Genomic DNA, 191,304 nt, shown 5'->3' with positions numbered 1-191,304 from the left:
CCGCCTTCACCACCGACCCCTTCCGCATCCACACCCGCTGGATCGAGACCGAGTTCACCAACGACATCAAACCCTTCGCCCCCACCACCCCCGGCGGTGACGAGGGCGAGGACGAGACCGGACGCGAGACCATCGTCGTCGAGGTCGGCGGCAAACGCCTCGAAGTCTCCCTGCCCTCCTCCCTCGGCATGAGCCTGGCCCGCACCGGGCTCGCCGCCGGCGCCAAGCCCAAACGCCGCGCCGCGAAGAAGTCCGGGCCCACCGCCTCCGGCGACACCCTCGCCTCCCCCATGCAGGGCACCATCGTCAAGGTCGCCGTCGAAGACGGCCAGGAAGTCCAGGAAGGCGACCTCATCGTCGTCCTCGAAGCCATGAAGATGGAACAGCCCCTCAACGCCCACAAAACCGGCACCATCACCGGCCTCACCGCCGAAGTCGGCGCCTCCCTCACCTCCGGCGCCACCATCTGCGACATCAAGTAGCACCGGCACCACGACGCCGAGGGCCCCGGGCAGCGACACCGCCCGGGGCCCTCGGCGTGCGCGGGCGAAGCGGGCGTGCGGGCGGGGGCTCGATCAGCGGCGCGGGTTCCGGGCGGGCGGGTTCAGCGCCGTCCCGGCGGGGGCGGCGGACCCGGGCGCGCGGCCCCGGCGGGATAACGGGCCGGAGGCGTACGGCGCGGCGGCGGGGCGCGGCTGCGGGGGCACGGTCAGCGGCGGCGCATGTCGGCGACGCGGGCGGTGCGCTCCAGGGGCTCGGCACCCATGCCGGGGCCGGGGCGGAACTGTCCGGCGGGCGGTCGGCCGCCGCGCTGGACGGGCAGGGGCAGGTCGCGGCGGCCCCGGGCGCCGGGGGGGAGCTGCTCGGTGCCGTGGCCGTGGCCGTGGCCCGGACCGCTCTGGCCGGTGCCCGCCACGGCGATCTGCACGCCCTGGTCGGCGAGGGCCTGGAGCTCGGTGGCGGCCCGGTCGTCGTGGGCGGGCGGCTCGTCGGTGACCAGGCGGGTGATCACGTCCGTCGGCACCGTCTGGAACATGGTGTCGGTGCCGAGCTTGGTGTGGTCGGCGAGGACGACGACCTCGGCCGCCGCCTGCACCAGCGCCCGGTCCACGCTCGCGGAGAGCATGTTGGAGGTGGAGAGGCCGCGCTCGGCGGTCAGACCGCTCCCGGAGAGGAAGGCGCGGGAGACCCGCAGGCCCTGGAGCGACTGCTCGGCCCCGCTGCCCACCAGGGCGTAGTTGGAGCCGCGCAGGGTGCCGCCGGTCATGACGACCTCCACGCGGTTGGCGTGGGCGAGGGCCTGGGCGACGAGCAGCGAGTTGGTCACCACGGTGAGGCCGGGCACCCGGGCGAGCCTTCGGGCCAGCTCCTGGGTGGTGGTCCCGGCGCCGACGACGATGGCCTCGCCCTCTTCGACCAGGCTCGCGGCGACGTCCGCGATGGCCGTCTTCTCCGCGGTCGCGAGATGGGATTTCTGCGGGAAGCCGGATTCTCGCGTGAATCCACCCGGCAACACCGCACCGCCGTGCCGGCGGTCGAGGAGTCCTTCTGCCTCCAGTGCCCGTACGTCGCGGCGTACGGTCACTTCGGAGGTCTGGACGACACGGGCGAGCTCGCGGAGCGACACGGCCCCATTGGCTCGCACCATTTCGAGGATCAATTGGCGACGTTCAGCAGCGAACACGAAACTGACAGTAACGTGACCCGCTGCCAGTTTTCAGCGGTATGCGCCGAATTGCAGAAGATGCACACGGGCGGGGTCCCCAAGTGGTATGGAGGACCCCGTCATTGATCGTTCTATGCCCCGGCTTGCCGGGGGTTGTCCGAGTCGGCGAACCGTTTCCCCAGTTGAGAACGGCGGCGCCTGGCGTGCTTACGCCTCGTCGGCCGTCTTCCGGGTGTGCAACTGCCGTGCCACTTCCGCGATCGAACCCGAAAGGGAGGGGTACACGGTGAAAGCATTTGCGATCTGTTCGACGGTCAGATTGTTGTCGACCGCGATCGAGATGGGGTGGATCAGCTCGCTCGCCCGGGGGGCGACGACACAGCCGCCGACCACGATGCCGGTGCCCGGACGGCAGAAGATCTTCACGAAGCCGTCCCGGATGCCCTGCATCTTGGCGCGCGGGTTGCGCAGCAGCGGCAGCTTGACGACCTTGGCGTCGATCTTGCCCGCGTCCACGTCGGCCTGGGTGTAGCCGACGGTGGCGATCTCGGGGTCGGTGAAGACGTTCGAGGAGACCGTCTTCAGGTTCAGCGGGGCCACCGCGTCGCCGAGGAAGTGGTACATCGCGATCCGGCCCTGCATGGCGGCGACCGAGGCGAGCGCGAAGACGCCCGTCACGTCACCGGCCGCGTAGACGCCCGGGGCGGAGGTGCGGGAGACCCGGTCGGTCCAGATGTGGCCGGAGTCCTTCACCCGGACACCGGCCTCCTCCAGGCCCATCCCGGCGGAGTTCGGGATGGCGCCGACCGCCATCAGGCAGTGGGTGCCGGAGATGACCCGGCCGTCGGAGAGGGTCACCTCGACCCGGTCGCCGACCCGCTTGGCGGACTCGGCGCGCGAGCGGGCCATGACGTTCATGCCCCGGCGCCGGAAGACGTCCTCCAGGACGGCGGCGGCGTCCGGGTCCTCGCCGGGCAGCACCCGGTCGCGGGAGGAGACGAGGGTGACCCGGGAGCCGAGCGCCTGGTAGGCACCGGCGAACTCGGCGCCGGTGACGCCGGAGCCGACCACGATGAGCTCCTCCGGGAGCTCCTTGAGGTCGTAGACCTGGGTCCAGTTCAGGATGCGCTCGCCGTCGGGCTGCGCGTCGGGCAGCTCGCGCGGGTGGCCGCCGGTGGCGATCAGCACCGCGTCCGCCGTCAGCGTCTCCTCGGAGCCGTCGGCGGCCGTCACGATCACCTGGCGGGAGCCGTCCACGGCCTGGCGGCCGGAGAGCCGGCCCCGGCCGCGCAGCACCCGGGCGCCCGCCCGGGTGACCGAGGCGGTGATGTCGTGCGACTGGGCCAGCGCGAGGCGCTTCACCCGCCGGTTGACCTTGCCGAGGTCCACGCCGACCACGCGGGCGGCCTGCTCGATGTGCGGGGTGTCGTCCGCGACGATGATGCCCAGCTCCTCGTAGGAGGAGTCGAAGGTGGTCATCACCTCGGCGGTGGCGATCAGGGTCTTGGAGGGGACGCAGTCGGTCAGGACGGACGCGCCGCCGAGGCCGTCGCAGTCCACGACGGTCACCTCCGCGCCGAGTTGGGCGCCCACCAGGGCCGCCTCGTATCCGCCGGGTCCGCCGCCGATGATCACGATCCGGGTCACTGGGATCTACGCCTCGCGCTCTCGTTCTGCCGGGGGGTCGCCCCGCTGGGCTGCAGTGCGTACGCCATTGTCCCGCACGCTTCAAGTGCGTACCCCATTCTCCCGCACGGCGCCGGGTCCCTCTCCCCGGGGCCCCGGAAGCCGCCCGGGCGGCCGTGCGGGAGCCCCCGGACGGCCCCCACCTCGGTGTTCACCGGACACCCCGGTCACTCCCGTACCCTCGGTCCCATGTCGCTCTACGCCGCCTACGCCGGCAACCTCGACGCGCGGCTGATGAGCCGCCGCGCCCCCCACTCCCCGCTGCGCGGCACCGGCTGGCTGAACGGCTGGCGGCTCACCTTCGGCGGGGAGCAGATGGGGTGGGAGGGGGCGCTCGCCACCCTCGTGGAGGCCCCCGGCCAGCAGGTCTTCGTGGCGCTGTACGACATCGCCCCCATGGACGAGGAGTCCATGGACCGGTGGGAGGGCGTCGGGCTCGACATCTACCGCCGGACGCGGATCCGGGTGCACACCCTGGACGGCGACGAGCCCGCCTGGGCGTACGTGCTCGACGCCTACGAGGGCGGGCTGCCGTCCGCGCGCTACCTCGGCGAGGTCGCCGACGCCGCCGAGTCCGCGGGCGCCCCCCACGACTACGTGATGGAACTGCGCAAGCGCCCCTGCTGACGGGCGGCCCCGGTCCGGGGTCCGGGCGGTCCCGCCGAGCCGGGCGTGGCGGCGGTCTCGTCCGAAACGACAAGACAACGATCGCATGTCCGTCCGCACTGTCATCTACGCGCGTAGGAATTCTCCCGCTAGGCTTCTTCGCGAAGGAAATCGTCCGGGGCGCCCCTCGGACCCCCCTCCCCGAGGCGAAGAGAGCCAGTGAACGCCACCACCACCCCGTACGAGGCCGCCGAGGCCGCCGCCGCGCGCCTGCGCGAGCTGACCGGAGCCGAGAAGCACGACGTCGCCCTGGTCATGGGCTCCGGCTGGGCCCCGGCCGTCGACGCCCTCGGCACGCCCGAGGCCGAGTTCCCCGTCACCGAGCTGCCCGGCTTCCCGCCGCCGGCCGTCGAGGGCCACGGCGGCAAGATCCGCTCGTACAAGATCGGCGAGAAGCGCGTCCTGGTCTTCCTCGGCCGCACCCACTTCTACGAGGGCCGGGGCGTCGCCTCCGTCGCCCACGGCGTCCGCACCGCCGTCGCCGCCGGCGTCGGGACGGTCGTCCTGACCAACGGCTGCGGCGGTCTGCGCGAGGGCATGCGCCCCGGCCAGCCGGTCCTGATCAGCGACCACCTCAACCTGACGGCCGCCTCCCCGATCGTCGGCGCGAACTTCGTGGACCTCACCGACCTGTACGCGCCGGAGCTGCGCGCGCTGTGCCGGGAGATCGACCCGACGCTGGAGGAGGGCGTCTACGTCCAGTTCCCCGGCCCGCACTACGAGACCCCGGCCGAGATCAACATGGTCCGCGTCATGGGCGGCGACCTCGTCGGCATGTCCACCGTCCTGGAGGCCATCGCCGCCCGCGAGGCCGGTGCGAAGGTCCTCGGCATCTCCCTCGTCACCAACCTCGCGGCCGGTCTCTCCGGCGAGCCGCTGAACCACGAGGAGGTGCTCCAGGCGGGGCGCGACTCGGCGGCCCGGATGGGTGAGCTGCTCACCCGGGTGCTCGACCGGATCTGACGGACCGCCGGTGCCGGCGCGCGGAGCGGGTAGAGGCTCCGTGCGGCGGCCCGCGCCGCCTTCCTCCCCCTTCCTCCCGAAAGGCACACCGTGACGCAGGACGACCTCCTCCCCCGGGCCCTGGCGTGGCTCGCCGAGGACCCCGACGGCGAGACCCGCGACGAACTCGCCGCGCTGATCGAGAGCGGCGACCGGGAGGAGCTGGCCGCGCGCTTCGCCGGCACGCTCCAGTTCGGCACCGCCGGGCTGCGGGGCGAGCTGGGCGCCGGGCCGATGCGGATGAACCGGGCCGTCGTGATCCGGGCCGCCGCCGGGCTCGCCGCGTACCTGAAGGGGAAGGGGCAGACCGGTGGTCTGGTCGTCGTCGGGTACGACGCCCGGTACAGGTCGGCCGACTTCGCGCGGGACACCGCCGCGGTGATGACGGGGGCCGGGCTGCGCGCCGCGCTGCTGCCGCGCCCGCTGCCGACACCGGTCCTCGCGTACGCCATAAGGCACCTGGGGGCCGTCGCGGGCGTCGAGGTGACCGCGAGCCACAACCCGCCGCGCGACAACGGCTACAAGGTGTACCTGGGCGACGGGTCGCAGATCGTGCCGCCGGCCGACGCGGAGATCGCCGCCGAGATCGCCGCCGTCCGGACGCCGGCGGACGTGCCCCGGCCCGAGAGCGGCTGGGAGACGCTGGGCGAGGAGGTCCTGGAGGCGTACCTGGCCCGGACCGACGCCGTCCTCACGCCGGGCTCGCCGCGCACCGCGCGGACCGTCTACACGGCGATGCACGGGGTCGGCAAGGACGTCCTGACGGCGGCCTTCGCCCGGCACGGCTTCCCGCCGCCGGCGCTGGTCGCCGCGCAGGCCGAACCCGACCCGGCCTTCCCGACGGTCGCCTTCCCGAACCCGGAGGAGCCGGGCGCGATGGACCTGGCCTTCGAGGCCGCCCGCGCCGTCGACCCCGATCTGGTCATCGCCAACGACCCGGACGCCGACCGCTGCGCGGTGGCCGTGCCGGACGCCTCGGCGGACGGCGGCTGGCGGATGCTGCGCGGCGACGAGGTCGGTGCGCTGCTCGCCGCGCACCTGGTGCGCAAGGGCGCGCGGGGCGTCTTCGCCGAGTCGATCGTGTCGTCCTCGCTGCTGGGCCGGATCGCGGAGGCGGCCGGGGTCGGGTACGAGGAGACGCTGACCGGCTTCAAGTGGATCGCCCGGGTCGAGGGGCTGCGGTACGGCTACGAGGAGGCGCTCGGCTACTGCGTGGACCCGGAGGGCGTCCGCGACAAGGACGGCATCACGGCGGCGCTGCTCGTCACCGAGCTGGCCTCGGAGCTGAAGGAGCGGGGCCGGACGCTGACCGACCTGCTGGACGACCTGGCGGTGGAGCACGGGCTGCACGCCACGGACCAGCTGTCGGTGCGGGTGGAGGACCTGGGTGTCATCGCGGCGGCGATGGCCGCGCTGCGCGAGAAGCCCCCGGTGCGGCTCGCGGGCCTGTCCGTGGTCTCGGCGGAGGACCTGACCGAGGGTTCGGCGGCGCTGCCGCCGACGGACGGGCTGCGCTACCACCTGGACGGGGAGTACCGGGCGCGGGTGATCGTGCGGCCGTCGGGCACCGAGCCGAAGCTCAAGTGCTACCTGGAGGTCGTGGTGCCGGTGGCCGGGGCGAGCGGTCTGGCGGCGGCCCGGGAGACCGGTGCCGAGGTGCTGGGCGCGCTGAAGAAGGACCTGGCGGCGGCCGCCGGGCTCTGACCGCGCGACGCGTGGAGCGGGCGGGGCCGGTACGGGAGTTCCCGTACCGGCCCCGCTTCTGCTTCTCCACGTCCCTTATCCGAAGCGGCCGTTGACGTAGTCGGCGGTGCGGGGGTCGCTCGGGGAGCCGAACATCCGCTCCGTCGGGCCGTGTTCGACGATGACGCCGGGGGTGCCCTGCTCGGCGAGGAAGAAGGCGCAGGAGTCGGAGACCCGGGCGGCCTGCTGCATGTTGTGGGTGACGATCACGATGGTGACCTCGGAGCGGAGTTCGGCGATGGTCTCCTCGACGCGCCGGGTGGAGGTCGGGTCGAGGGCCGAGCAGGGCTCGTCCATGAGCAGGACGCGGGGGCGGACGGCGAGGGCGCGGGCGATGCACAGGCGCTGCTGCTGGCCGCCGGAGAGCGCGCCGCCGGGCTGCCGGAGCCGGTCCCTGACCTCGTTCCACAGCCCGGCGCGGGTGAGGCACTCCTCGACCAGGGCGTCCTTCTCGTCGCGTCCGGCGCGGACCCCGCCGAGCCTGAGTCCGGCGAGGACGTTCTCGTACAGGGACATCGCGGGGAACGGGTTGGGCTTCTGGAAGACCATGCCGATCTCGCGGCGGGCGTGGGTGATGCGGCGGCCCCGGTCGTAGATGTCGGCGCCGTCGAGGAGGACGCGGCCCGCGAGGGAGGCGGAGCCGACGAGTTCGTGCATCCGGTTGAGGATGCGCAGGAAGGTGGACTTGCCGCAGCCGGAGGGGCCGATGAGGGCGGTGACCTCGCGGGCGGGCATGGCGAGGGAGACCCGGTCGAGGACCTTGCGGTCGCCGAACCAGGCGGAGACGGCCTCGGCGTCGAGGGCGCCGGCGCGGGTGGCCGGCCGCTTCCCGGCGGGGACGGGCGGCAGGGTGACGGTGTCGGCGAGGTCGGTCACGGGTGCATCAGCTCCGGGTTTCTCACAGGAGGTTGGGCAGGAGACGGGTCAGTTCGCCGGAGACGAGGACGCCGAGGGCGAGGAGGACGGGGGTGGCGGCGATCCAGGTCTGGCGGGGGCCCCAGCGGCGGCGGGCGGCGACGGTGAGGAGGGCGGCGGCCAGCAGGCCCTGGGCGCCGAGGAAGACCGTCGGCCAGGCGGCCTGGTCGCCCCGGAGCGGTTTCTCGGCGTCGGCGAGCCAGCCGGGGCGCAGCGGCCGGGGCGGGCTGGGCCACACCTCGGAGACGAGTTTCGCGTCGACGAAGAGGGCGTTCTCGGGGGTGTACGCGCCGCCGCTCGCGGTCACCAGGGTGAGGCGGCCCTCGCCGGCCCGGGGCGGGGCGGGGACGGGGTCGCCGGGGCGGCGGACGCCGAGCACCTCGTAGACGGCCTCGCCCTGGCCGGTGGTCAGCTCGACGCGGGCGCCGGACGGCAGCCGGTGCACGTCGTTGAAGGGACTGCCGTATCCCCACTGGCGGCCCATCAGGACGGCCTGTCCGGCCTGGCCGGGCAGCGGGGTGTCGCGGCGGTGGCCGGGCCCGGACATGAGGATCCCGGAGGTGGTGCCCTCGGCGACGACCTCGCGCAGGCCGAGGACGGGGACGCGGAGCAGGGCGACGGGGTCGCCGGGGGTGACCGGCCTGCCGTCGTAGGTGGTCTGGCCCACCGGGGCGGTGCCGAGGGCGAGCCGCTCGCGCAGGGTGTCGTAGGCGGTGGCCTGGTCGCGGGCGTGCTGGAGGTGGCCGACGACGGTGAGGTTGGCGGCGAAGCCGAGGAGCAGCGCGGCGAGGACGCACAGCGCCGCCCCGGCCAGGGCGGCGCCGGGACGGGCGGTGGGGGGCGGTGCGGTGGTCACGGCCGGGCGCCCGCCCGGCGGCGGCGGACCTGGAGGACGGCGGCGGCGCCGGTCAGGCAGAGGGCGAGGGCGCCGAGCGCGGCGGAGGCCGCGGTGGCGGTGCCGGTGGCGGCGAGGGTGCCGCCGGAGCCGCCGGCCGTACCGCCGCCGGTGCCGTCGGAACCGCCGGAGCTTCCGGTGGCGCCGGTGGTGTCCGAGGCGGTGTCCGAAGGAGTGCCGGAGGGCGTCCCGGAGGGGGTGTCGGTCGGGGTCTCGGAGGGCGTGCCGTCGGTGGGGGTGCCGTCGGTGGGGGTGTCCGTGGGCGGCTCGGTCGGGGTGCCCGACGGGGTGCCGGAGGGCGTGCCCGAGGGAGTCCCGGAGGGGGTGGTGCCGGAGGGGCTCGGGGAGGCCGGCGGGACGGCGTAGAACATGGCGGCGACCTGGGACGGCGTGTGGGCCGCCGGGTCGGCGGGGGTGTACTGGGCGAGGACGGAGAAGGAGGAGTTGACCTCCGCGCTCATGGTGGCGGTGACCTCCGCCGCGCCGCCGGCCACGTCCTCGCTGCCGAGCTCGACCAGTTCCTCGCCGATCAGGCCGAAGAAGGCGACCGTGCCGGTGGCGGTGGCGGGCTGGACCCGGGCCCGGACGGTGAAGGGCTCGCCGGCCGGGCGGCCCGCGCCGTCGTCCTCGACGACCAGGTTGGTGGCGCGCTGGTCGACGGCGGTCCAGTTCTCTCCGGCGACCTCGATCACGCGGGAGAAGTACGTGGTGCCCTCGCCCGCGGCGGTGGCGCAGAACAGCCGCAGTTCGTAGCGGCCGTCGAGGGGGCCGGCCGGGACGAGTTCGCGCAGCCGGTCCAGGAGCGGGGCCTGGCCCGCGCCGGGGGCGGCGGGCGCGCCGGTGATCGGGGCGGTGCCGGGCGGGGCGGCGGGCACCACGTCGGCGATCGGGGCGGCGGGGACGGTCCAGTCGGCGCCGGCCAGCGCGAGGACGCCCTTGGTGAACGGCTGGGCGGGGTCGGCGGGGGCGGGGCAGGCGTCGCCCGCGGTGACGGCGGCCGGGCCCGCGGCGAGGGTGCCAGTGGCGGGGGTGAGGGTGAGGTCGCCGCGCCGGTCGGCGGCGGAGGCGGGCGTGGAGAGGGCGAGGACGGCCGCCAGGACGCCGCAGAGGAGGGCGAGGGCCGTGAGCAGGGCCACGGGTGTCCGGTGTGGTGCGAGGGACTTCATGAGGTGGTGTTCCTCCGGGGCGGGTGGTGGCGGTGGGAGGCGGGACGGGGACGCCGCGGGGCCGGGCACCGCGGGGGTGCCCGGCCGTCACGCGGTCAGGGGAGTGCCGGTCAGCGCTCGCCCTTGAGGAGGGTGGCGCCGCAGTTGGTGCCGAGGGTGCCGAAGCCGTAGGCGGTGATCGTCGTGGCGGCGGCGCAGACCTTCGAGGAGGAGCCGACGAAGGTGGAGGCGATCGTGGCGTTCGTCAGCTTCGCGGTCGGGACCACGTTGTAGACGTCGCGGGTGAAGGGGAAGGACAGGTTGAGCGTCTTGTCGGCGTTGCGCGGGGCGACGGTGCCGACGGAGCCGAGGACGGCCGCGCCGCGGCGGTCGGTGACGACGGCCTTCTCCTGCGCCGTGTACTGGGCGACGGAGTAGGGGGCGATGTCGCCGGCGGTGTCGAGGGCGGTGCCGTCGTTCTCCTGGACGCCCTGCTGGACGCAGGCGCCGGGGGTGGCGACGTTGATGGCGGAGAGGAAGAACTGGCGGGTGCCGGAGTTGGCCTGCGGCAGGATCGGGGTGAGCGCCACGCCGTTGAGCGTGGTCAGGTTGCACTCGTAGATGTCCTTCAGCTGCGCGGCCGTCAGGTCGGCCGGCAGGGCGCTGTCGGAGCGCTTGACCCAGCTCACGGCGTCCTTGGCGAAGGGGATCCAGGTGAGGTCCGTGGTGCTGGTGTCGGCCGGGCCGCGCGAGGAGCGGGCGAAGTCGAGGCAGCCGGAGTTGGTGTCCACGGCGTTGCGGAGCGCGTCGATGCCGGCCGAGGAGCCGTTGGGGCGGTTGATGACGCAGCCGGTCGCCTTGGTCTTGACGGTGGCGGTGCCGGTGGCGTCCCAGGAGGCGATGACCTTCTGGTTCAGGGCGTTGACGACGACGTTGCCGAGGCCGTTGAGGACGTCCTGGGTCGTGTCGGAGCCGGCACCCGCGAGGGTGCGGTACTGGGTGACGGGGTTCGGGTCGGCCTGGGCCGCCGGGGCGAGGGCGGCGCCGAGGGCGAGGACGGCCACACCGAGGGCGGCACCGGCACGAGCGCGGGACTTGACGTTCACTTCTGATCTCCTCCGCGAAAACGGATTTCATGGAATGGAAGTGCGGGAATGTCCGGGCGGATCCGTATTCTTTTTCCACCGACCCGTCGGCCGGCCGGGACCAAGAATTCCGCAGGGACGGGCCGAGAAACCACCACGTTCAGCCGCTTTTCAGGTTACGAATTCCTGTCCTAGGTGAATCCGAGGGGGTCGGGCGGCGGCCCGCCCTTCCCAGGACGGCCGGTCCGGCGAGTCCGGCGGCGCCGCCTGCGACGAGGACCCCGAGGAGGACCCAGCGGATCGTGCCGAGGGCCTGGGAGGGGGTGCTGCCGGTGCCGGCGGCGAGCTGCGGGCCGCCGGTGCCGGGCGCGCCGCCGGGGCCGGCGGCGCCCGTGGTCCCGGCGGCGGCGCCCGTGCCGCCGCCCGGGGAGCCGCCGCCGGCCGCTCCGGCGGTGCCTCCCGTGGTGCCGGTGGCGGTGGTGCCCGGGTCCCCACCGCCGGTGGTGCCGGTGGCGCCGCCGGAGTCCGTACCGCCGCTGGTGGTGCCGGTGGCGGGCGGGCGGGCGGCGGGCGGGGCTCCGCGTTCCAGCCGGTCGGCCGCGGCCAGTGCCCGCAGCCTGAGGGGGGCGGGGAGCGGGGCGTAGCCGAGGGGGAGTTCGCCGGGGGCGGTGCCCTGCTTCTGGCCGGGTCCGGCCGCGTAGCGCATGACCCGGGCGAAGTCGGCGCGGTCGGCGGCGGGCAGGGCGGTGGAGGCGGCGGCGTAGCCGACGGCGGTGAGCGGGTAGGCGCCCTTGCGGGCGCGGGCCGGGTCGGCGGCGAGGACGCCGGGGACGGCGGAGTCCCGGAACTGTCCGACCGCTTCGGTGAGGGAGGCGGTGGTGGGCAGGACGAAGGCGCCGTCGGCGTTGGCGAGGGCCGCGATCTGGAGGCTGTAGCGGACGGCGGTGGCGGCCTCGGTGAGGCCGTAGGCGCGGCGGCTGCCGGAGAGGACGGGGCCGGAGACGAGCTTGGGGGCGCCGTCGACGACCTCGGCCCGGTCCTTGGCGCCGTTGCTGCCGCGCCGGACCAGGCGGGCCGCGTCGTGCAGGTCGTTGGCGTACGGGGAGCGGTCGAGCTGGGTGTAGTCGACGCCCTTCTCGCCCCGGACGATGACGGCCTCGGTGAGGGTGGGGTCCGCCTTGGGGAATTCGTCGGAGCCGTTCTCCAGAATTCCCAGACCGCGGTAGTTCGGATTGACCTTCATGCCCCAGGGGTCCGGTTTTCCTTCGAGGAAGGAGCGGGCGTCCCGGTCGGCCCGCAGATAGTTCCAGACGATCCGGGTGGTGTCCGACCGGTCGGCGGAGAGGAGGATTCCGCCGGGATAGCTGGAGACGGTCTGGCGGTACTCCTCGAATTGCGGGTTGAGGGCGAGGAAATCCGGGTCGCGGAGGATGGACTCGGGGTTTCCGGCGAGGTGGGCGGGGACCGGGGCGGTGTCGCTGAGGAGCCGGACGTCGTACGGGTAGGAGGCGGTGAGGACCTTGGCGAGCAGCCGGGGCGTGAGCCGGAGCCGCTGGACCAGGCCGATGCGGTCGGCCTCCCAGAAGAAGCCGACGACGAGGCCGCTGACGGCGACGGGGGCGTGGACGAAGCCGGCCGCCTCGCCGCCGGGGACCGGTTCGACGGTGAAGGCGAGGCCGGGGGACGAGGCGGTGGGGTGGAGGAGGCTCTGGCGGGCGAGTTCCTCGCCGCGCTGGGAGAAGGTGAAGCGGGTGGCGCCGCCGGCGCACAGGGCGGCCTGCCAGGAGGTGACGGCCTCGGTGACCAGTTCGGAGCCGGTCATGCGGCGCTCGGTCTTGTCGGGGCAGGCGTCGCCGACGGGCAGGAAGTCGAGCGGGAAGACCAGGCGCCGGTTCCAGTTGGTGGCGGAGAACGGCGAGGAGTGCAGCTGGCCGTTGGCGAGGCTGCCGTCGGGGTCGTGGGAGCCCCGGGGCACCACGACGAGCCAGCAGTTCCGGCCGCGCGCGCCGGGGCCGGTGCCGACCGGGTCGCCGCAGCCGAGGTGCGGGGCCTCGCGGACGGACTGGAGGTTGAAGCCGACCTCGCCGGTGCCGTCGGGCTGGGTGACGGCGAGGTACTCCTCGTTGCTGTCGGCGGCGCTGTAGTAGGTCCAGTCGGTGGGCTTGGTGGTGGGCGGGCCGCTGACGGGGGTGAAGGGGACGAAGGGGTCGGTCATCTGCCCGGGGTACTCCGGGCTGGGGATCATCTCGGTGTACCGGGTCTCCTCCGGGTCCTGTCCGGCGGCGATGATCCGCCGCAGGAGGTTGGTCCCGGTGCCGAGGACGGAGCCGGTGCCGAACTGGCACTGGTCGCGCCGGGGTCCGGCCGGGTCGTCGCCCCAGCACTGCATGATCTGGAGGAAGTCGGTCTTGACGCCCTGGGTGGGCTTCGCGCCCTTCCAGCTGACCCGGACGCCCTGGCCGCGGAGGTTCTTCGTCTGGTGGACGGTCACCTCCAGGCCGGAGAAGTCGTCGTACGGTCCCTTGGCGCCGCGCCGGGTGACGGCCGAGCCCCCGGAGGCGTCGGGGGCGGCCGCGGCGGCCGGGGCCGGGGGCAGCGGCAGGAGGGCGAGGAGGAGCGCGGCGAGCAGCGCGCCGAGCCCGGCGGCACGACGGCGGAAAGAGCGGAAAGAGCGGAAGGAACGGAGGGAACGGAAAGAGCGGCGGGAGCGGTCGGCGGATGTCATCGGTCGTCCCCCCGGCGTGCGGCGCGGGCGGTCAGCGCGCGGCCGACGAGCGGCGGGGCGATGACGGTGGCGAGCAGGAGGACGGCGGAGAGGACCATGAGGAGGCCGCGCAGTCCGGCGCCGGTGTCGGCGGCGAGGGTGACGGGGGTGCCGGTGACGGTGTCCGCCCCGTAGCCCCCGGCGTCGCCGCCCGCCGCTCCCCCGGCGCCGCCGGCCGCGATGACGTCGCCGGTGTCGGGGTCGACGGCCCCGGCGGGCGCGCCGGTGGTGTCGGCGCCTCCGGTGGTGCCGGGGGCGCCGCCGGTGCCGCCGGACGCGGCCGGGCCCGTACCGCCGCCGGTGCCGCCGGTGGCCGTGCCCCGGCTCCCGCCGCCGGTCGTGCCGCCGGTGCCGGTGCCCCCGGTGGTGCCGGTCGTGCCGCCGGAGGCCGTACCGCCGCCGGAGGAGACCGGGGTGGCGGTGCCCCGGGCGCCGCCGGTGCCGTCGGCGCACTGCGTCGGGCCGCGCTTGTCGCAGGGCTTGGGCCGGGGGGCGTTCCTGGCGAGGGTGTTGGTGCCGTCGGCGGAGAAGGTGGGGTTGCGGCAGGAGGCGAGGTCGACGGCGCCCGCGGGCGCGCCGGGGATGCGGCGGACCTGCTCGAAGCCTGCCTGGACGAGGTTCTTCGGCAGCGGCGAGTAGCCGAGTTCCTCGGCCTGCTGCTGGCCCTCGCAGAGGAAGTAGCGGGCGAAGGTGCCGAGCGAGCGGCCCTTGTCGGCGGTGTGCGGGGCGGTCTCCGAGGTGGGGACGACCATGTAGCTGTAGCTGGAGAGCGGGTAGGCGCGGGAGTCGCGGGAGCGGTAGACGCCGTCGAGGATCTGGGTGAGGTAGTCGGGCGAGGACCGGTCCTGGTCGATCCGGGCCTCCAGGAGGGCGACGGCGACGGCCTGGGCGGTGGGTTCGACGTAGTGGCCGGAGGCGTTGAGGACCTTGACGACCGGGAAGTGGGCGTTGACCGCGTACGAGTACTCGACGTAGGTGATGGCGCCCTCGCCCTGCGGCTGGCGGACGTGCGCGGAGACGCCGAGGGAGCCGGACTTGGCGACGGTGGTGGCGCCGGGGACGACGGGGAAGTACGAGGTCATCCCGCAGGGGGTGGAGCGGCCGGCCCGGCGGCAGTAGTCGTCCCAGGCTCCGCCGTGCTCCTTGGCGAGCCAGGTGGTGAACTGGGCGGTGGTGCCCGAGCCGTCGGAGCGGACGACGGGCACGATCCGGCGGGCGGGCAGCACGAGGCCGGGGTTGTCGGCCTTGATCTCGGGGGCGTTCCACATGGTCAGCCGGCCGGTGAAGATCCCGGCGAGGACGGGTCCGGAGAGGCGCAGGTTGGTGACCTGGCGGCCGCCGATGCGGAGGTTGTACATGAAGGCGGTGCCGCCGGCGACGATCGGCATGTAGGCGTAGCCGCGGCGCGGGGGCACGTCGGTGGCGCCGCCGTCGGTGAGCCCGTAGGGGATCTCGGAGACGGCGAAGTCGACGGTGCCGTTCTTGAACTGCTCGCGGCCCTGGGAGGAGCCGTTGGCGTTGAAGTTGACGGTGAGGCCGGTGTTGGCGCCGATGTTGCGGCGCCACTGCTCGACGGCGTTGGAGCTCCAGGTGGAGCCCGAGCCGGTGATCTTGGTGTAGCCGGCCGCCTGGGCGGCGGGCGGGCCCGCGAGGAGGGCGAGCAGCGCGGCGAGCACTGCGGCCGTCCCCAGCAGGGTCCGGGCGAGCGGGACGGGCGGCGTTCTCACGGCGTGCTCCTCGGAGGTGCGGGCTGGGCGTGCGGGGCGGGGCGGCGGGCGGCGGGCGCGAAGCGGGCGGCATCCTCGCGGGAGGCGGCCGCCCGGCGGCGCTCCTGTCGCCGGGTGAGCTGTCCGGGGCCGCGTCCGCCGGCGATCCGGGCGAGCACGAACAGCAGGAGGACGAGCAGCATCAGCACGGCGGCGGTGCCGAAGCCGCGGGCGATCATGTTCGGTTCGGGCGACTTGACCAGCTCGAAGGTGGCGAGCGGCAGGGAGACCTGGGCGCCGGAGGTGGGCAGCGCGTTCAGTTCGGCGGTGAAGCCCGCGGTGAGCAGCACGGGCGAGGTCTCGCCGACGCCGCGCGCGGTGCCGAGGATGACGGCGGTGGTGAGGCCGGAGCGGGCGGTGGGCAGGACGACGTGCCAGACGGTCCGCCAGCGGGAGGCGCCCATGGCGTACGAGGCTTCGCGCAGGGTGCCGGGGACCAGCCGGATGACGACGTCGGAGGCCCGGATGATGATCGGCAGCATCATCACGGAGAGGGCGAGGGCGGCGGCGAGGCCGGAGCGCTCCGTGCCGAGGGCCAGGATGACGGTGGCGTAGACGAAGAGGCCCGCGACGATCGACGGCAGCGCGGTCATGGCCTCGACGACGGTGCGAACCAGGCGGGCGAAGGGGCCGGGGACCTCGTTGAGGAAGACGGCGCAGACGATGCCGGCGGGGACGGTGAGGAGGAGCGCGATGCCGACCTGTTCGAGGGTGCCGACGACGGCGTGCAGGACGCCGCCGACGTCGAGCGGTTCGAGCGGTCCGGCGAGGCTCATGTCCTGGGTGAAGAAGTTGAGGTGGACGAGGGCCCGGCGGCCCTCCCAGAGGGTGAAGGCGACGACGAAGACGAGGACGGCGAGGAGGACGAGGCCGAGGCTGCGGACGACGACCCCGGCGACCCGGTCGCGGACGGCCGGCGCGTCCTCGTCGAAGGAGACGAGGAGCGCGTAGAGGCCGAGGAAGAGCAGGTACGCGACGAGGACGAAGCCGACCGTGCCGCTGAACGGCAGCAGCCGGGCGAAGAGGAGCCAGGTCAGGGCGAGGGCGGCCGCGGCGGCGCCGAGGAGGGCGTAGACGTCGGTGGCGCGGGTGCCGCCGGTGGTGCGGCGCCGTTCGGGTCCGGCGGGTCCGGGGCCCGCGGCGGGCGGGCGGAGCCGGGGCCGCTCCGGGGCGGTGGTCATCGGTACGGGTCCCCCTCGGGAGTACGGGAGTGCGGGAAGCTCGGGAGGCGCGGCGCCCGGGGCGCGGGCGGCCGGGTCACGCGTCGCTGGTGGCGCCGGAGCGGCTGCGGGCGACGATGGACGAGGCGGCGAAGTTGACGATCAGGGTCATGACGAAGAGGGCGAAGCCGGCCGCCATCAGGGCGGACATGCCGAACTCGGTGGCCTCTCCGTAGCGCAGGGCGATGAGCGAGGAGACCGAGCTGGTGCCGGTCTGGAGCACGTGCCACTGGATCGTGAAGACCTGCGAGATGACCATGTAGACGGCGATGGTCTCGCCGAGGGCGCGGCCGAGGCCGAGCATGGTGCCGCCGATCATGCCGCCCTTGCCGAAGGGCAGGACGACGGAGCGGATCATGCCCCAGCGGGTGGCGCCGAGGGCGTAGGCGCCCTCGCGTTCGCCGGCCGGGGCCTGGGAGAAGACCTCGCGCATGATCGAGCAGATGATCGGGGCGACCATCATGGCGACAACGAGGCCGGCGACGAAGGTGGAGGAGGTGTAGACGGTGGGCGGGGCGAGCGGGTCGTCCGGGTCGGCGCCGTCGACGCGGAGGAAGGGGATCCAGCCGAAGTACGCGGAGATCCAGCGGGCGATCGGCAGAATCGATTCCTCCAGCCAGAACACCCCCCACAGCCCGTAGACGACGGAGGGCACGGCGGCCATCAGGTCGACGGTGGAGACCAGGGTGCGGCGCAGCCGGGGCGGGGCGTACTCGGAGATGTAGAGCGCGGCCCCGGTGGCGAGCGGCACGGCGACGACGATCGCGACGAGGGCGATGAGGACGGTCCCGAGGAGGACCGCGGCGATGCCGAACCGCCCGGCGTCGGGCTCCCAGCCCTCGGTGGTGAGGAAGGAGCCGCCGGCCCGGTCGAGCGCCTGCCAGGCGCGACGCAGGAGGAAGCCGCCGACCAGGAGCATCACGGCGAGGACCAGGCCGCCGCCGGTGCGGGCGACGCCCCGGAAGACCCGGTCGGCGGGGCCGGGGTCGGCGCGCAGCCGGCGCGGCACGTCGGTCGGGCGGTCGGGCCGCGGGTCGGCGGCCTCGTGCGGCGCGGTCGCGTCGGTCGTGTCGGTCGTCACGGTAAGGACGTAAGCCCGGCCCGGTTGACATGTGCGCCACGAGACGTGAACGAGGGGCGCCCGCGGGGCAACGTCCGTTCACCATAAGGCGGTCGAGAGCCACCCCGGGGCTTCCGCGACCAGCAGGGCGCGGAAGCGGTCGTAGGCGGAGCGGCAGGTGGAGTGGCGCTCGTACGCCCTCCCGGAGAGCGCGACGGTACGGCCCTGGGCGTCGCGCAGCAGCCAGATCCAGCCGGTGCCGGCGGGGGTGTGCTGCACCCCGCCGCCCAGTTCCGCGTGGCCGGCGCAGAGCGCGGCGAAGGCGGCCCGGCAGGCGGCGTGGTCGGCGGACCACTGCCCCGACCGCGCCACCACCCGCCCGTTCTGGGCGACGATCCGCCACCCGTACCGTCCGTCGGATCCGATGTCGACCAGACAACGCGTCCCGGACACACCGGTGCCCTTGGTCATCGCCCCCACCCCCACAGTCTCGGCACGGGCAATCTATTGACGCCGCCGGGATCGTTGGGCGCTAAACCATCTGCGGGAGGCATGCTTCACCCCGCCGTTGCCCCTAGGACACCGGCGGGGCGGGCGGGCGGCGTACCGGCTCAGCCGGTGGCGAGCAGGATCACCAGGAGGAGCAGTCCGGCGGCGGCCGGGGCGAGGAGCTCGTACGCCCAGCGGACCTGCGGCTCGCCCTGGGCGCCGGGCCGGCCGGCGTACCGCTCGGCCATCTCCCGCAGGTCGGCCACGACCTGGTCGCTGGGCGCGGTGCGGGAGGCGCTGTCCCGCACGTCGGCGGTGACCGAGGTGCGGCCGTGCGGGTCGTCCTGGGCGGCGCGCATCGCCTTGCGGGCGGCCTTCTTCCGCTGCCGCAGCGAGACCGGCACGGACCACAGCTGGTAGGTGGCGCCGGCGTGCGTGAAGACCTCGCTGGAGTAGCCGGCCCGGAGGTCGGCGACCGAGGACCAGGGCAGCTCGATCGTGCGGAAGGGGTTGCGGATGCGGAGCCGGTCCTCGTTGGCGCGGACGACGGGCCGCAGGGTGAGCGCGATGACCATCGGCACCGCGATGATCAGCCCGGCCAGCGCCAGCCAGGGCGTCCGGCCCTCGCCGCGCAGCACCGCGTCGCCCGTGAAGACGCCCGCCAGGAGCAGCAGGAAGACGCCTCCCGCGATCCCGAAGGAGGAGCGGAAGACGCGGTCGGCGGAGGCCGGCTCGGGGGTCGGCCCGGAGGTCGGCCCGGAATCCGTCTCGGGGCGCGGCTCGGGGGTCGGCTCGGGGGTCGTCATGCCGCCGATTGTGCCTCAGGAGCCCGGACCGGGGTCGAGCGGCCCGCTCAGGCGGGCCGGGTGGCGACCAGGTCCGCGTACAGGATGACGTTGTCCGGCCGGTGCCCGTCGACGAGCGCACCCCCACAGGTGATCACCCGCAGCTCGGGGCGGCGGGTGTCGCCGTAGACCTTCTCCGTCGGGAAGGCGTCCTTGTCGACCTGCTCCAGCTCGCGGACGCGGAAGACGGCGGCGGAGCCGTCGGCGCGGGTCACGGTGATCCGGTCGCCGGTCCGGACCCGGGCGACGTCCTTGAGGACGGCCGGTCCGCGCGCGGTGTCGAAGTGGCCGATGAGGACGGCGGGGCCGGTCTCGCCGGGGGTGACGCCGTTCTCGTACCAGCCGATCCGGTCGGCCTGCTCGACGGACGGCACCTCGACGGTCCCGTCCGCGTTCAGCCCCAGCTCCAGGATTCCCCGGGCGTCCACCCCGGCGGAGGGCAGGCCCACCCGCACGGGCAGCGACCGGGCGAGCGGCTCCACCCGCGGGGCCCCGGACGGCGCCGGGGCGGCCGTCGGGGTGATCCGGGCGGGCGGCCCGGCGGCGGGCCCGGCGGCGGCGGAACAGCCGGTGAGGACGGCCAGCGCGGCGAGGACGACGAGGGGGGCGGCGGCCCGGCGCCGGGCCGGGGCGGCGCTCGTGCGGGAGGGGTCCGGGGCGGGGACGCGGGGACGGGACACAGGACGGCTCCGGGTACGGGTGCGGCCGGCCGTCGCACGGGGTGCGGCGGCCGGCCCGGGGCGGGTCGGTGCTCCTGGCTCGGGTCGTGGGCGCGGAGCGGAGGCCGGTCCGGCCCGGCGGGACGTCAGGGTTTCCCGCCGGGCGCGGACCGGGGCGTCAGCCGCGCGCGGCGGCGGTGCGGCGGCGCAGGGAGACCAGGCCGAGCCCCGCGGCGGCCAGCACGGCGGCGCCCGCCCCGGTGGCGACCAGGGTGGTGGAGCCGCCCTCGGGAGCGAACTCGGCACCGGCGGCGACGCCGCCCCGGGGAACGACGGAGGTCTGGCCGCCCTGGGTTCCGGTGCCCGTGCCGGTGGTGGCGGAGGGCGCCGGGGCGGGCGCGGCGGAGTCCTTGGCACAGCCCTTGGGGAGCTTCGGGAAGTCGGTCCAGGAGAACGGCATGTCGCCGCCCTGGGTGCGCTGGCCGAACCGCGGGGCGGCGGTGTCCGCGCCCTTGATCGTGAGGCCGCCCTGGCCGCCGGTGGGGTGCGCGCGGTCCACGCTGCCCCGGACCTCGCCCTTGTCGTCCGTGAGGACGGCCTTCGGCCCCTTGGCGAGATCGTTGGTGAGCGTGACCTTCCAGCCAGGGAAGCCGGAGGGGACGACCTGCCGGACGGTGCACGCGCCGACGGTGACGACGGGGCCCGGAGTGCGCTCCGGGGCCGGGGCGGGGGCCGGCTTCTCGACGGGCCGCGGGGCGGCCTGCTTCGCCGAGCCCTCGATGTAGGCGGCGAAACCGCCGTCGTGCTCCAGGACGACGACCGCCTTGCCGTACTGCCAGACCTGGCGGAGCCCGTTGAGGTAGGTGAAGCCGCGGCCCTTGCCGTCCTCGATCTTCTGGAGGCCGTAGCGGCCGTCCTTGCGGGCGAGCTCCAGGAGGGTGCCGTCGGCGAGCCGGTAGGTGCCGGGCCGGGCGCCGGGGAGGTAGTTGCGGTCCCAGTTGAAGGTGCGGCCGTCCTCGAAGAGGACGAAGAACGTGCCGTTGTCGTTGCCGGCGACCGGGCGGGTGACCGCGTCGAGGACACCGGCCGGGGCGCCCTGCGAGAAGAGCTCGGCGCGGTGGTGCGCCGGACCGACCTTGTAGATCTTGGCGATGGTGCCGTCGAGGAGGGTCTCGGTGCGGACGAGGGTGCCCTTCGCCGCGTCGCCGGCGGTGCCCGGGGCGGCCTCACCGGCGGTCCCCGCGCCCGGGGCGGCCTCGGCGGTCGGCCTCACCTCGGCGGAGCCGGCGGCGGCCGGGCCGTCGGCGGCGAAGGCGGCGCCTGCGGTGAGGACCGGGGTGGTGAGCACGACGCCCGCGACGAAGGCGGTGGCGAGGGCGGTGCGAAGGGCGGTGCGCATGACGACTCCTGTGGCTTCAGACAGGTGGACGGGAAGAGCCGCATACCGCTGACATCTCGTTCGGGTGGGGCCGGTGAGTTCTGGCTGGCTGCAGAAGAAACGTTACGGATCTTGCATCGCGGAGTGTTCCCCTTCACGTCACAGGCGTGTGACAGGACTCACTTCCGCCTGCTCCCCCAGCCCTCCCAAGCCCTCCCCCGTCCCCGCCCGGGCAGCCCCCTGTACAGGACGCTACGCGCGTAGATATGCTCGACTGGTGACCATGCCCACCACTGCCACCGCAGCAGCGGCTTTCGCCGACGTGACCGCGTCCGAGAGCACGTTGCGCCGCTTCCTCCACGGGCTGCCCGGCGTCGACGCCGTCGGCCTGGAGGCGCGCGCCGCGTCCCTCGGCACCCGCTCGATCAAGACCACGGCCAAGGCGTACGCCATCGACCTGGCCATCTCCATGATCGACCTGACGACGCTCGAAGGCGCGGACACCCCGGGCAAGGTCCGGGCCCTCGCCGCCAAGGCCGTCCACCCCGACCCGACCGACCGCACGACCCCGACGACCGCCGCCGTCTGCGTCTACCCCGACATGGTGGCCACCGCCAAGGCCGCCCTCGCGGGCTCGGACGTCAAGGTCGCCTCGGTCGCCACCGCCTTCCCGGCGGGCCGCGCCGCCCTCCCGGTGAAGCTGGCCGACACCGCCGACGCGATCGCCGCCGGCGCCGACGAGATCGACATGGTCATCGACCGTGGCGCCTTCCTCGCCGGCCGCTACCTGGAGGTGCACGACCAGATCGCCGCCATCAGGGCCGAGTGCGGCGACCGCGCCCGGCTCAAGGTGATCTTCGAGACCGGCGAGCTGTCCACGTACGACAACATCCGCCGCGCCTCCTGGCTCGGCATGATGGCCGGCGCCGACTTCATCAAGACCTCGACCGGCAAGGTCGCGGTCAACGCCACCCCGGCCAACACCCTGCTCATGCTGGAGGCGGTGCGCGACTTCCGCGCGCAGACCGGCGTCCAGATCGGCGTCAAGCCGGCCGGCGGCATCCGCAACACCAAGGAAGCGATCAAGTTCCTGGTGCTGGTCAACGAGACGGCGGGCGCCGACTGGCTGGACAACCACTGGTTCCGCTTCGGCGCCTCCAGCCTGCTCAACGACCTGCTGATGCAGCGCCAGAAGATGGCCACCGGCCACTACTCCGGCCCCGATTACGTGACGGTGGACTGATCGACATGACCTCCCCCTTCGAGTACGCCCCCGCGCCCGAGTCGCGCGCGGTCGTCGACATCGCGCCGAACTACGGCCTGTTCATCGACGGCGAGTTCACCGACGCGGCCGACGGCAAGGTCTTCAAGACCGTCTCCCCCTCCACCGAGGAGGTCCTCTCCGAGATCGCCCGGGCGGGCGAGGCGGACGTGGACCGCGCGGTGGCGGCCGCCCGCCGGGCCTTCGGGAAGTGGTCCGCGCTGCCCGGCTCCGAGCGCGCCAAGTACCTCTTCCGGATCGCCCGCATCGTCCAGGAGCGCAGCCGCGAACTGGCCGTCCTGGAGACCCTCGACAACGGCAAGCCGATCAAGGAGACCCGCGACGCGGACCTCCCCCTGGTCGCCGCCCACTTCTTCTACTACGCGGGCTGGGCCGACAAGCTCGACCACGCCGGCTTCGGCGCGGACCCGCGCCCGCTGGGCGTGGCCGGCCAGGTCATCCCGTGGAACTTCCCGCTGCTCATGCTCGCGTGGAAGATCGCCCCGGCGCTCGCGGCGGGCAACACGGTCGTCCTCAAGCCCGCCGAGACCACCCCCCTCTCCGCCCTGTTCTTCGCGGACGTCTGCCGCCAGGCCGGGCTGCCGAAGGGCGTCGTCAACATCCTCCCCGGATACGGGGACGCGGGCGCCGCCCTGGTCGCGCACCCGGACGTGGACAAGGTCGCCTTCACCGGCTCGACCGCCGTCGGCAAGCAGATCGCCCGGACCGTCGCGGGCACCGGCAAGAAGCTCACGCTGGAACTGGGCGGCAAGGGCGCCAACATCGTCTTCGACGACGCCCCGATCGACCAGGCCGTCGAGGGCATCGTCACCGGCATCTTCTTCAACCAGGGCCAGGTCTGCTGCGCCGGCTCGCGCCTCCTCGTCCAGGAGTCGATCCAGGACGAGCTGCTCGACGCGCTCAAGCGCCGCCTGTCCACGCTCCGCCTCGGCGACCCGCTGGACAAGAACACCGACATCGGCGCCATCAACTCCGCCGAACAGCTGGCCCGCATCACCGCGCTGGCCGACCAGGGCGAGGCCGAGGGCGCCGAGCGCTGGACCGCCGCCTGCGAACTCCCCGGGGCGGGCTACTGGTTCGCGCCGACGCTGTTCACGAACGTCACCCAGGCGCACACCATCGCCCGGGACGAGGTCTTCGGCCCGGTCCTGTCGGTGCTGACCTTCCGCACCCCGGACGAGGCCGTCGCCAAGGCCAACAACAGCCAGTACGGGCTCTCCGCCGGCATCTGGACGGAGAAGGGCTCCCGCATCCTCGCGGTCGCGAACAAGCTCCGGGCCGGCGTCGTCTGGGCCAACACGTTCAACAAGTTCGACCCGACCTCGCCCTTCGGCGGCTACAAGGAGTCGGGCTTCGGCCGCGAAGGCGGCCGCCACGGCCTGGAGGCGTACCTCGATGTCCGATAAGACCGAGCAGCACCGTCTGAGCGTCTTCAAGACCTACAAGCTGTACGTCGGGGGCAAGTTCCCCCGTTCCGAGAGCGGCCGGGTGTACGAGGTGACCGACTCCAAGGGCAACTGGCTGGCGAACGCCCCGCTCTCCTCCCGCAAGGACGCCCGGGACGCGGTCGTCGCCGCCCGCAAGGCCCAGGGCGCCTGGGCGGGCGCCACCGCCTACCTGCGCGGCCAGATCCTCTACCGCGTCGCCGAGATGCTGGAGGGCCGCCGGGACCAGTTCGTCCGCGAGGTCGCCGAGGCCGAGGGCCTGTCGAAGCCGAAGGCGGCCGCCCAGGTGGACGCCGCGATCGACCGCTGGGTCTGGTACGCGGGCTGGACCGACAAGATCGCCCAGGTGGTCGGCGGCGCCAACCCGGTCGCGGGCCCCTTCTTCAACCTCTCCACCCCGGAGCCGACCGGCGTCGTCACCGTCCTCGCCCCCCAGGACTCGTCCTTCCTGGGCCTGGTCTCGGTGATCGCCCCGGTGATCGCGACGGGCAACACGGCCGTCGTCGTCGCCTCGGAGAGGTCCCCGCTCCCCGCCCTCTCCCTGGGCGAGGTGCTGGCCACCTCCGACCTCCCCGGCGGCGTGGTCAACATCCTCTCCGGCAAGGCGTCCGAGATGGGCCCGCACCTCGCGGCCCACCTCGACGTCAACGCGATCGACCTGACCGGCGCGGACGACGAGCTCGCCCGCGACCTGGAGATCGCGGCGGCGGAGAACCTCAAGCGGGTCCTGCGCCCCCGCGCCGAGGACTTCACCGCCTCCCCCGGCACCGACCGCATGACCGCCTTCCTGGAGACCAAGACCGTCTGGCACCCCACGGGTTCGCTGGGCGCGAGCGGCTCCTCGTACTGACGGAAGAAACGCGCCGGGGACCCGGTCCGCACCCCGGACCGGGCCCCCGGCGCGCCCCGGCTACGGCAGCAGGCTCTGCGTCAGCGGGCCCGCCACCGGCAGGTCGGCGACGGCGCCGCCCTTCGTGACGTGGTCGGTGACCAGATTCGTGCCGACCGGCTTGAAGTCGGAGACCTGGGTGCCCAGTCCGTTGGCGAGCGGGTCGACGCCCGTGTTGGCCAGCGGGTCGAGCTGGAGCCGGGTCAGCGGGCCGACCCCGTGGGCGACGCCGGTCAGCGCGCCCTCGCCGGCCGCGGCCGCGTCGGTACGGGTCAGGGAGTCCACCGGCAGCGGCACCGCCGGGGCGGCCTGGGCGGCGGCCCCGGCACCGAGCACGGCGGCCCCGGCGGCGGTGACACCGAGACCGGCCTTCCACAGGACGGCGAGACGGGGGGCCTTCGGCTGGGCGTGACGCGCCATGGAGATCCTTCCCAGGGGTGATCGGGCGGCCACCGACAGTAGTGGAGGTGTGATGCTCGATACCAACGCCCTCCCTCGGTGGTCCCCTGGAAGGGGTAATGCCTCACACTGGTGTTCCGTGAGTCCCCAACCGATCCCGACCCGGGTCGTCCTGCTCGCGGGCCCCTCCGGCTCCGGCAAGTCGTACCTCGCCGCCGCCGCCGGCCTGCCGGTCCTGCGCCTCGACGACTTCTACAAGGAGGCGGGCGACCCCTCCCTGCCCCTCGTCGAGGGCTCCTCCGACGTCGACTGGGACTCTCCGCGTTCCTGGGACGCGGACACGGCCGTCGCCGCCATCGTCGAACTGTGCCGTACGGGCCGGACCGACGTCCCGGTCTACTCGATCGCCAGCAGCTCCCGCACCGGCGCCGACCGCCTCGACATCGGCCGGACCCCGCTCTTCGTCGCGGAGGGCATCTTCGCGGCCGAGCTGGTGGCCCGCTGCCGCGAACTGGGCGTGCTGGCCGACGCGCTCTGCCTGCGCGGCCGGCCGTCCACCACCTTCCGCCGCCGGCTGCTGCGCGACCTCAAGGAGGGCCGCAAGTCGGTGCCGTTCCTGCTCCGCAGGGGCTGGCGCCTGATGCGCGCCGAGCGGGCGATCGTCGCCCGGCAGACCTCCCTGGGCGCCCACCCGTGCGCCAAGCCGGAGGCCCTGGGCCGGCTGGCCGCCGCCGCGGCGGGCCGCCACCGCACCCCGGCCGCCCGCTGAGGCGTCCGGGGACGCCCCGGGCGCACGCCCCCGGACAGCACGAAGCGGGCCCTACGAGACCCCCCGGACTCGTACGACCCGCTTCGCTTCTTTCCCCCGTTGTTCCCCCGTCAGGCCCCGTACTTCCCCCGTGGGGCCTTCCCCCGTGCTTCCCCCGATCCTCAGGCGACCAACTCGCCGAAGGACTCCTCCTCGTCACGGCCGAAGCTCAGCACCTCGTCCTCGCGCAGTCGCCGCAGCGAGCGCCAGATGCTCGACTTCACCGTGCCGACACTGATGTCCAGGATCTCCGCGATCTCCGGATCGGTCCGGCCCTCGTAGTAGCGCAGCACCAGCATGGTCCGCTGGAGCTCGGGCAGCCGGGCCAGGGCCTGCCACAGCACCGCGCGCAGCTCGGTCCCGCGCATCGCGTCCGTCTCGCCGACCGTCTCCGGCAGCTCCTCGGTCGGGTACTCGTTGACCTTGCGGCGGCGCCAGGCGCTGATGTGCAGGTTGGTCATGGTGCGACGCAGGTACCCGCCGACGGCGGCCTTGTCGCTGATCCGCTCCCAGGCGCGGTACGTGGAGAACAGCGCGCTCTGGAGCAGGTCCTCGGCCTCGAACCGGTCACCGGTCAGGTGGTAGGCGGTGGCGTACAGGGAGGCCCGGCGCTCTCGCACGTAGGCCGTGAACTCGGCCTCCGAGCAGGAACGCTCCCCCGTGGCCTCCCCGTACACCGCTCCCCCGTCAGCGACGGCGACCATGTAAGGCGCCTTGCGCTGACGTCCGACGGTCCGAACGCACCCCCGTCCTCCCCCAAGCTCTCGGCTTCGCTCGAGCAGGGAGGTTCCCCCAGCACCGCCGGACTTCTCGGTGCTCCGCACGACGTCGTGGAGACGTGTGACGACTGCGCTGGAGGTGGTGCTGTGCAGTGCGTTCATCTCGCGCCTCCTGTCGGTCGGAGTTGTTGATCGGTCCGTGTGCCAAGAAGCTTGCCCGGCGGACATCATGGCGGTGTCCGCCGACTGTCACAGGCGTGTCACAGGGCCCGTCACGGAAGCGCGCCTCCGGGCGGTCGAACTCGGACGGCGTATGAGCCAGAATGGCGGGCGTGCCTTTTCTGCTGCTGATCGAGGACGACGACGCCATCCGCACGGCCCTCGAACTCTCCCTGTCCCGGCAGGGTCACCGGGTGGCGACCGCCGCGTCGGGCGAGGACGGCCTGCTGCTGCTCAAGGAGCAGCGGCCGGACCTGATCGTGCTCGACGTGATGCTGCCCGGCATCGACGGGTTCGAGGTGTGCCGGCGGATCCGCCGCACCGACCAGCTCCCGATCATCCTGCTCACGGCGCGCAGCGACGACATCGACGTGGTCGTGGGCCTGGAGTCGGGCGCGGACGACTACGTGGTGAAGCCGGTGCAGGGCCGGGTGCTCGACGCCCGCATCCGGGCCGTGCTGCGGCGCGGCGAGCGGGAGTCGACGGACTCGGCGACCTTCGGCTCGCTGGTGATCGACCGGGCCGCGATGACCGTGACGAAGAACGGCTCCGACCTCCAGCTGACCCCGACCGAGCTGCGGCTGCTGCTCGAACTGAGCCGGCGGCCCGGACAGGCGCTGTCCCGGCAGCAGTTGCTGCGGCTGGTGTGGGAGCACGACTACCTGGGCGACTCGCGCCTGGTGGACGCCTGCGTGCAGCGGCTGCGGGCGAAGGTGGAGGACGTGCCGTCCTCGCCGACCCTGATCCGCACGGTGCGCGGCGTCGGCTACCGGCTGGACGTCCCTGCGTGACGAAGGAGAACAGGGGGGTGCTCGCCCGGCTGCGGCTGTCCAGCCTGCGCCTGCGGCTGGTCGTGGTGTTCGCGCTGGTGGCGCTGACGGCGGCGGTGTCGGCGTCGGGGATCGCGTACTGGCTGAACCGCGAGGCGGTGCTCAAGCGGACCCAGGACAGCGCGCTGAACGACTTCCGGCAGGAGATGCAGAACCGGGCGGCGGCGCTGCCGCAGCGGCCGACCCAGGACGACCTGCGGCGGACCGCCGAGCAGATGGCGGCGGGCAGCGCGAACTACCAGGTGCTGCTGCTGGGCGAGCGGGCGGCGGGCAAGCCGATCGTGGGCGCCTCGGACCCGGACGCGTTCACGCTGGCGGACGTGCCGGCGGCGCTGCGGAAGGCGGTGGACACGCGGCGCCCGGTGACGGAGACCAACCCGTACCCGTACCACCTGTTCTGGCAGCGGACCGAGCGGGGCGGGACGCCGTACCTGGTGGGCGGGACGCGGATCGACGGCGGCGGGCCGGCCGGTTACATGTTCAAGTCGCTGGCGGCGGAGAAGGCCGACCTGAACTCGCTGAGCTGGTCGCTGGGGATCGCGACCGGGCTCGCGGTGATCGGCTCGGTGCTGATGGCGCAGGTCGCGGCGACGACCGTGCTGCGCCCGGTGCGGCGGCTCGGCGAGGCGGCCCGGCAGCTCGGCGAGGGGAAGCTGGACACCCGGCTGCGGGTGACCGGCGCCGACGAGCTGTCCGACCTGTCGCGGACCTTCAACAGCGCGGCGGAGAACCTCCAGAAGAAGGTGGCGGACATGAGCGCCCGGGAGGAGTCCTCCCGGCGGTTCGTGGCCGACATGTCGCACGAGCTGCGGACCCCGCTGACCGCGCTGACGGCGGTCACCGAGGTCCTGGAGGACGAGCAGGACACGCTGGACCCGATGATCGCGCCGGCGGTGGCGCTGGTGGTGAGCGAGACCCGGCGGCTGAACGACCTGGTGGAGAACCTGATGGAGGTGACCCGCTTCGACGCGGGCACCGCCCGGCTGGTCCTGGACGACGTCGACATCGCCGACCAGATCACCGCGTGCGTCGACGCGCGGGCGTGGCTGGACGCGGTGGACCTGGACGCGGAGCGCGGCCTGATGTGCCGGCTCGACCCGCGCCGGCTGGACGTGATCCTGGCGAACCTGATCGGGAACGCGCTGAAGCACGGCGGTTCGCCGGTGCGGGTCGCGGTCCGCACCGAGCCGGGGCCGGACGGGGAGGACCTGGTCATCGCGGTCCGCGACCACGGGCCGGGCATTCCGGAGGAGGTGCTGCCGCACGTCTTCGACCGGTTCTACAAGGCGAGCGCGCAGCGGCCCCGCTCGGAGGGGTCGGGGCTGGGCCTGTCGATCGCCATGGAGAACGCGCTGATCCACGGCGGGACGATCACCGCCGCGAACTCGGCGGACGAGGACGGGGCGGTGGACGGCGCGGTGTTCGTGCTGCGGCTGCCCCGGGACGCGTCGGCGGTCGCCGGCGAGCCGGACGCCCGCTCCGGGCGGGACGGAGGGGTGGACCAGTGAGGCTGCGTACGGTGGCGGTGGCGGCGCTCGCCCTGCTGGCGGCGGGCTGCGGCATCAGGACGACGTCGGTGCCGGTGGACGCGGGCCCGGCCCCGTCGCGGGTGCCGTGCGGGGTGGCCGAGGACTCGGGTCCGGCGGCGGGGGTGCCGGTGCGGGTGTTCCTGGTGTGCGGCTCGCAGCTGGAGCCGGTGGACCGGCGCTCGCCGCAGCCGGAGGACAAGGCGAGCGGCGATCCGGTGCGGACGGCGACGGCGCTGCTCGCGCAGTTGCTGTCGGACCCGTCGGAGGCGGAGCGGCAGGCCGGTTTCACCACGTCGGTACGGGCTCCGCTGGCGGTGGCGGGCGGCCGGAAGGGCGATCCGGAGGGGACGCTGCGGCTGAGCCGGCAGCCGGAGGACCTGGTGCCGGAGGCGCTGTCGCAGTTGGTGTGCACCTTCGCGGAGAGCTCGGCGGGGGCCGGCGGGCACACGGTGCTGCTGGCGGGACCGGGGGCGTATCCGCCGAAGCGGTACCGGTGCACGGCGGAGCTGCGGGAGCGGCCGGGGACGGCGGTGCCGACGGTCGCGGCGCCGGCTCCGGAGGGGAGCCCGGCGGGCTGACGGTCCGGGAGCGGGGGTTCCGTTTCCGGTCCGGCCGGAACCGTTCCGCCCGGTCGGCACGTCTTGGGGGGCGTGCAGCGTCAAGGTTCGGGCGGGAACACCGCCGTGGTCGTCCGGGTGACGGGGTTCGCGCTCCTGGTCACGCATCTGCTGTGCGTCGCCTGGATCGGTCTGCGACCACGCGACGTGGCCTGGGTGACCGCGCCGAACACGGTGCCGCTGGCGGGGCTGCGGGCCGATCTGGCGCTGGGGACCGCCGAGGCGGCCCGGCTGATCGGCGAGGGACTGCTGCTGCTCGCCCCGCTCGGGGTGCTGCTGCCGATGTGCGAGGGGCGGCTGAGGGTCTCGGGATGGGCCTCGCTGATCCGGACGACGGCGGCGGGGGCGCTGGTGTCGCTGGCGCTCGAACTGTTGCAGACGGCGGTGCCGGGGCAGGTCGTGGACGTGGACTCGGTGCTCCTGAACACCCTGGGGGTGGCGCTGGCGCACCTCCTGGTGGTGCCGGCCGCGCGGACGCGGCTGCGGCGGCGGGACGCCGCCCGGCGGGACCCGGGGCGGAGCCGGGTCGTCATCGGGAACGACACGGCTCAGGGTCGTACCCCGAGGATTCCCAGGGTCCCGATCGCCCGGTAGTCCGATGTCGAAGGGGTGGGGCGGGACGCACCATGGAGTCATCGGGAGCCCGACGGGGTGGCTTCCGGAATCGACGAAGGAGCCCACCATGGCCGCACTTGTCCGCCCCAGCGAAGGCAGGATGCTCGGCGGGGTGTGCGCGGCGCTCGCCCGGCGCTTCGGCACCTCCGCGCTGACGATGCGCGTGATCTTCCTGGTCTCGTGCCTGCTGCCCGGCCCGCAGTTCCTGCTCTACCTGGCGCTGTGGGTGCTGCTGCCGGGCGAGTCGCGGACGGCGAAGACCGCCTGGTAGCGGCCGGCCGCCGGGGGAGACGACAGGGGCGCGCCCCCGGGAGGACCGGGTGCGCGCCCCTGGGGCGTGTGCGGCGGGTCAGCCGAGCGGCAGGCCGTTGAGCGGGAGGCCGCCGAGGAGGCCGCCGAGGGGGGTGGCGCCGAGGGCGCCGGTGGCGGCGCCGAGCGGCGCGTTCTGGGTGACCTGGCCGGCGGTGGCGGGGAGGGTCTTCACACCCTGGTCGACGCCCTGGCCGAGGGCGCCCTGCCCGGCGGCGAGGGACTCGCCGGCCCCGTCGGGGAGCTGGGTGAGGCCGTCGCCGAGGGGGGCGACCTGACCCACGGTGGACAGCGCGTCGGCGCCGGCGAGCGGTGCCGGGAGCGGGGCCGCGGAGGCCGTGCCGGCGGCGGCAGCGGCGAATGCGGCGCCGAGGACGGCGACACCGAGCTTCTTGGCGGCGGACTGCTTCATCTGAGGATCTTCCTTGGCTTGGGGGCTAGCTTCGGGACATCAGGAAAGAAATCCGGAACGGCGGAATGCATGGCTCCGGATGTGCCGAGCAGCTTCGCAAGTTAACCGCCCCGACCCCGCTCCGCAATCACCCGAACACCGCCCGGTGTCGCGCGCGCCGGGCGCCCACCGCCCCCTTTCCTCACTCCCCCGGAGTGGAAGACCCGCTGGTCGCGACGGTCTGCCGGAAGAGCCACTCGGACTTCAGTTCGGCATATCCGGGCTTGATCACGTCATTGATCATGGCCAGCCGTTCATCGAAAGGAATGAACGCTGATTTCATCGCATTGACCGTGAACCACTGGAGATCGTCGAGCGTGTAATCGAAGGCGTCGACCAGCAGCTCGAATTCCCGGCTCATGCTGGTGCCACTCATCAGACGGTTGTCCGTGTTCACGGTCGCCCGGAAGTGCAGCTTGCGCAGCAGCCCGATGGGGTGCTCGGCGTACGAGGCGGCGGCGCCGGTCTGGAGGTTGGAGGTGGGGCACATCTCCAGCGGGATCCGCTTGTCCCGGACGTACGCGGCCAGCCGGCCGAGGGTCACCGCGCCGTCCTCGGCGACCTCGATGTCGTCGATGATCCGCACGCCGTGGCCGAGCCGGTCGGCGCCGCACCACTGGAGCGCCTGCCAGATCGACGGCAGGCCGAACGCCTCGCCCGCGTGGATGGTGAAGTGGTTGTTCTCCCGCTTCAGGTACTCGAAGGCGTCGAGGTGGCGGGTGGGCGGGTAGCCGGCCTCGGCGCCCGCGATGTCGAAGCCGACGACGCCGTCGTCCCGGTAGCGGTTGGCCAGCTCCGCGATCTCCAGGGCGCGGGCCGCGTGCCGCATGGCGGTCAGCAGGGCGCCGACGCGGATCCGGTGCCCGGCCTCGCGGGCGAGCCGCTCGCCCTCCCGGAAGCCCTCGTTGACCGCCTCGACGACCTCTTCGAGGGTGAGTCCGGCCTCCAGGTGCTGTTCGGGGGCGTAGCGCACCTCGGCGTAGACCACGCCGTCCTCGGCCAGGTCCACGGCGCACTCGGCGGCGACCCGGACCAGCGCCTCGCGGGTCTGCATGACGGCGCAGGTGTGGGCGAAGGTCTCCAGGTAGCGCTCCAGGGAGCCGGAGTCGGCGGCGTCCCGGAACCAGGCGCCCAGCTTGTCGGGTTCGGTCTCGGGGAGCTTCGAGTAGCCCTGCGCGCGGGCGAGTTCGATGATCGTGCCGGGGCGCAGTCCGCCGTCGAGGTGGTCGTGGAGCAGCACCTTCGGGGCACGGCGGATCTGGTCCGCGGTGGGGACGTGGGTTGTCTGGCTCGTCATTGCCGCACTCTAGCCCCTACGCGCGTAGAACGCGCCTCGTCGGGACCGGCGCCGCCCCCAGGTTTTTCCGGTGCGGGTCCCGGAACCGCCGCCTAGGCTGCCGGGATGAGCACCGCCCCCGGCACCACCGGCCCCGACCCCGGCACCACCTCCCCGACCGGCACCCGCGACGGCGACGCCGCTGAACTCCGGCGCATCCACGGCTTCCTGTCCGCCTTCACCCGCCGACAGGCCGCCCGGACCGTCGACTTCCCCGGCGGCTTCGCCGCGCTGAACGACGCCTACGCGCTCTCGCACGGCGACAACCACGTCCTCGTGGACGGCCCGACCGACCCGGACGCCCTGCCCGGACGGGTCGACGAACTCCTCGCCCACCTCCCCCACCGGACCGTCTACGTCCTCGACACGGCCGTCGCGGCGGCCTGCGCGGGGCCGCTGGAGCGGGCCGGGTACACCCGCGCGACCGTGCTCCTCATGCGGCACACCGGCCCGGTGCCCGAACTCGGCGGGGCCCGCGAGGTGGACCTCCCGGCCCTGAGCGGCCCCGTCGCGGAGAGCTGGCGCCGCTTCCTGCCCGACGTCGGGGAGGAGGTGATCCGGGACCTGGTCGGGCGGCGCGAGGCCCGCCGGCGCGGCACCTCCGACGTCCGCTTCCTCGCCTCCCACGACGAGTGGGGCGAGGTCGCCTCCTGGGCCGACCTCTATCTGGACCCGGTCGCCGGGGTGGCACAGGTCGAGGACCTGGTGACGGCCGCCTCCCACCTGCGGCAGGGTCACGCCGGGGTGGTCCTGGACACGGCGCTGCGGCTCGCCGCCGGGGCCGGCTGCGCGACCGTCTTCCTCTCCGCGCTCGCCGACGACTGGCCGCGCCGCTGGTACGAGCGGCGCGGCTTCGTCCCGGTCGGCGCGGTGGAGTGCTTCGAACGCGCGTAGGGGCCCCGGGAGTTCGCCTGAAGGACGATACGTAACAGAGACCGCGCGTACGACTGCCGTACACCTCCGATTCTGAGACTGTTCTGTCATGGCGCAGTACGCACTCGTGGGGACCGCCGACGGCCGGAGACCCCGGCTCGGTCGGCCTGTCGGGGTTTCACGGTCCGCGACGGCGGTGGGCGGCGTGGTGCTGCTCCTGCCGGACGGGGAACCGGTGTCGGGCCGCCGGGCGTCGGCCCGCGCGCACGCCGCCGCGCTGCCGATGGCGCGCGCACTGGCCCGCGCCGGACGGGCGGACGGGCTGCTCGCCCAGGTGGTCCGCTACCGGGGACGGGGCTGGAACGGCGCCGACGCGGAACTCGCGGCGGACGCCTCCTGGGCGATCGCCGAGGCGGTGCGGCGCCACGGCGACGTACCGGTCTGCCTCGTCGGCCACGGCATGGGCGCGCGGGCCGCGCTGCGCGCCGCCGGGCATCCGGCGGTCGGCGCGGTGATGGCGCTCGCGCCCTGGCTGCCGGAGGACGACGTCGCCGCCGAGCCGGAGCCGGTGCGGCAGCTCACCGGCCGCCGGGTGCTGATCGTGCACGGCACCGACGACGCCGCGACCGACCCCGAGCTCTCCTTCCGCTACGCGGTGCGCGCCAAGAAGGCGAACCGGGAGACGTGCCGCTTCGAGGTGCACACCGACGGGCACGCGCTGCGCCAGTACGCCTCCGAGGTGCGGGCGCTCGCCGCCGACTTCGCGCTCGGCGCGCTGTTCGGCCGGCCGGTGGCCCGGCCGCTGACGGACGCGATGGCCGCGCCGCCGCCGATCGGGCTGCGGATGCCGCTGGCGGCGGGCTTCGGCGGCTCACGCCGGCGCTGAGGACTCCCCCGCCGCCCCCTTGGGCAGCAGATGGCCCCGGCGGCCCAGCAGGAACTTCTTGAAGGCGGCCACCGGGGCGGTGTCCGGGTGGCCGTCGAGCCAGGCCACCCCGATCTCGCGGACCGCGCGCGGCGCCGTCACGGTCAGCTCCACGACGCCGGGGCGCGGCACGGCGGGCGGCGGCAGCAGGGCCACCCCGAGGCCGGCCGCGACCAGGCCGCGCAGCGTCTCGGCCTCCTCGCCCTCGAAGGCGACCCGGGGCGTGAAGCCGGCCTCGGCGCACAGGTCGTCGGTGATGCGGCGGAGCCCGTAGCCCGGTTCCAGGGTCACGAAGGTCTCGTCGGCGGCCTCGGCGAGCCGGACCCGCTTGCGGCCGGCGAGGCGGTGGTCGTCGGGGACGACGAGCCGCAGCCGCTGCTCGTCGAGGCGGCGGCCGACCAGGTCGGGGGCGTCGGGGACCGGGGAGGTGAGGCAGAGGTCGAGCTCGCCGGCCCGGAGCCGTTCGATCATCGCCTCGCCGTAGTTCTGCACCAGGGTGAAGCGGACCCGGGGGTGGTCGACGCGGAAGGCCCGGATCAGGGCCGGGACGGTCTCCGAGCCCATGGTGTGCAGGAAGCCGAAGGCGACCCGGCCGGCGGCGGGGTCGGCGTCGGCCCGTACGGTGTCGGCGGCCCGCTCGACCTCGGCGAGGGCCCGCTCGGCGGCGGTGAGGAAGCGGCGGCCGGCCGGGGTGAGGGAGACGGTGCGGCCCCGGCGGGCGAAGAGGGCCACCCCGAGGTCGTCCTCCAGCCGGACCATGGCGCGCGAGAGCGTCGACTGGGGGACGCCCAGTTCGGCGGCGGCCCGGGTGACGTGCTCGTGGCGGGCGACCGCGGCGAAGTAGGCGAGCCGGGGCGCCAGCAGCGATCCCATGTCTTCTTCGTTACTGTTCGGTGACAGGCGAGGCTGTGACCTGTACTCATGCACCATGGGAACGATTACAGCAGTTCCATGCATTGGACGCATGAAACGGGTCGTCCTACGTTCGTGGCATGCCTTCCGCCAGTACCAAGGCGGACGCCACCCTCGCGTCCGCCGACACCCGCCTCGCCCCGGGCGCCCCCGGCCACCGCCGGATGAGCCTCGCCCTCTTCGCCGCCGGCCTCGCCGCCTTCGCGCTCCTCTACTCCACCCAGGCCCTCCTCCCGGCGATCTCCGCCGAGTTCGGCGCCACCGCCTCGGCCGCCTCCTGGACCGTCTCCGCCGCGACCGGCGCGCTCGCCCTGTGCGTGCTGCCGCTCAGCGCGCTGTCGGAGCGCTTCGGGCGGCGCGCGATGATGACCGGCTCCCTCGCGGTCGCGGTCGGCGTGGCGCTGCTCGTGCCGTTCGCGCCGAACCTGGAGGTCCTGATCGCGCTGCGGGCGGTGCAGGGCGCGGCGCTGGCCGGACTGCCGGCCTCGGCGATGGCGTACCTGGCCGAGGAGGTGCGGCCCCGGGCGCTGATCGGCGCCATCGGCCTCTTCGTCGCGGGCAATTCGATCGGCGGCATGAGCGGCCGGATCGTCACCGGCTGGGTGGCGCAGCTGTGGGGCTGGCGGGCCGGTCTGGCCGCCGTCGGCGTGACGTCGCTGCTGTGCGCGCTGGCCTTCCGGGCACTGCTGCCGAAGGCCCGGCACTTCACCCCCGGCACCCTCGACCCGAGGGCGCTGGCCGGGACGGTGCGGGCGCACCTGGCGGACCCGCTGCTGCTGCGGCTGTACGGGATCGGCGCGCTGTTCATGACGGTCTTCGGCGCGGTGTACACGGTGATCGGCTACCGGCTGGCCGAGGCGCCGTTCTCGCTGCCGCCCGGTGTGGTCGGCTCGGTCTTCCTCGTCTACCTGGTCGGTACGGCCTCCTCGGCGGCGGCCGGCCGGCTGGTCGGCCGGATGGGCCGGCGCGGGGCGCTCTACCTGGCGGTCTCCACCACCGCCGCCGGTCTGCTGCTCTCGCTCGGCGAGTCGCTGGCCGCGGTCCTGGCGGGCCTGGTCCTCATCACGGCCGGCTTCTTCGCGGGCCACGCGGTGGCGTCGTCGTCGGTGAGCCGGACCGCGAAGACGGGCCGGGCGCAGGCGTCGGCGCTCTACCAGTCGGCGTACTACCTGGGCTCCAGCGCGGGCGGCACGCTGGGCGCGGTCGCCTTCCACGCGGGCGGCTGGGGCGGGACGGTCGGAATCGGCCTGGTCGCGGTCGCGGGCGTCGTCTCGATCACCCTGTACGGGACGCACAGCGCGCGCGTGGCGGCGCGGCGGCCGCTCCCGGTGACGGCCTGAGAACGGGCATATGACCGTACGGTCACATCCTCGGTCCGGGCGCAACTGACATACTTCCGCGGACGTCCCAGGAGACAGGACTCTAGGGGGAGTTGAAGATCATGAACGGATTCACGCGCCGTGCGGGGAAGCGGGCGGGCATAGCCGCCGGCCTCACCTCGCTCCTGGTGCCGGTGACGGTCGTGCTCGGCGCCGCGCCGGCCCAGGCCGCCTCGTGCAACGTGACGACGGGGCCGTACCAGAAGCAGGTCGAGAAGTTCCTCGGCCGCCCGGTCGACGGGCGCCAGTCGGCCGCCGACTGCACCGCGATCCAGAAGTTCCAGCGCACCCACGGCATCACCCCGACCATGGGGTACGCGGGCCCGCTGACCTGGCAGACGATGAACACGATGCTCCAGCAGAAGGCCGCCGGGACCACCCCGAACAAGGCCGGCACGTGCCCGACCAACAAGGGCCGGATCGCCTGCGTGGACCTCACCCGCCAGCTGTCCTGGATCCAGGACGGCGCCAAGCTGAAGTACGGCCCGGTGCCGGTGCGCACCGGCAAGGACGGCACCGAGACCCGTACCGGCCTCAAGAAGGTCTACTGGCGGAACATCAACCACTGGTCGACGCTCTACAACGTGTCGATGCCGTACGCCCAGTTCTTCGACGGCGGCCAGGCCTTCCACTCGGTCACCAAGTCCATGTGGAACCCGCCCGGCTCGGCCGGCTGCGTCAACATGCGCCCCGCCGACGCCAAGGCGTACTGGAACCTCCTGCGCAACGGCGACGAGGTCTACGTGTACGGGCGCAAGCCGGGAACCTGACCCCGGCTGTCAGTGCGCTGCGGTAGCTTCGCTCTCACCGGCACCGACCGGTGCCGGTGAGGGGTGAGTGGGGTGTGACCCGATGAGCGAAGCCGCGACGGCGACGACCGAGGAACTCGACAAGTACCGCAGGGAGCTGACCGGTTACTGCTACCGGATGCTCGGTTCCTCCTTCGAGGCGGAGGACGCGGTACAGGACACGATGGTGCGGGCCTGGAAGGCGATCGACTCCTTCGAGGGACGCTCGTCGCTGCGGTCCTGGCTCTACCGGATCGCCACCAACGTCTGCCTCGACGCGCTCAACGCGGGCAACAAGCGGGCCCGGCCGATGGACCTGTCCGGCCCGACGCCCGTCGCGCAGGCGCAGCTCGTCAAGCAGCCGGAGATCACCTGGCTGGAGCCGATCCCGGACGGGCGCGTGATGCCGACCGCCGGCGACCCGGCCGAGGCCGCGCTGCACCGGGAGACCGTGCGGCTCGCCTTCGTGGCCGCGCTCCAGCACCTGGCGCCGAAGCAGCGCGCGGTGCTCATCCTGCGCGAGGTCCTCGCGTGGAAGGCCGCCGAGGTCGCCGAACTCCTCGACACCACCGTCGCGTCGGTGAACAGCGCGCTCCAGCGGGCCCGCGCGACCATCGCCGAGCAGGCCCCCGCCGAGTCCGACGCGGCGAACCCGCTGGACGAGGAGCAGCAGGCGCTCCTGGAGCGGTACGTGGCGGCCTTCGAGGGCTACGACATGCAGGCGCTGACCGCGCTCCTCCACGAGGACGCGACCATGACCATGCCGCCGTTCGACCTGTGGCTCCAGGGCCACGAGAACATCGTCGGCTGGATGCTCGGCGTCGGCGACGTGTGCCGCGGCTCGAAGCTGGTCCCGACCGTCGCCAACGGCGCGCCGGCCTTCGCCCACTACCACCCGGACCCGGAGGGCGGCTACAGCCCCTGGGCGCTCATCGTGCTGGAGCTGCGGGACGGGAAGGTGGCCGGGATGGACTTCTTCCTGGACACCCCGCGCTGGTTCCCCCTCTTCGACCTGCCGGAGCGGCTGGACGGCTAGAGCACCTGATCGAGGCCGGTGAGGCGGAGCAGGGCCGTGAGGCCGGGTCCCGCTCCGTGGAAGGTCAGCCGGTGGCCCGCCCGGCGGGCGGCGAGCGCCAGCCGGGCCAGGGCGTCGACGGCGGCGAGCCCGTCCGCCGCCGCGTCGACCCGGCAGCGCACGTCCCCCGGCGGGGCGGCGGCCAGCTCGGCACAGAGCCGGGCGACCTCCTCACGGGTGGGCGCGGCAGGCAGGGCCATGACGAGGGGTCGGCTGGTGTCCACGAGGGGGTGACCGGCCCGAGGGCCGGAACTCATCGCGGCGGGCTCAGGCGGAGGGGAACTCGGCGGTGTCGAGGGTCAGGTCGAACGGGGCGGGGAGGTGGATCTTCTCGCCGAACGGGACGGCGCGCAGGACCCGGTAGACGTCGGAGGCGGGCTGTCCGTAGAGCGTGACCGTCGGCCCGCCCGGCGCCCAGCGGTCGACCAGGAGGTAGAGCGGCACACCGGCCGTGGCGTAGCCGGCGGCCTTCGCGATCCGGTCGTGGTTCGCGTTCGACCGCGAGGTGATCTCCACGACCAGCTCCGCCTCCGCCGCCGGGATGAAGTGGCCGCTGGACTCCCGCAGCGCCGCCTTGGGCGCGACCAGTAGATCGGGGACGTACATGCCCGCCCTCGCGGGGATGGCGACGGCCTGGGTCTGGTAGATGCCCCAGTCCTCCGGGATCACCCGGTACAGCCTGCGCTGGATCTCCTCCGCGATGCCGTTGTGCTGGTTGGCGGGTGACGGTGCCACGGTGATGATCCCCTCGATGATCTCCACCTTGCAGCCCTCGGGCCAGTCCATCGACTCCCAGCGACGGACCAGGTCCTCCCAGCCGTTGCCCGCGTCGGGGTGGGGCTCGGCAGCGAGTGCGCTCATGGTGTGCTCCTCATTCGGTCGTCACCGATCCCAGCATGCCGAACGGGACCGGCGGGGGTCCACCGGTCCCGTTCACCCGAAGGTGTCAGCGGCACATGCCAGAGGTGCTGTTACGCGATGCGGTCCAGGACGATCGGGGTCGCCTTGAAGTCCGTGCCCTCGGGGGCGATGTCCCAGGCGGACGTCAGGGAGCCGAGGGCGTAGTCGAACTTCTCCGGGGTGTCCGTGTGCAGGGTGAGCAGCGGCTGCCCGGCGGTGACCGTGTCGCCGGGGCGGGCGTGCAGTTCGACGCCCGCGCCGGCCTGCACCGGGTCCTCCTTGCGGGCGCGGCCCGCGCCGAGGCGCCAGGCGGCGATGCCGATGTCGTAGGCGTCGAGGCGGGTGAGGACGCCGGAGGACGGGGCCGTCACCACGTGCCGCTCGCGGGCGACCGGGAGGGCCGCGTCCGGGTCGCCGCCCTGGGCGGAGATCATGCGGCGCCAGACGTCCATCGCGGAGCCGTCCTTGAGCGCCTTCGCCGGGTCGGCGTCCTTGAGCCCGGCCGCGTCGAGCATCTCGCGGGCGAGGGCCAGGGTGAGATCCACGACGTCCTGCGGGCCGCCGCCGGCGAGGACCTCGACGGACTCGCGGACCTCCAGGGCGTTGCCCGCGGTGAGGCCGAGCGGAGTGGACATGTCGGTGAGCAGCGCGACGGTCTTCACACCGCTGTCGGTGCCGAGCGCGACCATGGTGGAGGCCAGCTCGCGGGCGTCCTCGATGGTCTTCATGAAGGCGCCGGTGCCGACCTTGACGTCGAGGACGAGGGAGCCGGTGCCCTCGGCGATCTTCTTCGACATGATCGAGGAGGCGATCAGCGGGATGGCCTCGACGGTGCCGGTGACGTCGCGGAGCGCGTACAGCTTCTTGTCGGCGGGGGCCAGGCCGTCGCCCGCCGCGCAGATGACGGCGCCGGTGGTGTCGAGGACGTGCAGCATCTCCTCGTTGGAGAGCAGGGCGCGCCAGCCGGGGATGGACTCCAGCTTGTCGAGGGTGCCGCCGGTGTGGCCGAGGCCCCGGCCGGAGAGCTGCGGGACGGCCGCGCCGCAGGCGGCGACGAGCGGGGCGAGCGGGAGGGTGATCTTGTCGCCGACGCCGCCGGTGGAGTGCTTGTCGGCGGTGGGGCGGGAGAGCGCGTCGAAGTTCATCCGCTCGCCGGAGGCGATCATGGCCGCCGTCCAGCGGGCGATCTCGTCGCGGTTCATGCCGTTGAGCAGGATCGCCATGGCCAGGGCCGACATCTGCTCGTCCGCGACCGCGCCGCGGGTGTAGGCGTCGATGACCCAGTCGATCTGCTCGGGGCTCAGCTCGCCCTTGTCCCGCTTGGTCCGGATGACAGAGATGACGTCCATGTCGTGGTGCCTCTTTCTACGCGCATAGAGGGGGGAACGGGAGGAGCGGCCCTTCCCATGGTGCCGGAAGGGCCGCTCCGAGGTGTTACGGGGCGAGGTGCTCCGGGCCGAAGGCCTGCGGGAGCATCTCCGCCAGGGTGAGGAACCCGGCGGGCGTCTCCAGGACGAGGTCGGGGCCGCCGAACTCGTACAGCAGCTGCCGGCACCGGCCGCAGGGGACGAGGGACTCGCCCCGGCCGTCCACGCACACGAAGTGGGTGAGCCGGCCGCCGCCGGTGGCCTGGAGCTGGGAGACCAGCCCGCACTCGGCGCACAGGCCGAGGCCGAACGAGGCGTTCTCCACGTTGCACCCGGAGACCGTCCGCCCGTCGTCGACGCGCGCGGCGGCGCCGACGGGGAAGCCGGAGTACGGGGCGTACGCGTGGGACATCGCCTCGCGGGCGGCCTTCCGCAGGAGGTCCCAGTCGGGCTCCGCCGTCACTTGCCCTGGCCCTTCCGGTAGGGCAGGCCGTCCGCCTTCGGCATCCGCAGCCGCTGTGCCGACAGGGCCAGCACGAGCAGGGTGGTGATGTACGGGGCGGCGTCGACGAACTGGCTCGGGACCTGGTCGGTGAGGGCGTACCAGAGGAAGAAGCCGGCCGAGAAGACGGCGGCGATCACGGCGGGCACGTACTTCTTCCTGTACAGCTGCCAGACGGTGGCGATCACGAGGAGGACCGCGACGAGCAGCAGCAGCGCGTGGACGTTCTCGGCGCCGCCGCGCAGCTTGAGGCTGTCGGTGAAGCCGAAGAGGCCGGCGCCGAGGGCCATGCCGCCCGGCATCCAGTTGCCGAAGATCATCGCGGCGAGACCGATGTAGCCGCGGCCGCCGGTCTGGCCCTCCTGGTAGATGCCGGTGGCGACGATCGCGAGGAAGGCGCCGCCGAGGCCGGCGAGGGCGCCGGAGGCGGTGACGGCGATGTACTTGTACTTGTACACGTTGACGCCGAGGGACTCGGCCGCGACCGGGTTCTCGCCGCAGGAGCGCAGCCGCAGGCCGAAGGCCGTGCGCCACAGGATCCACCAGGTGGCCGGGATCAGCAGGATCGCGACGACGGTGAGCAGCGACAGGTTGGTGACCAGGCCGCCGAGGATGCCGGCGAGGTCCGAGATCAGGAACCAGTGCTTGCCCTGGAGGGTGGCCAGCCAGTCCGAGAGCCCCGGAACGGTGATGTCGGTGATCTCGTCGATGCGCGGGGACTGCTTGGAGGAGCCGCCCTCGGCCTCGGCGAAGGTGAAGTTCGACAGGTACTGGGTGAAGCCGACCGCCAGGATGTTGATCGCCACACCGGAGACGATGTGGTTCACGTTGAACGTGACGGTGATGACCGCGTGCAGCAGGCCGCCGAGCGCGCCGCCGACGAGGCCGAAGAGGACGCCCACCCAGGGGCCCCACTGGTAGCCGGCCCAGGCGCCGAACCAGGTGCCGAGGACCATCATGCCTTCGAGGCCGATGTTGACGACGCCCGCGCGCTCGGACCACAGGCCGCCGAGACCGGCGAGGCCGATCGGGACGGCGAGCTGGAGCGCGCCGGAGACCTGGCCGACGGAGGTGAGGTCGTCGGCGCCGGAGACGACGCGGACGAGGGAGAAGAGGACGAGGCCGGCCGCGACGATCAGCAGGATCCAGGGCCAGGTGAGCTTGCGGCGCCCGGCCTTCCGGGGTGCGGCGCTCGGCTTGGCGACGGTACCGGTGCTCATGCCGAGACCTCCTTGTCGGTCTTGAGGGCGCCGCCGGCGGCCAGCTCCTCGCCGACCTTCTGCTGCTGGCGCCGGGTGCCGTAGCGGCGGACGAGTTCGTAGGAGACCACCACGGCGATCACGATGATGCCCTGCATGATCTGCGTGATCTCCTTCGGGTAGCCCTCGACGTCCAGCGACGAGGACGCCTTGTCGAGGAACGCGAAGAGGAGGGCCGCGAAGAGGACGCCGACCGGGTTGTTCCGGCCGAGGAGCGCGATCGTGATGGCGGTGAAGCCGACGCCGACCGGGAACGAGAGGCTGTACGTGTGGGTGTCGCCGAGCAGCGTCGGCATGCCGGAGAGGCCGGCCAGCGCGCCCGAGAGCAGCATCGAGGTGAGGATCATCTTCTTGGCGTCCACGCCGCTGGCCTGGGCCGCCGACTCGCTCTCGCCGGTGGCGCGCAGGTCGAAGCCGAAGCGGGTGCGGTTGAGGGCGAACCAGTAGACGACGCCGAGGGCGAGGGCGACGAAGGTGAAGCCGTAGATCTCGCCGTTGCCCTGGCCCATGTCGATGCCGGGGAACCAGCCGGACTCGGCGATCTTGCCGGTGGTCAGGTCGTTGGAGCCCGCGGGCTGGACGCCGAGGTTCTTCGGCAGGATCAGCCAGGCGATCAGGGAGGTCGCGATGGCGTTCAGCATGATCGTCGAGACGACCTCGGAGACGCCCCGGCTGGTCTTCAGGATGCCCGCGATGCCGGCCCAGAAGGCGCCGGTGAGCATCGCGACGAGCACGATCAGCAGGATGTGCAGCGGGCCGGGCAGCTCCACCGAGGCGCCGACCACGGCCGAGACCATCGCCGCGAGGCGGTACTGGCCGTCGACGCCGATGTTGAAGAGGTTCATCCGGAAGCCGAGGGCGACGCCCAGGGCGGCCAGGTAGTAGATCCCGGTCTGGTTGACGATCAGGACCTGGATGTCCGAGTACCCGGCGTTCTCGATCATCAGCCGGATCGGCTCGATCGGGTCGAGGCCCGTGGCGAGCAGCACCAGCATGGTGAGCACGAACGAGGAGACCAGCGCGAGCACCGGGCCCGCGGCCCCGATGATCAGCTTGTCCTTGTCGAATTTCTTCATCGGGCGTCACCGTCTTCGGACTGCTCGGGCTGCGCGGACTGCTCGGCCTGCTCGCCGCCTTCGAGGTGGCCGGAGGCCGCACCGGTCATGGCGGAGCCGAGCTGCTCGGGCGTGATGGTGGCGGGGTCCGCGTCCGCGACGAGCTTGCCGCGGTACATGACCCGGAGGGTGTCGGAGAGGCCGATCAGCTCGTCGAGGTCGGCCGAGATCAGCAGGACGGCCAGGCCCTCGCGGCGGGCGTCGCGGATCGCGTCCCAGATCTGCGCCTGCGCGCCGACGTCCACGCCGCGGGTGGGGTGGGCGGCGATCAGGAACTTGGGGTTGTGGCTCATCTCGCGGCCGACGATCAGCTTCTGCTGGTTGCCGCCGGAGAGGGAGGCCGCGGTCACGTCGATGCCCGGGGTGCGGACGTCGTACTCGCGCACGATCCGCTCGGTGTCCTGGCGGGCGGCCTTCAGGTCGAGGATGCCGCGCTTGGAGTTGGGGGCCTCGGTGACGTGGCCGAGGATGCGGTTCTCCCAGAGGGGGGCCTCCAGGAGCAGGCCGTGCCGGTGGCGGTCCTCGGGGATGTAGCCGATGCCGCCCTCGCGGCGCTTGCGCACCGGGACGGCGGAGAGGTCCGCGCCGTCGAGGCGGATGACGCCCGCGTCGGGCGAGACCATGCCCATGAGGGCTTCGATCAGCTCGGTCTGGCCGTTGCCCTCGACGCCCGCGATGCCGAGGATCTCGCCCTTGTGGATGGTGAGCGAGACGTCGTCGAGGAGCTTGCGGCCGACCTCGGCGCTTTCGTGCACGTACGTGTCGCTGGGCGAGACGACCCGGGCGGCGGACACCTGGGGGACGGCGGTGATGCCGGTCTCCAGCAGGGTCAGCCCCTCGACCTGGAGCATCGGCACGTCGGTGACGGTCGACTCGCGGGTCTCCGGGGAGGGCAGCTCGCTGCCGACCATCAGCTCGGCGAGCTGCTTGGTGGTGGCGGTCCTCGGGTCGGCGGTGCCGACGGTGGTGCCGCGCCGGATGACGGTGATGTCGTCGGCGACCTTCAGGACCTCGCCCAGCTTGTGCGAGATGAAGATGACGGTGAGGCCCTCGGCCTTGAGCTCGCGGAGGTTGTCGAAGAGCGCGTCGACCTCCTGCGGGACGAGGACGGCGGTGGGCTCGTCGAGGATGAGGATCCGGGCGCCGCGGTAGAGGACCTTGAGGATCTCGACGCGCTGGCGGTCGGCGACGCCGAGGTCCTCGACGAGGGCGTCGGGGCGGACCCCGAGGCCGTACGCGTCGGAGATCTCCAGGATCTTCTTGCGGGCCTTGGCGCCGATGCCGTGGAGCTTCTCGCCGCCGAGGACGACGTTCTCCAGGACGGTGAGGTTGTCGGCGAGCATGAAGTGCTGGTGCACCATGCCGATGCCGCGCGCGATGGCGTCGCCGGGCGTGGAGAAGGCGACCTGCTCCCCGTCGATGGCGATGGTGCCCTCGTCCGGCTTCTGCATGCCGTAGAGGATCTTCATGAGGGTCGACTTGCCGGCACCGTTCTCACCGATGAGGGCGTGAACCGTGCCCTTGCGGACGGTGATCGCGATGTCCCGGTTGGCGACGACGCCGGGGAAGCGCTTGGTGATGCCGTGGAGTTCCACGGCCGGGGGGCTGGACGCGTTGATGACGCACTCTCCTTGGCCGGAAGGAGTGGGAGCGGAGGGCAGGGCGGGGCGAAGTTATCGTGCCGGTGCGACATCTACACGCGTAGCGCTGCCGAAAAAGTGAAAACCCGTACGGGAATGGGGCCGGGGCCCGGTCCGGTGGGTGTCCCACCGGGGCCGGGCCCGCGGCGACAGGTCGTGACCTGCGCTTCCTTACGGAGCGGTCTTGACCGTGATCTTGCCGTCGACGATGTCCTTCTTCGCCTTGTCGACCGCGGCGATCAGGTCGGTCATCGCCTTGTACTTCGGGTTGGAGTCGGCCAGGCCGACACCGTCCGTGGCGAGGCCGTAGCGGATCTCACCGGTCTGCGGCTTGCCGTCCTGGACCGACTTGATCAGGTTGAAGACGGAGTCCGAGACGTCCTTGGTGACCGAGGTCAGGATGGAGTCCTTGTACGCCTTCAGACCGGCCTGGTTGTACTGGTCGGAGTCGACGCCGATGGACCACTTGCCGGCCTTGGAGGCGGCCTCGATGGCACCGGAACCGGCCAGACCGGCGGCGGCGTAGACCACGTCGGCGCCCTTGTCGAGCTGGCCCTGGGCGGCGGCCTTGCCGAGGTCGGGCTTGGCGAAACCGTCGAAGTTCGGCGGCTGGGTCAGGTACTGGGTGAGCACCTTCGCCTTGGGGTTGGTGTCCTTGACGCCCTGGACGTAGCCCGCCTCGAACTTCTTGATCAGCGGGACCTCGACGCCGCCGATGAAGCCGACGGTGCCGGTCTTGGACGCCTTGGCGGCGGCGACGCCGGCCAGGTAGGAGCCCTGCTCCTCGTTGAAGACGAGGTTGGCGATGTTCTCGCCGGTGACCGAGGTGTCGTCGATGATGCCGAAGGTGGTCTTCGGGAACTGCTTGGCGACCTTCTCGATGGCCGGGGCGTAGGCGAAGCCGACGCCGATGACCGGGTTGTTGCCGGCGCGGGCCAGCGAGGTGAGGCGCTGGACCTTGTCGGCGTCGCCCTCGCCGGCCGACGGCTCGGCCTCGGCGCCCTTGACCTTGAGCTCGTCCTCGGCCTTCTTCAGACCCGCGTAGGCGGCGTCGTTGAAGGACTGGTCGCCGCGGCCGCCGATGTCGTACGCGATGGCGGCCTTGGTCGCCTTCGAGTCCGAGGAGCCGGAGCCGCTGTCCGAGGAGTTCTTGCCACAGGCGGTGGCGGAGAGCGCGAGCGCCGCGGAGGCGATGCCCACGGTGGTGATCCTGGTGATCCGGCGCAAGAGGAGGGTCCCTTCGAGACTGACCGAAAGCGCCTCTTCCGGCGCTGGTTTCGCCGCGATCGTAACGCGCGTAGATGTCAGTTAAAGACCCGTTCATGAGTCGTTATCGGATCGTCGCGAACCGGCCCGGGGGGAGGCGACCGGGGGCGTTCGGCCCGGTACTGCCGGTTATACCGTCTGGGACAAGGGCCCGGAAGGGTTTTCCCGGCGCCGCGCCGGACGACTGGGCCGGACGGCTGATCACACCGTCCGGCCATAAGGTCGTACTTTATTTGAGAGAGTTCGCCCCGATTTCAAGCCAATCCGGTGCGGGCTCAGCCCTTCGGCGTGGCGTCGATCACCGCGGCGGCCGTGAAGAGCTCCACGGCGGTCTCGATGGCGTCCTCGTCCACGTCGAAATCGCCCGCGTGCAGGTCGCGGACCCGGGGGTCGCCGGGGGTGCGGACGCCGAGCCGGGCCATCGCGCCGGGCACGTGCTCCAGGTACCAGGAGAAGTCCTCGCCGCCGAGGCTCTGCTCGGTGTCCTCGACCGCGTCGAACCCGCGCCGGGCGATCATCGCGTCCCGCAGCAGCTCCGCGATCACCGCGTCGTTCACGACCGGCGGGACGCCGCGCACGTAGTTCACCGTCGACTTCGCCCGGTGCAGGGCGGCGACCTCGTCCACCGCCGCGTGCACCAGGTCCGGGGCGTCGCGCCAGGCCGGCAGGTCCAGGCAGCGGACCGTGCCGGAGAGCTCGGCGTGCTGCGGGATCACGTTGGGCGCGTGCCCGGCCTCGATCCGGCCCCAGGTGAGCGAGAGGCCCGAGCGGGCGTCCACCCGGCGGGCGAGCACCGCGGGCACGTCGGTCGCGACCCGGGCGGCGGCGGTCACCAGGTCGGTGGTGAGGTGCGGGCGGGCGGTGTGGCCGCCGGGGCCGTCGAGGGTGACCTCCAGGCGGTCGCAGGCCGAGGTGATCGGGCCGACCCGCAGGCCGATCTTCCCGGCGTCCACCTTCGGGTCGCAGTGCACGGCGATGATCCGGCCGACGCCGTCGAGGACGCCCGCCGCGACCGCGTCGGCGGCGCCGCCGGGCAGCACCTCCTCGGCGGGCTGGAAGAGCAGCCGGACCGGGCGCGGCAGCAGCCCCTCGCGCTCCATCCCGGCCAGCACCAGGCCGGCGCCGAGGACGGTGGTGGTGTGCACGTCGTGGCCGCAGGCGTGGGCGCGGTTGGGCACGGTGGAGCGGTACGCGACGGTCTTCACGTCCGGGATGGGCAGGGCGTCCAGGTCGGCGCGGATGGCGAGCATGGGGCGCCCGCCGTCCCAGGTGCCGATGTCACAGATGAGTCCGGTGCCGCCCGGGAGGACCCGTGGCGCGAGGCCGGCCGCCTCCAGGCGGGCCTTGAGCGCCGCGGTGGTGCGGAACTCCTGGTTCCCCAACTCGGGGTGCATGTGCAAGTCCCTGCGGAACGCGATCAGTTCGGCGCGCAGGGCGGAGGACAGTGTTCCGGGCAGGTCGACGGATCCGGGCTCACGGGACTTCAACTGGTTCACCCTTTGAAGCGTAGGCCCATCTGGTGATCAACTGCCCGTTGATCAGAAAAAGTTCAGCCCGTTAGGGGAAAGATTCTCGGTCGGACGCGCATGAGTGGCTCTCCGTATGGGTACGCTCACCCGAATTCGAGCCGGTCGACCCCCGAACCGCTCCGCGGCGTCAGCCGGTCCGCCCCGGACGCCGTGCCGACCACCCCGGCCAGGAAGCCCTGGGCCCTCGGCGAGGCCGTGGCCCGCAGCCACTCGGGGGCGATCTCGCAGACCGCGACCTTCACGCCGGTGCCCTCCAGGGCCAGCGGCAGGGTGTGCACGACCGTCGACGGGAAGCTGACCACCGTGGTGCCGATGGGGCCGCGCCGGGCGATCAGCTCCAGCGGCAGGTCCGGGCGGACCACCTGGAGGCCGGTCTCGACCGCGACCCGGTGCAGCTTCTCCGGGGTCTCGCGGCGGTGCGCGAAGTAGCGGGTGGCGCCGTGGGCGCGGGCCAGCTGCCCGACGACCCGCAGGTAGTGGTCGGCGTCCACCACCCCGGTCTCCACCAGCGAGGTGCCCACCAGATCCGCGCCGCCGGTGAGCAGCGGCGGGCCGAAGCGGGACCGGGTCCACGCGTAGCGGTTCTCGGTGACCTCGGCGCCGGGCGGCGCCTGCACGGGCAGCGAGGTGAAGATCTCGACGGAGCGGCGGGCGCCCGGGGCGAGCCGGCGGCGGGCCAGCGAGGTCACCGGGGCGAGGACCAGCTCGCGCGGCCCGTGGTCGCCCTTGCGGTGCCAGCGGACCAGCCGCTCCCCGCCCGCCAGCTGGGCGGCGAACTCCATGGTGGCGGTGCCGTCGTCCACGACCGTCACGTGCCGGGGCCCGAAGAGGGACAGCAGCAGCTGGACGTAGCGCGAGAAGGGGTCGCCCACCACCACCCGCTCCGCCGAGCGCAGCGGCCCGGCCAGCTCCCGCAGGGTCCGCACCAGCGCCCCGCGCCCGGCCCGCGCCTCCTGCCAGTGCACGTCGAAGCCCTCGTCCCGGGCCAGCTGCGCCATCCGGCGGAGCTGGCCGCGCGACATCGGGTCGTTCGGCGAGAGCACCACGATCCGCAGGTCGGGCAGGGGGTTCGGGGGCGGGTCGCAGCGGGGGGAGGGCGCGGGGGGCTCCCCCGGCCCGGGGCCCGCGGCCGGGGCAGTGGCCCGGCCGCGGGTGTGGGCCCATTCCAGGACGTTCAGGAGCTGGACCGGGCTCTCGACGAACGCCAGCCGGCCGGTCATGCGGAGACGAGCCCCTGGACCCGGCGGAGCTTCTTCATCGGGCCGAGCTCCGACTCGTAGACCTTCTTCACGCCGTCGCCGAGCGCCGCCTCGATGGTGCGGATGTCGCGGACGAGGCGCTCCAGGCCCTGCGGCTCGACCGAGGCGGCCTGGTCCGAGCCCCACATGGCGCGGTCGAGGGTGATGTGGCGCTCGACGAAGGCGGCGCCGAGGGCGACGGCGGCCAGCGTGGTCTGGAGGCCGGTCTCGTGGCCGGAGTAGCCGATCGGGACGTTCGGGTACTCCTCCTGGAGCGTCTGGATGACGCGCAGGTTCAGCTCCTCGGCCTTGGCCGGGTAGGTGGAGGTGGCGTGGCAGAGCAGGATGTTCGCGCTGCCGAGGACCTCGACGGCGTGCCGGATCTGCGCCGGGGTGGACATGCCGGTGGAGAGGATGACGGTGCGGCCTGTGGCGCGCAGCTCGCGCAGCAGCTCGTCGTCGGTGAGGGAGGCGGAGGCCACCTTGTGGGCGGGGACGTCGAACTTCTCCAGGAAGGCGACGGCCTCGGTGTCCCACGGGGAGGCGAACCAGTCGATGCCGCGCTCGGCGCAGTGCTCGGAGATGGCGCGGTACTCGTCCTCGCCGAACTCCACTCGGTGGCGGTAGTCGATGTACGTCATCCGGCCCCAGGGGGTGTCGCGCTCGATGTCCCACTGGTCGCGCGGGGTGCAGATCTCCGGGGTGCGCTTCTGGAACTTGACGGCGTCGCAGCCGGCCTCGGCGGCCACGTCGATCAGCTTGAGGGCGTTGTCGAGGTCGCCGTTGTGGTTGATGCCGATCTCACCCGTGATGTAGACGGGCCGGCCGGGGCCGGCGGTCTTGGAACCGAGGGTGCGCAGACGGGAGTTCATGGTCTTTCCTTACGGGTTGGGCGGGGCGGGGGTGTTCAGCTCGGGTCCGAGGAGCCAGGCGGCGATCTCGCGGATCGCTCCGAAGCCGCCCGGGGTGACGGTGACCGCGCGGGCCGCGGCCCGGACGGAGTCGTGGGCGCTGCTCACCGCGACGGGCCAGCCGACGAGGTGGAAGCAGGGCAGGTCGTTGACGTCGTTGCCGGCGTAGAGGACGCGCGCCGGGTCGATCCCCTCGGCCTCGCACCACTCCTTGAGGGCGAGGTCCTTGCGGTCGATGCCGTGCAGGACGGGGATGCGCAGCTTGCGGGCGCGGGCGGCGACGACCGCGTTCTGCTCGGTGGAGAGGATGAGGACGGGCAGTCCGGCGCGGCGCAGGGCCGCGATGCCGAGGCCGTCGCCGCGGTGCGCGGAGACGAACTCGCGGCCCTCCGCGTCGAGATGGACCCGGTCGTCGGTCTGGGTGCCGTCGAAGTCGAGGACGACCGCGTCGACGTCCGCGAGGGACGGGGTGAGCGGCGTGTCGAGGAGCGGGGCGAGGACCTGGGCGCGGGCCAGGTCGTGCGGGTCGTCGATCTCCAAGGCGCGCGCCGGGTCGGTGACGACGAGCGCGGTACGGCCGAAGAAGCGGTGCCCGTGGCGGCGGAAGCCGGCCGCGTCCATCGCGTAGACGGCGCCGGTCTCCAGGTATTCGGCCGCGCGGTCCTGGCGGCGCGGCCGGTGCGCCTTGTCGTGGTTGACGCCGGTGGCGCCGTCGGCCGCCTCCTTCCACAGGAAGCCGTGCGAGGGGGCGGCGGTGAAGGCGGTGTCGGCGGCACCGGAGGCGACCCGGGCGGCGGTCTCGGCGACCTCGGCCGCCGTGAGGAAGGGGCTGGTGCACTGGACGAGGAGGACCACGTCGACGGTGCGGCCGTGCTCGGCCTCGAAGGTCTCCAGGGCGTGCCGGACGGCGGACTCGCTGGTGGCGGTGTCGCCCGCGATCTCGGCGGGCCGCCGGACGGCACCGGCGCCGAAGGAGCGGGCGGCGGCGGCGATCGCCCCGTCGTCGGTGGAGACGACGACGTCGGTGACGCCCGGCGCGCCGAGGCAGGCGCGGACGGCCCGGCCGACCAGCGGGATCCCGGCGACGGGGGCGAGGTTCTTGGCGGGGACGCCCTTGGAGCCGCCCCGGGCGGGGATGACGGCGAGCACGGTGGGGGTGATCGGCTGCTTCTCGGGCATCACAGTTCTCCCAGGCGTCGGACGACGGGGGCCACGCGCTGGACGCCGTGGCGGTAGGCGCCGCGCGCCGCCTCGCGGACGATCCGGCGCAGTCCGCTGTCGCGGGCCGGCGGCGCGGTGACGTCCAGGCGGTGGCGGGCGAGGATGCCGGGCAGGTAGCCGCCGGCCGTCTCCGCCGTGTAGTAGGGGGCGATCGGGGGCAGTCCGGGCCGGGCGAGGAGGTCGGCGACCCGGGCGCGGGCGGCGTCGAAGGCGGCGTCGTACGAGCCCTCCCCCGCGCCGGCGGCGACGCCCTGCCGGGCCAGCCACGCCTCGTCGGGGACCGGGACCTCGCCCCGGTCGAGCCGGTCGAAGGAGGTGAGCAGGCCGGAGCCGAGGAAGTGGTGGTTGCCGTGGGCCTCGCGGACGCCGCAGTCGGTGAGGACCGCGGTCGGGATCCGGCGGTGCAGGGACTCCAGGGCGGCCGTGGAGGAGACGGTGACCAGCAGGTCGGTGCGGTCCAGGACCTCGCCCATGTGCCCGTAGACCAGGCGGAGGTTGGCGGGCGGCTCCAGACCGCGCACCAGCTTCTGGTACGGGTGCTCCTCCAGGTGCGTGGTGTGCTCGCCGGGCTTGGAGCGGAGCTTGAGGAGGACCTCGCGGCCGGGGTGCAGCCGGGCGTGCCGGACCAGCCGCTCCAGGACGTAGGCGCGCTCGGCGCGGGTGGTGGGCACCGACGGCTGGGCGGCGAACACCAGGGTGTCGCGGCCGGGTTCGGGCCGGTACGGGGCTCCGCCGAGGAAGGGCAGCGCGGCCTCGACGACCGACTCGGCGCCGGCGCCCACCCCTTCGTACACGGCGCGGAAACGGTCCGCGTCGTGGCGGGAGTTGGCGAGCACCACGTCGGCGCCGTGGCGCAGCAGCAGTCCGTCGGCCAGCTTCTCGTAGACGACGCCGACATAGCCGGTGACGATCACCGGGCGGCGGTCGAGGCCGAGGTCGGCGAGGCCCTGGAGGACGGCCCGGACGGTGCCGCCGACCAGCGCGAGGACGATCACGTCGTACCGTTCGCCGCGCACCTCCGCGTCCCGCACCGCGCGCAGGAACTCCGCGCCGGTCACCTCGCGCGGGGCGGCGGCCGCCGCCCCGGTCTCGGCGAGCTGGCGGGCGGTGGGAGTGGCCCGGCCGCGCAGGACGAAGCCGGTGGGCTCGACGTCCCCGGCGGTGATGCGGCGCGCGGTGAGCGCACCCCATTTCCACCGGGTGTCGGAATCGGCGAGTACGGCGATCCGTACCGTTTCACGGGAACTTGCTGGCACGTCGAGGACGCTAGAAGGGCATTCGGGTCTTCGGCCCAACGCGATCGCAACAAACGGTGAACAGCACCTCTCGGAGCGTTGAAGCGGCCCGGGATTCAGCCGGTGGACGGCCCGGGAACCCCTCGGGTAAAGGCGGTTAAGGAGTCCGCCGCTTCGTGTTCACCGGAAATCCCCCGGCCGGTCGGCGAGGTGGCCGGGGCGGCGCCTAGCGTCGGCCGCGTGGTCAAGCTCTCCGTCGTCGTGCCGTTCTTCAACGTGCAGACATACGCCCCCGACACCCTCGCCAGTCTGCGCGCCAACGCCCGCGACGACGTCGAGTTCCTCCTCGTCGACGACTGCTCCTCCGACGCCACCCCCGAGATCCTGGAGCGCGCCGCGCGGGACCTGCCCGGCGCCGTCCTGATCCGGCGCGAGCGCAACGGGGGCCTGGCGACCGCCCGCAACACCGGTCTGGACGCGGCCCGCGGCACGTACCTCGCCTTCCTCGACGGGGACGACTGGCTGGCCCCCGGCCACTGCGGGCGGCTGCTCGCCGCCGCCGAGGAGCTCGGCTGCGACTTCCTGCGCACCGACCACACCACCGTCACCGGGCGCGCCCGCGCGGTCCGCCGGGCGCCCGTGCCGCGCCGCGCCGAGGTCCTCGACCCGCGCGGGGCGATCCTGCCCGCGCACCGCACCACCTCCGTCGACTACCCGTACGCCTGGGCCGGGATCTACCACCGGCGGCTCCTCGACCGGGGTCTGCTGCGTTTCCCCGACGGGCTGCGGACCGCCGAGGACCGGCCGTGGATCTGGCGGCTGCACCGCGAGGCGGAATCCTTCGCGGCGATCAGCGAATTCGGTGTCTTCTACCGGCGCGGGGTGCCGAACTCGCTCACACAGATCGGTGACGTACGACAATTGGATTTCATTCGCGCATTCGATCTGGTGATCGAGGAGACGGCGCGGGACAAGGACGCCGAGCATTTCCTCCCGAAAGCCGTCCGCACCTATTGCGCGGTCATCGCGCACCACGTCGGAACCCTCCAGAAGTTCGAACCCGCGGTGGCCCGGCGGCTCAAGGCGATGAGCGCGGGGGCGCTGCGCCGGATGCCGCAGCCGGTCCTCGACGAGGCGCTGGCCTCGATGGGCGGCGACCGGGCCGCGCTGCTGCGCCGGCTGCGCAGGCGGCGGCCCGCCCCGCCACCGGCCGGCCCCGGCGGCACGGGCACCCCGGAGGTGGCCGCGTGAGCGCCCGCCGCACCACCCAGATCTTCGCCGCCTCCACCCTGTTCGGCGCCGTCACCCTGGCCGCCGCCCTGGACAGCGGCCGCTTCGCCGCCGCCGACCGGCGGCTGCTGCTCGTCACCCACAACGCGCCGGTCCCCGAGACCACCCCGGCCTTCGACCGGGCGGAGGGCTTCGACCGGATCCGCGGCCGCTTCGACGAGGTGCTGTCGTGGAACGAGACGATCTCCCCGCTGCACCCCGGCGGCTGGACCCCGCGCGGCCAGGACCTGCCGATGCTCCAGCGGTACCTGAACACGCTGTGGCGGCTCGGCGACGACCGGGTCGAACTGGTCGTGGAGTCCATCCAGGTCACCCCGGCCCTCGCCCTCGCCGAGCTGCTGCCCGAGGCGGAGATCACCGTCTACGCGGACGGGCTGATGAGCTACGGGCCGACCCGCAACAAGATCGACCCGATGATCGGCGGCCGGGCCGGCCGGCTCCTCCACCTCGACCTGGTGCCGGGGCTCCGGCCGCTGCTGCTCGGCGAGTTCGGGACGGTGGCGCAGACCGTCCCGGCGGAGGCGTTCACCGCGGCCGTCGCGGAACTCACCGGCCCGCCTGCGCCCGCCACGGAACCCGGCGACGGGCCCGCGCTGCTCCTCGGCCAGTACCTGGCCGCGCTGCACCTGATGACCGCCGCCGAGGAGGAGGAGCTGCACCTGCGGATGGTGCGCGGCGCGGTCGCCCGCGGCCACCGCGCCCTCGTCTTCAAGCCGCACCCGAACGCCCCCGACTCCTGGACCCGCTCGCTCGCCGAGGAGGCGGAGCGGCTCGGCGCCGCCCTGACCGTGGAGGACCGGCCGGTGCTCGCCGAGGTCCTCTACCGCGAACTGCGGCCCGCACTGGTGGTGGGCTGCTTCTCGACGGCCCTGATGACCGCCCTCACCTTCTACGGCCTGCCGGTCGCCCGGGTCGGCACCCGGGAGCTGCTCCAGCGGCTCGCGCCCTTCCAGAACAGCAACCGGATCCCGCTCACGGTCGTCGACGCGGTCGTCCCGCCCCTCGAACCGGGCGGCGAGGAGCCGGTGACCGACCCGGAGCGGCTGGACGACCTGGTGGCCGCGGTCGGCTTCGCGATGCAGCCGAAGATCCGGCCGGACCTGCGGGAGGCGGCGGTACGGCACCTGTCGGGGCCGTACGCGGAACGCACCCGGCACCACTTCACCCGCCGCCGCCTCACCGTCCTCGGCCTCCCCGGCGGCCTCCCGGTCCCCCGCCACCCGGGCGTCCGCAGGCTCGCCCGCAGGGCCCTGCGGCTGCGCAGGGCCCTGCGGCGGTAGCGCCTCAGGCCCGGACGACCGGCTCCTGGATCTCCGCGACCCAGCCGGCCGGGTCCTCCGGGCACTCCAGGTACAGCTCGCGGGCGTACCCGGCGGAGGCGTAGCCGTTGGTCTCGATCCAGGAGGCGAGGGCCTGCGCGGTCGGCAGGACGTCGTCCATCGAACCCCGGTGGACGACGGTCGCCGCCTCCTCGATCCCGGGGAGCACGTGCACCCGCACGCCCTCCGCCTCGGTGCCCTCCGGCACCGTCATCGCGGCGTGCACGACGACGGACCCGTCACCGCGCCCCGCGTCCTCGTAGTACGCGATCCCCGGCCCGAAGCCGGTGACCCCGGCGGCCTCCAGACGGCCGCACAGCTCCCCGTACAGCGGCCCGATGACCGGCCCGATGTCCTCCGGTCCGAAGGAGGAGGCGGTGCCGCTCAGCTCCGCGATCCGGACGGCGGGGATCTTCTTGACGACGACGTCCTGCGTGGACATGCGTCCCTCGCTCTCGATGGCACGGAGCCTCGCACCGACCTGCGCGAGCCGCGCCCGCGCCTCGCGCAGCGCGGTCTCCAGCTCGGCCTGCCGCAGCCGCAGCATCCCCCGCAGCTCCTCCGCGCCGAGCTCGTCGCCGAGGATGGCCCCCACCTGTTCCAGGGTGAAGCCGAGCTCCTTGAGCGCGATGACGCGATTGAGCCGCGCGAGCTGGCCCGCCGTGTAGAAGCGGTACCCGCTGTGCGGATCGACCCGGGCCGGGCGCAGCAGTCCGATGGCGTCGTAGTGACGCAGCATCCGGACCGACACCCGCCCGTGCCGGGCGAAGTCTCCGATGGCGAACATGACGCCCCTTACTCAAGACCCTGACACGGAGAGAGGGTCAAGCGGCGCTGCTGAGGGAGAGCTTCACGGCGAAGCCGAGGAAGAGGGCGCCGGCGGCGGAGGTGGCGCCGGCGGAGAGGCGCTTGCGGCGGCGGAAGGCGGTGGCGAGGCGGGTGCCGCCGAAGATGAGGGTGGTGAGGTAGAGGAAGCTGCCGAGCTGGAGCAGGGTGCCGAGGACCAGGAAGGAGAGCGCCGGGTAGGCGTAGGAGGGGTCGACGAACTGCACGAAGAAGGAGATCAGGAAGAGGATCGCCTTCGGGTTGAAGAGGCTGATGACGAGGGCGCGGCGGTACGGGTGCTCGGCGGGGCCCTCGGCGGCCTCGGCGGCGGCCTCGGCGGGCTCGCGGCGGGTGCGCCACAGGGCGAGGGCGGAGCGGAGCATGCCGTACGCCATCCAGGCCAGGTAGCCGGCGCCCGCGTACTTGACCACCGTGAAGAGGAGCGGGGTGGTCTGGAGGAGGGAGGCGGCTCCGAGGGCGGCCAGGGTCATCAGGACCGTGTCGCCGGTGAAGACTCCGGCGGCGGCCTTGTAGCCGGTCCGGGTGCCCTTGCGGGCGGCCACGGAGAGCACGTAGAGGGAGTTCGGCCCCGGCAGGAGGATGATGAGGACGAGCCCGGCGAGATAGGTCGGCAGATCGGTGACACCCAGCATGGGCGGAGTGTCGCACATGGCCGGAACTCCGCGCTGTGACCTCCGTCGCCGGACGCGGTCCCCGGGATCAGGGGGCCTCGCCGGGGGTGTGGGTGCCCCAGACCGCGCGCAGGGCGTCGCAGACCTCGCCGACGGTGGCGCGGGCTTCGAGGGCGGTCTTCATCGGGGGGAGGACGTTGTCGGTGCCGGCGGCGGCCCGCCGGAGGGCGGCGAGGGCGGTGGTGACGGCGGCCCCGTCGCGGGAGGCGCGGAGCCGGGCGAGGCGCTCGGCCTGCCGGGCCTCGACGGCCGGGTCGACGCGCAGCGGCTCGTAGGGCTCCTCGACGTCGATCGCGTACCGGTTGACGCCGACGACGACCCGCTCGCCGGAGTCGGTCTCCCGCGCGATCCGGTAGGCGGAGTGCTCGATCTCGCTCTTCTGGAAGCCGCGTTCGATGGCGCGGACCGCGCCGCCCATCTCCTCCACCCGGTCCATCAGGGCGACGGCGGCCGCCTCGACGTCGTCGGTCATCCGCTCCACCGCGTAGGAGCCGGCGAAGGGGTCGACGGTGGCGGTCACGTCGGTCTCGTGGGCGAGGACCTGCTGGGTGCGCAGGGCGAGCCGGGCGGACTTCTCGGTGGGCAGGGCGAGGGCCTCGTCGAAGCTGTTGGTGTGCAGGGACTGGGTGCCGCCGAGGACGGCGGCGAGGCCCTGCACGGCGACCCGGACCAGGTTGACCTCGGGCTGCTGGGCGGTGAGCTGGACGCCCGCGGTCTGGGTGTGGAAGCGGAGCATGAGCGACTTCGGGTCCTTCGCGCCGAACTCCTCGCGCATCACCCGGGCCCAGATCCGGCGGGCGGCGCGGAACTTGGCGACCTCCTCCAGGAGCGTGGTGCGGGCGACGAAGAAGAAGGAGAGGCGGGGCGCGAAGTCGTCGACGTCCATGCCGGCGGCGACGGCGGTGCGGACGTAGGCGATGCCGTCGGCGAGGGTGAAGGCGACCTCCTGCACGGGCGTGGCCCCGGCCTCGGCCATGTGGTAGCCGGAGATGGAGATGGTGTTCCACTTCGGCATCTCGGCGCGGCAGTAGCGGAAGATGTCGGCGGTCAGCCGGAGCGAGGGCCGCGGCGGGAAGATGTACGTGCCGCGGGCGATGTACTCCTTGAGCACGTCGTTCTGGACGGTGCCGGTGAGCTTCTCCGCCGGGACGCCCTGTTCCTCGGCGACGATCCGGTACATGAGCAGGAGCAGCGCGGCGGGGGCGTTGATGGTCATCGAGGTGGAGACCCGGTCGAGCGGGATGCCGTCGAAGAGGACCCGCATGTCCTCGACGGAGTCGATCGCGACGCCGACCTTGCCGACCTCGCCGTGCGCGAGCGGCGCGTCGGAGTCGTATCCCATCTGGGTGGGGAGGTCGAAGGCGACGGAGAGGCCGGTGGTGCCGTTCTCGATGAGCCGCTGGTAGCGGGCGTTCGACTCGGCGGCGGTGCCGAAGCCGGCGTACTGGCGCACGGTCCAGGGGCGGCCGGTGTACATGGTGGGGTAGACGCCCCGGGTGAAGGGGTACGCGCCGGGCTCGCCCAGTCTCTCGGCGGGGTCCCAGTCCGTCAGGGCGTCCGGTCCGTAGACCGGTTCGACGGGCAGTCCCGACTCCGACTCGCGCGCCATTGCTCGTGCCTCCCGCTCGACGGCCGCCGTCCGGGCGGGTCCGGCCCCCGCGAGGGACTGTAACCGCAGCCGCGCGGCCCGGCGGGGCGCGGCGCGGGGCCCCTCCGTACGGGCCGGTCCGTCTCACCCGCGCGGGTGCGCAACCGCACGGGCGTGGGAAGCATCCCTATGGACACAGTTCTTTCCACGGGGGTCATGGTGAAGCGTTCTCGCGTCATACACAGAGTGGTGCTCGGCGTCGCGGCGGTCGCGCTCGTCACGACGGGGTGCGAGGGGCCGGGGGGCGTTCCGGCCGGTCCTGGCGGCGGTACGACTCCGCCGGCGGCGCCCTCGCAGTCGTCGTCCGCCGCGCCGTCGGAGCAGCCGTCGGCGTCCGCCTCCCCGTCCGGGAGGCCCTCGGAGTCGGCGTCTGCGTCGAAGCGGCCGTCCGCCTCCCCGTCCGACGACGGCAAGCCCGCCGCGTCCCCGTCCGCCACCCCGTCGGCGCGGGCCCTGATGGACGACGGCGACGAGAACGAGCAGGTCCGCGAGCTCCAGGCGCGGCTGCGGCAGCTGGACTTCTTCGACCGGGCGCCGACCGGTTTCTACGGTTCGATCACGGCGAAGGCCGTCAAGCGGTTCCAGAACCGGCGGGGGCTGCCGCAGACGGGCGTGGTGGACGAGGCGACCTGGCGGCAGCTGCTGGCGGTGACGAAGAAGCCGACCGCCGCCGAGCTGAAGCCGGCCACGACCAACAAGCTGGACGAGCCGGACCCGCGCTGCAAGCAGGGCCGGGTGCTGTGCATCAGCAAGGAGAGCCGGACCCTGGCGTGGATGATCGACGGCCGGGTGGTGTCGTCGATGGACGTGCGCTTCGGTTCGGAGAACACCCCGACCCGTGAGGGCGTCTTCGCCGTGGGCTGGAAGGCGAAGGACTGGACGTCGACGATCTACCACACGCCGATGCCGTACGCGATGTTCTTCAGCGGCGGCCAGGCGGTGCACTACTCGGCGGACTTCGCGGCGCGCGGGTACGCCGGTGCCTCGCACGGCTGCGTCAACGTCCGGGACAAGGCGAAGCTCTCGGCCCTCTTCGACCAGGTGAAGGTCGGGGACAAGGTGGTCGTCCACTGGTGAGCCGCGGCGGGCGCGGGGCGGAGAAGGGGCGCGGGTGGGACCGGGGGAACGTGTCCCACCCGCGCCGGGTGCGCGGAGCCGCAGGTACGGGGGGAACCCCGGCTCTCTCGCGCGGCCGATGACCAGTCGGCATTCCGTACTGCGCCATCGGCTCCGAAAGTGTCACACCTCGTGTCACGCGGACGCGTCGGGGGTCCCCGAAAGAGCGGCGGCGAGGGTGCCGGGAAAGGTGTCGGGGAACGGCGCGAAGGGGGTTCCGGCCGGGTCCTCCGCCGGACAGGGGGGCGTGGTGGCGGCGGTGGCGGTACGGGCTCCCCGGCCGGTCCCGCCGGGGGTGCCGGGCGGGTCGTCCCGCCGGTGTCCGGCGCTGTCGCCGCGCTGCTGAGGGGTGGTCCGGCGGCCCGCGGAGCCTTGGTCCCGGCCGCCCTTCCGGGCACCCGGCCGAGCGTCCTCGCCGCCCGCTCCCCCGCCGCCGCCCTTGTCCTTGCCCGGGGAGCGGCCCTGCTTGCGGTCGGGGGCGCCGGTCGCGGGGGCGGTGCCGTGGTCGGTGCCCTTCCCGCCGTTGCCGTTGCCGTTCCCGTTGTTGCCGCTGTTGCCCTTGCCGTTGTTTCCCTTGCCGGTGTTGCCGCTGTTCCCGTTGTCGCCGTTGTCGCCGTTCTGGTCGCCGTTCTCGTCGCCGTCCGTGTCGCCGGTGAGGAGGCGGTCGCAGTAGGAGCGGAGGGACTCGTCGGCGCGCAGGGCGCGGGAGAGCCGCGTGCGCCCAGCGGCGTCGAGGTGCCCGGCGCGGTACTCGCGGCAGGCCCTGACCCGGCCCTCGGCCTCGGCCGTCGCGGAGGCACCGGTCGCGGGGCGGTCCGGGTCCGGGTCGGCGGGGGTGGTGGCGGTGCCGTCCTGGCGGGCGGGCGGGGTGACGCCGGGGGCGGGGGCGTCGGACGGGCCCCGGCGGCGGGGCTCCCCGGAGGGGCCGGCGCCGTCGGGCGAGGGCGGTTCGACGGCGGTGACCGTGCGGGAGGGCTCGTCGCGGATGAGCGGGATCACCCCGGTGCCGGCGGCGACGGCGACTCCGCCGACGGTGACGGCGGCGACGGCCGCGGCGAGCCCGTAGCGCAGCGAGCGGCCCCAGCGGCGGCGGGTGCCGGGGACGGGGGCGAGCCGGACCCGGCCGAGGTCGGCGGCGGGCGCGGCGGCGGCCGGGGCGGTGACGGGCGGGGCGGTGACGGACGCGCGGGCGGCGGTCGCGGCGCGGAAGGCGGCGACGGCGGCGTCCTCCCCGGCGAGCGGGGCGGCGGGCGCGGCGGCGGGGACGCGGGCCGCGTCGAGGGCTTCGGCGAGGGCGGCGGCGCCGGGGGCGGCGGGGTCGATGGGGTCGCCTCGGAGCAGCCGCTCCGCGGCCTCCGGGTCGAGCCACTGGTACCGCTCGTCGGCCATCACATGTCCTTCTGCGTCCGGGGACGCCAATGCGTCACACCGCCGGGGGCCGTGAACCCGGGGTTCCGGCCGCGCTGCGGGGGCACGCCGTCCAGGGCCGGGGTGCCGTCGGCGGCCGGTCCGTCCGGTTCCGTGCCGGTGGCGCCCTCGGTGCCGAGGAGTTCGGCGAGCTTCTTGAGGCCGCGGTGGGCGGCGGTGCGGACGGCTCCGGGGCGTTTGCCGAGGGTGTCGGCGGCGGTCTTGGCGTCGAGTCCGACGACGACGCGCAGGACGACGGCCTCGGCCTGGTCCTGCGGAAGGCGGGCGATGAGGCGGAGGGTGCGGCCGGTGGCCAGGGCCTCCAGGGCCTCGCCGGCGGTGTCGGAGTCGGCGGGCCGGTCGGTCAGTTCGGTCTCGTCGCCGCCGGAGGCGGGGCGGCGGCCGCGCATCCGGATGTGGTCGAGGGCGCGGTTGCGGGCGATGCGGGCGGCCCAGCCCCGGAAGCGGTCGGCGTCGCCGTCGAAGCGGTCGAGGTCGCGGGCTATCTGGAGCCAGGACTCCGAGGCGACGTCCTCGGCGTCGGCGTCGCCGACCAGTGTGCGGATGTAGCCCAGCAGCCTCGGGTGCACGGCGCGGTACACAGTCCGGAAGGCGTCCTCGTCCCCGTCCTGAGCAGCGAGCAGCGCGGCCGTCAGCTCCGCGTCGTCCCCCAGCACTCCCCACACCCTGTCCGTCGTTCGCGTCCTCGCGGCCGGTCACAGCCGGCGATTCCGCCTCGCGCTCCAGAACGCTACGTGGAGTGCGGGCGCCGCGTCCACGCGGTACCGGCTCCTTGTGCAACTTGCAACCTTCGTTCCGGGTGCGCGGTGTGACACAAAACGAGGGGGCGGCGCTGTATGGAGTACGGAGCCGTGCTGCGGCTCCGTGGAGGACGACCGGGGCCTCTCCTGTGGGGGGTGGCGGCCCCGGTCGTCTGCCTTTTCCGGGGGTTTCCCCGTCCCCCGTAAGCCCTTTTTGCACATGTTCGTACGGAATGAACAGCGCGCCCGTGTCACCCGAAAGGAGTCATCGCCCCCAGGTGTCAACTCGACGTTGACAGTCCGCGACTGTCAACCTAGGGTTGCCTCATGACGCAGCCCGTGGTTCCGAACGTCAGCATCCGCCTCGACGAACTCATCGAAGCGATCAAGAAGGTCCACCCCGACACCCTCGACCAACTCTCCGGAGCGGTCATCGCGGCGGACTACCTCGGCGAGGTCGCCGACCACCTCATCGGCCACTTCGTCGACCAGGCCCGCCGCTCCGGCGCCTCCTGGACCGACATCGGCCGCAGCATGGGCGTGACCCGCCAGGCCGCCCAGAAGCGCTTCGTCCCCAAGGACCCCGACGCCGAGAAGATGGACCCGAACGCCGGGTTCAGCCGCTTCACCCCGCGCGCCCGCAACGTCGTGGTGGCCTCCCAGAACGAGGCCGTCGCCGCCCGCAACGGCGAGATCGTCCCCGCCCACCTCGTCCTCGGCCTGCTGGCCGAACCCGAGGGGATCGCCGCCCACTGGATCACCACCCGGGGCGTCACCGCCGAGCAGGTCCGGGAGGCCGCCGAGGCGGTGCTCCCGGCGGCCGTCGAGGAGCCGCCCTCGCTCGTCCCGTACGACGCGGCGGCGAAGAAGGTCCTGGAGCTGACCTTCCGCGAGGCCCTGCGCCTCGGGCACAACTACGTCGGCACCGAGCACGTCCTGCTCGCCCTCCTGGAGCACGAGGACGGCACCGGGGTGCTCAGCGGCCTCGGCCTGGAGAAGGCGGCGGCGGAGCGGGACATCACCGAGATGATCGACTCGATCGCGCTCCAGGCGCCCGCCGCCGAATGACGGCTCAGGCGGTGCGGGCCCGGCGGGAGACCACCGCGCGCAGCACCCGGCCGCCCTCGACGGACAGCTCGCGGGCCCGGCGCAGTCCGGTCGGGCCCAGCGCGACCGCGTCGAGGACGGCCTGCTGACGGCGGAGTTCGCCCGCGAGCAGCGGGCCCGCGCCGTCCGGCACCCCGGCCCGGCACCGCTCGACCAGTCCGTCGGGCAGCCCGGCGGGGTCGTAGCGGCCGTGCGCGCCGAGGGCGGCGGCGGAGCAGTCGGCGGCCCAGGCGCGCAGCGCCGGGGCCGTCCAGGCGCGCGGGGCGGCGGCGAGCAGGTCGCGGACGGCCGCGCCCGCCGGTTCGGCGGCGGGGCCGGAGAGTTCGGCGAGGGCCTTGTCGAGGGCCTCGGCCCAGGCGGCGGAGTCCGCGCGGGCGACCGCCGCCCACACCGGGCGCAGCGCGTCGGCGCCGTCGGCGGCGAGCAGCGGCAGACAGCGGTCCAGGCAGGCGAGTCCGGCGGCGGCGAGGCCCCGCTCGTCCGCGCCCTCGGTCTGCTCGCGCAGGTTCCGGCCCGTCTCCGAGGTCATGACCGCCTCCGCCCACCCTCGTGCCGAACGGCACGTTTCCGTCACATGGTGGCCGGAATCATGCCAGTGGCCTTGGCGTGCTGCATAGAGGTCGACCGGTGGGTGGACAGGACGGCGAGGGCGCAGGCGGTCCCGGGCACGACGAGGCCGTCGGCGCGGAGCCCGGTGGCTCCGGCGAAACGGCGGGAGCCGGGCGTCCGTCCAGGGAGAAAGTGCCGCTCAGTCCCGTACCTTCGCCGCCAGGGCGCGGAAGTCGGACCAGCTCGCGGACGGCGTGCGGGCGTCCCAGACCTTCTGGGAGAGGGCCGCGAGGGGCATCCGCAGGGCGGTGGCGATCTGGTCCTGGGTCTGCGCGTTCGAGAAGTCGCACCAGACGGCCAGCCGGGCGCCGAGGATCTGGGCGTCGTAGCGGGCGGGGACCGGGGTGGTGCCGCGCACGACGCGGGGGGTCCACCGCTCGTAGATGCGGCGGCCGGTGGGGTAGGTGAAGCCGTTGGGCTCGCCGAGCACGTAGTAGAGGTACTCGTCGTTGAGGTTGACGAGGTCGCGGCCCGCCTGGAGGTACGCGAGCGGGGGCCGGGCCCCGTACTCCTTCCCCGTCCAGTACTCGACCTGGAGGTCCTTCGCGGCGGTCGTCTCGCCGCCCGCGAAGAAGCCGTCGTTCCACGCCTTGAGGGTCTTGCCGGTGGGGCGGACGACGGCGGCGCGGTCGTTGAGCCAGTCGGTGGCCAGGTCCTGGATCCGGCCGGCCGGCCCGTACTTCTCCTTCGCGGCGCGGGCCAGCCGCGGGTAGGTGGCCTCCGGGTTCTTCGCCATCAGGGCCACGTACTCGTCGGCGCCGAGGTGCCAGTAGGCGCCGGGGAAGAGGGCGGCGTACTCGCGCAGCAGGTCGTCGACGATCCGGGCCGCCTCGGGGTCGGAGACGTCCACGGTGCCGCGCGGCCGGCGGCCGCTGACGCTGACGAGCTGGAGGCCGGGGTGGGCGTCGATGACCGCGCCGAGGTGGCCGGGCGAGTCGATCTCGGGGACGACCGTGACGTGCCGGCTCGCGGCGAGGGCGAGGATCCGGCGCACCTCGGCCTTGGTGAGGTGCTGCTTCGAGACGATCTCGGGGTGCGACTCGGACTCGATGCGGAAGCCCTGGTCGTCGGAGAAGTGCAGGCCGAGCTGGTTGAGCTTGAGGTCGCCCATCTCCCGGATGCGGTCCTCCAGCCAGGCGGCGGTGAAGTGCTTGCGGGCGATGTCCACGTTCAGGCCGCGCTGCGGCTTGGCCGGGGCGTCGGTGACGGTGCCCTCGGGCATGGTCCCGGCGGAGCCGACGGACTGCTTGAGGGTGCGGGTGCCGTAGAAGACTCCGGCCTCGTCGGGGCCGGTGATCCGGACCCGGCCGCCGGTGACGGCGAGGGTGTACGACTCCGGGGCGCCCTTCCCGCCGAGCGCCAGCTCCACGTCGCCGGGGCCCGCGGCGGCCTCGCCCCGGTAGGCCAGGCCCAGCTCTCCGGCGATCAGGCGGCCCTCGTCGGCGAGGCCCCCGGCGCCCGCCGCGAGGACGACGCCGGCGCCGGGCGCGGGCTTCCAGCCGGGTCCCCGGGCGGGCTCGTGGGAGCGGACGGCGGGGACGGTGCGGGGCGCGGTGGAGAGGGGGTACGTCCGGGTGGGGGTGGGGGACGGCGTCGGCGTGGCGGGGGCGGCGGACGGGGAGCGGTCCGCGGCGGTGCCGGTGGCGGGGGCGGACGGGGAGCCGTTCGAGCAGGCCGCGACGGTGGTCAGGGCCACCGCGGCCGCCAGGAGCGCCGGGACGCGCGAGGGGGGAGGGGAGTACCGCATCACCGGCATCCTTCCGCACGCCCGCCGGGGCGGCCAGCCGGGGAACGGAATCTTCACGTCCATCACACGTTCCTAAACTCTCCCTTCCGGGTGAAATTCGCGCAGGCGTCGGACACTTCCCCCGTACCGTCGATAACGTTGCGTCACGTCCACCCCCTTCGTCCCATCCCCTCCGCCCCACCCCCTTCGCCCCGTCTCCACCGCCCCGCCCCTCCCGCATCACCGCCCCCGCCCCGTTCGCCCCGGCGCCCCGCCCGCCCCGTCGTCCCGGAGCCCACGCTGACCAGCGACACCCGCGCCCACGCCCGCCCGACGGGCCCCGCGGCCGCGCCCGCCCTCCCCGCCCAGAAGCCGCCCGGCGTCCCGCCCGGCCTGCTCCGCTTCAACGCCGCCTCCCCCGCCGAGGCCGAGGAGCTGCTGCTCGCCTGCTGCCGCAGCCGCCGCTGGGCCGCCCGGGTGGCCTCCCACCGGCCCTACCCCACGACCGACGCCCTGCTGGCCGCCGCCGAGGAGGCCGGATACGACCTGACCGGCGCCGATCTCGACGAGGCGCTGGCCGGGGAGTCCGCCGCCCCGCCGCACCCGGACGCCCCGCCGGCCGCCCGCACCGCGCTGAGCGCCGCCCACGCCGCGTACGAGAGCGGCTTCGGCCACGCCTTCGTCATCAGCCTCGACGGGGTCCGCCCCGGCGAGCGCCTGAACACCGTCCTGGCCGGGATCCGGTCACGTCTCGGCAACGAACCGGACGAGGAGCGGGCCGTCGCCGCCGACGAGCTGCGCCGGCTCGCCCGCTCCCGGCTCGCCCTCACGCTCGCCCGCGGACCCGCCGTACCCCGCCCGGAGCGGTGATATCACCCGAAAAGTCCCGATCGGGCCTCGGATGATAGGCCGTCCGTGCCTGTTTGATCACACCTATGGACCCCGCGCGAGCGAACCCGCGAGTCGTCGCTACGATGACCGGGGCCGGTGGACCGTACCCGGCCGGGCCAGACCGACAGAGAAGCCGGCCGGCCCCGATCCCCGCTCCCGGAGGGTTTTTCCGTGCCGGCTGGAACGCTGTACCGCGGCCGGGAAGGAATGTGGTCCTGGGTGGCTCACCGAGTCACCGGCGTCCTCATCTTCTTCTTCCTGTTCGTACACGTGCTGGACACCGCTCTCGTCCGCGTCTCCCCCGAGGCGTACGACGAGGTCGTCGCGACCTACAAGACGCCGATCGTCGCTCTTCTGGAGTACGGCCTGGTCGCCGCCATCCTCTTCCACGCGCTGAACGGCCTGCGGGTCATCGCCGTGGACTTCTGGTCCAAGGGCCCGCGCTACCAGAAGCAGATGCTCTGGACCGTCGTGGGCATCTGGGTCGTGCTGATGGCGGGCTCGCTGTACCCCGTCCTCGGCCACGCCGCACGTGAACTGTTCGGGAGCTGACGCCAGACATGTCCTCTGACACCACCTCCGCGATCGGGCCCGTCGAAGGCGCCGCCTACGACGTGGACAACCCCGCCCCCTACATCGAGCCCCCGCGCAAGCGCACGGGCCGGACGCCGAAGTCGACGCGCGGCAACTTCGAGATGGCCGCGTGGCTCTTCATGCGCCTCTCCGGCGTCGTCCTCGTCGTCCTGGTCCTCGGCCACCTGCTGATCCAGCTCTTCCTGGACGGCGGCGTCTCCAAGATCGGCTTCGCCTTCGTGGCCGGCCGCTGGGCGTCCCCGTTCTGGCAGGTCTGGGACCTGCTGATGCTGTGGCTGGCCATGCTGCACGGCGCCAACGGCCTCCGTACCGTCATCAACGACTACGCGGAGCGGGCCAACACGCGCCTGTGGCTCAAGGGCCTGCTGTACACCGCCACGGTGTTCACCATCCTTCTGGGCACGCTGGTGATCTTCACCTTCGACCCGAACATCCGCTAGGCACGGGGCTGAGGTAACCACGTCATGAAGTTCCACAAGTACGACACCGTCATCGTCGGCGCCGGTGGCGCCGGCATGCGCGCGGCCATCGAGTCGACCAAGCGCAGCCGCACCGCCGTGCTGACCAAGCTCTACCCCACCCGCTCCCACACGGGCGCCGCGCAGGGCGGCATGGCCGCCGCGCTGGCCAACGTGGAGGAGGACAACTGGGAGTGGCACACCTTCGACACGATCAAGGGCGGTGACTACCTGGTCGACCAGGACGCCGCCGAGATCCTGGCGAAGGAGGCCATCGACGCCGTCCTCGACCTGGAGAAGATGGGCCTGCCCTTCGGCCGCACGCCCAACGGCGACATCGACCAGCGCCGGTTCGGCGGGCACTCCCGCAACCACGGCGAGGCCCCGGTCCGCCGCGCCTGCTACTCGGGCGACCGCACCGGCCACATGATCCTCCAGACGCTCTACCAGAACTGCATCAAGGAGGGCGTGGAGTTCTTCAACGAGTTCTACGTCCTGGACCAGCTCATCGTCGAGGTCGACGGCGTCAAGAAGTCCGCCGGCGTCGTCGCGTACGAGCTGGCCACCGGCGAGATCCACGTCTTCCAGGCGAAGGCCGTCGTCTACGCCTCCGGCGGCACCGGCAAGTTCTTCAAGGTGACCTCCAACGCCCACACCCTGACCGGTGACGGCCAGGCCGCCTGCTACCGCCGCGGCCTGCCCCTGGAGGACATGGAGTTCTTCCAGTTCCACCCGACGGGCATCTGGCGCATGGGCATCCTGCTGACGGAGGGCGCCCGCGGTGAGGGCGGCATCCTCCGCAACAAGGACGGCGAGCGCTTCATGGAGAAGTACGCGCCCGTCATGAAGGACCTCGCCTCCCGCGACGTCGTCTCCCGCTCCATCTACACGGAGATCCGCGAGGGCCGCGGCTGCGGTCCCGAGGGCGACCACGTCTACCTGGACCTGACGCACCTCCCGCCGGAGCAGCTCGACGCCAAGCTCCCGGACATCACCGAGTTCGCCCGTACGTACCTCGGCATCGAGCCGTACACGGACCCGATCCCGATCCAGCCCACCGCGCACTACGCCATGGGCGGCATCCCGACCAACGTCGAGGGTGAGGTCCTCTCGGACAACACCACCGTCGTCCCGGGCCTGTACGCGGCCGGCGAGGTCGCCTGCGTGTCGGTGCACGGCGCCAACCGCCTCGGCACCAACTCGCTCCTCGACATCAACGTCTTCGGGCGCCGCGCCGGCATCGCCGCCGCCGAGTACTCCCACGCGCACGACTACGTCGAGCTGCCGGAGGACCCCGAGGCGTTCGTCGTCGCGCAGATCGAGAACCTGCGCAACTCCACGGGCACCGAGCGGGTCGCCGACCTGCGCCGCGAGCTCCAGGAGACGATGGACGCCAACGTGATGGTGTTCCGCACGGAGCAGACCATCAAGACGGCCGTCGACAAGGTCGCCGAGCTGCGCGAGCGCTACAAGAACGTGTCCATCCAGGACAAGGGCAAGCGCTTCAACACCGACCTCCTGGAGGCCATCGAGCTGGGCAACCTGCTCGAACTGGCCGAGGTCATGGCCGTGTCGGCCCTGGCGCGCAAGGAGTCCCGCGGCGGTCACTACCGCGAGGACTACCCCACCCGCGACGACGTCAACTTCATGCGCCACACGATGGCGTACCGCGAGGTCGGCGAGGACGGCTCCGAGACCGTGCGTCTCGACTACAAGCCGGTCGTGACGACCCGCTACCAGCCGATGGAGCGTAAGTACTGATGGCTACCCCCGTTCTGGACAAGGTGGAGAAGGAATCCGCCGCCTCGCCGTACATCACGGTCACCTTCCGGATCCGCCGCTTCAACCCCGAGATCTCGGACGCGGTGGTCTGGGAGGACTTCGCGGTCGAGATCGACCCGAAGGAGCGCGTGCTCGACGGTCTCCACAAGATCAAGTGGGACATGGACGGCACGCTCACCTTCCGCCGCTCCTGCGCGCACGGCATCTGCGGCTCGGACGCCATGCGCATCAACGGCAAGAACCGGCTCGCCTGCAAGACCCTGATCAAGGACCTGAACCCCGAGAAGCCGATCACCATCGAGCCCATCAAGGGCCTGACGGTGCTGAAGGACCTCGTGGTCGACATGGAGCCCTTCTTCCAGGCGTACCGCGACGTCATGCCCTTCCTCATCACCAAGGGGAACGAGCCGACCCGCGAGCGCAAGCAGTCCCCCGAGGACCGCGAGCGCTACGACGACACCACCAAGTGCATCCTGTGCGCCGCGTGCACGTCGTCCTGCCCGGTCTTCTGGAACGACGGCCAGTACTTCGGTCCGGCCGCGATCGTCAACGCGCACCGCTTCATCTTCGACTCGCGCGACGAGGGCGGCGAGCAGCGCCTGGAGATCCTGAACGACAAGGACGGCGTGTGGCGCTGCCGCACCACGTTCAACTGCACGGACGCCTGCCCCCGTGGCATCGAGATCACCAAGGCGATCCAGGAGGTCAAGCGCGCGCTGATCACGCGTCGCTACTGATCCCCCGCGGTACCCCGGAAGTGCCCCGGAAGGCCCCGTCTCCCCCTCGGAAGGCGGGGCCTTCCGCCGTCACCGCCCACGCCCATGCCAGTGCCGGGCGGGTCAGTGGAGCTGGCTGGTGATGGTGGGGTCGGTGATGGCGGCGTCCCCGGCGAGCAGCGCCGCCTTGCTGAGGACGACGGCGAGCATGCCGTCGCCCTCGTAGGGCAGTCCGGCCGGGTGGACCGCCGCCGACCGCCGCGGGACGACGCACAGGTAGCGGTCGTACGGCTCGATCAGCACGTTCCCCGAGCCCAGGTGGATGCGGTACGTGTGGAGGTCGCCGCGCACCCGCAGGAAGCGGCCGTCGATCGCGCAGCGGTCGCCGATCGCCAGCCGGGGGACGAGCCGGGCGAGCAGGTCGCGGCGGGTCTCGGCGGTGCGCGACAGCTCGCCGAAGCCGTACGCCCGCCAGTAGTCGCGGTGCCGGCCGCCGGGGCCGCCGTCCTGCCAGGTCGGGTCGTTGCCGACGCTGGTGACGCCGACGAAGAGGTCCACGTCCCGCAGCACCTCGGAGAGCACCCGCTCGGGGACCTCCTCCAGCGGGACCGGCGCGGAGCGGGTGGTGTAGGCGCCGCCGCAGGCGTGGTTCCAGTTGTGCGGGTCGCCGATCCGGTGGAAGCGGACCTGGTCGGTGGTGACGTGGGTGTAGCCGCCCGAGCCGGTGAGGTCGCCGTCCTGGTCGCCGCCGGAGCTCTCCACCCAGAACTCGGCGCGCAGCCCCCACGGGGCCAGCTCGCGGTGGAGCGGCGGGCAGGAGTCGTCGACGCCGAGCCGCAGCTTCGCCGTCCAGCCGCGCTGCGCGGCCAGCGCGTTGAGCTGGTACTGCCGCAGGATGTGGCCGGCGAAGCGGTTCGAGTAGACGCGGGTGGTGCGCTCGGCGTCGGTGAGCGGGTACGTCTCGCGGTGGGCCTGCTTGAACGGCTGGGTGACGCCGCGCCGTTCAAGCAGCGCGCGGCAGGCGGCGACCTCCTCGGCGGGGCGGCCGAGCGGATGCCACAGGGTGACGGCCGCGTCCGGCCGGGCGCACACCGGGTCGCCGTCGAGGGTGGTCCCGCCGAGCATCGGGGTCTCCCCCTCCAGCAGCCAGAACAGGCGCCCGGCGAGGGTACCGAGCAGCGGGTGGTCGAGCAGCCGGGCGCGCCAGTCGGCGTGGGTCCAGGTGCGGTCGGCGAGGAACTGCCGGTCCAGGCGGTCGCCGTGGGCGCTGAGCGCCTTCTCCACGTCCCTGGCGGACGCCTTGATCTCCTTGAGGGCGTCGGCGTGGTCGCGGCGGACCTCGGCGGGGACGGTGGCGACCTGCCGGCCCTTGGCGTTGGTCCAGACGAGCCGGGTGCGGGTGCCGTGGACCTCCAGGAGGCCCCGGGCGCCGCCGAGGCTGATCTCGCGGCGGCCGGTCCCGGTCAGCCCGTGGGCGGGGACGGCCATCTCCTCGATCTCCGCGCGGCCGACGCCCCGCTCGGCGGCCTGCGCGTCGAGGGCGGCGGTGATCTGCTTGAGGGTGCCCTTGTAGGTCACCCTGGCGGCGAGCCGGGCGAGTTCGCCGAGGGCGGCCCCGTGGTCGGTGCGGGCGAGGGCGAGGACGGCCGCGTTGGCCACCTTGGGGCTGTGCGGTCCGAGGCCGGGGACCCGGCGCAGGGACGTCTCCACGAGGGCACCGAGGGCCCGTACGGAGGCGGGGTCGGGCGGCAGGACGGAGAGCAGCCAGGCGAGTCCCTTGAGCGCGTCGGCGTTGTGCACGTCGTAGCCGCGGTCGCCGGCGGACTCGCCCGGACGGGCGCGCAGCGGGAGGGTGCGGGGCCGGCCGGCGAGGGCGAGCCAGCGGACCGCCGCGTCCCGTACCGCCGCCGGCTCCGGCCCGCACAGGGCGAGCGCCGCCCTGCTCCAGGCGGCGGTGGGGCGGCTGCCGGTGGCGGTGAGCAGGTGGGCCAGGAGGCCGGGCGGGGCGTCGGCCATGGCCGCGTCGGCCATGGCCGCGTCGGCCCAGGGCTCGCCCGGGTTGAGGACGGGTTCGGTGACCTCGCGCAGGAGCTTGGCGAGGGCCTGGTCGGTGAAGTAGCCGAGGCGGACGGTGCGGCGCATGGTGGCGAGGAAGGGGCCGGGGACGGTGCCGCCGGCGGCGCGCTCGTCACGGGCCAGGCGGACCATCTCGTAGGTGTTGAAATGGGTGGCCTCGCCGCCCAGTTCCGCCATGCGGGCGCGGCGCTTCTCGTCCGCCCGCCGCCCCATCAGCCACCCACCAGGGGAACGAGCTTGAGGAAGACGACCTCGGTGGCCGGGCCGACCGTCACCGTCTCGTCCGGGTCCTCTATCTGGCGGTCGCCGACGAGGACCAGGAAGCCGTTTCGCGCGAAGGCGGCGAGGGCCTGGGCGAGGGCGTCCTCGTAGCCCTCGGGGCCGGTCTCCAGGGCGACCCGGCGGGCGATCAGCTCGCGCAGCGGCAGGCGCTCCTCGGGGACGGTGAGGGGCACGGAGGCGGTCCGGGCGCCCATGGTCGTCTCGTCGACGAAGGTGACTGTTCCCATGGGCCCGAGGTTAGGACCCGCCTCCGACAGTGGGGGGCGGGGTCTCGGCGGCGAGCAGGACGCGGCGCAGGAGGCCGTCGAGGACGGCGCGTTCGGCGGGGGTGAGGACGCCGAGGAGGCGCTCCTCCTCGCGGGTGAGGACCTCCATGGTGCCGCGCCAGGTGGCGCGGCCGGTGTCGGTGAGGACGGCGTCGAGGCGGCGGGGCTCGGCGGCGGCGGGGAGGCGGGCGAGGAGGCCGCGCTCCTCCAGGGCGTCGAGGCGGGCCGTGACGGAGACCGGGGGCAGGCCGAGTTCGGCGGCGAGGACGGAGGGGGCGGCGGCGCCGCCGTGTCCGGCGAGCCGGTGCAGGGTGTCGAACTCGTGGCGTTCCAGGCCGAAGTCGGCGAGGGCGCGCTCGCGGACGTGGCGCAGGTGCACGGAGAGGCGCTTCATGCGGGTGACGGCGCCCTCGACGACGGGGTCGAGGCCGGGGAGCGCGGGGAGCAGCCGGGCCACGTGGTCGTCGGTCCAGTCGCGCGGTCCGGTCGGCGGGAGGGCTCCGGTCGGTTCCTGGGCGTCCATGGGGGGATGGTACGTGCGGGACGCGGGGTTTCCGGGGGTGGTGGGCGGGCGTGGCGGGGCGCGTAGGGCGGGGTGGCCGGGACGCGTACGGCCGGGCGGGCGGCGGGCCTCGCGGCGGGCGGCCGGGCGCGTACGGCGGGGCGGCCGGGGGCGTCGTCGGCGGGCGGCCGGGGGTGTTGTCGGTGGTGGGTTCTACCGTGGGCGGCATGGTGGGGATCACGGGCCCGGTGAGCGGGCTGGACGACGCGTGGGGCCGGGAGCTGGGCGGCGACGAGGGGGCCCTGGTGCGGTTCCTGGAGACGCTGGACGGGGCGGGGCTGCGGTCGGCCGCGCTGACGCTGCACCGGCGCGCGGCGGACAAGGAGCGGCGCCTCGCGGCGGCGCGGGGGCTGGCGTTCGTGGAGGCGCGGGAGCCGGACTGGACGCGGGAGGAGTCCGATCTGCTGCTGGCCCGGACGATCGGCCCGGGGGCGGAGTACGACTCGTACGGGCTGCGGGAGGGCTTCTCCCTGGTGGTGCCGGTCGTGGTCGCGGCGGCTGAACGGGTGGCGGGGTACGACCGGGCGCGGCTGCGGGCGCTGCGGAAGGTCGCGGTGGACTACCGGTGGTCCGTGGGGGGCCGGTACGAGGAGCTGCGGGACCGGATCGACGTACTGCTGCGGCGGGCGGAGCCGGTGGCGGACGGGGAGCTGCCCCGGCACGTGCTGGACGGTCTGGACGAGTACGGCCCGGCGATGCGGGCGGCGCACGGGGAGCTGCTGGCGGGGGCGGGGGTCGCCGCGTTCCTGGCGCACTGCGCGCTGATGGACCGGCCGAGGGCCACGCGCGCGTGGCGGACGCGGGCGGCACACCTGCTGGCGGCGGCGGAGCGGGGCCCCGACGTGGTGGCGGCGCTGCTCGTGGGGATCGCGGCGCAGCCCTCGCACCGGGTCTTTGAGCTGAACCTCTTCGGGACGGGGCTGCGGTCGCTGGCCGGGGAGTCCAACACGCTGCTGGTGCGGGGCCTGGTGTGGGCGGCGGTGGGGCTCCCGGAGGAGTGGGCGGTGCCGCTGGTGGGGTCGGTGGCGCTGCACGCGGGGACGGGGCTCGGCGGGTCCGGGGGGATGTGCCGGAGCCAGTCGATCGCGTCGGCGGCGGTGGCGGCGCTCGGGGAGTGCCCGGCGGAGCGGGCGGAGGCGGCCGTGGCGGAGCTGGGGAGGCTGCCGCGCAAGGTCGTCAACCGGACGGTGGTGAAGAACATCGCGAAGGCCCGGGAGGCGGTGTCGGCGCGGGCGGGGGTGACGGCGTCGATGCTGCGGGAGCGGGCGGTGCCGGTGCTCGGCCTGGACGGGCGCGGGGTGCGGGAGATCACCGTGGGGGCGTGGACGGCGGAGCTGTCGGTGCGGGAGCCGGGGGCGGCGGCGCTGTCCTTCCGGGGGCCGGAGGGCCGGGTGGTGAAGACGGCCCCGAAGGCGCTGCGGGAGGGGCGCGCGCAGGAGGTGAAGGCGGTGCGGGCGGCGCTGCGGGGGGTGTCGGCGCTGCTGTCGGAGGAGCGGTCCCGGCTGGAGGAGCACCTGGCGGCGGGGACGACGTGGCCGGCGGCGGACTGGCTGCGGTACTACGCGGACCATCCGGTGACGGGGGCGGTGGCGCGGGCCCTGGTGTGGGAGGCCGGGGACGGCGCGGGGACGTGGGCGGCGGGGCTGCCGGAGCGGGTGGCCGGGGGCTGGGCGCTGGCGGACGCGGACGGCACGGCGCGGCCGGTGGCGGCGGGCGACCGGGTGCGGCTGTGGCATCCGCTGCGGGCCGGGGACGAGGACGTGGCCCGGTGGCGGGCGGCGCTGCTGGACCGGGAGGCGCGGCAGCCGTTCCGGCAGGTGTTCCGGGAGGTGTACCCGCTGACGCCGGCGGAGCGGGAGACGGGGTCGTACTCGAACCGGTTCGCCGGGCACGTGCTGCGGTACGGGCAGGCGCGGGCGCTGATGACGGGGCGGGGCTGGGCGGGGCGGCACCTGGGGTACTTCTCCGACGGGTACGCGGCGGAGATGGTGAAGGAGCTGCCGGTGCCGGGCGAGCGGCCGGCGGCGGAGGGGTGGCGGTGGCGGGCCCGGTTCTTCGTGGAGCTGGTCGAGGAGGGTCCCGGGGAGGCGGCGGGGCCGGGGGCGGACGGGGCGGCGCGGCTGTGCGCGACGGACCAGGTGCGGTTCGAGCGGCGGGCGGGGTCGGCCGGGCCTCGGGCGTGGGAGGAGGTGCCGCTGGCGGAGGTGGAGCCGCTGGTGCTGTCGGAGGCGCTGCGGGACGTGGACCTGTTCGTGGGGGTGGCGTCGGTCGGGGCGGATCCGGAGTGGCGGGACCGGGGCGCGGACCGGGCGTTCGGCGACTACTGGCGGGAGTGGGGCTTCGGTGAGCTGTCGGAGTCGGCGCGGGTGCGGCGGGAGGCGCTGGCGCGGCTGCTGCCCCGGACCCGGATCGCGGACCGGGTGGAGCTGACGGACCGGTTCCTGCGGGTGCGGGGGGAGCTGGGCGCGTACCGGATCCATCTGGGGTCGGGGAACGTGCTGCGGGAGCCGTCGGACGCGTACCTGTGCGTGGTGGTGGACCGGTCGCGGGCGGCGGGGAAGGTGTTCCTGCCGTTCGAGGAGGACGGGGGGATGCTGTCGGTGATCCTGTCGAAGGCGTTCCTGCTGGCGGCGGACGACCGGATCACCGACGCGTCGATCACCGCCCAGCTGCGGCGGGGGCGGTGACCCCGGCGAGTGCGGCGAGGTGGTCGGTGAGGAGGCGCAGGGTCTCCTCGGGGCGCTCCAGCGCGGGCAGGTGACCGGCCCAGTCGAGGGTGAGGCGGCGGGCGGCGGGGAGGAGGGCGGCGGTCTTCTCGCCGATGGCGCGGAAGTCGGGGAGGTCGTGGGCGCCGGTGACGACGAGGGCGGGGGCGGTGATCGCCGCCAGGTCCCGCTCGGTGACGCCCGAGGGCTGGGGTTCGAACTCCTCCGGGGCGGCGAGCTGGAGTTCGAAGGCGCGGCGCTGCATGGCGTGGACGAGGGCGCGGGTGTCGTCGTCGGCGTCGGGGCCGAGCCAGAGCGCGGCGTTGAGGGCGCTGGCGGCGTCGAGGTCGCCGGCCTCGACGAGGGCGTCCTCCCGCTCGCAGAAGGCGCGGAGTTCGGGTCCGGCCTCGTGCTCGACGGGGGCGGCGGCGCAGAGCAGGACGAGGGCCTCGGTCCGGTCGGGGTGGCGGACGGCGTGCTCCAGGGCGACCTCGCCGCCGAAGGAGGAGCCGACGAGGACGGCGCGCTCGACGCCGAGGTGGTCGAGGAGGTCGCGGACGTCGTCGGCGTGGAGGTGCGGGGCGTCGACGGGGCTGTCGCCGAAGCCGCGGAGGTCGCAGCGGACGACGTGGTGGCCGGCGTCGGCGAGGGCCTGGAACTGCCCGTCCCACATCCGGCGGTCGCAGACCCCGGAGTGCAGCAGGACGACGGTGCGGGGGCCGGTGCCGGCCGTGTCGTGAGAGAGCGTCATCCGCGTGACTCTAGACGCCCCTGACCTCCTCGGCCACAGCTTTCTCCCCCCGGGTTGAACACGTTCAAGAAGGGGTCTACAGTCATGCCTGCCAGCATTTGAACGCGTTCAAGGGAGCGTGGGGCATGGACCTCACTGTCGTCGCGTACATCGTCTACCTGCTGATCGCCGTGGGCCTGACCGTCTGGGTCGCCCGCACCCTCAGCCGCAACGGCAGGATCTTCCTCGCCGACGTGCTGCACGGGAACGAGAAGCTGGCGGACGCCGTCAACCACCTGCTCGTGGTCGGCTTCTACCTCGTCAACTTCGGCTTCGTCGCGCTCTACCTGAGCCGGGACTCGGCCGTCCGCGACGCCCGGGAGCTCTTCGAGGCCCTCTCGGTCAAGCTCGGCGTGGTCCTCCTCGTCCTCGGCGTGATGCACCTCGGGAACGTCTACGTCCTCAACAAGATCCGCCGCCGGGGCGCCATGGAGCGCGAGCAGGTCCCGCCGGTCGCCCCGCAGGGCTGGACCGCGCCCCCGAAGAACGGCCCCTGGGCCCCGCCGGCCCCGGCCGGCCCCCAGGTCTGACGGGCCGTGACCGGCATGGACCCGGACCCCGCCACCGCCCCGAGCGGCACCGCCGGCCCGTACGGCACCGCCGGTCCGGAGACCGCCACCGCCCCGGAGGGCGTCACGCGCCGGGGCACCCCCGTCGGGCGGCTCACCGTCCTGTACGACGCCGACTGCCCGCTCTGCGTGCACCTGCGGCACTGGCTGCTGCGGCAGCGGCAGCTCGTCCCGCTCGACCTCGTCCCGGCCGGCTCCCAGCGGGCCCGCCGGCTCCTCCCCGCCCTCGACCACGGCGCCACCCTGCGGGAGATCACCGTGGTCGGGGACCGGGGGCAGGTCTACCGGGGCGCCGCCGCCTGGACGGTCTGCCTGTGGGCGCTGGCCGCGCACCGGCACCAGGCCCACCGGCTCGCCACCCCCGCCGGTCAGCTCGTCGCCCGCGCGGCCGTCCTCGCCGCCGCCCGGTGGCGCGAGGCCCTCAAGGCGGACGGCTGCGCGGACGGGCACTGCGAGGTGCCGGGTCCGCCCGGATAGGCTCGGTCCCGTGAAGGACGCTCAGGAAGAGAAGCAGGAAGAGAAGCGGGACGGGGAGCCGGACGGGAAGCCCGACGGCAGGAAGGCCCCCAAGAGCGCGCAGACGCGGACGCTCATCCTGGAGACCGCCCTCCGGCTCTTCCGCGAGCGGGGGTACGACAAGACCACGATGCGGGCCATCGCCCAGGAGGCCGGGGTCTCGGTCGGGAACGCGTACTACTACTTCGCGTCCAAGGAGCACCTGGTCCAGGGCTTCTACGACCGGATCGCGGAGGAGCACCAGGCCGCGGTGGAACCGGTCCTGGAGGGCGGCGAGAAGGAGCTGGTGGACCGCATCCGGGGGGTGCTGCTCGCCTGGCTGGACATCGCGGAGCCGTACCACGAGTTCGCGGCCCAGTTCTTCAAGAACGCCGCCGACCCGGACAGCCCGCTCTCGCCGTTCTCCCCGGAGTCCGAGGGGCCGCGCGAGGCGGCGATCGAGGTGCACCGGCGGGTGATCTCCGGGGCCTCGGTGAAGATCGACCCGGAGCTGTCGGAGGCGCTGCCGCGCCTGCTGTGGCTCCAGCAGATGGGCCTGGTGCTGTTCTGGGTGTACGACCGCTCCGAGGGCGCCGAGAACAGCCGGCGGCTGGTGGAGCGGCTGTCGCCGGTGACCGCGCGGGCGATCTCGCTGTCGCGGTTCCGGATCCTGCGCCCGCTGGTGAAGGAGACCCACGAGCTCCTGTCGGACTTCATGCCGACGGCGGCGGGGATGGCCGCCTCGGGCCGCCCCCGGCGGAGCGGCGCGAAGAAGGACTGACGGCGGAAGGGCCCTGCCCGGCCCCCTTCGAGAGGGGGCCGGGCAGGGCCCTTTCCGTGTCCGGACCTAGATCCAGTTCAGTTCCCACAGGCGCCAGACGCCGGTGCCGTCGGAGAGGTACTGCGAGCCGCCGACGGACTCGGTGGACAGCACGTAGTCCTTCTTCTGCCAGAGCGGGAGGAGCGGCACGTCCTTCGCGATCTCCTCCTGGATGGCCTTGAAGTCGCGGACCGCGCGGGCCCGCTCGCTGTACTGCTGGGTCTCCGTGATGAGCCGGTCGACGACCTTGCTGGAGTAGTTGTTGGCGAGGCTGTTCCCGGTGCCGACGAGCGGGCCCGTGAAGTTGTCCGAGTCCGGGAAGTCGGGGACCCAGCCGACGGTGTAGACGTCGTAGGCGCCGCTGGTGTAGCCCTTCTGGAGGCTCGGCCAGTCGGCCTCGACCAGGTTGACCTTGAAGAGGCCGGTCTTCTCCAGCTGCTTCTTGATCTCCTCGGTCTCCGCCTTGTACGTGGGGCCCTGGCGGTAGCCGAAGGTGAAGGCGACCGGCGTCTCGACGTCGGCGTCCTTCAGGATCTTCTTGGCCTTCGCGGCGTCGGGCGCCGGGTAGCGGTCGTAGAACGAGGTGCTGTGCCCGAGGAAGCCCTGCGGGATCAGGGAGTACAGCGGCTCGACGGTGCCCTTGTAGATGTTGGTGGTGATCTCGGGGCGGTCGAGGACGGCGGCGACCGCGCGCCGGACGGCGGCGTCCGACATCACCGAGCCGGAGCGGGTGTTGAAGTTGATGTTGCGGACCTCGGCGCTCTCGGCCTCGGTCAGGCGGACGCTGCCGTCGGCGGTCATGCCCTGGACGAAGGCCGGCGGGAGGTCGCGGTGGGCGACCTGGACCTGGCCGGACTTCCACGCCTCGGCCAGGTCGTCCGACTGCTTGTAGTACTTGATCAGGACCGGGCCGCCGACCTTGGTGAGGGCACCGTGGTAGTTCGGGTTCGGCTCCAGGCGGGCGGACTCGCCGGGCTTGTACTCCTTGAGGAGGTACGGCCCGGAGGCGTCGACACCGTTGTCCGTGCGCAGCTTGTCGGACGGGTAGCGCTCGCGGTCCACGATCGAACCGGCGCCGGTGGCCAGCTTGAGCGGGAAGGTCGCGTCGCGGCCGGAGAGGTTGAAGGTGACGGTGAGGCCGTCCGCCGTGACGCTCTTCAGCGTCGGGAAGAGCGGCGCGGGACCGACCTCGGCCTTGATCTTCAGGATGCGGTCGAAGGAGTACTTGACGTCCTCGGCCGTGATCTTGCGCCCGTTGGAGAAGACCAGGTCGCCGCGGAGGGTGCAGCGGTACGTCGTGAGCTGGTCGCTCACGAACTTGCACTCCTCGGCGGCGTCCGGGGTCGGCGTGGTGAAGCCCGGCTTGAAGCTCATCAGCGACTGGTAGATGTTGCTGTAGATCGCCCAGGAGCCCGCGTCGTACGCGCCGGCCGGGTCCAGCGAGCTGACCACGTCGGTCGTGCCCACCGGGATCGCGTCGGTACGGCCCTCGTCGGAGGGAAGGAGTTGCCAGCCCCCCACCCCCGCGGCCACCAGTACTCCACAAGTGATGAGGATCCGGAGTCGGACCGTCGACCGCATTGCCGTGCTTCCTTTTTTCGTGCAAGTACCCCTGACACGGCGCCCCCCGGACCGCCGCTGTGGCGTCAGCCAATCACACGGGTTTCACATGGGGAAGAGGAAATCTTCACACCGCATGTATATGTCCGTGAAATGCGAATTTAAGTCGATGAGCGGCGCGTATCGACCCCGGCGCGGTGAGTGACAATCTCCGATTTACGCCTGTTTCGAGGCGAGTTGGACGATCGTGATGTCGGAGGGCGCGCCGACCCGGACCGGGGGTCCCCAGGCGCCCGCGCCCCGGGAGACGTACAGCTGGGTGTCGCCGTACCGCTCCAGTCCCGCGACCGTCGGATTGGCGAGCTCCGCGATGAGGTTGCCCGGCCAGAGCTGGCCGCCGTGGGTGTGGCCGGAGAGCTGGAGGTCCACGCCGTGGCGGACGGCGTCGTCGATGACGACCGGCTGGTGCGCGAGGAGGACGGCGGCGCGGGACCGGTCGCGGTCGCCGAGCGCGCGGACGAAGTCGGGGCCCCTGCCCTCCCGCTCCCCCGCCACGTCGTCCACGCCGGCCAGGTCGAACCCGGCGGCGATCTCCAGGCGCTCGTTGCGCAGCGGGCGCAGGCCCAGCTCGCGGACGTGCTCGACCCACGGCTCGGCGCCGGAGATGTACTCGTGGTTGCCGGTCACGAAGAAGGAGCCGTGCCGGGCCCGGAGCCCGGCGAGCGGCTCGGCGGCCGGACCGAGGTCCTCGACGGTGCCGTCGACGAGGTCGCCGACCACCGCGATCAGGTCGGGCTGGGTGGAGTTGATCGTGTCCACGATGCGCTGCGCGTGCGCGCGGCCGAGGGTCGGCCCGAGGTGGATGTCGGAGACGACCGCGATCCGGTAGCCGTGGGCGGCCCGGGGCAGCTTGGCCAGCGGCACGGTGACCCGCTTCACCTTCGGCCCGCGCAGCACCCCGTACGCGCCGGTGGCGACGGTCCCGGCGGCGACGGCGACGGCCGCGCCGCCGACGGCCCGCGACACGAACAGCCGCCGCGAGACGGCCGCGGCGGGCGCGGGCGCGGCCTCCGGCTCCGGCGCGGGCTCCTCCGTCTTCTCCGTCTTCTCCGGTACGGGTACGGGGGCGGGGGCCGGGGCCTCCATGACGGTCACCGCCGCCGGGGCGGAGGCGGCGGCGTCCCGGCGGGCCAGCCAGGCCCGCAGCGGCGGCCGCACGGCCTCCCCCACCAACAGCGCGAGCACCAGGTACAGGAGCGTCGCCAGCCACAGGAAGCCGGGCCAGGCCACGGCCTGCTGCGCGACGAAGGGCAGCCCGGCCCGCCCGCCGACGAGGGCGAGGACGGAGAGCAGCGGCAGCGCGATCACCACGGTGGTGCCGAGGCGCCGGGCCGGGCCGCCGGACACGGTGACGTCCCGCACCAGGCGGCGCCACACGTACCAGTGGACCGCGCCGAGCAGCGCGAGGGCCACGACCAGGAAGGGCAGGAAGGCGAGCACGCCCGGTACCTCTCTTTTCATGTGCGGGGAGGCCCCCGTACGGAGCGGGGCGGAGGCGGTCCGATACTGGCAGGACCCGACCGACCGCCGTGAAGGACCTCCCCGTGAAACTCAGCCGCCCCGTCTCCTGGTTCCTGCTCGCCTTCGGCATCTGGTCGTGGGTGATCTGGATCACCTTCGCGAAGAACCTCTGGAAGGACGGCAGCGGGCTCGCCTTCGACGACGCGGGGGACCCGACCGCCTACTTCTGGGTCCACCTCGCCCTGGCCGTCACGTCCTTCCTCCTCGGAAACGCGATCGGCCTCATCGGCCTGCGGGGCGTCCGGGCGGCCCGGCGGGAGCGCTGACGCGGCGGCCGCGCCGGGAATTCAGCAGGCGGTCACCTTCGGCGGCGCCCATTCCGACTTCATCGTCTCCTTCAGGTTGTCGTCGTACGCCTTCTGCCATTCGTCCCCGCCGAGGACGGCTTTCAGCGCCTCGCACGTCTTCTCCCGGAGCACCGCGTCGTCACTGGCGACGTCGATGCCCCACCTCTCGTAGCCGTCGAGATTGTCCAGGGACAGGTACCTGTCCTTGTTCTCCTTCTTGGCGAGGAAACCCTTCAGGATCACGTCGTCGGTGGCGACGGCGTAGATCTGGTTGTCCTTCTCAAGATCCTCAAGGCATTTCTGGTAGCTCGTCCTCGTCGTCACCCGGACCTTCTTCTCGGCGAGTATGTCCACATACACCGACCCTGCGGCGGTGCACACCTGCTTGTTCTCCGCCCGGAGGCTTTCGAGGTCGGGGTAGAGCTTGATGTGCTTCTCGCGGATCACGAGGCCGCGGCCGACCTTGTGGTACGGGCCGATCATGGAGACACCGGCCGTCTTCTTCTTCGCATCCATGCTGTGCGTGGCGAGAACGAGATGCACCGCGCCGGTCACGACCTTGCCCTCACGGTTCGCCGAGGTCACGGTCTTGAAGTGAACCTGCTCCTTCTTGTATCCCATCCGCTTCGCCAGGGCTCGCGCGATGTCGGGTTCGAATCCCACGTAATCGTCGTAGCCTCCCCTCCCGTTGCCGATGTCCACGCTGAGGCCCGGCTGGTCCGCCTTCACTCCGAAGGTGATCTCCGGAGGAAGGCCCTTCCCGGGCCCCGTCGGGTTCTTGTCCGCGGGCGGGGTCGTCGGTTTCCCGTCGGCGGCGGGGGCCGTCGGGGTCTTGTCGCGGGACTGGTCCCAGAGGTACCAGCCTCCGCCGCCCAGGAGGGTCAGGCAGAGGGCCGCGGCCAGCAGGGGGCGCCAGGGGGCGGTGCGCGCGGGCGGGGCCGGCGGCGGAGGGTCCGCGGGGGCGGGGGGCGGGGTGGGGGCGGGCGGGACGGCCGGGGCGGTGTCGAGGACGGCGCGGAGCATCTCCTCCGCGCGGGCCGCGTCCGGGCGGCGGGCCGGGTCCCGCTGGAGCAGGGCCTCGATGACGGGCGCCAGGGGGCCCGCGTACCGCATGGGCTCGGGGTCGGACTCGCAGACGGCGACGGCCATCTGGATCGGGGTGGCGGCGTGGAAGGGCGGCCGGCCCTCGACCGCCTGGTAGAGGGTCACGCCGAGCGACCACAGGTCCGCGGCGGGGGCCTGCCCGCCGGGGGTGGAGCGGGCCAGTTCGGGCGCGGTGTACATGGGGGTGCCGACGACCTGGCCCGCGACGGTGAGGTGGTCGGCGCCCTCGAAGGTCGCGATGCCGAAGTCCATCAGCATCGCCTGGCCCTCGGCGTTGAAGAGGATGTTGGCGGGTTTCACGTCCCGGTGGAGGACCTGCGCGGCGTGGGCGGCGCGCAGGCCCCGCAGGACCTGGAGGCCGATGCGGGCGACCTGCGGGACGGGGAGCTGTTCCCGCTCCTGCAGCAGGCTCGCGAGGGAGCCCGCGTCGAAGAGGTCCATGACGATCCAGACCTGGCTGTCGGCCTCGATCACGTCGTGGACGGCGACGACGTTCTGGTGCCGGATCCTCGCCGTGGCCTGGGCCTCGCGGCGGGCCCGTTCGACCAGTTCGGCCTGGAGGCGGGCGTCCACGGCGTCGTCGCGGTAGAGCAGGCCCTTGACCGCGACCTTCCGGTTGAGCCGGAGGTCGAGGGCTTCCCAGACGACGCCCATGCCGCCGCTGCCGATCCGGCGGCTCAGGACGTAGCGGCCGGCGACGACGGCGCCCCGTTCCACGACCGTGTCGGGGACGCGGGCCCCCGCCCCGTCGCTCTCGTGGTGCCTGCCGGACCAGTCGTCGGCGCCGGACGCGCCGGAACCCCCGCCGCCCGTGCCCTCGTTGTCCTCGCTGCGCACGCGGACCCCCCGCCCCTCTTCCGCTCCGTCCGGATCTTTCAGACTAGGCCGTCGGCCGGGCCCCGGGAGGGCTTCTCCGGCCGATGGGAACGAACGCCTGACGGCGGTTCACGGTTCCGCCGTCCTCGCCCCGTCACGGGCGCACGGTACCCCGGGGGGTTCGGACCGTCACCGAATACATGTACGTTCACGTCCGTGTCTGCTTCGAAAAAGATCGCCGGTGCGGTCTCCGCTGCCCTGTTGCTTCCGCTCGTGTTCGCCGCCGGGCCCGCTCTGGCGGACGAGCCCGTGAGACCCGGGGCCACCGGGACGCCGCAGCCGCAGCCCCCGGCGAACATGTCGTCGGTGGGCGGGGCGGCGCTGGGGCTGCCGGGCACGCAGGTGAAGCTGGGCACCGGGGCGCCGGTGCTGCCCAAGGAGCTGTCGGCGCGGTCCTGGATCGTGGCGGACGCGGAGAGCGGCGCCGTCCTGGCCTCGCACAACGCGCACTGGCGGCTGGCGCCCGCGTCGACCCTGAAGATGCTGTTCGCGGACACCCTGATCCCGAAGTTCACCGACCCGAAGCAGACGCACCTGGTGACCGAGGCGGACCTGGCGGGGATGGGCGAGGGGTCGAGCCTGGTCGGCATCAAGGAGAAGCAGAGCTACACCGTCCGGGACCTGTGGCTGGGCGTGTTCCTGCGGTCGGGGAACGACGCCGTGCACGTGCTGACCCAGATGAACCAGGGCCTGGCGAAGACGGTCGCCGAGATGAACGCCCGCGCGGTCGAGCTCCAGGCGCTGGACACGACCGTGAAGACGCCGGACGGCTACGACGCCCCGGGCCAGGTGTCGTCCGCGTACGACCTGACGCTCATCGCCCGCAGCGGCATGCAGAAGGAGGACTTCCGGAAGTACGCGGCGACCGTGCGCACCGCCTTCCCCGGCGAGGCGAAGCCGGGGAAGAAGCGCGAGACGTTCGAGATACAGAACACCAACCGGCTGCTGACCGGCGACTTCGGCCTGGCCCCGTACCAGGGCATCGCCGGGGTGAAGAACGGCAACACGACGCACGCCGGCGCCACCTTCACCGGGGTCGCCGAGCGGAACGGCCGGGTGCTCCTGGTGACCGTGATGAACCCGTCCTCGCAGGAGCAGCACGCCGTCTACAAGGAGGCCGCCCGGCTGCTGGACTGGGGCTTCGCCGCCTCGGGGAAGGTGACGCCGGTCGGCGAACTGGTGCCGCCGACATCGGCGCGGACCGGGGCGAGCGCCCCGGCGGCCACCGGCTCGGCGCCCGCGCCCGCGCCGGGCGAGGAGCACCCGGACGCGGCGCGGCCGGTCGCGGCCGGGAAGAGCGGCGGCGGGGTCGGGATCGCGGCGGCGATCGCGGGCGGGGTCCTCGTCCTGATCGCGGCCGGCGTCTTCCTCGTCAACCGCCGGTGGCCGGCCCGCCGGACGGCGGCGGCCCCCGCTCCGGAGCCGGACACGGACACGGACGCGGCCTCCGACGCGGACGCTGCCCCCGACGCGGACGCGGCTACGGAGCCGGCTCCGGACGCGAAGCCGTAGCACCGGCCGGACCGCCGCCGGTGCCGCCGGTGTCGGCGGCGGCGTCAGCAGCGGCATCGGCGGCGGCGTCCTTCGAGTCGACGGCCGTCCAGGCCGCGCAGAAGAGCAGGAGCTTCGCGGTGAAGTTGATCCACAGCAGCAGGGCCACCGGCACGCCGAAGGCCCCGTACATGGACTTCGCCGCGACCTCCCGCATGTAGCCGCCGAGCAGCAGCTTCAGGAGCTCGAAGCCGGCCGCGCCGAGGAGCCCGGCGACGATCAGGCGGCGGCGCGGCGGATCGACGCCGGGCAGCGGCTTGAGGACGTACAGCAGGATCAGGAAGTCGGCGGCCATCGCCACGAGGACGGCGGCGGCCTGGAGGACGACGCCGCCCGCGCCGTCGCCGGAGAGGCCGATCCGGTCGGCGCTCCAGCCGACGGCCGTCGACCCGAGCCAGGAGGCGGCCAGCGAGCAGAGGGCCACCCCGCCGAGGCCGACGAGGATGACCGCGTCCTTGCCCTTGAGCAGGACCGGGTTCCCCTCGATGTCGTCCAGGCCCCACACGGCGCGCAGGCAGTCCCGCATGGAGCCGATCCAGCCGATGCCGGTGAAGAGGAGCAGCGCGCCGGCGACCAGGCCGACCGTTCCGGCGTTGTCGACGAGACCGCCGATGTTCAGCTGGTCGGAGATGCCGGGGACCTGGTCGGAGAGCTTCTGCTCGATGGTGTCGAGCTGGTCCTCGCTGAGGAGCGCGGCGCCGATCGCGGCGGCGACGGTGATCAGCGGGAAGAGGGCGAGGAAGGAGAGGAAGGTGATGGCGGCGGCCAGCCGGCTCCAGTGGACCTCGTCCAGCCGCTCGTAGGACCGCCAGGCGTGCGTTCTCATCAGCCGGGCGGCCCAGGGGCCGATGACGGGGAGCTTGGTGAGCCAGTCCATGCCGTCGAGCATCCCCCGCGCGGGCGCGGGGGACACGGACCGACACCACGGTCAGGAGGGGACGGGGGTCCCGCCCTGGGACTGCGCGGGCAGCGAGGCGATCGGCCGGCCGCCGCCGAAGGCGTAGTCGTGGAGCTTGCGCCACACCCCGTCGGCGCCCTGCTCGTAGAGCGAGAAGGCGGCGCAGGTCCAGGCCGCCTCGTAGCCGGCGAGCTCCGCGTGGGCCCGGTCCATGGCCTCCTCGGAGATGCCGTGGGCGACGGTGACGTGCGGGTGGTACGGGAACTGGAGCTCGCGCACCAGGGGTCCCGCCGCGTCCCGCAGCCGGGCCTGGAGCCGGTCGCAGCCGGCGACGCCCTCGGCGAGGGTGACGAAGACCACGGGCGAGAGGGGCCGGAAGGTGCCGGTGCCGCTGAGCCTTATCGGGAAGGGCAGCGAGTCGGCGGCGACGCCCGCGAGGTGCGCCTCGATGCCCGGCAGCAGGTCCCGCTCGACCTCGGTCGGCGGGACGAGCGTGACGTGGGTGGGGATGGCGTGAGCGGCAAAATCGCCGAAGCCCGCGCGCCGCTCCTGGAGCAGGCTGCCGTGAGGCTCCGGGACCGCGATCGAAACGCCGAGCGTTACGGTCCCCACGTCGTTCTCCTCCGTCGTCCGTCGAAACGTGTGTGGTGGTGCAGCCGCCAGTGTGCGGCCTGCACCACCCTTTCGGCCAGGGTCCTCGGTCCCGGTGTGGCTCTAGTGCTTCGCGGGGAGGAAGCCGATCTTCTCGTACGTCTGCGCCAGGGTCTCGGCGGCGACGGCCCGCGCCTTCTGGGCGCCCTTGGCCAGGATGGAGTCCAGCGTCTCCGGGTCCCCGAGGTATTCCTCGACGCGGGTCCGGAAGGGAGTGACGAAGTCCACGACGATCTCGGCGAGGTCGGTCTTCAGGGCGCCGTACATCTTGCCCTCGTAACCGGCCACCAGCTCCTCGACGCCCTTCCCGGTGAGGGTGGACATGATCGTGAGGAGGTTGGAGACGCCGGGCTTCTCCTCGGGGTCGAAGCGGATCACCGTGTCGGTGTCGGTGACGGCGCTCTTGACCTTCTTGGCGGTGGCCTTCGGGTCGTCGAGGAGGTTGATGAGGCCCTTCGGCGTGGACGCCGACTTGCTCATCTTGATCGACGGGTCCTGGAGGTCGTAGATCTTGCCCGTCTCCTTGAGGATGTACGGGGCCGGGATCGTGAACGTGTCGCCGAAGCGGCCGTTGAAGCGCTCGGCGAGGTCGCGGGTCAGCTCGATGTGCTGGCGCTGGTCCTCGCCGACCGGGACCTGGTCGGCCTGGTAGAGCAGGATGTCCGCGACCTGGAGGACCGGGTACGTGAAGAGGCCGACGGTGGCGCGGTCGGCGCCCTGCTTGGCCGACTTGTCCTTGAACTGGGTCATGCGGGACGCCTCGCCGAAGCCGGTGAGGCAGTTCATCACCCAGCCGAGCTGCGCGTGCTCGGGCACGTGGCTCTGGACGAAGAGGGTGCAGCGCTCGGGGTCGACACCGGCGGCGAGGAGCTGCGCGATGGCGAGCCGGGTGTTGGCCCGCAGCTCGGCCGGGTCCTGCGGCACGGTGATCGCGTGCAGGTCGACGACCATGTAGAACGCGTCGTGCGACTCCTGGAGGGCGACCCACTGGCGGACGGCGCCGAGGTAGTTGCCGAGGTGGAAGGAGCCCGAGGTGGGCTGGATTCCGGAGAGCACACGGGGACGAGCATCAGAGGCCATGCACATCATTCTCTCAGGTACGGCGACCGCCCCCGGACCGGCCCGGTACGGCGGGGGCGGCGGCGATCCGGCCGGGAGGGGCCCGGCGCGAGGCCGCCGCGCGTGTTCACGCGGTGGCGGGCGCGCCGTCGGCCGGGGTTTCTCCGTCCGGAGTCCGAGCGACGATAAGAAAGGGGCCACAAGACCCCCTGGTCGCACGAATCCCCCGGCCGCCGGGTTCCCCGGCCGCAGGACGAACGGAGATCCCGTGTCGAGTACTCCCGTGTCGCACACCCCCGCGTCGCCCGCTTCCGCGCCGCCCGCCCCCGCGTCGAGGACGCGGGACGAGATCGCGGCGGCGGACGCGCACAGCGCCCACAACTACCACCCCCTGCCCGTCGTGGTCGCCTCCGCCGAGGGCGCCTGGATGACCGACGTGGAGGGGCGCCGCTTCCTGGACCTGCTCGCCGGCTACTCGGCGCTCAACTTCGGCCACGGCAACGCGCGGCTGATCGCGGCGGCGAAGGCGCAGCTCGACCGGGTCACGCTCACCTCGCGGGCCTTCCACCACGACCGCTTCGCGGACTTCTGCGCGCGGCTCGCGGAGCTGTGCGGCAAGGAGATGGTGCTGCCCATGAACACCGGCGCGGAGGCCGTCGAGACGGCCGTGAAGACCGCCCGGAAGTGGGGGTACGAGGTGAAGGGCGTGCCGGACGGGCACGCCAAGATCGTGGTCGCGGCGAACAACTTCCACGGCCGGACCACGACCATCGTGTCGTTCTCCACCGACCACGAGGCCCGCGACCACTACGGGCCGTACACGCCGGGCTTCGAGATCGTGCCGTACGGCGACCTGACCGCGCTGGAGGCGGCCGTCACCGAGAACACGGTGGCGGTGCTGCTGGAGCCGATCCAGGGCGAGGCGGGCGTCCTGGTGCCGCCGGACGGCTACCTGCGCGGGGTGCGGGAGCTGACCGCCCGGCGGAACGTGCTGTTCATGGCCGACGAGATCCAGTCCGGTCTGGGGCGGACCGGGCGGACCTTCGCGTGCGAGCACGAGGACGTGGTGCCCGACGTGTACATCCTGGGGAAGGCGCTCGGCGGCGGGGTGGTGCCGGTGTCGGCGGTGGTCGCCGACGCGGACGTGCTCGGCGTCTTCCGGCCGGGCGAGCACGGCTCCACCTTCGGCGGGAACCCGCTGGCCTGCGCGGTCGCCCTGGAGGTGATCGCGATGCTGAACACCGGGGAGTACCAGAGGCGGGCCGCCGAGCTGGGCGAGCACCTGCACCGGGAGCTGGGGCTGCTGGTCGGCGGCGGGGCGGTCGAGGCGGTGCGCGGGCGGGGCCTGTGGGCGGGCGTGGACGTCGCGCCGTCGCGGGGCACCGGCCGGGAGGTCTCCGAGCGGTTGATGGAGCGGGGCGTGCTGGTGAAGGACACGCACGGGTCGACGATCCGGATCGCGCCGCCGCTGGTGATCTCGAAGGAGGACCTGGACTGGGGCCTGGAGCAGCTGCGGGAGGTGCTGGCGGACTGACGGCGTCCGTTTCGCCCCTCCGCGCCGGGGCGGCCCCGCCGGGCCGCCCCGGGTCAATTCCGGCCATTGACACCGGAGTTGGTCTAGGCCAATGTTGCCGGTATGTCGAGCCCCCGCCCGCGCCGCGCCGCCCTCGGCGCGCTCGCCGCCCTCGTCCCGCTCGCGCTCCTCGGAGCGTCCGGGCCCGCGACCGCCGCCACGCCCTCGGCCTGGCCCGAACCCGCGCCGGTGGTCTCCCGGATCGAGACCGCCGACCCGGTCGTCTTCATCACCATCGACGACGGCTGGTACCACGACCCGGCGGCCGCGCGGACGCTGCTCGACCGGCGGGTGCCCGCCTCGCTGTTCCTGCTCCCGGGGGCGTACTCGTACGACTCCGGCTACTTCCACCGGCTCGTCGACAACGGGCCCGTGCGGATCGAGAACCACACCGTCGGCCACCCCGACCTCACCGCGCTCGACGCGGCCGGGCAGAAGGCCGAGCTGTGCGGGGCGCGCGACGCCCACCTCGCCGAGTTCGGCGACGGGCCGCGCCTGGTCCGCCCGCCGTACGGCGTGTACGACGAGGCCACCCGCACCGCCGCCCGCGCCTGCGGCGCGAAGGCCGTGGTCACCTGGACGCACGACCTGACCACCTGGGGGCAGTGGAGCCCGCCCACCCCCGAGCTGAAGGCCGGCGACATCATCCTGCTGCACTTCAACGAGACGCTGGAGCAGGACCTGGAGCGGGCGCTGGAGCTCGCCGGGGAGGCCGGTCTGCGCCCGGCGCCGCTGCGGGACTACGTCCCCGAGTAGGCGCTACAGGATGACGTGCGGGAGGAAGCGGGCGTACTCGTCGGTGACGGGGCCCGCCGACTCCCGGATGCCCAGGCCCGCCGCCTCGTCCTCCACCACCCAGGCGCCCAGCAGCGTGCGGTTGCCGTCGAAGTCGGGCAGCGGGGCGAGCCCCTGGTAGCAGCACGGCTCGTCGCGGACCTCCGGGGCGCCGCCCGGCGGGTGCAGGACCACGCCCGCGCCCTCCCGGCCCAGCAGCGGCTTCGACGCCCAGCCGGTCGCGGCCAGTTCGCGCGGGCCGTCGAGGTAGGCGGGCAGCAGGTTGGGGTGGTCCGGGTAGAGCTCCCACAGGATCGCCAGCAGCGCCTTGTTGGAGAGCAGCATCTTCCAGGCCGGTTCGATCCAGCAGGTGGTGCCGGAGCCACCGCCGTTGTCCAGCGTGGACAGCACGTGCTTCCCGAAGCGGTCGGTGACCAGCCACTCCCACGGGTAGAGCTTGAAGCAGCTGCGGATGAAGCGCAGCTTCTCGTCGACGAAGCGGCGCGACAGCCGGTCCCAGCCGATCCGCTCCACCGACAGCGCCTCGGTGACCAGCCCCGCCTGCTCGGCGGTCTCCCGCAGGTACGCGACCGTCATCAGGTCCTCGCCCAGCTCGTCCGTCTCCGAGTGCGCGAAGTGCACCGGGCCGGGCGGCAGCAGCGGCGCCTGCCGCCGCCAGGCGTCCACCAGCCGCTCGTGCAGCGAGTTCCACTGGTCGGCGCCGGGGAAGCGGTCCTCCATCCAGAACCACTGCGGGCTCGCCGCCTCCACCAGGGAGGTGGGGGTGTCCGCGTTGTACTCCAGCATCTTCGCCGGGCCGGTGCCGTCGTAGACGAGGTCGAAGCGGGCGTAGAGGGAGGGCTGTTCGGCGCGGCGGCGCCACGACTCGGTGACCCGCTCCACCACCCGGGCGTCCGTGATCCCCAGATCGGGGAAACGATTCCGCTCCACGATGTGCGCCGCCGCCGCGAGGCACATCGCGTGCAGCTCCTCGACGACCTCCTCCAGCGCCTCCACCTCGGGCAGCGTGAAGGAGTAGTACGCGCTCTCGTCCCAGTACGGGCGCAGCGAACCGTCCGGGTACCGGGTCAGCGGATAGACGAGCCCCTGGTCCTCCACGGTCCGCTGCCAGTCCGGTCGGGGGGTGATGGTGTGCCGCTCCATGGCCCGCGCCGCGCCCTCAGCCGCCGCTCGACCCCGACGACGAGCAGCCGAAGCCGCCCGTCTCCACGGCCTTGCGGTCGAAACTGCCGCCCGTCACACGGGAGTTGCGGACCATGCCGCCGTAGTAGTACGCGCCGTGGCTGTACGAGCCGCTGCTGCCGCCCTCGGCGCCGTCATCGTCATCGTCGTCGTCCGTCTCGCACCGGTAGGAGGGCAGCTCCTCCAGCGTCACCGGATCCGCGCACCGGCGGTCGGGCTCGGCGCCGCAGGCGGTGATCGTCGCCGCGAGCACGCCCATCCCGCCGAGCACCACCGTGCTCGACCTGAGCCTCCGCATGTTCCTCGCCCTCCCCTTCGCCCGAGCGCGCGGCCGACGGACGCGCGTGCCGGACCCGCGCGGCCGTTCGGAAAGGCGTGAGCCCGGCGACCGCACAGTGTAGGCCGCCGGTTTCCGGCCCCGGGCCATAGAGTCGGAATGTGCTGTTCGGGATGATCTGCGCTCTCGGTGCCGCCCTCTGCTTCGGCACCGCCACCGTCCTCCAGGCCGCCGCCGCCCGCACCGCCGCCCCCGGCACCGGCGGCGGTAGCGGCGTCGATGTGAGACTGCTCTGGCGGGCCCTGCGCCAGTGGCGCTACCTCCTCGGCCTCGCCCTCGACGGCCTCGGCTTCCTCCTGGAGGTCGCCGCCCTGCGCGTCCTCCCCCTGTACGCCGTCGGCGCCGCGCTCGCCGCCAGCCTCGCCGTCACCGCCGCCCTCTCCACCCGCCTCCTCGGCACCCGCCTGCGGTCCGCCGAACGGGCCGCGGTCGCGGGCGTCTGCGGCGGCCTCGCGCTCCTCGCCCTCGCCGCGGGCCCCGAGGGCCGCTCCCCCGGCCCGGCGCCCCTCCCCTGGACCCTGCTGGCCGCCGCGGCGGCCCTGCTCCTCCTGGGCGCCGCCGCGGGCCGCCTGCCCGCCCGCCCCCGCGCCCTCCTCCTCGGCCTCGGCGCCGGACTCGGCTTCGGCGTCGTGGAGGTCGCCGTCCGCCTCCTCGACGGCGTCCGCCCCGCCGACCCCGCCCTGTGGGCGCTCCTCCTCGGCGGCGCCACCGCCTTCCTCCTCCTCACCTCCGCCTTCCAGCGCGGCGCCGTCACCACCGCCACCGCCGGCATGGTCCTCGGCGAGACCCTCGCCCCCGCCGGGATCGGCCTCGCCTGGCTGGGCGACCGCACCCGCCCCGGCCTCGGCCCCCTGGCCCTCGCCGGCTTCGCCCTCGCCGTGGCCTCCGCCCTCGCCCTGGCCCGCTTCGGCGAACCCCCCGAGGAACCGGAGGCTTCCTCCTAGGACCTGTCCTCGCGGACCGGGCCCGGTCCTCAAGGAGACGCCCTAGGCCGTGTCCGGCGGATCTTCGTGGATCAGCCCGCGGCGTCTGGTGCGTTCTCTCGGCGTGCGCCCGGGTCGCCCTCGTACTGGACGTACTCGGGCGATCCGGGCGTGCGGCGAGAGGACGTGCCAGGCGTCGCGGGCCCGCGAAGATCCACCGGACACGGCCTAGTCGACCGGAAGGGTCTCCAGGACCCGGGCGAGGGTGGCGAGGGCCGGCTGCCAGGCGCTGTCCGGCGGGGTGCCGTAGCCGACGACTAGGCCCTCCCGGGCGGCGGCCGCCTCCGGGTGGCGGAACTGCGACAGGCCCTGGAGCGCCAGGCCGTGCCAGGCGGCGGAGCGCAGCAGCGGCTGCTCGGTGCCGGGCGGCAGCGGCAGCACCGCGTGCAGGCCCGCCGCGATGCCCGACGGCCGCACCCCCGGGGCGTGCGCGGCCAGCGCGGCGACGAGCTGGTCGCGGCGGCGCCGGTAGCGCAGCCGCATCGCCCGGATGTGCCGGTCGTACGCCCCCGAGCGGACGAACTCCGCGAAGGCCAGCTGGTCCGGCGTGCCGCACATCCAGTCCACCACCGCGCCCTTCGCCGCCGTCACCTCCTCCACCAGCTCCTCCGGCAGCACCATCCAGGCCAGCCGCAGCCCCGGCGCCAGCGACTTGCTGGCGGTGCCCAGGTAGACCACCCGCTCCGGGTCCAGGCCCTGGAGGGCGCCCACCGGCTGGCGGTCGTAGCGGAACTCGCCGTCGTAGTCGTCCTCCAGGACGAGCCCGCCGGCCGCCCGCGCCCAGTCCACGACGGCGGCCCGCCGCTCCGGCGGCAGCGCCCCGCCCAGCGGGAACTGGTGGGCGGCCGTCAGCAGCACCGCGCCGGGCGCCGCCGCCCGCAGCCCGTCCACCCGCGTGCCCCGCTCGTCCAGCGGCAGCGCCGGGGTGGCGAGGCCCGCGCCGCGCAGGATGCCCGTGTAGAAGTCGAGCCCGTACGACTCGACCACGACCGCCGTCGCCCCGCGCGCCCGCAGCACCTGCGCCATCAGCATCAGGCCGTGCACGAACCCGGAGCAGATCACGATCCGTTCGGGCCGCGCCCGCACCCCGCGCGCGCGGGCGAGGTACTCGGCGAGGACGGCGCGCAGTTCGGCCCGGCCGCGCGGATCGCCGTACCCGAGGGCCTCGTTGGGCGCGGCGGTGAGCGCCCGCCGGTAGGCGGTGAGCCACTGCGCGCGCGGGAAGGAGGCGAGGTCGGGACTGCCGGTCCGCAGGTCGTACGCGGGGACGAGACCGCCCCGGCCGGGCGTGCCGCCGGGGCTGAGCCCGGCCGGGGCGGGCCGGGGCGGGCGGGCCGGCGGGAGGGGGTCGGAGCGGTCCGCGACCCGGGTGCCGGAACCCTGGCGTGCGGTGAGCCACCCTTCGGCGACCAGTTCGGCATAGGCGTCGGCGACCGTGTTCCGGGCGACCCCGAGGTCCGCCGCGAGCTGCCGCGAGGACGGCAGCCGGGTGCCGGGCGCGAGCCGCCCGCCCCGTACGGCCTCGCGCAGTGCGTCCATCAGCCCGGCCCGCAGCCGGGTCCCGCGCAGTTCCAGATGGAGGTCGGCCCCGAAAGTGGCCCAGTCGTCCCGCATGGGAATGGACCATAGCGGGGCGCCATCCGCTGTATAGGTTCGGTCCATGACCACCACCACAGAAGCACTCGCCCCCGCCCACACCCCCCGGATGGCCTTCCCGGAGCAGGCTCCCGAGTTCTACCGGGCGATGGTCCGGCTGGACCAGGAGGCGGCCAAGGGCCTGGACCCCGTCCTCTTCCACCTGGTCAAGATCCGGGCCTCGCAGGTCAACCACTGCGCCTTCTGCATCGACATGCACACCAAGGACGCCCTCGCCGACGGCGAGACCGTCGAGCGGATCGTGCAGCTCTCCGCCTGGCGCGAGTCCCGCCACTTCTACACCGAGCGGGAACTGGCCGCCCTCGCCCTCACCGAGGCGGTCACCCTGATCTCGGAGAACGCGGTCCCCGACGAGGTCTACGCGGCGGCGGCCGACCACTTCGAGCAGGCCGAACTGGCCCGGCTCCTCTCCGCGATCGTCGTGATCAACGCGTGGAACCGCATCGCCGTCACCACCCTGATGGTGCCGGGCCACTACACGCCGCGCGGCGCTCAGTAGGCTCCCGGCCGGAAGAAGTCCAGGGCCACCCGCAGGCGCTCGCGCTGGAGCGGCCAGTCGCCCTCCGGACCGGCGGCCAGGATGGCGTAGCGGTTGCCGTCCGGGGCGGTGAAGGCACGGTCCACGACCTTGCGGCGGCCCCCCTCGCGGTCGTACGCGTACACCAGCTCGGCCGCGTCGGAGGGCGCCCCCGGCTCCCCGGTGACCGGGCCGAGGCTCAGCTCCTCGTAGCCCGGCTTGTCGGCCCCGCCCTGCGCGGAGGCGCCGCGCAGGGCCTCGTACGGGGTCGTCCCGGCGCCTTCTATCACGAAGACCTGGATCAGGCTGCGCCCGTCGGGCGCGTTGAAGAAGACGCCCTGCTCGTTCTCGGTGCGGTTCCAGTCCTTCGGCACGGCGATCGTGAAGCCCTTGAGGTCCTCCCCCACCCAGTAGCCGGGCGGCGGCGCGCCGTCCGACGGGGTCGCGGACGTGGCGTCGCCGGAGGGCGTGGGGGACGCCCCGGACTCCCCGCCCGACGGCTCCGTGCCGTCCGGGCCGCCCGTCGGCGAGACGCTCGCGGCCGGGCCGCCCGCCGCCGGGGGCGGGGCGTCGCGGTCGCCGCGCCACGTCATCCAGCCGCCGACCGCCGCGCCCGCGACGAGGGCCGCGACGACACCGGCCACGACGGGCCCCGGCACGCGGGACCGCCCCGGCACCGCCCCGCCGGGGCCGGCGCCGTACACCGGGTCGTACCCGCCGGCCGGGACCTCCGGCGCGTACGCGGGCGGCGGGAGCAGCGGCGGCGTGCCGGGCACGGGCGGGGCCGTACCGCCGTCCGCCGGTGTCCGCTCCCAGCTCTGCGTCTCGTCGTTCCAGCGGGCGCCGCCTCCCGCGCGGGTGCCCACCTCAGCTGCCGAGCAGGGCGGCGAGGGCCTGGCCGACGGCGACGCCGGAGGCGAGCAGGCCCGCCACGTCGCCCGCCTCGCCCAGTGCCCGGCCGAGCCGGGCGAGCCGGCCGGGCGCCGCCGCTCCGGTCTCCTCGATCTCGGCCTCGGTCCCGGCGAGTTCGGTGTCGAGCGCCGTCGTCGCCTCCGACTCGACGACCGCCCCGAGGTCGGTGCGGAGCCGGCGGACCGCCTGGAGCAGTTCCTCCTGGCGCGGGTCCCGGGCCGGTCCCGCGCCGTGGTGGACCGTGTGGGTGACGGTGTTGCGGTCGCCGATGGTGACGTTGCCGCCGGTGTTGGTGATGTGTATGCCGCCGCGCGGCCGTTCGTCGTTCGTGTCAGCCACGGTCGCCTCCGGTCGTGTCGTTCGATGGGGTCGTGGAATGCGTGACGGTGTTGCGGCTGCCGAGCACGACGTTCCCCTTGGAGTTCTCGATGAAGGTGGCGCCCTCCGCCACGTGCACGATCTTCTGCTCGAACTCGGCCGTCTCGTAGCCGGCCTCGCGCAGGGCGAGGACGACGCCGTTCGCCACCCGGTCCTGGATGCTCTTGAGGTAGCGGCTGACGTCCATCTCCTGGAAGAGGGAGGCGGTGTCGTCCGAGCCCAGTTCCCGGACCGAGACCAGCGGCCCCTCCGGGAGCGCCCCGGCGTGCCCGCCGACGGTCACCCGCCACACGTGGCCGAGGGCGCGGCCGACGGTGCCGAACGCCCGGCCGGCCGAGCGCGGGACCCGGCCCAGCGCCCAGACGGCCCGGCCGAAGTGGTTGTTGTGCCGGTAGCGGTGGGCGATCCGGTCGGCGTGCCGGTAGAGCCGCCGGACGGGGCGCAGGACGTGCGGGGCGACCTCCAGCATCAGCATGCCGCCCTGGGTGTGGACGCGGACGAAGACGGTGGTGACGATCTCCTCGTCCCAGCCGCCGACGCGGATCCGCAGGAAGTGCCGGCGGGCCTCGCCGCCCTCCTCCACGGCCGCCGCGCGGTGCGGCTCGAAGCCCTGGGGGCCGTACGGCGCGGCGGCGCGGTCCGGCAGGCCGTCGACGGGCAGGAAGACGACCTCGTCGATCTCCAGCTCGCGCAGCCGGTCCCGGACCGACGCCCGCGCCTGCGGGGAGCCGTGCGGGGCCGGTGCGCGCAGCGCCTCCACCAGGGGGACGACGCGGCGCAGGACGGCGCCGTTGTCGAGCGGGGCGGGGGCGTCGCCGTCCAGGCTCTTGCGGGGCCGCAGTTCGACGGAGAGCGACCAGGGCTCGTAGGGCTCGCCGGCCCCGCAGAAGGGGTCGTCGGCGTCGTACATGACGACCGGGGAGTGCTGCTCGGTCCTGATCCGGTCGCGCAGCCGCCGGAAGCGGGCCCCCTCGGCGTGCTCCGCGGGGTCGGCGCGCAGGTCGGCGAAGCGCTCCCGGGACAGCTCCTGGGTGAGCGCGCGGGCGAACTGGCCGCGCTGGACCGCCACCGCCCAGGCCACCAGCAGGGGCACGGCGAGGCAGATCCACGCCGCCAGGGCGCCGCCGCTCCCGAACGATCCGCTCTGCCCCAGGAACACGCCGATCAGGTCGAACAGGCCCGGTCCCTGCCCGAAGGACCCGTCGAGCACCTCGTCGCCGGTGCTGAGGACGTTCCAGACGACGCCGCCGAAGGCCAGCGTGAGGACGAGGATCCCGGCGACGGCGCCGAGGGCGCGGGCGTACCAGCGCAGCAGGAGGGCGGGCACCACCCGGTAGGCGGGCGGGTGGTCGGCGCCGCCCCGGATCCGGCGGGCGAGGGCGAGCAGCAGGAAGGGCGCGACGAAGGAGCCGATCAGGCCGCCGGTGAGCGGGAAGGCGACGATCCAGAGGAAAAGGATCGCGCAGGCCCAGCCGAGTTCGATGCGGCGGGCGCGCAGCGCGTGCGCGAGGACGCGGGCGGCGTCGTGGCCGAGGGCGGGCGCGGCGAAGCGCTCCTCGTGGACGTACAGCTCGTCGATGACCGCGTCGCGGAAGACGTCGTCGAGGTAGGTCCCGGCGCAGAGCATCCGGGTCGCCTCGCTGGAGTGCGGCGAGGAGCGCGCGGCGGCGGTCCCGGGCTGCCGGTCCGGCGGCCCGTCGGGCTGCCGGGGCACCAAAGGCTGCGTCATGTCTTCCCCCGATGATCTGAAGCGCACCTGCTCCGCCGCACGGGCGCGAGCCGGTGGCACAGCATAGGGGAGGCGGAGCACGAGTGCCCCGGCCGGTCGGCCGGGGCACTCGGGTGCGTCAGTGCTTCAGTGCGTCAGGAGGGAGCGGCTCAGATGAGGCCGAGCTCGCGGACCGCGTCGCGCTCCTCCGACAGCTCCTTGACGGAGGCGTCGATGCGGGAGCGGGAGAAGTCGTTGATCTCCAGGCCCTGGACGATCTCGTACGCGCCGTCCTTGCAGGTGACGGGGAAGGACGAGATGAGGCCCTCGGGGACGCCGTAGGAGCCGTCGGACGGGACGCCCATGGAGGTCCAGTCGCCCTCGGCGGTGCCGTTGACCCAGGTGTACACGTGGTCGATGGCGGCGTTGGCGGCCGAGGCGGCGGAGGAGGCGCCCCGGGCGTCGATGATCGCGGCGCCGCGCTTGGCGACGGTCGGGATGAAGGTGTCGGCCAGCCACGCCTCGTCGTTGACGACGTCGGCGGCGTTCTTGCCGGCGATCTCCGCCTGGAAGATGTCCGGGTACTGGGTCGCGGAGTGGTTGCCCCAGATGGTGAGGCGCTTGATGTCCGTGACCGAGGAGCCGGTCTTCTGGGCGAGCTGCGTCAGCGCGCGGTTGTGGTCCAGGCGGGTCATCGCGGTGAAGCGCTCGGCCGGGACGCCCTTGGCGGCGGACTGGGCGATCAGGGCGTTGGTGTTGGCCGGGTTGCCGACGACGAGGACCTTGATGTCGTCCGCGGCGTGGGCGGCGATGGCCTCGCCCTGCGGCTTGAAGATGCCGCCGTTGGCGGCGAGCAGGTCGCCGCGCTCCATGCCCGGGCCGCGCGGGCGGGCGCCCACGAGCAGGCCGATGTTGGCACCCTCGAAGCCCTTGTTCGGGTCGTCGAAGATGTCGATGCCCTTGAGCAGCGGGAACGCGCAGTCGTCGAGCTCCATGGCGGTGCCCTCGGCGGCCTTCACGCCCTGCGGGATCTCAAGAAGGCGCAGCTTGACCGGCACGTCCGCGCCGAGCAGGTGGCCGGAGGCGATGCGGAAGAGCAGCGCGTAGCCGATCTGGCCGGCCGCGCCGGTCACGGTGACATTCACGGGAGTGCGGGTCATGGCGATCTCCGTAAGACAGCTGGCGGTGGGGGTCCCTGCCCCTGAGGCTGGATACCGCTCCCTGATCGATCGATGTCTCGACGTGAAGAGATATCCGGCGTCAGGCTATCGGACCCTGGGGCCCGCGCACCTCCACCCCCTTGTGGTCCGCCTCACCCCGCGCCCCCGTTTCACCCGTCCGTGCAGCCGTCGGCGCCGGAGGAGCGGTGGGCGCAGGCGCGGACGCCGTCCGGGGAACCGGCCGCGATCATCAGCGTGTACGCGTCGGTGTCGCCGCCCGCCGGGACGTCCGCCGCCTCGACGGCGGTTCCCGCCTGGACGCTCACCTCGTCCCCCGGGGCCGCCCCGGAGATCCGGGCCCAGGCGCCGCCGCAGGTCGCGCTGTAGCGGACCTCGACCAGGGCGCCGCCGATCCGGGTGCGGGCCACGGTGGTGGCGAGCGGGCCGCCGCAGCCCATCAGCTCCGGGTCCCGCCCGGCGCAGTCCTCCCCGGCGCAGCGCACCCCGTCGGGGAGCGGGGAGGCGGTCGTGGGCGCGGGGGTGGTGGCGGGCGCCGCGGGCGCGGCGGGCGTCGCCTCGGACCCTCCGAGATCGGCGAGGAGCACGGCGGCGGTCGCGACGAGCAGCGCCCCCACGACCCCGGCCGCGTAGAGCAGCGGAGAGGCCCGCCGGGCCCGCGCGGGGGCGCGCGACGCCGGGGCGGAGGACTTCGGGACGGGAGCCTCCGGGCCGGACTCCCGGGCGGTGGGCTCCCGGGCGGCGGCCGGCGCCGGGACGGACGCCGGGACGGGACGCATGCGGAGGGTGTGTTCGGCGGGTACGCCCTCCGGGGGCGGGACCGGATCGAAGCCCGGGGGCGGGACCGGGGCGGAGGCCGGGTCCGGCGCGCCCTCCAGGGCCGGGGCCGGGGCCGGCACGGCGGCGCGTTCGCGCAGGAGGTGTTTCCAGGCGCGGTCCGCGTGTTCCCACTGGGCGGTGAGGGAGCCGAGGTCGGCGCCGGTGGCGTCGGAGAGGGCGACGACGGCGGACCTCGGGACGGGGCGGCGGGCATCGAGGTAGGCGTCCCAGTCGGCGCGGTCGCGGCCGGTGCGCTCGGCGACGGCGACGACGCCGAGGCCGCTGCGCTCGACCAGCAGCCGCAGCCGCTCGGTGAACGCCCGTACGTCCGGGTCGAGTCCGTCGTCCAGTGCCGCCCAGCCCGCCATGCCCGCCCCCGCGTCCCGCGTTCCCCGCCCCGGCCCGTCCGGGTCTCACCGAAGGATGGCAGTTCCCCGGTCCGCGCGGGACCGGACCGAGGTGAACCGGGATGGACCGATGTAGCGGAATGGTCACCTCCGTGCCACAGCGGGCGGCCCGAACTTGCCCTACCGTTGGCGCGTACATGACCCTTGATCACAGACGGCGCCCGCCCTCCCACGGGGGAGAGGGCGGGCGCCGTCGCCGTGCGTCCCGCGGCGGGCGGGGGCCGCTCAGGTCACCGTCAGGTGGAGGATGTCCTCCAGGAACGGGATCCGCAGCCAGGGCTTCGGCTGCACCATGAGCGCGAGCAGCACGATCAGCGCCCCCATCACCCCGTACGTGATCATGTCGGTGAAGCGCGAGCGCACTGCCAGCATGCCCACCGAGGAGACCAGCCGGCGCATCACCGCGCCCAGCAGCAGCGCCACGCCCACCAGCATCGTCCCGACCCGGAAGGACTGCGGGAAGGGGTCGGTCCCCACCACGAGCAGGCCCAGCGCCGCCGTCCCGAGGACCAGCAGCAGCGGCCACTGGCGGGCGGGCGCCGGGGCGTCGCCGGCCGCCGCCCGGCCGCCGCCCTCGGGGCGGGCGGTGTCGGTGGTGACGGTCGGGGGACGGCGCGAGCCGCGCACCCGGCGGACCTTCGAGATCCGCCGGCCGCGCAGCTCCTTCGGGCCGCCGGGGGCGCGGGAGGCCCCCGGGGTGCCCTTGCTCACCTCAGAGGGCCGCGGCCGCGCGCTCCGCGGCCTCGACCACGTTCACGAGCAGCTGCGCGCGGGTCATCGGGCCGACGCCGCCGGGGTTGGGGGAGATCCAGCCGGCCACCTCGGCGGCGTCCGGGTGCACGTCGCCGACGATCTTGCCCTCGGCGTTGCGCGAGACGCCGACGTCGAGGATGGCCGCGCCCGGCTTCACGTCCTCCGCCTTGATCAGGTGCGGCACGCCCGCGGCGGCCACGATGATGTCGGCGTTCCGCAGGTGGGCCGAGAGGTCCTTGGTGCCGGTGTGGCACTGGGTCACGGTCGCGTTCTCGGAGCGGCGGGTCAGCAGCAGCGGCATGGTGCGGCCGATGGTGACGCCGCGGCCGACCACGACGACCTCCGCGCCGTCGATCTCCACGCCGTGCGCGCGCAGGAGGGTGATGACGCCGTTGGGCGTGCAGGGCAGCGGGGCGGGCTCGTTGAGGACCAGCCGGCCGAGGTTGGTCGGGTGCAGGCCGTCGGCGTCCTTCGCCGGGTCCATCAGCTCCAGGACGCGGTTCTCGTCGATGCCCTTGGGCAGCGGGAGCTGGACGATGTAGCCGGTGCAGGCCGGGTCCTCGTTCAGCTCGCGGACGACCGCCTCGATCTCCTCCTGGGTCGCGGTGGCCGGAAGTTCACGCTGGATGGAGGCGAGGCCGACCTGGGCGCAGTCGCGGTGCTTGCCCGCCACGTACTTGTGGCTGGCCGGGTCGTCGCCGACCAGGACGGTGCCGAGACCGGGCGTCACGCCCTTCTCCTTGAGGGCCGCCACGCGGGCGGTCAGGTCGGACTTGATCGCGGCCGCGGTGGCCTTGCCATCGAGAATCTGGGCGCTCATGGGGACATCCTCGCGGATGACCCCCGCCTTCTCCCAATTCGGAGCCGTACGGGCTCCGGAGGGGGCCTCCCCGGGCGGAACGAAGGGTTGCACTTGCACAACTCCGGGGCGTACCGACTGGACAACACGTCCGGCCTGCGACGACGATGACCAGCGCAGTGCCGCGGAAAGTGCCGGGGGGAATCCGCTCACGTGCCGTGAAAGTTCCTCCGCGCGGGCCGCGTCGTCCCCGCACGAGAACATTCACGGAGGAAGTGCACGATGAGCTTCGGCGACCCGAACAACCCCTACGGCCCGCCGCAGGGCCAGCAGCCCGGTTACGGCCAGCCGCAGGGCCAGCAGCCCGGCTACGGCTACCCGGCCGCCCCGCCGGTCTCCCCCTACGGCGCCTACCCGGGCGGCCCGGCGCCGTACGGCGCGCCGATGCCCATGCCGGGCACCGTCAAGGCGGCCCGCGTGATGCTGTGGATCATGGGCATCCTCCAGATCCTCGTCGGCATCATCGCCGCCTTCGCGGGCAGCATGCTCGTGAACGAGGCGGGGCTCGACAGCACCGCCTCCGCCACCGCGACCGGCGTGATCGTCATCATCGGCCTGATCGGCGTCGCCCTCGGTGTCTGGGGCGTCATCATCGCCGCCAAGTGCGCCAACGGCGGCAACGGCATCCGGATATCCGGCATCGTCTACGGCTCGCTCGTCACCGCGGGCGGTCTGGCGAACATGGCCCAGGGCCAGGGCGCCTCGGTCGTCGCGCTGGTGCTCGGCATCCTGATCATCGTCTTCTTCTCGAAGGCGGACGCCGCCGCCTGGTTCAAGCGCCCGCGCTTCTGATCCTCCGCACGGCACCGCGAAGGGGCCCGGTTCCGCGTCGGAACCGGGCCCCTTCGGCGTACCCGCTACTTCTTGCGCAGGACCGCGAAGCCCTCCGAGCGGTGGACGATCTCGTACGACGCCTCCGGGTGGAGCTGGGTCGCCGTCGCGACCGGGTCGGTGAGCGGCTGGCCCCAGCCGCGCAGGTCGAGGGCGAGGTAGTCCGGCGTCGCCCCCTTCGAGGTGCCCACCCAGAAGACCCGGTGGCCGGCGGTGAGGTGGGCGAGCAGCGGCACGTCCGCCTCCACGCTGGCGCCCGCCGGGACCGCCGCGACCGCCGCGCGGGCCTGGTCGGCGCGGACGTCGGCGGCGTACGTCTCCGGCTTGAGCAGGTCGCGCAGCGGCAGGTTCGCGGCGAGGGTCAGCGAGACGGCGACCGAGGCGGCCACCGCCACCTTCCCGTACGCGGCCAGCCAGGGGCGCGGCGAGGTGCGCGCCGCCCGGATCCCGTCGACCAGGGCCAGGAAGGCCACCGGCATCAGGACGGCGCTGTAGTGCCAGTGCATGCCCCAGTGGTTGGGGTCCTGGGAGACGAAGCGCCAGCCCAGGGTGGGCAGGACGAGCAGCGCGAGCGGCGAGCGCAGGGCGAGGAAGCCGGTGATCGCGAAGAGGAAGAGGACCATCTCCCAGCGCTCGCCGGAGGAGAGCGCGTCCGAGACGAGCTGCGCGAAGGAGGTCTCGGCGCCGCTGCCGGTCTTCTCGATCTTGGACCAGTAGTCGTACTGGCCGAGCTTGCTGGCGGCCGGGATGAGGACGAGGACGGTGAGCGCGAAGGCGGTGGCGCCGAAGCCGGCGAGGGCCGCGCCGAGCGCCCGCTGCCCCTTCACCACGAGGACGACGCCGACCATGGCGACCGTCAGCCCCATGTCCTCCTTGACCAGCACCAGCGGCACCGACCAGGCCACGGCGGCGGTCCAGCGGCCGAGGATCAGGGCCCGGCAGGTGAGGGCGAGCAGCGGGACGGCGAAGGCGATCTCGTGGAAGTCCGACTTCACGGCCTCCTGGAGGCCCCAGGAGAGCCCGTACGCCGCCGTGAGGGCGAGGCCCGCCGCGCGGCTGCCCAGGACCTCCTGGGCGGTGCGGCCGACGACGACGGCGGAGGCGGCGAAGAGGGCGGCCTGCGCGAACAGCAGCGAGACCGGTGAGGACCATATCCAGTAGAGCGGGGCGAGGAGCGCCGTCACCGGGCTGAAGTGGTCGCCGAGGATCGGGAAGCCGGGGCCCTTGATGTCGGAGACCGGGAGGCGGAACTCGGCGTAGGAGCGGACGGACTGCCCGAAGATGCCGAGGTCCCAGGAGGGGGTGCGGAAGTGGTCGTACTGCACCCAGGAGTAGAGGAAGTACAGGCCGGTGAGGACGGCGGCGGCCGCGAGGTACGGCAGGAGGGGGGCGGGCGCGGGGCCCGGCCGGCCCTCGGGCCGCTCCTCGGCGGAGTCCGCAGCGGGCTTCTTCAGTAGGTCCAACACCACGTCTCCACTCATGCCGGCCGCCCCGGGACCGGACCATTAGACCAGAGACGGCCCGAACGGCTGAGCGGCTCACGGGGGCGCGGGCGCGGGGCCTCCACCTGGTGGAAGGCCCGCGCCCGCGGATCCGTCAGTGGAAGAAGTGACGGGCGCCGGTGAGGTACATCGTCACGCCGGCCTTGGCCGCCGCCTCGACGACGAGCTCGTCGCGCACCGAGCCGCCGGGCTGGACGACCGCCTTCACGCCGGCCGCGGTGAGGATCTCCAGGCCGTCGGGGAAGGGGAAGAAGGCGTCGGAGGCGGCGTAGGAGCCGCGGGCGCGCTCCTCGCCGGCCCGCTCGACGGCGAGCTTGGCGGAGTCGACGCGGTTGACCTGGCCCATGCCGACGCCGACGGAGGCGCCGTCCTTGGCGAGGAGGATCGCGTTCGACTTGACCGCGCGGCACGCCTTCCAGGCGAAGGCCAGCTCGGCCAGCTCCTCGGCGGAGAGGGCCTCGCCGGTGGCGAGGGTCCAGTGGGCCGGGTCGTCGCCCTCGGCCTGGAGGCGGTCGGTGACCTGGAGGAGGGCGCCGCCGTCGATCGGCTTGACCTCGACCGGGTTGGCCGGGGCGCCGTCCGCCTTCAGGACGCGGATGTTCTTCTTCTTGGCCAGGACCTCGACGGCCCCGTCCTCGTAGCCGGGGGCGACGATGACCTCGGTGAAGATCTCGGCGACCTGCTCGGCCATGGCGACGGAGACCGGACGGTTGACGGCGATGACGCCGCCGAAGGCGGAGAGCGGGTCGCAGGCGTGGGCCTTGCGGTGGGCCTCGGCGACGTCGGCGCCGATCGCGATGCCGCACGGGTTGGCGTGCTTGATGATCGCGACGCAGGGCTCGGCGTGGTCGTAGGCGGCGCGGCGGGCGGCGTCGGTGTCCGTGTAGTTGTTGTAGGACATCTCCTTGCCGTGCAGCTGCTCGGCCTCGGCGAGGCCGCCGGTACCGGCGATGTAGAGCGCGGCGCCCTGGTGCGGGTTCTCGCCGTAGCGCAGGACGTTCTCGCGCGTGTAGGTGGCGCCCAGGAAGTCCGGGAAGCCGCTGTCGTCGGCGGCGGCGTAGTCGGCGGCGAACCAGGAGGCCACGGCCACGTCGTAGGCGGCGGTGTGCTGGAACGCCTCGGCGGCGAGCCGCTTGCGGGCGGTCAGGTCGAAGCCGCCGGCCTTGACCGCGGCGAGGACGTCGGCGTACCGGTCGGGGCTGGTGACGATGGCGACCGACGGGTGGTTCTTGGCGGCGGCGCGGACCATCGACGGGCCGCCGATGTCGATCTGCTCGACGCACTCGTCGTCCGAGGCGCCGGAGGCGACGGTCTCGCGGAACGGGTAGAGGTTCACGACGACCAGGTCGAAGGGCTCGACGCCCAGCTCGGCGAGCTGCGCGCGGTGCGACTCCAGGCGCAGGTCGGCGAGGATGCCGGCGTGCACGCGCGGGTGCAGCGTCTTGACGCGGCCGTCCAGGCACTCGGGGAAGCCGGTCAGCTCCTCGACCTTGGTGACGGGAACGCCCGCGGCGGCGATCCTCCCGGCGGTGGAACCGGTGGAGACGAGCTCGACACCGGCCTCGTGCAGGCCGCGGGCCAGCTCCTCCAGGCCGGTCTTGTCGTAGACGCTGACCAGCGCGCGGCGGATGGGCTTAGCGGTGTCCGTGTTCACCGATCTGAACCTTTCGTCCCTCAATGCGGTAGCCGTGCCGGGCGAGGCGCCCCACGACGTCGACGAGCAGCGAGCGCTCGACTTCCTTGATCCGCTCGTGCAGAGCGGCTTCATCGTCCGACTCCCGGACCTCGACCGCCCCCTGGGCGATGATCGGGCCGGTGTCGACGCCGTCGTCGACGAAGTGGACGGTGCATCCGGTGACCTTCACGCCGTGGGCGAGCGCGTCACGCACCCCGTGGGCACCGGGAAAACTGGGGAGGAGCGCCGGGTGGGTGTTGACGACCCGGCCGCCGAAGCGGGCGAGGAACTCCTTGCCGAGGATCTTCATGAACCCGGCCGAGACGACGAGGTCGGGGGCGTGCGCGGCGGTGGCCGCGGCCAGCGCGCGGTCCCACTCCTCGCGGGTCGCGTGGTCCTTCACCCGGCACACGAAGGTGGGGATCCCGGCGCGGTCGGCCCGCTCCAGACCGGCGATCCCCTCGCGGTCCGCGCCGACGGCGACGATCTCCGCGCCGTACCCGTCGGGGTCGGCGGCGATGCCGTCGAGGAGGGCCTGGAGGTTGGTACCCGACCCGGAGACCAGGACGACAAGGCGGGCGGCAGCCACAGGGGCACTCTTTCCGTGGTGTTTGTGCGGTCGTACGAACGAATCGTGCCCCTCGATACGGGGAACCCTACGAATGGCTCGACCGCGAGCAACGATACCGGCACACGGGACGGCCCCCACGGGACGGGGGCGGAGCAGGGGGGTAGCGTCAGGGTCCGACGCCGGTGACGCCTCCCGGTGCGACGACGGTCACGACGACAGAGGGAAGACGTCCAGCAGATGCCGGATCGCCAGTCCACGAACGACAACAACCCGTTCGCGCCGCCGCCCGAGGGCCAGCCCGACCAGCCGTGGCAGCCGCGCCAGCCGCAGCGGCCGGACGGTCCGCGGGGGCGGGACGACCACGCCGCCGACGGCTCCGGGGACGGCTCCGGCGATCCCTCGTCGCCCGTCACCGGCTCCGCGGACGGGCGCTGGAGCCCGCGCCAGCCGGGCCGTTCGTCGGACGGCTTCGGCGGCGGCCCCGAGCGCCGGAGCGGCGGCCAGGGCGGCGGCCCCGCCGGACCCGGGCCCGAGCGGCCGGGGCTGCGCTGGGACCCGACCGACCCGGCCCAGCGGCGGGCCCGGTACGCCGTCCTCGGCGGCATGTGGGCCTTCTTCTTCGCGATCTTCGACCTGCCGCAGCTTGCCCTGCTGCTCGGCGCGCTCTCCGTCTACTGGGCGGTCAGCGCGCTGCGGTCGAAGCCGAAGGAGACGGGGACGCCGGGGGCCCCGGAGGCGGCCGCCGGAATGTCGCGGGAATCACAGCCCCCGTCCCAGCCCTCGGGACGGCCGGCCGCCCCCAGTCCGGCCCGCTCGATGCGGACCGCGGCCATCGGCGGCCTGGTCTCCGCCACCGTCGCCCTGCTGATCGTGGGCTTCGGCTTCACCATGCAGCTCGTCTACCGGGACTTCTACGAGTGCCGGGACGACGCCCTCACGCACGCGGGCGAGCTGGCCTGCAACGACCTGCTGCCCAAGCCGCTGCGGACGGGCTTCGGGGTGCGCGAGTAGCAAAGCCTCAGCCGGTCAGCCGGGCTTCGGGGCGCCGCCGGGGGCGCCCGGGCCGCTCTCCCAGGAGGCCGGGAGGTAGTCGTACGGCTCGTAGCCCTCGTCGTCCAGGCCCAGCGCCACGTCCAGGGGGTCCGGCCCCCGGGGCGAGGCGGGGCGTACGGGGACGGGGGCCCGGACCTCCTCGGGGACGGGCCCGCCCTGCGCGGCCCTCCGCCGGAAGGGGAGCCGGAGGAAGGGCGACCGGAGGAAGGGCCTCCGGAAGAGGGCGGGGAGCCGGGCGGACCGGGCGCCGGACGGGGCCGTTTCCTCCGCGTGCCCGGCGGCCTCCGGGCCCTTCGGGTGCTCCGGCTCCTTCGGCCTCTTCGGCTCCTTCGGGCGGGGTACGCGGCGGCCCCAGGCCCGTACCGCCAGGGCCGTCGGCAGGCCGAGGAGCAGGGCCCAGACGGCCGCCGCCCCGCCCGCCTGCCACCACACCGGGCCGAAGGCGCGCAGCCGGCCCGAGCCCAGCGGGCCCGCCGCGGCGCCCGCCAGGACCGCGACCCCGACGGCGTACGCCCCCGCCGCGCCGAGTGCCGCGAGCGCCGTCCCGCGCGCCGGTCCGGTGCCGGTCTCCCGGCCCACCGCGCGCCCCAGCAGCACCGCGGCCAGCAGCGGCACCGCCAGCGCGGCCCACTGCGGCCAGCCGCCCCGCCCCTCCGGCGGCACCGCCGCGAGCAGCGGGAACGGCGGCAGGGCCGGGTCCCCGGCGAGGCCCAGCGGGGTCGCCAGGACGCCCGTGCCGAGCGCGAAACCGGGCCCGAGGCCGTACGCCGCCGCCCACACCGCCGCGTTCGGCAGCAGCGCGAGGAGCAGCAGCCCCAGCGCCACCCGACCGGACCACTCCCCCGCGATCCCGTCGAAGGCGGCCCGCGCGGCGCCCGCCCGCCACACCAGCGCCGTCCCCGCCAGCACCGCCCCACCGGCCGACAGCGCCACCAGGCCGCTCGCGGCGCCGCGCAGCGCGGCGGCGGCCTCCTCCCGGCCCGGCAGGGGCCGGCCCAGCGCCGCCCACACCCCGGCCCCGGCCGCGCCGAGCACCGCACCCGGCAGCCACAGGCCCGCCGTGACCAGGTCGGCGGGGAACGGGCCGCTCTCGCTGTAGACCACGATCACGGCCGCGACCAGCAGGTAGCCGCCGGAGACGGCGCCGAGCGCGCCCGCCGGGGAGGGCCGGGGGCGGGTCTCGTCGGCGGGCGCGAGGGTGCCGCGCACGGCCCGGAAGACCAGCCACAGCGGCGGCCAGGCCAGCAGCAGCGGGGCGAGCCCGAGCGGGGCGGGGACCCCGCCGAGGGCGTCGGTGCGGACCAGGTCCACCCCGTGGGCCAGCAGCCACAGCCCGGCGGCCAGATGGAGGGCCCCGCCCGCGTCGCCGTCGGGGAAGGGGGAGCTGATCCAGGCGACGACCACCAGGACCGCGAGCGCTCCGGCGCCGAGTCCGGCGGCGAGCCCGCCCCGGACGCAGGCGGTCACGAAGGCCGCGGAGGTGCCGCGCCGGACGAGGGAGTGCTCGGTCAGGTGGGTCACGGGGCCATGCTGCCAACGACACGCGCTTTCGCGGCGTAACAGGCAAACATCCGCTGTGTCGCTCAATATACGTTTATGTACTTTTCCGGCCAGAGTTGCTCCGCGGGAGGTCGACGCCGATGAGCCAGCCGAGCCGGGGGGGCACCGCGCCCCCCTCCACCGCGACCGCGCTGCCGACGCCCAAGGAACGGCGGCGGCTGCGCGAGGCGCTCGCCCTGAGCGAGGAGCAGGTCGCCGAGGCCGTGGGCGTCACGAAGGCCACGGTCAAGGCGTGGGAGACCGGCCGCTCGGCCCCCCGGGGCCGCAAGCGGGAGGCGTACGTCCGGCTGCTGGACGGCGCCCCGGCCGGGCCCGCCGCTCCCCAGGAGCGCAAGCCGTCCGCGCCGCCCGCCGCGAACGTGCGGCCCAAGGCGGCCGGGCGGGGCACCGCCGCCGGGGCCCCGGGCTCCCCGGCCCGCTCCGGGGAACGCCTGAAACGCGCGGAGGAGTCCTCCGGGGCCCCTCCCGGGACCACCGTGCCCGACACCGCCGCACCCGAGGCCGCCGTGTCCGAGACCGCCGGTCCCGGGCCGGCCGGGCTCACCCCCGAGGAGGCGTTCGACGCGCTCTACGGGCACGCCGCCCCCGGGCTCGTCCACCAGACCCACCTGCTCACCGGCCGCCGCGCGCTCTCCGCCGAGGCCGTCGAGCACGCCTTCCGGACCGCCTGGCAGCACTGGCCCGAGGTGGCCGTGGACGCCGACCCGGTCGGCTGGGTGCGGGCGGCGGCGTACGAGTACGCCCTCTCCCCCTGGCACCGGCTGCGCCGCGCCCACCGGCACCCCGACGCCCCGCCCTCCGAGACCGGCCCCCGGACCCTGCTCGGCACGCTCCTCGACCTGCCGGCGCCGTACCGCCGCACCGTCCTGCTCTACGACGGGCTCGGGCTCGACCTGCCCGAGACCGCCGCCGAGACCGAGGCGAGCACCCCCGCCGCCGCCAACCGGCTGATGTACGCGCACGACGAGATCGGCCGCCGGATGCCCGAGCTCGCCGACCCCGACGCGCTCCGGGAACGGCTGGGCGCGCTCGTCGCGGAGACCCCGGCGGCGGCCCTCCCGGCGGCCCGCACCGTCCGCACCGGCAGCGACCGGCGGCTCCGGCGCACCACCCGGGTGGTCGTCGGCGTCACCGCCGTCCTGGCCTGCGTCACCGCCCTGACCGCGCTGACCGCGCCGACCCGCTACATCCCGGACGTCGCCCCCGGCCAGATCGTGAACGGCGTCCCGGTGCGCGGCGGCCCGCAGAAGCTCGGCACGCAGGACACGAAGCTGCGCGACCGCCTCCGCACCGAACCGAACCCCGGCCCCGAACGGCTGCTGCCCTTCACCGGCTAGGGCCTAGGCCCTGTCCGGCACACGCGAGTGGGCCCCGCCTCCCGGTCTTCCGGGAGGGCGGGGCCCACTCGCCTACGGTCCTGCTGTGCCGTGTCAGCCCGCGAGGATCGCGCGCGCCAGCTTGGCGGTCTCGGTGGGGGTCTTGCCGACCTTCACACCGGCGGCCTCCAGGGCCTCCTTCTTCGCCTGGGCGGTGCCGGAGGAGCCGGAGACGATGGCGCCGGCGTGGCCCATGGTCTTGCCCTCGGGCGCGGTGAAGCCCGCGACGTAGCCGACGACCGGCTTGGTGACGTTGGCCTTGATGTAGTCGGCCGCGCGCTCCTCGGCGTCGCCGCCGATCTCGCCGATCATGACGATCAGGTCGGTGTCGGGGTCCGCCTCGAAGGCCGCGAGGGCGTCGATGTGCGTGGTGCCGATGACCGGGTCGCCACCGATGCCGACGGCGGAGGAGAAGCCGATGTCGCGGAGCTCGTACATCATCTGGTACGTCAGCGTGCCGGACTTCGAGACCAGGCCGATGCGGCCCGGCTTCGTGATGTCGCCCGGGATGATGCCGGCGTTGGACTGGCCCGGGGTGATGAGGCCGGGGCAGTTCGGGCCGATGAGGCGGGTCTTGTTGCCCTGCGCCACGGCGTACGCGTAGAACGCGGCCGAGTCGTGGACGGCGATGCCCTCGGTGATGACGACGGCGAGCGGGATCTCGGCGTCGATCGCCTCGACCACGGCGGCCTTCGCGAAGGCCGGCGGCACGAAGAGGACCGAGACGTTGGCGCCGGTCTCCTTCATGGCCTCGGCGACGGTGCCGAAGACGGGGACCTCGGTGCCGTCGAAGTCGACGACGGTGCCGGCCTTGCGCGGGTTCACGCCGCCGACGATGTTGGTGCCGTCACCCAGCATGAGCTTGGTGTGCTTCATGCCCGTGGCACCGGTCATGCCCTGGACGATGACCTTGCTGTCCTTGTTGAGGAAGATAGCCATGGCTGTTCTTTCCCTCTTCCCTTACTTCGCGGCCGCGAGCTCGGCGGCCTTGTCGGCCGCGCCGTCCATGGTGTCCACGCGCTGCACGAGCGGGTGGTTGGCGTCCGACAGGATCTTGCGACCCAGCTCCGCGTTGTTGCCGTCGAGGCGCACGACCAGCGGCTTGGTGACCTCTTCGCCCTTCGAGGCGAGGAGCTCCAGGGCCTGCACGATGCCGTTGGCGACCTCGTCGCAGGCGGTGATGCCGCCGAAGACGTTGACGAAGACGGACTTGACGTCCGCGTCGCCGAGGATGATCTCCAGGCCGTTCGCCATGACCTCGGCGGAGGCGCCGCCGCCGATGTCGAGGAAGTTGGCCGGCTTCACGCCGCCGTGGTTCTCACCGGCGTACGCGACGACGTCCAGGGTCGACATGACCAGGCCGGCGCCGTTGCCGATGATGCCGACCTCGCCGTCGAGCTTGACGTAGTTGAGGCCCTTGGCCTTGGCGGCGGCCTCCAGCGGGTTGGCCGCGGCCTTGTCCTCCAGGGCCTCGTGCTCCGGCTGGCGGAAGTCGGCGTTCTCGTCGAGCGAGACCTTGCCGTCGAGGGCCAGGATGCGGCCGTCCTTGGTCTTCACCAGCGGGTTGACCTCGACGAGGAGGGCGTCCTCGGCGACGAAGGTGTCCCACAGGGTGACCAGGACCTCGGCGACGCCCTCGGCGACCTCGGCCGGGAACTTCGCCTGGGCGACGATCTCGCGGGCCTTCTCGATGGTGACGCCGTCGTTGGCGTTGACCGGGACCTTCGCGAGGGCCTCGGGGGTCTTCTCCGCGACCTCCTCGATGTCCATGCCGCCCTGCACCGAGGCCATGGCCAGGAAGGTGCGGTTGGTGCGGTCGAGGAGGTACGAGACGTAGTACTCCGCCTCGATCTCCGGGGACAGCTCGGCGATCATCACCTTGTGGACCGTGTGGCCCTTGATGTCCATGCCCAGGATGTCCGTCGCGCGGGCGACGGCCTCGTCCGGGGTGGCGGCGAGCTTGACGCCGCCGGCCTTGCCGCGGCCGCCGACCTTCACCTGGGCCTTGACGACCGACTTGCCGCCAAGACGCTCGGTGGCCTCGCGCGCCGCCTCAGGCGTGTCGATGACTTCACCGGCCAGCACCGGTACACCGTGCTTGGCGAAGAGGTCCCTCGCCTGGTACTCGAACAGGTCCACGCGCGTCCCTTTTCTAGATGATCGCGGTTCGTTGTCTGCGTGGGCGTGCCGCGGAGGGCAACGTGACGGCGCTGTCACCAGGAGGGCGTACACGGTGTCCGTGGACGCGGCATGTCCGTCTCGCAGGTTATCCCCGCAGGCCGTGGGACCCTAAATCGCGGGTGACCGGAGAGCGGTGATACGGGTCACAGAACGTAGGGGACGCGGGGCTTTCCGTGGACTCCAAAGCCCCCTCCCCCGCTCCTTCCCGGGCAGGCGGGGTAAGGGGTGCGCGCTCCTCGCGCCACACCGCGACGCGGGGTGAGGGCCATGCCGCCACCCGTGTGATATGGGCCTCAGTCGGGCCGGAAGCGCCCGTCCGGGTGGCGGCCCCGCGACGGATTCCGCGGCCGCGCGCGACCGGCCGGGGACCGGGTCACGGCGTCTCGGGGACCGGCAGGGGGCGCTTCTCCAGGGCGGCGGCCATCACCTCCGGGAAGAGGTCGGGGGTGCAGGCGAAGACGGGCACGCCGAGCGCCGCCAGCTCCGCCGCCCGCTCCCGGTCGTGCGCCGGGGCGCCCTCGTCGGAGAGCGCCGACAGGACCACGCACTCCACCCCGGCCGCCCGCATCGCCGCGATCCGCCGCACCGGCTCGCTCCGGACGCCGCCGTCGTACAGGTCGCTGATCAGGACGAGGACCGTGTCGGCGGGGCGGGTGATCCGCGCCTGGCAGTGGGCGAGCGCCCGGCCGATGTCGGTGCCGCCGCCGAGCCGGGTGCCGAGGAGGACGTCCACCGGGTCGGCCAGCTCTCCGGTCAGGTCCACGACCGAGGTGTCGAAGACGACGAGCCGGGTCTCGACCGTCCGCAGCGAGGCGAGGACGGCGCCGAAGACCGCCGCGTAGACGACGGACGCGGCCATCGAGCCGGACTGGTCGACGCAGAGCACCACCTCCTTGCGGACCGCCCGCGCGGAGCGGGCACGGCCGACCAGCCGCTCGGGGACGACCGTGCGGTGCTCGGGCAGGTAGGTGCCGAGGTTGGCCCGCAGGGTGCGGTCCCAGTCGATGTCCCGGTGCCGGGGGCGGGCGGTCCTGGCCGTGCGGTCGAGGGCGCCGCCGAGGACCGTCCTGGTGCGGTCCGCGAGCTTCGCCTCCAGCTCCGCGACGACCTTGCGGACCACGGCCCGCGCGGTCCGCCGGGTGGTCTCCGGCAGCGCCTCGGCCAGCGACAGGAGGGTGCCGACGAGGTGCACGTCGGGCTCGGCGGCGGCCAGCAGCTCCGGCTCCAGGAGCAGCGGGGCGAGCCCGAGCCGGTCGACGGCGTCGCGCTGCATGACCTGCACGACGGAGGTGGGGAAGCAGGCGCGGATGTCGCCGAGCCAGCGGGCGACCGAGGGCGCGGACCCGCCGAGCCCCCCGGCCCGCGCCGTGCCCCGGCCCGTACCGCCGGTCCGGCCGCCGTCCCGCTCGCCGCCCCGGTCGTCGTAGAGCGCGGCGAGGGCGGCGTCCATGGCCGCGTCGGCGCCGGACAGCTCCGGGTCGCCGGTGCCGAGGACCAGGCGCCAGCGGCGCAGCCGCTCGTCGGTCGTGGGGCTCATGCGGGGACCTCCGGTCCGAGGACGAGGCGGAGCAGGGGCAGGACGGCGTCGGCGCGCGCCGCGTCGGGCTCGGCGGCGAAGCCGGGCGCGGCGGCGGCCGGGACGGCGGCCCCCGGCCCCCGCGCGGCGAGCTCCCCGAGGGCCCGCCGCACCCCGGGGTCGTATCCGCCGAAGGTGCGCCGCAGCAGCGGCAGCACGGCCGGGAACACCTCGTCGGGTACGGCTCCGAGCCAGGCGTCCAGCAGGGCGAACAGCCGCTCGTCGTGGACGAGCGGCAGCCCGCCGCCGGCCCCGCCCGCGAAGCCGTCGATCCAGGCGGCGGCCTCGGCGGGCGGCACGGCGGGCGAGAGCGCGAGCCCCATGGTCCGGCCCGTCTCCCGGGTCCCGGCCAGGCCCCCGTCGAAGAGCGTCCGCGCCGCCCGGCCCCGGACCACCCCGGCCACCCGCTCCCCGCCGGCGAGCCGCCGCAGCGTCCCCGCCCAGCGGTCGGAGAGGAGCCCGGGACCGGGAACGGCGTCCGCCTCCGACGGCGGGTCCGGTGCCGGGCCGGGTCCTGGGCCGGGTCCCGGGTCGGACCCTGAGCCGGGTTTCGGGTCCGGTTCCGTTCCGGGGTCCGGTTTCGGGTCCGGGAGGAGGGCGATCGCCGTGTGGACCGCGTCCAGGCGGTCGCGCATCGCCTCGGCGGCGGCCGGGGCGAGACCGGCGCAGGCGGCCGGCAGGCCGACGCAGATCCGCTCCGCGACGCCGAGGGCGACCCCGGCGAGCGCCGCCGTGTCGGTGCCGCGCACGTCCCCGTACCGCAGGGCGCGGGCCAGGGCCGGGAGCGCGTCGGCCAGGCGGGCCGCGTCGGTGTCGAGCGCGGCCCGGTCGGCGAGGGCCCCGAGGACGGCGGGGAGCGCGTCGCCGAGCCCGGCGAGCAGGCACCGCTCGGCGAGGTCCGTGACCTCCCGGAGGGTGTCGGCGGTACGGGCCAGAAAGGCGGCGCGGGCGGTGGCGGCGGACTCGACGGTGGTGCCCCAGACGCCCGCCTCCGCGACCCTGACGTGCAGTTCGGGCTGCCAGGAGAGCCGCCAGCCCTCCCGGAAGGTGCCGGTGCCGGACCGGCCGGGGGCGGGCTCGCCCCAGTCGACGCCGAGGAGCCGCAGCCGGTGCAGGAGCCGGCTGCGGGCCGCGTCGGTCCCGCCGCGCAGGTCGAGGTCGAGGTCGCGGCCGTCCGCCTCGGGCTTGAGGCGCAGGCTCTTCTGGAGGCGGGTCAGGTCGCGCTGGAGCGGGACGGCGGGCGCGCCGGCCGGCACCTCCCCGAGGTCGTCCCCGATGACGAGCCGGTCCCGGACCAGGCCGAGGGACACGTCGGAGCCCCCGCAGAGGACGGCCCGGACGGCGTCGGTGGTCTCGTCGAGGCCGGGCCGGGGGCGGCCGCGCAGGGCGGCGAGGCCCTCGGCGAGGCGGACGGCCTCGATGACGTGGGCGGTGGAGACGGGGTGGTCGGCCTCCCTGAGGAGCCCGGCGGCCCGGGTCATCCAGCGCTCGACGGGCCGGTCGGGGGCGGCGAAGAGGTGCCCGTACCAGCCGGGGGCGGTGATCCCGGCGCCGTAACCGGAGCGGCGGGCGAGCCTGCGGTGCGTCCAGGGCACCCAGGTCAGCTCGGTCCGCACCTTGGGCAGGCCCTTGAGGAGGGCCCGGTCGGCGGCGACGGTGGTGCGCAGGGCGAGCGCGGGCACGTGCCAGGCGCCGCAGACGACGACGATCCGGTCGCCGAACTCCTTGCGGGCGGCCCGCAGCCGGAGCCGCATGTGCGCCTCGCGGACGAGGTCGCGCGGCCGGACGGCGGACCCGTGCCGCTCGCGCAGGACGGTCATCGCCTCCGCCAGGGCCTCGAAGGGGGCGAGCGGGTCGGCGCCCCCGCCCTCGCGGAGTTCGACCGCGTCCTCCCACCACCGCTCGGGGTCCTCGTGCCCGGCGGCGCGGGCGAGTTCGGCGAGCGGGTCGGGGGCGGGGGCGGCGTCGTCGGCGTCCTCGTCGCCGTCGCCCCAGGTGGGGTCGGCGGCGAGGGTGTGGGCGGCGGGCAGGTCCGCGAACCGGACCGGGACGCCCACGTCGAGCGCCCAGCGCAGGGCGGTCCACTCCGGCGAGAAGGCGGCGAAGGGCCAGAACGCGGCCCGGCCGGGGTCGTCGGCGGCGTGGGCGAGGAGGGCGACCGGGGGCCGCATGTCCGGGTCGGCGGCGAGGCCGGCCAGCGCGTCGGCCTCGGCGGGGCCCTCGACGAGGACGGCGGCGGGCCGGGCCGCGGCCAGGGCGGCGCGCACGGCGCGCGCGGAGCCGGGCCCGTGGTGGCGGACCCCGAGCAGCAGGGGTGCGCGGGCGGGCGGCGCGGTCACGGGCCCACCTCGCGGCAGGCCCGGTAGAAGTCCTGCCAGCCGTCGCGCCCGCGGACCACGGTCTCCAGGTACTCCTGCCAGACGACCCGGTCGTGGGCGGGGTCGCGGACGACGGCGCCGAGGATCCCGGCGGCCGTGTCCGAGGGGCGGAGCACGCCGTCGCCGAAGTGGGCGGCGAGCGCCAGGCCGCCGGTGACGACGGAGATCGCCTCGGCGGTGGAGAGCGTCCCCGAGGGGGACTTGAGGCGGGTGCGGCCGTCGGCGGTGACGCCGTCGCGGAGTTCGCGGAAGACGGTGACGACCCGTCGGATCTCGGCCACCCCGTCGGGCACGGCGGGGAGTTCGAGGGAGCGGCCGAGCTGGTCCACCCGGCGGGCGACGATGGCGACCTCGTCCTCGGCGGTGGCCGGCAGCGGCAGCACGACGGTGTTGAAGCGGCGCCGGAGCGCGCTGGACAGCTCGTTGACGCCCCGGTCGCGGTCGTTGGCGGTGGCGATCAGGTTGAAGCCGGGGACCGCCTGGACCTCCTCGGCCAGTTCGGGGACGGGCAGGGTCTTCTCGGACAGGATCGTGATGAGCGCGTCCTGCACGTCGGCGGGCATCCGGGTCAGCTCCTCGACCCGGGCGGTCGCGCCCCGCTCCATGGCGCGCAGCACGGGGCTGGGCACGAGGGCGGCACGGCCGGGGCCCTCGGCGAGCAGCCGCGCGTAGTTCCACCCGTACCGGACGGCCTCCTCCCCGGTGCCCGCGGTGCCCTGGACGAGCAGCGTGGAGTCGCCGCTGACGGCCGCCGCCAGGTGCTCGGAGAGCCAGGTCTTGGCGGTGCCGGGGACGCCGAGCAGGAGCAGGGCCCGGTCGGTGGCGAGCGTGGTGACGGCGACCTCGACGATGCGCCGGGGACCGACGTACTTGGGCGTGATCACGGTCCCGTCGGGGAGCGTGCCGCCGAGGAGGTAGGTGGCGACGGCCCGGGGCGAGAGGCGCCAGCGGGCGGGCCGGGGGCGGTCGTCGGCGGCGGCGAGCGCCGCGAGCTCGTGGGCGAAGGCGTCCTCGGCGTGGGGCCGCAGGACTTCCGCGGCGGGGCGGAGCCCGCCCGGGCCGGTGTCCGTCACAACACCGGCGCCGGGCTCCGCGATGGTCTCGGAAACGGTCATGGATCCCCCTCCAGATCGTTCGACCTGCTGTCCGATCCACCGTGCACCACCCCACTGACAACCGGCCCTCGCCGGGGCCGGGGAACCGGCCGGGGGCCGGGGTCAGTTGAAGACCGGGGAGACGGCGACGCAGCCGCCCGCCATGGCCTGCTCGCCCTTGGCCTCCTTGATGACCTTGCCCTGGTAGACGACCTTGCAGGTGAGGTCCTCGGGCGCGAGCGAGACCGGCATGACGGCCGGCGGCATGATGCCGTGCAACTGGACGGTCTTCGTCCAGGGCGTGCCGGGCTTCTTCTCGCTCTGGACCTGCGGCTGCATCGCGGTGCCGTCACCGGCGTGGTAGTCGACCGACTCCAGGCTGCTCCCGGTGACTTCGTAGGTCACCTCGTAGCTCTTCGCAACTGCCTTGTCGACGCTGTCGGCGGCCTTGTCGGCGGCTTCGGAACAGGCGCCGAGCCCGAACGCGAGGCCGGTGACGGCGAAGGCCGAGACGGCGGTGCGGACGGTGCGGTTCATGGTGGTACTCCCCCTGCACGGTGGTGCGGACGTGGGGCCGCGCGCTGGTTCGCGCGAGCCGTGACAGCACCGTAAAGGGTGAGCAAAACCACTCTGCCGCCGGGGCCCTCCAAGGGCGTTGAAGCCGCAGGTCAGAACCATTGTCAGTGGCGGACTCTAACGTCAGGTCCATGAATGCCATGGGGGTGCGCCGGACGTCCGGCCAGGTACCGGCACCGGCTCCTGACGAGGCGTCGCGCGAAGCGGCGCGGGGGTTCGCGGCGGCCGCCGCGTGGGAGGGGACGGGGGCCGCCGAGGGGCTGCTCTGGGGGCGGTGCGAGGGCCCGGAGGAGGGCGGCGGAGGGGGCGCGTACCGGACCGTCGTGGACCCGGCGGGGCCCGCGCACGCGTGCACCTGCGGGACCGTTCCGTCACTCTGTGTGCACGCGCTGGGGCTCCTGCTGCTGCGGGCGGCCGACCCGGCGGCCGTGCCGGACGCGGCCGGGCCGCCCGCCTGGGCCGTCCGCGCGCGTGCCGCGCTCCCCGCCGCGCGACCGGCGGCGGCCCGGACCGGACCGGCCGACCCGGCGGCCGCCCGCCGCCGGGCGGAGCGCCGGGCGGCCCGGATCACGGCGGGCGCCGAGGAGTTGGAGCGGCGCCTGGCCGACCTGGTGCGCGGCGGCCTCGCGGCGGCCGGGCACCCCGGGTCCGGCCCGTGGGAGGAGACGGCGGCCCGGATGGTCGACGCGCAGGCGCCGGGCCTCGCCGCCCGGGTGCGGGAGCTGGGCGCGCTGCCGGGCTCGGGCCCGGACTGGCCGGCGCGGCTCCTGGAGGAGTGCGCGCTCACCCATCTGCTGGACCGGGCGTGGCTGGCCGTCGACCGGCTGCCCGCCCCGCTGGCGACGACGGTGCGGACCCGGGTCGGGCTGCCCTCGCCGCCGGGCGGCACGGTGCTGCGCGACCGGTGGCAGGTCCTCGCCCGGTACGACACCGGGGACGCCCGCCTGACGACCCGTCGGACCTGGCTGTTCGGCACCGGCCTGGGCCGTACGGCCCTGGTGCTCTCCTTCGGGGCGGCGGGCCGCGCGCCCGCGCTCGCGCTGCCGGTGGGCGCGGTCGTCGAGGGCGACCTGACCCCGCACGAGGGCTCCGGGCGGCTCCGGGCCGACCCCGGTGAGGAGCTGCGGCCGGCCGGGGTCCCGGCCGCGCCGCCGCCGGGCGGGACGGTCGGCGCGGCGCTCGACGCGTACGGGCGGGCGCTGCGGGACGACCCGTGGCTGGACGCCTGGCCGGTGACCCTCGCGCGCGTGGTCCCGGCGCGGGCCGCGTACGGCTGGCAGCTCGCCGACGCCGACGGCCGCGAGGCGCTGCCGCTGACCGGCGCCGACCGGTCCCGGCCCGGCCTGTGGCGGCTGCTCGCCCTGTCCGGCGGCGCCCCCGTCACGGTCTTCGGCGAACTCGGCCACCGCGGTCTCACCCCCCTCGCCGCCTGGTCCCCGGAGGAACCGGCCGAAACGGTCCCCCTCCTGTGACGGGACGCACCGCCGGGCCCGTCCCCCTCGCGCCGCCCGGCCCCGCCCGCGTCCGCACGTGCTCCGGCGGGCCCGCCGCCGGGCGGCCCGCGCACGCGCGCACCCGGAGACCACCGCCCGACCCGGTACGCGTACGCCTGTGCTCCGTCCGGCCGACCCCGTACACGTACTCCTGTGCTCCGTCCGCCCGGCCCCGCAGGCGCACGCGTACGTGTACGCCTGTGCTCCGTCCGCCCGTCCCGCACCGCTCGGCGTCCACGACGAGGACCGAGCACGCGACCGCGCCCCGGGAGGCCCGATGACGACCGCCGATCCACGTTCCACCCGCCCGTCCACCACCCCGTTCACCAGTTCGCCCGCCGCGGCCGATCCCGGCTGGGAGGAGCTGACGGCCGCCGCGCTGCTCGGCACCGACCGGCGGCCCGTGGCCGGCGGGCGCGGGGAGCGGGCGGCGGGCGCGCTCCTCGACGCCGCCGCCCGGCACGCGCTGCGGCGGCGGGCGGGGCTGCGGCCCGGCCCCGCCGCCGCGCCGCCGCCGCCCGCGCCCGCCGACCCGCGCCCCCCGCTGCCCCCGGCGGCCCGGCGGCGGCTGGACCGGCTCCTGGCCGGGCGGGCCGCCCCCGCACCGGCGGGCGGGCGCCGGGGCACCGCGCCCGACCTGGCCGAACTGCTGCCGCAGTGGCTGGCCCTCGCGGGCGAGCGCGGCTACCGGGCGCCGCCGGCCGCGCTGCCCGCGCTGCTCGACGCGGCGCGGGCCCGTACCGATCTGCGGCCGGGGGCGCTGGCGCTCGCCGGGCCGCGCGGCCGGTGGCTGGCCGGGTTCAACCCCGACTGGCGGTTCGCCCTGCGGGGCGGCGCGGCCGGGCTGCCCGACCCCGGGGACGCGGCGGCGGTGCGGGAGCTGTGGGAGGAGGGGCTGTTCGCCGAGCGGGTCGCGCTGCTCGCGGCCGTGCGGAAGCGGGACGCGGCGGCCGGGCGGGCGCTGCTGGCGGGGACCTGGGCCGGGGAGCGGGCCGAGGACCGGCTGATGTTCCTGGACTCGCTGCGGGCCGGGCTGTCCCCGGCGGACGAGGCGTTCCTGGAGGCGGCGCTCGCCGACCGCAGCCGCAACGTCCGGGCGACCGCCGCCGAGCTGCTCTCCGCGCTGCCCGGCTCCGCGCTCGCGGCCCGGATGGCGGGGCGGGCGGTGACCTGCGTGGGCCCGGACCGGACGGCGGCCGTGCCGACCGTGGTCGTGGAGGCGCCGCACGAGTGCGACGCGGCGATGGAGCGGGACGGGGTGGTCGCGGTGCCGCCGCCGGGGCGCGGCGAGCGCTCCTGGTGGCTGGGGCAGCTGGTGGAGGCGGCGCCGCTGTCCTGCTGGCCGCCCCGGTTCGGCGGGCGGACGCCGGAGGAGATCGTGGCCCTGCCGGTCGCCGACGACTGGCGGCCCGAGCTGCACGCGGCCTGGTGCCGGGCGGCGGTGCGGCAGCGGGACCCGGCCTGGTCGCGGGCGCTCCTGGGCGCCCCGGCGGTCCCTCCGGCGACCGGTCCCGGCACGTCGTCGCTGGCGGAGCGGGCACAGCTGCTGTCGACGCTGGGGCCGCTGGAGCGGGCCCACTGGGTGGCGGCGTCCGTGGCGGCGCACGGCCTGTCGGAGGCGTTCCAGCTGCTCGGGGTGTGCCCGGTGCCGTGGGCGGAGCCGCTGGGGGAGGCGGTGATCGACGCGCTGGACACCGCGCGGGACGCGGGCGGCTATCCGTGGAGCTTCAGCGGGGTGATGGGGCTCGCGGAGCGCTGCCTCTCTCCTGCGGCGGCGGACCGCCTCGCCGCGCTCGCGGCGACGGTCCCGGACGCGGAGGACGCCCCGCCGGGCGCGGGCGCCTACTGGGCGGAGGCGTTCCAGCGCCTGACGGCCACGCTGCGGCTGCGCGCGGAGATGCGGGCCGAACTGGACGGCGCCGTCCCGGCGTGACGGCCGTACGGCTCACGGCGTCCGTGCCCGTGCCCGTGCCCGTGCCCGGAAGCCTCCGCGGAGGTGGCCGGGGTCAGGCCGCCGTCGTGCGGACGTGCGTGTTCACCCAGTCGACGATCGACGCGGTCGTGGTGCCCGGGGTGAAGATCTCCGCGACGCCCTTCTCCTTGAGCGGCGGGATGTCGGCCTCCGGGATGATGCCGCCGCCGAAGACCTTGATGTCCTCCGCGTCGCGCTCCTTGAGCAGGTCGATGACCTGGGCGAAGAGCGTGTTGTGCGCGCCCGAGAGGATCGACAGGCCGATCGCGTCGGCGTCCTCCTGGATCGCGGTGGCGACGATCTGCTCGGGCGTCTGGTGGAGCCCGGTGTAGACGACCTCCATGCCGGCGTCGCGCAGGGCGCGCGCGATGACCTTGGCGCCCCGGTCGTGGCCGTCGAGCCCCGGCTTGGCGACCACGACGCGGATCGGACCGGTCACACCCATCACTGCCTCCCCATGCGCCCCCCGTGCTCCGGCGCGGGGGCGGTGGACGAACGTCGGGTCCAGCATCCCGCACGGGGCCGTTTCGCGACGGCGCGGAAGGGGGAAATCACCCGTGGGACACGTTCGCTCCGCGTTCCGCCCCGTTCGGGCCCTCCTCCTGGGCCCACCAGCCGCCCCGGGGCGGACCGCGCGAGCAGCCGCGACACCGGTCGCCGGGGTCCGTGCCGTCGTCCGTGCGGCGCGGCCCCGGCGCACCGGCGTCCGCCTGGCCCCGGGCCCCGGCCGGAAGGTCCCGCGCGGGCCGTACGGGAGGTCGGCGATGGAGTTCGCCAAGGTCACCGTCCTGATGAAGGCCACCGTCCTGGAGATCGCGATCCTCACCGGCCATCTCCTCCTCTACCCGTCGGGCATCGCCGCCGAGCGCTCCGCTCCGGCCCGCCCCGACGGCTCCGACGCGCCCTCTGGCGCCGCCGCCGGGGCCCCGCGCGCCCTGCCCCCGGAGCGGGGCCCGCGCCCGGTCGTCCTGCTGCACGGCTTCGCCGACAACCGCTCGGTCTTCGTCCTGCTGCGCCGCGCCCTGCTGCGGCACGGCCGGGCGCACGTCGTCTCGCTCAACTACTCGCCGCTCACCTGCGACCTGCGGACCGCCGCCGAGCTGCTGGGGCGGCAGGTCGAGGCGGTCCGGGCGCGCACCGGCCACCGCGAGGTGGACCTGGTGGGCCACAGCCTGGGCGGGCTGATCGCCCGCTACTACGTGCAGCGGCTGGGCGGTGACGTCCGGGTGCGGACCCTGGTCACCCTCGGCACCCCGCACGCGGGCACCTCGGTCGCGCCGCTCGCCGACGCGCATCCGCTGGTGCGGCAGATGCGGCCGGGGTCGGAGGTGCTGCGGGAGCTGGCGGGGCCCGCGCCGGGCTGCCGGACCCGGTTCGTGAGCTTCTGGAGCGACCTGGACCGGATCATGGTGCCGGTGGAGACGGCCCGGCTCGACCACCCCGACCTGCGGACATGCGATGTACGGGTGAGCGGGGTCGGCCATCTCGCGCTGCCGGTGCACCCGGCAGTGGCGGCGGAGATCCTGGCGGCGCTGGACGCGGACGGGGCGGAGGAGACCGGCGGGACGCGGGGCGGAGGGACCGCTTCCGTGGCGTGAGCGCGCCGCGCCGTCCGACACTCGCGACCTCTTCCATCGAACATTCTTCGAACACAAGGCCAAAGCTCTGTGCGCGACCTGCCGAAACGCGACCGATCGCCCCTTTCCCGCCCGGGTGAACCCCGCCGAAGATTGTCGGTCCCGCATACCGCCGGGTACAGTCGCGCCACTGCTTCCCCCCGGGACACCCCCTGTCGGGCCCACCCCGGACTGGTCCTGCTGCCGAGGCGAGAGAGACGTTGGTGAACGACCAGCACCCCCACGCCGGGTACGCCGGAGACGGCGCCCACCCCACCGGCGGCTTCGCGGCCGACCCCCTCTTCGGATCCTGGTCCGACGCCGGGCAGGCCGATCACAGCGGCCAGTGGGACCTCGGCCAGTACGCCGCCACCGGTACGTACGACACGACCGGCGCGTACGACACGGGTGCCTGGACCACCGCGACCGGCTACGACGCCGTCGCCGGCGGCTACGACGCCACCGGTCAGTGGGACACCACCGGCCAGTGGGCCGCCGCCGCGACCGCCACCGCCACCGCGTACGAGCCGGCGGCGTACGGGACGTACGACACGACCGGCCAGTGGGACGCCTCCGCCTGGACCGAGGCCCAGCACACCGGGCAGTACGAGACCCTCCACTCCGGCGGCTACGCCCCCCAGGACACCGGGGCCGGCTACGAGCCGTACGACGCCACCGGCCAGTGGGCCGCCCCCGCCTTCACCACCGAGACCGGCGTCTACGACGCCACCGCGTGGAACCAGGCCGCCGAGCAGGCCGAGCCGGTCGTCCCCCAGCAGTACGTCCCCTACGAGACGGAGCCGGCCCAGGAGCCGTACACCGCCCCCGGCACGGACGCGTACGAGGACGACACCCCCGCGTACGAGAACGCCTACGCCGACGCGGAGACGTACGAGGACACCGAGGCGTACGACGCGTCGTACGACGGCCCGGAGGCGTACGACGACGGCGCGGCGGGCCCCGACGCCGACGCCGACGGCGAGCCCGCCGAGGAGCGCCCCGCGCCCGAGGTCCGCACCGACGCCCGCGCCGCGCGCCGCGCCCCCGGCGGTGGCGGCCGCGCCCGGCGCCGCACCCCCGCCAAGCGCTCCGCCCTCCTGACCGTCGCCGTCCCGTCCGCCTGCGTCATGGGCGTCGCCGGCATCGCCGCCGCCTCCGTCGGCGGGCTCCCCGGCATCGGCGGCGACGACGCCCCGAAGCAGAAGGACACCGCGCTCACCGTCGCCGACCCCGCCAGCGTGAAGCAGGTCGCGGCCAACAACACCCTGGACACCCAGCTCACCGCCCTGGCCGGCGGCGCCCGCGACTTCGGCGACCGCGCCAGCCGCACCCAGGAGCGCATCGACCTCAAGGTCCGGCAGGCCGAGGAGAAGAAGAAGCGCGAGGCCGAGGCCGCCCGCCGCGAGGCCCTGCGCCCCAAGTACGCCCTGCCGGTGAAGCTGCACCAGCTCAGCGCCCGCTTCGGCCAGGCCGGCGTCAACTGGATGTCGGTGCACACCGGCATCGACTTCCCCGTGCAGTACGGCACCCCGGTCATGGCCGCGACGGACGGCACCGTCCGCACCCAGATCAACAGCGCCTACGGCAACATGGTCATCGTGACCGCCCCGGACGGCACCGAGACCTGGTACTGCCACCTCAGCAGCCCCAAGATCCGCATGGGCAAGGTCAAGGCCGGCGACGTCATCGCCTACTCCGGCGACTCCGGCAACTCCACCGGCCCGCACCTCCACTTCGAGGTCCGGCCCGGCGGCGGCTCCGCCATCGACCCGCTGGCCTGGCTCCGCAGCAAGGGCCTCGACCCCACCACCTGAGCCCGCGCGGCACCGGTCCCCCGCGTCCGGTCCGCCCCCGCACGGCGGTACGCCGAAGGGCCCGGTCCCCACCTGGACCGGGCCCTTCGGCGTACGTACCGCTACAGCTTCTCGACCGGCGCGTACCGCAGCAGCAGCCGCTTCGGCTTCTCGTCGCCGAAGTCGATCGTCGCCTGCGCGTCCGAACCCGAACCCGTCACCGCCACGACCGTGCCCAGGCCGAACTGGTCGTGCGTGACCCGGTCGCCGACCGTCAGCGCGACCACCGGCTTCTCCGCGCCCGCGCGGCGCGTCGCGAAGCCCGAGGGGCCCGAGCGGGCCCGCGACGAGGAGAGCGACGACGACAGCGCGGAGGCGGCGCCGGAGACCGGCCCCGCCGGACGCGCCACCGGCCCGGTCCGCTTCCACTCCAGGTACGCCGGCGGGATCTCCTCCAGGAAGCGCGAGGCCGGGTTGTACGAGGGCTGGCCCCAGGCGCTGCGCATCGACGACCGCGTCAGGTAGAGCCGCTCCCGCGCGCGCGTGATGCCCACGTACGCGAGGCGCCGCTCCTCCTCCAGCTCCTTGGTCTGGCCCAGCGCCCGCATGTGCGGGAAGACGCCGTCCTCCATGCCGGTGAGGAAGACCACCGGGAACTCCAGGCCCTTCGCGGTGTGCAGGGTCATCAGCGTGATGACGCCGGAACCCTCCTCGTCCTCGTCGGGGATCTGGTCCGAGTCCGCGACCAGCGCGACCCGCTCCAGGAACTCCGCGAGCGTGCCCGCGCCCGCCGCCGCCCCGGCCGCTTCCTCCGCGGCTCCGTCGGCCGCCTCCGCCGCCGCCCCGTCCTCGGCGGCGGCGCGGTCCTGCTCGAACTCCAGGGCCACGGCGGCCAGTTCCTGGAGGTTCTCGATCCGGGTCTCGTCCTGCGGGTCGGTGGACGCCTGGAGCTCCGCGAGGTAGCCGGTGCGCTCCAGCACCGCCTCCAGGACGACCGCCGGGCCCGCGCCGGACTCCACGATCGTGCGCAGCTCGTCCATCAGCGTGTTGAACCGCTTCACGGCGTTGGCCGAGCGGGCCGCCATGCCGTACGCCTCGTCCACCCGCTTCAGCGCCTGCGGGAAGGTGATCCGCTCGCGGAGCGCGAGCGCGTCGATCATCGCCTCGGCGCGCTCGCCGATGCCGCGCTTGGGCACGTTGAGGATGCGGCGCAGCGGCACGTTGTCCTCGGGGTTGGCGAGGACGCGCAGGTAGGCCAGGACGTCCCGGACCTCCTTGCGCTCGTAGAACCGCACCCCGCCGACGACCTTGTAGGGCAGGCCGACGCGGATGAAGATCTCCTCGAAGACGCGGGACTGGGCGTTGGTCCGGTAGAAGACGGCGACGTCCCCGGCCTTCGCGTCCCCGGCGTCCGTCAGCCGGTCGATCTCGTCGGCGACGAACTGCGCCTCGTCGTGCTCGGTGTCCGCGACGTAGCCGGTGATCTGCGCGCCCGCGCCCGCGTCGGTCCACAGGTTCTTGGGGCGGCGGGACTCGTTGCGCTCGATGACCGCGTTGGCGGCGGAGAGGATCGTCTGGGTGGAGCGGTAGTTCTGCTCCAGCAGGATCGTCGTCGCGTCCGGGTAGTCCTCCTCGAACTGGAGGATGTTGCGGATCGTCGCGCCGCGGAAGGCGTAGATCGACTGGTCGGCGTCGCCGACGACGCACAGCTCGGCCGGGCCCAGGTCCTCGTAGCCGGTGCCGACCAGCTCGCGCACCAGCGTGTACTGGGCGTGGTTGGTGTCCTGGTACTCGTCGACCAGGACGTGGCGGAAGCGGCGGCGGTAGTGCTCGGCGACGTCCGGGAACGCCTGGAGCAGGTGCACCGTCGTCATGATGATGTCGTCGAAGTCCAGGGCGTTGGCCTCGCGCAGCCGCGCCTGGTACATCCGATAAGCCTCGGCGAGCGTCTTCTCAAAACCGTCGGCGGCCTGGTCGGCGAAGGTCTCCTCGTCGATCAGCTCGTTCTTCAGGTTCGAGATCTTGGCGCTGAAGGACTTCGGCGGGAACTTCTTCGGGTCCAGGTCCAGGTCGCGGCAGACCAGCGCCATCAGGCGCTTGGAGTCGGCGGCGTCGTAGATCGAGAACGAGGAGGTGAAGCCGAGCCGCTTGGACTCGCGGCGCAGGATGCGGACGCAGGCGCTGTGGAAGGTCATCACCCACATCGCGTTCGCCCGGGGGCCGACGAGCTGCTCGACGCGCTCCTTCATCTCCCCGGCGGCCTTGTTGGTGAAGGTGATCGCCAGTATCTGGCCGGGGTGCACGTACCGCGTGCCCAGGAGGTGGGCGATGCGGTGGGTGAGGACCCGGGTCTTGCCGGAGCCCGCGCCGGCCACGATGAGCAGCGGGGAGCCGGTGTGCACGACGGCGGCACGCTGCTGCTCGTTCAGCCCGTCCAGCAGGGCGGCCGGGTCCACCACCGGGCGGGGGGCGCCGTCCCGGTAGTACGGGTCGCGGGGCGGGGGCGCGTCGAAGTGCGCCCCGAACAGGTCGTGCGGGACCTCCTCCGGGGCCGGTGCGCCGTGGGCGTCGTCCTCGGGCGGGGGCGGGTCCTCCTCCGGGGCGGAGGACTGGAGGCCGGCCAGGAAGCTGTCGTCAAAGAGGCTGCTCATCGCCTCACGAGTCTAGGACGCCCCGCCGACATCCGGCCCCGCCTTCGGCCGGTTCCGGTCCGGGCGGCCCGGGGAGGCGGCCCGCGCGGCGCCCGCCGGGGCACCGGTCAGACCGCCGGAGGGGTCACGTCCAGAGGGTCGCGATGAAGATGTTCGCCATGGTCAGGCCGCCGACGGCGCCGAAGAGGGCCTTGTCGGCGGTCTCCTCGTCGCGCTTGACGTAGACGATGCCGAGGATCACCACGAGGATCGCCAGCTTGATGCCGATCTTGATGTTGTTCACCGTGTGGCCCTCGGCCTGGTGCAGGCCGACGAGCGCGACGCCGGTGACCAGCATGGTCAGCGCGCCGTGCAGCATCGCCGGGGTGAACCGGGCCGTACCGGCCCCGATCGCCTTCATCTGGGTGAGGAAACCGCCCAGCAGCGAGGCGATGCCGATGACGTGGAGCGCGACGAAGACATTGATGAGGATGTCCATGGGGCGGAGCCTAACCGGGGCCCTAGCACCGCTCTCCGGCCGGGTCCACCCACTCCCCCGCATCGGTCGCCCGCCCTCGGAAACCTCCCTCTCCGCCCCTCCCGGACGAAAGCGAACGGTCCCGGGACGTCATCCGGCGCCAATAACGGTCAACCCGACGCCGGATCGTGACCTGCGGGGCTAGCGTCCTGCCCCGGGTGGTCGGCTCCCCACCCCGCCGGACGACCGGCGGTGCCGACCCCCCTGCCGGAAAACCCCGGCGGCGGACCGTCTCCCCTGTGCGGCCCGCCGCCGGCTCCGGCCGCACCGTCCCCCATCGGAAGAGGATGTGACCCGCCCTCGTGGCAGCTCACCGAAAACCCCGGCGGTCACCGCTCGGCCGCCCGGCGCTCCGCACCGCCGCGACCCTCGCCCTGGCCTCCGCCGCCACCGTCACCCTCTCCGAGGGCTCCGGCCACGCCGACCCGGCCCGCCCGGCCCGCACCCCCGCCCAGGTCGAGGCCGAGATCGACCGGCTCTACGAGGAGGCCGGGGCCGCCACCGAGCGGTACAACGGCGCCAAGGAGCGGGCCGACGCCGCCCGCGCCGCCTACGACCGGCTGCGCGACGAGGCCGCCCGCCGCACCGAGCGGCTCAACACCGCCCGCCAGGGCCTCGGGGCCCTCGCCGCCGCCCAGTACCGCTCCGGCGGCCTCGACCCGGCCGTGCGGCTCGTCCTCACCTCCGACCCCGACCAGTACCTGGAGCGGGCCGCGCTCGCCGAGAAGGCGGGCGACCGCCAGGCCGCCGTCCTCACCTCGGTACGCCGGGAGCTCGCCGCCCTCGCCCAGCTCCGCAGCGAGTCCGCGGGCCGGCTCACCGCCCTGCGCGGCCACGAGGCCGACCTGCGCCGCCAGAAGTCGACCGTCCTCGCCAAACTCGCCGAGGCGCGCACCCTCCTCGCCCGGCTGACCGCCGAGGAGCGGGCCCGGTACGAGGCGGCCCCGGCGGCCACCGCCACCCCCCGGCCCGGCGGGACCGGCACCCGGACCGGGGGCCCCGCCACCCGGGCCGACCGCTCCTCGGCCGCCCGGGGCCCGGTCGCCGGCCGCGCCGCCGCGGCGATCTCCTTCGCCCGCGCCCAGCTCGGCAAGCCCTACGTCTGGGGCGCCACCGGCCCCTCGGGCTACGACTGCTCGGGGCTCACCCAGGCCGCCTGGCGCGCCGCCGGGGTCTCGCTGCCCCGCACCACCTACACCCAGATCAACGCCGGCCGCCGGGTCTCCCGCTCCGAGCTCGCCCCGGGCGACCTGGTCTTCTTCTACTCCGGCATCAGCCACGTGGGCCTCTACATCGGCGGCGGCCAGATGATCCACGCCCCCCGCCCGGGAGCCCCGATCCGCGTCGCGCCCATCGACGAGATGCCCTTCGCGGGCGCCACCCGCGTCGCCTGACCCCCGGCCCCGCCCGCCGGGCTCAGACCAGGCGGCGGGCGGTGGCCCAGCGGGTCAGCTCGTGCCGGTTGGAGAGCTGGAGCTTGCGGAGCACCGCCGAGACGTGCGACTCCACCGTCTTCACCGAGATGTAGAGCTGCTTGGCGACCTCCTTGTAGGCGTAGCCCCGGGCGATCAGCCGCAGCACCTCCCGCTCCCGCTGGGTCAGCCGGTCCAGGTCCTCGTCGATCGGGGGCGCGTCGGTGGAGGCGAAGGCGTCCAGGACGAAGCCGGCCAGCCGGGGCGAGAAGACCGCGTCGCCCTCCTGGACCCGGAAGACCGAGTCCACCAGGTCGTTCCCGGTGATGGTCTTGGTGACGTAGCCCCGGGCCCCGCCCCGGATCACGCCGATCACGTCCTCCGCCGCGTCCGAGACGGAGAGCGCGAGGAAGCGGACCGGGTCCTGGGCGGCGGCCATCAGCCCGGCGCAGCGGCGCAGCACCTCGACGCCGCCGCCCCCGGGCAGGTGGACGTCGAGCAGGACGACCTCGGGCCGGGTCGCGGTGATCACGTCGACGGCCTGGTCGACGTCGGCGGCCTCGCCGACCACCTCGACCCCGGTGGCGTCGGTCCGGCCGATCTCGGCCCGCACCCCGGTGCGGAACATCCGGTGGTCGTCGACGAGGACGACCCGCACCCGGCGCCCCGCACCCGGCCCCGGGCCGTGCCCCGGCTCCGCTCCCGCCGCGTCCGGCCCCGCGCCCGCGTCGGCTCCGGTGGTCGCTCCGGTCTCGTCGCTCATCCGTCCGCCCTCTCCATCTCCAGCTCGACTTCGGTGCCCCCGCCCGGTACGGCCCGGAGGCGGGCCGTACCGCCGTTGCGCTGCATCCGGCCGATGATCGATTCTCGTACGCCCATTCTGTCCTCGGGGACCTCGTCCAGGTCGAACCCCGGACCCCGGTCGCGCACCGAGACGAAGACCGCGCGCCCCTCCACCTCGGCGTACACCTGCACCGCCCCGCCCTCGCCACCGTACTTGGCGGCGTTGACCATCGCCTCGCGCGCGGCCTGCATCTGCGCGACCAGCTTCTCGTCGAGCGGGCAGTCGCCGACGACGACCACCTCCAGCGGCACCCCGTGCTTGTCCTCGACCTCGGCGGCGGCCCGCTTCACCGCCTCGGCGAGGGTCTCCGGCTCCTCGTCCCGGCCGGTGCCCTCCGGCTTGTAGAGCCAGTTCCGCAGCTCCCGCTCCTGGGCGCGGGCGAGGCGGCGGACCTCGCCCGCGTCGTCGGCGTTGCGCTGGATCAGGGTGAGGGTGTGCAGGACGGAGTCGTGGACGTGGGCGGCGACCTCGGCCCGTTCCTGGGCCCGGATGCGCAGGGTCCGCTCGGCGGTGAGGTCCTGCGACATCCTGATCAGCCACGGGCCGGCGAGCAGGACGATGCCGGTGAGGACGGCGACGGCAGCGGTCAGCGCGGTGCCGATCTGGGCGACGGAGCCGCGCACGACGACGAAGACGGCGAGGCCGGTGCCGACGAGGGCGACGCCGACCAGGCCCCGGACGACGTGGAAGGCCCGCCGGTGCCGGACCGACCGGCCGGTCCAGGTGTCCCGGCGGGCGTTGTCCGCCTGTCGCCAGACCAGGACGACGCCGACGCCGATGAGCAGCGCCGGCCACACGTACCGGCCGGTCTCGTTGTCCACCCGGACGTTGGTGATGAAGACGGCCGCGCCGACCGCGAAGGCGGCCAGGGCCACGAGCTGGCCCCGGTCGGGCTTGCGGAGCCGGCGCCTGCCGTCCTCGGTGACCTCGAAGACGGGCCGGGGCGCGCCCCGGCCGCCGACGCCGAGCGGGACCACGATCCAGAAGACGGCGTAGAGGAGGAGCCCGAGGCCCTCGGTGAGGACGAGCACCGCGAAGACGACGCGCACCCACGCGACGGGCAGACCGAGGTGACCGGCGAGACCGCGGGCGACACCGCCGAGCCACCGCCCGTCGGCGCTCCGGTAGAGCCTGCGCACGGGCGGTTCGTCGGGCTCGGCGACCCGAGCGGTTGCGGACATGCACCGATCGTCACACGACCGGCCCCGCGCGGACATCAGGGTCCGCCCTGAGATCGGCCCCGGGTTCGCCTCGGGGTCGGCAGGCCGTCGAATATCAGGGTCCGGCCAGGGTCGTTCCCGGTGCCGTCCGGGGGTCACCGGCCGTCACCATGGACGCATGACGAGTTCGATGCCTTCGCAGCCTCCGCAGCACGGGGCCCCGCCGACCGGTGAGGGCCCCGCGGCCCCCCTGCGCCGTGCGCGCGGCGGAATGGTCGGCGGGGTGTGCGGCGGCCTCGGCCGGCACTTCGACCTGGACCCGGTGATCTTCCGGGTGGTGGTGGCGGTGCTGTCGGTGGCCGGCGGTCTCGGTCTGATCTTCTACGGCTTCGCGTCGCTGGCGATACCGCTCGCGGGCGAGGACGAGAGCGAGGGCCGGCGGCTGCTGACCGGGCGGGTCTCCGGCGGTGCGCTGGCGGCGCTGCTGATGGCGCTGGTGGGCTGCGGCATCTTCCTGTCGATGCTGCGTACGGGGACGATGCTGGGCTTCTCGGTGACGCTGGTGGTGGCGACGGCCGGTGCGGCGTTCTGGTCGCAGCGGCGCCGGGTCCCGGGCGGTGAGGCGGAGGGCGCCCCGGCGGCCGGGCCGAAGGGTCCGCACGCCGGACCCGAGGCCCCGCCGGAGGCGCAGGCGCCGCCGGTCAAGGCGGGGTCCGGTTCGTGGTGGCGCGACCCGATCGTGAAGGACGGTTCGACGGGCCGGACGGCCATCGGCTATCTGTGGGGGCCGTCCGGGATGCTGGACGGCGAGGGCCGGGTCGACGGCGAGGTGCCGAAGCCGGGCAGCCGGTGGAGCCGTCCGGCGGCCGCCGGGCGGCCGGAGCCGTCGGTGCGGCGGAGCCCGTACTCGATCTCCGGTCTGATCGATCTGCTCGCGACGGCCGCCTTCGTGGCCGGGGTGGCCCTGACCTGGGAGTCGCAGCCGCTGGGCACCAGCCTGGCGGCGGGTCTGGCCGGCTCGCTCGCGGTGCTCGGACTGGGGCTGGTGGTCGGCAGCTTCCTGGGCAGGACCGGCTTCGGGACGATCGTCCAGGTGGTGGTGACGGCCGTGCTGCTGGCGGGGGCGGTGGCGCTGCCGGACCGGATCTCCACGGACTGGACGCGGCAGACGTGGACGCCGTCCACGGCGGCGGCGGTGCAGCCGCGCTACGACCTGGGGTCGGGGGTGGGCACGCTGGACCTGTCCGGGCTGTCGGTGCCGAAGGGGACGACGGTCGCCACCTCGGTGGACGTGGGCGCGGGCAAGCTGGAGGTCGTGGTGCCGAAGGACGTGGTGGTGAAGCTGCGCGCCAAGGTGGGGCTGGGCGATCTCCAGCTGCCGGGGCAGGCGCCGGACGACATCGACATCGCCCCGGACCGCGACGAGACGACGACGCTGGACCCGCCCGCCGGGACGGTCCCGGCGGGCACCCTGGACCTCTCGCTGGAGGTCGCCCTCGGACAGGTGGAGGTCACCCGTGCTGCTTCATGAGTTCCGGCCCGGCCGGCTGATCGTGGGGGTGTCCGCCCTCGTCGTGGCCGCCGCCTACGGCGGGGAGGCCGCCGACCGGTGGTCGGTGCCGCCGCTGCTGGTCGTTCCGGTGCTGTGCGCCGGTCTGACGCTGGCGGGGATCGCGACCTGGGTGTCCTACGGGGTGCGGCGGCGGTCGGCGAGGAGGCGGTCGGCGGAGAGCACCGGGGCCCCGGCGAGCAGCAGCGGCAGCCAGGACATGAGATAGGCGAGGTCGTTGCCCAGGTAGTAGGGGGTGACCTGCCAGCTCACGGTGAGCCAGAGGCTCAGCGAGATCAGCGCGCCGCCGAGCGCGGCCACCCGGGCCCAGAGGCCCAGGAGGGTGCCCAGGCCGACGAGGACCTCGCCGATGGCGAGGGCGTAGCCGAAGCCGGTGGGGCTGTGCAGGGCGAGGTCGACGAGGCCGGGGATCGCGGCGGAGTCGCGGACGCCCCGCATGGTCTCGCCGATGGATCCGGTGCCGGTGCCGGAGAGGAAGGCCGGGTCGGTGAGCTTGTCGAGGCCGGCGTAGACGAAGGTGACGCCGAGGAAGACCCGCAGGGGCAGGAGGGCGTAACGGGAGGCGGTCGCCCGCCAGGCGTCCAGGCGGGCCCGGACGCCGGAGCCCCGGGTTCCGCCGGGACGGTCCAGGTATGCGGTCATGATCGGCCACCTCTCCCCACCCCGTACGACTGTTCGCGCAACGATTGTCTCCGCTGATCCTGTGGGGCGACACAGGAGGGGCGGGTGTCACGACAGGAGTTCGGGCTCCGCTCGGCTGATCCTGTGCCAGAGGGGCTGGTAGTTGATCCAGGCGACGAGGTCGCCGCCGAGCTGTTCGCGGGTGGCGACGGCGTCCTTGTGGTCGATGAGGACGGGTTTGCCGGCGGCGCGGGCGGTGAGCTGGACGCGGGCGCAGCGCTCCATGGAGATGAACCACCAGGCGGCGGCGTCGACGGAGGAGCCGACGGTGAGGAGGCCGTGGTTGCGGAGCACGATGCCCTTGAAGGGGCCGAGGGCGGCGGCGACCCGGCGGGCCTCCTCGGTGTCGACGGTGACGCCGGTGTAGGCGTCGTAGAGGGCGTGGTCCTGGTAGAAGGCGCACGCCTCCTGGGTGAGGGGGTCGAGGAGTTCGCCGAGGGCGGCCAGGGCGCGGCCGTGGACCGAGTGGGTGTGGACGACGGCGACGGCGTCCGGGCGGGCGCGGTGGACCTGGGCGTGGACGGTGAAGGCGGCCTGGTTGACGTGCCGGCCGCCGAGGACGACCTGCCCCTCGCCGTTGGCGAGGACGAGGTCGCCGGCGGTGAGGTCGCCGAAGGGGGCGCCGAAGGGGTTCACCCAGTAGCAGTCGTCGTACTCGGGGTCGCGGACGGTGATGTGGCCGGAGACGCCCTCCTCGTACCCGAACCGTCCGAAGAGGCGCAGGGCGGCGGCGAGCCGCTGCTTGCGGTGGGCGCGTTCCTCCCCGGCCGTCGCGTGCACGGGCGGCATGGCGAAGTGGAGCCGTTCGACGGGGACGGGCGCCGGTATCTCGGTCATGCGCCGGAAGGTAACGCCCCGCAGGTCAAGTGACCAGACTCGGGACGGGACCGGTGTGGGCGGGCGGCCCGGGAAGCGGCGAGGCCGCCGTCCCGCGGGGCGGGACGGCGGCCTCGTGCGAGGCGGGAGGGGTCACTCCCACTCGATGGTGCCCGGGGGCTTGCTGGTGACGTCGAGGACGACGCGGTTGACGTCGGCGACCTCGTTGGTGATGCGGGTGGAGATCTTCGCCAGGACCTCGTAGGGCAGGCGCGACCAGTCGGCCGTCATGGCGTCCTCGGAGGAGACCGGACGGAGCACGATCGGGTGGCCGTAGGTGCGGCCGTCGCCCTGGACGCCGACGGAGCGGACGTCGGCGAGGAGGACGACCGGGCACTGCCAGATCTCGCGGTCGAGACCGGCGGCGGTCAGCTCCTCGCGGGCGATGGCGTCGGCCTCGCGGAGCAGGTCCAGGCGCTCCTTGGTGACCTCGCCGACGATGCGGATGCCGAGGCCGGGGCCGGGGAAGGGCTGGCGCTGGACGATCTCGTCCGGCAGGCCGAGCTCCTGGCCGACCATGCGGACCTCGTCCTTGAAGAGCTGCCGCAGCGGCTCGACGAGCTGGAACTCGATGTCGTCGGGGAGCCCGCCCACGTTGTGGTGGGACTTGATGTTGGCGGTGCCGGTGCCGCCGCCGGACTCGACGATGTCCGGGTAGAGGGTGCCCTGCACGAGGAAGGCGACCTCGGGGCCGTCCTCCTGGAGGATCTCCAGCTGCGCCTGCTCGAAGACGCGGATGAACTCGCGGCCGATGATCTTGCGCTTGGTCTCCGGGTCGGAGACTCCGGCGAGCGCGGTCAGGAAGCGCTCCTGCGCGTCGACGACGACCAGGTTGGCGCCGGTGGCGGCCACGAAGTCCTTCTCGACCTGCTCGGTCTCGCCCTTGCGCATCAGGCCGTGGTCGACGTAGACGCAGGTGAGCTGCGAGCCGATGGCCTTCTGGACGAGGGCGGCGGCCACGGCGGAGTCGACGCCGCCGGAGAGGCCGCAGATGGCGCGCTTGTCGCCGACCTGGGCGCGGATCGCGGCGACCTGCTCCTCGATGACGTTGCCGGTGGTCCAGCTGGGCTCGATGCCGGCGCCGCGGTAGAGGAAGTGCTCCAGGATCTGCTGGCCGTGCGTGGAGTGCAGCACCTCGGGGTGGTACTGGACGCCGTAGAGCTTCTTCTCGTCGTTCTCGAAGGCGGCGACCGGGACCACGTCGGTGGAGGCGGTGACGGCGAAGCCCTCGGGGGCGGCGGAGCAGGCGTCGCCGTGCGACATCCACACCGACTGCTCGACCGGGGTGCCCTCGAAGAGGGTGGAGCCCGCCCTGGAGACGTGCAGCGGGGTGCGGCCGTACTCGCGGGCGCCGTTGTCGTCGACGGTGCCGCCGAGGGTCTGGGCCATCAGCTGGAAGCCGTAGCACATGCCGAAGACGGGGACGCCGGCCTCGAAGATCGCGCGGTCGAGGCGCGGGGCGCCCTCGGCGTACACGGACGACGGGCCGCCGGAGAGGATGATCGCCTTCGGGTTCCTGGCCAGCATCTCGGCCACCGGCATGGTGGACGGGACGATCTCGCTATAGACCCGCGCCTCGCGGACACGGCGGGCGATGAGCTGGGCGTACTGGGCGCCGAAGTCGACAACGAGGACTACGTCCGGGTTGGTGACGTCGGACGCGGCAGCGTGGGGCGCTGATGACACTGCGGCAGCCTTCCGGCGGTGGGAGGGTTCCCCCGAAGGGGGGCTGTTTCGTCGATTCTACCGGCGCGCGGGTGTCCCCCTTCGTCTCACCATCCGAACCGGGGTGGCCTTGGTCACCGCTCCCGTCCGCCAAGGTGGCCTTCGTCTCACGATCCGGGCCCGGCTTGCCCCGGCCCGCCGGGAGGGGGCCATACTGGCACCATGCGCACGCTCACGACCTTCGTCTTTACCTATGGCATCCGGCCCACCGGCTGCCATGGTCGTGCTGCTTGAGCAACTGACAAGCGACTTCCGAGGCGCCCCGGGCCGACAAGGCCCGGGGCGCTTCGCGTTTCCCGGGCCGCACCGCCCCGGGGCCCCGGTCCCCCGCACCGCACCGCACCCGCGGACACACGGACACCCGAGGAGCCCCCGATGACCAGCAGGACCCTGACCGAGCAGACCGGCGCCCGCACCGACGAGGCGGCTTCGCTGATCGGCGACGCCCGCGAGCGGATCGACGCGCTCGACGACCGGATCATCGGGCTGATCCAGGAACGGGTGGCGGTCTCGGCCGTCATCCAGGAGGCCCGGATCTCCTCCGGCGGCCGGCGGGTGAACCTGGCCCGCGAGATGGACGTCCTGGCCCACTACCGGGACGCGCTGGGCAAGCCGGGCACGGCCCTGGCGATGACGGTGCTGGAGCTGTGCCGGGGCCGCATCTGACCGGGAGCCGCGCCCGGGGCCGTACCCGCGACGGAACTCGGAGCCGTACCCGCACACCCGCGACCGGGCCCCGTCCCGGGCCCGTGCGGGGGACGCGTCTGAGTGGGTGCCCGTACCCGCGTTCGGGCTGGGTCTCACCCGTACGGCGCGTGACCGGGCCCCGCGGGGCTTCGTTGAGCGTGGTGTCCGTGCCAGCCAGGGGCGGGCCAGCAGAAAACCACGCGTGGCTTCGCTGGGGCGTGTGGCGTACCTCCGGGTGCGCCGTGGGACCTCGCTCCAGCTCATGTGACCGGACGGCAGGGGACAGCAGTCCGGTCGCCCAGAAAGGGCGGTCGGTCCCGGGGACGCCCGGGGCCGACCGCAACCGGCTCGCCGGCCGCGGTCTCCGCGGTCCACCACCCGCCCCCCGCACGGCCTCCGTCCCCTCGACCTCCCTCCCCAGACCCCCCTCCCCCGACGCGGCGCGACCCCCCGGCGCCGCTCCGCTCGGCACCGCCGCTGCCCTGACACCGGTGCCGACGCCAGGGCCCGTGCCGCGACCGGAATCGCGGCACGGGCCCTCCCTCTTTCTCCTACGTGACGCGCGTCACACCGCAATCTGACGCAACGCCTACAACCAAGGGCGGGGATCGCGGGTCATCTATGCGGCACCACCGAAAAGCCGGAGGGGCGCTGCACTCGGAGGGGGGTGCAGCGCCCTTTCCTTTTCCCCGAAGCCGTCCCGAAGCCGCCCCGGAACCGTCAGGGCTTCTTCGGCGGGACCACCGGAATGCCGAGGAAGGGCAGCCGCAGGGCGCCGAACGCCTCCGCGGGCACCGCCGGCGCCTTCGGCTCGACCGGCGCCAGGCGCGCGTACGCCTCGCCCTGCCGGGGCCGCGGGTCCTCCTCGCCCTTGTTCGGCCAGAAGGACATCGCCCGCTCCGCCTGCGCGGTGATCGTCAGCGACGGGTTCACCCCGAGGTTGGCGGAGACCGCCGAGCCGTCCACGACCGAGATCCCCGGGTGGCCGTAGAGCCGGTGGTACGGGTCGATGACACCGGAGTCGGCGTCGGCGCCGATCGGGCAGCCGCCCAGGAAGTGCGCGGTCAGCGGGGTGCCCATCAGCTCGCCGATGTTGGAGCCCGCGAAGCCGTTGATCTCCTCGGAGATCAGGGTGGCGGCCCGGGTCGCCGCCTCGATCTGGGTCGGGTTCGGCGCGCCGTGCCCCTGCCGGGCCGTGAGCAGGCCCTTTCCGAGGCCGCCGGGCTTGCGGTAGGTGGTGAGGGAGTTGTCCAGGGACTGCATGACGAGCCCGATGATGGTCTTCTCGGACCAGCGCCGGTTGGAGAGCGAGCGGAGCGCGAGGGTGGGGTGCCGGAGCATGTTGAGCGCCCAGTTCCGCACCCGGTGGGCCCCATAGGGGACCTGGAGGACGGTGAGCCCGCCCATCGAGTTGGAGCCCTTGCCGTAGCGGACCGGCTCGATGTGGGTGTTCTCGTCCGGGTGGACCGACGAGGTGATGGCGACGCCCCGGGTGAAGTCGGCCCGCGCCTGGCCGTGCTTGCGGCGGTAGCGGCGGTCGGTGGTCTGGGCGCCGACCAGGCCCTCCGAGTTGGTGCGGGTCAGTTCGCCGAGCCGGTCGGAGATCCGGGGCAGCAGCCCGGTGTCCTTCATGCGGTGCAGCAGGGTCTGGGTGCCGTACGTGCCCGCGGCGATCACCACCCGGCGGGCGGTGAAGGTGCGGCCCTTGCCCTTCTTCCGGTCGTCGGTGGGGAGGGTCCTGACCGCGAAGCCGCCGCGCGAGTCCTCGGTGACGGCGACCACGGACGTCATCGGGTGGACGGTGGCGCCCGCCTTCTCCGCGAGGTGGAGGTAGTTCTCGTTGAGGGTGTTCTTGGCGCCGTGGCGGCAGCCGGTCATGCACTCGCCGCACTCGGTGCACGCCTTGCGCGAGGGGCCCGCGCCGCCGAAGAACGGGTCGGCGACCTCGCCGCCCGGTGTCGCCCGCGCGGTGCCGTCGGCGTCCTTCCCGTCCCCGAAGAAGACGCCGACCGGCGCCATGTGGAAGGTGTCGCCGATGCCCATGGCCTGGGCGGCGGCCTTCAGGTGCACGTCGGAGGGGGTCATCGTCGGATTGAGCCGGACGCCCAGCATCCGCTTCGCCTGGTCGTAGTACGGGGCGAGCTCGGCGCGCCAGTCGGTGATGTCCTTCCACTGCGGGTCGTCGAAGAACGGCGCCAGCGGCTCGTACAGCGTGTTCGCGTAGTTGAGTGAACCGCCGCCGACGCCCGCGCCGGCCAGCACCATCACGTTGCCGAGCAGGTGGATGCGCTGGATGCCGTACAGGCCGAGGGCGGGGGCCCACAGGAAGTTCCTCAGGTCCCAGGAGTTCTTCGGCAGGGTCTCGCGGGTGAAGCGGCGGCCGGCCTCCAGGACGCCGACCCGGTAGCCCTTCTCGGTGAGGCGGAGCGCGGTGACCGAGCCGCCGAAGCCGGAGCCGACCACGAGGACGTCGTAGTCGTACGCGCCTTCCTCGTCCTGATTTCGGGCAGGGGGTACCGCGGTCATGGCTCTCCTCGGGAGGGAAAGGGCGGAAACGGGCAGGGGGTACGGGGGGACGGCGCGGGGCCGGCTCCCCTGGCGCGGGGGCCGGCCCGGGACCGGGCGTCAGCTCAGGCGGAACGCCTTCAGCGCCTTCAGGGACAGGCTCATCAGCGCCGCGTACTTCTCGTCGTCCATCCCGAAGGACGGCGCGAGCGGCATCAGGCGCTGCTGGGCGACGGTCTGGGCCTCGGTGTACTTGAGGATGCCCTCGGAGCCGTGGCGGCGGCCGAGTCCGGAGTCCTTCATGCCGCCCATCGGGGCGCGCACGCTGCCGTACGCGGGGGCGTACCCCTCGTTGATGTTGACGGTGCCGGTGCGCAGGCGGGCGGCGACGGCGTGGCCCCGGCGGGAGTCGGTGGTCCAGACGGAGGCGTTGAGGCCGTACGGGGTGGCGTTGGCGCGGGCGACCGCCTCGTCCTCGTCGGCGAAGCGGTAGACCGAGACGACCGGGCCGAAGGTCTCCTCGGCGCAGACGGTCATCGGGGCCTCGACGCCGTCGAGGATGGTCGGCTCGTAGAACAGCGGGCCGATGTCGGGGCGGGCGACGCCCCCGGCGACCAGCTTGGCGCCCTTGGCGACGGCCTCCTCGACGTGCCGGGTGACGGTCTCCAGCTGGCGCTCGCCGACGAGGGAGCCCATGTCGGCGCCGTACGCGAGGGAGGTGCCGAGCCGCATGGCCCGGGTGCGGGCGGCGAAGCGCTCGACGAAGGCGTCCGCGATCGACTCGTGCACGTACAGCCGCTCGATGGAGATGCAGAGCTGTCCGGCGGAGGAGAAGCAGGCGCGGACGGCTCCGGCGGCGGCCTTCTCCACGTCGGCGTCCTTCAGGACCAGCATGGCGTTCTTGCCGCCGAGTTCGAGGGAGACGCCGACCAGGCGGGCGGCGGCGCCCTGGGCGACCTCGCGGCCGGTGCGGGTGGAGCCGGTGAAGGAGACGTAGTCGGCGTGCCGGACCACCTCGGGGCCGACGACCGGGCCCTCGCCGAGGACGACCTGGAAGACCTCGGCGGGCAGCCCGGCCTCGATGAGCAGGTCGCGGGCCCACAGCGCGGTGAGCGCGGTCTCGGTGTCGGGCTTCATCACCAGCGCGTTGCCCGCGACGAAGGCGGGCAGGGCGTCGCCGACGGAGAGTTCGAGGGGGTAGTTCCAGGGGGCGATCTGGCCGACGACGCCGCGCGGCTGGCGCAGTTCGGTGACCTTGGTGAGGGTCGGGACGACGCCGGTGTGGCGCTTGGGGCGCAGGTACGAGGAGGCCCGGCGGCCGTAGTGGCGGGCGGCGACGGCGACCGCGAGGACCTCCTCGTGGGCGTGCAGCCGGGCCTTGCCGGTCTCCAGCTGGATGAGGTCGAGGACCTCGGCCTGGCGGGCGAGGACCAGGTCGTGGAAGCGGAGCAGGACGCCGGCGCGCTCGCGGACGGAGGTGGCGGCCCAGGCGGCCTGCGCGGCGCGGGCGCGGTCGAACGCCTCGGCGACCTCCTCGGGCGTGGCCTCGGGCAGGTCCGCCAGCTTCTCCCCGGTGAAGGGGGTGTGGTTGGCGGTCCGGCCGGAGCCGATGACGCCCCGGGTGAGCCGGGCGACCAGCTCGGGGGTCACGACGTCGGCGGCGGTCCGGGCGCCGGCCGGGGCGGGGGCGACCGGGTTGGTCGCGCCGGCCGGGGCGGCGGGGCGGGCCGCCGGCGCGGCGTCGGCGGGAACCGTGGGGGCGGCGGGGGCCTGCGAGTCCGTCATGGAGCCGAGGGTAGGCGTCGTTCCGGCCTTTGGGTACCCGCCGGTAACGCGTTTTCACCACCCGCGCACATCGCGCCAGTGATCGCTGGCGCATAAGTCCTGATCAGCGGCTTACGGCTGTCGGGGGCCCGCGACGGAGATTTTTCCGGCGCTTTCCCGGCGGTGCCGCCCCCGGGAACGCCGTCCCCGGGGGCGGGCGGGGCCGGTGTCACTCGCCGGGCACGCGCCAGTGCTGGAGGACCACGTCGAACTGCTCCCGGGTCGCCTCCCAGCTCTCCTCCGGCGCGGACATGTAGATCGCGTACTCGGTGCCGTCGTCGCCGTAGTAGAGCTGGTCGATCGCGTGCCGGGGCCCGGGGAAGCTCTGCTTCTCGGTCCAGGTGAACTCCCATATCGCGGACTTCACCTGGTCGCGGTAGGTGTTCTGGTTGAGCAGCACCCGCTCGTAGTCCATCCGGTTCTGAAGGGTCTTCTCCAGGTCCAGGGCGTGCACGTAGGGGTTCTCGAAGTCGGGGCTGCGGTCGATGCTGATCCGGATGCGGTGGCGGCCGTTGTCCGGGGTGTAGTCGATCTGGTCGCCGTCCTTCTGCCGCTTCCAGCCGTCCGGGACGGCGAGGCTGAAGCCCTCCGGGTCGTCCACCCGGTGCCAGCCCTCCGGCGCGTCGCCCGGCGCCACGCCCCGGTCGGGACCGGTGGTGCCGGTGGTGCCGGTGCCGGTCGGCTCGGGGGCCGGGGCGGCGGTGGTCGGGCGGGGGTCGGGGTCGGTGCCGCCCCGGCCGTTGCCGTACTCCATCACCGCGAAGACGGCCCCGCCCGCGACGACGGCGGCGAGGACGGCGGTGAGGACGGCGGTCCGCCAGCGGCCCTTCCCCTGGACCGGCGCGACGGGCCCGGCGGCGGAGGCGAGGGTGGGCGACGGTCCCGGTTCCGGGACCGGGATGGGGACGGGCGCCGGGACCGGCACAGGCGCCGGGGCCGGGGACGCGGTCGGGGCGGTGGCGGGGACGGCCGCCGGCACCGGGGCGACGGCGGTGCCCTCCTCCAGGGCCTCCCGCCGGTCGAACCGCTGCGTCGGCACGTACGCCTGCGCCGTCTGGGGGCTGCGCCCCTCCATCGCCTCCAGCAGCATCCGCTCGGCCTCGTCGGCCTGCGGCCGCCGCTCCGGCTCCTTGCTCAGCAGCGCGACGATGACCGGGGCCAGCGGACCCGCGTTCGCCGGGTACGGCGGCTCCTCGCCGACGACCGCCTGCATGGTGCTGATCGGGGAGGTGCGGCGGAACGGCGAGGTGCCCTCGACCGCCGTGTACAGGGTGGCGCCGAGGGACCACAGGTCGGAGGCGGGGCCCGGGTCGGCGCCCTTGACCCGCTCGGGCGCCAGGTAGTCGATGGAGCCGACCAGTTCGCCCGTGCGGGTGATCGTGGAGTCGCCCTCGATGGCCGCGATGCCGAAGTCGGTGATGAGGACCCGGCCGTCGCGGGCGAGCAGCACGTTGCCCGGCTTGACGTCCCGGTGCAGCACCCCGGCCGCGTGCGCGGCGCGCAGCGCGCCGACGACGTGCAGCCCGACCCGGGCCGCCTCGCGGGGCTCGACCGTCCCGGCCTCCTTGACCGCGTCGGCGAGCGAGGGCCCGTCGACGTACTGCATGACGATCCAGGGGCGGTCGTCGTGTTCGAGCACGTCGTGAACGGTGACCACGCCGGGGTGGGTGATCCTCGCGGCGGCCCGCGCCTCCTTCTGGGTGCGCGCGTGGAGCACCAGCCGGTCCGCCTCGGCGACGAACCGACCCGCCGTCAGTTCCTTCACCGCCACCACGCGGTGCAGCACCTCGTCGTGCGCGCGCCACACCTTGCCCATGCCGCCGCGCCCGATCGACTCGCCCAGCCGGTACCGCCCGGCGAGCAGCAGCCCCGGCCCTGTGCTCTGAGAGTGTTCCACTTGCCCCCGCCCGTCGCTTCCGGTGCAAGGTTACGGAGGAGGGCACGGCCCACGGAACCTCGGGGGTCGCAAAGGAACACCACTGTGACCGGAAGCGGGTTCAGCGGCCGGGGCGGAAGCCCTTCACCGCCTGGTCGTAGATCTCCGACACCTTGTCCCGCTCGTTCTCCGGGCCGATCACCTGGACGACGTAGTAGCGGCCCCCGTCGATGAGGGCGAGGTTGCGGACGAAGACCTCGCGGCCGGTGCCGTCGTACCAGACGTAGTGGCCCTCGGCGGTGGGCGTGCGGCCGATGTCCACCCGGCGGGCCTTCTCCTGACGGGCCCACGAGGACTGCCGGTAGGGCTCCAGCTCGCGCTCCCGGGAGTTCTGGTACTCCAGCGGGTCGGAGCCGTTGTCCTGGACGCGGTCCCGGCCCGGGACGACGATCATCGAGAAGTCGCCCGCGCCGTAGCGGACTTGCCCGGAGCCGTTGAGGGGGCTGCGGCGCCAGTCGGCCGGGACGCCGATCCGGAACCCCTCCGGGTCCTGGCGCAGCGCGTACCCGGCGGCGAGGGCGGGTCCCGCGGAGGGGGCCGGGGGCTTCGCCGGGGACGACGGCGGGGTGGTGCCGGGCTCGGCCGGGGGCGGCGCGTCCGTGGCCGGGCCGGCGGACGGGGTCCCGGCGGGCTTCTCCGGCGCGGTCGCGCTCGGGCGGGCGCCGGCGGGCTCCTCCCCGTCGCCGGGCAGTCCGACGACGGCGTACGCGACGCCGCCGCCGAGCAGCAGGAGGACGAGCGGCACCAGGATCCGGCCGCGGGAGCGCGGGGCCGCCGGGCGGCGCGGCGGCTCCGGCTCGCCGTCGTCCTCGGCGTAGTCGTAACGGCGGCCGGACCCGACGGGCTCCTCGTACGCCTCGCGGGCCGCGCGCCGCTCGTACGGCTCGCGCTCCTCGTGCGCCCGCTCGTACGACTCCTCGGGCGCGTACGGCTCTTGCGGCGCGTACGCCTCCGGGGACGCGTACGGCTCGCGGGGCCCCTGCGGCTCCCGGGGCCCGTACGGCTCCCCGGTCTCGTACGGTTCCCGGGTCTCGTACGACTCCCCGGCTTCGTACGGCGGGAATCGCTCGGTCGGTTCGTGGTCCTCGGGCGGGAGGGGGGAGGCGGCCGGTGCGCGGCGGTCCTCCTTGCCTCGCCGGTGGCGGTGCCGGGCGCCGCGCCGGCGGCGCACCAGCTCGCCCCGGCGGCGCAGGATCGGCAGCCGCTTCGCGTCGAACACCGACGGCGGGGCCACCACGTCCGGCTCCGGCTCCGGCGCGGAGCGGACCAGCGAGCGCAGCCAGCCGCGCAGCTCCTCGAAGTCCGGGCGCTCGGTGGGGTCCTGGCGGAGCAGCGACTCCACCACCGGGCGCAGCGGTCCGCACTCCTCGGCGAAGGCCGGGGGTTCGGCGCAGACGAGCTGGACCAGTTCGGCGGCGCTGTCCTCGGGGTAGGGGGCGTGGCCCTGGACGGCCCGGTAGAGCAGGGCGCCGAGCGCCCAGAGGTCGGTGGCGGGGCCGATGGGCGGGGCGAGCCGCCAGTTCTCGTGGACGGGACCGGCCTGTTCGGGGGCCCAGCGCTCGGTGACGGCGCCGACGACCGCGATCCGGGTCTGCCGGGCCCGCTCGGCGGCGAGCCGGGTCGTGGGCCCCCGGTACCGCTCGCCCGCCGGCCCGTACCGCTCGGGGGCGGCCGGCGCGGGGACGGGCGCCGGGGCGGCCGTGTAACCGGCGGGCAGCGCGGGCAGGGCCGGGCCGCCGCCCGCGGAGACGGGCGGCGAGCCGTCCCGGGAGGCGTGCGGGCCGTCGCTCCAGGAGCCCTTGAGCAGCACCCGGGGCGGGCGCGGGCCCTCCTCCTCGTCGTCCCCCTCGTCCTCGTCGTCGGCCGCCCGCGCCCACCACTGCGGCGCGGGTCCTGGCCGCGTGGCGGCCGGAGGCGGGGACGGAAGCGCGGGGGGCTCGGGCGCGGGCTCCGGCTGGGCCTCCTGCTCCGGCCGGGCCTCCTGCTCCGGCTGGGCCGGGGCCGGGAGTCCGGCGGGCTCGCCCCGCCGGGCCGCGGCCGCGCGGGTGGCCGCGCGGTAGGCGGCGATGGCCCCGGCCCTGGCCGCGCGCGCGTCCGCGCTGGGCGGCACGGCGGGGGCCTCCGGCGGGGCGGCGGGGCGCGGCACGGGCGCCGCCCGGCCGTAGGGATCGACCCCGTACGGGACGGGCTCCGGCCCGGTGACGGCCCCGGGCGCCGGCTCGGGCCCGGACTCCGGCTCGAACCCGGAGTCGTACGCGGGGCCGGAGTCGTACGCGGGGCCGGACCCCGGGTCGTGGGCGGGTCCGGACGCGGGGCCGGGCAGGGGGGCGGGCCCGGGGCCGGCGGGGGGCGGGACCTCGCGCGGTCCGGCCCCGTACGGCTCGGAGCCGTACTCCTCCGGGGAAACGTACGCCCCGGCCCCGTGGGCGCCGTCCTCGTACGCGCCGGGCTCGTACGCCTCCGGCTCGTACACCTCGGCGTCGTCCGGGTCCCGGGGCGGGCCGGGCTCCTCCTCGACGGCGGCGGCGTCGGCAGCGGCGGCGTCGGCGTCGGCGTCGGCGTCGTCAGGGGCGTACTCCGCCTCGTAGACCTCCTCGTAGCCGGGGTCGTACGTCCCGGCGCCGGGGGCGTAGGGGTCCTCCCCGGGGTGGAGGGCGGGGTCGTCCGGGTCGGGGACGGGGTCGTAGCCGCAGAGGGCCTCCTCGGCGGCGCCGGCGGCGAGACCGGTGAGGAGGACGCGGCCGTCGTCGCAGACGAGGACCGTGCGGGCGGTGATGTTGCGGTGGACCCAGCCGTGGGCGTGCAGCGCGCGCAGGGCGGTGAGGACGTCCGCGGCTATCTCGGCGGCGCGGAAGGGGTTGAGCGGGCCCTCGGCGAGGAGCGCGGAGAGCGGGCGGGCGGGGACGTGCTCGCTGACTATCCAGAGCGAGCCGGCCTCCGCGAAGACGTCGAAGACCTGGTCGAGTAACGGGTGGTCGGGGACCTGGGCGGCGGCCTGGGCCGCCTCGACGGCCCGGCGGACCACCGGCTCGGCCGGCCGGCGGGTGGCCCCGGAACCGCCCCCGTAGGGACCGGCGGGGGCGGGCCCGCCGTCGAGGACCTCGGCGTCGACGAACTCGGGCAGCGGGACCTGGCGGACCCTCACCTCCTGCCCGCTGTACGTGTCGAAGGCCCGGGTCTCGGCCGCCTCGGCCTCGGCGGCGGGGCCGTCGGGCGGCAGCGGCAGACGGTAGCGGTCCGCGAGCACCCTTCCCGCGTACGCGTCCACGGCGCCTCCCCCTGCGCGTCGGTCCTGCCCCGCACCTCACGATACGGGGCCTCGGTCAGTCCTTGGGGCTGAACGTGGCGAACGCCGTCTCCCGCAGCGTCCGGCACTCCGGCCCGTCCCACTCGTCGGCCTTGCAGCTGACCATGATCGAGTAGCCGTGCCCGGCGTCCACCTTGAAGCCCCGGTTGAGGACGTGGACCCGCTGGCCCTTCTGGTTCCGCTCGAACTCCCAGTCGGCGACGGTCGGGTAGCCCTTGTAGGAGACGGAGCGGATGTCGATGTGCTTGTAGCCGCTGCTGGTCAGCTTGACGCCGCCGAGGGCGGCGAGCCAGGCGGCCTTGGCGTCGTCCTTCGGGCTGCCGTTGAAGTCGACCTGGACGCGCGGGAAGCCGCCGCTCTCGCTCCATATGGCGCCGCCGCTGTACCCGTCTATGGGGCGCATGCGGAAGGAGGCCGGCAGGGCCATCGAGAAGTGGAAGCGGTCGTTGGTGACCAGGGTGTAGCCGGCCGGGAGGGCGGCCGTGCCGCCGCTCGGGCCGCCGGTCGGCGTGGCGCCGGTGGACCCGGTCGTGCCGTCGGGGCCGGTGGAGCCGGTCGCGCCGGACCCGCCGGGCGTGGGGTTCTCGCCGGGCCGGGTGCCGCCCTGCTGGCCGGGGTCGCTCGACGCGCCGCCGCTCGCCCCGGTGCCGGAGCCGCCGGTGGCGCCGGCCGAGACGCTGGTGCCGTCGCCCTTGCCCTGGTCGCCCTTGTCCTTCTCGTCGCCGCCGCCCAGGGAGACGGCGAGGATGGTGCCGAGCACGGCGAGGACCGCGACCGCCGCGATGATCACCAGGGTGCGCCGGGGCACCACGTCGGTGAGCGGGGCACGGGCGGGCGCGGGCCGGGCGCCGGCCGGCGGCGGCACCGGGCGGGCCGGCCGCTCCTTGCCGTCCCGCTCGCCGCCCCGGTCCTTCCCGTCGGCCTTCGCCGCGTTCCGTACGGAGGCGAGGGCGCCCCGCATCCGCTCGGCGGCGGCCTCGGGGGCCTTCTCCGGGGTGGCGGCCGGGGTCGCGGGGGCGCGCTCGGGCAGCGACGGCAGGGGGATGACCCTGGTCTCCTCGGGCGAGGGCTGCGGCGCGGGCGCGGGGGCGTCGAGCACCGCGCGCAGCAGCACCCGGGCGCCGGCGTCGTCGAGGCGCTGCGCCGGGTCCTTGGCGAGCAGGCCGTAGATGACCTTCTCCAGCTCGGGGCCCGCGTTCTTCGGCGGGTCGACCGGCTCGGTCATCACGGCGGTGAGGGTCGCGATGGCGGAGCCCTTGTCGTACGGCGGGCTGCCCTCGACCGCCGCGTAGAGCAGGCCGCCCAGGGACCACATGTCGGCGGCGGGGCCGGGCTTGTGGCCGCGGGCGCGCTCGGGCGAGATGTAGGAGGGGGCGCCGACGAGCATGCCGGTGGAGGTGATCGACGGGTCGCCCTCGACCTGGGCGATGCCGAAGTCGGTGAGGACGACGCGGCCGTCGTCGGAGATGAGCACGTTGGACGGCTTCACGTCGCGGTGCAGGATGCCCTCGCGGTGCGCGGAGCGCAGCACGTCGAGGATGGCGAGGCCGACCTCGGCGGCGCGGTGCGGGGTGAGGACGCCGTCCTCGCGCACGGCGTCGGCGAGGGACTTGCCCTCGATCAGCTCCATGACGATCCACGGGCGGTCGTCCTCGTCGACGACGTCGTAGACGGTCACGGCGCCGTTGTTGCGGATCTTGGCGATGGCCTTGGCCTCGCGCAGGGTCCGGGTGATGAGGCGGCGCTTCTCGTCGTCGTCGATGCTGCTGGGGAAGCGGAGTTCCTTGACGGCGACGGTGCGGCCGAGGGTCTCGTCGACGGCGCGCCAGACGGTGCCCATGCCGCCGCGGCCCAGGAGGGCGCCGAGGCGGTAGCGGCCGGCGAGGAGCCGGCCCTCGGTCTCGGCGGTGCCGCTCTTGCGGAGGCGGTCGGCGGGCGCGGCGGGCCGGGCGCTCTCGCCGTCCCCGTCGCCCGCGCCGAACCCGGCCCGGCCGGTGGACGGCTCGGTCCCGGGCACGCGCGCCCCGGACGCCTTCTCCGGCCCGGCGGACTTCCCCTGTGCGGCGGACTTCTCCGACGCGGCGGGTGACTTCTCCGGTCCGGCGGGTGACGTGGACGGCGCGGCGGGCGTCCTGGACGGCGCGGCGGCGGGCCGCGCGTCCCCGGCCGCCGCGGCGCGCGGGTCCGTGCCCGTCTCCGCACCGGCGCCCGCGCCCGTACCGGCGCCCGTGCTCTCGTCCGTACCGGCGCCCGTGCCCGCGGGCGGGGTCGCGTCCGGCTTCGCGGGGGCCGGCTCCGCCGTCCGCTCCGCGGCCTTCCCGGCCTCGCGCGCGGCCGGAACCGTCCCCCGCCCGCCGTCGGTCGCGGCCCCCGCGGCGGCGTCCCGCCGGGGGTCCTTCGCCGTGTCCCGCGACTGCTCCGACTCCGACATGCGTCCCCTCTGCGATCCCTGGTCTCCGCCGCGGCCCCGCGCCTCACGCGCTGCGGCAACCCGCCCTGGAAGAGACGCCATTGTCCCTCACCTCGCGGCGGGCGGCGCCCCCGGGTCCGCACTCCGGTATGACGACGCGCCACCACCGCCCCCGGGTTCCCTCCCGTCCCGGACGTGCCGTCAGGCGGCGGACCCGTCAGATCGGGACGATGTCGGGCGCACCGAGCCGGGCGGCGTCCGCCGTGAGGTCGTCGGGCTGCCGCTGCGACTCGCGCTCCGCCTCCACCCGCTTCTCGTAGTGCTCGACCTCCTTCTCGACCTGGCGCTCGTCCCAGCCGAGGACGGGCGCCATCAGCTCGGCGCACTCGCGGGCGCTGCGGGTGCCCCGGTCGAAGGTCTCGATGGAGATCCGGGTGCGGCGGGTGAGGACGTCGTCGAGGTGGCGGGCGCCCTCGTGGGAGGCGGCGTAGACGACCTCGGCGCGCAGGTAGTCGTCGGCGGCGGCGAGGGGTTCGCCGAGGGAGGGGTCCTCGGCGACGAGGGCGAGGACCTCCTCGACCGCCGAGCCGTACCGGTCGAGGAGGTGCTCGACGCGGGCGACGTGCAGGCCGGCGCGGGCGGCGATCCCGGCCCGCGCGTTCCACAGCGCGCGGTAGCCCTCGGCGCCGAGGAGCGGGGTGTCCTCGGTGACGCAGGGGGCGACACCTCCCCAAGCACTTCGCGCAGGGGACACCCCGGGCCCGAGGCCGTGGACGGCCTCGTCGACGGCGTCCTTCGCCATCACCCGGTACGTCGTGTACTTGCCGCCCGCGACGACGACCAGGCCGGGCACGGGGTGGGCGACGGTGTGCTCGCGGGAGAGCTTGCTGGTGGCGTCGGACTCCCCGGCGAGGAGCGGGCGCAGGCCGGCGTAGACGCCCTGGACGTCGTCCCGGGAGAGGGGGGTGGCGAGGACCGTGTTGACGTGTTCGAGGAGGTAGTCGATGTCGGCGCTGGAGGCGGCCGGATGGGCCTTGTCGAGGTCCCAGTCGGTGTCGGTGGTGCCGACGATCCAGTGCCGTCCCCAGGGGATGACGAAGAGGACGGACTTCTCGGTGCGCAGGATGAGGCCGGTGGTGGAGTGGATCCGGTCCTTGGGGACGACGAGGTGGATGCCCTTGGAGGCGCGGACGTGGAACTGGCCGCGCTCGCCGATGAGGGCCTGGGTGTCGTCGGTCCAGACGCCGGTGGCGTTGACGACCTGCTTGGCGCGGATCACGTACTCGCCGCCGGTCTCGACGTCCTGGACGCGGGCGCCGACGACCCGCTCGCCCTCGCGGAGGAAGCCGGTGACGCGGGCCCGGCTGGCGGCGCGGGCGCCGTAGGAGGCGGCGGTGCGGACGAGGGTGAGGACGAAGCGGGCGTCGTCCATCCGGGCGTCGTAGTACTGGAGGGCGCCGACCAGGGCGTCCTTGCGGAGGCAGGGGGCGACGCGGAGGGCGCCCCGGCGGCTGAGGTGGCGGTGGGCGGGCAGGCCCCGGCCGTGGCCGGAGGAGACGGACATGGCGTCGTACAGGGCGACGCCGGAGCCCGCGTAGAACCGCTCCCAGCCCTTGTGCCGGAGGGGGTAGAGGAAGGGGACCGGCTTCACCAGGTGGGGGGCGAGCCGCTCCAGGAGCAGGCCGCGCTCCTTGAGGGCCTCGCGGACCAGGGCGAAGTCGAGCATCTCCAGGTAGCGCAGGCCGCCGTGGATGAGCTTGCTGGAGCGGCTGGAGGTGCCGGAGGCCCAGTCGCGGGCCTCGACGATGCCGGTGGAGAGTCCTCGGGTGACGGCGTCGAGGGCGGTGCCGGCGCCGACCACCCCGCCGCCCACCACGAGCACGTCCAGCTCGCGCCCGGCCATGGCCGCGAGCGCCTCGGCGCGCTCGGCGGGTCCCAGTGTCGCTGTCCTCACGGCTGCCGCCTCCCGTCGTCCCGTGCGCGCGCCCGCACCTCGTGTCGCGGGTGTGCGCACGTCCTCGTGTCCGTCCAGCGGGGGACCGGACCGCGGGGCGGTCCGGCTCTCCGTCCCGATTCTGGACCGGCCCGGCGGCTTCGGCCACCGCCCCCGCCCGGACCTGTGGATAACACTCGGCGACCTTCGACCACCCAATGCCACAGAACGGTCATATTTACTCCTAGTCTGACATTGCCCCCTGTTGCGTACGCAGCGGATCACGGCTACCGGGAAGGACGGCCCACCCCCCCATGCCCGCAGACCTCGCCGTCATCGGCCTCGGCCACCACGGCCTCCCCCTCGCCCAGGCCGCCACCGCCGCGGGCATCGCCACCGTCGGCTTCGACACCGATCCGCGCCCGGTCGCCGAACTCGCCGCCGGCCGCTCCCCGGTCGACGGCTCCCTCAGCGCCCCCGAGGTCCGCCGGATGCTCGCCGGCGGCTTCCGGGCCACCACCAGCCCGGTCGAGCTGGGCCGGGTCCGCACCGCCGTCCTCTGCTCCCCCACCCCCCTCGGCCCCGACGGCGCCCTCGACCTCACCGCCGTCACCGGCGCCGCCCGCGCGCTGGCCGCCCGGCTGCGCCCGCACACCACCGTCCTCCTGGAGTCCCCCGTCCCGCCCGGCACCACCGAGGGCCCGCTCCGCGAGCTCCTGGAGGCCGGCTCCGGGCTGCGCGCCGGCCGCGACTTCCACCTGGCCTACTCCCCCGGCCGCCTGGACCCCGGCAACCGCCTGCACGGCCCCGCCGCCACCCCGAAGGTCATCGGCGGCCTCACGCCCGCCTGCACCGAGTCCGCCGCCGCCTTCTACGGCCGCTTCACCGACAAGGTGGTCCGCGCGCGCGGGCCCCGGGAGGCCGAGACGGTCAAGCTCCTGGAGACCAACTTCCGGCACGTCAACATCGCCCTCGTCAACGAGATGGCGATGCTCTGCCACGAGCTCGGCGTGGACCTCTGGGACGTCATCCGCTGCGCCGAGACCAAGCCCTTCGGCTTCCAGGCGTTCCGCCCCGGCCCCGGCGTCGGCGGCCACGCCGTCCCCGTCGAGCGCCTCGGCGCCCACCGCCCGCTCCGCCTGGTCGAACTCGCCGGCGAGGTCAACCAGCGGATGCCCCGGTACGTCGTCCGGCGCGCCGCCGCCCTCCTCAACGAGCACGGCAAGTCCGCCCGGGGCGCCCGGATCCTCCTCCTCGGCATCACCTACAAGCCGGACCTCGCCGACCGCGAGGGCTCCCCCGCCGACGAGATCGCCCACCGCCTGATGGACCTCGGCGCGGCCGTCAGCTTCCACGACCCGTACGTCCCCGACTGGCGGGTGCGCGAGCAGCCCGTCCCGCGCGCGGACTCCCTCTACGAGGCCGCCGCCCACGCCGACCTGACCGTCCTCCTCCAGCACCACCGCGTCTACGACCTCCAGGGCCTGGCGGTGAAGGCCCAGCTCCTCCTCGACACCCGAGGCGCCACCCCGGCGGGCAGCGCCCACCGCCTCTAGACGCCCGTACGCGCGCGTGGACCCCGGCTCCCGGCCGGAGCCGCCCCGACCGCCGACGCCGGACACCCGTACGCGCGTGGGGCCCCGCACCGGTCGGTGCGGGGCCCCACGCGCGTACGTACGGGACGGTGTCAGCGGCTGTGCTGGGCGTCCGCGACGGTGACCTCGACGCGCTGGAACTCCTTGAGCTCGCTGTAGCCGGTGGTGGCCATGGCGCGGCGCAGGGCGCCGAAGAAGTTCATCGAGCCGTCCGGGGTGTGCGACGGGCCGGTGAGGATCTCCTCGGTGGTGCCGACGATGCCCAGGTCGACCAGCTTGCCGCGCGGCACGTCCTCGTGGACGGCCTCCATGCCCCAGTGGTGGCCCTTGCCCGGCGCGTCGGTGCCGCGCGCCAGCGGGGAGCCGATCATGACCGCGTCGGCGCCGCAGGCGATGGCCTTCGGGAGGTCGCCGGACCAGCCCACGCCGCCGTCGGCGATGACGTGCACGTACCGGCCGCCGGACTCGTCCATGTAGTCGCGGCGGGCCGCGGCCACGTCGGCGACGGCGGTCGCCATCGGGACCTGGATGCCCAGCACGTTGCGGGTGGTGTGCGCGGCGCCGCCGCCGAAGCCGACCAGGACGCCCGCGGCGCCGGTCCGCATCAGGTGCAGGGCGGCGGTGTACGTGGCGCAGCCGCCGACGATGACCGGGACGTCCAGCTCGTAGATGAACTGCTTGAGGTTGAGCGGCTCGGAGGCGCCGGAGACGTGCTCGGCGGAGACCGTGGTGCCGCGGATCACGAAGATGTCCACGCCCGCGTCGACGACGGCCTTGGAGAACTGGGCGGTGCGCTGCGGGGAGAGCGCGGCGGCGGTGACGACGCCGGAGTCGCGGACCTCCTTGATGCGCTGCCCGATCAGCTCCTCCTTGATCGGGGCGGCGTAGATCTCCTGCAGACGGCGGGTGGCGGCGGCCTCGTCCAGCTCCGCGATCTCGTCGAGCAGCGGCTGCGGGTCCTCGTAGCGGGTCCACAGTCCTTCGAGGTTGAGCACCCCGAGGCCGCCCATCTCGCCGATGCGGATGGCGGTCTGCGGGGAGACGACCGAGTCCATGGGAGCGGCCAGGAAGGGCAGCTCGAAGCGGTAGGCGTCGATCTGCCAGGCGATCGAGACCTCCTTCGGGTCCCGGGTGCGCCGGCTCGGTACGACGGCGATGTCGTCGAACGCGTACGCCCTGCGGCCGCGCTTGCCGCGCCCGATCTCGATCTCAGTCACGATGTGTGGCCTTTCCCTCTACGTCTGCGCCTACCAGTATCCCCGACACGCGCGCGAGGGGCGGCTCCGGCCGCATGCCGGAACCGCCCCTCACCCGCGTGCGGACTACTTCCTGCTGTAGTTCGGCGCCTCGACCGTCATCTGGATGTCGTGCGGGTGGCTCTCCTTGAGGCCCGCCGAGGTGATCCGGACGAAGCGGCCGTTCTCCTGGAGCTCCGGAACGGTCCGGCCGCCGACGTAGAACATCGACTGGCGCAGGCCGCCGACCAGCTGGTGGACCACGGAGGCGAGCGGGCCGCGGTACGGCACCTGGCCCTCGATGCCCTCGGGGATCAGCGCGTCGTCGGAGGCGACGGCCTCCTGGAAGTAGCGGTCCTTGGAGAAGGACTTGCGGTCGCCGCGGGTCTGCATGGCGCCCAGCGAGCCCATGCCGCGGTACGACTTGAACTGCTTGCCGTTGATGAAGAGCAGTTCGCCCGGGGACTCCTCGCAGCCCGCGAGCAGCGAGCCGAGCATCACCGTGTCGGCGCCCGCGACGAGCGCCTTGGCGATGTCGCCGGAGTACTGCAGGCCGCCGTCGCCGATGACCGGGACGCCGGCCGCCTTGGCGGCGAGGGCGGCCTCGTAGATGGCGGTGACCTGCGGGACGCCGACGCCGGCGACCACGCGGGTGGTGCAGATGGAGCCGGGGCCGACGCCGACCTTGATGCCGTCGGCACCGGCGTCGACGAGCGCCTGGGCGCCGTCGCGGGTGGCGACGTTGCCGCCGATGACGTCCACCGAGGAGTTCGACTTGATCTTGGCGATCATGTCGCCGACCAGCCGGGAGTGGCCGTGCGCGGTGTCGACGACGATGAAGTCGACACCGGCCTCGATGAGGGCCTGGGCTCGCTCGAAGGAGTCGCCGGCGACGCCGACGGCCGCGCCGACGAGCAGGCGGCCTTCCTTGTCCTTGGCGGCGTTCGGGTACTTCTCGGCCTTGACGAAGTCCTTGACCGTGATGAGGCCCTTGAGGACGCCCGCCTCGTCGACCAGCGGAAGCTTCTCGATCTTGTGGCGGCGCAGCAGGCCCATGGCATCCACGCCGGAGATGCCGACGTGACCGGTGACGAGCGGCATGGGGGTCATGACCTCGCGCACCTGGCGGCTGCGGTCCGACTCGAAGGCCATGTCGCGGTTGGTGACGATGCCGAGGAGCTTGCCCGCCGGGTCGGTCACCGGGACGCCGCTGATGCGGAACTTGGCGCAGATCGCGTCGGCCTCGGCGAGCGTGGCGTCCGGGTGGACGGTGATCGGGTCGGTCACCATGCCGGACTCGGAGCGCTTCACCAGGTCGGCCTGGTTCGCCTGATCGGCGATGGAGAGGTTGCGGTGCAGAACACCGACACCGCCCTGTCGGGCCATGGCGATCGCCATGCGCGACTCGGTGACCTTGTCCATCGCGGCGGAGAGCAGCGGGATGTTCACCCGCACGTTCTTCGAGATGTACGAGGCGGTGTCGATCTGGTCGGGCGCCATGTCGGACGCGCCGGGCAGCAGCAGCACGTCGTCGTAGGTCAGCCCGAGTGTCGCGAATTTTCCGGGCACTCCGTCGACGTTGGCAGTCATGACACCTTCCCAAATGGCCTTGATCGGTGCGGGATGTCCATGCTAACGGGCCGGAGCGGTGTCTCATTCCACGATCAAGATCAGCGGGAAGCTTTGGACCTTCGTACGTGTACGAAAGGGACGGCGGGGCCCGGCGGGGCTCACTGCTCGGCCAGGGCCCGCAGTCGGCTGAGGGCCCGGTGCTGGGCGACCCGGACGGCGCCCGGGGACATCCCGAGCATCTGACCGGTCTCCTCGGCGGTGAGGCCGACGGCGACCCGGAGGACGAGCAGCTCGCGCTGGTTCTCCGGGAGGTTGGCGAGGAGCTTCTTGGCCCATTCGGCGTCGTCGCTGAGGAGGGCGCGCTCCTCGGGCCCGAGGGAGTCGTCGGGCCGCTCGGGCATCTCGTCGGAGGGCACGGCGGTGGAGCCGGGGTGGCGCATGGCGGCCCGCTGGAGGTCGGCGACCTTGTGTCCGGCGATGGCGAAGACGAACGCCTCGAAGGGGCGGCCGGTGTCCTTGTAGCGCGGGAGGGCCATCAGGACGGCGACGCAGACCTCCTGGGCGAGGTCCTCGACGAAGTGGCGGGCGTCACCGGGCAGCCGGCTGAGCCGGGTGCGGCAGTAGCGCAGCGCGAGGGGGTGGACGCGCGCCAGCAGGTCGTGGGTGGCCTGCGCGTCCCCTTCGACGGCACGGTGGACGAGCGCACCGATCTCCCCCTGCCCGGCGGGCATGGGTGAACCCATGTTCTCGTCGTCGCGCATCGCTCCATGGTGCCCTGACGCGCGCTTGTCGGTGCCACCGCGTCCGTAGTTGTGCACCGAAGCGTTATGAGCAGGTGCGCCGGGATTCATCTCTGGCGCCCTCCCCTTCCGCTCGATCGACTCGTCCCCGAGGAACTCCACCCCTCAAGGATGCGTCATCGGGCGGGGAAGTGACACAGGCCCGCCCCGTCCGCCCCTCGGCGGACGGGGATGCGGACGGGGAGACGGCCGGTGGCCTGCGATTCAGCGGACCAGGCCCCAGCGGAAACCGAGCGCGACGGCGTGCGCCCGGTCCGAGGCTCCGAGCTTCTTGAAGAGGCGCCGGGCGTGGGTCTTGACCGTGTCCTCGGAGAGGAAGAGCTCGCGCCCGATCTCCGCGTTGGACCGGCCGTGGCTCATGCCTTCGAGGACCTGGATCTCGCGGGCGGTCAGGGTGGGCGCGGCGCCCATCTCGGCCGAGCGGAGCCGGCGGGGGGCGAGCCGCCAGGTCGGGTCGGCGAGCGCCTGGGTGACGGTCGCCCGCAGTTCGGCGCGCGAGGCGTCCTTGTGCAGGTAGCCGCGGGCACCGGCGGCGACCGCGAGCGCGACCCCGTCGAGGTCCTCGGCGACCGTCAGCATGATGATCCGGGCGCCGGGATCGGCGGAGAGCAGCCTGCGGACGGTTTCCACACCACCGAGACCGGGCATGCGCACATCCATCAGGATGAGGTCCGAGCGGTCCGCGCCCCAGCGGCGGAGGACTTCCTCGCCGTTGGCCGCGGTGGTCACGCGCTCTACGCCGGGCACGGTCGCGACCGCGCGGCGCAGCGCCTCTCGGGCGAGTGGGGAGTCGTCGCAGACGAGGACGGACGTCATGACTGACCTCCGCGGCTCTCGCAGCTGTTGCGCGTCACCTTGAGCCTCCAGGGCTGGTACGTATCGTCACCTGTGCGGTTGACGCTCCCGGACACCTGCCCGATCGCTTCTTCATTCAACCGCCTCCGCACTCTCAACGACGGTCACTCGAAAGAGTTACGGGTCGGACGCGGACTTCGGCACTCCACGTGAGGGTCCGGGCACGGAGGAGAGCGACGAGGGTCATACGTCCGCTCTCAGAACCTATGCCCCATTTAGATGGCTTCCTTCCCTTTTCGCGGTGTCTGTGGCTAGATTCGCAATGAGTCATATTTACATCTACTTCGACAGTAGCTGTGGATATCCCCACCTCCCGGGGGCAGGAGCCCCGGACAGACAGCCACCTTCCGCCCACCCACCAACCCGTTTCGACACGGTTTCAAGGGGACTAGCGCAATGGCAGATTTCTCCCGCCTTCCCGGACCCAACGCCGATCTGTGGGACTGGCAGCTGCTCGCGGCCTGCCGCGGGGTCGACAGCTCCCTGTTCTTCCACCCCGAGGGAGAGCGCGGCGCGGCACGGAGTGCGCGTGAGAACTCGGCGAAAGAGGTCTGCATGCGGTGCCCCGTCCGCGCGGAGTGCGCGGCACACGCACTCGCCGTACGGGAGCCGTACGGCGTCTGGGGCGGCCTCACCGAGGACGAACGCGAAGAACTCATGGGACGCGCGCGCAACCGCCTGATCACCGCGGCCCCGGCGACAGCCGGACGGCCGGTTGCGGGGCGCGCCTGAAGGAACGTTTCCCCTGCGTCCCTCGCGGCCGCACGCGCGCGTGGCGCGCACCGCGCCCTACGCGCGCGTGGCGGCCCGGGACAGCTCGTCGAGGGTGGCCGCGACCGTCGGGACCTGCGCCAGGTCCGGCAGGGTGAGGGCCACGATCTCCCGCTCCACGGCGGGCTCCACCGTCACCGTCCGCGCCCCCTTGGGCCGTACGGACTCGATGGCCAGCTCCGGCAGGACGGCCACGCCCAGGCCCGCGCCGACCAGGCCCACCACCGCCGGGTAGTCGTCGGTGGCGAAGTCGATGCGCGGGACGAAGCCCGCCTCCTCGCAGACGTCGACGAGTTGGCGGCGGCAGCGCGGACAGCCCGCGATCCAGGACTCCCCGGCCAGTTCGGCGATCTCGACCGAGCCCGCGTCGGCGAGCCGGTGCCCCTCCGGGACCAGGCCGACCAGCCGGTCGGCGAGGAGCGGGCGGACGACCAGGTCGTCCCATTCGGCGGCGGTGTGGCCCGCCCCGTACCGGAAGGCGAGGGCCACGTCGCAGTCGCCGTCGCGGAGCATCTCCACCGAGCGCGGCGGTTCGGCCTCGACCAGGGAGACGCGGGTGCCGGGGTGGGCGGCGCGCAGGGCGGCGAGGGCGGTGGGGACGAGGGTGGAGCTGCCGCTGGGGAAGGAGACCAGGCGGACCCGGCCGGCCCGGAGCCCGGCGATGGCGGCGACCTCCTCCTCGGCGGCGGTGAGCCCGGCGAGGATGCCCGCGGCGTGCCGGACGAGGACCTCGCCGGCCTGGGTGAGGCGCGTCTCGCGGCCGGTGCGGACCAGCAGCGGGGTGCCGGCGGAGGCCTCCAGGGCCTTCATCTGCTGGCTCACGGCGGGCTGGGTGCAGCCGAGTTCGCGCGCGGCGGCGGAGAAGGAGCCGGTGGCGGCGACGGCGCGCAGGACGCGGAGGTGGCGTGCCTCGATCATGAGGCGAGCATAAGCGACTCTTGGAGCCGACCGCGAATCTTCGAACAATTCTTTGAGGTGAAGGGGTGGTGGGCGTCCTACGCTGCCCCCATGACCTTGCTGAGTGTGAACGTGGGCCGGGCGAAGCGCGTCGACTACACCGACGCGGCCTCGGGGATGACGGGCATCGACAAGCGGCCCGTCGACGGACCGGTCCGGATCGAGACCCCCGGGCCGAACGGGGTGGGGGCCAGCGGCGTCGCCGGGGACACCGTGTGCGACCTGCGTTTCCACGGCGGCGCCGACCGGGCGGTGTACGCCTTCGCCCGGGAGGACCTGGACCGCTGGGAGCGCGAGCTGGGCGGGCCGCTGCCGAACGGCGCGTTCGGCGAGAACCTGACGACGAGCGGTCTGGACGTGAACGGGGCGCTGATCGGCGAGCGCTGGCGGATCGGCGGCACGGTGGTGCTCGAAGTGACCGGCGGCCGGATCCCGTGCCGCACCTTCCAGGGCCATCTGGCCGAGCGGGGCGTCGACGCCCAGGGCTGGGTGCGGCGGTTCACGCGGGCGCAGGCCGGTCCGGGCGCGCTGCTGCGGGTGATCGAACCGGGCGAGGTGCGGGCGGGCGATCCGGTGGAGGTGCTGAGCCGGCCCGACCACGACGTCACGGTGGCCCTCCTGCACCGGGCCGCGACCACCGAGCGGGAGCTGCTGCCGCGGACGCTGGTGGCCGCCGCGTGGATGGAGTCCGGGCTGCTGGCGCTGGCCCGGCGGCACGCCGAGAAGCACACCGGGGAGGACGCCGGTGAACGCGGCGGGGAGGGTCGGGAGACGTCCTCGGGGGACTGACCTGGCGGCGGCGGGCGGGCACTACGGTTCCGGTATGACCACTGCACTGATCACGGGAGCCACCGCCGGCATCGGGGCCGCCTTCGCCCGCCGGCTGGCCGCCGACGGCCACGACGTCGTCCTCGTGGCCCGGGACCTGAAGCGCCTGCGGGAGCAGGCCACCGAGCTGCACGACCGGCACGGGGTGGAGGCCGAGGTGCTCGCCGCGGACCTCTCCGGGGAGGAGGGGATCGCGGCCGTCGAGGCGCGGCTCTCCGACCCGCGCCGGCCGGTGGACCTGCTGGTGAACAACGCGGGCTTCGGCAACCGGGGGCGGTTCCTGGAGGTCTCGATGGCCGACGAGCTGAAGATGCTGACGGTGCACTGCGAGGCGGTGCTCCGGCTGACCTCGGCGGCGTCGGCCGCGATGCGGGAGCGCGGCCGGGGCGGGGTGGTCAACGTGGCCTCGGTGGCGGCCTTCCTGCCGCGCGGCACGTACGGCGCCTCCAAGGCGTGGGTCGTGCAGTTCACCCAGGGCGCGGCCCGGGACCTGGCGGGGAGCGGGGTGCGGCTGATGGCCCTGTGCCCCGGTTTCGTACGGACCGAGTTCCACGAGCGGGCCGGGATGGGCACGGACAACATCCCGGGGTGGATGTGGCTGGACGCGGACAAGCTGGTGGCGGCGGCGCTGGCGGACCTGGCGCGGGGCCGCACCCTGTCGATCCCCGATCCCCGCTACAAGGCGCTGATGGGCGTGGTGAAGCTGGCGCCGCGCGGCCTGCTGGGCGGGGTCTCCTCGAAGGCGGGCCGCAAGTACGGCCCCGAGTAGGCCCCGGGGCCCCGGGCGGTGGTGGTCACGGCGGGGTCGGGCCGGGGTGCGGCAGGGCGAGGTGCGCGCGGGTGCCGTCCCACCAGGTGACGTGCAGTTCGGGCCCCTCGGTGATCCGCACCCGGGCGAGGCCGGCGGCGGGGGCCGGGTCGGGTTCGCCGGTGAGGGAGGCGAGGGCGACGAAGAGGGCGGCGGGCCCGGTGGTCGCGCCGTGGACGGCGGGGGTGCGGGTGGGGCCCGGCCCCTGGAGGGTGGCGCCGGTCGGCAGGCCGGCGGCCCCGGAGCCGTAGCCGTGGACGGGGTGGAGCTGGGAGGCGGGGCCGCCGGGTCCGGTGGTCCAGCCGGTCTGCCGTACGGGGGTTCCCTCCGGGGCGCCGAGGACGAGGTGGGCGCGGAGTTCGGCGCGGCCGTGGACGAGGACGGCGGAGACGACGCGGACCCCGGGCAGCGGGGTGTGCGCGGAGAGGGCCCGGTCGGGGCCGGTGGCGAGGGGTTCGGCGGGGCCCCGGTGGGTGGCGGTGCCGTCGGGCCGGAGCAGCGCGAAGTGGTTGTCGGCGGGGTCGGGGGCGGCGGTGGGGCCGGTCCGGGTGGCGTAGGCGAAGCGGGCGTAGCCGGGGTCGTCGCCGCCGGGGCCGCCGCTCTCCACGTGGTTGCTGCCGTGGTTGTGGAGGCGGACGAGTCCGTCGGCGGCGGTGGTCTGGACGAGGAGGCCGGTGGGGCCGAGGGGGCGGGTGGTGTCGGCGCGCTCGGCGGGGAGGGGTTCCTCGGGGTCGGTCCAGGCGGGGTGGCCGGGCGGGAGGAGCAGGCCGAGGAAGCCCTTGGCGGCCCAGTAGGGGGAGCCGGGGCCCGAGTAGGGCTGGACGAGCGGCGGGTGGGGGCCGTACCAGCCGAGGGTGAGCAGGCCGCGGTCGTCGGTGGCGCCCCGGTCGAGGAAGTGGCGCAGGGTGCCGGAGGCGAGGCGGCGGGTGGCGCCGGGGCTGAGCGGGGTGTGGCCGGTGAGGGCGCCGAGCCAGGGGGCGGCGGCCGCGGCGAAGCGGTAGATCAGGGAGCGTCCGTACGGGACGGGGGCGCCGTTCGCGTCGAAGAGGTGGACGTGGTCGGCGAGGTGGGCGCGGAGCCGGGGGCCGTAGCGGTCGAGGAGGGCGCGGTCGCCGGCCAGGTGGGCGTGGAGGACCGGGTAGAAGTGCAGGGCCCAGGCGTTGTAGTGGTCGAAGGCGCGGTTGGCGCCGTCGCTGTACCAGCCGTCGCCGAGCCACCAGTCCTCGATCCGGGCGAGGGAGCGGTCGACGGTGGCGGCGGCGCGGTCGGTGCCGGGTCCCGCGTCCTGGAGGAAGCCGGCGACGGTGAGGCCGAAGAGCCACCAGTTGTTGTCGACGGGGGACGGGTCGAGGGCGGGCCGGAGCCAGGCGGTGACCCGTTCGCGGACGGGGGCGTCGAGGCGGTCCCAGAGCCAGGGGCGGGTGAGGCGCAGGGCGAGGGCGACGGAGGCGGACTCGACGACGGCCTGGCGGGTGGTGGGGAGCGCGGGCCAGGAGTCGGGGCCGTCCCCGCCGGGGCGGGCGGTGCCTGCGGCGAGCCCCCGGGCGTAGCGGTCGAGGTGGCCGTGGGGGTCGTGGCCGCCGGCCCCGGCGACGCGGAGGGCGGCGAGCAGGAAGGTGCGGGCGAAGCCTTCGAGGCCGTCGGAGCGGGGGCCGGACCAGCTGGGGCGGGGACCGGGGAGGCCGATCAGGGCGCCGCCGGGGGAGGCGTACGGGCGGACGGCGAGGAGCAGCCGGTCGGCGGCGTGCTCCCAGTGGTCCCGGGTCCAGCCGGTGTGCGCACTGCGCTGACGGTTCTCGGGCGGCATGTGCATGATGCTTCCTGGATTCCCGGGAGGACGTCGGTGGGGCCCGGCGGCCCGCCGGGCGTCGGTGTCGTCCAGATCCTCGGCAGGCTCCGATCGAACGTCAAGAGTTCGGGATCGAATGATCGAAACTCCCGCCGTTCGATCATCTTCCTCTAAGGTCGGGACCCACCATCACCACCACCACACCGCGAGGGGGAACCGCACATGCGCGAGAGTGCCGCCGCACGACACGCCCGCCTGCTCGACCTGGTGCGCGAGCACGGCACGGTCCGCGTCGCCGAGCTGGCCGGGCTCCTGGGGGTCTCCCCGGTCACCGCCCGTCGCGACGCGGAGGCGCTGGCCGCGCGGGGGCTGCTCGACCGGGTGCACGGCCGGGTCTCCTGGCCCCGCCCCGCCCCGCGCCCCGGCGCCGGGAGCGGCGAGGGCCTGGTCCTCGGCCTGCTCGCGCCCTCCGCCACGTACTACTTCGCCGAGGTCATCCGGGGCGCGCACGAGGCGGCGGCGCGGGCCGGCGCCCGGCTGGTGCTGCGGATCTCCGACTACCGGCCGGAGGAGGACCGGGCCCGCACCGAGGGGCTGCTCGCGGCCGGCGCCGAGGGGGTGCTCGTCGCCCCCGGCTGGCGCGGGCCCGAGGACCGGCTCGCGTACGGGGACTGGCTGGCGGAGCTGCCGGTGCCGGCGGTCCTGCTGGAGCGGCGCGCCGCGCCCGGCAGCCCGCTCGACGGCCTCGACCGGGTCTCCTCCGACCACGGCCACGGCGTGCTGCTCGCCCTGCGCCACCTGCTCGGACTCGGCCACGCGACACCGCTCCTGGTGGCCCGCCGGGACTCGCCGACGGCGCTCGCGGTGCGCGCCGGGTACGCGGAGGCACTGGCCGCGCTGGGGCTCGCGGAGCCCCGGCCGGTGATCGACTCGGTGCCCGCCGAGGCGGACCCGGAGGGCTTCGAGCGGGCGGTGCGGGCGCTGCACGAGGCGGTCCGCTCCGGCCTGGCGAGCGCGGCGCTGGTCCACAACGACGTGGACGCCATCGAGATCGTGCAGCGGCTGGCCCCGCTCGGCGTGCGGGTCCCGCAGGACCTCGCCCTGGTGGCGTACGACGACGAGGTGGCGGCCCTGGCCGACATCCCGCTGACGGCGGTCGCCCCGCCGAAGCGGCAGGTGGGGCGGCACGCGGCGGAGCTGCTGCTGGAGCGGCTGACGGGCGGCGCGGACGAGGAGGAGGCGCGGCGCCACCTGAGCCTGCTGCCCGCCCTGCGCGTCCGCGCCTCCTGCGGGGCGTCGGGGGGCTGAGCGCCCGGGAACGCGGGCGTCCGGGAACTGGGCGCCCGGGAGCGTGGGCGCCCGGGAGCTGGGCGCCCGGGAGCGTGGGCGCCCGGGAGCTGAGCGCTCGGGAGCGTGGGCGTCCGGGGGCTGAGCGCCCCGGGTGGGGTACGGGCCCGGCGCCGGGACCCGTACCCCACCCTCCTCTCCTGATCGAATCGCGCTCGTTTCGATCATTCAATCTTTCGCTCTTGACTTCGCTCATGAACGGTCCCAGGATCACGGCCAACCCCTCCACGCCGCCGATCAGGAGCCGCGCCGTGAGCCTCAGCAGAACCACCCGCGTCATAGCCTGCCTCGCCACCGTCACCGCCCTCACCTCCCTCACGGCCTGCGGCGGGGGCGGTGACGACGCCGCCGGGAAGCCGGACGGGCCCGTCACCCTCACCTTCTGGGGCTGGGCCAAGGGCACCAAGGACGTCGTCGACGCCTTCAACGCCTCCCACACCGGCATCAAGGTGAAGTTCGAGGAGATCCCCTCCGGCACCGCCGGCGGCTACGCCAAGATCTCCAACGCCGTGAAGGCGGGCAACGCCCCCGACCTCGTCTCCATCGAGTACCCCTCGCTCCCCGAGTTCGTCTCCTCCGGCGCCCTCCAGGACATCGGCGACGCCTTCACCGAGGCCGACCGCGCCAAGTTCCTCCCCCAGGCCATCGACCTCACCACCCTCGGCGGCAAGAACTGGGCCGTCCCCTTCGACGCCGCCCCGCAGGCGTTCTTCTACCGCAAGGACCTCTTCGAGAAGTACAAGGTCACCGTCCCCACCACCTGGGACGAGTTCCGCACCGCCGCCGAGCAGGTCAGGAAGGCCGACGCCAAGGCCCGGATCGCCACCTTCTTCCCCGACGACCCGACCACCTTCGAGGCCATGGCCTGGCAGGCCGGCGCCCAGTGGTTCAAGGCCGGCGAGGACAGCTGGAAGATCGACACCGCCGACGCCGCCACCACCAGGGTCACCGCCTACTGGCAGGGCCTCCTCGACGACGGCCTCGTCCACAAGAACGCCTCCTTCAGCCCCGAGTGGACCGGCTCCCTCAAGAACGGCACCACCCTCGGCTACCTCGGCGCCTCCTGGGGCGCCGGCGTCCTCAAGGGCACCCTCCCCGAGCAGTCCGGCAAGTGGGCCGTCGCCCCCGTGCCCAGCTGGGACGGCAAGCCCGCCAGCGGCATGCTCGGCGGCTCCACCTTCGCCGTCACCAAGGACAGCCGGAACAAGGCCGCCGCCGTCGAGTTCGCCAAGTGGATGACCACCACCGAGGAGGGCGTCAAGGCCCGCATCGCCTCCGGCACCTCCAGCGCCTTCCCCGCCGCCACCGCGCTCCGCCCCACCGCCAAGAAGGCGTTCGACGCGAGCTTCTACGGCGGCCAGGACATCTACGCCCTCTTCGAGACCGCCGGCGCCTCCATCGGGAAGAACTGGTCCTGGGGCCCCACCACCGGCACCACCAACACCACCATCAAGGACCGCTTCGGCGCCGTCACCGCCGGCGGCCCCACCCTCGCCGACGCGGTGAAGGCCGGCCACGACGCCACCGTCGCCGAACTCACCAGGCGCGGCCTGAAGGTCGAGGGCTGATCCCGTGAAGGCCCGCACCCGAGCCGCGGCACTCCTGCTGACCCCGTTCTTCCTGCTCTTCACCGCGGTGCTGGTGGTGCCGATCGGATACGCGGTCTGGCTCAGCCTCTTCACCGAGAAGCAGTCGGGACTGGGCTTCGGCGGCGCCGAGACCGTCTTCGCCGGCCTCGGGAACTACACCGCGGCCCTGGGTGACCGGGCCTTCCGGGAGGGCTTCGGCGTCCTGCTCGGCTACTGCCTGCTCTACCTGCCGCTGCTGCTCGGCGGGGCCCTCGGCCTCGCCCTGCTCCTCGACACCGCCCTCGCCCGCGCCCGCCGCTTCTTCCAGCTCGCCCTCTTCCTGCCGCACGCCGTGCCCGGCATCATCGCCGCCCTGATCTGGGTCTACCTCTACACGCCCCAGCTCAGCCCGGTCGTCCAGGCCATGGAGGCGGGCGGGATCGGCTTCGACTTCTTCTCCCCCGGCGGCGCCCTGCCGTCCGTCGTCAACATCGCCCTGTGGGAGTGGCTCGGCTACAACCTGATCATCTTCTACGCCGCCCTCCAGGCCATCGACCGCTCCGTCCTGGAGGCCGCCACCGTCGACGGCGCCGGCGCCTGGCGCACCGCCTTCTCCGTCAAGATCCCGCTGCTGCGCGGCTCCCTGACGATGGTCGGCCTCTTCACCGTCATCGGCTCCCTCCAGCTCTTCACCGAGCCGCTGATCCTCAGCCGGGGCACCGGCTCCGCCGTCACCTCCACCTGGACGCCGAACATGTACGCGTACTCCGCCGCCTTCGACCGCAACGACTACGGCCTCGCCGCGGCGGCCTCGATCCTGCTCGCCCTGACGGCCGCCCTGCTCTCCTTCGCCGTCACCCGGCTCGCCGCCGGGAAGAAGGACCGGAAGGAGCGGACCGCATGAGCACCCCCCGCTCCCGCTGGCTGTCGAAGACCGCCGTCAACGGCGTCCTCGCCCTCGCCACCTGCTACATGCTCTTCCCACTGGTCTGGCTGGTCACCGCCGCCACCAAGGACGCCGGCGGCCTGCTCGCCGGGAACGCCTTCTCCTTCGAGGGCTTCGACCTCGGCGGCAACCTCACCCGGCTCGCCGAGTACAACGACGGCGTCTACTTCCGCTGGTACCTCAACAGCCTGCTCTACGCGGGCGTCGGCGCCGCCGCCTGCGCCCTCATCAGCGTCGCCGCCGGATACGCCTTCCACGTCTACCGCTTCCCCGGCAAGGAGAAGCTGTTCGGCCTGGTGCTGCTCGGCGTCCTCGTCCCCACCACCGCGCTCGCCCTGCCGATGTACCTGCTCGCCAGCGAGATCGGCCTGGTCAACACCTACGCCGCCGTCCTGCTCCCGGTCCTCGTCAACCCCTTCGGCGTCTACCTCTCCCGGGTGCTGTGCGCCGCCTACGTCCCCGACGAGGCCCTCGAAGCCGCCCGCATCGACGGCGCCGGCGAACTCCGCGTCTTCTGGTCCATCGGCCTGCGCACCGTCATGCCCGGCTTCGTGACCGTCTTCCTCTTCCAGTTCACCGCCGTCTGGAACAACTTCTTCCTCCCCCTGGTGATGCTCTCCGACCAGAAGCTCTTCCCGCTGAGCCTCGGCCTGTACGCGTGGAACAGCAACGCCCACGCCGAACCCGGCTTCTACCCCCTCGTCGTCACCGGCTCCCTGCTCGCCGTCGTCCCCCTCGTCCTCGCCTTCGTCTCGCTCCAGCGCCACTGGAAGGCCGGCCTGACCGCCGGCAGCGTCAAGTGAGGAGCACAGGTCCCACCATGCACCCCGCCACCGACAGCCGCCCCGCCCTCCTGCTCGCGATGGGCCCCGGCATCGCCGACCGGCTCCTCACCGACGCCCACCGGGCCCGGCTCGCCGTCCTCACCCGCACCGACCCGCGCTTCGTCGTCCACGACCTGGCCGACCCGTCGCCGCGCGCCGCCGCCGCCCTCGCCGAGGCCGAACTCCTCCTCACCTGCTGGGGCGCCACCCCGCTCACCCCCGAGGTGCTGGCCCGCGCCCCCCGCCTCAAGGCCGTGGTGCACGCCGCCGGTTCGGTCAAGCACCACATCACCGACGCCTGCTGGAAGCGCGGCCTCAAGGTCACCTCGGCCGCCGCCGCCAACGCGCTGCCGGTCGCCGAGTACACCCTCGCCGCCATCCTCTTCGCCGGGAAGCGGGTGCTGCGCTCCGCGCAGCGGTACGCCGAACTCCGCACCCCGCACGGCTGGCTGGAGGAGGCCGCCGGGTGGGGCAACCACCGGCGCACCATCGGCGTCGTCGGCGCCTCCCGCATCGGCCGCCGGGTCGTCGACCTGCTGCGCCCCTTCGACTTCGAGATCCTGCTGTACGACCCGTACGCGGAGGACCCGGGGCCCGGCGTGGAGCTCGTCGGCCTGGACGAACTGTGCGCCCGCAGCTCGATCGTCTCCGTGCACGCGCCCCAGCTGCCGTCCACGTACCGCATGATCGGCGCCCGGCAGCTCGCCGCCATGCCCGACGGCGCGACCCTCATCAACACCTCGCGCGGCTCGCTCATCGACGAACCCGCGCTCCTGGAACACCTGGTGACGGGTCGGCTGCACGCCGTCCTCGACGTCACCGACCCCGATCTGCCCGCCCCCGACTCGCCCCTCTACACGCTCCCCAACGTGCTCCTCACCCCGCACGTCGCCGGCTCCCTCGGCAACGAGCTGCACCGCATGGCCGACCAGGCCGTGGAGGAGATCGCCCGGTACGCGCGCGGCGACGCCTTCGCGGAGGAGGTCAGGGCCGCCGACCTGTCCCGCTCGGCCTGAACGGGCCCGGAAACGGGCGAGGCCCGGTGCTCCCGCGACGGGAGCACCGGGCCTCGTGACGTGGAGACGTCAGTGGGAGTGACCGTGGCCGTGACCGTGGTCCGCCGGCTCCTCCTCCTTCTTCTCCACCACGAGGGTCTCGGTGGTGAGGAGCAGGGAGGCGATGGAGGCGGCGTTCTCCAGGGCGGAGCGGGTGACCTTCACCGGGTCGATGACGCCGGCCTTGACCAGGTCGCCGTACTCGCCGGTGGCGGCGTTGAAGCCCTGGCCCTTGTCGAGGTCGGCGACCTTGGAGGTGATGACGTAGCCCTCCAGGCCGGCGTTCTCGGCGATCCAGCGCAGCGGCTCGACGGCGGCGCGGCGGACGACCGCGACGCCGGTGGCCTCGTCGCCGGTCTTGTCGAGGTTGCCCTCCAGGACCTTGACGGCGTGGACGAGCGCGGAGCCGCCACCGGAGACGATGCCCTCCTCGACCGCGGCGCGGGTCGCGGAGATGGCGTCCTCCAGACGGTGCTTCTTCTCCTTGAGCTCGACCTCGGTGGCGGCGCCGACCTTGATCACGCACACGCCGCCGGCCAGCTTCGCGAGGCGCTCCTGGAGCTTCTCGCGGTCCCAGTCGGAGTCCGTGGTCTCGATCTCGGCCTTGATCTGCGCGACGCGGCCCGCGACGTCCCCGGAGTTGCCGCCACCGTCGACGATGGTGGTGTCGTCCTTGCTGACGGTCACGCGGCGGGCGGTGCCCAGCACGTCCAGACCGGCCTGGTCGAGCTTGAGGCCGACCTCCTCGGCGATGACGGTGGCACCGGTGAGGGTGGCCATGTCGCCGAGCATCGCCTTGCGGCGGTCGCCGAAGCCGGGGGCCTTGACGGCCACCGCGTTGAAGGTGCCGCGGATCTTGTTGACGACGAGGGTGGAGAGCGCCTCGCCCTCGACGTCCTCGGCGATGATCAGCAGCGGCTTGGAGCCACCGGACTGGATGACCTTCTCCAGGAGGGGCAGCAGGTCCTGGATCGAGGAGATCTTGCCCTGGTGGATCAGGATGTACGGGTCGTCGAGGACGGCCTCCATGCGCTCCTGGTCGGTCACCATGTACGGGGACAGGTAGCCCTTGTCGAAGGCCATGCCCTCGGTGAAGTCGAGCTCCAGGCCGAAGGTGTTGGACTCCTCGACGGTGATGACGCCGTCCTTGCCGACCTTGTCCATCGCCTCGGCGATGAGCTCGCCGACCTGCTGGTCCTGCGCGGAGAGCGCGGCGACGGCGGCGATGTCGGACTTGTCCTCGATCGGGCGCGCGGTGGCGAGGAGCTCCTCGGAGACGGCCTTGACCGCGGCGTCGATGCCCTTCTTCAGGGAGGACGGCGAGGCGCCGGCGGCGACGTTGCGCAGGCCCTCGCGGACGAGCGCCTGGGCGAGCACGGTGGCGGTGGTGGTGCCGTCACCCGCGATGTCGTTGGTCTTGGTCGCCACCTCCTTCACGAGCTGGGCGCCGAGGTTCTCGTACGGGTCCTCGATCTCGACCTCGCGGGCGATCGTGACACCGTCGTTGGTGATGGTGGGGGCGCCGAACTTCTTGTCGATGACGACGTTGCGGCCCTTGGGGCCGATCGTCACCTTCACCGTGTCGGCCAGCTTGTTGACGCCGCGCTCAAGGGCGCGACGGGCGTCCTCGTCGAACTTCAGGATCTTCGCCATGGGAGCGGTTCAGCCCTCTCGGAAATCGTCGTGTAAAGAGAACTGCGCCCCTGGACGCCCGCGGTGGAGAACCAGTGGGGTCAGGGGCGCAGTTCAAAGCATCTGTGCAGAAGCCTCGGGTGAAGCGGTACGGCTTACTTCTCGATGATCGCGAGCACGTCGCGGGCCGAGAGGACGAGGTACTCGTCGCCGTTGTACTTCACCTCGGTGCCGCCGTACTTGCTGTAGAGCACGACGTCGCCGACCTGCACGTCGAGCGGAAGGCGCTCGCCGTTCTCGAAACGGCCCGGGCCCACGGCGAGGACGACGCCCTCCTGGGGCTTCTCCTTCGCGGTGTCCGGGATGACCAGGCCGGAGGCCGTGGTCTGCTCGGCGTCGAGCGGCTGGACCACGATGCGGTCCTCAAGCGGCTTGATGGCAACCTTGGAGCTGGCGGTCGTCACGATCCGACCTCCCCCTTCGGAGATCTCGCGGGGTTAACTGTCTGAGGTGGCGACCAGGTCGATCCGTCGTCGCGGGTGCCGGACCTGCCTGTCGCTGTGTTGGCACTCTCCGGTGGGGAGTGCCAGGGCCGAGACTATGACCGGGATTAGCACTCGGTCAAGCGGAGTGCCAATTCCTCACTCCGTGGCGGCTCCGGAAGCGTGCCGGAGCGCCGCTCCGGCCACGATCCTGGGAACGTCCGCACGGAGCCCCGTGTTCCGTGCGAGACCTCCGGGACGGCGTGTCCGCCGTCTCAGCCCCGGCCGCCCTCCGCGCGGACGGGGGCGTCGGGCGGGGGCTGGTGGCCGATCCGGTGGACGGCCTTGCCGCCGAGGCGCGCGAGCGGGTCGACGGCGGGGGCGCAGCCGGTGAGGCCGAGGAGGACGGCGGCGACCACGAGGGGCCGCAGCCGGCTCATACGTAGTCCTCCAGGCGGCCGACGGCGTACCCCTTGGACGTGATGACGTCCATGACCCGGCGGATCATGTCGGGCATGGTGCCCTTCCACTCCTCCTTGCCGCGGAAGTGGGTGAGGACGATGTCGCCGGGGTGCAGGTCCTGGTCCCACTCGCGCCACTCCATGTGGTCGGGGAACGCCTCGGCGGCCCAGAGCGGGACGGCCTTGACGCCGCAGGACTTGGCGACGCGCAGGGTGTCCTCGTTGTAGTTGCCGTACGGCGGCCGGAAGAGCTCGGGCCGCTTGCCGTACCGCTTCTCGATGATCTTCTGCATGCCGCAGATCTCCCGCTCCTGCTGCGCGTAGGAGAGGCCGGGCAGGTACTTGTGGTTGAGCGTGTGGTTGTTGAGGGTGACCCCGGCGGGCTGCGACTTCCGCATCTTCTCGAAGTAGCCGTAGTCGTCGCTGACCACGTAGTCGCTGAGGAAGGCGCTGTACGGGATCTTCAGCTCGGCCATCATGCGGATCAGCTCGGGGTCCTTGTCCGAGCCGTCGTCGATGGTGAGGAAGACGACCTTCTCCTTGGTGGGGACGGTGGTGAAGACGGGCGGCAGGCCGGTGCCGGCGGTCTCGAAGCCCTTCCGGGTGGTGATCACCGGCTTCGTCCTCGGCGGGGCGGGGGCTTCGAGGGGGACCCGCTTGAGCCCCCACTTCCGGGCGGCGGCGGCCCGGACGGCCCGCTGCTTCTCCACCGCGGCCCGCTGCTCGGCGCGGAGCTGGGCGGCGGTCTTCGCGGGCGCCTGCTGTCCGGCGGCGGGGCCGGGGGCGCCCTCGACGGCCCGTCCGGCACCGTCGGAGGAGGCGCCGCAGGCGGCGGTGGAGGTGAGTGCGGCGACGAGGAGCGCCGCTCCCAGGATGCGGCGCGAGCCACCCTTTGCCATAGTTTCTTCCTTTTGTCGTACGACCGGTATGGCGCCGCATCCTGTCAGCGCGACCCGCTCCCCGGGCCGCGACACCGCCGTACCGGCCCCACGGTCCCCCGCCCGGCCCACAGGGAGAATGGAACGGTGACCGACCTCGCCGCCTTCGCCTCCCTGCTCTCCCCCGAGGGGCAGACGCTCCTCGCCGTCCTGCGCGACCACGACCCCGCCCAGGAGCTGGCGGTCGCCTCCCGGCTGCGCCGCGACCACCCCGCCGAGCTGGTCTCGGCGGCCCTCGGGCAGGCCCGGCTGCGGCAGCGCGCGGTGGCCAAGTTCGGCCCCGAGGACGCGTACCGGATGTACTTCACGCCGAACGGCGTCGAGCAGTCGACCCGGGCCGCGGTCGGCGCGTACCGCGCGGCCCGGCTCAGGGAGCTGGGCGTGGGCTCCGTCGCCGACCTCTGCTCCGGCATCGGCGGCGACGCGCTCGCGCTGGCCCGCGCCGGGATCTCCGTCCTCGCCGTGGACCACGACCCGCTGACCGCCGCCGTCGCCCGCGCCAACGCCGAGGCGCTGGGCCTGGCGGAGCTGATCGAGGTCCGCCGCGCCGACGTCACCGAGATCGACACCAGCCCGTACGACGCGGTCTTCGTGGACCCGGCGCGGCGGGGCGGCCGGGGCCGGATCTTCGATCCGGAGGCGTACTCGCCGCCGCTGTCCTGGGCCGTCGAGGCGGCCCGGAAGGCGCCGCGCGCGGCCCTCAAGATCGCGCCGGGCATCCCGCACGAGACGGTGCCGCCGGAGGCCGAGGCGGAGTGGATCTCGGACGGCGGGGACGTGAAGGAGGCGGTGCTCTGGTTCGGCACCGAGCCGGGGGCGCGGCGGGCGACCCTGCTGCCCGGCGGGGCGAGCCTGACCGGCCGGGGGCTGCCCGACCCGCCGGTCCGCCCGGTGGGCCGCTGGCTGTACGAGCCGGACGGCGCCGTCATCCGCGCCCATCTGGTCGCGGAGGTCGCCGAGCGGGTCGGCGGCGGGCTGATCGACGAGACGATCGCGTACGTCACCGCCGACGCGCTGGTGCCCGTGCCGTACGCCTCCGCCTACGAGATCACCGATGTGCTGCCCTTCAACCTCAAGCGGCTCAAGGCCCTGCTGCGGGAGCGGGAGGTCGGCACGCTGACCGTGAAGAAGCGCGGCTCGGCGGTCGAGCCGGAGGAGATCCGGCGCCGGGTCAAGCCGAAGGGACCGAACGCGGCGACGGTCCTCCTGACCCGCGCCGCGGGCGCCCCGACGATGCTGATCGGACGCCCGGCCTAGGCCGTGTCCGGCGGATCTTCGTGGATCAGCCCGCGGCGTCTGGTGCGTTCTCTCGGCGTGCGCCCGGGTCGCCCTCGTACTGGACGTACTCGGGCGATCCGGGCGTGCGGCGAGAGGACGTGCCAGGCGTCGCGGGCCCGCGAAGATCCGCCGGACAGGGCCTAGGCGCGGTCCGGCGGGTCTTCGGGGGAGGCGTCGCGGGCCGTGTCCGCGCGGGCGCGCAGGAGGGCGCGTTCGCTCTCGTTGCGGGTGAGGGCGGCGGCGCGGGCGAACTCCGCGCGGGCCTCCTCGGCGCGGCCGAGGCGGGCCAGGAGGTCGCCGCGGACGGACGGCAGCAGGTGGTAGCGGGCCAGGGCGGGCGCGGCGGCGAGGGCGTCGACGAGGGCGAGGGCGGCGGCCGGGCCCTCGGTCATCGACACGGCGACCGCCCGGTTCAGCTCGACCACCGGCGAGGGCGCCAGCTCGCCCAGGCGGGCGTAGAGTCCGGCGATCACCGCCCAGTCGGTCTCCGCGGAGGAGGCGGCCCGCGCGTGGCAGGCGGCGATGGCGGCCTGGAGGGCGTAGGGGCCGGGGGCGCGGTCCGCCCCGGTCTCCGCCCCGGTCTCCGGCCGGGGGGACTCCCAGGCGCGGGCGAGGGCCGCGTAGCCGCGCCGGATCAGCAGCCGGTTCCAGCGGGCCCGGTTCTGGTCGGCGAGGAGCACCGGCCGGCCGTCGGGGCCGGTGCGGGCGGGGATGCGGGACGCCTGGAGTTCGAGCAGGGCGGCGAGCCCGTGGACCTCGCTCTCGGCGGGCATGAGGGCGGCCAGGCCCCGGGCCAGCCGGAGCGCGTCCTCGCAGAGCCCGGGGCGCAGCAGGTCGTCGCCGGCGGTGGCCGCGTACCCCTCGTTGAAGATCAGGTAGACGACCTCCAGGACGGAGTCGAGCCGGGCCGCCCGGTCCGGCCCGTACGGCACCTCGAAGGCGACGTCCGCCCTGGCGAGGCTCCGTTTGGCGCGGGTGACGCGGGCCGCGACGGTCGCCTCGGGGACGAGGAAGGCGCGGGCGATCTCGTCGGTGCGCAGCCCGCCGACGAGCCGCAGGGTGAGGGCGGCGCGGGCGTCGGCGGAGAGCACCGGGTGGCAGGTGGTGAAGACGAGCCGGAGGACGTCGTCGTCGATGTCGCCGGGGCCGGACGGCTCGGGGTCGTACGCCTCCCCGGGGAGGGCGCGGCCGACCTCGGCGAGTTTGCGCGCGTAGGTCTCGCGGCGGCGGACGAGGTCGACGGCCCGGTGCTTGGCGGTGGCCGTGAGCCAGGCGGCCGGGCGGTCCGGGACGCCCTCGCGCGGCCACCGCTCCAGGGCGGCGACGAGGGCGTCCTGCGCGAGTTCCTCGGCGATGCCGACGTCCCGCACGATCCGGGCCGCCGCGGCGACGATCCGCGCCGACTCCATCCGGAAGACCGTCTCCAGCGTGCTCTCCACCGTCATGCCCCCCAGGAGAGCACGGGCCGGGTCAGCCCTCGGGCATCTCCTCGACCTCGCGGACCTCCAGGGCGACCTTCCAGTGCGCCGGGTGGACGGCGAGGAACCGCTTGCCCCACTCGATCGCCTCGGCGCGGTCCTTGCACTGGAGCATCGCGTAGCCGCCGACGACCTCCTTGGTCTCGGTGAAGGGCCCGTCGGTGTACGACAGCCGGCCGTCGGCCCAGGTGATGCGGGTGGCCTCGGCGGTGGGGCGCAGGCCCGCCGTGTCGACCATGACGCCGGCCTTGGTGATCTCCTCGAAGAGGGCGCCCATGCGCTCCTCGAAGCCGGGGTCGGCGCTCTCCATGTCGATGGTGTTCTCCTCGATGCGGACGAGGGAGAGGAAACGGGGCACGGTGACTCCTCGGGTGCGGTGGCGGGGCCGTTCCCCGCCTTCCACTCCTACGTCGAACGGGCCGGGCCCGCATCGACACGCGCCCGGGATCTTTTCCGGGATCTTTTTCCGGACTACACGTAGTCCTCCAGCCGGGCGACGGTGAAGCCCTGTTCCTGGATCTTGCGGAGGAGGTTGGCGGTCATCTCGGTCATCGAGCGGCCCTTGAGCTCGGCGGGGCCGCGGAAGTGGGCGAGGACGATGTCGCCGGGGTGCAGCTTGCGGTCGCCGCGCTGGTACTGCATGTCCTTGATCTGCATGGATTCGCGCCACAGGACGAGCGCGTCGACGCCGCAGGTGGCGGCGGCGGCGCGGGTGGCCTCGTTCCAGTTGCCGTAGGGCGGGCGGAAGAGGCGGGGGGCGGTGCCGTAGCGCTTCGCCAGCTTCTCCTGCTGGCCGCAGATCTCGCGGCGCTGGGCGTCCGGGGAGAGGGTGCGCAGGTTGGGGTGGGTGAGCGTGTGGTTGGCGACGCCGTGGCCCTGGGCGACCAGCGGGTCGAAGTAGCCGTAGTCGGCGCTGATGACGGAGTCGGTGAGGAACATGGTGAAGGGGATGCCGAGTTCGGCCGTCATGCGGACGAACTCGGGGTCCTTCTCGGCGCCGTCGTCGATGGTGAGGAAGACGACCTTCTCGGTGACGGGGATGTCGCTGATGACGGGGACGGGGCCGCCGGGGGTCCGCTTGACCGGTTTGACGGCGGGCGGGGCGGGCGGCTCCGGAAGCGGCGGGATGCCCCACTTCCGGTAGGCGGCGGCGCGGACGGCGGCCGGGTCCGGGGCGGGGGCGGCCGTGGTGGGGGCGGGGCCGGCCCCGATGGGGTCGGCGACCGGCCGCGGGTCCGGCGCCTGGGCCGTGCAGCCCGTCATCAGGAGTGTCACGGCGGTCAGCGCGGCCCACAGCACGATCGTCTTCTTCACGGGCTGTGGGATGCCCGGTCGGATCGAAAAGTTGCTCGATCTTCGCCGATGTGACCTAGGTCCTGTCCCGCGAAGATCCGCCGGACAGGACCTAGTCGACCGCTTCGAAGCGCCAGCGGTGGACCGGCCGGGTGATCAGCTCCGGCGCGGGCTCCGGCAGCTCAGGCAGCTCCGCGCCGAAGTCCGCCGCCTCCCACCAGGTGAGCACGAGGACCCGGTCCTGCGGGGCCCGGAAGACCTCCCGGCGCAGCGGCTCGCGCGGCAGCACCCGGGCCCGCGCCCATTCCAGGAGCTCGGCGCCCCGGCCCTGGACGGCGCGGGCCTCCCACATGAGGGTGAGCCTCATGAGTACAGGTTCTCCTTGCTGACCTCGTGCACGTGGTCGTGGTCGTGCGGGTGCGCGTGGGCGCCCGGCACGTGCGGGTCGGTCACCGGCAGCGAGGAGTCCGCGGACAGCTCCAGGTCGGAGGCCGGCCGGTTGCGGGCGACCATCTCCGCGCCGAGGGCCGCGACCATCGCCCCGTTGTCGGTGCACAGGCCCGGCCGGGGCACCCGCAGCCGGATGCCGGCCCGCTCGCACCGCTCCTGGGCCAGCGCCCGCAGCCGCGAGTTCGCGGCGACGCCGCCGCCGATCATCAGGTGGTCGACGCCCTCGTCCTTGCAGGCCCGGACGGCCTTGCGGGTCAGCACGTCCACCACGGCCTCCTGGAAGGACGCGGCCACGTCCCGCACCGGCACCTCCTCGCCGGCCGCCCGCTTGGCCTCGATCCAGCGGGCCACCGCCGTCTTGAGGCCGGAGAAGGAGAAGTCGTACGCCGGGTCCTTGGCGGTCGACAGGCCGCGCGGGAAGGCGATGGCGGCCGGGTCGCCCTCCTTGGCGAGCCGGTCGATGACCGGTCCGCCGGGGAAGCCCAGGTCGAGCACGCGGGCGATCTTGTCGAAGGCCTCGCCGGCCGCGTCGTCGATGGTGGCGCCCATCGGCCGGACGTCGGAGGTGATGTCGGAGGAGAGCAGCAGCGAGGAGTGCCCGCCGGAGACCAGCAGGGCCATCGTCGGCTCGGGCAGCCGGCCGTGCTCCAGCTGGTCGACGCAGATGTGCGAGGCCAGGTGGTTGACGCCGTAGAGCGGCTTGCCCAGCGCGTAGGCGTACGCCTTCGCCGCCGAGACGCCGACGAGGAGCGCGCCCGCCAGGCCGGGGCCCGCGGTGACCGCGATGCCGTCCAGGTCCTTCGGGGAGACGCCGGCCGTCTTCAGCGCGCGCTCGATCGTCGGGACCATCGCCTCCAGGTGGGCCCGGGAGGCGATCTCCGGCACCACGCCGCCGAAGCGGGCGTGGGTGTCGACGCTGGAGGCCACCGCGTCGGCGAGGAGGGTCGTGCCGTGGACGATGCCGACGCCGGTCTCGTCGCAGGAGGTCTCGATGCCGAGTACGAGGGGTTCGTCAGCAGCCATCAGATATCGGTCCCAGTTCCTTGAACGGTCAGTCGCATCACGAGCGCGTCCACGTTGCCCGGCTGGTAGTAGCCGCGGCGGAAGCCGATCGGCTCGAAGCCGAAGCGCTCGTAGAGCTTCTGCGCCCGGGTGTTGTCCACGCGCACTTCGAGCAGGACCTCGTCGCACTCGAAGGCGGTGGCGTGCTGGAGCAGGTCGGTGAGGAGCCGGGCACCGAGACCGGTGCCCCACTGCTCGCGGGCGACGGCGATCGTCTGCACGTCGCCGAGGCCGCCGGCGGCGGCGAGCCCGGCGTATCCGGCGAGCCGGCCGCCGGGGCCCTCCGCGACCACGTACCGGCGGGTGGCGCCGGGGCCGCGGGAGTGGGCCAGCTCGGACCAGAACATCCCGGCCGACCAGGCGTCCTCGGGGAAGAGGTCGTCCTCCAGGGTCAGCACCGGCTCGATGTCCCACCAGCGCATCTCGCGCAGTTCCACACCGCCGGTCACGTGGGGGTGACCACCTTGTAGTTCTTCGGCACCTGCGCGTCGGGGCGGCGCAGGTACATCGGCAGCGGGTCGAGGAAGCCGCCGCCGCCCGCCGCGAGCCGCTCGGCGGCGAGGGCGGCGAGCGCGGCGGCGGACTGGTGCTCGGGGCCGCGGGCGTCGGGGAAGGCGTCCGGGTAGAGCAGGGCGCCGGCGCCGACCACCGGCAGGCCGGCCAGCTCCCCTGCGATGTCGGCGGGGCGGTCGACGGAGGCGTCGGTGGTACGGGTCCTCGCGTCGTCGTACCGCGCCCAGTAGACCTCCTTGCGGCGGGCGTCGGTCGCCACCGCGAAGGGCTCCTCCAGGCCGGAGGCGTACGCGAGGCCGTCCAGGGTGCACAGGCCGTGCACGGGGACCCCGCCGAGGGCGGAGGAGAAGGCGGCGGCGGTGGCGAGGCCGACCCGCAGGCCGGTGTACGGCCCCGGGCCGACGCCGACCACGATCCCGGTCAGCGCGTCGAGGGAGACGCCGGCCTCCTTCACGACCCGGTCGACGGCGGGGAGCAGCAGCTCCCCGTGGCGGCGGGCGTCTATGCGGGTCGACTCGGCGACGACGGAGGTCCCGTCGTGGAGGGCGACGGTGACGGCGGGGGTGGCGGTATCCATGGCGAGCAACAGCACGCGAACAGCCTACGGCGCCACGGGCGGGCGATGCGGCGCGCGGCTGTTCGGGGACCCGGCTGCTACCGTCAGCCCCGAGAGCGGGAACGACCGGCAGGACACACGTACGAAGAGGTGGAGCGGTGGCACGGAGCAGCTCGGGATTCGTGGCCGGGCTCACCGCGGTGGCCGTGGCCGCGGTCGGCTTGCTCGCCTACCAGGCGTCGGCCGGCGTGCCGGCCGGCCTCGCGGAGCGCCCGGCCGCCTCGGTCGCGCCCACCCCGGCCGCCTCCGCGACGCCGGGGGCGAAGAAACCGGCGAAGGACCCGCTGGCGGTCCCGGCGGCCTCCGGCACGGGCGAGCGCGTGGTGTACGCGCTGACGGACCGCCGGGTGTGGCTGGTGGACAAGGCCGGCAAGGCCGTCCGGACCTTCACGGTGGCGCCGAGCACGGTGAGCCCCCCGCCCGGTTCGTACGCGGTCTCCTCGCGCTCGGGCTCGGTGCGCGGTTCGGACGGGGTGCAGATCGAGCACGTGGTCCGGTTCGCGACGGTGCAGGACGTGACGGTCGGCTTCAGCGCGGCGGTGGACGGCTCGACGCCCGCGCCGGACCCGGACAAGAAGACCGGCGGCATCCGCATGAAGCGGGAGGACGGGGACGCGATGTGGACCTTCGCGTCGATCGGCGCGAAGGTCGTCGTCGTCGCCTGACCCGGCGCCCCGCGGCCCTTCCGCGCGGCACCGCCCCGGACGCCCTTCCCGCCCCGCGCGGTCCTTGCCGCGCCGCACGGCCGTGGTGCGGCCCCGGCCGGTGCCCCGGTGCTACGCGGCCTCGTCCCGCAGCTCCCGGCCGTCCTCCGGCTCCTCGTCGGCGCGCTCGCGTCTGGGCGGGGTGGAGACGGCACTGGCCGCGGCGCAGGCGGCCAGCAGCTCTCCCATGGAGATGATGCGGTCCTCGGTGCGGTCGTCGCGCTCGGGCGTCGCCATGCATGCCTCCCGTAGGTTAGGTACACCTAACCAGCTCCTCCCCCCATGTCACCACGGGGCGGAGCGGCGGCGCAACATTTTCCCGACACGTTGTCGGAACCTACGGGCGGCGTTCACCCGTGCGGGGCGCTCAGAGCCCGGACAGGTCCGTTCCGGCCCACCGTTCGCCGAGTCCGCGCAGCTCGACCGTGCGCCGGTCGTCGTCGGTGTCGCCGGTCACCCGGTGGATGAGCACGTGCAGCCGGTCCTCGGTCAGCTCCTCGACCTTGCCGTCGCCCCACTCCACGACCACCACCGAGTCCGGCAGCGAGACGTCGAGGTCCAGGTCCTCCATCTCGTCCAGACCGCCGCCCAGCCGGTACGCGTCCACGTGGACCAGGGCCGGGCCGCCGGTCAGGGACGGGTGGACGCGGGCGATGACGAAGGTCGGCGAGGTGACCGCGCCGCGCACGCCGAGCCCCTCCCCCAGGCCGCGGGTCAGGGTGGTCTTCCCGGCGCCCAGCTCGCCGGTGAGCATGACGAGGTCGCCGGGGCGGAGGAGGGCGGCGAGGCGGCGGCCGAGGTCTCCCATCCGCGCGGGGGAGTCGACGGAGAGGGTGGCGCCGGAGACGGGCGGGTGCGCTGCTTCCATGCCCGCCAACCTATCCGCTCGCCGGGCCCTCCCCGGCCGCCGCGACCCCGGCCCTGACCAGCAGCCGCCACAGCGCCGCGTCGACGGTCCCGGGCCGCTCCAGCATCACCAGGTGCCCGGCCTCGGGCACCACGACCAGCTCGGCGCCCGGCAGCTCGGCGGCGATGGCCTCGGTGTGCGAGACGGGCGTCACCAGGTCCTGGTCGCCCGCGAGCGCGAGCCCCGGCAGGGTGCGGAAGCCGGCCAGCGCGGCCCGCTTCTCGTGCTCGGCGAAGGCGGGGTAGAACTCGGCGACCACGTCCACCGGGGTCGACTCGATCATCCGCTCGGCGAAGCGGACCACGGCCGGGTCCACGTCCTTCGAGGCGAAGGAGTACTTCTTCACCAGGCCGGTGAAGAGGTCGGCGGTGGCCCGGCGGCCCCGCTCGACCAGCTCGGCCTGGGCGCCGAGCGCCCGCAGCACCCCCGGCAGGACCCGGCGGACCGCCCGGACGCCGCCCGGCGGCAGCCCGTACGAGACGTCGTCCAGCTCCCCGGCCGAGGTGCCGACGAGGGCGACGCCCACGACCCGCTCCCGCACCAGCTCCGGGTGGAGCCCCGCCAGCGCCATGATCGTCATGCCGCCCATGGAGTGCCCGACGAGGACCAGCGGGCCCCGGGGCGCGGCGGCGTCGATGACGGCCCGGAGGTCGCGGCCGAGCCGGTCGATGGTGACCGGCACCCCGTCCGGACCGGCCTGGGAGGCGCCCCGGGCGGAGCGGCCGTGGCTGCGCTGGTCCCAGTAGACGGCCCGGACCCGGCCGCGCAGGGCGGCGCGCTGGAAGTGCCAGGAGTCCTGGGTGAGGCAGAAGCCGTGGCAGAAGACGACGGTGGGGGCGTCCGGGGCGGTGCCCTCGGGCTCCTCCGTCTCGTAGACGAGGACGGTGCCGTCGTCGGCGAGGGCCCGGCCGGGCGTGCCGCGCAGGGTGCCGTACGGGCCGGTGGAGTCCAGGGCGAGCCGGGCCTTCTGCCGGACCGAGCGGCCGACCGTCAGCCGCTCGACGGCGACCCCGGCCGCCGCGCCGGCCGCGAGCACGCCTATCGCGGCGCCCGCCCATCCGGCCCGGCGCCAGCCGCCCGTGCCCGTGCTGGTCTCCCCCACGCGGGACTACTCCCCCAGGTAGACGCGCGGCACACGCGCGCCGATCCGGGTGACGATCTCGTACGCGATGGTGTCGGCGGCCACCGCCCAGTCCTCGGCGGTCGGTTCGCCGCGCTCGGCGGAGCCGAAGAGGACGGCCTCGGTGCCGGGCGCGGGCCGGTCGCCGCCGAGGTCCACCACGAACTGGTCCATGGCGACCCGCCCCGCGACCGTGCGGACGGTGCCGTCGACGAGGACCGGGCCGCGGCCGGAGGCGTGCCGGGGGACGCCGTCCGCGTAGCCGACGGGGATCAGGCCGAGGGTGGTCTCGCCGCCGGTCACGTAGTGGTGCCCGTAGGAGACGCCGTGGCCGGGCGGCACCTCCTTGACCAGGGCGACGCTCGCCTTGAGCGTCATCACCGGGCGCAGGCCCAGCTCGGCGGAGGTGCCCAGCTCGGGGCTGGGCGAGACGCCGTAGACCGCGATGCCGGGCCGGACCAGGTCGAAGTGGGCCTCGGGCAGGGTGAGGGTGGCGGGCGAGTTGGCGATGTGCCGGACCTCGGGCTCGATCCCGGCCTTCTCCGCGTGGTCGAGCATCGAGCGGAAGACGTCGAGCTGGGCGGCGATCGAGGGGTGGCCGGGCTCGTCGGCGCAGGCGAAGTGCGACCAGAGGCCGGTGACCTTGACCAGGCCGGCCTTCTCGGCCTCCAGCGCCGCGGCGACGAGGGCGGGCCAGTCGGCGGGCTGGCAGCCGTTGCGGCCGAGACCGGTGTCGGCCTTGAGCTGGATACGGGCGGTGCCGCCGGTGCGGCGGGCGGCGGCGGTGACCTCGTCGAGGGCCCACCGGCCGCTCACGGACATGTCGAGACCGGCCTCGATGCCCTGGTCCCACGGGTCGCCGGGGGTCCACAGCCAGCACATGACGGGGACGCCGGTGATCCCGGCGGCGCGCAGGGCGAGCGCCTCCTGCGGGGTGGCGGTGCCGAGCCAGTCCGCGCCCGCGTCGAGGGCGGCCCGGGCACAGCGCTCGGCGCCGTGCCCGTACGCGTCGGCCTTGACGACGGCCATGATCCGGACGCGGGGGGCGAGGCGGGCGCGCAGCGAGCGGACGTTGGCGCGCAGCGCCCCGAGGTCGATCTCGGCGCGGGCTCTGCGGTGCGGTGCGGTGTCAGTCATCGCGCCCAGTCTCTCAGGTGGCCGCCGCCCGGCCGTGCGCGCCCGCTGTCGCCCCGATCACCCTCCCGGGGTACGAAACGGTGCTTTACGGTCCTCCGGCGGGCCGGGGCCGGGCGTGTCGGGCGTCCGGGGGCCGGGCGGTCAGGGTTCCCGGACGTCCTGCCAGGCGGCCCGGAGGTGGCCGGCGACCTCGGTGGCGGTGATCGGCCCGGCCCCGGCGGAGGCCCGGCGGGCGGCGAGGCCGTGCAGGTAGGCGGCGCAGGAGGCGGCGTCCAGGGGGGCGAGTCCGGCGGCGAGGAGGGCGCCGGCCAGGCCGGAGAGGACGTCGCCGGAGCCGGCGGTGGCGAGCCAGGGGGTGCCGGTGGGGTTGACCCGGACGGGGCCGGTGCCGCCGGGGCCGCAGACCAGGGTGGTGGAGCCCTTGAGGAGGACGGTGGCGCCGTAGCGGGCGGCGAGTGCGCGGACGGCGGCGAGCCGGCCGGCCTCCACTCCGGCCCGTTCGGTGCCGAGCAGGGCGGCGGCCTCGCCGGCGTGCGGGGTGAGCAGGGTGGGGGCGGTGCGGGCCCGGACGGCCTCGGGGGTCAGGTGGCGCAGCCCGTCGGCGTCGACCAGGACGGGCACGTCGGAGGCGAGGACCTCGGCGACCGCGACCGGGGCGCCGGGCCCCTCGCCGGTGCCGGGGCCGACCACCCACGCCTGGACGCGGCCGGCCCGGTCCGGCGGGCCCTCGTGGACGAGGGTCTCGGGGTGGGCGGCGATCACCGCGTCGCGGGCCGGGCCGACGTAGCGGACGGCTCCGGCGCCGCCGCGCAGGGCTCCGGCGACGGCGAGGACGGCGGCGCCGGGGTAGCGGGCCGAGCCGGCGACGACGCCGAGGACGCCCCGGCGGTACTTGTCACTCTCGGCGGCCGGGGCGGGCAGCAGCCGGGCCACGTCCTGGTGCTGGAGGGCCTCCAGGTCGGGCACGGAGGGGAGGTGCGGGCCGAGGCCGATGTCGACCAGCCGCAGGGCGCCCGCGTACTCCCGGGCGGGGTCGATCAGCAGGCCGGGCTTGTACGTGCCGAAGGTGACGGTGGCGTCGGCGCGCAGGGCCTCCCCGGCGACCTCTCCGGTGTCGGCGTCGACGCCGCTGGGCAGGTCGACGGCGACGACGACGGCGTCGGAGCCGCGCGCGGCGCGGGCGACGGGGACGGCCTCGGGGCGCAGTCCGCCCCGGCCGCCGATGCCGGTGACGCCGTCGAGGACGAGGTCGGCGGCGGCCAGGGCCTCGTAGGGGTCCTCGGCGACGCGGCCGCCGGCGGCGCGGAAGGCGGCGAGGCCGCCGCCGTGGGCGCGGGTGCCGAGGAGGATCGCGGTGGTGCCGGCGCCGCGCCGGGCCAGCCGGGCGCCGGCGTGGAGGGCGTCGCCGCCGTTGTCGCCGCTGCCGACGAGGAGGACGACCCGGGCGCCGTAGACCCGGCCCCTGCCGAGCAGGGAGCAGCAGGCGGCGGCGAGTCCGGCGGCGGCCCGCTCCATGAGGGCCCCGTCGGGCAGCCGGGCCGCCAGCGCGGCCTCGGCGGCCCGGACGGTCTCCACGCGGTGAGCGGTACGCATGGGCAGCAGTCTGCCGCAGCGGGCGGGTCCGCGCCCGGGGGGTTGACTCCCCCGCACCAGCCGACTTAGGTTTGCCTTACCTAAGTAGAACTCCCCGGTCCGCCCGGGGTCCGAGACCCGTGCGCGGCACTCGTACCGCCGCCGGCCCTGGCAGCCGCGCACGCCGGGGAACGGGGTCCGGCACCGCCTCCTCGCGGCCGGACCCCGTTCCCGTACGCCCGCTTCCGCACGGCGCCCGGAGGGCTCACCCCTCCGCGATCACCACCGCCGAGGCCACCCCCGCGTCATGGCTCAGGGAGACGTGCCAGTGCCGGACGCCCAGCTCGGCGGCGCGGGCCGCGACCGTGCCGCGCACCCGCAGCCGGGGCTGGCCGGTGGACTCCACGTACACCTCGGCGTCGGTCCAGTGCAGGTTCCCCGGCGCCCCGAGCGCCTTCGCCAGAGCCTCCTTGGCGGCGAAGCGCACCGCCAGGGAGGCCGGACCGCGCCGCTCGCCGCTCGGGAGCAGCAGCTCGCCCTCGACGAAGAGGCGCTGGACCAGCGCCGGCGTCCGTTCCAGCGACGCGGCGAACCGGTCGATCTCCGCCACGTCGATCCCCACCCCGATGATCACGTTCTCACTCCACCGTCACGGATTTGGCCAGGTTGCGCGGCTGGTCCACCTCGTTGCCCCGGGCGGTGGCCAGCTCGCAGGCGAAGACCTGGAGCGGCACCGTGGCGACCAGCGGCTGGAGCAGCGTGGGCGTGGCCGGGATCCGCACGAGGTGGTCGGCGAACGGGACCACGGTCTCGTCGCCCTCCTCCGCGATCACGATCGTACGGGCGCCGCGGGCGCGGATCTCCTGGATGTTCGAGACGATCTTGTCGTGGAGGACCGAGCGCCCCTTCGGCGAGGGCACCACCACGACGACCGGCAGGTCCTCCTCGACCAGCGCGATCGGCCCGTGCTTCAGCTCGCCCGCCGCGAAGCCCTCGGCGTGCATGTACGCCAGCTCCTTCAGCTTCAGCGCGCCCTCCAGGGCCACCGGATGGCCGACGTGCCGGCCCAGGAAGAGGATCGTGTCCTTGTCCGCGAGCGAGCGGGCCAGGGTGCGGACCGGCTCCATCGTCTCCAGGACCCGCTCCACCTCCTCGCCGATCCTGGCCAGCTCGCGGACGACCGCGCGGACCTCGTCGCCCCACTTGGTGCCCCGCACCTGCCCCAGGTAGAGCGCGAGCAGGTAGCAGGCGACGAGCTGGGTGAGGAACGCCTTGGTGGACGCGACCGCGATCTCGGGCCCGGCGTGCGTGTAGAGCACGGCGTCGGACTCGCGCGGGATGGTCGAGCCGTTGGTGTTGCAGACGGCGAGCACCTTGGCGCCCTGCTCGCGGGCGTGCCGCAGCGCCATCAGGGTGTCCATGGTCTCCCCCGACTGGGAGATCGCGACGACCAGCGTCCGCGCCCCCAGGATCGGGTCCCGGTAGCGGAACTCGCTGGCCAGCTCCACCTCGCAGGGGATGCGGGTCCAGTGCTCGATGGCGTACTTGGCGATCAGCCCGGCGTGGAAGGCGGTGCCGCACGCCACGATGACGATCTTGTCGGCCTCGCGCAGGACCTCGGCCGGGATGCGCACCTCGTCGAGGGTGAGCCGGCCGCTCGCGTCGATCCGCCCCAGCAGGGTGTCGGCCACGGCCTTCGGCTGCTCGGCGATCTCCTTGAGCATGAAGTGGTCGTGGCCGCCCTTCTCGGCGGCGGACGCGTCCCAGTCCACGTGGAAGGCGCGGACCACGGCGGGCGCGCCGTCGAAGCCGGTGACGGCGACGCCGTCCCGGGTCAGCTCGACGACCTGGTCCTGGCCCAGCTCGATCGCCGAGCGGGTGTGCGCGATGAACGCCGACACGTCGGAGGCGAGGAAGTTCTCCCCCTCCCCCACGCCGACGACGAGCGGCGAGTTCCGGCGCGCGCCCACGACCGTCTCCGGCTGGTCGGCGTGGACCGCGACCAGGGTGAAGGCCCCGTCGAGCCGCCGGCACACCAGCCGCATCGCCTCCGCCAGGTCCCCGGTCGCGGAGAACTCCTCGGCCAGCAGGTGCGCGACGACCTCGGTGTCCGTCTCGGACCGCAGCACGTGCCCGCGCCCGGCCAGCTCCTCGCGCAGCGCGGCGAAGTTCTCGATGATCCCGTTGTGCACGACGGCGACGCGCCCGGCGTTGTCCAGGTGCGGATGGGCGTTGGCGTCGGTCGGCCCGCCGTGGGTGGCCCACCGGGTGTGCCCGATCCCCACCATCCCGCCCGGCAACGGCCGTTCGACCAGCTCCTTCTCCAGGTTGACCAGCTTCCCGGCCTTCCGCGCGGCGGCCAGCCCGCCGTCCGCGAGCACCGCCACCCCCGCCGAGTCGTACCCCCGGTACTCCAGCCTCCGCAGCCCCGCGACCACCACATCGAGCGCCGACTGCCCACCGACATATCCCACGATTCCGCACATGTGCGGCAGCCTACGGCGGGGAGGCCCGGGAGGACCGGAACCCGCACGGGCCCCGGCCGGTCGCCGTCAACCGGACACCACGTGACCCACCCCACCCCCCACTCCCCCCGCCGACCCGGGACAATGGGGCCGTGATCACTTCGCCGCCACGAAGCGCCCACGGCGTCCGAGCCGTGAGCGGGGGGAGCCGTAAGGTGCCCGAGACGACTCCGTACGTCGACCTCACCCGCGCCGAGTGGAGCGCCCTGCGGGACAAGACGCCGCTGCCGCTGACCGCCGACGAGGTCGAGCGGCTCCAGGGCCTCGGCGACGTCATCGACCTCGACGAGGTGCGGGACGTCTACCTGCCGCTCTCCCGGCTGCTCAATCTGTACGTGCAGGCCACCAGCGGACTGCGGGGGGCGCTGAACACCTTCCTCGGGGAGCGGGCCGAGCAGAGCGGCACGCCGTTCGTCATAGGGGTCGCCGGGTCGGTCGCGGTCGGGAAGTCGACCGTCGCCCGCCTCCTGGAGGCGCTGCTCGCGCGCTGGCCCGAGCACCCGCGCGTGCAGCGGATCACCACCGACGGGTTCCTCTATCCGATGGAGGAGCTGAAGTCGCGCGGCCTGATGTCCCGCAAGGGCTTCCCGGAGTCGTACGACCGGCGGGCGCTGACCCGCTTCGTCGCCGACGTGAAGGCGGGGAAGCAGGAGGTCACCGCACCGGTCTACTCGCACCTGATCTACGACCGGGTGCCCGACGAGCGGCTGGTGGTGCGCCGCCCCGACATCCTCATCGTCGAGGGGCTGAACGTGCTCCAGCCCGCGCTGCCCGGCAAGGACGGCCGGACCCGGGTGGGCCTCGCCGACTACTTCGACTTCTCGGTGTACGTGGACGCCCGCCCGGAGGACATCGAGGGCTGGTACCTCAACCGCTTCCGCAAGCTCCGCGAGACCGCCTTCCAGGACCCGTCCTCGTACTTCCGCCGGTGGACGCAGGTCTCCGAGGAGGAGGCGCTCGACTACGCCCGCACCATGTGGCGGACCGTCAACAGGGTGAACCTGCTGGAGAACGTGGCCCCCACCCGGGGCCGCGCCACGCTCGTCGTCCGCAAGGGCCCGGACCACAAGGTCCAGAAGCTGAGCCTCCGTAAGCTCTGAGGATGCTGCATCTGCGGATCCTCGTGCCGTCCGATCGCACCCGGGCGGTCACCGACCTGATCGGGGCGACCGTCGGCACCGCCCACCTGGTGGTGCTGCCGGGCGCGGCCCGGGACCCCGCCGGGGACGTCGTCCTGTGCGACGTGGCCCGCGAGGCGGGCGACGAACTGCTGCACGGGCTGCGGGAGCTGAGGATCGATCACGACGGCGCCATCGCCGTCGAGAACATCGACCTGTCGATGTCGGAGCGGGCCGACGCCGCCGAGGAGGAGGCCCCGGGCGAGGGCGCGGACGCCGTCATCTGGGAGCAGTTGGCGGAGGCGACGCACGAGGAGTCGACGCTCTCCTTCACCTACCTGTCGTTCATGGTCCTGGCGACGATGATCGCCGCCTGCGGCGTCGTCCTGGACAACGCCATCCTGATCGTGGGCGCCATGGCGGTCGGCCCGGAGTTCGGTCCGCTGGCGGGGGTGTGCACGGCGATCGTGCAGCGGGCGCCGCGGCTGGCCGCCCGCGCGCTGGTGGCCCTGCTGATCGGGTTCGTCGCGGCGATCGTGGCGACGACGCTGTTCAGCCTGCTGATGGACCGGCTGGACCTGTTCAGCGAGTCCATGCTCGACGGGGCGCGCCCGCAGACCAGCTTCATCTGGCAGCCGGACCCGTTCTCCCTGGTGGTGGCGCTGCTCGCGGGCGCGGCCGGCACCCTGTCGCTGACCTCGTCGAAGTCGGGCGCGCTGGTGGGCGTGGCCATCTCGGTGACGACCGTCCCGGCGGCGGCCAACGCGGCGGTGGCGCTCGGCTACGGCGAGGTCGGCCAGATGTGGGGCTCCATCGAGCAGCTGCTGCTGAACCTCGCCGCGATCCTCGTGTCCGGCACGGCGACCCTCGCGCTCCAGAAGAAGCTCTGGCACACCCAGCGCGGCAAGCTGAGGCGCCGGCTGCGCCGGGGATGACGACGGGGGCGGTACGGGTCTCCCCGCACCGCCCCCGTCCCGTCTCGTCACGGGCGGCGCCGGTCTAGCCGAGCGCCGACTTCACGACGTCGGCGAGGCGCTGCGCGACCGCGCGGGCCTGCTCGATGTCGGCGGCCTCGACCATGACGCGGACCAGCGGCTCGGTGCCGGAGGAGCGCAGCAGGACCCGGCCGGTGGTGCCCAGCTCGCGCTCGGCGTCGGTGACCGCGGCGGCCAGCTCCGCGGAGGTCGTCACGCGGGACTTGTCGACGTCCTTCACGTTGATGAGGATCTGCGGCAGCCGCTCCATGACGGCGGCCAGCTCCGCGAGGGACTTGCCGGTGGCGGCGACCCGGGCGGCCAGCATGAGGCCGGTGAGGGTGCCGTCGCCGGTGGTGGCGTGGTCGAGGACGATGACGTGGCCGGACTGCTCGCCGCCGAGGGCGAAGCCGTGCTCCTTCATGGACTCCAGGACGTAGCGGTCGCCGACCGCGGTCTGGACGAGGGTGAGGCCCTCGCGCTCCATGGCGAGCTTGAAGCCCAGGTTGGACATGACGGTGGCGACGACGGTGTCCCCGCGCAGGGTGCCGGCCTCGCGCATGGCGAGGGCGAGCACGGCGAGGATCTGGTCGCCGTCCACCTCCGCGCCGGTGTGGTCGACGGCCAGGCAGCGGTCGGCGTCGCCGTCGTGGGCGATGCCGAAGTCGGCGCCGTGCTCGACGACGGCGGCCTTGAGCAGCTCCAGGTGGGTGGAGCCGCAGCCGTCGTTGATGTTGAGGCCGTCGGGGGCGGCGCCGATGGTGACGACCTGGGCGCCGGCCCGGGTGAACGCCTCGGGCGAGACGCGGGCGGCGGCGCCGTGCGCCTCGTCGAGGACGACCTTCAGGCCGTCGATGCGGTTGGGCAGCACGCCCAGCAGGTGGGCGACGTACGTCTCGAAGCCCTCGGTGTAGTCGCGGACGCGGCCGACGCCGGCACCGGTCGGGCGCTCCCAGGGGGCGCCGGTGCGGTGCTCCTCGTACACGGCCTCGATCTTGTCCTCCAGCTCGTCGGCGAGCTTGTGGCCGCCGCGGGCGAAGAACTTGACGCCGTTGTCGGGCATCGCGTTGTGGCTGGCGGAGAGCATCACGCCGAGGTCGGCGCCGAGGACGCCGGTGAGGTGCGCCACGGCCGGGGTGGGCAGCACGCCGACGCGCAGGACGTCGACGCCGGCGCTGGCGAGGCCCGCGACGACGGCGGCCTCCAGGAACTCTCCCGACGCGCGGGGGTCACGGCCGACCACGGCCACCGGCCGGTGGCCCTCGAAGGTGCCCGCCTCGGCGAGCACGTGCGCCGCCGCGACCGACAGGCCGAGCGCCAGCTCGGCCGTCAGATCGGCGTTGGCCACACCGCGCACGCCGTCCGTGCCGAAGAGTCGTCCCACAGCTGTCCTCCGAAAATGCGTGCCCAGGGTGTCATCAAAGCATCCATGAAAAAACGTACGCCCCGACGGCACGCGCAGTGCGCCGGGGCGTACGTACAAGCAGTGCGAGCAGGCGATTAACGCTTGCTGTACTGCGGAGCCTTACGGGCCTTCTTGAGACCGGCCTTCTTCCGCTCGACCGCGCGGTCGTCACGGGAGAGGAAGCCGGCCTTCTTCAGCGCCGGGCGGTTGTTCTCGACGTCGGCCTCGTTGAGGGCACGGGCCACGCCGAGGCGGAGGGCGCCGGCCTGGCCGGACACGCCGCCACCCGCGATGCGGGCGATGACGTCGTAGCGGTCGTCGAGCTCAAGCACCTTGAAGGGCTCGTTGACTTCCTGCTGGTGCACCTTGTTGGGGAAGTAGTCCTCAAGGGTGCGACCGTTGATCTTCCACTTGCCGGTGCCCGGGACGATCCGGACGCGGGCGATGGCGTTCTTGCGACGGCCCAGGCCGGCGGCCGGCTGCGGGTCGCCGAAGCGGGACGCGAGGGACTCGGAGGTGTAGTCACCCTCGACGATCTCGGTCTCGGTGGTGTACTCCTCGACGCCCTCGAACTCGTCGACGGGGGTCTCGGGGGTGGTCTCGGCCACGATGCTCCTCAGATTTCTTTCGTTCTTAGGGGGTGTGGCCGGAACTACTGCGCGACCTGGGTGATCTCGAACGGGACCGGCTGCTGGGCAGCGTGCGGGTGGTTCTCGCCCGCGTAGACCTTCAGCTTCGAGAGCATCTGACGGCCCAGGGTGTTCTTGGGGATCATGCCCTTGATGGCCTTCTCGACGGCCTTCTCGGGGTTCTTGGCCAGCAACTCGTCGTAGCGGACGGAGCGCAGACCACCCGGGTAGCCGGAGTGGCGGTACGCCATCTTCTGGGTCTTCTTGTTGCCGGACAGGTGGACCTTGTCGGCGTTGATGATGATGACGAAGTCGCCCATGTCCATGTGGGGGGCGTAGACCGGCTTGTGCTTGCCTCGCAGGAGGTTCGCAGCCGTCGTCGCCAGACGGCCCAGGACGATGTCCTGCGCGTCGATGATGTGCCACTGGCGAGTGACATCGCCGGGCTTGGGGCTGTACGTACGCACTTCGTAGCCTTCGCTTCTTCAGTGGATGGAGTCCAGACACACCTGAAGCGATCATGCAGCTGGGGCCTGCACTGCCGGGTCACGCCCGTATGCGAGCCACTGGTAACTGCTCCAGGGAACCTGCGTACGGCTCCTTCGCGTGAGAACGCCGAAGCCCATACGCATAACAAACGGCAACAGTACCCGCGCCACCCCCGGCGGGTCAAAATGCCCCGGCGCCCCCAGGACGCCGGGGCACCGCCGTCAGCGGGCCCGGTCGACCCGCCGCTCGTCCCACACCGGCTCCGTCGTCTCCCGCACGACCCCGTCCGAGCCGAAGACCAGGTACCGGTCGAAGCTCTTGGCGAACCAGCGGTCGTGCGTGACGCACAGCACCGTGCCCTCGTACGACTCCAGACCGGTCTGGAGGGCCTCCGCCGACTCCAGGTCCAGGTTGTCCGTCGGCTCGTCCAGGAGCAGCGCCGTGGTGCCCGCCAGCTCCAGGAGCAGGATCTGGAAGCGGGCCTGCTGGCCGCCGGAGAGCTTGTCGAAGGGCTGGTCGCCCTGCCGCTCCAGCTCGTACCGGCGCAGCATCGACATCGCCCCGCCCCGGTCCTTGGCGTGCTCCGTCC

Annotated in this window: 171 protein-coding genes (1 of these 171 only partly in view); 60 read left to right on the top strand and 111 right to left on the bottom strand. The window is 74.1% G+C overall.

Features of this window, described 5'->3' with window-relative positions; all coding sequences use genetic code 11:
- A partial coding sequence (locus IE219_RS03360) for an acyl-CoA carboxylase biotin carboxyl carrier protein subunit (RefSeq protein ID WP_189974928.1) occupies window positions 1-482 on the top strand: 482 nt, incomplete at its 5' end.
- Window positions 483-709: 227 nt separating this feature from the next.
- Here IE219_RS03360 and IE219_RS03355 read toward each other — a convergent pair.
- Together IE219_RS03355 and IE219_RS03350 are read right to left on the bottom strand one after the other, a co-directional pair.
- A complete protein-coding gene (locus IE219_RS03355; RefSeq protein WP_229849554.1) occupies window positions 710-1,648 on the bottom strand; it encodes a DeoR/GlpR family DNA-binding transcription regulator in 939 nt (312 codons plus the stop codon).
- A gap of 225 nt (window positions 1,649-1,873) precedes the next feature.
- On the bottom strand, window positions 1,874-3,313 hold the full coding sequence (locus IE219_RS03350) for an NAD(P)H-quinone dehydrogenase (RefSeq protein WP_189974926.1): 1,440 nt from the start codon (window positions 3,311-3,313) through the stop codon (window positions 1,874-1,876).
- Window positions 3,314-3,541: 228 nt separating this feature from the next.
- Between IE219_RS03350 and IE219_RS03345 the strand changes: the two genes are divergently transcribed.
- The 3 genes from IE219_RS03345 (at window position 3,542) to IE219_RS03335 (ending at window position 6,724) form a co-directional block, all read left to right on the top strand.
- On the top strand, window positions 3,542-3,979 hold the full coding sequence (locus tag IE219_RS03345; RefSeq protein ID WP_189974925.1) for a gamma-glutamylcyclotransferase family protein: 438 nt from the start codon (window positions 3,542-3,544) through the stop codon (window positions 3,977-3,979).
- A gap of 198 nt (window positions 3,980-4,177) precedes the next feature.
- Window positions 4,178-4,981, top strand: a complete 804-nt coding sequence (locus IE219_RS03340; RefSeq protein WP_189974924.1) for a purine-nucleoside phosphorylase — start codon at window positions 4,178-4,180, stop codon at window positions 4,979-4,981.
- Between the two features lie 90 nt (window positions 4,982-5,071).
- Window positions 5,072-6,724 (top strand): phospho-sugar mutase, encoded by a 1,653-nt coding sequence (locus tag IE219_RS03335; protein WP_189974923.1) that lies wholly within the window; start codon window positions 5,072-5,074, stop codon window positions 6,722-6,724.
- A gap of 75 nt (window positions 6,725-6,799) precedes the next feature.
- Here the strand turns inward: IE219_RS03335 and IE219_RS03330 are convergent, their stop codons facing one another.
- The 12 genes from IE219_RS03330 to IE219_RS03275 form a co-directional block, all read right to left on the bottom strand.
- On the bottom strand, window positions 6,800-7,612 hold the full coding sequence (locus IE219_RS03330; RefSeq protein ID WP_229849569.1) for a phosphate ABC transporter ATP-binding protein: 813 nt from the start codon (window positions 7,610-7,612) through the stop codon (window positions 6,800-6,802).
- A gap of 49 nt (window positions 7,613-7,661) precedes the next feature.
- Window positions 7,662-8,534, bottom strand: a complete 873-nt coding sequence (locus tag IE219_RS03325) for a sortase (protein WP_189974921.1) — start codon at window positions 8,532-8,534, stop codon at window positions 7,662-7,664.
- On the bottom strand, window positions 8,531-9,709 hold the full coding sequence (locus IE219_RS03320; RefSeq protein ID WP_189974920.1) for a hypothetical protein: 1,179 nt from the start codon (window positions 9,707-9,709) through the stop codon (window positions 8,531-8,533). Before IE219_RS03320 ends, IE219_RS03325 begins: the two co-directional genes overlap by 4 nt.
- A 140-nt stretch (window positions 9,710-9,849) precedes the next feature.
- Window positions 9,850-10,824, bottom strand: coding sequence for a substrate-binding domain-containing protein (locus IE219_RS03315; RefSeq protein ID WP_189974919.1), 975 nt, complete (start codon window positions 10,822-10,824; stop codon window positions 9,850-9,852).
- Between the two features lie 139 nt (window positions 10,825-10,963).
- On the bottom strand, window positions 10,964-13,528 hold the full coding sequence (locus tag IE219_RS03310; protein ID WP_189974918.1) for a hypothetical protein: 2,565 nt from the start codon (window positions 13,526-13,528) through the stop codon (window positions 10,964-10,966).
- On the bottom strand, window positions 13,525-15,294 hold the full coding sequence (gene pstS, locus IE219_RS03305; RefSeq protein WP_229849553.1) for a phosphate ABC transporter substrate-binding protein PstS: 1,770 nt from the start codon (window positions 15,292-15,294) through the stop codon (window positions 13,525-13,527). Before pstS ends, IE219_RS03310 begins: the two co-directional genes overlap by 4 nt.
- Window positions 15,291-16,514 (bottom strand): phosphate ABC transporter permease PstA, encoded by a 1,224-nt coding sequence (gene pstA / locus IE219_RS03300; RefSeq protein WP_189974917.1) that lies wholly within the window; start codon window positions 16,512-16,514, stop codon window positions 15,291-15,293. Before pstA ends, pstS begins: the two co-directional genes overlap by 4 nt.
- 76 nt (window positions 16,515-16,590) lie before the next feature.
- Window positions 16,591-17,634: a phosphate ABC transporter permease subunit PstC gene (gene pstC, locus IE219_RS03295; RefSeq protein ID WP_229849552.1), complete on the bottom strand. Its 1,044-nt coding sequence runs from the start codon at window positions 17,632-17,634 to the stop codon at window positions 16,591-16,593.
- A 78-nt stretch (window positions 17,635-17,712) separates the two neighbouring features.
- Window positions 17,713-18,084 carry a hypothetical protein gene (locus IE219_RS03290; protein WP_189974916.1) on the bottom strand — a complete coding sequence of 124 codons (372 nt, stop codon included), beginning with the start codon at window positions 18,082-18,084 and terminating at the stop codon, window positions 17,713-17,715.
- A gap of 140 nt (window positions 18,085-18,224) precedes the next feature.
- Window positions 18,225-18,908 carry a PH domain-containing protein gene (locus IE219_RS03285; RefSeq protein WP_189974915.1) on the bottom strand — a complete coding sequence of 228 codons (684 nt, stop codon included), beginning with the start codon at window positions 18,906-18,908 and terminating at the stop codon, window positions 18,225-18,227.
- A 47-nt stretch (window positions 18,909-18,955) separates the two neighbouring features.
- A complete protein-coding gene (locus tag IE219_RS03280; RefSeq protein WP_229849551.1) occupies window positions 18,956-19,627 on the bottom strand; it encodes a class F sortase in 672 nt (223 codons plus the stop codon).
- 157 nt (window positions 19,628-19,784) lie between these two features.
- Window positions 19,785-21,005 carry a hypothetical protein gene (locus tag IE219_RS03275; RefSeq protein WP_189974914.1) on the bottom strand — a complete coding sequence of 407 codons (1,221 nt, stop codon included), beginning with the start codon at window positions 21,003-21,005 and terminating at the stop codon, window positions 19,785-19,787.
- Window positions 21,006-21,267: 262 nt separating this feature from the next.
- Between IE219_RS03275 and deoC the strand changes: the two genes are divergently transcribed.
- The 3 genes from deoC to IE219_RS03260 are packed head-to-tail and all read left to right on the top strand — an operon-like array spanning window position 21,268 to window position 24,561.
- Window positions 21,268-22,227, top strand: coding sequence for a deoxyribose-phosphate aldolase (gene deoC / locus IE219_RS03270; protein ID WP_150231059.1), 960 nt, complete (start codon window positions 21,268-21,270; stop codon window positions 22,225-22,227).
- 5 nt (window positions 22,228-22,232) lie between these two features.
- Window positions 22,233-23,672 (top strand): aldehyde dehydrogenase family protein, encoded by a 1,440-nt coding sequence (locus tag IE219_RS03265; protein WP_189974913.1) that lies wholly within the window; start codon window positions 22,233-22,235, stop codon window positions 23,670-23,672.
- A complete protein-coding gene (locus IE219_RS03260) occupies window positions 23,662-24,561 on the top strand; it encodes an aldehyde dehydrogenase family protein (RefSeq protein WP_189974912.1) in 900 nt (299 codons plus the stop codon). Before IE219_RS03265 ends, IE219_RS03260 begins: the two co-directional genes overlap by 11 nt.
- Window positions 24,562-24,621: 60 nt before the next feature.
- Here IE219_RS03260 and IE219_RS03255 read toward each other — a convergent pair whose 3' ends face one another.
- Window positions 24,622-25,020, bottom strand: coding sequence for a hypothetical protein (locus IE219_RS03255; RefSeq protein WP_189974911.1), 399 nt, complete (start codon window positions 25,018-25,020; stop codon window positions 24,622-24,624).
- 52 nt (window positions 25,021-25,072) lie between these two features.
- Here IE219_RS03255 and IE219_RS03250 point away from each other — a divergent pair, with 52 nt between their 5' ends.
- The gene (locus IE219_RS03250; RefSeq protein ID WP_189974910.1) at window positions 25,073-25,768 is read left to right on the top strand and encodes a uridine kinase family protein; all 696 of its coding nucleotides are present in this window, start codon (window positions 25,073-25,075) and stop codon (window positions 25,766-25,768) included.
- 161 nt (window positions 25,769-25,929) lie between these two features.
- Here IE219_RS03250 and IE219_RS03245 read toward each other — a convergent pair whose 3' ends face one another.
- Window positions 25,930-26,688: a SigE family RNA polymerase sigma factor gene (locus IE219_RS03245; RefSeq protein WP_189974909.1), complete on the bottom strand. Its 759-nt coding sequence runs from the start codon at window positions 26,686-26,688 to the stop codon at window positions 25,930-25,932.
- 170 nt (window positions 26,689-26,858) lie between these two features.
- Here IE219_RS03245 and afsQ1 point away from each other — a divergent pair, with 170 nt between their 5' ends.
- The 5 genes from afsQ1 (at window position 26,859) to IE219_RS03220 (ending at window position 30,607) form a co-directional block, all read left to right on the top strand.
- Window positions 26,859-27,536 (top strand): two-component system response regulator AfsQ1, encoded by a 678-nt coding sequence (gene afsQ1 / locus IE219_RS03240; RefSeq protein WP_189974908.1) that lies wholly within the window; start codon window positions 26,859-26,861, stop codon window positions 27,534-27,536.
- The gene (locus IE219_RS03235) at window positions 27,533-29,083 is read left to right on the top strand and encodes an ATP-binding protein (protein ID WP_189974907.1); all 1,551 of its coding nucleotides are present in this window, start codon (window positions 27,533-27,535) and stop codon (window positions 29,081-29,083) included. Before afsQ1 ends, IE219_RS03235 begins: the two co-directional genes overlap by 4 nt.
- Window positions 29,080-29,682 carry a hypothetical protein gene (locus IE219_RS03230; protein ID WP_189974906.1) on the top strand — a complete coding sequence of 201 codons (603 nt, stop codon included), beginning with the start codon at window positions 29,080-29,082 and terminating at the stop codon, window positions 29,680-29,682. Before IE219_RS03235 ends, IE219_RS03230 begins: the two co-directional genes overlap by 4 nt.
- A gap of 72 nt (window positions 29,683-29,754) precedes the next feature.
- On the top strand, window positions 29,755-30,315 hold the full coding sequence (locus IE219_RS03225) for a VanZ family protein (protein ID WP_189974905.1): 561 nt from the start codon (window positions 29,755-29,757) through the stop codon (window positions 30,313-30,315).
- 88 nt (window positions 30,316-30,403) lie between these two features.
- Window positions 30,404-30,607, top strand: coding sequence for a PspC domain-containing protein (locus tag IE219_RS03220; protein WP_189974904.1), 204 nt, complete (start codon window positions 30,404-30,406; stop codon window positions 30,605-30,607).
- Window positions 30,608-30,685: 78 nt separating this feature from the next.
- On the opposite strand, the gene IE219_RS03215 is transcribed toward IE219_RS03220, so the two are convergent.
- A complete protein-coding gene (locus IE219_RS03215; protein ID WP_189974903.1) occupies window positions 30,686-31,057 on the bottom strand; it encodes a hypothetical protein in 372 nt (123 codons plus the stop codon).
- Window positions 31,058-31,238: 181 nt separating this feature from the next.
- Entirely contained in the window at window positions 31,239-32,393 is a 1,155-nt protein-coding gene (locus IE219_RS03210) for an adenosine deaminase (protein ID WP_189974902.1), read from the bottom strand.
- A gap of 105 nt (window positions 32,394-32,498) precedes the next feature.
- On the opposite strand from IE219_RS03210, the gene IE219_RS03205 reads away from it, so the two are divergent.
- Both IE219_RS03205 and IE219_RS03200 read left to right on the top strand, forming a co-directional pair.
- Window positions 32,499-33,326, top strand: coding sequence for a GNAT family N-acetyltransferase (locus IE219_RS03205; RefSeq protein WP_189974901.1), 828 nt, complete (start codon window positions 32,499-32,501; stop codon window positions 33,324-33,326).
- Window positions 33,327-33,414: 88 nt separating this feature from the next.
- Entirely contained in the window at window positions 33,415-34,191 is a 777-nt protein-coding gene (locus IE219_RS03200; protein ID WP_189974900.1) for an alpha/beta hydrolase, read from the top strand.
- Here IE219_RS03200 and IE219_RS03195 read toward each other — a convergent pair.
- Window positions 34,177-35,160 carry a LysR family transcriptional regulator gene (locus IE219_RS03195; RefSeq protein ID WP_189974899.1) on the bottom strand — a complete coding sequence of 328 codons (984 nt, stop codon included), beginning with the start codon at window positions 35,158-35,160 and terminating at the stop codon, window positions 34,177-34,179. The genes IE219_RS03200 and IE219_RS03195 overlap by 15 nt on opposite strands.
- A 62-nt stretch (window positions 35,161-35,222) precedes the next feature.
- On the opposite strand from IE219_RS03195, the gene IE219_RS03190 reads away from it, so the two are divergent.
- The 3 genes from IE219_RS03190 to IE219_RS03180 all read left to right on the top strand — a co-directional run bounded on the left by IE219_RS03190 (window position 35,223) and on the right by IE219_RS03180 (window position 38,345).
- Window positions 35,223-36,482, top strand: coding sequence for an MFS transporter (locus IE219_RS03190; RefSeq protein WP_189974898.1), 1,260 nt, complete (start codon window positions 35,223-35,225; stop codon window positions 36,480-36,482).
- A 101-nt stretch (window positions 36,483-36,583) separates the two neighbouring features.
- Window positions 36,584-37,291, top strand: a complete 708-nt coding sequence (locus tag IE219_RS03185) for a L,D-transpeptidase family protein (protein WP_189974897.1) — start codon at window positions 36,584-36,586, stop codon at window positions 37,289-37,291.
- Between the two features lie 82 nt (window positions 37,292-37,373).
- Window positions 37,374-38,345: a sigma-70 family RNA polymerase sigma factor gene (locus IE219_RS03180; RefSeq protein WP_189974896.1), complete on the top strand. Its 972-nt coding sequence runs from the start codon at window positions 37,374-37,376 to the stop codon at window positions 38,343-38,345.
- Here IE219_RS03180 and IE219_RS03175 read toward each other — a convergent pair.
- The 13 genes from IE219_RS03175 to IE219_RS03115 all read right to left on the bottom strand — a co-directional run bounded on the left by IE219_RS03175 (window position 38,342) and on the right by IE219_RS03115 (window position 52,588).
- Entirely contained in the window at window positions 38,342-38,641 is a 300-nt protein-coding gene (locus IE219_RS03175) for an STAS domain-containing protein (RefSeq protein ID WP_229849550.1), read from the bottom strand. The genes IE219_RS03180 and IE219_RS03175 overlap by 4 nt on opposite strands.
- 10 nt (window positions 38,642-38,651) lie before the next feature.
- Window positions 38,652-39,245, bottom strand: coding sequence for a Uma2 family endonuclease (locus IE219_RS03170; RefSeq protein WP_189974895.1), 594 nt, complete (start codon window positions 39,243-39,245; stop codon window positions 38,652-38,654).
- A 110-nt stretch (window positions 39,246-39,355) separates the two neighbouring features.
- Window positions 39,356-40,633 carry a thymidine phosphorylase gene (locus IE219_RS03165; protein WP_189974894.1) on the bottom strand — a complete coding sequence of 426 codons (1,278 nt, stop codon included), beginning with the start codon at window positions 40,631-40,633 and terminating at the stop codon, window positions 39,356-39,358.
- Window positions 40,634-40,718: 85 nt separating this feature from the next.
- The gene (locus tag IE219_RS03160) at window positions 40,719-41,114 is read right to left on the bottom strand and encodes a cytidine deaminase (protein ID WP_189974893.1); all 396 of its coding nucleotides are present in this window, start codon (window positions 41,112-41,114) and stop codon (window positions 40,719-40,721) included.
- The gene (locus IE219_RS03155) at window positions 41,111-42,373 is read right to left on the bottom strand and encodes an ABC transporter permease (protein WP_189974892.1); all 1,263 of its coding nucleotides are present in this window, start codon (window positions 42,371-42,373) and stop codon (window positions 41,111-41,113) included. The genes IE219_RS03160 and IE219_RS03155 overlap by 4 nt, the downstream gene beginning before the upstream one ends.
- The gene (locus IE219_RS03150; protein WP_189974891.1) at window positions 42,370-43,488 is read right to left on the bottom strand and encodes an ABC transporter permease; all 1,119 of its coding nucleotides are present in this window, start codon (window positions 43,486-43,488) and stop codon (window positions 42,370-42,372) included. The genes IE219_RS03155 and IE219_RS03150 overlap by 4 nt, the downstream gene beginning before the upstream one ends.
- Window positions 43,485-45,146, bottom strand: a complete 1,662-nt coding sequence (locus IE219_RS03145; RefSeq protein ID WP_373298750.1) for an ABC transporter ATP-binding protein — start codon at window positions 45,144-45,146, stop codon at window positions 43,485-43,487. Before IE219_RS03145 ends, IE219_RS03150 begins: the two co-directional genes overlap by 4 nt.
- Window positions 45,147-45,338: 192 nt before the next feature.
- Window positions 45,339-46,394 carry a BMP family lipoprotein gene (locus IE219_RS03140; protein WP_189974889.1) on the bottom strand — a complete coding sequence of 352 codons (1,056 nt, stop codon included), beginning with the start codon at window positions 46,392-46,394 and terminating at the stop codon, window positions 45,339-45,341.
- A gap of 314 nt (window positions 46,395-46,708) precedes the next feature.
- Window positions 46,709-47,929 (bottom strand): amidohydrolase, encoded by a 1,221-nt coding sequence (locus IE219_RS03135; RefSeq protein ID WP_189974888.1) that lies wholly within the window; start codon window positions 47,927-47,929, stop codon window positions 46,709-46,711.
- Between the two features lie 116 nt (window positions 47,930-48,045).
- Window positions 48,046-49,182, bottom strand: coding sequence for a hypothetical protein (locus tag IE219_RS03130; protein WP_189974887.1), 1,137 nt, complete (start codon window positions 49,180-49,182; stop codon window positions 48,046-48,048).
- Complete coding sequence (locus IE219_RS03125) at window positions 49,179-50,072, bottom strand: N-acetylneuraminate synthase family protein (RefSeq protein ID WP_189974886.1); 894 nt, start codon at window positions 50,070-50,072, stop codon at window positions 49,179-49,181. Before IE219_RS03125 ends, IE219_RS03130 begins: the two co-directional genes overlap by 4 nt.
- A 9-nt stretch (window positions 50,073-50,081) precedes the next feature.
- A complete protein-coding gene (locus tag IE219_RS03120) occupies window positions 50,082-51,290 on the bottom strand; it encodes an acylneuraminate cytidylyltransferase (RefSeq protein WP_189974885.1) in 1,209 nt (402 codons plus the stop codon).
- The gene (locus IE219_RS03115; RefSeq protein WP_189974884.1) at window positions 51,290-52,588 is read right to left on the bottom strand and encodes a DUF6716 putative glycosyltransferase; all 1,299 of its coding nucleotides are present in this window, start codon (window positions 52,586-52,588) and stop codon (window positions 51,290-51,292) included. Before IE219_RS03115 ends, IE219_RS03120 begins: the two co-directional genes overlap by 1 nt.
- Before the next feature lie 219 nt (window positions 52,589-52,807).
- Between IE219_RS03115 and IE219_RS03110 the strand changes: the two genes are divergently transcribed.
- Window positions 52,808-53,818, top strand: a complete 1,011-nt coding sequence (locus tag IE219_RS03110) for a glycosyltransferase family 2 protein (protein ID WP_189974883.1) — start codon at window positions 52,808-52,810, stop codon at window positions 53,816-53,818.
- Complete coding sequence (locus IE219_RS03105) at window positions 53,815-55,137, top strand: polysialyltransferase family glycosyltransferase (RefSeq protein ID WP_189974882.1); 1,323 nt, start codon at window positions 53,815-53,817, stop codon at window positions 55,135-55,137. The genes IE219_RS03110 and IE219_RS03105 overlap by 4 nt, the downstream gene beginning before the upstream one ends.
- A gap of 4 nt (window positions 55,138-55,141) precedes the next feature.
- Here IE219_RS03105 and IE219_RS03100 read toward each other — a convergent pair whose 3' ends face one another.
- The 3 genes from IE219_RS03100 to IE219_RS03090 all read right to left on the bottom strand — a co-directional run bounded on the left by IE219_RS03100 (window position 55,142) and on the right by IE219_RS03090 (window position 58,302).
- Complete coding sequence (locus tag IE219_RS03100; RefSeq protein ID WP_189974881.1) at window positions 55,142-55,963, bottom strand: MerR family transcriptional regulator; 822 nt, start codon at window positions 55,961-55,963, stop codon at window positions 55,142-55,144.
- 37 nt (window positions 55,964-56,000) lie between these two features.
- Window positions 56,001-56,654 (bottom strand): leucine efflux protein LeuE, encoded by a 654-nt coding sequence (gene leuE / locus IE219_RS03095; RefSeq protein ID WP_189974880.1) that lies wholly within the window; start codon window positions 56,652-56,654, stop codon window positions 56,001-56,003.
- A gap of 67 nt (window positions 56,655-56,721) precedes the next feature.
- A complete protein-coding gene (locus IE219_RS03090; RefSeq protein ID WP_189974879.1) occupies window positions 56,722-58,302 on the bottom strand; it encodes an acyl-CoA mutase large subunit family protein in 1,581 nt (526 codons plus the stop codon).
- Window positions 58,303-58,497: 195 nt separating this feature from the next.
- Here IE219_RS03090 and IE219_RS03085 point away from each other — a divergent pair, with 195 nt between their 5' ends.
- Window positions 58,498-59,418 (top strand): L,D-transpeptidase family protein, encoded by a 921-nt coding sequence (locus tag IE219_RS03085; RefSeq protein WP_189974878.1) that lies wholly within the window; start codon window positions 58,498-58,500, stop codon window positions 59,416-59,418.
- A gap of 174 nt (window positions 59,419-59,592) precedes the next feature.
- Here IE219_RS03085 and IE219_RS03080 read toward each other — a convergent pair whose 3' ends face one another.
- On the bottom strand, window positions 59,593-60,846 hold the full coding sequence (locus tag IE219_RS03080) for a hypothetical protein (protein WP_189974877.1): 1,254 nt from the start codon (window positions 60,844-60,846) through the stop codon (window positions 59,593-59,595).
- Window positions 60,846-61,541 (bottom strand): RNA polymerase sigma factor, encoded by a 696-nt coding sequence (locus IE219_RS03075; RefSeq protein ID WP_189974876.1) that lies wholly within the window; start codon window positions 61,539-61,541, stop codon window positions 60,846-60,848. Before IE219_RS03075 ends, IE219_RS03080 begins: the two co-directional genes overlap by 1 nt.
- Before the next feature lie 411 nt (window positions 61,542-61,952).
- Between IE219_RS03075 and IE219_RS03070 the strand changes: the two genes are divergently transcribed.
- Complete coding sequence (locus IE219_RS03070; RefSeq protein WP_189974875.1) at window positions 61,953-62,693, top strand: Clp protease N-terminal domain-containing protein; 741 nt, start codon at window positions 61,953-61,955, stop codon at window positions 62,691-62,693.
- Window positions 62,694-62,697: 4 nt separating this feature from the next.
- On the opposite strand, the gene IE219_RS03065 is transcribed toward IE219_RS03070, so the two are convergent.
- Window positions 62,698-63,261, bottom strand: coding sequence for a hypothetical protein (locus IE219_RS03065; protein WP_189974874.1), 564 nt, complete (start codon window positions 63,259-63,261; stop codon window positions 62,698-62,700).
- Between the two features lie 219 nt (window positions 63,262-63,480).
- Window positions 63,481-65,088, bottom strand: a complete 1,608-nt coding sequence (locus tag IE219_RS03060; RefSeq protein WP_229849549.1) for a beta-N-acetylhexosaminidase — start codon at window positions 65,086-65,088, stop codon at window positions 63,481-63,483.
- A 138-nt stretch (window positions 65,089-65,226) separates the two neighbouring features.
- Here IE219_RS03060 and IE219_RS03055 point away from each other — a divergent pair, with 138 nt between their 5' ends.
- From IE219_RS03055 to IE219_RS03035, 5 genes are all read left to right on the top strand, one after another.
- The gene (locus IE219_RS03055; protein ID WP_373298746.1) at window positions 65,227-65,937 is read left to right on the top strand and encodes a 2-oxo-4-hydroxy-4-carboxy-5-ureidoimidazoline decarboxylase; all 711 of its coding nucleotides are present in this window, start codon (window positions 65,227-65,229) and stop codon (window positions 65,935-65,937) included.
- Between the two features lie 192 nt (window positions 65,938-66,129).
- Entirely contained in the window at window positions 66,130-66,510 is a 381-nt protein-coding gene (gene sdhC, locus IE219_RS03050; RefSeq protein WP_015035721.1) for a succinate dehydrogenase, cytochrome b556 subunit, read from the top strand.
- Between the two features lie 8 nt (window positions 66,511-66,518).
- On the top strand, window positions 66,519-66,992 hold the full coding sequence (locus IE219_RS03045) for a succinate dehydrogenase hydrophobic membrane anchor subunit (RefSeq protein ID WP_189974873.1): 474 nt from the start codon (window positions 66,519-66,521) through the stop codon (window positions 66,990-66,992).
- A 24-nt stretch (window positions 66,993-67,016) separates the two neighbouring features.
- Window positions 67,017-68,771, top strand: a complete 1,755-nt coding sequence (gene sdhA / locus IE219_RS03040) for a succinate dehydrogenase flavoprotein subunit (protein WP_189974872.1) — start codon at window positions 67,017-67,019, stop codon at window positions 68,769-68,771.
- Complete coding sequence (locus IE219_RS03035; RefSeq protein ID WP_189974871.1) at window positions 68,771-69,529, top strand: succinate dehydrogenase iron-sulfur subunit; 759 nt, start codon at window positions 68,771-68,773, stop codon at window positions 69,527-69,529. The genes sdhA and IE219_RS03035 overlap by 1 nt, the downstream gene beginning before the upstream one ends.
- Before the next feature lie 102 nt (window positions 69,530-69,631).
- Here IE219_RS03035 and IE219_RS32200 read toward each other — a convergent pair whose 3' ends face one another.
- Genes IE219_RS32200 through IE219_RS03020 form a run of 3 tightly spaced genes read right to left on the bottom strand, consistent with a single transcriptional unit; the run spans window position 69,632 to window position 72,655 of the window.
- Window positions 69,632-71,797 (bottom strand): DUF4132 domain-containing protein, encoded by a 2,166-nt coding sequence (locus IE219_RS32200; protein ID WP_189974870.1) that lies wholly within the window; start codon window positions 71,795-71,797, stop codon window positions 69,632-69,634.
- The gene (locus IE219_RS03025) at window positions 71,797-72,093 is read right to left on the bottom strand and encodes a hypothetical protein (RefSeq protein WP_189974869.1); all 297 of its coding nucleotides are present in this window, start codon (window positions 72,091-72,093) and stop codon (window positions 71,797-71,799) included. Before IE219_RS03025 ends, IE219_RS32200 begins: the two co-directional genes overlap by 1 nt.
- Window positions 72,094-72,103: 10 nt before the next feature.
- Window positions 72,104-72,655, bottom strand: a complete 552-nt coding sequence (locus IE219_RS03020; RefSeq protein ID WP_189974868.1) for a MarR family winged helix-turn-helix transcriptional regulator — start codon at window positions 72,653-72,655, stop codon at window positions 72,104-72,106.
- A gap of 206 nt (window positions 72,656-72,861) precedes the next feature.
- Between IE219_RS03020 and IE219_RS32195 the strand changes: the two genes are divergently transcribed.
- Entirely contained in the window at window positions 72,862-75,381 is a 2,520-nt protein-coding gene (locus IE219_RS32195; protein ID WP_189974867.1) for a DUF4132 domain-containing protein, read from the top strand.
- Here the strand turns inward: IE219_RS32195 and IE219_RS03010 are convergent.
- Window positions 75,353-76,150, bottom strand: coding sequence for an alpha/beta fold hydrolase (locus IE219_RS03010; protein ID WP_189974866.1), 798 nt, complete (start codon window positions 76,148-76,150; stop codon window positions 75,353-75,355). The genes IE219_RS32195 and IE219_RS03010 overlap by 29 nt on opposite strands.
- 125 nt (window positions 76,151-76,275) lie before the next feature.
- Between IE219_RS03010 and IE219_RS03005 the strand changes: the two genes are divergently transcribed.
- Genes IE219_RS03005 through IE219_RS02995 form a run of 3 tightly spaced genes read left to right on the top strand, consistent with a single transcriptional unit; the run spans window position 76,276 to window position 78,034 of the window.
- The gene (locus IE219_RS03005) at window positions 76,276-76,719 is read left to right on the top strand and encodes a hypothetical protein (RefSeq protein ID WP_189974865.1); all 444 of its coding nucleotides are present in this window, start codon (window positions 76,276-76,278) and stop codon (window positions 76,717-76,719) included.
- A gap of 15 nt (window positions 76,720-76,734) precedes the next feature.
- Window positions 76,735-77,235 carry a thiol-disulfide oxidoreductase DCC family protein gene (locus IE219_RS03000; protein ID WP_189974988.1) on the top strand — a complete coding sequence of 167 codons (501 nt, stop codon included), beginning with the start codon at window positions 76,735-76,737 and terminating at the stop codon, window positions 77,233-77,235.
- Between the two features lie 10 nt (window positions 77,236-77,245).
- On the top strand, window positions 77,246-78,034 hold the full coding sequence (locus tag IE219_RS02995; RefSeq protein ID WP_373298745.1) for a TetR/AcrR family transcriptional regulator: 789 nt from the start codon (window positions 77,246-77,248) through the stop codon (window positions 78,032-78,034).
- Window positions 78,035-78,100: 66 nt separating this feature from the next.
- On the opposite strand, the gene IE219_RS02990 is transcribed toward IE219_RS02995, so the two are convergent.
- The gene (locus IE219_RS02990) at window positions 78,101-79,654 is read right to left on the bottom strand and encodes an ABC transporter substrate-binding protein (RefSeq protein WP_189974864.1); all 1,554 of its coding nucleotides are present in this window, start codon (window positions 79,652-79,654) and stop codon (window positions 78,101-78,103) included.
- A gap of 195 nt (window positions 79,655-79,849) precedes the next feature.
- The gene (locus IE219_RS02985) at window positions 79,850-81,154 is read right to left on the bottom strand and encodes a metallophosphoesterase (protein ID WP_189974863.1); all 1,305 of its coding nucleotides are present in this window, start codon (window positions 81,152-81,154) and stop codon (window positions 79,850-79,852) included.
- Between the two features lie 83 nt (window positions 81,155-81,237).
- On the opposite strand from IE219_RS02985, the gene IE219_RS02980 reads away from it, so the two are divergent.
- A complete protein-coding gene (locus tag IE219_RS02980; protein ID WP_189974862.1) occupies window positions 81,238-81,480 on the top strand; it encodes an SCO4848 family membrane protein in 243 nt (80 codons plus the stop codon).
- A gap of 21 nt (window positions 81,481-81,501) precedes the next feature.
- On the opposite strand, the gene IE219_RS02975 is transcribed toward IE219_RS02980, so the two are convergent.
- On the bottom strand, window positions 81,502-83,442 hold the full coding sequence (locus tag IE219_RS02975) for a serine/threonine-protein kinase (protein ID WP_229849547.1): 1,941 nt from the start codon (window positions 83,440-83,442) through the stop codon (window positions 81,502-81,504).
- 195 nt (window positions 83,443-83,637) lie between these two features.
- On the opposite strand from IE219_RS02975, the gene IE219_RS02970 reads away from it, so the two are divergent.
- Window positions 83,638-84,993, top strand: a complete 1,356-nt coding sequence (locus tag IE219_RS02970) for a D-alanyl-D-alanine carboxypeptidase family protein (RefSeq protein WP_189974861.1) — start codon at window positions 83,638-83,640, stop codon at window positions 84,991-84,993.
- Here the strand turns inward: IE219_RS02970 and IE219_RS02965 are convergent.
- The 3 genes from IE219_RS02965 to trpS all read right to left on the bottom strand — a co-directional run bounded on the left by IE219_RS02965 (window position 84,962) and on the right by trpS (window position 87,661).
- On the bottom strand, window positions 84,962-85,909 hold the full coding sequence (locus tag IE219_RS02965) for a YihY/virulence factor BrkB family protein (RefSeq protein ID WP_189974985.1): 948 nt from the start codon (window positions 85,907-85,909) through the stop codon (window positions 84,962-84,964). The genes IE219_RS02970 and IE219_RS02965 overlap by 32 nt on opposite strands.
- A 51-nt stretch (window positions 85,910-85,960) precedes the next feature.
- Window positions 85,961-86,542 (bottom strand): 2'-5' RNA ligase family protein, encoded by a 582-nt coding sequence (locus tag IE219_RS02960; protein ID WP_189974860.1) that lies wholly within the window; start codon window positions 86,540-86,542, stop codon window positions 85,961-85,963.
- A 102-nt stretch (window positions 86,543-86,644) separates the two neighbouring features.
- Window positions 86,645-87,661, bottom strand: a complete 1,017-nt coding sequence (trpS, locus tag IE219_RS02955) for a tryptophan--tRNA ligase (RefSeq protein WP_189974859.1) — start codon at window positions 87,659-87,661, stop codon at window positions 86,645-86,647.
- 328 nt (window positions 87,662-87,989) lie between these two features.
- Between trpS and rocD the strand changes: the two genes are divergently transcribed.
- Together rocD and IE219_RS02945 are read left to right on the top strand one after the other, a co-directional pair.
- On the top strand, window positions 87,990-89,174 hold the full coding sequence (gene rocD / locus IE219_RS02950) for an ornithine--oxo-acid transaminase (protein WP_189974984.1): 1,185 nt from the start codon (window positions 87,990-87,992) through the stop codon (window positions 89,172-89,174).
- A gap of 102 nt (window positions 89,175-89,276) precedes the next feature.
- Window positions 89,277-89,969: a polysaccharide deacetylase family protein gene (locus tag IE219_RS02945; protein WP_189974858.1), complete on the top strand. Its 693-nt coding sequence runs from the start codon at window positions 89,277-89,279 to the stop codon at window positions 89,967-89,969.
- Between the two features lie 3 nt (window positions 89,970-89,972).
- Here the strand turns inward: IE219_RS02945 and IE219_RS02940 are convergent, their stop codons facing one another.
- Both IE219_RS02940 and IE219_RS02935 read right to left on the bottom strand, forming a co-directional pair.
- Window positions 89,973-91,151 carry a glutathionylspermidine synthase family protein gene (locus IE219_RS02940; RefSeq protein ID WP_189974857.1) on the bottom strand — a complete coding sequence of 393 codons (1,179 nt, stop codon included), beginning with the start codon at window positions 91,149-91,151 and terminating at the stop codon, window positions 89,973-89,975.
- A gap of 16 nt (window positions 91,152-91,167) precedes the next feature.
- Window positions 91,168-91,488, bottom strand: coding sequence for a hypothetical protein (locus IE219_RS02935; protein WP_189974856.1), 321 nt, complete (start codon window positions 91,486-91,488; stop codon window positions 91,168-91,170).
- A 152-nt stretch (window positions 91,489-91,640) separates the two neighbouring features.
- Between IE219_RS02935 and IE219_RS02930 the strand changes: the two genes are divergently transcribed.
- Window positions 91,641-92,471, top strand: a complete 831-nt coding sequence (locus tag IE219_RS02930) for a hypothetical protein (protein WP_189974983.1) — start codon at window positions 91,641-91,643, stop codon at window positions 92,469-92,471.
- Window positions 92,472-92,678: 207 nt separating this feature from the next.
- Here IE219_RS02930 and pdxR read toward each other — a convergent pair whose 3' ends face one another.
- Window positions 92,679-94,124: a MocR-like pyridoxine biosynthesis transcription factor PdxR gene (gene pdxR, locus IE219_RS02925; RefSeq protein WP_189974855.1), complete on the bottom strand. Its 1,446-nt coding sequence runs from the start codon at window positions 94,122-94,124 to the stop codon at window positions 92,679-92,681.
- 46 nt (window positions 94,125-94,170) lie between these two features.
- On the opposite strand from pdxR, the gene IE219_RS02920 reads away from it, so the two are divergent.
- Complete coding sequence (locus IE219_RS02920) at window positions 94,171-94,665, top strand: carboxymuconolactone decarboxylase family protein (RefSeq protein WP_189974854.1); 495 nt, start codon at window positions 94,171-94,173, stop codon at window positions 94,663-94,665.
- Here the strand turns inward: IE219_RS02920 and IE219_RS02915 are convergent.
- From IE219_RS02915 to IE219_RS02885, 7 genes are all read right to left on the bottom strand, one after another.
- Window positions 94,659-95,549 carry a serine/threonine kinase C-terminal domain-containing protein gene (locus tag IE219_RS02915; protein WP_189974853.1) on the bottom strand — a complete coding sequence of 297 codons (891 nt, stop codon included), beginning with the start codon at window positions 95,547-95,549 and terminating at the stop codon, window positions 94,659-94,661. The two genes, IE219_RS02920 and IE219_RS02915, sit on opposite strands and share 7 nt — an antisense overlap.
- 1 nt (window position 95,550) lies before the next feature.
- Window positions 95,551-95,934 carry a hypothetical protein gene (locus IE219_RS02910; RefSeq protein ID WP_189974852.1) on the bottom strand — a complete coding sequence of 128 codons (384 nt, stop codon included), beginning with the start codon at window positions 95,932-95,934 and terminating at the stop codon, window positions 95,551-95,553.
- Window positions 95,927-97,702 carry an AbeC-like domain-containing protein gene (locus IE219_RS02905; protein WP_229849546.1) on the bottom strand — a complete coding sequence of 592 codons (1,776 nt, stop codon included), beginning with the start codon at window positions 97,700-97,702 and terminating at the stop codon, window positions 95,927-95,929. The genes IE219_RS02910 and IE219_RS02905 overlap by 8 nt, the downstream gene beginning before the upstream one ends.
- Window positions 97,703-97,851: 149 nt before the next feature.
- The gene (locus tag IE219_RS02900) at window positions 97,852-98,841 is read right to left on the bottom strand and encodes a malate dehydrogenase (RefSeq protein WP_189974851.1); all 990 of its coding nucleotides are present in this window, start codon (window positions 98,839-98,841) and stop codon (window positions 97,852-97,854) included.
- 170 nt (window positions 98,842-99,011) lie between these two features.
- Window positions 99,012-100,046, bottom strand: coding sequence for a helix-turn-helix domain-containing protein (locus IE219_RS32190; RefSeq protein WP_189974850.1), 1,035 nt, complete (start codon window positions 100,044-100,046; stop codon window positions 99,012-99,014).
- Between the two features lie 264 nt (window positions 100,047-100,310).
- Window positions 100,311-100,796: a DUF3017 domain-containing protein gene (locus IE219_RS02890; protein ID WP_229849545.1), complete on the bottom strand. Its 486-nt coding sequence runs from the start codon at window positions 100,794-100,796 to the stop codon at window positions 100,311-100,313.
- Window position 100,797: 1 nt separating this feature from the next.
- Entirely contained in the window at window positions 100,798-101,658 is an 861-nt protein-coding gene (locus IE219_RS02885) for a bifunctional methylenetetrahydrofolate dehydrogenase/methenyltetrahydrofolate cyclohydrolase (RefSeq protein ID WP_189974849.1), read from the bottom strand.
- 261 nt (window positions 101,659-101,919) lie between these two features.
- Here IE219_RS02885 and IE219_RS02880 point away from each other — a divergent pair, with 261 nt between their 5' ends.
- Window positions 101,920-102,489, top strand: coding sequence for a hypothetical protein (locus IE219_RS02880; RefSeq protein WP_189974848.1), 570 nt, complete (start codon window positions 101,920-101,922; stop codon window positions 102,487-102,489).
- Between the two features lie 65 nt (window positions 102,490-102,554).
- Here IE219_RS02880 and IE219_RS02875 read toward each other — a convergent pair whose 3' ends face one another.
- The 3 genes from IE219_RS02875 to purN form a co-directional block, all read right to left on the bottom strand.
- Entirely contained in the window at window positions 102,555-104,009 is a 1,455-nt protein-coding gene (locus IE219_RS02875; protein WP_189974847.1) for a DUF2079 domain-containing protein, read from the bottom strand.
- 115 nt (window positions 104,010-104,124) lie between these two features.
- Window positions 104,125-105,684, bottom strand: a complete 1,560-nt coding sequence (purH, locus tag IE219_RS02870) for a bifunctional phosphoribosylaminoimidazolecarboxamide formyltransferase/IMP cyclohydrolase (RefSeq protein WP_189974846.1) — start codon at window positions 105,682-105,684, stop codon at window positions 104,125-104,127.
- Complete coding sequence (gene purN / locus IE219_RS02865) at window positions 105,665-106,294, bottom strand: phosphoribosylglycinamide formyltransferase (protein WP_189974845.1); 630 nt, start codon at window positions 106,292-106,294, stop codon at window positions 105,665-105,667. The genes purH and purN overlap by 20 nt, the downstream gene beginning before the upstream one ends.
- 219 nt (window positions 106,295-106,513) lie before the next feature.
- Between purN and IE219_RS02860 the strand changes: the two genes are divergently transcribed.
- Window positions 106,514-107,287, top strand: a complete 774-nt coding sequence (locus IE219_RS02860) for a hypothetical protein (protein ID WP_189974844.1) — start codon at window positions 106,514-106,516, stop codon at window positions 107,285-107,287.
- 15 nt (window positions 107,288-107,302) lie between these two features.
- Here the strand turns inward: IE219_RS02860 and IE219_RS02855 are convergent, their stop codons facing one another.
- Window positions 107,303-108,850: a cell division protein PerM gene (locus IE219_RS02855; protein WP_189974843.1), complete on the bottom strand. Its 1,548-nt coding sequence runs from the start codon at window positions 108,848-108,850 to the stop codon at window positions 107,303-107,305.
- Window positions 108,851-108,969: 119 nt separating this feature from the next.
- Here IE219_RS02855 and IE219_RS02850 point away from each other — a divergent pair, with 119 nt between their 5' ends.
- Window positions 108,970-110,226, top strand: coding sequence for a helix-turn-helix domain-containing protein (locus IE219_RS02850; protein ID WP_189974842.1), 1,257 nt, complete (start codon window positions 108,970-108,972; stop codon window positions 110,224-110,226).
- Window positions 110,227-110,319: 93 nt separating this feature from the next.
- On the opposite strand, the gene sucD is transcribed toward IE219_RS02850, so the two are convergent.
- The 6 genes from sucD to IE219_RS02820 all read right to left on the bottom strand — a co-directional run bounded on the left by sucD (window position 110,320) and on the right by IE219_RS02820 (window position 118,031).
- Window positions 110,320-111,204: a succinate--CoA ligase subunit alpha gene (gene sucD, locus IE219_RS02845; RefSeq protein ID WP_189974841.1), complete on the bottom strand. Its 885-nt coding sequence runs from the start codon at window positions 111,202-111,204 to the stop codon at window positions 110,320-110,322.
- A gap of 21 nt (window positions 111,205-111,225) precedes the next feature.
- The gene (gene sucC / locus IE219_RS02840; protein WP_189974840.1) at window positions 111,226-112,404 is read right to left on the bottom strand and encodes an ADP-forming succinate--CoA ligase subunit beta; all 1,179 of its coding nucleotides are present in this window, start codon (window positions 112,402-112,404) and stop codon (window positions 111,226-111,228) included.
- Window positions 112,405-112,819: 415 nt separating this feature from the next.
- Window positions 112,820-113,983, bottom strand: a complete 1,164-nt coding sequence (locus IE219_RS02835; protein ID WP_189974839.1) for a VWA domain-containing protein — start codon at window positions 113,981-113,983, stop codon at window positions 112,820-112,822.
- Window positions 113,980-116,361 carry a DUF5682 family protein gene (locus tag IE219_RS02830; protein WP_189974838.1) on the bottom strand — a complete coding sequence of 794 codons (2,382 nt, stop codon included), beginning with the start codon at window positions 116,359-116,361 and terminating at the stop codon, window positions 113,980-113,982. Before IE219_RS02830 ends, IE219_RS02835 begins: the two co-directional genes overlap by 4 nt.
- Window positions 116,358-117,515, bottom strand: a complete 1,158-nt coding sequence (locus tag IE219_RS02825; protein WP_189974837.1) for an ATP-binding protein — start codon at window positions 117,513-117,515, stop codon at window positions 116,358-116,360. The genes IE219_RS02830 and IE219_RS02825 overlap by 4 nt, the downstream gene beginning before the upstream one ends.
- 102 nt (window positions 117,516-117,617) lie before the next feature.
- A complete protein-coding gene (locus tag IE219_RS02820; RefSeq protein WP_189974836.1) occupies window positions 117,618-118,031 on the bottom strand; it encodes a hypothetical protein in 414 nt (137 codons plus the stop codon).
- A 170-nt stretch (window positions 118,032-118,201) separates the two neighbouring features.
- Between IE219_RS02820 and IE219_RS02815 the strand changes: the two genes are divergently transcribed.
- Both IE219_RS02815 and IE219_RS02810 read left to right on the top strand, forming a co-directional pair.
- On the top strand, window positions 118,202-119,542 hold the full coding sequence (locus tag IE219_RS02815; protein ID WP_229849544.1) for an SWIM zinc finger family protein: 1,341 nt from the start codon (window positions 118,202-118,204) through the stop codon (window positions 119,540-119,542).
- Between the two features lie 298 nt (window positions 119,543-119,840).
- Complete coding sequence (locus IE219_RS02810; RefSeq protein ID WP_189974835.1) at window positions 119,841-121,496, top strand: DUF5691 domain-containing protein; 1,656 nt, start codon at window positions 119,841-119,843, stop codon at window positions 121,494-121,496.
- A 73-nt stretch (window positions 121,497-121,569) separates the two neighbouring features.
- On the opposite strand, the gene icmB is transcribed toward IE219_RS02810, so the two are convergent.
- Window positions 121,570-121,980 (bottom strand): coenzyme B12-dependent isobutyryl CoA mutase small subunit, encoded by a 411-nt coding sequence (icmB, locus tag IE219_RS02805; RefSeq protein ID WP_189974834.1) that lies wholly within the window; start codon window positions 121,978-121,980, stop codon window positions 121,570-121,572.
- 319 nt (window positions 121,981-122,299) lie between these two features.
- Here icmB and IE219_RS02800 point away from each other — a divergent pair, with 319 nt between their 5' ends.
- Window positions 122,300-123,133 carry an esterase/lipase family protein gene (locus tag IE219_RS02800; protein WP_189974833.1) on the top strand — a complete coding sequence of 278 codons (834 nt, stop codon included), beginning with the start codon at window positions 122,300-122,302 and terminating at the stop codon, window positions 123,131-123,133.
- Window positions 123,134-123,372: 239 nt separating this feature from the next.
- On the top strand, window positions 123,373-124,965 hold the full coding sequence (locus IE219_RS02795; RefSeq protein WP_444545640.1) for a M23 family metallopeptidase: 1,593 nt from the start codon (window positions 123,373-123,375) through the stop codon (window positions 124,963-124,965).
- Window positions 124,966-125,066: 101 nt separating this feature from the next.
- On the opposite strand, the gene pcrA is transcribed toward IE219_RS02795, so the two are convergent.
- Window positions 125,067-127,595, bottom strand: a complete 2,529-nt coding sequence (gene pcrA, locus IE219_RS02790) for a DNA helicase PcrA (RefSeq protein ID WP_189974831.1) — start codon at window positions 127,593-127,595, stop codon at window positions 125,067-125,069.
- Window positions 127,596-127,719: 124 nt separating this feature from the next.
- Window positions 127,720-128,073 carry a hypothetical protein gene (locus tag IE219_RS02785; protein WP_189974830.1) on the bottom strand — a complete coding sequence of 118 codons (354 nt, stop codon included), beginning with the start codon at window positions 128,071-128,073 and terminating at the stop codon, window positions 127,720-127,722.
- Window positions 128,074-128,414: 341 nt separating this feature from the next.
- On the opposite strand from IE219_RS02785, the gene IE219_RS02780 reads away from it, so the two are divergent.
- Window positions 128,415-129,506 carry a C40 family peptidase gene (locus IE219_RS02780; protein WP_189974829.1) on the top strand — a complete coding sequence of 364 codons (1,092 nt, stop codon included), beginning with the start codon at window positions 128,415-128,417 and terminating at the stop codon, window positions 129,504-129,506.
- 22 nt (window positions 129,507-129,528) lie between these two features.
- Here the strand turns inward: IE219_RS02780 and IE219_RS02775 are convergent, their stop codons facing one another.
- Window positions 129,529-130,287, bottom strand: a complete 759-nt coding sequence (locus IE219_RS02775; RefSeq protein ID WP_189974828.1) for a LuxR C-terminal-related transcriptional regulator — start codon at window positions 130,285-130,287, stop codon at window positions 129,529-129,531.
- Entirely contained in the window at window positions 130,284-131,549 is a 1,266-nt protein-coding gene (locus IE219_RS02770) for an ATP-binding protein (protein ID WP_189974827.1), read from the bottom strand. The genes IE219_RS02775 and IE219_RS02770 overlap by 4 nt, the downstream gene beginning before the upstream one ends.
- 157 nt (window positions 131,550-131,706) lie before the next feature.
- On the opposite strand from IE219_RS02770, the gene IE219_RS02765 reads away from it, so the two are divergent.
- Window positions 131,707-133,059: a PspC domain-containing protein gene (locus tag IE219_RS02765; protein ID WP_189974826.1), complete on the top strand. Its 1,353-nt coding sequence runs from the start codon at window positions 131,707-131,709 to the stop codon at window positions 133,057-133,059.
- A gap of 156 nt (window positions 133,060-133,215) precedes the next feature.
- On the opposite strand, the gene IE219_RS02760 is transcribed toward IE219_RS02765, so the two are convergent.
- The 3 genes from IE219_RS02760 to guaA all read right to left on the bottom strand — a co-directional run bounded on the left by IE219_RS02760 (window position 133,216) and on the right by guaA (window position 136,341).
- Window positions 133,216-133,740, bottom strand: coding sequence for a DoxX family membrane protein (locus IE219_RS02760; RefSeq protein ID WP_189974825.1), 525 nt, complete (start codon window positions 133,738-133,740; stop codon window positions 133,216-133,218).
- Between the two features lie 87 nt (window positions 133,741-133,827).
- Window positions 133,828-134,616: a class II aldolase/adducin family protein gene (locus tag IE219_RS02755; protein ID WP_189974824.1), complete on the bottom strand. Its 789-nt coding sequence runs from the start codon at window positions 134,614-134,616 to the stop codon at window positions 133,828-133,830.
- Between the two features lie 132 nt (window positions 134,617-134,748).
- Window positions 134,749-136,341, bottom strand: coding sequence for a glutamine-hydrolyzing GMP synthase (gene guaA, locus IE219_RS02750; RefSeq protein ID WP_189974823.1), 1,593 nt, complete (start codon window positions 136,339-136,341; stop codon window positions 134,749-134,751).
- A 414-nt stretch (window positions 136,342-136,755) separates the two neighbouring features.
- Here guaA and IE219_RS02745 point away from each other — a divergent pair, with 414 nt between their 5' ends.
- Entirely contained in the window at window positions 136,756-137,046 is a 291-nt protein-coding gene (locus IE219_RS02745; protein ID WP_189974822.1) for a chorismate mutase, read from the top strand.
- 741 nt (window positions 137,047-137,787) lie between these two features.
- Here IE219_RS02745 and IE219_RS02740 read toward each other — a convergent pair.
- The 6 genes from IE219_RS02740 to IE219_RS02715 form a co-directional block, all read right to left on the bottom strand.
- A complete protein-coding gene (locus IE219_RS02740; protein ID WP_189974821.1) occupies window positions 137,788-139,593 on the bottom strand; it encodes a GMC oxidoreductase in 1,806 nt (601 codons plus the stop codon).
- Between the two features lie 99 nt (window positions 139,594-139,692).
- On the bottom strand, window positions 139,693-141,357 hold the full coding sequence (locus IE219_RS02735) for a succinic semialdehyde dehydrogenase (protein WP_189974820.1): 1,665 nt from the start codon (window positions 141,355-141,357) through the stop codon (window positions 139,693-139,695).
- Between the two features lie 208 nt (window positions 141,358-141,565).
- The gene (locus tag IE219_RS02730) at window positions 141,566-143,293 is read right to left on the bottom strand and encodes a serine/threonine-protein kinase (protein WP_189974819.1); all 1,728 of its coding nucleotides are present in this window, start codon (window positions 143,291-143,293) and stop codon (window positions 141,566-141,568) included.
- Between the two features lie 100 nt (window positions 143,294-143,393).
- On the bottom strand, window positions 143,394-146,600 hold the full coding sequence (locus IE219_RS02725) for a serine/threonine kinase C-terminal domain-containing protein (RefSeq protein WP_189974818.1): 3,207 nt from the start codon (window positions 146,598-146,600) through the stop codon (window positions 143,394-143,396).
- A 55-nt stretch (window positions 146,601-146,655) separates the two neighbouring features.
- Entirely contained in the window at window positions 146,656-149,070 is a 2,415-nt protein-coding gene (locus IE219_RS02720; protein WP_189974817.1) for a serine/threonine-protein kinase, read from the bottom strand.
- 196 nt (window positions 149,071-149,266) lie between these two features.
- Window positions 149,267-151,003, bottom strand: coding sequence for a glycerol-3-phosphate dehydrogenase/oxidase (locus tag IE219_RS02715; protein WP_189974816.1), 1,737 nt, complete (start codon window positions 151,001-151,003; stop codon window positions 149,267-149,269).
- 293 nt (window positions 151,004-151,296) lie between these two features.
- Here IE219_RS02715 and IE219_RS02710 point away from each other — a divergent pair, with 293 nt between their 5' ends.
- Entirely contained in the window at window positions 151,297-152,538 is a 1,242-nt protein-coding gene (locus tag IE219_RS02710) for a nucleotide sugar dehydrogenase (RefSeq protein WP_189974815.1), read from the top strand.
- 131 nt (window positions 152,539-152,669) lie between these two features.
- Here the strand turns inward: IE219_RS02710 and IE219_RS02705 are convergent, their stop codons facing one another.
- The 4 genes from IE219_RS02705 to IE219_RS02690 all read right to left on the bottom strand — a co-directional run bounded on the left by IE219_RS02705 (window position 152,670) and on the right by IE219_RS02690 (window position 157,000).
- Window positions 152,670-153,794, bottom strand: a complete 1,125-nt coding sequence (locus IE219_RS02705) for a GuaB3 family IMP dehydrogenase-related protein (RefSeq protein WP_189974814.1) — start codon at window positions 153,792-153,794, stop codon at window positions 152,670-152,672.
- Window positions 153,795-153,899: 105 nt separating this feature from the next.
- Window positions 153,900-155,402, bottom strand: coding sequence for an IMP dehydrogenase (gene guaB, locus IE219_RS02700; RefSeq protein WP_189974813.1), 1,503 nt, complete (start codon window positions 155,400-155,402; stop codon window positions 153,900-153,902).
- 140 nt (window positions 155,403-155,542) lie between these two features.
- On the bottom strand, window positions 155,543-156,145 hold the full coding sequence (locus tag IE219_RS02695; RefSeq protein WP_189974812.1) for a sigma-70 family RNA polymerase sigma factor: 603 nt from the start codon (window positions 156,143-156,145) through the stop codon (window positions 155,543-155,545).
- A gap of 243 nt (window positions 156,146-156,388) precedes the next feature.
- Entirely contained in the window at window positions 156,389-157,000 is a 612-nt protein-coding gene (locus tag IE219_RS02690; protein ID WP_003948568.1) for a response regulator transcription factor, read from the bottom strand.
- A gap of 435 nt (window positions 157,001-157,435) precedes the next feature.
- Between IE219_RS02690 and IE219_RS02685 the strand changes: the two genes are divergently transcribed.
- Complete coding sequence (locus tag IE219_RS02685; protein WP_189974811.1) at window positions 157,436-157,771, top strand: WhiB family transcriptional regulator; 336 nt, start codon at window positions 157,436-157,438, stop codon at window positions 157,769-157,771.
- 57 nt (window positions 157,772-157,828) lie between these two features.
- Here the strand turns inward: IE219_RS02685 and IE219_RS02680 are convergent, their stop codons facing one another.
- Window positions 157,829-158,728, bottom strand: coding sequence for a LysR family transcriptional regulator (locus IE219_RS02680; RefSeq protein ID WP_189974810.1), 900 nt, complete (start codon window positions 158,726-158,728; stop codon window positions 157,829-157,831).
- A 90-nt stretch (window positions 158,729-158,818) separates the two neighbouring features.
- On the opposite strand from IE219_RS02680, the gene IE219_RS02675 reads away from it, so the two are divergent.
- Together IE219_RS02675 and IE219_RS02670 are read left to right on the top strand one after the other, a co-directional pair.
- On the top strand, window positions 158,819-159,556 hold the full coding sequence (locus IE219_RS02675; RefSeq protein WP_189974809.1) for an MOSC domain-containing protein: 738 nt from the start codon (window positions 158,819-158,821) through the stop codon (window positions 159,554-159,556).
- 34 nt (window positions 159,557-159,590) lie between these two features.
- The gene (locus tag IE219_RS02670; protein WP_189974808.1) at window positions 159,591-160,364 is read left to right on the top strand and encodes an SDR family NAD(P)-dependent oxidoreductase; all 774 of its coding nucleotides are present in this window, start codon (window positions 159,591-159,593) and stop codon (window positions 160,362-160,364) included.
- A 25-nt stretch (window positions 160,365-160,389) separates the two neighbouring features.
- Here IE219_RS02670 and IE219_RS02665 read toward each other — a convergent pair whose 3' ends face one another.
- A complete protein-coding gene (locus tag IE219_RS02665) occupies window positions 160,390-162,216 on the bottom strand; it encodes a DUF2264 domain-containing protein (protein WP_189974807.1) in 1,827 nt (608 codons plus the stop codon).
- Between the two features lie 198 nt (window positions 162,217-162,414).
- Here IE219_RS02665 and IE219_RS02660 point away from each other — a divergent pair, with 198 nt between their 5' ends.
- From IE219_RS02660 to IE219_RS02640, 5 genes are all read left to right on the top strand, one after another.
- Window positions 162,415-163,500, top strand: coding sequence for a substrate-binding domain-containing protein (locus IE219_RS02660; RefSeq protein ID WP_189974806.1), 1,086 nt, complete (start codon window positions 162,415-162,417; stop codon window positions 163,498-163,500).
- 290 nt (window positions 163,501-163,790) lie between these two features.
- Window positions 163,791-165,107 carry an ABC transporter substrate-binding protein gene (locus IE219_RS02655; RefSeq protein ID WP_229849543.1) on the top strand — a complete coding sequence of 439 codons (1,317 nt, stop codon included), beginning with the start codon at window positions 163,791-163,793 and terminating at the stop codon, window positions 165,105-165,107.
- Window positions 165,108-165,111: 4 nt separating this feature from the next.
- On the top strand, window positions 165,112-166,011 hold the full coding sequence (locus IE219_RS02650; RefSeq protein ID WP_189974804.1) for a carbohydrate ABC transporter permease: 900 nt from the start codon (window positions 165,112-165,114) through the stop codon (window positions 166,009-166,011).
- On the top strand, window positions 166,008-166,856 hold the full coding sequence (locus tag IE219_RS02645) for a carbohydrate ABC transporter permease (RefSeq protein WP_189974803.1): 849 nt from the start codon (window positions 166,008-166,010) through the stop codon (window positions 166,854-166,856). The genes IE219_RS02650 and IE219_RS02645 overlap by 4 nt, the downstream gene beginning before the upstream one ends.
- A 17-nt stretch (window positions 166,857-166,873) precedes the next feature.
- Window positions 166,874-167,893 carry a hydroxyacid dehydrogenase gene (locus tag IE219_RS02640; protein WP_189974802.1) on the top strand — a complete coding sequence of 340 codons (1,020 nt, stop codon included), beginning with the start codon at window positions 166,874-166,876 and terminating at the stop codon, window positions 167,891-167,893.
- A gap of 69 nt (window positions 167,894-167,962) precedes the next feature.
- Here the strand turns inward: IE219_RS02640 and groL are convergent, their stop codons facing one another.
- From groL to IE219_RS02620, 4 genes are all read right to left on the bottom strand, one after another.
- Window positions 167,963-169,585 (bottom strand): chaperonin GroEL, encoded by a 1,623-nt coding sequence (groL, locus tag IE219_RS02635; RefSeq protein WP_189974801.1) that lies wholly within the window; start codon window positions 169,583-169,585, stop codon window positions 167,963-167,965.
- 134 nt (window positions 169,586-169,719) lie between these two features.
- Entirely contained in the window at window positions 169,720-170,028 is a 309-nt protein-coding gene (groES, locus tag IE219_RS02630) for a co-chaperone GroES (protein WP_189974800.1), read from the bottom strand.
- Window positions 170,029-170,321: 293 nt separating this feature from the next.
- Window positions 170,322-170,486, bottom strand: coding sequence for a hypothetical protein (locus IE219_RS02625; RefSeq protein ID WP_189974799.1), 165 nt, complete (start codon window positions 170,484-170,486; stop codon window positions 170,322-170,324).
- Window positions 170,483-171,406 (bottom strand): polysaccharide deacetylase family protein, encoded by a 924-nt coding sequence (locus IE219_RS02620; protein ID WP_189974798.1) that lies wholly within the window; start codon window positions 171,404-171,406, stop codon window positions 170,483-170,485. The genes IE219_RS02625 and IE219_RS02620 overlap by 4 nt, the downstream gene beginning before the upstream one ends.
- A 126-nt stretch (window positions 171,407-171,532) precedes the next feature.
- Here IE219_RS02620 and IE219_RS02615 point away from each other — a divergent pair, with 126 nt between their 5' ends.
- Window positions 171,533-172,702: a THUMP-like domain-containing protein gene (locus IE219_RS02615; protein ID WP_189974797.1), complete on the top strand. Its 1,170-nt coding sequence runs from the start codon at window positions 171,533-171,535 to the stop codon at window positions 172,700-172,702.
- Between the two features lie 161 nt (window positions 172,703-172,863).
- Here the strand turns inward: IE219_RS02615 and IE219_RS02610 are convergent, their stop codons facing one another.
- The 7 genes from IE219_RS02610 to tsaB form a co-directional block, all read right to left on the bottom strand.
- On the bottom strand, window positions 172,864-174,168 hold the full coding sequence (locus IE219_RS02610) for an RNA polymerase sigma factor (protein ID WP_189974796.1): 1,305 nt from the start codon (window positions 174,166-174,168) through the stop codon (window positions 172,864-172,866).
- Window positions 174,169-174,193: 25 nt separating this feature from the next.
- Complete coding sequence (locus IE219_RS02605; protein WP_189974795.1) at window positions 174,194-174,559, bottom strand: YciI family protein; 366 nt, start codon at window positions 174,557-174,559, stop codon at window positions 174,194-174,196.
- A 113-nt stretch (window positions 174,560-174,672) separates the two neighbouring features.
- Window positions 174,673-175,515: a polysaccharide deacetylase family protein gene (locus tag IE219_RS02600; RefSeq protein WP_229849542.1), complete on the bottom strand. Its 843-nt coding sequence runs from the start codon at window positions 175,513-175,515 to the stop codon at window positions 174,673-174,675.
- A gap of 91 nt (window positions 175,516-175,606) precedes the next feature.
- Window positions 175,607-175,861, bottom strand: a complete 255-nt coding sequence (locus IE219_RS02595; RefSeq protein ID WP_189974794.1) for a hypothetical protein — start codon at window positions 175,859-175,861, stop codon at window positions 175,607-175,609.
- Window positions 175,858-176,967, bottom strand: coding sequence for a tRNA (adenosine(37)-N6)-threonylcarbamoyltransferase complex transferase subunit TsaD (tsaD, locus tag IE219_RS02590; protein WP_189974793.1), 1,110 nt, complete (start codon window positions 176,965-176,967; stop codon window positions 175,858-175,860). Before tsaD ends, IE219_RS02595 begins: the two co-directional genes overlap by 4 nt.
- Entirely contained in the window at window positions 176,967-177,428 is a 462-nt protein-coding gene (gene rimI, locus IE219_RS02585; protein ID WP_189974978.1) for a ribosomal protein S18-alanine N-acetyltransferase, read from the bottom strand. Before rimI ends, tsaD begins: the two co-directional genes overlap by 1 nt.
- 23 nt (window positions 177,429-177,451) lie before the next feature.
- Entirely contained in the window at window positions 177,452-178,111 is a 660-nt protein-coding gene (gene tsaB / locus IE219_RS02580) for a tRNA (adenosine(37)-N6)-threonylcarbamoyltransferase complex dimerization subunit type 1 TsaB (protein WP_189974792.1), read from the bottom strand.
- Between the two features lie 122 nt (window positions 178,112-178,233).
- On the opposite strand from tsaB, the gene IE219_RS02575 reads away from it, so the two are divergent.
- A complete protein-coding gene (locus tag IE219_RS02575; protein ID WP_229849541.1) occupies window positions 178,234-178,800 on the top strand; it encodes a hypothetical protein in 567 nt (188 codons plus the stop codon).
- A gap of 111 nt (window positions 178,801-178,911) precedes the next feature.
- Here IE219_RS02575 and IE219_RS02570 read toward each other — a convergent pair whose 3' ends face one another.
- From IE219_RS02570 to glmS, 7 genes are all read right to left on the bottom strand, one after another.
- Window positions 178,912-179,076, bottom strand: a complete 165-nt coding sequence (locus tag IE219_RS02570) for a hypothetical protein (protein WP_189974791.1) — start codon at window positions 179,074-179,076, stop codon at window positions 178,912-178,914.
- Between the two features lie 130 nt (window positions 179,077-179,206).
- The gene (gene tsaE / locus IE219_RS02565) at window positions 179,207-179,707 is read right to left on the bottom strand and encodes a tRNA (adenosine(37)-N6)-threonylcarbamoyltransferase complex ATPase subunit type 1 TsaE (protein WP_189974790.1); all 501 of its coding nucleotides are present in this window, start codon (window positions 179,705-179,707) and stop codon (window positions 179,207-179,209) included.
- Between the two features lie 10 nt (window positions 179,708-179,717).
- Window positions 179,718-180,848: an alpha/beta fold hydrolase gene (locus tag IE219_RS02560; protein ID WP_189974789.1), complete on the bottom strand. Its 1,131-nt coding sequence runs from the start codon at window positions 180,846-180,848 to the stop codon at window positions 179,718-179,720.
- A gap of 6 nt (window positions 180,849-180,854) precedes the next feature.
- Window positions 180,855-182,003: an alanine racemase gene (alr, locus tag IE219_RS02555; protein ID WP_189974788.1), complete on the bottom strand. Its 1,149-nt coding sequence runs from the start codon at window positions 182,001-182,003 to the stop codon at window positions 180,855-180,857.
- A gap of 141 nt (window positions 182,004-182,144) precedes the next feature.
- Entirely contained in the window at window positions 182,145-183,596 is a 1,452-nt protein-coding gene (locus tag IE219_RS02550; RefSeq protein ID WP_189974787.1) for an NAD(P)H-hydrate dehydratase, read from the bottom strand.
- A gap of 244 nt (window positions 183,597-183,840) precedes the next feature.
- Entirely contained in the window at window positions 183,841-184,209 is a 369-nt protein-coding gene (locus IE219_RS02545) for a holo-ACP synthase (protein WP_189974786.1), read from the bottom strand.
- Window positions 184,210-184,213: 4 nt separating this feature from the next.
- Window positions 184,214-186,061 carry a glutamine--fructose-6-phosphate transaminase (isomerizing) gene (gene glmS, locus IE219_RS02540; RefSeq protein ID WP_189974785.1) on the bottom strand — a complete coding sequence of 616 codons (1,848 nt, stop codon included), beginning with the start codon at window positions 186,059-186,061 and terminating at the stop codon, window positions 184,214-184,216.
- A gap of 131 nt (window positions 186,062-186,192) precedes the next feature.
- Here glmS and coaA point away from each other — a divergent pair, with 131 nt between their 5' ends.
- The gene (gene coaA, locus IE219_RS02535; protein ID WP_373298744.1) at window positions 186,193-187,200 is read left to right on the top strand and encodes a type I pantothenate kinase; all 1,008 of its coding nucleotides are present in this window, start codon (window positions 186,193-186,195) and stop codon (window positions 187,198-187,200) included.
- 2 nt (window positions 187,201-187,202) lie between these two features.
- Window positions 187,203-188,153, top strand: a complete 951-nt coding sequence (locus IE219_RS02530; RefSeq protein ID WP_189974783.1) for a DUF389 domain-containing protein — start codon at window positions 187,203-187,205, stop codon at window positions 188,151-188,153.
- Between the two features lie 64 nt (window positions 188,154-188,217).
- On the opposite strand, the gene glmM is transcribed toward IE219_RS02530, so the two are convergent.
- The 4 genes from glmM to IE219_RS02510 form a co-directional block, all read right to left on the bottom strand.
- Window positions 188,218-189,576: a phosphoglucosamine mutase gene (gene glmM, locus IE219_RS02525; RefSeq protein ID WP_189974782.1), complete on the bottom strand. Its 1,359-nt coding sequence runs from the start codon at window positions 189,574-189,576 to the stop codon at window positions 188,218-188,220.
- A gap of 116 nt (window positions 189,577-189,692) precedes the next feature.
- Window positions 189,693-190,205, bottom strand: coding sequence for a 30S ribosomal protein S9 (rpsI, locus tag IE219_RS02520; RefSeq protein WP_189974781.1), 513 nt, complete (start codon window positions 190,203-190,205; stop codon window positions 189,693-189,695).
- Between the two features lie 44 nt (window positions 190,206-190,249).
- Window positions 190,250-190,693: a 50S ribosomal protein L13 gene (gene rplM, locus IE219_RS02515; protein ID WP_189974780.1), complete on the bottom strand. Its 444-nt coding sequence runs from the start codon at window positions 190,691-190,693 to the stop codon at window positions 190,250-190,252.
- 243 nt (window positions 190,694-190,936) lie between these two features.
- Window positions 190,937-191,304 carry the final stretch of an ABC-F family ATP-binding cassette domain-containing protein gene (locus IE219_RS02510; RefSeq protein WP_189974779.1) on the bottom strand. The gene runs 1,264 nt beyond the window's last position, so the window shows 368 of its 1,632 coding nt (coding positions 1,265-1,632); its start codon lies off the right edge, out of view; its stop codon occupies window positions 190,937-190,939.

It is taken from the genome of Streptomyces termitum (genome assembly GCF_014650175.1).
In the GTDB taxonomy this organism is placed as follows: Bacteria; Actinomycetota; Actinomycetes; order Streptomycetales; family Streptomycetaceae; genus Streptomyces; species Streptomyces termitum.
This window is presented reverse-complemented; position numbering and strand designations above follow the sequence as displayed.

Bases quoted from the DNA above. Each gene is read 5' to 3' on its own strand.
- IE219_RS03005 (WP_189974865.1), top strand. From the start codon at position 76,276: ATGGACCTCACTGTCGTCGCGTACATCGTCTACCTGCTGATCGCCGTG.
- IE219_RS02755 (WP_189974824.1), bottom strand. From the start codon at position 134,616: ATGACCGAGATACCGGCGCCCGTCCCCGTCGAACGGCTCCACTTCGCC.
- IE219_RS02665 (WP_189974807.1), bottom strand. From the start codon at position 162,216: ATGCACATGCCGCCCGAGAACCGTCAGCGCAGTGCGCACACCGGCTGG.
- IE219_RS03000 (WP_189974988.1), top strand. From the start codon at position 76,735: ATGGACCCGGACCCCGCCACCGCCCCGAGCGGCACCGCCGGCCCGTAC.
- IE219_RS02965 (WP_189974985.1), bottom strand. From the start codon at position 85,909: ATGGACTGGCTCACCAAGCTCCCCGTCATCGGCCCCTGGGCCGCCCGG.
- IE219_RS02930 (WP_189974983.1), top strand. From the start codon at position 91,641: ATGATCTGCGCTCTCGGTGCCGCCCTCTGCTTCGGCACCGCCACCGTC.
- IE219_RS02810 (WP_189974835.1), top strand. From the start codon at position 119,841: ATGACGACCGCCGATCCACGTTCCACCCGCCCGTCCACCACCCCGTTC.
- IE219_RS02625 (WP_189974799.1), bottom strand. From the start codon at position 170,486: ATGAGCCGGCTGCGGCCCCTCGTGGTCGCCGCCGTCCTCCTCGGCCTC.
- IE219_RS03190 (WP_189974898.1), top strand. From the start codon at position 35,223: ATGCCTTCCGCCAGTACCAAGGCGGACGCCACCCTCGCGTCCGCCGAC.
- IE219_RS03150 (WP_189974891.1), bottom strand. From the start codon at position 43,488: ATGAAGAAATTCGACAAGGACAAGCTGATCATCGGGGCCGCGGGCCCG.
- pdxR (WP_189974855.1), bottom strand. From the start codon at position 94,124: ATGCGGGACGACTGGGCCACTTTCGGGGCCGACCTCCATCTGGAACTG.
- tsaE (WP_189974790.1), bottom strand. From the start codon at position 179,707: ATGGAAGCAGCGCACCCGCCCGTCTCCGGCGCCACCCTCTCCGTCGAC.
- IE219_RS02935 (WP_189974856.1), bottom strand. From the start codon at position 91,488: ATGCGGAGGCTCAGGTCGAGCACGGTGGTGCTCGGCGGGATGGGCGTG.
- icmB (WP_189974834.1), bottom strand. From the start codon at position 121,980: ATGGGTGTGACCGGTCCGATCCGCGTCGTGGTCGCCAAGCCGGGGCTC.
- IE219_RS02735 (WP_189974820.1), bottom strand. From the start codon at position 141,357: ATGACGGACTCGCAGGCCCCCGCCGCCCCCACGGTTCCCGCCGACGCC.
- groL (WP_189974801.1), bottom strand. From the start codon at position 169,585: ATGGCGAAGATCCTGAAGTTCGACGAGGACGCCCGTCGCGCCCTTGAG.
- IE219_RS03245 (WP_189974909.1), bottom strand. From the start codon at position 26,688: ATGAACGCACTGCACAGCACCACCTCCAGCGCAGTCGTCACACGTCTC.
- IE219_RS03080 (WP_189974877.1), bottom strand. From the start codon at position 60,846: ATGGCCGACGAGCGGTACCAGTGGCTCGACCCGGAGGCCGCGGAGCGG.
- IE219_RS03255 (WP_189974911.1), bottom strand. From the start codon at position 25,020: ATGGCGCGTCACGCCCAGCCGAAGGCCCCCCGTCTCGCCGTCCTGTGG.
- IE219_RS03310 (WP_189974918.1), bottom strand. From the start codon at position 13,528: ATGACATCCGCCGACCGCTCCCGCCGCTCTTTCCGTTCCCTCCGTTCC.
- IE219_RS03085 (WP_189974878.1), top strand. From the start codon at position 58,498: ATGGTGAAGCGTTCTCGCGTCATACACAGAGTGGTGCTCGGCGTCGCG.
- IE219_RS03185 (WP_189974897.1), top strand. From the start codon at position 36,584: ATGAACGGATTCACGCGCCGTGCGGGGAAGCGGGCGGGCATAGCCGCC.
- IE219_RS03285 (WP_189974915.1), bottom strand. From the start codon at position 18,908: ATGACGACCCCCGAGCCGACCCCCGAGCCGCGCCCCGAGACGGATTCC.
- tsaD (WP_189974793.1), bottom strand. From the start codon at position 176,967: ATGGCTGCTGACGAACCCCTCGTACTCGGCATCGAGACCTCCTGCGAC.
- IE219_RS02880 (WP_189974848.1), top strand. From the start codon at position 101,920: ATGAGCTTCGGCGACCCGAACAACCCCTACGGCCCGCCGCAGGGCCAG.
- pstA (WP_189974917.1), bottom strand. From the start codon at position 16,514: ATGACCACCGCCCCGGAGCGGCCCCGGCTCCGCCCGCCCGCCGCGGGC.
- rimI (WP_189974978.1), bottom strand. From the start codon at position 177,428: ATGCGCTGGTGGGACATCGAGCCGGTGCTGACCCTGGAGGACGACCTC.
- IE219_RS02920 (WP_189974854.1), top strand. From the start codon at position 94,171: ATGACCACCACCACAGAAGCACTCGCCCCCGCCCACACCCCCCGGATG.
- IE219_RS02740 (WP_189974821.1), bottom strand. From the start codon at position 139,593: ATGACCGCGGTACCCCCTGCCCGAAATCAGGACGAGGAAGGCGCGTAC.
- sucD (WP_189974841.1), bottom strand. From the start codon at position 111,204: ATGGCTATCTTCCTCAACAAGGACAGCAAGGTCATCGTCCAGGGCATG.
- IE219_RS03175 (WP_229849550.1), bottom strand. From the start codon at position 38,641: ATGAGTTCCGGCCCTCGGGCCGGTCACCCCCTCGTGGACACCAGCCGA.
- IE219_RS02775 (WP_189974828.1), bottom strand. From the start codon at position 130,287: ATGAGCGACGAGACCGGAGCGACCACCGGAGCCGACGCGGGCGCGGGG.
- alr (WP_189974788.1), bottom strand. From the start codon at position 182,003: ATGACTGACACCGCACCGCACCGCAGAGCCCGCGCCGAGATCGACCTC.
- IE219_RS03170 (WP_189974895.1), bottom strand. From the start codon at position 39,245: ATGAGCGCACTCGCTGCCGAGCCCCACCCCGACGCGGGCAACGGCTGG.
- IE219_RS02785 (WP_189974830.1), bottom strand. From the start codon at position 128,073: ATGGACATCCTCATCAATGTCTTCGTCGCGCTCCACGTCATCGGCATC.
- IE219_RS03070 (WP_189974875.1), top strand. From the start codon at position 61,953: ATGACGCAGCCCGTGGTTCCGAACGTCAGCATCCGCCTCGACGAACTC.
- IE219_RS03120 (WP_189974885.1), bottom strand. From the start codon at position 51,290: ATGCCCGAGAAGCAGCCGATCACCCCCACCGTGCTCGCCGTCATCCCC.
- IE219_RS02670 (WP_189974808.1), top strand. From the start codon at position 159,591: ATGACCACTGCACTGATCACGGGAGCCACCGCCGGCATCGGGGCCGCC.
- IE219_RS02820 (WP_189974836.1), bottom strand. From the start codon at position 118,031: ATGAACCGCACCGTCCGCACCGCCGTCTCGGCCTTCGCCGTCACCGGC.
- IE219_RS03290 (WP_189974916.1), bottom strand. From the start codon at position 18,084: ATGACCAAGGGCACCGGTGTGTCCGGGACGCGTTGTCTGGTCGACATC.
- IE219_RS03180 (WP_189974896.1), top strand. From the start codon at position 37,374: ATGAGCGAAGCCGCGACGGCGACGACCGAGGAACTCGACAAGTACCGC.
- IE219_RS02945 (WP_189974858.1), top strand. From the start codon at position 89,277: ATGTCGAGCCCCCGCCCGCGCCGCGCCGCCCTCGGCGCGCTCGCCGCC.
- IE219_RS02685 (WP_189974811.1), top strand. From the start codon at position 157,436: ATGGCAGATTTCTCCCGCCTTCCCGGACCCAACGCCGATCTGTGGGAC.
- IE219_RS02680 (WP_189974810.1), bottom strand. From the start codon at position 158,728: ATGATCGAGGCACGCCACCTCCGCGTCCTGCGCGCCGTCGCCGCCACC.
- glmS (WP_189974785.1), bottom strand. From the start codon at position 186,061: ATGTGCGGAATCGTGGGATATGTCGGTGGGCAGTCGGCGCTCGATGTG.
- IE219_RS02900 (WP_189974851.1), bottom strand. From the start codon at position 98,841: ATGACCCGCACTCCCGTGAATGTCACCGTGACCGGCGCGGCCGGCCAG.
- IE219_RS03165 (WP_189974894.1), bottom strand. From the start codon at position 40,633: ATGGACGTCATCTCTGTCATCCGGACCAAGCGGGACAAGGGCGAGCTG.
- IE219_RS03155 (WP_189974892.1), bottom strand. From the start codon at position 42,373: ATGAGCACCGGTACCGTCGCCAAGCCGAGCGCCGCACCCCGGAAGGCC.
- IE219_RS02720 (WP_189974817.1), bottom strand. From the start codon at position 149,070: ATGTCGGAGTCGGAGCAGTCGCGGGACACGGCGAAGGACCCCCGGCGG.
- IE219_RS32195 (WP_189974867.1), top strand. From the start codon at position 72,862: ATGGTGGGGATCACGGGCCCGGTGAGCGGGCTGGACGACGCGTGGGGC.
- IE219_RS02530 (WP_189974783.1), top strand. From the start codon at position 187,203: ATGCTGCATCTGCGGATCCTCGTGCCGTCCGATCGCACCCGGGCGGTC.
- IE219_RS02675 (WP_189974809.1), top strand. From the start codon at position 158,819: ATGACCTTGCTGAGTGTGAACGTGGGCCGGGCGAAGCGCGTCGACTAC.
- IE219_RS02690 (WP_003948568.1), bottom strand. From the start codon at position 157,000: ATGACGTCCGTCCTCGTCTGCGACGACTCCCCACTCGCCCGAGAGGCG.
- IE219_RS02800 (WP_189974833.1), top strand. From the start codon at position 122,300: ATGGAGTTCGCCAAGGTCACCGTCCTGATGAAGGCCACCGTCCTGGAG.
- IE219_RS03060 (WP_229849549.1), bottom strand. From the start codon at position 65,088: ATGCGGTACTCCCCTCCCCCCTCGCGCGTCCCGGCGCTCCTGGCGGCC.
- IE219_RS32200 (WP_189974870.1), bottom strand. From the start codon at position 71,797: ATGGGGCGGCGGGCGGACGAGAAGCGCCGCGCCCGCATGGCGGAACTG.
- IE219_RS02905 (WP_229849546.1), bottom strand. From the start codon at position 97,702: ATGACGCAGCCTTTGGTGCCCCGGCAGCCCGACGGGCCGCCGGACCGG.
- IE219_RS03215 (WP_189974903.1), bottom strand. From the start codon at position 31,057: ATGAAGCAGTCCGCCGCCAAGAAGCTCGGTGTCGCCGTCCTCGGCGCC.
- IE219_RS03210 (WP_189974902.1), bottom strand. From the start codon at position 32,393: ATGACGAGCCAGACAACCCACGTCCCCACCGCGGACCAGATCCGCCGT.
- IE219_RS32190 (WP_189974850.1), bottom strand. From the start codon at position 100,046: ATGGCGGGCTGGGCGGCACTGGACGACGGACTCGACCCGGACGTACGG.
- IE219_RS03355 (WP_229849554.1), bottom strand. From the start codon at position 1,648: ATGGTGCGAGCCAATGGGGCCGTGTCGCTCCGCGAGCTCGCCCGTGTC.
- leuE (WP_189974880.1), bottom strand. From the start codon at position 56,654: ATGCTGGGTGTCACCGATCTGCCGACCTATCTCGCCGGGCTCGTCCTC.
- IE219_RS03010 (WP_189974866.1), bottom strand. From the start codon at position 76,150: ATGACGCTCTCTCACGACACGGCCGGCACCGGCCCCCGCACCGTCGTC.
- IE219_RS03200 (WP_189974900.1), top strand. From the start codon at position 33,415: ATGGCGCAGTACGCACTCGTGGGGACCGCCGACGGCCGGAGACCCCGG.
- IE219_RS03250 (WP_189974910.1), top strand. From the start codon at position 25,073: ATGCTCGATACCAACGCCCTCCCTCGGTGGTCCCCTGGAAGGGGTAAT.
- IE219_RS02695 (WP_189974812.1), bottom strand. From the start codon at position 156,145: ATGCGCGACGACGAGAACATGGGTTCACCCATGCCCGCCGGGCAGGGG.
- IE219_RS02885 (WP_189974849.1), bottom strand. From the start codon at position 101,658: ATGAGCGCCCAGATTCTCGATGGCAAGGCCACCGCGGCCGCGATCAAG.
- IE219_RS02765 (WP_189974826.1), top strand. From the start codon at position 131,707: ATGACGAGTTCGATGCCTTCGCAGCCTCCGCAGCACGGGGCCCCGCCG.
- IE219_RS02610 (WP_189974796.1), bottom strand. From the start codon at position 174,168: ATGACGGTGGAGAGCACGCTGGAGACGGTCTTCCGGATGGAGTCGGCG.
- IE219_RS03345 (WP_189974925.1), top strand. From the start codon at position 3,542: ATGTCGCTCTACGCCGCCTACGCCGGCAACCTCGACGCGCGGCTGATG.
- IE219_RS02760 (WP_189974825.1), bottom strand. From the start codon at position 133,740: ATGACCGCATACCTGGACCGTCCCGGCGGAACCCGGGGCTCCGGCGTC.
- IE219_RS03130 (WP_189974887.1), bottom strand. From the start codon at position 49,182: ATGACCGGCCGGCTGGCGTTCGTCGAGAGCCCGGTCCAGCTCCTGAAC.
- IE219_RS03205 (WP_189974901.1), top strand. From the start codon at position 32,499: ATGAGCACCGCCCCCGGCACCACCGGCCCCGACCCCGGCACCACCTCC.
- IE219_RS03125 (WP_189974886.1), bottom strand. From the start codon at position 50,072: ATGAACTCCCGTCTGCGCACCCTCGGTTCCAAGACCGCCGGCCCCGGC.
- guaB (WP_189974813.1), bottom strand. From the start codon at position 155,402: ATGACTGCCAACGTCGACGGAGTGCCCGGAAAATTCGCGACACTCGGG.
- IE219_RS02770 (WP_189974827.1), bottom strand. From the start codon at position 131,549: ATGTCCGCAACCGCTCGGGTCGCCGAGCCCGACGAACCGCCCGTGCGC.
- IE219_RS03035 (WP_189974871.1), top strand. From the start codon at position 68,771: ATGGCTACCCCCGTTCTGGACAAGGTGGAGAAGGAATCCGCCGCCTCG.
- IE219_RS02645 (WP_189974803.1), top strand. From the start codon at position 166,008: ATGAGCACCCCCCGCTCCCGCTGGCTGTCGAAGACCGCCGTCAACGGC.
- IE219_RS02940 (WP_189974857.1), bottom strand. From the start codon at position 91,151: ATGGAGCGGCACACCATCACCCCCCGACCGGACTGGCAGCGGACCGTG.
- IE219_RS03195 (WP_189974899.1), bottom strand. From the start codon at position 35,160: ATGGTGCATGAGTACAGGTCACAGCCTCGCCTGTCACCGAACAGTAAC.
- IE219_RS03265 (WP_189974913.1), top strand. From the start codon at position 22,233: ATGACCTCCCCCTTCGAGTACGCCCCCGCGCCCGAGTCGCGCGCGGTC.
- IE219_RS03220 (WP_189974904.1), top strand. From the start codon at position 30,404: ATGGCCGCACTTGTCCGCCCCAGCGAAGGCAGGATGCTCGGCGGGGTG.
- IE219_RS03100 (WP_189974881.1), bottom strand. From the start codon at position 55,963: ATGTTCGCCATCGGAGACTTCGCCCGGCACGGGCGGGTGTCGGTCCGG.
- IE219_RS03090 (WP_189974879.1), bottom strand. From the start codon at position 58,302: ATGGCGCGCGAGTCGGAGTCGGGACTGCCCGTCGAACCGGTCTACGGA.
- IE219_RS02850 (WP_189974842.1), top strand. From the start codon at position 108,970: ATGAGCCAGCCGAGCCGGGGGGGCACCGCGCCCCCCTCCACCGCGACC.
- IE219_RS03045 (WP_189974873.1), top strand. From the start codon at position 66,519: ATGTCCTCTGACACCACCTCCGCGATCGGGCCCGTCGAAGGCGCCGCC.
- sdhA (WP_189974872.1), top strand. From the start codon at position 67,017: ATGAAGTTCCACAAGTACGACACCGTCATCGTCGGCGCCGGTGGCGCC.
- pcrA (WP_189974831.1), bottom strand. From the start codon at position 127,595: ATGAGCAGCCTCTTTGACGACAGCTTCCTGGCCGGCCTCCAGTCCTCC.
- IE219_RS03020 (WP_189974868.1), bottom strand. From the start codon at position 72,655: ATGGACGCCCAGGAACCGACCGGAGCCCTCCCGCCGACCGGACCGCGC.
- IE219_RS03065 (WP_189974874.1), bottom strand. From the start codon at position 63,261: ATGACCTCGGAGACGGGCCGGAACCTGCGCGAGCAGACCGAGGGCGCG.
- IE219_RS02875 (WP_189974847.1), bottom strand. From the start codon at position 104,009: ATGAGTGGAGACGTGGTGTTGGACCTACTGAAGAAGCCCGCTGCGGAC.
- trpS (WP_189974859.1), bottom strand. From the start codon at position 87,661: ATGGCCTCTGATGCTCGTCCCCGTGTGCTCTCCGGAATCCAGCCCACC.
- IE219_RS02990 (WP_189974864.1), bottom strand. From the start codon at position 79,654: ATGCGGTCGACGGTCCGACTCCGGATCCTCATCACTTGTGGAGTACTG.
- IE219_RS02595 (WP_189974794.1), bottom strand. From the start codon at position 175,861: ATGAGGCTCACCCTCATGTGGGAGGCCCGCGCCGTCCAGGGCCGGGGC.
- IE219_RS03275 (WP_189974914.1), bottom strand. From the start codon at position 21,005: ATGCGCACCGCCCTTCGCACCGCCCTCGCCACCGCCTTCGTCGCGGGC.
- IE219_RS03025 (WP_189974869.1), bottom strand. From the start codon at position 72,093: ATGGGAACAGTCACCTTCGTCGACGAGACGACCATGGGCGCCCGGACC.
- IE219_RS02825 (WP_189974837.1), bottom strand. From the start codon at position 117,515: ATGACCGTTTCCGAGACCATCGCGGAGCCCGGCGCCGGTGTTGTGACG.
- deoC (WP_150231059.1), top strand. From the start codon at position 21,268: ATGCCCACCACTGCCACCGCAGCAGCGGCTTTCGCCGACGTGACCGCG.
- IE219_RS02985 (WP_189974863.1), bottom strand. From the start codon at position 81,154: ATGAAAAGAGAGGTACCGGGCGTGCTCGCCTTCCTGCCCTTCCTGGTC.
- IE219_RS03260 (WP_189974912.1), top strand. From the start codon at position 23,662: ATGTCCGATAAGACCGAGCAGCACCGTCTGAGCGTCTTCAAGACCTAC.
- IE219_RS02660 (WP_189974806.1), top strand. From the start codon at position 162,415: ATGCGCGAGAGTGCCGCCGCACGACACGCCCGCCTGCTCGACCTGGTG.
- IE219_RS02640 (WP_189974802.1), top strand. From the start codon at position 166,874: ATGCACCCCGCCACCGACAGCCGCCCCGCCCTCCTGCTCGCGATGGGC.
- IE219_RS02745 (WP_189974822.1), top strand. From the start codon at position 136,756: ATGACCAGCAGGACCCTGACCGAGCAGACCGGCGCCCGCACCGACGAG.
- IE219_RS02710 (WP_189974815.1), top strand. From the start codon at position 151,297: ATGCCCGCAGACCTCGCCGTCATCGGCCTCGGCCACCACGGCCTCCCC.
- IE219_RS02570 (WP_189974791.1), bottom strand. From the start codon at position 179,076: ATGGCGACGCCCGAGCGCGACGACCGCACCGAGGACCGCATCATCTCC.
- IE219_RS02860 (WP_189974844.1), top strand. From the start codon at position 106,514: ATGCCGGATCGCCAGTCCACGAACGACAACAACCCGTTCGCGCCGCCG.
- IE219_RS02815 (WP_229849544.1), top strand. From the start codon at position 118,202: ATGAATGCCATGGGGGTGCGCCGGACGTCCGGCCAGGTACCGGCACCG.
- IE219_RS02550 (WP_189974787.1), bottom strand. From the start codon at position 183,596: ATGCGTACCGCTCACCGCGTGGAGACCGTCCGGGCCGCCGAGGCCGCG.
- IE219_RS02835 (WP_189974839.1), bottom strand. From the start codon at position 113,983: ATGAGCCCCACGACCGACGAGCGGCTGCGCCGCTGGCGCCTGGTCCTC.
- IE219_RS02620 (WP_189974798.1), bottom strand. From the start codon at position 171,406: ATGGCAAAGGGTGGCTCGCGCCGCATCCTGGGAGCGGCGCTCCTCGTC.